Raw genomic sequence first — 227,912 nt, 5'->3', positions numbered from 1 at the left:
AAGGAGTTCTCCGAGATCGCCAAGGCGCTGCCGAAGAATCGCTCCGTGTCGATGCGGGTTCTGCGTCAGGGGCGTGCCAGCTTCATCACGTTCAAACTGGCTGAATGAATCAATAGCGGTTGAGTAAAAAGAAACCGCCTCGAAAGAGGCGGTTTTTTTGTGTCCGGCGTTTTTCCTGGATCAGGCTTATCCCATCATGTCCTTGATCATGCGTTCCTGCTCCATCAGCTCACGCTGACGAGCATCGATACGCGATGACAACGGGAAGTTACTGCCAGCCTTGCGTTTGGCGAAGTCCAGTTGCTGGATGGCCTGGCGATAGTCGCCAACCAGGGCGAAGTACTCGGCGCGAGCTTGATGCAGGCCGATGATATTGCCCGACAGGCCGCGCGTTTCAGCCACTTGATACCAGACGTCCGGATCGTTCGGGCGTGATTTCAACAAGCCTTCCAGGGCTTTTTCCGCATCGGCGGTGCGGTTCTGTTTCAGTAACAGATCGACTCGCACCTGGTTCAACGGGTAGTTGCCCGGATACTGCGTCAGGATGCGGTCGACGCGCGACTGCGCCTCCGCCAGACGATTGTTGGTGATATCCAGATCGACTTGCGCGAGGTTGTAGATAATCTCGTTCGGCGATTTTTCCAGCAGTTGCTTCAGGTTTTCCCGCGCCTCATTCAACTGGCCGCCCTTGATCTGGGCAATCGCCAGGCCGTAACGGGCCACATCGTTTTTCGGGTTTTCATCCAGCTGTGCACGGAAGCGCTTGGCGCCAAGGCCCGGGGTTTCCTCGTAGATCAGTTGCACCCGCGCGCGGATCAGTTGATAGCGCATGCTGTCTTCGATCCCGCCGGGTTTGGCTTGCTCGGCACGGTTGCGGGTGTCGGCGATCCGCGATTCGGTCACCGGGTGAGTCAGCAGGAATTCTGGCGGCTTGGCGTCGTAGCGGTACTGGCGCATCAGGCGTTCGAACATGGTCGGCATGGAGCGCGGGTCATAGCCGGCCTTCTCCAGGTTGAGGATGCCGATGCGGTCGGCTTCCTGTTCGTTCTGGCGTGAGAAGGTTCGTTGCGACTGGATCGCCGCTGCCTGGGTGCCCGCGATGGTCGCGATCCCGGCCTCGCCGCCACCGGCGGCCGCAATGACGATCCCGGCCAGCAGCGCAGCCATCATCGGCACCTGCATCCGCTGCGACGCCTCGACGCCGCGGGCGAAGTGGCGCTGGGACAAGTGAGCCAGTTCGTGAGCCAGTACCGAGGCATATTCACCTTCGGTCTGGGCATTGAGGAACAGGCCGCCGTTGACCCCGACAATCCCGCCCGGTGCCGCGAAGGCGTTGAGCTGCGGGCTGTTGATCAGGATGAATTCCAGGCGTCGGTCGTTGACCTGGCTGGTTTCCACCAGTTTATAGACGCTGGACTCGACGTAGTCCTTGAGCTGTGGATCGTTGAGCTGTGAAACCTGGCTGCGCAGCAGCGCCAACCACGCGCGGCCCAGTTGGTATTCCTGTTGTGGCGAGACGATGGCAGAACTGGCGTCACCGAGTGACGGCAGGTCGTCGGCAAAGCCCGGTGAGGCGAGCAGGCAAGCGAGCGTCAGCAGGGTAGGGCGCAAAAATGTCATGCACAAAGCCTTAGTCGACAAAGACCTTACTGTAGCCGGACACCGGGCTTGCGACCAGATATTCTAGGCAGCCCGACCCTCTGAACCGGAGTAACGCATGACCGACGCTGTAGCCCATGACTGTGAACTGGACGCCAGCGGCCTGAATTGCCCGTTGCCGTTGCTCAAGGCCAAGATGGAACTGAACAAGCTGCCCAGCGGCGCGGTACTCAAGGTGATCGCCACTGATGCCGGCTCGCAACGCGACTTTCGCACCTTTGCCCGGTTGGCCGGTCATACGCTGCTGCGTGAAGAAGACGAGGCGGGCGTTTACCGTTACTGGTTGAAAAAAGCCTGAAACCGACAGCGTAAAAGACCTAAGGATTATTGATGTTCAAAGTGTTACGCGACTGGATTCAGCGCTACTTTTCCGATGAGGAAGCCGTGGTGCTGGCGGTGTTGTTGTTTCTCGCCTTCACCGCCGTGCTTACCCTCGGCGGAATGCTCGCGCCCGTGTTGGCGGGGATGGTGCTGGCGTACCTGATGCAGGGGCTGGTGGTCACCCTTGAGCGCCTGCGCATGCCGGGCGGCGCAGCGGTGGGTCTAGTGTTTGCGCTGTTCATGGGCGTGCTGATGCTGTTCATCGTCGTGGTGTTACCGCTGCTCTGGCATCAATTGATCACGCTGTTCAACGAGCTACCGGGCATGCTCGCCAAGTGGCAATCGCTGCTGTTGCTGCTGCCGGAGCGCTATCCACATCTGGTGTCCGACGAGCAGGTGCTGCAAGCCATCGAAGCAGCGCGCGGCGAGATCGGTAAATTCGGCCAGTGGGCGCTGACGTTCTCGTTGTCGAGCCTGCCGCTGCTGGTAAACATCATGATCTACCTGGTCCTGGTGCCGATCCTGGTGTTCTTCTTCCTCAAGGATCGGGTAATGATCGGCGAGTGGGTGCGCGGCTATTTGCCACGCGAGCGGGCGCTGATCACCCGGGTTGCCGAGGAAATGAACCGGCAGATCGCCAACTACATTCGTGGCAAGGTCATCGAGATCGTGATCTGTGGCGGGGTGACCTACATCGCCTTCGTCGCCCTCGGGCTGAACTACGCGGCGCTGCTGGCGTTGCTGGTGGGCGTGTCGGTGGTGGTGCCGTATGTCGGGGCGGTGGTGGTGACTGTGCCGGTGATGCTGATTGCACTGTTCCAGTGGGGCTGGAGCGATCAATTCATCTATCTGATGGCGGTCTACGGGATCATCCAGACGCTGGACGGCAACGTGCTGGTGCCGTTGCTGTTTTCCGAAGCGGTCAACTTGCACCCGGTGGCGATCATCTGCGCGGTGCTGTTGTTCGGCGGGTTGTGGGGTTTCTGGGGTGTGTTCTTCGCGATTCCGCTGGCGACGCTGTTCAAGGCTGTGCTTGATGCGTGGCCGCGCAAGGAGCCGGTGGTGGCGCCGCTACTCTGAAAGCGATTCGGCGCCCGCAAGGGCGCCGAAAGGATCAGGCCTTGTTCAGCGCCTGAGCAGCAGCCAAAACTGCATCAACGTGGCCTGGCACCTTCACGCCGCGCCATTCCTGGCGCAGTACGCCATTCTTGTCGATCAGGAACGTGCTGCGATCAACGCCCAGGTATTCCTTGCCGTAGAGCTTTTTCAGCTTGATCACGTCGAACAACTGGCAGACGGCTTCGTCCTTGTCGCTGATCAGCTCGAACGGAAACTCCTGCTTGCACTTGAAGTTCTCGTGGGACTTCAGGCTGTCGCGGGAGATGCCGAAGATTTCCGTGTTGGCAGCCTTGAACGCCGCGTACTGATCACGAAAGCCCTGACCTTCGGTGGTGCAGCCCGGCGTGCTGTCCTTCGGGTAGAAGTAGATCACCACTTGCTTGCCTTTGAGGGCCGAAAGGCTGACGGTCTGCCCGCTGGTGGCGGGCGCTTCGAAATCGGCAACCGGTTGATCGATAGCTACGGCCATGAAAGCTTCCTTACATTGGGTTCTGTGGGCGCCACGGTTCGATCAGTGCGTCCAGGTTCATGGCATCGGCGAAATCCAGGAACTGGTCACGCAGCCAACTGATCTGAGTGCCGGCCGGCAGGGTCACGGTGAACGTGGCGTTGAGCATGGTGCCGCCGGTCTGCGGAGCCTGATAGGTATCGCAGGTCAGGTTTTCCAGCTCGACGTTGTGATCCATGAAGAACTGGCACAGCTCGTTGATGATGTCCGGGCGATAGGCCGAGGACACGTAAGCCACGTATGGCAGGGCCTGAGGACGGTTTTCCAGAGCGGCACTGCGCACGACGTTAACGGTGAACGCATGCTTCTTGGCCAGGCCCGGCAGGCTGCCTTCCAGACGCGCCAGGGCGTCCCAGCTGCCGGAGATCTCGAGGATCAGCGCGCTGCACTCGCCGTGACGAGTCAGGCGGGAGGTGACGACCGCGCAGCGGTTTTCATGGCTGGCGCGGCACAGGACGTTGGTCAGCTCCATGGGATTGGCGCCGAGGGCACTGACGACAAGGAATTGTTCGCGAACTGTGGGGGTGGACATGCAGCATTCCTAAAGCGATGAGCGGTCGGTAGGGTGAGGGCGTTGAGTGCCGGGACATACCTGTCCGGAAGGCCCGATTCGTATATCGCTACGGCTCCAATAATAAGGAAGCGTAAGAAGGCGACACTGGAACGGGGCCTGGGAGGCCGAAACGGGGGGCTGGAACCCGGCGTACAAGCTGATCAGTACCGATCAAAGTCTGAAGGGTAGCGAAAAGCGGCGCCAAGGGGAATGGCGGCGCAGTACTTCGCTTGTGCAAGCATCTTGGCGCCAGTACCATTACCGCTCTCTTTTTCCGGCAGGAGCGGTTTCATGATTGCGGGCAGTATGGTGGCACTGGTCACACCCATGGATGCACAAGGGCGTCTTGACTGGGACAGCCTCAGCAAACTCGTGGACTTCCATCTCAAGAACGGCACCCATGCCATTGTCGCGGTCGGTACAACCGGCGAGTCGGCAACCCTTGATGTAGAAGAACACATTGCCGTCATCAAAGCCGTGGTCAAACAGGTGGCTGGTCGCATTCCGGTCATCGCCGGTACCGGCGCCAACTCGACCCGCGAAGCCGTCGAGCTGACCCGCAATGCCAAGGCGGCCGGCGCCGATGCCTGCCTGCTGGTAGTTCCGTACTACAACAAGCCGACCCAGGAAGGCCTGTACCAGCACTTCAAGCACATCGCCGAAGCGGTCGACATTCCGCAGATCCTCTACAACGTTCCCGGCCGCACTTCCTGCGACATGCAGGCCGAGACCGTGATCCGTCTGTCCACCGTGCCGAACATCATCGGTATCAAGGAAGCCACTGGCGACCTGAAGCGTGCCAAGGCAATCCTCGACGGCGTGAGCAAAGACTTCATCGTGCTGTCCGGCGATGATCCGACCGCCGTCGAGCTGATCCTGCTGGGCGGCAAAGGCAACATCTCCGTCACCGCCAACGTCGCCCCGCGCGAAATGGCCGACCTGTGCGAGGCCGCGCTCAAGGGCGACGCCGAGACCGCACGGGCCATCAACGAAAAACTGATGCCGCTGCACAAGGACCTGTTCATCGAAGCCAACCCGATTCCGGTGAAGTGGGCTTTGGTCGAAATGGGCCTGATGTACGAAGGCATCCGCCTGCCGCTGACCTGGCTGAGCGCTCCTTGTCATGAAACGTTGCGCTCGGCCCTGCGCCAGTGCAGCGTCCTGGTTTAATTGAGGAAGTACAACGCATGAAGCGAATGGCCGGACTTTCCGCACTTGCCTTGATTATCTCCAGCACCAGTGGCTGCGGATGGATCTGGGGCCCGGAAGGTTATTTCCGTGACCGTGGTAGCGACTACCTGGAAGCGAAACAGACTGCACCGATGCAATTGCCACCGGATGTCAGCACCTCCAAACGCCTGGATCCGCTGCTGCCGATCCCGCGTAACGTAGCCGACGACACCGCCACCGGCGAATACGTGGTTCCGCGTCCTCAACCGCTGTCGGCGATTGCCGACGCCAGCGATTACTCGCTGCAGAAGAGCGGTGATTCGCGCTGGGTCATGGGCCAGCATCCACCGGCCGAAGTCTGGCCAGTGGCTGTGCAGTTCTTCCAGGACAACGGTTTCCGTCTGGATGAACAGCGTCCGCAAACCGGCGAATTCACCACCACCTGGCAGCATTCCGACGAACTGTCCGCCGCCATGGCCAAGCGCCTGAGCGCCGCCGGCGTCGGTGCCGACAGCGAAACCCGCGTGCGGGTGCGCATCGAGCCGGGCGTGCAGCGCAATACCAGTGAAATCTACGTGGTCAGCGCCGAGCGTCCTGCCGGCAGCACCGCCAATGTCGATTTCACCAACCGTTCGGTCAACACTGGCCTGGACGCTGCGCTGATCGACGACATGCTCGCAAGCATGAGCCGTACCTCCGAGAAGGGCGGTTCGGTGTCGATGCTGGCTTCGCGTGATTTCGATACCCCGAGCCGCGTCAGCCTCAGCGAAGACGGCAGCGGCAACCCGGTATTGAACGTCGGTTCCGATCTGGATCGTGCCTGGTCGAGCGTCGGTCGTGCGTTGGAGCAAGGTCAGTGGCGCGTTGAAGACATCAACCGCAGCCTGGGCCTGTACTACATCAACCTGGCCGAAAAAGCCGAGAAGAAAGACGAGAAGCCTGGTTTCTTCAGCAGCCTGTTCGGCAGTGCGCCGACCAAGGAAGAAGTTGAAGCCCGTGCCGAGCGTTATCAGGTTCGCCTGAGCAAGGTTGGCGACAACGTTCAGGTCACCGTCGAGAAAAACATCAACACCGTTGCCCCGGCCGATGTGGCCCGCAAAGTGTTGAGCGTAATTCAGGACAACCTGGGCTGATCCAATGCGTTTTGCCGTTCTCGGCAGCGGTAGCCAAGGGAACGGCACGCTGATCGCCAGTGCTGATACGTATGTGCTGGTGGATTGTGGTTTTTCCCTGCGGGAAACCGAAAAACGCCTGTTGCGCCTGGGTGTGAACCCGGCGCAACTGAGCGCGATACTCGTGACCCACGAACATGCCGACCACGTGCATGGCGTGGGTTTGCTGTCTCGGCGCTACAATCTACCGGTCTACCTCAGTCGCGGCACACTGCGCGGGATGCGCAAACCGATTGAACCCGCAGGCTTCGTGGCCGGCGGCGAGCAGCTGCAGATCGGTGCTCTGGACATCGGGGTCATTGCCGTGGCCCATGATGCGCAGGAACCGACCCAATATGTGTTCAGCGACGGTGAGCGGCGTTTCGGCCTGCTGACAGACCTGGGTTCATACTGCGAGCGGGTGCTGGACGGTTATCGGGACCTCGATGCGTTGATGATCGAGTCCAATCATTGTCGCGACATGCTGGCCCGTGGTCATTACCCGTACTTTCTCAAGCAGCGGGTGGGCGGCGAGCTGGGACATTTGAACAACCATCAGGCGGCATTCCTGGTGGCCGAGTTGGGCTGGCAAGGCCTGCAACACCTGGTCCTCGCCCATCTGAGCAGCAAGAACAACCTGCCGCAGCTGGCCCGGCAATGTTTTGTCGACACCCTCGGGTGCGACCCGGACTGGCTGCAACTGGCCGATCAAGATTCAGGGCTCGACTGGCGCCACATCGCCTAGCCCATCTACTTAGCAAGCGGAGCCCATCATGGAAAAACGTGAAGAACTCTACCGCGGCAAAGCCAAATCGGTTTACAAGACCGACGACGCTGACCGCTTGATCCTGCTGTTTCGCAACGACACTTCGGCGTTCGACGGCAAGCGCATCGAGCAGCTCGACCGCAAAGGCATGGTGAACAACAAGTTCAACGCCTTCATCATGCAGAAACTCGAAGCGGCCGGCATTCCGACCCAGTTCGACAAACTGCTGGCCGACAACGAAGTTCTGGTGAAGAAGCTGGACATGATCCCGGTCGAGTGCGTCGTGCGTAACTACGCCGCCGGCAGCCTGGTCAAGCGTCTGGGCGTTGAAGAAGGCCTGAAGCTCAACCCTTACACCTTCGAACTGTTCCTGAAGGACGACGCCAAGGGCGACCCGTTCATCAACGAATCCCACGTTGTGGCATTCGGCTGGGGCACCGCCGAGCAACTGGTTCGCATGAAAGAACTGTCGCTCAAGGTCAACGAAGTCCTGAGCAAACTGTTCGACGACGCCGGCCTGCTGCTGGTGGACTTCAAGCTTGAATTCGGCGTGTTCAGCGATGGCTCCATCGTCCTGGGCGACGAGTTCAGCCCGGACGGCTGCCGTCTGTGGGACAAGGACACCAAGAAGAAGATGGACAAGGACCGCTTCCGTCAGGGCCTCGGTGACGTCATCGAAGCCTACGAAGAAGTCGCCAACCGTCTGGGCGTACCGCTTTAATCGACGCAAGCATCTGATAGCACGGAGAAATTTTCGAAAGAGGGTTTGCTTTCGGTAAAAGTGTTGTTATGATGCGCGCCGTTGGAGAGATGCCAGAGTGGCCGAATGGGACGGATTCGAAATCCGTTGTACCTTCACCGGTACCTAGGGTTCGAATCCCTATCTCTCCGCCATACATAGAAAAAGCCCCGTAGATGAAAATCTACGGGGCTTTTTCGTTTCTGATCAGTCCACCCTGCACCAATGTATGGAGCGCAATGCTCCAACGTATCCAGGCCGCTCACATTCCGAATTAACTGACTAAACTTCTGCACTCCAGGTCATGGACCACCGGGTCTCCGGCGGTCAGCCCCTTCAATGCATGAGGTTCGGTCATGGCAAAGGGAAAGAAGAAAGACTCGTCCAAAAATACCCCCGCGGATCGCCCGAAGCTGTCGAGCAAAGACTACCTGGCCGAGCTGCGTCGACTTCACGTTGAACTCGTCAAACTCCAGGAGTGGGTGAGGGCCGAGGGCATCAAGGTTTGTGTGATTTTCGAGGGGCGCGATGGGGCGGGCAAGGGCGGGACGATCAAGGCGCTTACCGATCGGGTCAGCCCACGGGTCTTTCGAGTAGTTGCGTTGCCGGCGCCGAGCGAACGTGAGAAGAGCCAGATGTATCTGCAGCGTTACCTGCCTTATCTGCCGGCGGCCGGTGAGGTGGTGATCTTCGATCGCAGTTGGTACAACCGCGCCGGTGTCGAACGAGTGATGGGGTTCTGCACCGAGAATCAGGTCGAAAAGTTCCTCAAGACGGTGCCCCTGGTGGAGCATGCCATCGTCGATTCCGGGGTGATTCTGCTCAAGTACTGGTTGAACGTCAGCCAGGAAGAACAGACGCGCCGGCTGGAGGAACGTATCAAGGACGGTCGAAAAATCTGGAAACTGTCCCCCATGGATCTCAAGTCGTACAGCCGCTGGTATGACTATTCGCGGGCGCGTGACGACATGATCAAGGCGACCGATACCGAATATGCACCCTGGCTGGTGGCCGACTCGAATGACAAGCGGCGAGCGCGCCTGAACATCATCTCCGATCTCCTCAGCCGCATTCCGTACAAGAATGTTTCGCGCGAGAAGGTTGAGTTACCCAAGCGGCAGAAGCCCGGGGGCTACAAGGAATCGGATTATCCCTTCCGGCACATCCCCGAGAAATTCTGAAGACGGGTGTTCGCGTCAGTCTCGGAAAAGCCCCGCAGATGAAAATCCGCGGGGCTTTTCGTTTCTGCAGGGGTGTCAGTCAGCCCTCAAATCTCCTTGACCGGCGTATCCCCCTGCACACCTTTGATCAGCTCGATCACGTGCAGACAATCCGCCTTGTTCACATACGACTCGCCACTGGCAACCGTCTCATGGTTTCCCGCCCGCAGGCGCCAGCGCCATTGGCCCTTGCCGGTGCTCGGTGTGCCCTTGGATTGCCTGTAAATCTCGAAATACATTCAGTTCGCTCCATGCGATGGGATATTGCGACAACCTGTTTGGCGCATGGTCGCAAGCCTAGCGGAGCCTTGTCATTTGGCTATCGGGGATGTGTTTCCAATCGTTGGCTAATGTTTCTGCGACGCGCGGGGCAGAGCGTCGGGATCGGCCTTCTGATTGGCAAGTACGTCCTTTTTTCACCCTTGCATGACCTTCAGTGGTGCTGCTTAATACGGTGCGGCTCATGGCGTCGAATATCGTTCGGCGACCGACAAACACTATAAGAAAGAGCAGTCCATTGACCCACTCGCATGGAACGCAACACGCGGGGCCGGTGACGTTGTCGCTGGTGGTTCCCGTATTCAATGAAGAGGACAGCCTCGACGGCTTTCTCCTGCGCATTCGTCAGGTGTTCGAGCGTGAGGCGCAGATCAGCCTTGAACTGGTGTTCGTCAACGACGGCAGCACCGACACGACGCTGGAGCGCCTGCTGCGCTGTCAGCAGAGCGATTCGAAGATCCGTATCGTCGATTTGAGCCGCAACTTCGGCAAGGAGGCAGCGCTTTCCGCCGGCTTGCAGATTGCCACGGGGCAGATCGTGGTGCCGATCGATGTCGATCTGCAGGATCCGCCCGAAGTCATTCTGCAAATGATCGAGCGTTGGCGCGAAGGTTACGAAGTGGTACTTGGCCACCGCATCAGCCGCCGTAACGACTCCTGGGCCAAACAGACGTCCGCCAGTTGGTTCTATCGTCTGCACAACAAGATTGCCGAACAGACATTGCCGGAAAACGTCGGCGATTTTCGGCTGATGGATCGTTGCGTGGTCGACGCGCTGCTGACGCTGCCGGAATCGCGGCGCTTCATGAAAGGTCTGTTTGCCTGGGTCGGGTTTCGCACCACTCAGGTCGAATACGAGCGCCCGGAGCGAGCGGCGGGGCACAGCAAGTTCAATGGCTGGCGGCTGTGGAATTTCGCGCTCGAAGGCATCACCAGTTTCAGCACCGAGCCCTTGCGGATCTGGACGTACCTGGGGGCGATGGTGTCCCTGGTGTCGTTTGCCTTCGCCATGTTCATTGTGGTGCGCACACTGATCCATGGTGTCGACATGCCCGGTTATGCCTCGCTGATGGTCGCGGTGACCTTTCTCGGCGGCTTGCAACTGATCGGCATCGGCGTGCTGGGTGAGTACCTGGGCCGCACTTATATCGAAGCGAAGCGCCGGCCGGTTTTCCTGGTGCGCCGCATTTACGAATCCAAGGACTGAAGCATGGATCTCAAGGAAACCGACATCCTCGGCGACAGCATCGGCGAGCATTGGTATTACTGTTCCAAAGCAGCGGCGACCCGTCGGTTGCTGGGGGAAGCACCGATCAAGCGAATTCTCGATGTCGGTGCCGGTTCAGGGTTCTTTTCCCATCATTTATTGACCCACACCGCTGCGCGCGAAGCGTGGTGCGTGGACATCAGTTACCCGGTCGACTCCAGCGCCACCACCGCCGGCAAACCGGTGCATTACCGCCGCTCGATCGATACCGTGGACGCCGATCTGGTGTTGCTGATGGATGTACTGGAGCACGTTGACGACGACCTCGGCCTGCTCAAGTCCTACGTCGACAAAGTGCCGTCCGGCAGTCGGTTCCTGATGACTGTGCCGGCGTTCCAGTTCATGTGGAGCGGGCACGATGATTTCCTCGAACACAAACGTCGCTACACCCTCGGGCAGTTCGAAACCCTGACACAAAACGCCGGATTGACGGTCGAGAAGGGCGCCTATTACTTCGGGGCGGTGTTCCCGATTGCCGTTGCGTCGCGCCTGATACCCGGCGGTTCACGCGGTTCGGCGCCACGTTCGCAGCTGAAAAAACATCACCCGCTGGTCAATTCGCTGCTGAAAACCCTGTGCCGCCTTGAGCTGCCCTTGATGGGCATGAACCGCCTGGCTGGCCTGAGTGTTTTCGTGCTGGCGCGCAAACCGTGATGACGACGCAACGGTCCGAACTGATCCAGCGTGGTTTGCGCTTTGCCGTGACGGGGTTGTTTGTTACGGCCCTGCATGCGCTGGTGGCAGTGTTGTTCATCAACTTCGTGAGCCCTCAACCTCCGCTGGCCAATGGTGTGGCATTTGTCGTGGCGACGGTGGTGTCCTACGTGATCAACACCACCTGGAGTTTTTCAGCCCGATTGCACGGCAGGACCCTGCTGCGCTTCCTGATGGTCTCGGCGGGAGGATTCGTGTTGGCGATGTTCGTGGCCTGGGCTGCCCAGATGGCCGGTCTGCACTATCTGCTGGGAATTGTGGCCGTCTCGTTGACCATTCCGGCATTCACCTTTGTATTGCACAACTTCTGGACGTATCGATGAAGGATTCGGCAAAGCGCCTTGCTATCACTCTGTTGCCGTTGATCATCGGCATTCTGGCCTTTTTCATCGTGGTCGGGCCCCGTGCGCTCAACCCGCAAAACATTGCCTGGTTGGGGCAAGGGGATCCTGCAACGCATTACCTGGGCTGGGTGTTCTTTCGCCAATCGCCCTGGACCTTTCCGCTGGGCTTGAACCCGACTTATGGGCTGGAGTTGGGCAATGGCCTGATCTTCTCCGATTCCAATCCGCTGTTGGCGCTCCTGTTCAAGCCGTTTGCCGCGCTGTTGCCCGAGACCTTCCAGTATTTCGGGCTGTGGTTTCTCGGTTGTTTCATGCTGCAGTCCTGGTTCGCCTGGAAACTGTTGGGGTTGATCACGCCAAACGTGACCTTGCGCGCGTTGGGTGCTGCACTGTTTCTGTTTGCGCCGCCGATGATCATGCGCATTCCGGTGCATCTGTCACTGGCCGGGCATTTCGTGATTCTGGCAGCGCTGTACCTGGCGCTGCGTCCGGGCGATGAGCGCCGACGTCTGGCCTGGGGTGCCTTGCTGGGATGTACCGCGCTGATTCACGCCTATTTGCTGGCGATGGTGGCGCTCATCTGGTTGGCGGATCTCGCTGCCCGGGTCTTCAAAAGCAAACTGACGCTGCGCAACGCGGCGGTCGAGCTGGTTATGCTGTTTGCTCTGGTCAGCTTCTGTTGCTGGCAAGCCGGTTATTTTTCAGTGGGCGGATCGGATACGGCAGCCGCCGGTTTTGGTTTGTACCGTGCCAACCTCCTGACCCTGTTCAATGCCAATGGCTGGTCGTATGTACTGAAAGATCTGCCCAATGGCGTGGGGGATCTGGACGGCTTCAGCTATTTGGGACTGGGGCTTGTGCTGCTGGCCATTTGCGGCCTGACAGGCTGGCTGCAAGGGCAGACCGGACTGGGCCTGCGGTTGCGTCGGTATGGTTTTTTGCTGGTCGCATTGTTCGGGCTGTTGATGTTCTCGGCTTCCAACAACATTGCGCTGGGATCGTTGACTTTTTCCTACCCGCTGCCGGACAAGATCATCGCGATCGCCAATGTTTTTCGGGCGTCAGGTCGGATGTTCTGGCCGGTCTACTATGCGACCGTTCTGCTCATCTTCTTCCTGGTGATTCGAGCCAACAAAGTGCGCACGGCAGGTTGTCTCCTGGCGTTGGCGCTCGTGGTCCAGGTGGCCGACACGCGCAGCGGATGGGCTGTCGGGCGCAAGCAGTTGATGGCAGAGCCAACCGCTCAATGGGCAACGCCTTTTGTTGATCCGTTCTGGCAAAGTGCGGCCGCACACTATCCAAAGGTTCGCTGGATCCTCCCGCAAAACTATTCCCCGGAATGGCTCAATGTCGCCGCTTTTGCGGCTCGTCATGGGTTATCGACGGATGCGATTTACCTCGGGCGAATCAGCAGCGAGCAGTGGCGTCGTGCGGATGAGCGCACCTCCGAGATGTTGAACTCAGGGAAATACGAGGCCGATTCGCTGTACTTGCTCAGTGACCAGGCACTGTTGCGAGCGGTGACGAGCATTGATTCCCGAACCGACCTGCTGACCCGAATCGACGGTTTCACGGTGCTGGCGCCAGGCTGGAAACAGTGTGCCAAGTGCCTGCAAGAGTCTGTTGAAAAGGCACCGCAACAACTGATTCCTGAAATCCCGTCCGGTCAGAAGACGCCGTTCAGCTTCGGTGCTGCCGGCTACGGGTTTCTGGCGCGTGGCTGGTCGGTGCCTGAGCCATGGGGTGTCTGGTCCAGTGGCCCGGACGCCGAACTGGTGTTCCGGATCCCCGAGTCGGCTCGCTCCTTGCGCCTTGAAACCACCGCTTTCCTCACAGCCACCCATGCCCGGCAGGGCGTTGTGGTCAAACTCAATGGCCTCGAGACCTTGAACACCACGCTGGACAAACTGGATGGCAACACGCTCGAACTGACCTTGACCCCGGCGATCCGTCAACGCATCAAGGAAGAGGGGCTGCTGCGGATGCAACTGCAATTTGCCGACGCCATCAGCCCTCAAGAGTTGGGAATGAGCAAGGACCCCCGCAAACTGGCCATGGGATTGAAGACACTGATTGTCAACTGACCCATTCGCGCATAGACGATATCGGCGGGGCTTTCTACACTGCCCGCAATCTGGGGACCGGGGGGCAATGGATGAATCGCAATGAACTTCGCAAGGCCGACATCAACCTGATGGTGGTGTTCGAGACCTTGATGCTCGAACGCAACGTGACCCGGGCCGCCGAGAAGCTGTTCCTCGGCCAGCCGACCATCAGTTCGGCGCTCAATCGCCTGCGCACCATGCTCAACGATCCGCTGTTCATCCGCGTCGGCCACCGCATGGAACCGACGGCCCGCGCCGAAGACATCTATCGCCATCTCAAACCCGCGCTGGACTCGTTGTCGGTGGCGTTGAGCCTGACCCGTGATTTCGATCCCGCCGTCAGTACCATGACCTTTCGCATCGGCCTGTCGGATGATGTCGAATTCGGTCTGCTGCCGCCGCTGTTGCGTGCCTTGCGCCAGGAAGCACCGAACGTGGTGTTCGTGGTGCAGCACGTCGATTACTGGCGGATTCCCGATCTGCTGGCGGCTGGCGATATCACCGTCGGCATCAGTCAGACCCGTGGCCTGCCCGCCAATGCCAAGCGCAAACTGCTGCGGCATATCCAGCCGAGCATCCTGCGCGCCGACAAGTCCGACACGCCGCTGACCCTCGATGAATATTGCGCACGCCCCCATGTGCTGGTTTCCCACACGGCCAATGTCAGTGGCTACGCCGATGAGTGGCTGGCGGATATCGGTCGCACCCGTCAGGTGGTGCTGTCAGTGCCGCAGTACAGTTCCTTGCCGGCGCTGCTGGCCGGCACCGACCTGATCGCCAGCCTGCCGGACTACGCCGCCGAAGCCATGGCTGCCTCGGGCCTGCTGTTCAAGGAACCGTTCCCGTTCAAGACCCCGACCCTCGACCTGTCGATGGTCTGGCTCAGCCATGTCGACAGTGACCCGGCCGAGCGCTGGCTGCGTTCACGGCTGGAGCAATTCATGAGCGAGCGACCGCACGCGCCGTTCTGACTTGCCGACCCGTTGTCCGGCTGCTTTGCTGAGTACACCTGAATTCGGCGGAGCCTCCACCCATGAGCATTTCCCGTGGTTTGCTGCGTGGGCGCGGCAGTCTCGACAGTGGCAAGGTCGGCATGGTCGAGCTGTTTTTCGACCTGGTGTTCGTGTTTGCAGTGACTCAGCTATCCCACACGCTGCTCGCTCACCTGTCGATTGAGGGCGCGGTACACGTGGCGCTGCTGATGGTCGCCGTGTGGTGGGTGTGGATCTTCACGTCCTGGATCACCAACTGGCTCGACCCGGAAAAACTGCCGGTGCGCCTCGGGCTGTTCGGTCTGATGATCGCCGGTTTGCTGCTCTCTTCTTCGATCCCCAAGGCATTCACCGAGCGCGGCCTGATGTTTGCGGCGGCGTTCGTGTTCATGCAGGTCGGGCGCACGCTGTTCGCGATCTGGGCGGTTCGCGGGGAGTCATTGAACATGACCCGCAACTTCCAGCGCATTCTTGCGTGGCTGACGTTGTCCGGTGTGTTCTGGATCGGCGGGGCGTTTGTCGAAGGCGAACAGCGGCTGTTCTGCTGGGCGCTGGCGCTGTTGATCGAACTGATTTCACCGTCGCTATATTTCTGGGTGCCGGGGCTGGGTCGATCGTCTTTGAGCGACTGGAACGTCGAAGGCAATCACATGGCTGAGCGTTGCGCGCTGTTCGTGATCATTGCCCTGGGTGAATCGTTGCTGGTGACTGGCGCGACCTTCGCCGAGCTGACGCCGGGCCGCGATGGACTGCTGGCGTTTCTGGTGGCGGTACTGGGCAGCATCGCCATGTGGTGGGTGTACTTCGACAGCGGTGCGGAGCGCGCGCATCACCGCATTGCCCATTCCGCCGACCCCGGGCGACAGGCGCGAATCGCCTACACCTACCTGCATGTGCTGATCGTCGCCGGGGTCATCGTCAGCGCGGTGGCCGATGAACTGGTGCTGGTTCATCCGGATCATGCCAGCGACGCCGGCATCGTCGTGATCGTTGCCGGGCCGTGGTTGTTCCTGCTCGGCAATGCGCTGTTCAAGTGGGTCATGGCTGACCGACCGTTTCCGCCGTTATCGCATGTGGTCGGGCTGATAGCGCTCACGCTGCTGTTGCCGTTGGCATTGAATCACTGGTTTTCGGCGCTGGCGCTCGGTGCGTTGACCACGGCAGCCGTGGTGCTGGTGGCGATCTGGGAAACCCTGGCGTTGCGTCGGGCGCTACCGGTTCCAGTGTCAGAAAAAGCCGCAGGAGAGTAGGGCGAGGCTGTGTTATATGTACGACCTTTCTGCTGACTGACTGGAGCACCGAAATGCCACACCTGCACCTGGAATACACCGCCAACCTGCCGCAACTGAACGCCGACGTGGCGTTGATCCGGCTCAACAATACCCTGGTGGGTTCCGGTCAGTTCGCGGCGGAGTTCGATATCAAGAGCCGTGCGATCAAGGTTGAAACCTTCAAGGTCGGCACTGCCATGAGCGAGCGGGCCTTTGTGGCGGTGAAGCTGGCGCTGCTCAGCGGTCGTTCCCCGGAGATCAAGAAGCAACTCTCGCAAAACCTGTTGGCGGTGCTGCAGGACCTGTGCGAATGGCCGGCCGGTGTCGAAGTGCAGTTGAGCGTGGAACTGCTCGATATCGACCGCGAGTCCTACAGCAAAGTCGCCATCGGCGTGTAAGACTCAGGCCGCCTCCAGCTCCGCGCAGGTCTTGATGACCTGCTCGCGCAGCCAGAGGTTGGCGCTGTCCTGATCGACGCTGTGGCTCCACTGCATGTCGAGGGTGAACCCCGGCAGGCCGTTCGGCGCCTCGCAGTGATTGAACACCGCGTCGTTGGTCAGCAAACGCTGGATCCGTCGGGGCAGGGTAAGGATGAAATCGGTGCCGGTGATCATCTTCAACGCGGCGCTGTAGCTGTTGGAACGGGCGACGATCTGGCGCTTCTGCGCCTGCCGCGCGAGCCAGCCATCGACCATGTTGGTGGTGGACGTCCAGGGCGTCGGGAACACATGCCGGCGTTCGGTGAAGGCTTGCAGGCTGAGGCGTGGCTCCAGTGGCGTTGCGCGTTTATCGAAGACGCAGACCAGGTCATCTTCCAGCAACATCCGGGATTTAAGATCGGTATGGCTGCGATGGAAGTTGGGGCCGAAACAGACCACCAGGTCGAGGCTGCCATCGCGCAGTTCTTCAGCCGGCACGTCGGTTTCGAACTTGTGCATGTTGACCATCACCGGCAGATCGTCGAAGTCGAAACGCTTCAACAGTCGCGGCAGGATCAGTTGTTCGAAGTATTCCGGTGCGCAGATGTTGAACGTCACCGGTTGCGCCATCGGGTCGAAGGTCGGGGCGCCGGCGTGGCACAGATTGATGCTTTCGAGGATCTTCTGCACATGGCCATACATGCTGCTGGCCTTGTAGGTCGGGCGCATGCCGGTGCGGGTGTTGACGAACAATTCATCTTCGAAACTGGTGCGCAGTTTTTTCAGGCAGTAACTGACGGTGGACTGACTGACAAACAGCGCCTCCGACACATCGGTGACGCTGCTTTGCTCATACACGGCGACAAACACCATGAGATCCTGCATGTCGAGCTTTCTAAGCAAGTTACTGTTCAGCATCCGTTCTGTCTCGCTGTGCTCCTTGCGCTGAATCCGCGCAAACGTGTGCGCATGATCGTAACGGAACGATGGTGCCAGGAGAAAGCCCTGTAGGATTTTTCACGGACAGTTGTGGGACAGAAAGTTTTAGTAATACGACGTGCCGAATCAAACCTGGCAAAGATGGCCAGAAGCCTTTAGCTAGAGGGGTGAGCCCCGTGCACAACGCCCGATCAGCGAAAGTGCCGGGCGTAATGCCGAGGGTCAAAGCGCCACACGATCAATAGCATCACGCCCATCACCGCGGTCAGCGACCACCAGGCCCATTCGAAGCTGCCCAGTCGATCGCGGATCATCCCGGCCAGCAGCGGTGAAAGGCCCGCAATCAGATAGCCGATGCCTTGCACGAAGGCGGTCAGACCGCCGGCTCGCTGTGGATTGTCGAGGTGATCGAGGGAGACAATCAGGCTCATCGGGAACAACCCGCCAATCCCCAGGCCCAGCAGACACGGCCAGAGCAGGCTCAGGTGTTGCGGGCTGAGGATCAAACCGCAGAAACCGCCAATGATCAGCACCAGCAGGGCGGCCAGCACCCGGCGTCGGTCACGGCTGCGGTTGGCGATCGCCGGAACCACCAGACCGGAAATCACCTCCATGGCCGTCAGAAAACCCAACAGCAGACCGGCATTCTGTTCGCTCCAGCCGTTTTCCACGTAGTACGGCGCGAGCCACGCCAATACGCAGGTGTAGGACGCCGTCCCCAGACCGAAGAAGATTGCGAGCAGCCAGGCGCGGGAATGGGTGAAGAAGGTTTCTTTCGTTGCCTTGGTGGCTGTGACAGGCGCTGTGTCGTTGCCTTGCAACAACCAGAACAGCAGCGCGAGCAACGCCAGTACCGCCCAGATCGCCAGACCTGCCCGCCAACTGCCGGTATCGAGCATCACCCGTGGCGCAAGAGAGGCGGCCAGCGCGGCGCCGCCCATGATCGAGGTGACATACAGACCCATGCACAGCGCCACGTTATCGGGAAAACGCGATTTGATCAGGGCCGGCATCAACGCCTGAATCAGCGCGATGCCGATCCCGGCGAGTACGGCGCTGACGATCAGTTGCGCCGCCGAGTCGAGAAACAGCCGCGACAGGGTTGCCAGGCCGATGATCAGCAACGACAGCACCACCGTGCGCCGTTCGCCCAGACGCTGGCTGATGCCGATCCCGAAAAACATCGCCAGCCCCATCGCCATCACCGGCAGCATGGTCAGCAGCGAGGCGAGGCTGAAGCTCAACGGTATGTCGCCGCGAATCGCCGACAGCAAAGGCCCGACGGCGGCCATCGACGGGCGCAGGTTAAGGGCGACCAGGACGATACCGAGCATCAGCCAGACGGCGGGGCGGGCAGTGGCGCGAACGTTTTCCATCTTCAGACCTTTGAATCAGAGGCTGTCGATTAGGCGGGTGTGGTGCGGGGGCGGGCAAATCAGAAAATCCCGAGGGGTATTTAAAAAGTCGATACGCCTTCCGGACCGTCTGCGGGAGCCACCTGCGATTTTTTACTGAATCAGACCTGACGCATTTTCAAGTTTCATGGTTATTTCATGAGCTAACTAATCGTTGGCTTCTTTTTCACAAAATATTGATGGTTTTCTGCGTAGAGTTTTCGTCGCCTTAGTCAATGAAATTTTCACAATTGACGACGGCGCTTCTTTTCAGGAAATCGCCTCTTCATCATGTTCAAGTTAAAAGCCGTGCGCCCGGAATGGGTGACGTTGTTTGCCAGCGCCTTTCTTTTGGCCGGATTCAATTTCGTACTCTGGGAACACCTTTTCGAGATCACCGCTGCCGACGGCAAGGGCATCGCCATGCGCATTGCGTTCGGGGTGATGATCTTCGCGGCGTACAACATCGTGCTGACGTTTCTGAGCTTTCGCCCGGTATTGAAACCGGTGTTGACGGTACTGTTTCTGATCAGTGCCGGCGTGGCTTATTTCATGAGCCAATATGGCGTGATGATAGACGCCGGCATGTTTCGCAACTTCGCTGAAACCAATGCCACGGAAGTTCGCGATCTACTGTCGTTGAAGTTGTTCGCTTATATAGTGTTTCTGGGTGTCTTGCCGTCCTGGTTGTTGTGGAAGTTACCCGTCAACTATCGTCGCTGGCACCGAGAGTTATTAAGCAAAGTTGTGGTGTGTGCAGCATCGGTCGCCGTCATTGGCGGTGTGGCGCTGGCCAACTATCAGGGACTGTCCTCGCTGTTTCGCAACCACCATGAATTGCGCCTGATGCTGGTGCCGAGCAATTACATCGGCGCGTCGGCCGGATATCTGCGTGAACAGGTGGTTTCCGCCCAGCAACCGTTCATCAAGATCGGCGAAGACGCCCAGCGCAACCCGGCGCTGCAAAACCGTCCGCGCAAGTCGCTGACCGTGCTGGTGGTGGGCGAAAGTGCCCGGGCGGAGAACTTCGGCATCCTCGGTTACGGCCGTGACACGACGCCGAAACTGGACAAGGAAGCCGGTTTGATCGCCTTCACCGACGTGCATTCCTGCGGCACTGAAACGGCCGTGTCGGTGCCGTGCATGTTCTCCAACATGGGCCGCAAGGATTACGACGCCAGCAAGGCGAAGAATCAAGAAGGGCTGCTGGACGTGCTCAAGCGCGCCGGCATCGATGTGATCTGGCGCGACAACCAGTCGGGCTGCAAAGGCACCTGCGATCGCGTCACCCTGCAGGACGTGAGCAATCTGAAAGACCCGGCACTGTGCGCCAACAGCGAATGCCGCGACGAAATCCTTCTGCAAGGCCTGCAGAGCTTCATCGATCACCTGGACAAGGACACCGTGCTGGTCCTGCACCAGATGGGCAGCCATGGCCCGGAATACTTCAAGCGTTATCCGAAGGCATACGAACACTTCACCCCGGTGTGTGAAAGCAACGCACTGAACAATTGCAGCCGCGACAGCATCGTCAACGGTTACGACAATACGCTGGTGTACACCGACCATGTGCTGTCGAGCCTGATCGATGTCTTGCGCAGCAATCAGGAAAAAGTCGATACCGCCATGCTGTATCTCTCCGACCACGGCGAGTCGCTGGGCGAGTACAACCTGTTCCTGCACGGCACGCCGTACATGCTGGCGCCGGAACAACAGAAACATGTGGCGATGCTGGCCTGGTTCTCCGACAGCTATCAGAAGTCCTACTCGGTCGACACCCATTGCCTGCAGTTGAGCCGCAACAAGCCATTGAGTCAGGACAACCTGTTCCATTCGATGCTCGGTTTGCTGGAAGTGCAGAGCAAGGTCTATCAGCACGATCTGGACATGTTTGCCGGTTGCCGCGGTGCGGTCATCGACGGGGTTCTGGCCAAGGACTGAGCCTGCGGAATCTTTCTGTAAGACTATTCTTGCTATCCAGCAGGAGATTTCATCAAAGCACTTGCCCTGTGGAGGCGCAGAAAGCGCCGGTGGAGATATATACTGCGCGCCATTCTTGAAGGGAGAGCCGTGTGGCCATCGATATTCACTGGATTCGCGACAACGATAGCCTCGCGCAGTTTTGCGCCGAGTGGCAGCAGCTGCCTTTCGTTGCCCTCGACACCGAATTCATGCGGGTCGACACCTTCTACCCGATTGCCGGCCTGTTGCAGGTCGGCGACGGCAAACGCGCCTATCTGATCGACCCGCTGACCATTGACGCCTGGCAACCGCTGGCGGCGTTGCTGGAAAACCCGGCGGTGCTCAAAGTCCTGCACGCGTGCAGCGAAGACCTCGAAGTCCTGCTGCGCCTGACCGGCAGCCTGCCGGCGCCACTGTTCGACACGCAACTGGCCGCGGCCTACCTGAACCTCGGGTTCTCGATGGGTTACTCGCGTCTGGTGCAGGAAGTGCTCGGCATCGAACTACCGAAAGGCGAAACCCGTTCCGACTGGTTGCAGCGCCCGTTGTCCGACACGCAAATCAGCTATGCCGCTGAAGATGCCGTGCATCTGGCGGAGGTTTTCGTACAACTGCGTCCGAAGCTGTCCGACGATAAATACGCCTGGGTGCTGGAGGATGGCGCCGAACTGGTCGCCAACCTGCGCCGTGAGACCGATCCGTACGAGGTGTATCGCGAGGCGAAGCTGGCGTGGAAACTGTCCCGCGCCCAACTCGCTGTTCTGCGCGAGCTGTGCGCCTGGCGTGAGCGCGAGGCCCGTGCCCGCAATCTGCCGCGCAACCGCATCGTCCGTGAGCATTCGTTGTGGCCACTGGCTCGCACGCAACCGGACAACCTCAGCGCGCTGGGCAAGATCGAAGACATGCACCCGCGTACCGTGCGTCAGGACGGCGAGTTTCTGCTTGATCTGATCAAACGCTCTGGCAGTGTGGGGCCTGATCAGTGGCCGCCGGCCGTGCCGGAGCCGCTGCCGATCGAAGCCGCTGCGCTGATCAAGCAACTGCGGGCCCTGGGCCAGGCCGAGGCCGAGCGCCTGGACATCGCGCCGGAACTGATGCTGCGCAAGAAAACCCTCGAAGCCCTGGTCAAAAGCGGCTTCCCCGAGGGGCCTTACCAATTGCCTGATTCGCTGCGTGGCTGGCGCCGCGAATTGATGGGTCAGAGGCTGCTCGACAGCCTGGCCACCGCCGGAGAACAGCCTTGAAACGTATTTGCTCGATTTACCAAAGTTCGAAACGCAGCGGCATGTACCTTTACGTGCTCAAGAGCGATGCGCTGGAGCGTGTGCCGGAAGCCTTGATGCTGGCGTTCGGCAAGGCGAAGCATTCCTTCGACCTGGTGCTGAGCCCCGAGCGCAAGCTGGCCAGCGAAGACATCGTCGTCGTGCTGGAAAACCTCGACAAGCAGGGTTACCACCTGCAAATGCCGCCGGCCGAGGACGAGTACATCGAACACCTGCCCGAAGAATTGCTGCGACGCAACGACCCGGTCTGACCTGCGAGGCCCTGTCCTGGGCCTCCTGTAATCCCTGGAACTGTTTTTACGGCGACGACCGCCACGAAGTGGGCGGCCGTCTGCACGGTTTGCGAAAGGTTTGAACATGCGCGTTCTGATTGCTGAACACGACCACGCGGTATATGCCCGACTGCTGCGTCAGGCAGCCCCGGATCTTGAAGTGCTGACCAGCGGCGACTCTGCCGAGCTGGCTCGCCAGGCGGTCGATTGCCCGGTGTGGCTGGGTCAGCCGGATCTGTTGGCGACCCTGCTGCGTCAGGGCCACCAGCCACAATGGCTGCAATCGACCTGGGCCGGCATCACGCCGTTGCTGGCCGACGGCCTGCGCCGGGATTACCGCTTGACCCGGGCGGTCGGCATTTTCGGTCAGGTGATGGCCGAGTACGTGCTGACCTACATGCTCGGTCACGAACGCGAAGTGCTGGCCCGGCTGGTCAGCCAGGTCGAGCGCAAGTGGGACAGTCGCACCGGCCAGAGTCTGGTCGGGCGCAAGGTGCTGATCGTCGGCACCGGTGACATCGGTCAGAGCGTGGCGCAGTTTCTGCTGCCGTTCGGCGTCGAGTTGTACGGCATCGCCAGCAGTGCCCGCGAGCAGGCGCCGTTTGTCGAAGTCGGTTCGATGGCGGATCTGCCACGGCTGGTGGGCGAAGTGGATTACGTGGTCAATCTGCTGCCCAACACCGAGCACACCCACGACATCTACGACGCGGCGCTGTTCAAGCAATTCAAGCCGACCGGGTTGTTCATCAACGCCGGGCGCGGTGTGGCCGTCGTCGATGCGGATCTGGTCGAAGCGTTGAAGGAAGGCCACTTGGCCGGCGCGGTGATCGACGTCTGCCGCCAGGAGCCACTGCCACAACGTCATCCGTTCTGGACCGCGTGGGGTCTGCTGTTGACCGGGCACAGCTCGGCACCGACATCGCCGCCGATGATGGTGCAGTTGTTTCTGGATAACTTGCGGGCGTATCAGGCGGGCGAGGCGTTGCGTGGGGAAGTGGATTTCGCACGCGGTTACTGACTACGAAGATCGTTCCCACGCTCTGCGTGGGAACGCAGCCCGTGACGCTCCGCGTCCCTTGAGGCATTCCCACGCAGAGCGTGGGAACGATCAAGCAGTGTGGCTTAGAGGGTGAAATCCCCTTCGGCCGCCAGCTCGCTCAGCGGACGACGCGGGCTCGGTGTTTCCCGCGCTTGCAGGTAATCCGCCAGGGTTGCCTTGTCACCCAGCTTGCCTACCGCAACAGCAGCGTGCAGCGCATACCCTTCCGGAATGTTCAGCTCCTTGCGGGTCAGCTCCTGATCGAAGCCGGCCATGCCGTGGGTGTGCCAGCCGCTCAGGCTCGCTTGCAGCGCCAGGTGGCCCCACGCGGAACCGGTGTCGAAGGTGTGCCACAGCGCCGGTGTTTCTTCGGTCGCGCCCGGTGCGGTGAAGGTGGTTTTCGAAATCACGATCACCAGCGCCGACGCGTGCTGCGCCCAGCTGCGGTTGAATTCGTTGAGCAGACCCAGGTAACGCTCCCAGTTCGGCGTGTCGCGACGGGCGTAGAGAAAACGCCACGGCTGCGAGTTGTACGCCGACGGCGCCCAGCGCGCGGCTTCGAAGAAGCTCAGCAGGGTTTCCTCGGAAATCGCTTCGCCGGTGAAGGCGCGGGGCGACCAGCGATCGGTGAACTGCGGGTGAATGGCGTATTCGGCAACGCGAGGGTTGGCACTCATCGAGAGATTCCTTGCTACGTTTGAGGATAGGTTTGAAGCAAAACCCGGCGGGATCAGTTGGGCTGAACGATGGGGGCTGTATCTGAAGCCGTGCAGTTCACCGGAATGCAACGCGGTCGAGCGTTAATGGCACCCAGGCAGGGCTTCTTGAGACTGGCAAAGCTACTTGGCCGCGCAAAAACTGACAAGCCCCGCACAACCGGCAGTCGCCAGCGCTTGGCCCACGGGGTCTTGGGCACTAGACTGGCGGCCTTTTCACCACCTGATGTAGATGCTTGAGCCATGGCCGCCAAAGTCGAACCGTTCTGGATACGCAAAACCCTCGATCAACTGGATCACGAGGAATGGGAATCGCTGTGCGACGGATGTGGCCTGTGCTGCCTGCAGAAGCTCGAGGATGAAGAAGACAACAGCGTCTACTACACGCGCATCGCCTGCAAACTGCTGGACCTGAAAACCTGCCAGTGCAGCGACTACCCGAACCGCATCAAGTTTGTCCCGGACTGCATCCAGCTCACCCCGGGCCAGGCCGAAGAATTCAAATGGCTGCCGCCGACCTGCGGTTATCGACTGGTCAGCGAAGGCAAGGACCTGCCGTTGTGGCACCACCTGGTCTGCGGTGATCGCGACGCGGTGCATCATGAGCGGATTTCCCAGTCCGGGCGCATGCTCGCCGAGGGCAGCGTGCCGGAAGACGATTGGGAAGATCACCTGATTTTCCGGGCCGGCTAAGTTCTGAGGGGCTAAGTTCTGAGGGCTAAGCCCCGCCGAGGATTCAAGTTTCAACAAGGAGTGTGTATGGCTGTGGGATTGCGCCGGACGCTGATCGTCGGACTGCTGATGCTGAGCGCGCCGGTGTGGGCGGCGAAGAAGGTCGATCTGGATTACCACGTGCGTCTGTTGCCGCAAAGCGATCAGGCGGAAGTGCGTCTGACCCTGGCCAAGGGCGAGGCCGTGCGCAGTCTGGATTTCGACCTCGGCGACGGCAGCCACTACAGCGACTTCAAGGCCGACGGCCAATGGCAATTGACGCCGGGCCAGCAGGCACGCGGCGTGTGGCGCCCGACGGCGGACAAGGCCAGCCTGACCTACCGCGTACGCATCAGCCACGGCCGCAAGAACGGCAGCTTCGACACGCGCATGACCCCGACCTGGGCGTTGATGCGCGGCGATGAACTGGTGCCGCCAGCCAGGCTCGATCAGCAGGACGGCATCGAACTGGTCTCGCGCCTGCAATTCGAACTGCCCGACGGCTGGAAAAGCGTCGAAACCGCCTGGCCGCGTATCGGCAAGAACAAATTCCGCATCGACAATCCCTCACGCCTGTTCGACCGCCCGACAGGCTGGATGCTCGCCGGCCACCTGGGCAGCCGCCGCACGCGGTTGGGGGAAACCGAAGTCACCGTGGCGTCGCCGCAAGGGCAGGGCATGCGCCGGATGGACGTGCTGACATTGCTGACGTTTGTCTGGCCGCAGGTGCAAGCGGTGTTTCCCCGCCATCCGACCAAGTTGCTGATTGTCGGCGCCAACGACCCGATGTGGCGCGGCAGCCTGGCGGCGCGGGAATCGATCTACCTCAACACGCGTTTGCCACTGGTCAGCGAGAGCGGCAGCAGCCCCTTGGTCCGTGAGCTGGCGCAGGTGTTCGGACGGATCAACGACGAGCAGCGCAGTGACTGGATCAAGGAAGGTTTCGCCGAGTATTACGCCGTCGAACTGGTGCGCCGCGCCGGGGGCATGAGCGATGAGCGTTATCAGGCATTGCAGGTAAAACTGGCCAAGGACAGCCAAAAGGTCAGCACACTGCGTGGCGAGCAGATCAGCCCGGCGCAGGTGTCCAAAGCGGTTCTGCTGTTACAGGAACTGGATCGCGAGATCCGTCTGAAGACCCGCAACAAGCGGTCGCTGGACGATGTGCTGCGCGGGGCGATGCATCTGGGGACGGTGGATACCAAGGCGTTTGTACAACTCGCCGAGAGTGTCATCGGCGAGTCGTCCAAGGTGCTTGATACCGGGTTGCTTCAGTAGCGATCAGACCCCGGCTTTGGGCGACTTCACCGAATCATTGCCGGTCACGGTGGCGGTCTTGGTCGCCGCTTCGGCATTGGCTTTGAGCTTGCTCAGCTCTTCACCGGCGCGCTCGATCTTCGTGCGCACGTTGTTCATGTCCTGACGGCTTTTCTCCAGCAGGCTTTTCACCGAACTGTGCCCGGTGATGCCACGGGCCATGGCCACGCCGCCAATCGCCACCTGAATCAGACCGAACAAGCCGCCACGGCGCAGACCCTTGCCGACCATGATCACGCCGCCGGCCAGCGAGCCGATGCGCTCCCAGCCTTCGACGTTCTGCTCGGAGCGGGTCTGGAACGGGGTGGATTCGATACGCTCGACGCGTTTGAGCTCGGTCATGATCTTTCTCCAGGCAATGAGTAATGGATAAACAAGCTGACTGCGTGGGCGGTCAGCTCGTTCCATCGGATGTGCGGCGGTTCAGCGGAATTTCGGCCCGGAACGGGTGTTCAAGCCTTTGGCCATGCGGTCGTAAAGCACGACGTTGACCGTGGCGGCGAGGTTCATGCAACCGGTGGTCGGGATGTACACGACGTCTTCGCACCAGTCGCGGATCTCTTGATCCAGCGAGCCGTCTTCGGGGCCGAAGATGTACAGGGCGCGATCCGGGTGAGTGTATTCCGGCAGCGGGCGGGCGCCGTCGACCAGTTCCACGGCGACAGGTACGCAATTGAGCGGCAGGATCTTTTTCAGGTCGTCGATGCCGATCAGCGGGATGTCGTAGTGCACGCGCTTGGTGTCTGTGACGAAATCGGCGGCGCGCTCATAGCGCTTGCCGGTGTAGAACACGGTCGACACGCCGTAGCAGCCTGCGGCGCGCATCACCGAACCGACGTTTTCCGGTGATTTGGGGTTATACAAACCAATGCAGCTGTACCGTTTGTCTGCCACGAGCGGGGTGCCTTCGGGAAAAAGAGGGCGATTATACGGGGATTGGGGGAGGGGTGTTCAGTTTGAGACAGATCGTTCCCACGTCGAGGCGTCGAACCGTCCGCGTGGGAATGCCTCAATGGACGCTCTGCGTCCGCTTTGGGACGCGGAGCGTCCCGGGCTGCATTCCCACGCAGAGCGTGGGAACGATCATGCCAGGCTCAGTCTTCTTTCTTCATCAACCCGGCCAGCGCCGCAAACGGGTTGTGCGTGGCCTTGGCGATTTTCGGCGTGCTCAGCGAGCCTTCGCCGAAATACTGCTGGTCGGTGTAGCGCGAGTGTTCGTTGTCGTGGCAGTACAGGCACAGCAGTTCCCAGTTGGAACCGTCCTGCGGGTTGTTGTCATGGTTGTGGTCGCGGTGGTGCACGGTCAGCTCGCTCAGGCGCTTGCCGGAAAACTCACGGGCGCAGCGGCCGCACACATGCGGGTACATCTTCAGGGCCTTGTCACGGTAGCCCATTTCCTTGTCGCGCTGGTTGTCGGCGAGGATGCGATCCAGCTTCGAAGTGTTGGTCGGGGTGGACGAACTCATGGGTTCACCTTTGGTAGAAAGACTAATGACGGTTATGACGCAAGTTTAGCTCAGCCCTTGAGCTTCTCGGCAATCCAGATCGTGTGGCGGGTGCCCTTGTTGCCGTGGGCGAAGACCTGCACTTCCTCGGCCTTGAAACCGGCCTTCTTCAATTTGTCGGAAAACTGTCGGTCGGCGCTGGCCGACCACACCGCCAGCACGCCTTTGGGCCGCATCGCCTTGGCGCAAGCGGCCAGGCCTGCGGCGGAATACAGCCAGCTGTTGGCCTTCTGGGTCAGGCCTTCGGGGCCGTTGTCGACGTCGAGCATGATTGCGTCGAAACCGTTCGGCTCGCTTTGCAGCACCTTGGCCACGTCTTCCTGGCGGATCACCGTGCGTGGGTCGAGCAGCGGGCGCCCGGACTTCTCACCCAGCGGGCCGCGGTTCCATTCAACGACACCGGGCACCAGTTCGGCGACCACCACTTCGGCGGTCTTGCCCAGATGTTTGAGCGCTGAGGCGAGGGTAAAGCCCATGCCCAGGCCGCCGATCAGCACGCGCGAGTTCGGTCGGCCGGCAACCTTGCGGCACGGGATCTCGGCCAGCGCGTCTTCGGAACCGTGCATGCGGGTGTTCATCAATTGCCCGCCGTCGCCGCCCTGGATCTTGATGACAAAGTCCTCGCCATACTCGAACAGGCACAGGGCTCCGCCGTTGTCAGGGATCGGCGTGGTGTCGAGCAGAACGAAACGTTTCATGGAAATCTCTAAAGAGGGGAAGGCAAGCAGGCGCGTTGGGAGTAGCCTGAGCGCAGACTTCAGGCCAACGGAGCCCTTGATGAAGCGCACCATTCTAACGGTCATTACCCTGGCCGCGCTCTCGATAACTGCAGTGCAGGCCCAACAGACGATTCCCGTCAGCCCGACGCCGCAACCGGGTTCGCCCGGCACCGCGACGCCAACCCCGTATCCGCAGATCAGCCCGGTACCGATTCCCAAGACCGGTTCCGGCAGTGGCGGGCCTCCGCTGGTGCCGATCGAGATGCCCAGCCCGCCGTCCAAGGATCAGCCGGTGCCGGGTATCGAACCCAACGACGGCAAAGCCAAATCCCCCGGCGGCTAAATCTGCTGTGCCGCCAGTTGGCCGTCGGCCATGCGCAGGCGTTTGGACAGGGAAACGGCGAGGGCGCGGATGATCTTGGCGGCGATTTTCGGTGCGTCGTTGAGCATTTTTTCCAGTGAATCCTTGCCGAGGTTGAGCAACTGACAGTTGCTCGCCGCCACGCAAGTCGCCGAACGGCGTTCGCCGTCGAGCACGGCCATTTCACCGAACGCCCGGCCACTGCGCAGGGTGGCCATGGTCACGACCTGGCCGTCGCTGCCGGTTTTCTGCACGGCCACCTGGCCGGTGTGGATGATGCACATGAAGCTGCCGGCATCGCCTTCGCGAAAGATCGCTTCGCCCTCGGCCACGGTGCTGATGCTGAAGTAGCCCGAAGCGGCGGCGAAATCCGCCAGTTGCAATTGATCGAACAGGCCGCAGTCCATCAGCCAGTCGCGGATTTCGTTGTTCAACAGGGTTGGTTCTGACATGTCGTGCGGTCTTTTTGTTGTGTCGGGTGGCAGGCTCGCCACCGGGGGCCGATCTGCTTATCGGCTCCCGGTGCCCGGAATTAAGACCTGACTGACCGGCGGAGTTCCTCAGGCGATGCCCAGAACCTTGAAAACAAATGCATATTCGAGGGCTACGTCACGTAATCCCTGATAACGACCACTCATGCCGCCGTGGCCGGCGCCCAGTTCGGTCTTGAGCAGCAACGGGTTGTCGTCGGTCTTGGTCGCGCGCAATTTCGCCACCCACTTGGCCGCTTCCCAGTACTGCACGCGGCTGTCGTTGTAGCCGGCGATCACCAGGGTGGCGGGATAAGCCTGCGCAGTGACGTTTTCGTACGGTGCGTAGGCCTTGATCCGCTCGTAGACGTCCGGCTCCTCGGGGTTGCCCCATTCGTCGTATTCGGTGACGGTCAGCGGCAGATCCGGGTCGAGCATGGTGTTGAGCACATCGACGAACGGCACTTCGGCAATCGCCACGCGGAACAGCTCCGGACGCTGATTGAGCACTGCACCGATCAGCAAACCGCCAGCACTGCCGCCGCTGATCGCCAGTTGCGGCGCGGTTGTGATGCCGTTGAGGATCAGGAACTCGGCGCAGGCAATGAAGTCGCTGAAGGTGTTTTGCTTGTGCTCCTGCTTGCCGGCGCGATACCAGGCTTCGCCCAGTTCACCGCCGCCGCGCACGTGGGCGATGGCAAACGCCATGCCGCGATCCAGCAGGCTCAGGCGTGCATGGGAGAACCAAGGGTCGAGGCTCGAACCGTAGGCGCCGTAACCGTACAGGTACAGCGGCACCGGTTTGCCGACCATTTCCCGCTTCATCACCAGGCTGATCGGCACCAGCGTGCCGTCCGGTGCGCTGGCCCACAGGCGTTGGCTGACGTAGGCGTCGGCGTCGAACGGGCCGAGCACCGGGGTTTCCTTGAGCACTTCCTGCGCGCCGGTGGCGAGGATCAATTGCCGAACCTGGGCCGGACGATTCAACGCTTCATAGCGCAGGCGAATGCGGTCGCTTTCAAACTCCAGGCTGTTTTGCACATAGAGGCTGTAGGCCGCATCCGGCAATTGCACGCGATAAGGCGCCAGACCGTGTGGGCGAACTTCGATGATCGGCAAACCGCCTTCGCGCAGGCTCAGGGTCAGAGCTTCGGCGTTGAGGGTCACGCCATCGAGCATCACCGAATCGCTGTGGGGAATCAGGTTCTGCCAGTCTGCTTCGCTCGGCGCGATGCCGGTGTCCGGCGCCTGATACAGGGCGAAGTTGATGCCGTCGCGGTTGGTGCGGATGAACCAGGTCCATTCGCCGTCGAGCTTGCCGTGGTCGACGTCGTATTCGTGATCCTCGACCCGTGGCGCCAGGCAAGTGAAGGGCTGGTGCGGCTGATTGGCGTCCAGCGCCCAGACTTCGCTGGTGGTCTTGCTGCCCAGGGACAGCAGCAATTGCTGTTCGGAGCTGGCGCGGTAGCAATGCAGGAAGAAACGTCCGTCCGGCTCGTGGAACACCTCTTCGGCGGCGGTGCCGTCCAAGCGGTAGCGGAACAGTTTGTGCGGACGATGGGTGTCGTCCAGCTCGCCGAAGAACAACGTCAGGCTGTCGTTGGCCCAGGTCATGCTGCCGTCGCAGTCCTGGAATTCCAGTTCGCTGACACGCTCGCTGGATAATTCCTTCACGAACAGCGTGTAAATCTCGTCGCCCGAGGCATCGACGCTGTAGGCCAGGCGCTGGTGATCCGGGCTGATGCTGAACGCGCCGAGGGAGAAAAAGCCGCCATTGGCCAGGGCGTTCGGGTCGAGCAGCAGTTGTTCGCGGCTTTCGTCGAGGGTCAGGCTGTCGTCGGCCGGACGCGGGCAGCGGTAGTGGCGGGGGTATTCGTCACCCGCCGTGGTGCGGGTGTAATACAGATACGGGCCCCATGGCGACGGCAGGGACAGGTCGGTTTCGAGGATCCGGCCCTTGATCTCTTCAAACAGGGTTTCGCGCAGCTCGGCCTGATCGGCGGTCTGCGCCTGCTGGTAGTCGTTTTCGGCCTTGAGGTAGTCGAGCACCGCATCGGTGTCGCGTTCCTGCAGCCAGGCATACGGGTCGTGACCGGCATCCTGGCGGGCAATCGGGGCGCTGGTGACGTTGGCGGATACGGGCATGGAGGGCTCTCGAACATGACAAATGAGGACCGCACGGACGGCGGGGAAGCCTGATGTGCGAAAAGTCGTTACTATAAGCGCCTCTTTGCCTGCCTTGCCATGGACACCATGACCGAGAACGACTATCTGATCGCCTGGGGCCTCTACGCCTTTGCCGCCGTGGGCTGCCTGTTGGTGTGGATGCGCATGACCCGCTGGATGTGGCGCTGGCTGCGCGAGCCGCTGCGTGTGCTGATGGCGGTGCTGCTGTTCAGCCCGACCATCATCGACCCGGTGAAGGAAAAATTCGCCCCGTCCATCGCCATCACGGCGCTGGATCTGGCGTTCAAGGTGGGCAACAACGCCTTTCGTGCGATTTCCGAATTGCTCATGTACGCCATGATCGCGTTCGGCCTTTACCTGATTTTCGTGCTGATCCGCTTCCCGATCGAGCGCGCTTCGAAGGCTCGCAAGGAACAGGCCGAGGCCGCCCGCGCCGCCGCCCGTGCCGATGACGAGCGCGACGGCGATCAACCGTTCGGCGCCGCCGGCGACGATCGTTATGGCCGTCCACCGTTGCCGAGCAACCCGCAGCGCGGGCGCGTCGAGCCGCGTCTGTAATCACGAGAGCCCGCACATGTGTGAACTATTGGGCATGAGCGCCAACGTGCCGACCGACATCGTGTTCAGCTTCACCGGGCTGATGCAGCGCGGCGGTCGCACCGGCCCGCACCGCGACGGCTGGGGCATCGCGTTCTATGAAGGTCGCGGGTTGCGGCTGTTCCAGGACCCGGCAGCCAGCTGCGAGTCGGAAGTCGCCAATCTGGTGCAGCGTTATCCGATCAAGAGCGAAGTGGTCATTGGTCATATCCGCCAGGCCAACGTCGGCAAGGTCTGCCTGTCCAACACCCACCCGTTCGTCCGCGAACTGTGGGGGCGCAATTGGTGCTTCGCACACAATGGCCAGCTCGCCGATTTCACCCCGATCAAGAGTTTCTACCGCCCGGTCGGCGATACCGACAGCGAAGCGGCGTTCTGCGATTTGCTCAACCGCGTACGTGCAGCGTTTCCGGAACCGGTCGATATAGAAGTGCTGCTGCCGGATCTGGTCGCCGCGTGCGCCGAATACCGCAGCAAAGGCGTGTTCAACTGCCTGCTCAGCGACGGTGACTGGCTGTTCTGCTATTGCTCGACCAAACTTGCGCAGATCACCCGTCGCGCACCGTTCGGCCCGGCGCGGCTGAAGGACGTCGATGTGATTGTCGATTTCCAGGCCGAAACCACGCCCAACGACGTGGTCACGGTGATTGCCACCGAACCCTTGACCGAAAACGAAACCTGGACCCGCTACGAACCGGGCCAATGGAGCCTGTGGCGACGCGGCGAATGCGTCAGCCAGGGCACGACCGAATAAAGGATCTCTCCCCGATGTTGCTCAGTTATCTACGGCTGGTGTTGTTTGCGGCGGGCCTGTTGATCGGTGTCCAGGTGCCGGGATTCATCAACGATTACGCCAAGCGGGTTGAAGCGCATCTGATCGAGGCCCAGACCGGTCTGCGTGGCTTTCAGGGCACTGCCGAGCAGTTTTTCAAAGGTGATATTCAGGCGCTGGTCGCTCATTATCGCGCCAGTGAAGACCCTGTGTTTCGCAGCGATGCCGACAGCCTGAGCACTTTGCTCGCTCGTCAGACCGCACTGGATAAGCAGTTCCAGGCCATGCAGGGCCCGTGGTACATCCGAGTGCTGCAAGTGGCGCTGGCCGCTGATCCGGACATCCGCAAGGAAACCTGGAACGGTTACAGCTATCAGATTCTGCTGACGCCTGAGGCGATGATCTGGGGCATGAGTGGCGCGTTGCTGCTGTCGTTCGGCCTCGAATGCCTGTTCCGTCTGATCGACTGGGTAGTGCTGGGCGGCAAGCGCCTGCGCCAGAGCCGTCCGATCGAAGACCGGGATGTGCGCGGGCTCTAACTGATCAAGGGGCGAGGACGACGTAGTTCTCGCCCATTTTTTGCGCGTACCCCTCCAGCACTTGCTGACACAGCGTCACAATCTCCTCGACCCATTCCACACCGACCCGCCACGACACCACGACCTGCAGGTTCGGCGGACGCTGTTCGATGTCGAGCAGGGTCAGTTCGCCTCGCGCCAGTTCCTCGGCCACCAGCACCGGTGGCAGCGCGCCAATACCGAATCCGTCGCGCAACAGCCGGGTGATCGCCGACACCGAGTTCACACAGTTCAACCGTGGCGCCAGCACGCCCGCAGCCTGCATCAGCGCCAGAATGTCCTGATGCGGCCGGGAGTTTTTCGAGTAGGTGATGATCCGTTCCTGCGCCAGGTCGGCGAGGCTTTGGTAATCGCGGTTGTAGATCGAATTGCTGGCGACAATCCAGCCGATAGGGTGGCTGGCCAGTTCCAGGCTGCGCACGCTTTCATGGCGCACCAGATCGGTTTGCAGGATCAGATCGAGAAAACCTTTTTGCAGCTGATCGCAAAGGTTAAGCGACGTATCCGCCACCAGCTCGATTTCCACCCGTGGGTACAGATCGGTCATCTGCGCCACAAGCGGGCTGAGCCAGGTGTGAATCACCGTGTCCATCACCCCGATCCGCACCCGGCCTACCTTGCTCGATCGGGTTTCGATCGACTGTTTCAGCGCCTGCATCGTGTCGAGCATCTGCTCGGCGTATTCGAGCACTTTCAAGCCTTCGGGCGTCAGGCTGACGCCGCGTGAGTCACGCAGGAACAGCTTCACCCCCAGCTCGCCCTCCAGCACCGCAATCCGGCTGGAGATCGAGGCTTGGGTGGTGAACAGCTTGTCGGCGGTCAGGCGAAAACTCTTCAGCCGGGCGACCCAGACAAAGGTCTCGAGAAACTTCAGGTTCATGGCAACAAATTTTTCTTATGTCTTGGGCGGGTTTTTATTCGTTGGACGCGACCGGGTGACGCACCCAAAAATCGACGCATCCGGCCCCACGATAGGCGTCGTCGGGGCTACGAACAAGACCAATAATAATTGCGGAGATTTGCCATGAGTGCTCCCGACACCCTCCCTTTGTCAAAGGCCACGGCCCGTCCCGGACCGTTCGACTGGTATCGCAACATCAATCAGCAGGAGCGTCGCACCTTCTGGAGTTGCAAGATCGGCTACGGTCTGGACGGCATGGACACCCAGATGCTCAGCTTCGTGGTGCCGACCCTGATTGCGATGTGGGGCATCACCACGGGTCAGGCCGGATTGATTCACACCAGCACCTTGATCGCCTCGGCCATCGGCGGCTGGGTGGCGGGGATTCTCTCCGACCGCATCGGCCGCGTGCGCACCCTGCAACTGACGGTGTTGTGGTTCGCCTTCTTCACCTTCCTCTGCGGCTTCGCCCAGAACTACGAGCAATTGCTGATCGCCCGCACCCTGATGGGTTTCGGTTTCGGCGGCGAATGGACCGCCGGCGCGGTGCTGATCGGTGAAGTGATCCGGGCCAAGGATCGCGGTAAAGCGGTGGGCATGGTGCAATCCGGCTGGGCGTTGGGCTGGGGCCTGACAGCGATTCTGTATGCGCTGCTGTTCTCGGTGCTGCCACCGGAAGATGCGTGGCGCGCACTGTTTATCCTTGGCATCGTGCCGGCGGTGTTCGTGATTTTCGTCCGACGTCTGGTGAAGGACCCGGAGATTTATCGCGAAGCGAAAGCCAAACAAACCCCGGAAAGCTCCTCGAAGTTCTACGAGATCTTCGCCCCCGGCATGCTCTTCACCACGATCCGCGCCTCGTTGCTGACCACCGGAGCCCTCGGCGGTTACTACGCGATCACCTCCTGGCTGCCGACTTTTCTGAAGAACGAACGCGGCTTGAGCGTACTCGGCACCGGCGGTTATCTGGCGATGGTGATCGTCGGTTCCTACGTCGGTTACGTGATCAGCGCTTATTTGACCGACCTGCTGGGGCGCAAGAAGAACTTCATCCTGTTCGCGGTCGGCTCGTTCACCATCGTTCTGCTCTACACCCAATTGCCGGTCAGCAACGGCGTGATGCTGTGGCTGGGCTTCCCGCTGGGCTTCTTTGCCTCGGGGATTTTCAGTGGCATGGGCGCGTTTCTCACCGAGTTGTTTCCGACGCGGATTCGCGGTTCGGGGCAGGGCTTCTGCTACAACATCGGCCGGGCGCTGGCGGCATTGTTCCCGCTGCTGATCGGGCTGCTCAGCCAGAAGGTGCCGCTGAGTGTAGGCATCGGTGCCTTTGCGGCAGTGTCCTACGGCGTGGTGATTCTTGCGGCACTGAGCCTGCCGGAAACCCGTGGCAAGCAACTGGACGCGCAGTAACTGATAACCTGCGACAACGCCCTACGACATAAAAAGACAAAAGCTACAGGAGTGTTCACCGTGAGCCGCCTGCTACTGAACTGTGACATCGGCGAGAGCTTCGGCAACTGGACCATGGGTCTGGACGCGGAGGTCATGCCCTTCATCGATTGCGCCAATATTGCCTGTGGTTTCCACGCCGGCGACCCGAGCATCATGCGCAAGACCGTCAGCCTGGCCCTGAGCCACGGCGTGCAGATCGGCGCGCACCCGGCCTATCAGGATCTGGTGGGTTTCGGCCGACGTTCCATGGCTTACACCGCCCAGGAACTGCAAGACATCCTGCATTACCAGATCGGCGCCCTCGACGGCATTTGCCGTGCCCAAGGTGGAAAAGTCAGTTACGTCAAACCCCACGGCGCGATGTACAACGACATGATGGCCAACCCGGCGCAGTTGCGAGCAGTGATCCAGGCCGTCGCGGCTTACGACCGCAGCTTGCCGCTGATGCTGATGGCCACCCGTGACAACACAGCGGCGCAACAGCTCGGCGACGAATACGGCGTGACTCTGTGGTTCGAGGCCTTCGCCGATCGCGCCTACGACAGTGCCGGCCGACTGGTCTCGCGGCAACTGCCGGGCGCGGTGCATCACGACGCCGAAACCATCATCGGGCAAGCGCTGACCATCGCCCGTGGCGACAACCTCACCGCCAGCGACGGTAGTGCGCTGCACCTGCAAGCCAACACCTTGTGCGTACACGGCGACAACGCCAGTTCAGTGGCGGCCGTGCAACACATTCGTCAGGCCTTGAACGAGCAGAGCGCGCCATGAATCCGCGGGTGGAAGTGGTGGCACTGGATTGCCTGATGCTGCGCCTGTTCGATGAAATCGCCGAAGCCAACATGCCGTGGATGCTCGCCGCCAGCGAGCGGTTGCGCACGGTGTTCGGCGAGCATCTGATCGATCTGGTGCCGTCGTATACCACATTGATGGTGCATTACGATCTGACCGAATTGAATCCGAGTCAGGCCCGGGAGTTGATTGCCGAAGCCTTGATCGACCTGTCGCCGAATGCGCGAACCGGTGGCCAGTGTCATGTTCTGCCGGTGTGGTACGACCTGAGTGTCGGCCCGGAACTGAGCCTGCTGTCGCGGCGCAGCGGATTGTCGGTGGAGGAGGTGATCCGCTGTCACAGCGCTCGGGAATATCAGGTGTTCGCGCTCGGATTTGCGCCGGGATTCGCCTTCATGGGACTGGTGGAAGAAGTCTTGGCGGCCCCGCGTCTGAATACCCCGCGCAAGAAAGTCGCCGCCGGCAGCGTCGGCATCGCCGAACGGCAAACTGCCGCGTATCCGGTGGTGTCTCCCGGTGGCTGGAACCTGATCGGTCGCACGCCGGCAAAACTGTTCGACCGTGAACGCGATGGCTACAGCCTCATGCAGCCCGGCGATACCGTGCGTTTCGAAGCGGTGAGCCACGCCGAGTTCATCCGTCTCGGCGGTGACGACACGCCTCTGGAGGCCCTGGCATGAGCCGACTGACGATTGAAGCAAGCACACCGCTGTGCCTGTTGCAGGACGCCGGGCGCTTTGGCGTGCGCCATCTGGGCGTGACCCAGGGCGGCGCGGCGGACTGGCGTTCGATGGCCTGGGCCAACTGGCTGCTGGGTAATGGCCTGGATTTGCCGGTGATCGAAATCACCCTTGGCGGGTTTACGGTGGTGGCTGAGGAGGACTGTCTGCTGGCGTTGGCTGGTGCCGATCTGGGCGCTCAGATTGACGGTGAAGCGTTGGCGCCGTGGCGCAGTTTCAAATTGCGCAAAGGACAGACGTTGAAGTTCACCCAGCCGCTGCTTGGCGCGCGGGCCTATCTGGCGGCCCCCGGTGGTTTCACTGCACCGAAAGTGTTGGGCAGCAGTGCCACGGTGGTGCGCGAAGAGCTCGGCGGGCTCGATGGTTTTGGCTTGCCGCTGGCCAAGGGTGCTTCGCTGAATTATCAGGGCGAAACCCTGTTGGTGCGTGAGGTTCCGGCACAGCATCGACCGGATCTGCGCCTCGACGCGCCGCTGGATCTGGTGCTCGGCGCGCAAATCGGCCAGTTCGGCGGACAGAGCCTGTTCGATGCATTCAACAGTGCCTGGACGCTGGACAGTCGTGCCGACCGCATGGGTATTCGTCTGTTGGGGACGGCGTTGCAGTATCAGGGTAAACCGATGATTTCCGAGGGCATCCCGCTGGGCGCGGTGCAGGTGCCGCCGGACGGGCAGCCGATCGTGTTGCTCAATGATCGGCAGACCATTGGCGGTTACCCGCGATTGGGAGCGTTGACGCCGTTGGCGCTGGCGCGTCTGGCGCAGTGTCTGCCGGGGGCGAAGGTCAGGTTGCGCCCGGTGGTACAAGAAGTTGCACACCGGGAACATATCGAATATCTACAGCGCTTTACTTGATCGTTCCCACGCTCCGCGTGGGAATGCCGCCCGGGACGCTCCGCGTCCCAGTGACGCAGAGCGTCACTTGATGCATTCCCACGCAGACGGTTCGACGCCTCGACATGGGAGAGATCCGCTTACTTGGACAGAAACCGCATTCCCTCTTCCAGCCCGCGCAACGTCAGCGGATACATCTGATCCTCGATCAAATCCCGCACGATGTTGGTCGACGAGGTGTAGCCCCAGGTGTCCTTCGGATACGGATTGATCCAGATGAGCTTCTTGTACTTCTCCATGAAGCGCTGCATCCACACATAACCCGGCTCTTCGTTCCAGTGCTCGACGCTACCGCCGGCCTGGGTGATTTCATAAGGCGCCATGGCGGCGTCACCGATGAAGATCACTTTGTAGTCAGCACCGTACTTGTGCAGCAGGTCCTGGGTCGAGGTGCGCTCGGAGGTGCGGCGCATGTTGTTCTTCCACACCGATTCATAAATGAAGTTGTGGAAGTAGAAGTACTCCAGGTGCTTGAACTCGGTCTTGCAGGCCGAGAACAGTTCCTCGCAGATCTTCACATGGGCGTCCATCGAGCCGCCGATGTCGAACAGCAGCAACAGCTTCACCGTGTTGCGCCGTTCCGGGCGCATCTGGATGTTCAGCAGGCCGGCGTCCTTGGCGGTGTGGTCGATGGTGCCGTCGATATCCAGCTCTTCCGCCGCGCCCTGGCGAGCGAATTTGCGCAGGCGGCGCAGGGCGACCTTGATGTTGCGGGTGCCCAGTTCCACGGAGTCGTCGAGGTTCTTGTACTCGCGCTGATCCCAGACTTTCACCGCTTTGCCCTGGCGCTTGCCGGCATCGCCGACCCGGATGCCTTCCGGGTTGAAACCGCCGGAACCGAACGGGCTGGTGCCGCCGGTGCCGATCCATTTGTTGCCGCCGGCGTGGCGTTCCTTCTGTTCTTCCAGGCGCTTCTTGAACTCTTCGATCAGCTTGTCCAGGCCGCCGAGGGACTGGATCTGTGCGCGTTCCTCGTCGGTCAGCGAGCGCTCGAACTCCTTGCGCAGCCAGTCTTCGGGAATAAGCGCCTGCAAGTGATCGTCGAGCTTTTCCAGGCCGTTGAAGTAGGCGCCGAACGCACGGTCGAACTTGTCGAAATGCCGTTCGTCCTTCACCAGGATCGCCCGCGACAAGTAGTAAAACTCGTCCATGTCGGCGAACGTCACGCGCTGTTTCAGCGCGTTGATCAGGTCGAGCAGCTCGCGCACCGACACCGGTACCTTGGCGGCACGCATTTCATTGAACAGGTTGAGCAACATGGCGTCAGCCTCTTAGCGGGTGCCGCGACGGCTCATGAACGCCAGGCGCTCAAGCAGTTGCACGTCCTGTTCGTTCTTCACCAGCGCACCGGCCAGCGGCGGGATGGCTTTGGTCGGATCGCGTTCGCGCAGCACGGCTTCGCCGATGTTGTCGGCCATCAGCAATTTCAGCCAGTCCACCAGTTCCGAGGTCGACGGCTTCTTCTTCAGACCCGGCACCTTTCGCACGTCGAAGAACACGTCCAGCGCTTCGCTGACCAGATCCTTCTTGATGTCCGGGTAGTGAACATCGACGATTTTCTGCAGGGTGGTGCGGTCGGGGAACGCGATGTAGTGGAAGAAGCAGCGGCGCAGGAAGGCGTCCGGCAGCTCTTTCTCGTTGTTGGAGGTAATGATGATGATCGGACGCTTCTTGGCCTTGATGGTCTCGTCGATCTCGTAAACGTAGAACTCCATCTTGTCGAGTTCTTGCAACAGATCGTTGGGGAACTCGATGTCGGCCTTGTCGATTTCGTCGATCAGCAGGATGACGCGCTCTTCGGACTCGAACGCCTCCCAGAGCTTGCCTTTCTTCAAGTAGTTGCGCACGTCGTGGACTTTTTCATTGCCCAGTTGCGAGTCGCGCAGACGGCTGACCGCATCGTACTCGTACAGGCCCTGATGGGCCTTGGTGGTGGACTTGATGTGCCAGGTGATCAGCTTGGCGCCGAACGATTCGGCCAGTTGCTCGGCGAGCATGGTCTTGCCGGTGCCCGGTTCGCCCTTGACCAGCAGCGGCCGCTCCAGGGTGATGGCGGCGTTGACCGCCAGCTTCAGGTCATCGGTGGCGACGTAGGCCTGGGTGCCTTCGAACTTCATCTGCTAATCCTCGAACGGTAACGCCGACCTGAACGGGCAGGGCGGGGGCGAAATAATCGGATGCCCGACTATAACGCGCGGCCCGGTCGACTGTGAACGCAGACGGCTTATTCAGTCTCTGAATGGGGCGTCACATGTTGACTCAGTTTCGGCACGAGGCCAGTATTCAGGTATCGCCGATTTGGCGATAGCCTTCGAGCATGTCTACTAAATACCGATTTCGCGAAAAATACCGCATTCAGTTGCGCGAGAAGGATCACCCGCCACCCCATGTTCACCTGACCGGTGGCGGAGTGGATGTGATGCTGAGCCTGGATACCGTCGAGGTCATGATGGGCAAGGCACCGCAGCTGATCGTCAAGGAGGCGTTGGCGTGGGTATCGGCCCATCAGACGCAATTGCTGGAGGACTGGAAACGATGTTACCCATGAAGCGGCCACGGTTGGCGGCTGTGCAGGCACTGGCTGATGCTCGCCTGTCACTGACCTTTATTGACGGCCAGCAACTAACACTCGATTTGAGCCGCGACCTCCAAACCTATCCGGGGCTCGCTCCGTTACTGGATGCTGCTTTGTTTGAAACAGCTGATCTGGGCGATGACGGTTGGAGCGTGGAGTGGCTGGAGCCTGATATCCAGATTGGTGCCGATACCTTGTACCGGGACGCGCTCGCGCAAAATGCGTCGGACGAAAACACACGGATCTTCATGGATTGGCGCGCTCGCACCGGTTTACCGCTGAATGAGGCAGCCGAAGCGTTGGGTGTCAGTGCCCGTAGCATCAGTCGCTACAGTAATGGCCGAGAAGCCGTGCCGCGGTCATTGGCCCTGGCCTGCCTGGGTTGGGATTCGTTGCAGGAGAAACCTGCACTGATCGCGGCAGAGGACACTGGGCGCTACATCGTCAATCGTAAAACTTAGCCCGCATCCGGCTTCGGACGCTCATACCGGGCGTTGAAAGCCTGGATGAATCCATTGCGCAAAATCTGCAAAAACGCTTCGAACGCGCTGATATCTTGCTGATGGACGCTGCCGCTGAGTTCAACTTTGGTCGCGAACTGGTTTTTGGCCTGGTTCTTCAGCACGGTTTCAGTACCACCAACCAGTGCCTCCCAGACTGATCTGAAAATGCTTTTGTTCTTGTTTTCCACGTCCTGCTGCCAGTTGAACACTTCGACATCCCGCAGCAACGGCTTGATGTAGCCCGTCAGCTGGGCTTTTTTGGCTTGGGCCTCGATGACCACGTCGCCGTGGCCGGCGTTGAAGTCGAATTTGCCGTAGGCCGAGGCGAAGTCGTTCATGCGCTTGAGTTCGAGGTCGCGGGCGCGCAGGCGAAATTCGAAATCCTCGAAATTGCTCAGAGGATCGAAGGTGGCGGAGGTTTCCAGTGGCGCCTGGCCCAGCAGCAGGGCCTTGCCTTCGAAGCGCGCATCACGCTTGCCCTTGGTGTCGACGACGTTGGTCAGGTTGTAAATGCTCGCTTCGACGTTCGTAGCGTTCATGTTCACGGGCGGTTTTGAGTTGAAGTTGCGGAAGCTGATGCGGCCATCGTTGATCTGCACTTCGTCGAGGGTGATTGGCAGCAACTTGCCCAGTTGGGCGCGCCAGTCGGTGCCTTTACCGGTCTGGGAGTTCTGTTTGTTGGCGCCGCCATCGACGAAGTTGACCTCGGGTTTGAAGAACTTCACCTGTGCTACTACCGCGTGGTCGTACCACAGCGAATGCCAGCTCACAGACAGGTCGATCAACGGTGCGTTGACGAACGGCACCGGCACCTTGCCGTCGACCTTGACGATCTTCAGTCCGTTGATCTTGTACGCACCGCGCCACAGGGCCAGGTCGACGTCGGTGACCTGACCGCGGTAGTCGCCCATGTTGGCCAGTTTGTCATTCAGATAGTCGCGCACGAGGTAGGGCAGGGCGATGTGCAGGGCAACCAGCAGTACAACGACAGTGGCGAGGATCCACAACGGCCAGCGGTAGCGACGCTTCATGGCGGCAATTCCCGAACGGGTGTACAGCGATTGACTACCGGCGGTTGCAGACGTTCGACCCGACTGGACTGGCAGGAACAACAGGCTTACCTTGGAGAGCTGAATTCAACGCTGCATAAGGACCCAGCCATGAGCCGTATTTTTGCTGACAACGCCCATTCCATCGGCAATACGCCGCTGGTGCAGATCAACCGCATTGCGCCTCGTGGCGTGACCATCCTGGCCAAGATCGAAGGTCGCAACCCGGGCTACTCGGTGAAGTGCCGGATCGGTGCGAGCATGATCTGGGACGCCGAAAGCAGCGGCAAACTCAAGCCGGGCATGACCATCGTCGAGCCGACCTCGGGCAATACCGGCATCGGCCTGGCCTTCGTGGCGGCCGCTCGCGGTTACAAATTGATGCTGACCATGCCGGCTTCGATGAGCATCGAGCGGCGCAAGGTGCTCAAGGCGCTGGGTGCCGAGCTGGTGCTGACCGAGCCTGCCAAAGGCATGAAAGGCGCAATCGAAAAGGCCAACGAGATCGTCGCCAGCGACGGGGGCAAATACTTCATGCCTTCCCAGTTCGACAACCCGGCCAACCCGGCCATCCACGAAAAAACCACCGGTCCGGAAATCTGGAACGACACCGACGGTGCGATCGATGTACTGGTGGCGGGCGTCGGCACTGGCGGAACCATCACCGGTGTGTCGCGGTATATCAAGAATACGGCGGGCAAACCGATTATCTCGGTGGCGGTGGAGCCGGTGTCTTCGCCCGTGATCACCCAGGCGCTGGCCGGCGAAGAGATCAAGCCGAGCCCGCACAAGATTCAGGGCATTGGCGCCGGTTTCGTGCCAAAGAACCTGGATCTGTCGATGGTCGACCGGGTCGAGCGCGTGACTGATGAAGAGTCCAAGGCTATGGCCTTGCGCCTGATGCAGGAGGAAGGGATCTTGTGCGGCATTTCCTGCGGTGCGGCGATGGCCGTTGCAGTGCGCCTGGCGGAAACCCCGGAAATGCAGGGCAAGACCATTGTGGTGGTGCTGCCGGACTCCGGTGAGCGTTATCTGTCGAGCATGCTGTTCAGCGATCTGTTCACCGATCAGGAAAACCAGCAGTAAGCGTCCCGTTGATTCAGGTCAGCCAAGGTTCAGGACCGTTATGTTAATTAATGCTTTGTTGCGCAATTCTTAACACTGAATCTTGGGTCGGGCGGGTTTTTCCCGGAGCCGGTAGTGTTTATCATGGCCGGCCGCCATGTCGGGTAAATGACATTGCGTGGCGTTGTCTTTTTTCAAGGAGTTGTTGATGACCTTTTCGTTAGCCGCCAAGGTGTCGGTGTTGCTGCTGTTTGTGGGCAGCATCCTCTACGTGCATTTGCGCGGCAAGGCGCGTTTGCCGGTGCTGCGTCAGTTCGTCAACCATTCGGCGCTGTTCGCTCCGTACAACGCATTGATGTACCTGTTCTCCGGCGTGCCGTCCAAGCCCTATCTGGATCGCAGCAAGTTTCCGGAACTGGACGTGCTGCGCGACAACTGGGAAACCATCCGCGACGAAGCGATGCACCTGTTCGACGAGGGCTACATTCGCGCCGCCGAGAAGAACAACGACGCCGGTTTCGGCTCGTTCTTCAAGAAGGGCTGGAAGCGTTTCTACCTCAAGTGGTACGACAAACCGCTGCCATCGGCCGAAACCCTGTGCCCGAAAACCGTAGCACTGGTCAGTGCAATCCCCAACGTCAAGGGCGCGATGTTCGCGCTGTTGCCGGGCGGCAGCCATTTGAATCCGCACCGCGATCCGTTCGCCGGTTCCCTGCGCTATCACCTCGGCCTGTCGACGCCGAACTCCGACGATTGCCGGATCTTTGTCGATGGTCAGGTCTACGCCTGGCGCGATGGTGAAGACGTGATGTTCGACGAGACCTACGTGCACTGGGTCAAGAACGAAACCGAAAAGACCCGCGTCATCCTGTTCTGCGACATCGAGCGCCCGCTGAGCAACCGCCTGATGACCCGCATCAACCGCTTCATCAGCGCCTGGCTGGGCCGCGCCACCGCACCGCAGAATCTCGACGACGAACGCGTTGGCGGGATTAACCAGGCTTATGCCTGGACCAAGAACTTCAGCGACCGGTTCAGTGGTGTGGTCAAACAGTGGAAACGCCGCAATCCAAAGGCCTACCGTGTGATGCGGCCGGTGCTGGCGGTGGTGGTGTTGACGTTGCTGGGGTATTGGCTGTTTGGTTGAAGCTGGATGCAGACGTATAAAAACCGCTCCTTGTGAGCGGTTTTTTATTGTCTGCGAGTCAGCGCCGTCCCGCGAGAACGTCGGGCTCGTCTTCGATGCCCGTAGTCAGTAGCTGAAGAAAGCGCTGCTGGTTGGTTGATAGCTCAGAGGAGATAAGCTTTTCATCCGTTTTGATTGATCTTTTCTTAGTGGGGGATTTTTTCACGGATTTGCGCATGAGCCCGCCCTCGTTGATCATTACTTGAACAGTTTTCACGATACTTTACTCTCCACTGCGAGGACAAGGCGGCCTTCCAAATCAAATTTGAAGCCGAGTTTTGTATAAACAGGCATTGCTTCTTGTAGCGGCTCCTGGACTTCAATCCACTGACTGCCGATTATTTGCGCAAACTGATCAATGGCTATCATCGCCAAAACCGCAATACGCTTTTTAAGCGGGTGAAACGCTCCGGGTTGTCCCTCCAATCGCACGATTCGAATTCTCTGACGGCTTTTATTCGGGTTGACGAAACACAGTCCGCACAGCTGTTCTTCAAACCAGATCGCGATATCCAGGGACAAGGGTTCTCGTGACTTCCATGCAGCAATCTCTCGCCAGCAAAAATGTGGATTCTCCCAACACTCAAACGCGCTCAGTGCTATGGCATCAATGGGTTCGAAGCGGATCGTCGAAAAATCTGCTCCTTCTTGAAACCGCATTCTGTGAGTAGCGATACCTGCCCGCTTTCTGGCCTCTGACCGATACAACTGATACCGCAAATACGTCCGTTCTCTTGGCATATGATTTCGAGCATTCCATGTCTCCCCATCAGTGGGTGTAGCCGTTGCTCAACAGCCTATTCAGCTCTCGTCCATCCGTCGCTAGCGGCCCTTTGCCCAAGTCATTGCAATCCATGTCGCAGGCTGGTTATAGTCGGCGCTCGTGAGTCGCACGACTCACGTTCCAACCCTTCAAAAAGATCAGCCCAGATGCCTGCATCCCTCATCAACGCGGTAGTCGATTCAGCGGTCAACGCTGGCGTCGTGCCGTGCGGGAATCAGCAGCCTGTGCAGATCAGCCATTACCCCCCACCTGTCAGTAGCACGCCGGTGTGCGCAGTCGTATCACCGCCGGGCGTTGGTGTTTCGGGCTGATCAGCGTTTTCTGCTGACCCCAGTGCCCGCCTGAAAAAACCTACTGAATTTCAGCTTCGGCTGAGTTGGCTATTTGCCTGACTACAGGTGGTATTCATGTTTGTCCTTTCGAAAAAGTCCGCGCTCGCGGCGGCGTCCACGAGCCTGTTCGTTCTGCTGTGGAGCAGCGGGGCGATCTTCTCCAAGTGGGGGCTGGCCCACGCTTCGCCCTTTGCCTTTCTGCTGATCCGTTTTGTGATTGCCCTGTGCGGGCTGGTGCTGCTGGTGCCGTTGCTCAAGTTGAAGCTGCCCAAGGGCGGCAAGCCGATGCTGTATGCGATGGCCACCGGAGTGGTGTTGTTGGGGGCTTATCAGATCTTCTATCTGCTGGCGCTGGACCTGAAGGTCACCCCCGGCGTGATGGCGACCATCATGGGTGTGCAACCGATTCTCACGGTGGTAATCATGGAGCGCCAGCGCTCGGCGAGCCGGATCTTCGGTCTGGCGCTGGGGCTGGCCGGTCTGATCATGGTGGTTTACCAGGGCATTGGCCTGGCCGGGATGTCACTGGCGGGGATGCTGTTCGGTCTGCTGGCGCTGGCGAGCATGACGTTCGGCTCGATCATGCAGAAACGTATCACCGACAATCCTCTCGGCACGTTGCCGGTGCAGTATCTGGCGGGGCTGTTGCTGTGCGGAATCTTCGTGCCGTTCCAGCCGTTCCATTTCGAGCACAGTGCCGATTTCATCGTGCCGGTGCTTTGGATGGGACTGGTGGTGTCGGTGCTGGCGACCTTGCTGCTGTACCGACTGATCGCCCGGGGCAATCTGGTGAATGTCACCAGTCTGTTCTATCTGGTGCCAGCCGTGACGGCAGTGATGGATTACCTGATCTTCGGCAATCGCCTGGCGGCGTTGAGCGTGCTGGGGATGCTGTTGATCATCGTCGGTCTGGTCTTTGTGTTCCGTAAATCGGCGTAAGAGACGCGCATGAAAAAGGCCCGAGAGGAAACTCCCGGGCCTTCGTGCATCTGCGAATCAGCGAGTCGCGACTTCTATCGGTTTTACTGCCGCCGGCTTCAACACCAGCCACAGCGCAATCGCGATCAACACCCCGCCATACACGTGGGCCATCGACAGTGGCTCATCCAGAAACAACGCGCCCCACAACACGCCGAACGGCGGGATCATGAAGGTCACCGTCATCGATTTCACCGGCCCGATGGAGCTCAGCAGGCGGAAGTAAATGATGTACGCGAACGCGGTGCAGCCCAGACCCAGGCCCAGCAGTGACAGCCAGACATTCCAGCCACCCCAGCTCACCGGCGGCTGGGTGATGACGCTGTAGCCAAACAGTGGCAGCAGGAACAGGGTAGCGCCAAGCATGCTGCCCAACGCCGAAAGACGGCTGTCGAGCCCGCCGGCCTGATCCAGCCAGCGACGGGCGAGGAATCCGGCGAAGCCGTAGCAGGTCGTTGCGAGCAGGCAGGCAACAGCGCCCATCAACAGTGGCAGGTCGAACGCAACGGGGCCTGCACGCGTCAGCACGCCCACGCCGAGCAGGCCAAGGAAAACCCCGGCCAGTTTGGCCACCGTGAGTTTTTCACTGAAGAACAGCCCGCCGATCAACACGCCCATTAGCGGCGTGGTGGCATTGAAAATTGCGGAGTACCCGGCCGGCAGCACCTGGGCGGCGACGGAATACAAGGTGGCCGGAACGCCGGAGTTGATCACACCGAGCATCATCACGGTCTTGAGTTTGCCTTTGAAGTCCCAGCTGATGCGCATCAGGCCGAGGATCACCAGCAAACCGACCGCCGCGATCGATACCCGGAAAAATCCGGTAGGAACGGTGCCGATCGTGGGGGCGATGATGCGCATGAACAGGAAGCTCGCACCCCAGATCGCGGCCAGCGACAACATGCGGAAAATATCGACAGGGCTCACGGGCAACTCCTTCCTTGATGGGGACGAGAGTGTTGCCGAGCGCCCTGACGATGGCAACCGCTAAACGGGCATTTAATTTTCCCGTCAGAGCACGAAGCGCGTCACCAGGCCGTTGAGGTCGACGGCCAGGCGCGACAGTTCCTGACTGGCGGCAGACGTTTGGGTCGCACCGGCGGCGGTCTGGGTCGAGAGGTCGCGGATGGTCACCAGGTTTTCATCGACTTCCCGAGCCACCAGCGCCTGTTGCTCGGCGGCGCTGGCGATCACCAGGTTGCGCTGGTTGATCTGCGAAATCGACGCGGTGATTTTCTCCAGTGCATGTCCGGCACTGTTGGCCCGACGCAAGGTCTGGCTGGCCTGCTCGGCGCTGCTTTGCAACGCGCCGACGGTGGCGCCGGTGCCTTGCTGGATGCTGCTGATCATCAGCTCGATTTCTTCGGTGGAGTTCTGCGTGCGCTGGGCCAGCGAACGGACCTCGTCGGCGACGACTGCAAATCCACGTCCTGCCTCGCCGGCCCGCGCCGCTTCAATGGCGGCGTTGAGTGCCAGCAGGTTGGTCTGCCCGGCGATGCCGCGAATCACTTCCAGCACCTTGCTGATGTCCTGAGCCTGGGTCGCAAGGCCCTCGGCCTGTTCGGAGGCGCCGAGCACCGCGCTGACCAGTTCCTGAATCGAACTGATGGTCTCGCTGACCTGCACGTGCCCGTGCTTGCTGTCCTCGTTCGAGGCTTCGGACGCTTCAGCACTGGACACTGCATTGGCGGCCACTTCATCGACCGCCGTGCTCATCTCGGTAACCGCGGTGGCGGCCTGCTCGATCTGGTCATTCTGCTGTTGCAGTCCGCGGGTGCTTTGTTCCATCACCGAACTCATTTCCTCGGCGGCGGAGGCCAGTTGCTGGGCCGATTCGCTGATACCGCGAATGGTCGAGCGCAGATTGCCCTGCATTTCCGCCAGAGCGGTGAGCAACTGCGCGGCTTCATCCCGACCCTCGCTGTCGATGCGACCGCTGAGGTCTCCCGAGGCAATGCGCCGCGCCACGTTCAACGCCTGATTGATCGGCGCGGTGATGCTGCGGGTCAGCAGCCACGCCAGCAGCAATGTGGCGATCAGGGCGATGATAATGATCGTGGCGACGATCCACAGCGCCTGCTGGTACATCGCCGCAGCAGACCTGGCGGCGGCGTCCGCGCCTTGCTGATTGAGGCTGATCATTTGCTCCAGGGTCTTGTCGAGCACCGTGCCCTGCGGCGCCAGTTCATTGGTCAGGCGCGCGTAGGCCTGATCGTTTTGCCCGGCGTCGATCTGTTTGAAGATCTGGTCGAGGATGCTCAGGTACTTGGCCGTGTCGGCGCCCAGACCTTCCAGCATCGCCCGTTCCTGATCGTTGGCGATCAAGGCTTTATGGTCGTCGAGGCGCTTGAGCAATTCCTGGCGTTGCGCGTTGAGAATGCCTTTGCTTCGTTCGCGAACGGCAGCCTGGGTGCTGGTGATCAGGCGCAGGGATTCGAGACGGATGCTGGCGATGTTTGCAGCCGCATCATGGATGCTTTCGATGCTGGGCATCCACGATTCTTCGATCACCGCCGCGCTCTCGCGCAGGGTTTTCATCTGACCCAGGCCGAACAGGCCAACCACCACCAGCAGGCTGGCCAGAACGGCAAAACTCAAACTGGCGCGCAAACCTATGCGCAGATTCCGGATAGACATCAATGTGCTCCTTGGGCATTGGGGGAGAGGTCGTCCTCGTGGGCCGAGGATCTTGTTGTGAGGCGGGTGATGGCGGGCTGTATATCAAAGTGCCAGTATCTTGGTAAGGGCCGTTTTTGACCGACGCCGCGAGGAATGGACAGGCGTGAACACGTCGTTCAAAGGCGCGGACTAGAGATGTCGTTGATAAATTGGATCCGAAACCCAGAGAAAACGCGGGCTGGCGCCGTGCAGGGGGAAGTGCCGTTCGGGATGTTTACTGACCGAACGGTCGATTCAAAAAACTTTGATAAAAACTGTGTCGTTGTACAACCCGGTCGAGGATTTGGCAGAAATTGCACTTCTCCTGCCCCCGCTTCCGTGGCTAAGCTCAGGCCTTCGAGCGCAGATTCTTCAATTCCCGCAGAGGTCTCATCTATGCCGCAGCAATGGCCAGCCACCGACATCGCCCGCATGATCCTCGATGGCTTTGACGATTACCGCGAGCATTTCCGGCGGATCACCGACGGCGCCCGGGAACGGTTCGAGCAGGCGCGCTGGCAGGAGACGCAAACCGCCTCGGCGGCGCGGATCAACCTCTACGAAGACAAGGTCGGCGAAACCATCGCGCGCCTGCGCGAGTATTTCGAGCCGGACACGCTGATGGAGGTCAGTTGCTGGCCGTTGGTGAAAAGCGCCTACATCAGCATCATCGACCTGCGCTTCGACGATGAGCTCTCCGAGACCTGGTACAACTCGATTTTCTGCGGCCTGTTCAGCCACGACCTGATCAGCGACGGCTGCATGTTCATCCACACCACCCGGCCGAGCCTGCGTCGCGCCCGGGCTGCGCAGACCCGCACCTACAAACCGCAAGGGCAGTTGTCGGGCATGCTCGCGAGCATCTTTGCCGACTACCGTTTCAGCGAGGCGTATGCCGACTTGCCCCGCGACTTGCAGCGTCTGGAAGCGCAACTGCGCGAGAACCTGCCGGACTGGGTGTGCAAGGACCCGGAACTGAGCGTCGAGTTGTTTTCCTCAGTGCTGTACCGCAACAAGGGTGCCTATCTGGTCGGACGCATCTACACCAACGACGATCAGTGGCCGCTGGTGATTCCGCTGCTGCACCGCGAGGGGCGGGGGATTCAGATCGACGCGCTGATCACCGACGAAGCCGATGTGTCGATCATCTTCTCGTTCACCCGTTCGTATTTCATGGTGGATGTACCAGTGCCGGCGGAATTCATCGGCTTCCTCAAACGCATCCTGCCGGGCAAGCACATCGCCGAGCTGTACACCTCGATCGGTTTCTACAAGCACGGCAAGTCGGAGTTTTACCGCGCCCTGATCAATCACCTGGCCAACACCGATGACCAGTTCATCATGGCGCCGGGCGTGCGCGGCATGGTCATGAGCGTGTTCACGTTGCCGGGCTTCAACACCGTATTCAAGATCATCAAGGACCGCTTCTCGCCGTCGAAGAACGTTGACCGTGCCACGGTGATCGAGAAGTACCGACTGGTGAAAAGCGTCGATCGCGTCGGACGCATGGCCGATACCCAGGAGTTCGCCGACTTCCGTTTTCCGCTGAGCAAATTCGATCCGGCCTGCCTTGCGGAATTGCTGGAAGTCGCGCCGTCCACGGTGTCGCTCGAAGGTGAAACCGTGCTGATCCGCCACTGCTGGACCGAACGCCGGATGACCCCGCTGAACCTCTATCTGGACAACGCCAACGAAGCCCAGGTGCGCGAAGCGCTGGAGGATTACGGCCTGGCGATCAAGCAACTGGCGGCGGCCAACATCTTCCCCGGCGACATGCTGCTGAAAAACTTTGGCGTCACCCGCCATGGCCGGGTGGTGTTCTACGACTACGACGAAATCTGCTTCCTCACCGAAGCCAACTTCCGCCACATCCCGGCACCGCGCACGCCGGAGGACGAAATGGCCTCCGAACCGTGGTACTCGATCGGTCCGCTGGACGTGTTCCCCGAAGAGTTTCCGCCGTTCCTGTTTGCCGATGCGGCGCAGCGCAAACTGTTCGATCAGTTGCATGGCGAGTTGTACAACGCTGATTACTGGAAGGGGTTGCAGGAGGCGATCCGGGCCGGAAAGGTTATCGACGTCTTTCCGTATCGGCGCAAGGGGCTGGATAACGAATAAAGCAGGCGCAAGCAGCAAGCTACAAGCGTCAAGTCAAAGGCTGCTTTGAACTTGCGGCTTGTAGCTTGGCGCTTGTAGCTGCTTTTCTGCGACAATCGCGTCCTTGCGCCACTAGACGACCGAATTGCGTACCCGATGACCGACGAATCGCCCTCCATCGACAAACTGCTGAAAAACCTCGATCACGCCATGCTCGCCGACCGCCACCGGCTGCGGCGGCAGTTGCTTGAGCTGCGCAAGAAACCTGACGAGGCCAAACTGGCCCAGTGGGTGGCGCGCATGCAGGCGTCCTGCGATCAGGTGCTGGCGCGCAAGGCCAGCCTGCCGGTGATCCGTTACGACGACAGCCTGCCGATTGCGGCCAAGCGTGACGAAATCAAGAAGGCCCTGGAAAAGCACCAGGTGCTGATCATCGCGGGCGAAACCGGCTCGGGTAAAACCACCCAGTTGCCGAAAATCTGCCTGGAGATCGGTCGCGGCCAGCATGGCCTGATCGGCCACACCCAGCCGCGTCGAATTGCGGCGCGCAGCGTGGCCAGCCGGGTCGCCGAAGAACTCGGTACGCCGCTGGGCGCGCTGGTCGGCTATCAGGTGCGCTTCGAAGACCAGAGCGACTCCAATACGCTGATCAAACTGATGACCGACGGCATCCTGCTGGCGGAAACCCAGAACGACCGCTACCTCGAACGCTACGACACGATCATCGTCGACGAAGCCCACGAACGCAGCCTCAACATCGATTTTCTGCTGGGTTACCTGAAAACCCTGCTGCCGCGTCGTCCGGACCTGAAAGTCATCATCACCTCGGCGACCATCGACCTGGAGCGCTTTTCCAAGCACTTCGACGATGCGCCGATTGTCGAAGTGTCCGGCCGCACCTTCCCGGTGGACACCTGGTATCGCCCGCTGACCCTGGAGCAGGACGAAGAGGGCAACCGCGTCGAGGATGACCTGACCGTGGATCAGGCGATCCTCGCCACCCTCGACGAAATCGCCGCTTACGAGCGCAGCGAACGTCGCAGTCCCGGCGACGTGCTGGTGTTCCTGCCCGGCGAACGCGAGATTCGCGACGCCGCCGATATGCTGCGTAAAGCCCAGCTCAAACACACCGAAATCCTGCCGTTGTACGCGCGCCTGTCGCCGGCCGAACAGCAGCGGATCTTCCAGTCCCACCCGGGCCGTCGCGTGGTGCTGGCGACCAACGTCGCCGAAACCTCGCTGACCGTGCCGGGTATCCGTTACGTGATCGACAGCGGCACCGCGCGCATCAGCCGCTACAGCTACCGTGCCAAGGTGCAGCGGCTGCCGATCGAAGCGATTTCCCAGGCCAGCGCCAACCAGCGTAAAGGTCGTTGCGGCCGGGTAGAGCCGGGCATCTGTGTGCGCTTGTACAGCGAAGAAGATTTCCTCGGTCGACCGGAATTCACCGATCCGGAAATCCTGCGCACCAACCTCGCGGCCGTTATTTTGCAGATGCTGCATCTGCGCCTCGGCGAGATCACGGACTTCCCGTTCATCGAGCCGCCGGACGGCAAGGCGATCAGCGACGGTTTCAACCTGCTGCAAGAGCTGTCTGCAGTGGATCGCAACAGTCAGCTCACGCCACTCGGCCGCCAGTTGGCGCGCCTGCCGGTGGACCCGCGCATGGGCCGCATGCTGCTTGAAGCCGCCAAGCTCGGCAGTCTGCAGGAAGTGCTGATCGTCGCCAGCGCCATGTCGATTCAGGACCCACGCGAGCGTCCGCCGGAGCGTCAGCAAGCGGCCGATCAGGCCCACGCCCAGTGGAAGGACATCGATTCGGACTTCGCCGGGCTGGTCAACCTATGGCGCGGTTTTGAAGAGCAGCGCCAGGCGCTGACCGCCAGCCCGCTGCGCAACTGGTGTCGCAAGAATTTCCTCAACTACCTGCGCTTGCGCGAGTGGCGCGATTCCCATCGCCAGTTGAGCCTGATCTGCCGCGACTTGCAGCTGAGCCTCAATAAAGAGCCGGCGGATTATCCGAAACTGCACAAAGCGGTGCTGGTCGGTCTGCTCAGCCAGATCGGTCAGAAAACCGAAGACGGCGACTATCTTGGCGCCCGTCAGCGGCGGTTCTGGATTCATCCGTCATCGGGCATCGGCAAGAAGCGTCCGCAGTGGGTGATGACCGCCGAACTGGTGGAAACCACCAAGCTCTACGCACGGATGGTGGCCAAGATCGACGCCGACTGGATCGAACCGCTGGCCGGGCACCTGATCAAGAAAAACCACTTCGAACCGCACTGGGAGAAGAAACGCGGCCAAGTCGTCGCGTTTGAGCAGATCACCCTGTTCGGCTTGATCGTGGTCGGCCGTCGACCGGTGCATTACGGCCCGGTGGATCCGGTGGTCTCGCGTGAACTGTTCATCCGCGAAGGCTTGGTGCGTGGCGAGATTCAGTCCCGGGCCAAATGCCTGACGGCCAACAAGCAACTGCTGGAACAACTCGACGAACTGGAAGCCAAGGCTCGCCGCCGGGACATTCTGGCCGACGAGGAAACCCTGTTCGCGTTCTACGATGCGCGACTGCCGGCAGAAATCCACCAGACCGCGACGTTCGACAGCTGGTATCGGGTCAACAGCCAGAAAGATCCGCAACTGTTGATCATGCGCGAGGAAGACGTACTGGCCCGCGAAGCCAGCGAAGTTACCGCTCAGCATTACCCGGACACGCTGCACATCGGCGACCTGGAACTGGCGCTGAGCTACCACTTCGAACCGAATCACCCGCGCGACGGCGTGACCCTGCGCGTACCGGCACCGCTGTTGCCGATGCTGCCGCCGGAGCGCCTGGAATGGCTGGTGCCGGGGCTGATCGAGGCCAAGTGCATTGCGCTGGTGCGTAACCTGCCCAAGGCCTTGCGCAAGAACTTCGTGCCGGTGCCGGACTTCATCAAGGCTGCGCTGCAACGCATGACCTTTGCCGAAGGTTCGTTGCCGCAAGCGCTGGGCCGTGAGCTGCTGCGCATGACCGGTGCGCGGGTCAGCGACGAAGCCTGGGCGGAAGCTGAGCAACAGGTCGAAAGCCATCTGCGGATGAACCTGGAAATCGTCGACGGCCAGGGCAAGTTCCTTGGCGAAGGGCGTGATCTGGCGGAGCTGACGGCACGTTTCGCCGAAGCCAGCCAAGCTGCATTGGCTGTGCCGCAAAGCGCGAAAAGCCAGCAACCGGTGGAAGCCAAGGTCTTCGCAGCGGTGGCGGAAAAGACTCAGCAGAAGATTGCCGGGCTGTCGATGACGGTCTATCCGGCGCTGGTGGAGGAGGGCGGTACGGTCAAGGAAGGGCGCTTCTCGACCCCGGCCGAAGCCGAATTCCAGCATCGCCGCGCCTTGCAGCGACTGTTGATGCAGCAACTGGCCGAATCGGCCAAGTTCCTGCGTGGCAAGTTGCCGGGCCTGACCGAACTGGGCTTGTTGTACCGCGAACTGGGCCGGGTCGATGCGCTGGTGGAAGACATTCTGCTGGCCAGCCTCGACAGCTGCATTCTCGATGGCGAAGACCCGTTGCCCCGCGACGGCGCAGGGCTGGCGGCACTGGCCGAGCGCAAGCGCGGCAGCTGGACCGAGCACGCCGAACGGGTGGCGCGCCTGACCCTGGAAATCCTCAAGCTCTGGCACGGTCTGCAAAAACGCTTCAAGGGCAAGATCGACCTGGCTCAGGCGGTGGCGCTGAACGACATCAAGCTGCAGCTCAGCCATCTGGTGTATCCGGGCTTCGTCCGGGAAACGCCGATGCTGTGGCTCAAGGAGTTGCCGCGTTATCTGAAAGCCGTCGAGCAACGTTTCGAGAAGCTTGGCGCACAGGTGCAGAAGGATCGGGTCTGGAGCGGCGAGCTCGCCGGCCTCTGGACGCAATACCAGACGCGCGCGGCCAAACACGCCCAGGAAGGCAAACGCGATCCGCAGCTTGAGCTGTATCGCTGGTGGCTGGAGGAGTATCGGGTTTCGCTGTTCGCCCAGCAGTTGGGGACGAAAGTGCCGATCTCCGACAAGCGGCTCAACAAACAATGGAGCCAGGTCGAGGCTTGATTCTGAAGTCTCGATTGCTCCCATGCTCTGCGTGGTAGCGCCTTCTCCGGACGCTCTGCGTCCGCTTTTGGGACGCAGAGCGTCCCTGGCTGCATTCCCACGCAGAGCGTGGGAACGATCAGCAAAAGGCGCCAAATGCCAAGGTTTATGGCAAACTTCGCGCCTATAAACGCCGGCCCCGCGGTTTTGAGCCTTGTCAGCCGCGGGCGAGGTCGGAATAAAGCGATGCCAGGTTTTTGCGTCCCCTCTATGGGAATAGACCCTTTGCGTGTTGGCACGTCGGTGCCAGCACTTTCTGCCTGAACAGATTAGAGAAACGACCATGCATAACGTCGTCATCAGCGGCACCGGCCTGTACACCCCGGCCAACAGCATCTCCAACGAAGAGCTGGTGCAGTCTTTCAATACCTACGTCGCGCAGTTCAACGCCGACAACGCTGACGCCATCGCCAGCGGTGAAGTCCAGGCCCTGACCGAATCCAGCGCCGCGTTTATCGAAAAAGCCTCGGGCATCAAGAGCCGCTTTGTCATGGACAAGGACGGCATTCTCGACCCTGCGCGCATGGCGCCACGCCTGCCGGAGCGTTCCAACGACGAATGGTCGGTGCTCTGCCAGATGGCCATCGGCGCTGCCGAACAAGCCTTGCAGCGTGCCGGCAAGACCGCCGCCGACATCGACGGCGTGATCGTCGCCTGCTCCAACCTGCAACGCGCCTACCCGGCCATCGCCATCGAAGTCCAGGAAGCACTGGGCATCCAGGGTTTCGGTTTCGACATGAACGTCGCCTGCTCGTCGGCGACCTTCGGCATCCAGCAAGCCGCCAACACCGTGCAACTGGGCCAGGCCCGGGCGATCCTGATGGTCAACCCGGAAGTCTGCACCGGTCACTTGAACTTCCGCGACCGCGACAGCCACTTCATCTTCGGTGACGCGGCTACTGCGGTGATCATCGAGCGTGCCGATACGGCGACGTCGAAACACCAGTTCGACGTGGTCAGCACCAAACTGCTGACCAAGTTCTCCAACAACATCCGTAACAACTTCGGCTTCCTCAACCGCGCAGCGGAAGAGGGCATTGGCGCCCGCGACAAACTGTTCGTGCAGGAAGGCCGCAAGGTGTTCAAGGATGTCTGCCCGATGGTGGCCGAGCTGATCGGCGAACACCTGGAGGAGAACAAGCTCAACGTCGGTGACGTGAAACGCTTCTGGCTGCACCAGGCCAACTTGAGCATGAACCACCTGATCGTGCGCAAGCTGCTGGGCCGCGAAGCCACCGAAGAAGAAGCGCCGGTGATTCTCGACACCTACGCCAACACCAGCTCCGCCGGTTCCGTGATCGCTTTCCACAAGTATCAGGACGATCTGGCGGCCGGTTCGCTGGCGGTGTTGAGTTCGTTCGGTGCCGGTTACTCGATCGGTAGTGTGATTCTGCGCAAGCGCTGAGATTAAGGTTAATTTCCTCTTAACCGCGTTGATATTTCCTACATCCGAATCGGCTGCAACGCTGTAATTTTCGGAGATGGCGGCAGGACGGTGCGTTGAGCACTCTCCTGCCGTTATCATTTTCGAAGTCAGGACAAGGGGATTGAGGGATGGCAGCTGACGACACCCAATTGCTGGCACGTTTGCTGGCCGGCGAGCAAAAGGCTTTCAAGGAACTGGTCACCACCTACCAGAGCGCCATGCGCGCGGTGGCCTATGCGATTGTCGGTCAGCGTCATGTCGAGGAAGTGGTGCAGGACGCCTGGCTGTCGGTGGTGCGCCATATTGGCAGCTTCGAGGGCCGCTCCAGTCTCAAGACCTGGCTGCTGACCATCACCGCCAACTCGGCCAAGGGCCGTTACAAACAAAACCGTCGCGAAGTGCTGATGGATGATCTGCCGTCGCCCCACGGCACCATCGACGACGACCGTTTTTCTCCCGGCGACGGTCACTGGCTGGTCGCGCCGTTCGCCTGGCATCAGGACACGCCCGAAGCGCTGCTCACCGAGAATGAACTGCGCGAATGCCTGGAACACACGCTGCTGAGCCTGTCGGAGCTGCAAAGCAGTGTGCTGTTGCTGCGCGAGCGCCAGGGCCTGGAGCTGGAAGAGATCTGTAATCTTCTGGAGATCTCGCTCTCCAATGTCCGTGTGCTGCTGCATCGGGCACGTTTGAAGGTCTTTGCGACCGTGGAACATTTTGAGGAGACAGGCGAATGTTGACCTGCAAGGAGCAAGTGGCACGATCCAGCGATTATCTCGATGGCCAGTTGAGCTTTCGCGAAAAGCTGATGGTGCGTCATCACCTGATGTTCTGCCCCAATTGCCGACGATTCATTCGTCAGATGCGTCTGATGCAGGCGACATTGCGGGTGATGCCGGAGAAGCCGGATGAGGGTGTGGAGGCATTGGCCGAACGTCTGGCGGCGCAGCGGCGAAAAGACAGTCCCTGAGGCAAAAAAACAGCCCGGCTTAACAGCGGCGAACGGATGATGGGGATCGCTGCTGCTGCGCCGGGCTGTAGGAGAAAAGCAGCTTCAAGCGACAAGTGAGGCATTCACTCGCGGCTTGAAGCCTGGCATTGCTGTTTTAGAACTTGGCTTCGGCATCCAGTTGCAGGGTGTTGATGTCGGAGTCAGTCTTCTTGAGGCTGGCGTTGGTGTAGTCCGAGTTAGCCATGAAGTACGTGGCGCCCAGGGTGAAGTTCTTGTCCAGCTCGTAGCTCACTTTCAGCTTGCTGCCGCGCGAACCGGTGTAGCCGTTGGCGAAGTCGGAGTCGGTGAAGGCACCCACCACAGCGTTACGCTGTACGTCGCGGTAGTTGTAGTCGATCCCGAAGCCGTAAACCTTGGTCTTGACGCCTGCCAGCCAGCCAGTGTCCTGGTCGTTGCTGGCGTCGTTGTTATTGACGTACTGACCGTAGATCGACAGCGGTACCGGCAGGTTGGCGACGTCCAGCTGACCAAAGCCTTCATACAGTTTGAAGGTTTCGTTCGGGCTGTTGCCATTGACGGCCAGGGCGCATGGCGCGGTAACGGTGCCGGTGGTCGGGCAGGCACTGTCCTTGTCGTTGTCGTAGGAATAGATACTGCCGCCCAGGGTCAGTTTCAGGCTGTCGGTCAGTGCGAAACGACCGCCCAACTGGCCGGCGTACAGGCGCAGGTCGTGCTTGAACTGCACGCCTTCGCCATCGACGTTGTCCTTGAGGGTGTAGTGACCGGCGCTACCGAACAGTTCGGCGCTGCCGTTCAGCGGGTACTTGTAGGTGACGGCCAGGCCTTCCGGGTTGATGTCGCTGTCCCAGATGATGTCGCCCATGCTCACCCAAGGCTGGTTCATTTTACCGGCGATCAGGTGCAGGTTCTTGATGGCGTCAGGGTGGTAGTCGACGTAACCCTGGTCGAGCCAGATCTGCTTCTTGTCGAAGTAGTTGTTCAGGTCCTGGTTGGTGGAGCGTGCGTCGTCGCTGCTGCCGGTGGCGATACGGATACCGGTGTCCACCTGCGGGTTGATTTCGGTGTAGGCACCCAGACGGGCACGAATGCGCTGACGGTCCTGGTCCTTGGCGTTCGGCACGCCATCGTTCTTGACGGTTTCCTGACGGAAACGCACGTCACCCTTGAACTGGGTCTTGGCAGCCCAGGCCAGTTTCTGGTCGAAGGTGCTCAGTTCGTTGGTTTTCTTCGCGGTCGCCGCGATCTGCTCGTTGGTCTCTTGCTGCGCCTGCTGCGCGATTTGCTGGGCCTTCTGATCCTGGGCCAGTTCAGTTTGCAGTTCTACGTACTGCGCCTGGGTAATGGAACCGTTGGCCTTGAGCATTTCGAGCAGTTTGGCGTCGACTGCGGCACTGGCCGGAACACTCATGGCCAGCAACAGGCCACCGCACAGGGCTGCCGCAGTTTTCGTGGAAGCAAGACGCATAGCAATCTCCGAAGATGAGAGGGATGGCTGAACCATCCTGGGCACAACCGACGATTTGAACGTCGGAAAACTGTGGCCGGGTAGAACCCGGCGCTCTAAAAACAGGCGCCAGTATCGCGATGGTTTATGACAGAGCAGTGGCACGGTGATGGCAGGTTGATGACGATACAAAACTTCCGTGAACTATTGATTTAGAGCGCTGTCGCGCAATCGGGCGTGGGCAAGAACACGGCGATCGGCGATACTCGCGAGGCTTTCAGGCCCGGATGTGGAGAGGAAAATGCCGTTGCAGCGCCTGCAAAAACTGTCGGAAATCGAACCGGCGCTCTGGGATGCACTGGTGCCGGACAACCAGCCGTTTCTGCGCCATGCCTTCCTCGGCGCACTGGAAGACAGCGGCAGTGTCGGCCCCCACACGGGCTGGCAGCCGGAGCATTTGCTGCATGTCGAAGACGGGCGTCTGATCGCGGCACTACCCGGTTATCGCAAGTGGCATTCCTACGGTGAATACGTGTTCGATCACGGCTGGGCCGACGCCTGCGCCCGCGCCGGCATTGATTACTACCCCAAGTTTCTGAGCGCCGTGCCCTTCAGCCCGGTCAGTGGTCCACGGTTGCTGGCGGCGAATGTCGAGGACGGATTCGAACTGCTCAAGAGCCTGCCGGGTTACCTGGAGATTGAAGAACTCTCCAGCGCCCACATCAATTTCACTGACCCCTTCACCGACGCTGCCATGGCCGAACAACCGGGCTGGCTGCAACGCATCGGCTGTCAATATCACTGGCAGAATCGCGGCTATCGCGACTTCCAGGACTTTCTCGACGTGCTCAGTTCGCGCAAGCGCAAACAGATGCGCAAGGAGCGCGAGCAAGTGGCGGGGCAGGGTTTCGAGTTCGAATGGCTTGAAGGGCGAGAGCTGGACGAAGCGCAGTGGGATTTTGTTTACGCCTGCTACGCCAACACGTATGCGGTGCGTCGCCAGGCGCCGTATCTGACGCGGGAGTTCTTCAGCCTGCTGGCCGAACGCATGCCGGAATCGATTCGTGTCGTGCTGGCCAAACAGGGCTCAAGGCCGGTGGCGATGGCGTTCAGTCTGGTGGGGGGCGACAGCTTTTACGGTCGTTACTGGGGTTGCCTGGCCGAGTTCGACCGGCTGCATTTTGAAACCTGTTTCTATCAGGGCATGGACTACGCGATTGCCCAGGGTTACCAGCGTTTCGACGCTGGCGCCCAGGGCGAACACAAACTGATTCGCGGTTTTGAACCGGTGATCACCCATTCTTGGCACTACCTGCGCCATCCCGGCCTGAAAGCCGCCGTGAAGGATTTCCTCCAGCAGGAGCGCGCCGGTGTACTGGCTTACGCCGAAGAGGCGAGGAGCGCCTTGCCGTATCGGCAAGCCTGATCCTCGCCGCTGCCCTCAATTGTCTTCCTTGCCCAGCCAGCGATAGACCACGCCGCCGACCACCGCGCCCAGCAGCGGTGCGACCCAGAACATCCACAACTGCGCGATCGCCCAGCCACCGACCATCAGCGCCGGGCCCGTGCTGCGGGCCGGGTTGACCGAGGTGTTGGTCACCGGAATCGAGATCAGGTGGATCAGCGTCAGGCCCAGGCCGATGGCAATCGGTGCCAGTCCTGCCGGCGCGCGCTTGTCGGTGGCGCCGAGGATGATCACCACGAACATGGCGGTCATCACCAGTTCGGTGACGAACCCGGCGGCCATCGAGTATTTGCCTGGCGAGTGCTCGCCATAGCCGTTGGAGGCAAGGCCGGCGGCGATGTCGAAACCCTCCTTGCCGCTGGCGATGTGGTAGAGCAACGCCGCTGCCAGAATCCCGCCGATCACTTGGGCGATGATGTAGGCAGGCAGCTCTTTGGCCGGAAACCGACCGCCGACGACCAGACCGACCGACACGGCCGGGTTGAGGTGACATCCGCTGATGTGGCCGATGGTAAACGCCATGGTCAGCACCGTCAGACCAAACGCCAGGGCGACCCCCAGCACGCCGATTCCCAAGGGTGACGACGCGGCGATCACCGCACTGCCACACCCGCCCAACACCAACCAGAACGTACCCAACAACTCAGTGACTGAACGTTTGAACAGAGACATGAGAGTGTCCTTGATAGACGTGCTATCGAGACTGCATCGAGTTGTGCTTCCTTGCAGAATTACGACAGGTTCATCTCCAGAACCTTCGCTGATTACAGCAGGGATTCAAGGGATTTCCAGCAGGCGATAAAAAACCGCCAGAGCCCGTGGCAGAGGGGCTGTGGCGGTTTTTGTGTTTCGCGCAGGGTCAGTCGATGCCGACAAACCCTCCGGTCTGGTGCGCCCACAACCGCGCATACAACCCGCCATGGGCCAGCAGTTCGGCATGGTTGCCGCTTTCGGCGATCTTGCCGTTCTCCAGCACCACCAGCCGATCCATGCGGGCAATGGTCGAGAGGCGGTGGGCGATGGCAATCACGGTCTTGCCCTGCATCAGGGTTTCCAGGCTTTCCTGGATCGCCGCTTCGACTTCCGAGTCCAGCGCCGATGTCGCTTCGTCCATGATCAGGATCGGCGCGTCCTTGAGCAGCACCCGGGCAATTGCGATCCGCTGGCGCTGGCCGCCGGACAGTTTCACCCCGCGCTCGCCGACATGCGCGTCGAACCCGGTGCGACCTTCGGCATCCGACAGCAGCGGGATGAACTCATCGGCACGGGCCTTGCGCACTGCTTCCCAGAGCTCGGCGTCGGTGGCGTCGGGCTTGCCGTACAGCAAGTTGTCGCGGATCGAGCGGTGCAGCAGCGAGGTGTCCTGGGTGATCATGCCGATCCGCGCACGCAGGCTTTCCTGGCCGACTTCGGCGATGTTCTGGCCGTCGATCAGGATCCGCCCACCCTCGACGTCGTACAGGCGCAGCAGCAGGTTGACCAGGGTCGATTTGCCGGCGCCGGACGGGCCGATCAGACCGATCTTTTCCCCCGGTTTGATCGTCAGGTTGAGGTCGCCGATGATGCCTTTCTTCTTGCCGTAGTGAAAATCCACGTGCTCGAAACGCACTTCGCCACGAGCCACGGCCAGCGGTTTGGCCTGTTCGTGATCGGTGACGCTGACCGGTTGCGAGATGGTCTGCAGACCGTCCTGGACCATGCCGATGTTTTCGAAGATCCCGGTGACCACCCACATGATCCAGCCGGACATGTTGACGATACGGATCACCAGACCGGTCGCCAGGGCGATGGCGCCGACGGTGATCAGCGACTGCGACCACAGCCACAGCGCCAGCGCGGTGGTGCCGACGATCAGCAGGCCGTTCATGGTGGTGATCGCCACGTCCATGCTGGTGACCACGCGCCCGGCCATCTGGGCCTTTTCGGTCTGCTCCTGCATGGCTTCGCGGGCGTAGTGCTGTTCGAAATTGGTGTGGGCGAACAGCTTCAGGGTGGCGATGTTGGTGTAGCCGTCGACGATCCGCCCCATCAGTTTCGAGCGCGCATCGGAGGCCTCGACCGAGCGATCCTTGACCCGTGGCACGAAGTAATAGAGTGCGCCGATGTAAGCGGCGATCCACGTCAGCAGCGGGATCATCAGGCGCCAGTCGGCTTCGGCGAACAACACCAGCGAACTGACCGCGTAGATCAGCACGTGCCACAGCGCATCCACCGCCTGCACGGCGGAGTCGCGCAGCGAGTTGCCGGTCTGCATGATGCGCTGGGCGATGCGCCCGGCGAAGTCGTTCTGGAAGAAGTTCAGACTCTGCTTGAGCACATAGCTGTGGTTCTGCCAGCGAATCATGCTGGTCATGCCCGGGCTCAGCGTCTGGTGCACCAGCAAGTCGTGCAGGCCGAAGAAGATCGGGCGCAGCACCAGTGCAACCACCACCATCCAGGTCAGTTCGAAAGCGTGGTCGTGGAAGAAATTCGGGTTCGGCGTGCCCTGGGCCAGGTCGATGATGCGGCTCAGGTAACTGAACAGCGCCACTTCGATCAGTGCGGCGAACAGGCCGACCACCAGCAGGGCGGCGAAACTTGGCCAGACCTGCTTCAGGTAATAGGTATAGAAGGGCAGAACACGGTTCGGCGGAGCCGCCGTCGGGGCGTCACGGAATATGTCGATCAGTTGTTCGAAACGGCGATAGAGCATCAGATAACCGCCCGGAGTACGGGCTCTCCTTTTATCAGTGTGAGCGGCGCGGTGTTAAACCGCCGCCGCTCGATTCGCCCTGTAAAGCTTAGTCGATGCGCTTGGCCGACTTGATGATCACAGGGTCGACAGGCACGTTTTGCATGCCCTGTTTGGTGGTGGTCTGGGAGTTGACGATGATGTCGACCACGTCCATGCCCTTGACCACTTTGGCGAACACGGCGTAACCGGCGTCGCGGCCCGGATCGAGGAACGCGTTGTCGGCGACGTTGATGAAGAACTGGCTGGTGGCCGAGTTTGGATCGGAAGTACGGGCCATCGACAGGGTGCCGCGAACGTTGTGCAGACCGTTGCTGGCTTCGTTCTTGATCGGTGCCTTGGTGTCTTTTTGTGCCATCTGCTGGGTGAAACCGCCGCCCTGAGCCATGAAGCCCGGGATCACACGGTGGAAAATGGTGTTGGTGTAGAAGCCGCTGTCGACGTACTCAAGGAAGTTCTTGGTACTGATCGGCGCCTTGACCGGATCCAGCTCGATTTCGATGGTGCCGTTGGTGGTCACCAGTTCGACGTGGGGCGCCTTGGCCGGCGTGGCAGCCATCAGGTTGGCGGCGAACAGCACGGTGCCGGCGGCGAGGGCGAGTTTTTTCAGCATGGTTCAGTGATCCTGAGGGTGAATATCGGCTGTGGCGAGAAACTCCAGCAGCGTTTGATTGAAACGTTCGGGTTGATCGAGCGGGGTGGCGTGGCGCGAATCGGCGATCACCACCAGCCGCGCATCGGGCAGCAGTCTGACATAGGTTTCTTTCAGCGAGACGGGGGTGTAGTCCCGGTCGGCGCTGACGACGAGCGTTGGACAGGAGATCCTTGAAAGTCGTTCCTGAACCCCCCAGCCAACAATCGCATCGAAGCTGGCGAGATAAGCACGTTTGTCGTTTTTTGCCCAGCGCTCCGCCATTTTCTGCCGCAAATCTGCCTGCTCCGGTTTGGGGAACAGCTTGGCGCCAAGGGCTTTGCCAATGGTGGCCAGGCTCAGCAGGCGCATCAGGCTCCAGCGCTTGAACCACTGCCAGTAATCGTCGCGACTGCGCACCTTGACCTCGGGCGCGCTGTTGACGATGGTCAGGCTCTTGAGCATCTGTGGCTGATCGACGGCGAACTGGAAGCCGATCATGCCGCCCATGGACAGGCCGGCGTAGTGCACCGGGCCGAGCTTCAGGTGTTCGATCAGGGCGACGATGTCGGCGCTGAAGCCGGCGATGCTGTAGCGTTCGCGGGGCTTGTCGGAGCGGCCGTGGCCGCGCACGTCCGGGACGATCACCCGGTACTGCGCGGCCAGTGCCGGGATCTGCATTTCCCAGTCCAGCGTGCTGGAGCCGAGCCCGTGAACCAGCAGCAACGGATCGCCGTGGCCATATTCCTCGTAGTGCAGGTTGCAACCTTCATGCTCGAAATACGCCATCGGTGAACTCCGTGTCAGGCTTGTTCGGGGGCGGCGAACGGTGCGTCCAGCGGCAAGGTGTCGAAGGTGCGCAGCAGTTCGACGAGAATCTGCGAGGCCGGGCCCAGCGGTTTGTCCTTGTTCGAGTAGAGATAGAAGCTCGGATTGCGGCTGCCGCCCTGATCCAACGGTAGCAGCTTGAGCAGGCCTTCCTTCAATTCACGTTCGATCATGTGCCGTGGCAGCCAGGCAAAGCCCAGGCCGCTGGAAACGAAATTGGCGGCGGTGGCGAGGCTGCCGACGGTCCAGCGTTGTTCGGCACCGAGCCAGCCGACGTCCCGGGGTTGCTGGCGGCCGGAGTCGCGGATCACCACTTGCATCTGGGTTTCCAGATCCTGGAAATTCAGCTCGCGGTTCAGTCGATGCAGCGCGTGTTCGGGATGGGCGACGGCGACGAATTCCACGTCGCTCAACTCCGCGCCGAGGTAACCGGGAATGCTCAGGCCGGTGATGGCCAGATCGGCCACGCCTTCGAGCAGCACTTCCTCGACACCCGACAGCACTTCTTCACGCAGACGCACGCGGCAGCCACGGCTCTGCGGCATGAACGCGGTCAGTGCGCGAACGAGGCGGGCGCTCGGGTAGGCGGCGTCGACCACCAGCCGCACTTCGGCTTCCCAGCCTTGCTCCATGTGATGGGCGAGGTCTTCCAGTTGGCTGGCCTGTTTCACCAGTTGTCGCGAACGCCGCAGCAGTACGCCGCCGGCTTCAGTCAGTACGGCTTTACGGCCGTCGATGCGCAGCAACGGCACACCGAGCTGGTCCTGCATGCGGGCGACGGTGTAGCTCACCGACGATTGCGAACGGTGCAACGCTTCGGCGGCCTGGGCGAATCCGCCGTGGTCGACCACCGCCTGCAACGTTCGCCATTGATCAAGGGTCACGCGGGGCGCTTTCATCAATAGCTCCTCTTGTCCTAAGCTGGCTGTCCCTCATGGAGACTGCCGAATGAAAAAATTCTGTTGTGTGGTGCTGGCGCTGCTGCCACTGACCGCGTTTGCGTATCCGATCGATGTGCAGAAGAATCTCAATGGCCTGAAGATCGACTACGAGTCCTTCGATACCGATAAAGACATCGGCTCCATCCGGGTCGCCAACTACGGCGAGGTCGACGCGGTCTGCAAGGTCGTGTTCAGCAATGGCCCCGAGGCGCCGCGCACCCGCAATATCGAAGTCCCGGCCGGCAAACATACAAACGCCACCGCCAAGTTCTCCCGCGAGATCATCAAGCTGCGCGTCGAACTGAGCTGCAACCCGAAATAACACCCGCCTCTTTGTGGGAGCCCGTGTGCTCCCACAAGGTATGCGTCAGCTTATAAACGAATTTATCGATGCTTTATAGCAGTTATTTGCGCTTTTCCATCGATACGACTCTGTTTAACCTTCACTCCATCGACTTACAACATTCTCGGATGGAGGCTACACACCATGTCCCGCGTTCTGATCATCGAAAGCAGCGCCCGCCAGCAAGACTCGGTATCCCGTCAACTGACCCAGACCTTCATCAGTCAGTGGAAAGCTGCACACCCGGCCGATCAGATCACCGTACGTGACCTCGCCGTGAACCCGGTGCCACACCTGGACATCAACCTGCTGGGCGGCTGGATGAAATCCGCCGAACAGCGCAACGCCAACGAACAATCCTCGCTGGATCGCTCCAACGAACTGACCGATGAATTGCTGGCCGCCGACGTGCTGGTGATGGCCGCGCCGATGTACAACTTCGCGATTCCAAGCACCCTGAAAGCCTGGCTCGACCACGTGCTGCGTGCCGGCGTGACCTTCAAGTACACCGAAACCGGCCCGCAAGGCCTGCTCAGCGGCAAGCGTGCCTACGTGCTGACCGCTCGCGGCGGTATCTACGCCGGCGGCCCGGCGGATCACCAGGAACCGTACCTGCGTCAGGTGATGGGTTTCATCGGCATCCACGACGTGACCTTCATCCATGCCGAAGGCATGAACCTGGGCGGCGACTTCCAGGAGAAGGGCCTCAACCAGGCCAACGCCAAACTGTCCCAGGTCGCTTGATATGTTAATCGCCAGATAATCGCCGATTGTTCTAGTGACCTGGCGCAACCCCTTCAAGGCTCTACGCGCATCGAACCTCCCTTTGCACTTGTTGCTCCTGAGTGCTGTAGCCCGATTGAACGCTTTAGCGAGATCGGGCTTTTTTTTGCCTGCGATTTAGCGATGGCCGGGAAAAACCGCTATCGTCGCCGCCATTCGAAATCGAGGCGACCATGGGCTATCTACTTATTGTCACGCTGATCCAGGCGTTTTCCTTCAGTCTGATCGGCGAATACCTGGCCGGGCATGTCGACAGCTACTTCGCGGTGCTGGTGCGCGTGGTACTGGCCGGGCTGGTGTTCATTCCGCTGACGCGCTGGCGTTCGGTGGAACCGGCGTTCATGCGCGGCATGCTGCTGATCGGCGCGTTGCAGTTCGGCGTGACCTACGTTTGTTTGTACCTGAGCTTCCGGGTACTGACGGTGCCGGAAGTGCTGCTGTTCACCATCCTCACGCCGCTGCACGTGACCCTGATCGAGGACGCACTGAACCGACGCTTCAACCCATGGGCGCTGATCGCGGCGCTGGTGGCCGTGTGCGGTGCGGCCGTGATTCGCTATGACCGGATCAACCCGGACTTCTTCATGGGCTTCCTGCTGCTGCAACTGGCCAACTTCACCTACGCCGCCGGGCAGGTGTTGTACAAACATCTGGTGGCGAAGCATCCGAGTGATCTGCCGCACTACCGGCGCTTCGGTTTCTTCTACCTCGGCGCACTCGCGGTGGCGTTGCCGGCGTTCCTGCTGTTCGGCAAATCAAACTTCCTGCCCGAAGCGCCGCTGCAATGGGGCGTGCTGGTGTTCCTGGGGCTGGTCTCGACTGCTCTCGGCCTGTACTGGTGGAACAAGGGCGCATGCCTCGTCAACGGCGGCACCCTAGCGGTAATGAACAACCTGCACGTGCCGGTGGGGCTGCTGCTGAACCTGTTGATCTGGAATCAGCATGAGGAACTGGGGCGATTGTTCCTCGGTGGCGGCGTGATTCTGGCGGCGGTGTGGATCAGCCGGTTGGGGATTCGCAAGCCGCAGGCCATTGGCTGAATCGCCACTTCACCCATTATTTCCACCGCGATAACTATGTACCGCACCTGACTACCGCTTGATCGACACGCTGTGCCCTACAGACAAGGAGTGACTGTATGGCACAGAACAATTTCAACGATGGAACGTCGGGAAGCGTCGTCATCCGAACCGGGCCACCCGCTTCGGGTGGCGGATCGGGCGGTGGTTTTGGTGGCGGTGGAGGGGTTTCGGGCGGCTTCGGCAAGGTCAGCAAGAGCAAACAAAAGGCTCGGGCGCGGGCCAAGGCGGCGCACCGGCAAAAACAACAGCAAGAGCAAGCCCAAGCGGCGGCTCAGGCACAGGAAGCTGTAAACCAGGCACAGGCCGCCGCCACACAGGCTCAGGAACAGGCCCGCCAACTGGCGCACAGGCAGTTTTTGGCGGGGCTGGTTCAGCGACATGACGCCATCAGAGCCGAGGTCGATCGTCGCTTTGCCGAAAGGGCCGGGCAGTTCGCACCTGCACTGGAGCAGGAAATTCGGGCGGCGAGCACGTTATCCGACCCCAATCACAGCGAGCGCTGGCAGCTCTACCAGATCAGCAAGCAGAAAAGCGAAATCGACGGGCTGATCGCCCGCAAATCCGCAGACCTGAATGCGAACACGGCGGTGGTCTTATCCTTCGATGGCCATGATCCGCTGACGCGCACCTCCCAAGATTATGTGGCACGACTCGGCCAGTTCGGTGAAGCGCACGACGATGGGCATCGGATCTGGGAGAGCGCTTACACCGCCGCCCATGAAGCGCGATTACTTAGCTCGCAGATTCACGCCCTGCGGGAAAAATCCGCAGCAGTGGCCAGGCATCATGCCGAGCAGACCGTGGTCTGGCGTGCCAGGGAAGCGGTCTTGGAGGCTCAGCGCCAATACGCTGCGCAGCGCGAGGCACGGGTTCGATTCAAGCAACAGGCGGATGAAGATGCGCGGGTCAGTCGAACCCGGCAAGCCAATACGCTGACCGTTCCGCTGTCATCGATGACGCACGGCGCGATGGTGTTGACGCGTTCCGGTGCACTCGTTACCCAGCAAGCGGGTTCACTCATCGAGGCAGGTGTACGGCAAGCGGTCAAACACCTTCCCCTCGCCATGCTGGTTCCCCATCCGTCCACGGTATTGATCGCCGGGTTGGTGTATTCGCCAACGCTGGGCGATGGAGAACTGACGCCGGAGCAGCGACGACGATTGTTTCAGTCTGTCGCCGTGCCTGCCCGGGCGCTGGGGCTTTCCGATGAGCAGGCGCTGCGCACGATCGCCGATTCCGGCGGATCTGTGGACATGCCTTATCGGCTCAAGCCTGAGGCCGTAGCGCAAGGCACCGTCGTCATTGCGGTCACCACCGGCAATGAGATCGGCGCCAGTGTCCCGGTCATCAACGCGGTGCCTGATCCGCTGACGGGAAATTACACCGCAGAAGTCCCCGGTTCACCGCCCCGACACTTGCAGTTCACACCCGATGCGAGCATCGCCAAGGATATTCCGAGCCAGGGCCGGATAGCGCTGCTGCCGCCGGTTGTTCAGGACTTGCCGAAGGGCATCGACCTGCGCATTCAGGACTGCATCATCTGCGTGCCGGGTTCGGCGCCGATGTACCTGTCCTTCAACCTGCCGCCGCTGGGCGCGGGCGTCGTCACCGGCAAGGGGCAACCCGCCACGGCTGACTGGTGGAACACCGCCAGCCGCAGCGTCGGTGCAGCCATTCCCAGTCAGATCGGCGACCAGATGCGCGGGCGCGAGATTCAGTCTTTCGGCGCATTTGGCGACGCACTGTGGCGGACATTGGGTGAGCAATCTGCACTCACCAGCCAGTTCGATGAGGTCAACAAAAAACGCGTCGAGCAAGGTTTCGCCCCCTATGCGCCGAAAAGCACCTGGGTGGGTGAACGCCGCGAGTTCGAACTGCGCTTTCAGGACGATGTATCCGTTGGCGCAAATCCGTTCAATCTCGATCGGGTCAGCATCGTCGTGCCGCAAAGTGCCCACGGACGACGTGGCGTTCTTCCTGCCGTCCAGCCTTGGCCGATTCCTCCGGTGGGCATTGGAACTTGGACTCCTCTGGTGCCACCGGGCAGCGAACACCTCGGGCCGACCACCACACCGATTTCCCCCTCGACACCCACGGCTTATCCCGGCAACCCGCTCATCCCGATCCTACCGGCAAACGAGACGTTTCCGGCTGTTGATGAAGGGCAGGCCGGTGCGAGTATTCCGGGGTTCCCGGGGGATATGGAGCTGCCTTCGCCGGATCTGGTGTTTGCCGGGCCGCCAGTTGAGCCGCTGGAGGTGGGGCCCTATAACGAACTCAGTGGGCGAAGCAGGGGGGATGGGTTGGATATTGACCATATTCCTTCGCAGAAGGCGTTGGAGTTGTACCTGCGGAATAATTTTCCCCATATGACTCCGCGTGAGCGTCGAAATTTTCTTCAACGGGCTCCTAGCATTGCCATACCGTTCAATGTGCATAGAAAATTTAGTGAAACCTACGGAGGGCGTAATACATCTTCAAAACAAGGGCAAGATGCGATCGATATAGAGAGTTCAGTCGATCAGAATTTTGATGCGATAAAAACTGGATTGTTGGAAGCAGGGTTTGCTGAGGCGGAAGTTGAAGCTGGACGTAAAAAACTACATGTTCTTCACAAAGAGCAGGGGTGGTATTGATGAATTCTTTGAAGGTTAGTGAGCTTATTGCAGGCGTAGGGCTTCCTTTTGGGGCTCTAGTCACACAGGGATTGCTTGATGAACAACCTCTGGTGGAGCTATATCCGGGGTGTGACTTGCAAGATCTTGAGATTGAAAACGGTGTGGAACTGACATTTCTGGCTGAGTCCAAGAAGCTGGAGAGCGTATTCATCACCTTGGTCAAGACGATGCCTATGACTGTCATGTACGAAGGTGATCTTCCAACGCCTTTTAAGTCGGTTATGACACAAACCTATGTTCATGCAATTTTTGGAGCGGCTATGGAGACCCGGGGGCCAATAAAAATGCCCAAGCCAATGGGGCAAACTGGAGGTTGGGAGTCCTATCTACTCGATCAAAATACCTATCCAGGTAAAAAGGTGGTGTTTCAATATACCGCTGACATGCAAGTCAAAACGTTAGTTTTCACCTTGGTGGAAAAGTAGTAAAGCTAAGTGACTGAATGGTGTTTGCCGGAGAACTATTGTGATTTTTAAAGACAGCCTTGAAGACTACACCGAGGTGGAGTTTTTAGAGTTTCTGCGCGCTCTTTATGAAGAAAGAGATGATATGTCTGCTGACAATTACGACGCCTTCATACTCAAGGGAGTAGAGCACTTCGAGCGGGTGACGCAGCATCCTGATCGCTCGGATGTGATTTTTTACCCGAAAGAGGGGCAGGAGAGTTCGCCTGAAGGTGTTCTGCGTGTCGTGAAAGAGTGGATCGCGCTCAGCGGTAAACGGGGATTTAAGTCGAAATGATTTTTAAAGAGAAGCTTGAGCACTACACCGAAACCGAGTTTTTAGTGTTCCTCCGCGAGTTTTTTGATGACTTGACCCCACTTGAAGGCGACGCTTTGGGTGAGTACACCGATAAGTTACTGGATCATTTCGAGCTGGTAACCGAACACCCCGACCGCTCGGACGTCATCTTCTACCCCAAGGAAGGACGTGAAGACAGCCCCGAAGGCATCCTGAAAGAAGTGAAAGAGTGGCGCGCGCTCAATAACAAACCTGGCTTCAAACCTGAGTAACTATGAAGCAAGTGACCAAGGATGGAGGGCATTCGCTTGAATGCCCTCCGGAGTCATGCGGACAAACAAGGAAGTTAAAAACCATGAAACTCAAATCAACCCTCGGCGATTACACCGAGCCGGAGTTCCAGGCACTGGTCGACCGGATCTGGGCTGTCGATGTACCCAAAGCGGATCACGACCGATTGATCAATCACTTCGACCGGATTTCAGGTCATCCCAAAGGGGCGGATCTGTTGTTCTATCACCCCGAGGATGATCCCAATCCGAACTCCAGTGGCTCGATCGTTTATTACGTCAAAGACTGGCATCGCAAACAGGGCCGCGTTGCGTTCAAGGGACAGGCCGCGTCCCCGGCGGTTGCGCCTGCGCAATGGCCTCCGGCGCCGATGGACTGGGCGCAGATCACCCGACAACGCATTGCCCAGACTCAGGCCGAGGTACAAAAACTCGTCGCCGATCTGGCTGTTTCCGAGCGCGACGCCCAGGCGGCACTCGCGGATCTGCAACTGCGCATCAGCCATCTTCGTCAGCAATTGAGTGCACAAGCGCTCATTGCTCAACGAGAACTGGAAATTCGTGCGCTGGAGGGAAGCGAATTTGATTGCCGCCTTGCCATGCAACGCTTTCGATACTGGCAATTGCACGTGCAACTCAAAAGAGACAACGCGCAGCGCGAGGTCACGTACGCAGGGGCGGAACGAGGGCAGTGGCAAAGCATTGCGCAGCAGATCAGTGCCATTTACGACGGTTATGTCGCGAAGTTGAATCAACTCAATCCGCGTCTCAGGCAACTTCAAACGGAGGCCGAAGCGCTGTTGTCGACGGCACAAACTCAACTTATGGGGCTGCGCGATCAGCAACAGCTCGGGCCCGCGCAGGTCGGGGCTCAGATGTATTCCCCTCTGGCTTTTGCCGATGCGCGTCCGGCCATCATCGTTGAAGGCGCACTGTCGCAAACGTTGGAAAACCATCGCGTCGATCTGCAAAAGGCCATTCGTTCGGCGGTGGCGGAGTTCACCTGGCAGATCACCTCCAGTGCTCCGACGCATCAAGGGCAGTATGCCGCTGTGCTGCAATTCGAGTTTCGCAGTCGCGCCGAGGTGGGCCGGTTTGGGGTTTGCGTTCCGCTGGCGGACCTTCTCCCGATTGAAGGGCCGGATTGGCACTACCTTGCGCAAACGCAGGGTGCGGTCGATGTCCCGTTCAGATTGAGCAGTGGCACCTGTTCCGTACCGCCCGGAACGTTGTCCCAGGGCATCAGGGAAATCGAGACTTTGCACCAGGTGGCCCTTTCACCGGTGAGTACGGGCGACTCGTCATCGGGTGTCAGAGTTCGCCCGGCAGTCTGGATTGAGAGTACGCAAACCTACTTGTTTACGGCTGAAGGCGTTGCGCCGTTGTCTGTCAGTTGGTCTCCTTCGGGCGTAGACGAGAATTCCCCGAAACGGACAACGTTCGCCGATCATCGCCTGGGGTTCCTGCGCTCGGCAGCGGTGCCGTTGCTGGAAACGTTCACCGAACCCTCAACCGTGGTCTTCGATGACTATGTCGTGGTGTTCCCTGCCGATTCGGGCCTGGAGCCTGTGTATGTCATGTTCAGGAATCCACTGGAGTTTGCCCAGGCAGCCGGCACTACCCCGGCGCCAGTTGCCCCACCAGAAACTCGATAAACGCCCGGGTCTTCTGCGGCACCCGCCGCGCTGACGAATACACGGCGTTGATGGTGATCGCCGGCGCCTGCCATTCGCACAGCACCGGCACCAGCCGCCCGGTCGCCAGCGCTTCTTCGACGATGAAATCCGGCAGCAGCGCAATGCCCATGCCGGCCTCGGCCGCTTGCGCCAGCAGGTCGCCGTTGTTGGCGTGCAGCGGCCCGGTGACGTTGACTCGCTGGGTCTCCTTGCCGTTGCACAGTTGCAGGCTGACGCCACTCTGCAGATAGCCGTAGTTCAAGCATTGATGCGAGCGCAGATCCTGCGGGGTCTGCGGCGTGCCCGCGCGTTCGAGGTAAGCAGGGGAGGCGACCATGATCCGCGGCGCTGGCGCCAGTTGCCGGGCGATCATGGTCGAGTCGGGCAGGCTGGCGATGCGGATGGTCACGTCGAACCCGCCGCGTACCGGATCGACCTGCTGGTCGCTGAGCACCAGTTGCAGCTCGATGTTCGGGTGCTGCTCGTGGAACAGCGGAATCAGCTTTCCCAGCCGCCGCAGGCCGAACGACATCGGCGCGTTGACCCGCAACACACCGCGCAATTCGCCAACCCCGTCCCGGGCTCGCTGTTCGGCCTCGTCCAATGCCGCAATCACTTCCCGCGCTGCTTCGAAATACTCCGCACCGGCCTCGGTCAGGTGCAGGCTGCGGGTAGTGCGTTGCAGCAGTTGCACGCCGATGGCTTCTTCGAGCGCCTGAATCTGTTTGCTGACTTTCGACCGGGGCACGTCCATGGCCCGGGCGGCAGCCGCAAAGCCGTTCTCGCCGACCGTTACCACGAAGGCGCGCATGCATTCGATGCGATCCATGATTGTCCCTTATTTAGAATCAATTATTCTCGATTTTAGGGAATTGTCCCTTTATCGGCTAGCCCCTAAAGTGACATCCAAGCCGAGACAACAACGCCGAAGACGGCAAGCCACTCGACTCACCCATTACCCAATCGAAACTCTGAATCGACATCAAAAGGAACGCGCCATGTCTATCCGTGAACTGCTGAACCCAACCAACTCCGCCCTGATCCTGATCGACCACCAGCCGCAAATGGCTTTCGGCGTGCAGTCGATCGACCGTCAGACCTTGAAGAACAACACCGTCGGCCTGGCCAAGGCAGCGAAGATCTTCAACGTGCCGACCATCTACACCTCGGTCGAAACCGAAAGCTTCAGCGGCTACATCTGGCCAGAACTGTTGGCAGTACACCCGGAGCAGAAGCCGATCGAGCGCACCTCGATGAACTCCTGGGAAGACAAGGCGCTGGTTGACGCGGTGAAGGCCACCGGGCGCAAGAAGCTGATCATCGCCGCGCTGTGGACCGAGGTCTGCCTGACCTTCCCGGCACTGGAAGCCCTGGCCGAAGGCTACGAGGTGTACATCGTCACCGACGCTTCCGGCGGCACTACCAAAGAAGCCCACGACATGTCGGTACAGCGAATGATTCAGGCGGGTGCAGTGCCGGTGACCTGGCAGCAAGTGCTGCTCGAGTACCAGCGTGACTGGGCGCACAAAGACACTTATCAGGCGGTGATGGACCTGGTGCTGGAACACAGCGGCGCATACGGCATGGGCGTCGACTACGCCTACACCATGGTGCACAAGGCACCGCAGCGGCAGGCCAAGTAAGTCGGCAGGACAAAAAAAGACGCAACCGGGGTTGCGTCTTTTTTGTTGTCCGCGAGAAAGGTCTACATCCGGTGTTTTTCGGCCTCGGGGATGTGGCTCGCACCAAGAACTGCCGGCAACAACCCGGAACGCAAATCCCCGCCGCTCGGCTGCTGATACAGGCTCAGCCCAAATTCCGGCAGCACCGCCAGCAGGTAATCGAAAATATCCCCCTGGATCCGCTCGTAATCGGCCCACACCGTGGTGGTGGTAAAGCAGTAGATTTCCAGCGGGATGCCCTGGGCCGTGGTCTGCATCTGGCGGACCATGCAGGTCATGTTCGGCTGGATCTCCGGGTGGCTCTTCAGATAGGCCAGTGCGTAAGCGCGGAAGGTGCCGATGTTGGTCATGCGCCGACGGTTGGCCGACATCGCCGCGACGTTGCCCTGCGCTTCGTTCCAGGCCTTGAGCTCGGCTTTCTTGCGGCCCATGTACGCGGTCAGCAGGTGCACCTGGGAGAGTTTTTCTTCTTCATCGTCGCGGATGAAGCGCACACCGCTGGCGTCGATGAACAGACTGCGCTTGATCCGTCGCCCGCCGGACTGCTGCATGCCGCGCCAGTTTCTGAACGACTCGGACATCAGGCGCCAGGTCGGGATCGAGACGATGGTCTTGTCGAAGTTCTGCACCTTGACCGTGTGCAGGGTGATATCGACCACGTCGCCATCGGCGCCGACTTGCGGCATTTCGATCCAGTCGCCGACCCGCAGCATGTCGTTGCTGGTCAGTTGTACGCTGGCGACGAACGACAGCAGGGTGTCCTTGTAGACCAACAGGATCACCGCCGACATCGCACCCAGACCGGACAGCAGCAACAGCGGCGAGCGGTCGATCAGGGTGGCGACGATGATGATCGCGCCGAACACGTACAAGACCATTTTCGCCAATTGCACGTAACCCTTGATCGAGCGGGTGCGGGCGTGTTCGGTGCGGGCGTAGATGTCCAGCAGGGCATTGAGCAGGGCGCTGACCGAAAGCAGCAGGAACAGAATGGTGAACGCCAGCGCGACATTGCCGAGAAACACCATGGCGGTCTTGCTCAGCTCCGGCACCAGGTGCAGGCCGAACTGGATCACCAGCGACGGCGTCATCTGCGCCAGGCGCTGAAACACTTTGTTATGCCGAAAGTCGTTGAGCCAGTGCAGCGCGGGCTGGCGACCGAGCATGCGGCTGGCATGCAGGATCAGGTAACGCGCCACTCGTCCGAGGACCAGCGCGATTACCAGCAGCAGGATCAATGCCAGGCCGGCGTGCAGGAGCGGGTGCTGATCGAGGGCACCCCAGAGGTCTTGGGCGTTGAGCCAGAGCTGTTTGAAATCCATGAGAGAGACGATTCTTCTGTAAGACGCGACGGGCGATTAGAGCATTTAAGACGCTGTGTATTACCGTTGGAGACAAATCGAGCAACAAAAAAGCCACTGATTACGGCTGATTTCACAAAGAAACTCGGCCTGAGCGCTCGAAACCGGTAACCTATGCAGCTGATTTTTTGCATATCTTCGAGGTAGCACCCGTGTTTTCCCAATTCGCCCTGCACGAACGCCTGCTCAAAGCCGTGGCCGAGCTGAAATTTGTCGAGCCAACGCCTGTGCAAGCCGCGGCCATTCCGCTGGCGCTTCAGGGGCGTGACCTGCGGGTGACGGCGCAAACCGGTAGCGGCAAGACCGCCGCTTTTGTCCTGCCGATCCTCAACCGCCTGATCGGCCCGGCCAAGATCCGCGTCAGCATCAAGACCCTGATCCTGCTGCCGACCCGCGAGCTGGCCCAGCAGACCTTGAAGGAAGTCGAGCGCTTTTCGCAGTTCACTTTCATCAAGTCCGGCCTGATCACCGGCGGTGAAGACTTCAAGGTCCAGGCCGCCATGCTGCGCAAGGTGCCGGATATCCTGATCGGCACCCCGGGCCGGATGATCGAGCAACTGAACGCCGGCAACCTCGACCTGAAAGAAGTCGAAGTGCTGGTGCTCGACGAAGCCGACCGCATGCTCGACATGGGTTTCGCCGAAGACGTGCAGCGTCTGGTCGACGAATGCCCGAACCGTCAGCAGACCATGCTGTTCTCCGCCACCACCGGCGGTTCCGGCCTGCGCGAGATGATCGCCAAGGTGCTGAACAACCCTGAGCACTTGCAGCTCAACGCGGTCAGCCAACTGAACTCGACCACCCGTCAGCAGATCATCACCGCCGACCACAACCAGCACAAAGAGCAGATCGTGAACTGGCTGCTGGCCAACGAGACCTACCAGAAGGCCATCGTCTTCACCAACACCCGGGCCATGGCCGACCGCATCTACGGTCGCCTCGTCGCTCAGGAATACAAGGCGTTCGTGCTGCACGGCGAGAAAGACCAGAAGGATCGCAAACTGGCGATCGATCGTCTGAAGCAGGGCGGTGTGAAGATTCTGGTCGCCACCGACGTGGCGGCCCGCGGTCTGGACGTTGATGGTCTGGATCTGGTGATCAACTTCGACATGCCACGCAGCGGCGACGAATACGTGCACCGCATCGGCCGTACCGGCCGTGCCGGCAACGACGGTCTGGCGATCTCGCTGATCTGCCACGGCGACTGGAACCTGATGTCGAGCATCGAGCGTTATCTGAAGCAGAGCTTCGAGCGCCGCACCATCAAGGAAGTCAAAGGCACCTACGGCGGACCGAAAAAGGTCAAGGCCTCGGGCAAGGCCGTCGGCGTGAAGAAGAAAAAGACCGACGCCAAGGGCGACAAGAAGAAAACCGCCGCCAAGACCCCGACCAAGCGCAAGAGCGCTAACCGTCCGAAGCCGGATTCTCTGGTAAGCAGCGACGGCATGGCCCCGCTCAAGCGCCGCAAGCCGGCAGAGCCAGCGGCTGAGTAAGTCGTTTCAGGCAGGTAAAGAAAAACCCGGACAGTGTCCGGGTTTTTTTATCGCCAGCGTTTGTCAGTTGCCCAACAGGCCACTGGTGTCGGCGTCAAAGCGTTGCTTTGTCTGATCCGCCGTCGGTTTGAGCTGCGCGAGCAGGGCTGCCTCGCTGTACAGCCCGGGCAGCGCCAACTCCTTGGGCGTTGGCTCGATCGGGATCAGCACATCTTCACCCGCCGCGTGCAGCCAGATCGCTACAACGTGCAGCGCCGAAACGAACAACACCCGCAGTTCAACGGTTTTGCCCTGCAACTGCGGCGATTGCTCGGCCAGTTTCAGTGCATCGACCGTGGCCGCCGCCAGGTTACCGTGGTTCAACGAGGCGAACTCGACGTGACCACGGACTTCGGCCAATTGCGCATCGGCAATCGACACGCCGTCGGCAAACACCAGGTAATGCCAGTCACCGAGCCGGGCGTCCTTCAGGCCTTTGCCCTGGCTCAGATCCTCCAGGCTCAGCGAATAACCGCGATACGCCTCGCTGAGACTGATTTTCGCCGGCGCCGCACTGGCGAACTGGCGATTGATGCCAAATCCCTGTGTTTGCAGCGCGGCTTGCAACACCGGACGCAAGGTCTGTACGCCGTTGGAAGGCGCCTTTGGATAAGTCAGTTGCATGATGTCGCCCTCCTAGTTTTTCGCCGTGAAGTAAGTGTGAGTCCAGTTGCCGCCACCGTTGTAGGAACCGGGGAACGAGTTCAATGCGCGGGTCGAATAGCCGTAGATCGAATCCGCGACCAGCACGTAGTTGCCGTTGGTGCCGTAGATTGTCAGGAAGTGTGCACCGCCGCCGTACCATGCACAGCGCAGGCCGACAGGCCGGCCCATGTTGATCTGGTTCTGGATGGCCGACATTTGCAGCGAACCCTGATTCATCCCGTTGTAGCTGCGGGTGGTTTGCAGGGCCGAATCCAGATAGCCGTAGACGTTGCACGGCCCCGGCTGGCTGCAGCAGTTGCGGTTCAGTTGGGTGCTGGCAACGCCGCACTGAGTCCAGGACCCGGTGCCGTAGTAGTTGCCGACCGATGCGGAAACCGCGGCCCAGCACCAATTGGTCTGGGTCTGTTGCTGCATTGTGAAGTTGAGACTCGATGCTGCGAGGGCCTTGGCCTGCGGGGCCGCTTCGACCTCGACCAGTTGCGGGTCAAGCAGATGGCCGGTCAGGCACCCGGGCAGGGTGTTGCCGGTGAATTGCGTTGTTTCAGTGGTTAACATTTTTCAATCCTCCATGAATGAAAACAAACGTCCAACGTGTGGATGTTGCGAGCGATCGGCTGTGAATGGGTTGCCATCTCCGATGGCCGGTTCCGATCAGCTCGAGGTAACCCTAGGTCTCAATATGCATTGGTGCAAATATATAAATGCATTAATGCAAATATCCGGACGAAAGGACACCGGCTTTGGCATCGATCCCGAGCGGTAGATCCAAAGCCTGCGGTGTTGAGTGGGCTGTCAGCCTTCGGTTTTCTTCTCGGCCGAATCCAGTTCCTTCAGCCGCTGATCGATCAACTGGCATTTGTCCGGCAGGTCGGCAGATGCCGTGCCCAGGTCCATCTTCTGCAACTCGGCGTTGATTTCCTTGGCCTTGGCCGGGTTTTGCTCGGTGAGCTTGGCGACTTCCCTGGCCAATTGTTCGCGTTTGGCGGTGGCTTCTTCCGGGGTGCAGGCCCAGACGGGCAGGGCGCAGGCGAGCGTGGCAGCGAGGGTGAGTTTGAGCAGGGTTTTCATCGGGGCGGGCCTCAGATCCGGTTAAGGCGGGTTAACCGGTTGAGGGCTGTGGCCAATGAAAAGTTCAGTGTCTTTGCTGGCTCAGTCTCCGTGACAGCAACTGGATTTTTGTTCTCCGTCATACCGATCGTGATGCCGCACCCACTCCATGATCTCGTCCTCATTCCGGCCTTTTGGCGTGAGATCGAGGTAGTTGTAGGCACCGACCAGCATGTCCAGGCCTCGAGCGTAGGTCGAGTAGGTGTGGAAAATCTCGCGGTTGTTGGCGCGATAGAACACGCTCAGCCCCGGCATTTCCTCTTCGCCACTGTCAGTCTTTTCGTAGTTGTATGTAGCCTTTCCGGCTTCGGCATCATCAGCGTGGGCGCAAACGCCAAAGTCGTAGTTGAAATCGGAGCCGTCCGACGACACCCAGTCGAATTTCCAGCCCATCCGCCGCCTGAAGGCCTGGAATTCGGCGAATGGCGCGTGCGACACCGCCACCACGGCAATGTCGTGATGGGTCAGGTGTTGATTGGCGCCGTCGATGTGGTCGCTGAGGAACGAGCAGCCCGGACAGCCTTCATCCCAGCCTTTGGCAAACATGAAGTGATAAACGACGAGTTGGCTGTGTTGGCCGAACAGGTCAGCCAGTTTCAATTCGCCGTTCGGCCCCATGAAGCGGTAATCCTTGTCGACCTTCACCCAGGGCAGGGCGCGACGTTTGGCGCTGAGGCGGTCGCGTTCTTTCGTGAAGGCCTTTTCATCGGCCAGATGCTGCTTGCGGGCGGCGAGCCATTCTTCGCGCGACACCACCGGATGATTCTCAACGTTCATGATGATTTCTCCTGCGGGGGTTGAAACCGTCTGTCTCAGACTAGTCGCTCGCCGCTGTCGGAAATCGACAGACCGCCGGTCGGTCGGGGCGGTAAATGAAGCTGAACGGCTTTTGTCCGCTCGGGTCACAACCTTTGAAGGCGCCATTAATCACGCGCATCGGAGGTTGAATCAGGATGACGACTTATAACTGGGATTTGATTGAACGCCTGCTGCATGAAGTACAGAACGGCGCAGGCCACAGCTTCGCACCGCGCTCTTACGCAGAAGACTATGCGGCGGAAAAAGCGGCGGCGGGCGAGCCGATCGAGAATCTGGATCATCTGAAAACCATCGCCTGTGAATACGAGCAGAAGCTGTTGCTGCGCGGCTTTATCGGGCCCCGTGGCGAACATGAGGGCAGCACCGGCAACAATTTCAGCCTGACCCCGCGCGGATCAAGCCTGTTAAGCCTGATCGACAGCAGCATTCCCGGTAATGATCATCCGCGTCAGGTGCTGGATGAACAGGAGGATGCGCTGGATGAGGCGACGTTTGATCGGGTGGCGTCCAAGGCGCAGATTGCCTGAATCCAGGAAAGCAAAAGACCGCAGCCCTCGGTAGCTCCGCAAATTCTGCGGGAGCTGCCGAGGGCTGCGATCTTGTGGTTTTCTAATTCTGTTTAACGGCCTTCAAACACTTCAGATCATTGAAGTCCTTGCGCACCCCTTCGATTTTCTTCAACAAGCGCTGCCGTTGTTGCGGCGTGCTTTCAGCCATCAGATCGACCGCCAGCGAGCGCGCCTGGGCTTCGGTGTCGGCGTAGGCTTTGCGGTAATCCGCTGTCCATAAACGCTCGCGATAGACCAGAAGCGTCTCGATCCGCTGTGGGAATTCCGGGCTGTTGCGCTGGGAGACGGCTGCACTGAACTGTTGTTGCCAGTGCGCACGGTTGGCGATCCATTGAGTGTTCTGGTCGCCCAATGCTGTCGACCACGCCATCACGCGTTGTTCCTGGGTGGTGCTCAGCGGCCCGAGCCAGTCGTTGAGGCGTTTGTCCATCCGCGCGCCGCGTTCGGCAATCTGCTGGGCCAGTGGTGGCTTCACATATTCCTGCTGACGTTTGCGCAGATCCTTGGCAAACGCGTCATTCATTTCCGCGACCTGTTTGTCATCCAGCCCTTGCAGCAACTCGATCGCCGACGGCGTGATTTCCCGGGCGGTTTCGGCAATCGCCTGCTTGGCCTCCAAGGTGCGGGCCTGGAGCGCGGCGTCGGTGACCTGATTGGTTTCGACCATGGTTTGCAGACGATCGAGCCAATCCAGATACCCCGGCAACTGCGTGCTGCAGTGCCAGCTCAGGTGTTCCTTGAGGCGTTCGTTGAACCAGCCTTTCTGCTCGCCGGTCATGTCCAGGTAGTCGCTGAGCGTCCACGGAATGATCACGTCGAGATTGCGATAGGCGAGGCCCACACGGCTACAAGCGCCGAGGGCAACGGTGAAAACCAATAGGGCGGCGATCTGTTTGAACCAGCGAGACATGGGCGAATCCTTGCGTGAGCCTGGCTTCGAAGTCTGATGCTTATGTGAACGCAGGATGGGCCCGGCAGTTCAGCCAATCAATAGAACGCGCGTTCGGCCTTGAGCGTGACCAGCCCGTCGCACTGGCTGTTGTGCCCGGAATAGGCGGAGCAATCGCTGCCGCTGAGGCTGGAATTGCTGTAGATCAGGTCGAGGTCGACGCCCATCACCGGGCGGGAAAATTTCACCGACCAGTCGGTAAAACTGCTGACATACCCGCCGTCCACCGAGACCGGTGTATTGAGCTGATGGGTGGTGTATTTCATGCTGATCCCGATGCCGAACGGCTGGTTGCCGCGCAGATCGGCAAACAAGGTGTTGTTCTGTTTGTCCGGATCGTTGCTCAGTGCGATGCCGAAACGGCTGCCGAGCAGGGTCAGGCCGCCGAATAATTCCTGGCTGTCGAGGGTGTCGACCTTGGGATAGCTGTAGTGGATCATCCCGACTTCGTAGCCGAGGGTTTGATCGAAGGGTTGTTTAAAGCCGACGTAGGAATCGATCTCCAGATTCTTGCCCGGCGTCAGTCCCATGCTCGGCGCGTACTGGCCGACGTAGAGGCCGCTGTCGTGGCTCAGATCGAGGCCGCCGTGGAACGAACCGGCGGCAGAAGGTTTGACCAGACCCTGAGCCATGCTGCGGCTGGGCGTGGTGCCGAGCTTGAGGTCGAAGTCGCCGAGTTCGCGCTGGAATATCTGCGCGTGCGCCATCGGGCTCGCCAGCAGGCCTGCAAGAAATAAACAGAGGGGTTTGAGCATGCGTCACTCCTTGAACAGCGAGCGCAGTGCGATAAAGACTGCTGAAACGCTTGATCCAGACGCGTGCAAGGATACCGGCGAATGATCGGCATCGAGGGCCGTTCGTCGATTTCTGTTGTTTTGTTGAGTTTGATTGAACGCGAGAGCGGTCTTGCGAGGGTTCCGGTCCAGACGCTTCGAAGCTCAAAGCGCCTTGGGACTGGTGTGTTGCGGGGTGTTACTTCTTGCCCAGGCTGATCTGCTTGGACGGGCCGAACGTCTGGCCGCTGACGCCCTTGGCAATTTGCTGGATTTCGCCGCCGGACTTGAGGAATGCCGCGATCTGATCGTTGATCGATTCGCTGGTTTCAACGGCTGGAGCTGGCTTTGCTTTGCTGGTGGATGCTTTTACACGCATGGCGGCCATTAACCTGTAGAAAAGTAACTCGGCCAGGCATCGTACAGGAATAACTTGACAATTGCTTGGTAAATATCCCCCGGAATAACCCAGCGTGCGGGTGGATTATTCTCGATTAATTATTCGAAATATCCCGCTAACCTGCTGTTTTAAATAACAACATTTATCGGCCATGGTGCCTTTTTCGAGGTGAGGGCGCGCTGCGGAGTCGCCGAGGTGGTCTGACGAGTGGCGCCCGCTCGGCGGCAAACCAAGGAAAATCAAGGCCTCGCGCAAATTTTCAGTCGATGGCAGGCTCTGCCGGCCAACGAACCCGGCAAAACCGGGTAGAATGCCGCCCACGCAATGAGGGTATTGGAAATGGCTTTAGTCGGGCGCTACAACAGTTTGCAAGTGGTTAAACACACTAACTTCGGTTTATATCTGGACGGCGGTGCCGACGGCGAAATTCTTTTGCCCAACCGTTATATCCCTAAAGATATTCCCAGCGAAGATGAAGACTGGCTCAATGTTTTCATTTATCTGGACAGCGATGACAAACTTATTGCCACCACTGAAAAACCAAAAGTTCAGGTCGGTGAATTTGCCAGTTTGAAAGTTGTTGAAGTCAACAGCATCGGTGTGTTCCTCGATTGGGGCCTGCCGAAGGATCTGCTGCTGCCTTACTCCGAAGAAAAACGCCAGATGACCGCCGGCGAGTACTGCGTGGTGCATGTCTACCTCGACAAACACACCCGCCGCATCACCGCCACCGCGCGTCTTGATCGCTACCTCGACAAGACCCCGGCCAACTACAGCGTGGGCCAGGAAGTTGATCTGCTGGTGGCCGAATCCACCGACATGGGTTTCAAGGCGGTCATCAACAACAAGCACTGGGGTTTGATTCACAAGAATGAAATCTTCAAGTTCATGCGTTCCGGCATGCGCGAGAAAGGCTTCATCAAGGAAGTGCGCGCCGATGGCAAGATCAGCCTGAGCCTGCAACCGGTGGGGCAGGAAGCAGCCAGCAGCCTGAATTCGAAGATCCTCGTCAAGTTGCGCGAAAACGATGGCACCCTGGCCGTCAGCGACAAGAGTGATCCGGCGCTGATCAGCAGCCTGTTCGGTGTCAGCAAGGGCAACTTCAAGAAGGCCATCGGTTCGTTGTACAAGGAAGGCAAGATCGTCATTCATGCCGATCGCATTGAACTAACCTGAGCCTGACGTGGCCCATGTTGCATGGGCTCCCTTGAGGTCGGGCAGATGAAAAAAGCGTTGATTGCCTACGTCGCCACGCTGCTGACGTTTCTTCTGCTCGACGGCGTCTGGCTTGGCGTGCTGATGGCGCCGACCTATCGCGAACTGCTCGGTTCGCTGATGCTCGAAAAACCGTTGCTGGTACCAGCAGCGGTTTTTTATTGCCTGTACGTTTTCGGTTGTGTGGCGTTTGTAGCGTTGCCTTCGATGACTTGGCAACGCGCTGCTCGCATGGGTGCGCTGCTCGGGCTGGTCGCTTATGGCACTTATGACCTGACCAACTGGGCGACGTTGCGCGGCTGGTCGGTGCAGGTGACGTTGCTGGATTGGGCATGGGGGACGTTTGCCACGGCGCTGGCCTGTACGGTCGGATTTGTCGTGGCCAGCCGGTTTGGCAGATCAGCCATTCACCGCTGACGTTGCAGGAGCATCAAATGTCTCTTCCAGACGGCTTTTTCTGGCTGACTGGTTAATAATCCACTCATCATTTTTCGCCCCGGACGAAGAGCCGGGGCTTTGTGTTGACCATTGGAAAAACTGCCATGTTGTGTGTGTTCGAGGTGTTGCGGTGAGCGTCAGTCGGCGCAGTGCCGACGGGTTTGCCCTGCAAGTGATGGTCGGCCTGTGCCTGATCTGGGGCGTGCAGCAGGTGATGATCAAGTGGGCGGCGACCGATATCGCGCCGGTGATGCAGGCGGCGGGGCGATCGGGAATTTCCGCGTTGCTGGTAGGACTGCTCATCTGCTGGAAGGGCGGCTGGGATCAGGTCGGAGCTACATGGCGCGGCGGCTTGCTGGCCGGTGCCTTGTTCGGGCTTGAGTTCCTGTTCATCTCCGAAGGCTTGCAGTTGACCACCGCCGCGCACATGTCGGTGTTCCTCTATACCGCGCCGATCTTCACTGCGCTGGGCGTGCATTTTCTGTTGCCCAGCGAGCGTCTGCGGCCGGTGCAATGGCTGGGGATTTTCATGGCGTTCGTCGGGATCGCCGTGGCGTTTGCCGGCGGCGTGTCGTGGGACAACCTCGATCACCGCATGCTGCTGGGCGATGCCCTCGGCGTGCTGGCCGGGGCCAGTTGGGGCGCGACCACCGTGGTGGTGCGTGCCTCGCGCCTGTCGGAAGCGCCGGTGACGCTGACGCTTTTTTACCAGCTGATTGTCGGCTTCGTCGGCCTGCTGTTGATCGCGCTGCTCAGCGGCCAGATCACCCACGTCAGCCTGACCGTCGTGGCGGTGGGCAGCGTGCTGTTCCAGGGGCTGGTGGTGTCGTTCTTCAGTTACCTGACCTGGTTCTGGCTGCTGCGCCGTTATCTGGCGGCCAACCTCGCCGTGTTTTCCTTCATGACGCCGTTGTTCGGCGTCACGTTCGGCGTGGTGTTGCTCGGTGAAAAGCTGAGCATGAACTTCATCATCGGTGCCGTGCTGGTGTTGCTCGGCATCACCTTCGTCAGCGCGGAACAGTGGGTACGTCGGCGTTTGCGCAAAGCGCTCGGCCAGTCGTAAGCGGTTTCCACGCCAGGCCACCGGCAATCAGCAGCCCGCTGCCGGCGATCACCAGCGCCGGTTGCAGGCCGCCGCTGAAGTGGCTGCTGACCGCTGCCAGCAACGGCCCGCTAAGCTGACCGACGGCGAAGCACGCAGTAAGCAGACCGGCGTTGCGCTGGGTGGCGTGGGGCGCCAGTTCCCGGGAGCGTTGCATCACCAGTTGCATGCAGGCCAGGAACGGCGTGCCACACAGGATCACGCCCAAAGCCAGGCCGAGGCCGCTGCCCAACAGGCAGGCAAACACCCCGGCGGCCTGCAGCCACAACGTCGCCATCAGCCAGTGACGGGTGGTTTCCGGATCGTGCCGACGCAAACTCACCAGCAACACACCGATTGCGGCGCCGAGGCCGAAGCACGGCCAGAACAGATCGGCCTGCCATTGCCCGTGAAACTGCGCGTTGGCCATCTGCGACAGAAACGTGGCTGGAATGATGTAGCCCACGCCGTACAAGGCATACACCACCGCCAACCGCGCAATGCCGCGATTCGAAGAACTGGTGGCGGCAGGGGCGACGGTTGCGCCGACGCCCGGTTGCGGCAGGATCCGCACGATCCCCAGCAACATCACCAGCGCCACAGCGGCGTAGATCAGCCACAGGGTCGCGGAAGTCTGCTGCGCCAAATGTGAGAACAGCGCCAGCAACCCCGTCAGAAAAATCCCCAGCCCCGGCCCGGCAAATACCAGCGCTCCCAACCGTGGGCGACCGGCGGCTGCAGCCAGCGGTTGACTCAGCGCAGTAATCATCACCAGCACCCAGGCACTCGCCACACCCGTGCCGAAACGAAGCAGCAAGTGCGACCAGAAACCGTTGGCCCAGAACGACGCCAGCGTCAGCAGCACACACAACCACAAGCCACCGTGCAGGCGTCGTTGCACTTGATCGGGCCGTCGGGAAAACATCGCGTCTATGGCACCGAGCAGATAGCCGAGGTAGTTGGCTGCCGCAATCAGACCGGCGGCGGTCAGGTCGATCTGCCCTTCGCTGATCAGGTGGGGAAGTTGCGGCGTGAGGGCGAAACGCCCGATGCCCATGGCCATCATCAGGGCAATGAAACTGGCGGATAAGCGAATCAGCGGCGACATGGTCTGGATTCCGTTGGAGGTTCAATGACCGTCAGGCTAGGACTGATTGACTTTCTTTAAAATTGAATAATAGTGAGTAACTTGTTCTGTTCGGGAGAAAGGTTGTGGAGTTCAGCCAATTGCGGATCTTCCAGGCCGTGGCGGAGGAGGGCTCGATCACCCGCGCCGCCGAACGCCTGCACCGTGTTCCGTCAAACCTGTCGACCCGGCTCAAACAGCTCGAAGAGCAATTGGGTGTCGAACTGTTCGTCCGCGAGCGTCAGCGTTTGCAGCTGTCGCCTGCGGGAAAAGTCCTGCTGGACTACACCGGCAAACTGTTCGCCCTGCGCGATCAGGCCAGTGCGGCGGTGATGGGCGGGCAACCGGCGGGGGATTTCGTGCTCGGCACCCTGTACAGCACCGCCGCGATTCATTTGCCGGCGTTGCTGGCGCGCTATCACAAGCAGTATCCAGCGGTGAATCTGCAGGTGCAGTCCGGGCCCAGTGGCGAATTGCTTGAAGGCCTGCTCACCGGGCGTCTCGACGCAGCGCTGGTGGATGGCCCGCCGCAGCTGGCCGGGATCGACGGGGTGCCGCTGTGCAATGAACGGCTGGTGCTGATCAGCGAGCCGGATCACCCGCCGGTACGCAGTGCCAAGGATGTCGAGGGGCGGGCGGTGTTCACCTTTCGCCATGGCTGCGCCTACCGTGCGCGGCTGGAGTCGTGGTTCGCGCACTATCACGCGGCGATGGGCCGGGCGATGGAGATCGAGTCCTACCAAGGGATGCTGGCTTGCGTGATTGCCGGCAGCGGCGTGGCGCTGATGTCGGAGTCGATGCTCGCCAGCCTGCCGGGGCGTGAAAGTGTCGCGGTGCACCCGCTGGCCGAGCCGTTTGCCAGTGCGACAACCTGGCTCATGTGGCGCCGGGGCATGGTCGGCGCCAATCTCAATGCGTGGATTGAACAGCAGCAGGCGCTCTATCCCGTGGCTGGCGAAGACACCCGGGAAATCGCTTGAGCGATCGGTCAAGGATTCTGATCAATCTGGTAACAGATCATTGCGGATTTCACCGAGCATTGCGTAGGACTTCGGACTATTATCAGTGCGAAGCGGCCTCAGAATTCCGGACGCTCAGCACCACCCTGAAGGGGGCATGACGATGAAAGAGAAAATTCAAAACTGGCTGCACGATTTGGGTGTTGCCCTCGGCTTGATCGAACCGCCTCTGCAACCGATCCCGATTCGCACTGATGACGAACAGCGTCGGCGTCAGCAGCGTCGGCGCTAATGCCCCGATCTGAATAGAAAAGATTTGAAGATAAGGAGATCGCAGTCTTCGGCAGCGCCTGCATGAAAATGTGCAGGCGCTGCCGAAGACTGCGATCTTTTGCTTTTCAGTGTCGCCCGATCTCGATCAGAAACCGGCTCAAGTCATTCGCGGTTTTCGCGGTCTTGAGCATGTGATCTTCTTCGGCGGTGAATGCCGTCAGTCCGAATTCATCTTCCAGATGGAAGATCAGGTCTTCGATATCCGCCTTCTCCAGACCCAACTCCGCCAGGCTGGTGCGGTCATTGAAGTCGCGGTTTTCCAGCAGACGCTTGATGAACCTGTGCACGGCGGCACGCACGGCAGCTCTTCTCATGGCAGATCTTTTTTGGGTGGGTCTGACTGGAGTACAGCAGGCCTCAGGCGTGCCGGCGCAACCATTCGTCAATCATCGAGCGTAAATGCGTTCCAGAGAAACTGCCGAAATGCCCGCCATGCACCGTGCGGATCGGCAGCGCATGCAAGCGTCGCAAACTGGCGGCGTAATCCTCAAGATTCGAGTGGTAGGCATCTTCAATCAACGGCCCGTCGTAGATGATGTCGCCGCTGAACAGGGTTTCGCTGGCCGCTTCATAGAGGCTGATCCCGCCCGGCGAATGCCCGGGTGTGTGCAGCACCTGCAACGTGCGATTGCCCAGGTCCAGCACATCGCCGTCCTCGACAAACCCGGTGGCCGGCGCCGCCTTGACCCGGTATTCGGCGTAGCACAACGGGCAATCCGGGTGCGCTTCGAACATGTCGTCGCCGACGAAGGCCCGGCTCAAGTCATTCTCGCCATCCGGCGCCGCCAGAATGTCCGCCTCGGCAGGGTGTACCAGCCGTTCGGCAAATTCGTGATGCCCGGCAATGTGGTCGAAGTGGCAATGACTGGCCACCGCCACCAGCGGCCGCTCGGTCAGCCACGGCAGTTGCTCGCGCAGGCTGACCAGTCCGGAACCGCTGTCGAGCAGCAGATCCTTGTCCCGTCCCTGAACATGCCACAGGTTGCAGCGATAGAACGGCCGGATGTACGGCTCGTGAATCAGGCGAATGCCGTCGCTCAGGTGTTGCACTTCGAACCACTGATCCCGTGAAACAATCTTCATAAGCACTTTCCTTCAGACGAAAAAAAACGGGTGTGGCAACCGACGCCACACCCGTCGAAGAAAGCATCAAGTCGTTATGTTTCAGCTTAGATCGCGCTGGCCACCACGTTTGGGCGGCGGGACATCAGGCTGACCACCACGAAGCTCACCAGACCCACAGCCAGGCTGTAGTAGATCGGGGTGTTGGCGTCCAGACCGTCCTTGACCATGAACAGCAGGGCAGTGGCGAAGCCCAGGCCCATGCTGGCGATGGCGCCGGCGGTGGTGGCGCGTTTCCAGAAGATCGCACCGATCAGCGGGATCAGCATGCCGCCCACCAGCAGGTTGTAAGCGAGGGTAAGGGCGCTGATCACGTCGTTGACCACCAATGCGATGCACAGCACCACAACACCGGTCAGCAGAGTGAAGAGGCGGTTGATGCCCAGGCTCGACTGTTTGCCGCCACGCAGCTTCGGCAGCAGGTCTTCGGTCAGGGTGGTGGCGGCGGCGAGCAGGCCGGCGCTGGCGGTGGACATCATCGCGGCCAGGGCAGCGGCGATCACCAGACCACGGATACCGTCCGGCAGCGACAGTTTGACGATGGCGGCGAAGGCGTTGTTGACGTTGTCCAGATTCGGGATCAGCACATGTGCAGCCATGCCGATCAGGGCGCAGGCCAAACCGTAGAGGATGCAGTAGATACCCGCGATGCTACCGGCGTACTGAGCGACTTTGGCAGTCTTGACGGTGAACACCCGTTGCCAGATGTCCTGACCGATCAGGATGCCGAAGAAGTAGATCATGAAGTAGGTGATGATCGTGTCCCAGCCGATGGTGGTGAAGCTGAAGGCGGTGGCCGGCAGTTTCAGCACCAGTTCGTCCCAGCCGCCGACGCGGTACAGGCAGATTGGCAACAGGATGAACATCAGGCCGACGGTCTTGATGATGAACTGGACGATGTCGGTCAGGGTCAGCGACCACATGCCGCCGATGGCCGAATACACTACGACCACGCCACCGCCGAGCAGTACCGAGATCCAGAACGGCAGGCCGAACAGCACTTGCAGCACGGTGCCGATGGCGAGGATCGAGGTCACGCCGATCATCAGCGCGTAGGCCAGCATGATCGCCGCGCTCGCCGAGCGGGCCATCGGGTTGTAGCGTTTTTCCAGCACCTGGGTAACGGTGTAGATCTTCAGTTTCAGTAGCGGCTTGGCCAGGAACAGGTTCAGCGCGACGATGCCGCAACCCAGTGCCGCACACAGCCAGAAACCGGAGATGCCGTGTACGTAGCCCAGGCGGACGGTGCCGACGGTGGACGCGCCACCGAGAACGGTCGCAGCCATGGTGCCCATGTACAGGCTCGGGCCGAGGTTACGCCCGGCAACCAGGAAGTCCTCGTTGGTCTTGGCCTTGCGCATGCCGAAGTAGCCGAGCAAGAGCATGCCGGCGGCGTAGATGAGGACGACGAATAAATCCAAAGCCATGATGGCGTGTCTCCGATTGTCTTTTTTATGGGGTGGAACTCTGTGGGAGAAGGCTGACCCCCACAGGCGATTCGTTTATTCAGGCAGCCTGACGCAGCGCCGCTTCAGCCGGCGCATGCGCGCCTTTGCTCCGGGGATCCTTCGGGCCGTAGACCAGCGCCGGTTCCGGGAACAGGCTCAGCAGCATCAGGTACATCACCGAGGCCAGACCGAGGGTCACCAGCAGGCTGATGTCGATGCCGCCGGCCAGTTCACCCAGCGGGCCGACGAACTGCCCCGGCAGGTTGACGAAGCACAGGCCGACCGCCGCGCTCGGGATCCACGCGCCCAGGCCGCGCCAGTTCCAGCCGTGGCTGAACCAGTAGCGTCCGCCTTGCTCGCCGCGCGTGAACACTTGCAGGTCGTCCGGGCAGTAGAAGCCGCGACGCACCACCAGGCCGATGATCATGATCACCATCCATGGGGTGGTGCAGGTGATGATCAGCACGGCGAAGGTCGACACGCTCTGCACCAGGTTTGCCGCGAAGCGCCCGATGAAGATGAAGGCAATCGACAGCACGCCGATCAACAGCGTTGCCTTGACCCGCGACAGCAGACGCGGGAACACGCTGGACATGTCCAGCCCGGTGCCATACAGCGACGTGGTGCCGGTGGACATGCCGCCGATCACCGCAATCAGGCACACCGGCAGGAAGAACCAGCTCGGCGACACCGCCAGCAGACCGCCGACGTAGTTGTTGGCCGCGATGTAGTCCGGTGCCTGGATCGCCACGATGGTCGCGGTGGTCAGGCCGAACAGGAACGGAATGAACGTGGCGATCTGCGACAGAATCACCGCCGCCATGATCCGCTGACGCGAGGTTTCACGCGGGATATAGCGGGCCCAGTCGCCGAGGAACGCGCCGAAGGAAATCGGGTTGCTCATCGCTACCAGCGCGGCGCCGATGAAGGCTGCCCAGAAGCCCGGCTGGCCGAGGCTGACAGTGCCGGCGTAGTGCGAATCGAAAGGGCCGGCGAAAGCGAAGATGCCCAGCAGGAACAGCAGGCTCGCGCTCCACACCGCGACCTTGTTCACCCACAGCAGGAAGCGGAAGCCGTAGATGCACACGGTCAGCACCAGAATCGCGAACAGACCGTAGGCCAGGCCCAAAGTCAGGTCGGTTTCCGGCAGGCCGATCAGGCGTTTCGCACCACCAATCAACGCATCCCCCGAACTCCACACCGAGAGCGAGAAGAAGGCGATGGCGGTCAACAGCGAGAGGAACGAACCGACGATCCGCCCGTGCACGCCGAAGTGCGCACCGGACGACACAGCATTGTTGGTGCCGTTGAGCGGGCCGAACAGGCCCATCGGTGCGAGGATCAGCGAACCGAGCAGCACGCCCGAGACAATCGCCCAGACGCCCGCCTGAAAGGACAGGCCGAACAACACCGGGAAACTGCCGAGCACGGCGGTGGCAAAGGTATTCGCGCCGCCGAAGATCATGCGGAACAAGTCCACGGGACCGGCGGTGCGTTCGTTGTCCGGGATCTGTTCGACCCCGTGGGTTTCAATCTGCGTAAGGCTTTGGTCTTTGTTGTTGTTATTCATGATCTGCTCCGATCATAAAGGCGCGCTCATCGTGCGTGAGCGTCACCTGTCTTGGCTAAGGGGATGGCAGCCCTTCCGGCATTGCGGACAAATGTTCGTGGCAGGCCAGCCAATGGCCTTGTTGTTCTAGGCTCGACGCTTGTTTCCTGAAAACAATCGTCTCGCGCTCCTGGCTGAAGTGTTGCTCCCCTTGCATGCGCAGCTCGGTGGCCACGTCATGAATGAAAATCGCCACGTCACCCTGCAGGCTGACGAAGGCGTTGCTTGAGGTGCACGAAAGCACCTCGAAGCCATCCTCGGCGCGCCAGTTGTCCCACAACGCCTGATAGGCATCGCGCGACAGCAGGGGCTGTTCGAGGGTGTAGAACACGAAGCTCGCATCGGCGCTGAACGCGCCGAAGTAGGCTTCGCGATCGTTGCGGGCGAAGGCGGACACCAGATCGGCGGCCGCTTTCAGAACCTGATCACGTTCGTTCATGACCCGACCCTCAGCGGTGGACGACGCCCGGCAGTACGCAGAGCATTTCGTACAGCAGGTTGGCGGCCAGCAGCGAGGTGTTGCCGGTGGTGTCATAAGCGGGCGAGACTTCTACCAGATCGCAGCCGATCAGGTCGAGGCCCTGGCAGCCGCGAACGATTTCAATCGCCTGAATGGTCGTCAGACCACCGATTTCCGGGGTGCCGGTGCCAGGCGCCCAGGCCGGGTCGATGCCGTCGATGTCGAAGCTCAGGTACACCGGGCCGCCACCGACTTTCTCGCGCACTTCGGCCATCAGCGGTGCCAGCGACTTGTGCCAGCACTCTTCGGCCTGAACAACGCGAAAGCCCTGATCGCGACTCCAGTTGAAGTCGTCAGCGGTGTAACCCTGCGCACGCAGACCAATCTGCACCACACGGTCGCAGTCCAGAAGGCCTTCTTCGACGGCGCGACGGAAGGTCGTACCGTGGGCGATCTTCTCGCCGAACATGTGATCGTTCACATCAGCGTGAGCGTCGATGTGCACCAGACCGACCTTGCCGTGCTTTTTGTGGATGGCACGCAGGATCGGCAGGGTGATGGTGTGGTCGCCACCCAGGGTCATCGGGATCACGTTGTGCTCGAGGATGTTGTCGTAGGCTTCTTCGATGATGCGTACGGCGTCGAGCAGGTTGAAGGTGTTGATCGCCACGTCACCGATGTCGGCAACCGACAGCGAGTCGAACGGCGCGGCGCCGGTGGCCATGTTGTACGGGCGGATCATCACCGATTCGGTGCGGATGTCGCGAGGCCCGAAGCGGGTGCCGGGGCGCAGCGAAGTACCGATGTCCAGGGGCACGCCAACGAAGGCAGCGTCCAGGCCGGCAGCGGTCGGTACATGGGGGAGTCGGAGCATGGTGGCGATGCCGCCGAAGCGCGGCATTTCGTTGCCGCCCAGTGGTTGGTGAAGAATCTTGTCCACGGGTAGGGCCTCATCGTCTTTGTTTTATTTATGTCGGCGCGCCGCATTCGCAAGGTCACGGGCACCGCTGTGGGGCCGATTCTGCGAAATGTAGTGAGGCGAAAGAATCGCTACGGGCAAATACTTAGTTCAGATTTTTCTAAACTAATGCCAAACTTCCCCCGCGTGCTCGTTCCCACGCTCCGCGTGGGAATGCATCCACGGACGCTCCGCGTCCAGCCGTGATCGCAGGTGACGCAGAGCGTCACGGGCGGCATTCCCACGCAGAGCGTGGGAACGATCCTTGGAGTAGACATGGCCAACGCTTTACCCGACCTGAAACTTTTGCGCATCTTCGTCAGCGTCGTGCGGCATCAGGGGTTTGCCAACGCGCAGCAGGAACTCAACCTGTCGACCTCGGCGATCAGCACCTACATGAGCCAGCTCGAAGCCGCGCTGGGTCTGGTGCTGTGCCATCGAGGGCGCGGCGGTTTCAGCCTGACCAGCAAGGGGGAGCTGTTCCATCAGGAAACCCTGCGCCTGCTCGCCGAACTCGAAGGTTTCGAGCAATACGCCGCGGCGCTCAAGGGCGAATTGCGCGGCACACTAAATCTGGGAGTGATCGACTCGACGGTCAGCGACAAGGCCTTGCCGTTCGCCGAAGCCATCGGCGCCTACAGCCAGGAACACCCGGCAGTGCATCTGCATCTGTCGGTGATGAGCCCCTACGAGCTGCAACTCGGCGTGCAGGACAACCGCCTCGATCTGGCCATCGGTGCGTTCTCCACGCGCATGAGCGGTCTGGTGTACATGCCGCTGTACCGCGAGCAGCACTGGCTGTATTGCAGCAACCGTCACCCGTTGTTCAACGAACGGCGGATTCCCGAGCAGGTCATCACCCAGCAACGCATGGTCGGGCGCGGTTACTGGAGCCAGGCCGAATTGGCGCGCCACGGTTTCAAACACAGCGCCGCCACCGTGGAAAGTATGGAAGCGCAGCTGATTCTGGTGCTGTCCGGCGCCTACATCGGTTACCTGCCAGAGCACTACGCTCAAGCCTGGGCCGATAAGGGCGATCTGAGGGTGCTGCTGCCGGCAACCTTCGGTTATCAGGCGCCGTTTTCCATGATCATGCGCCGTGGCCGCAGCCGCGAGCCGCTGATCCAGACCTTTCGCGATCTGCTCAAAGCGCAGCTCAATCAGGCCTAAGAACATGTCCAGACCCCAATGCCCGCGCTGCCTGCGCCCACAAACCCACTGCCTGTGCCCGTTGATCCCCTGCCTCGACAGCCGCACCCGCGTGTTGCTGTTGCAGCACCCGAGCGAGGTCAATCACGCGCTCAACACTGCACGGCTGGCGGCGCTCGGTTTGAACAATGCCGAACTGATCGTCGGCGAAGTGTTCGAGGATCTGCCTGCGCTGCTGAACCGGCCGGGGTATCGGGCGCGGTTGCTGTTTCCGGCGGACGATGCGCAGCCGATGCAGGCTTACACCGCGTCCGATGAACCGCTGCTGCTGGTGGTGCCGGATGGCACGTGGCGTAAGGCGCGCAAGATGCTGCACCTCAATCCGCTGCTGGCGGCATTGCCACGGGTGACGCTGGCGGAGGGCGGGGTTTCACGGTATCGGTTGCGCAAGGCACCGGGGCCGGGGGCGTTGTCGACTATCGAGGCGATCGTTCAGGCGTTGCAGACGCTGGAAGCGCCGGTCTCTTTCGATCCGTTGCTCAAGCCGTTTGAGGCGCTGATTGAAGGGCAGATTGCGGCGATGGGGGAGGAGACTTTCCAAAAGAATCACGGATACTGATCGTTCCCACGCTCTGCGTGGGAATGCATACAGTGACGCTCTGCGTCACCGTCGCGAAGGGACGCGGAGCGTCCCGGGCGGCATTCCCACGCGGAGCGTGGGAACGATCAGATGAGGCTAGCGTTCGCGCATCGCCTCGGTCCGCGCCTTGAGCACCGGTTTTAGCAGGTAATCCAGCACGCTTTTCTCCCCGGTGATGATGTCCACCGTGGCAACCATCCCCGGAATGATCAGCAACGGTTTTACATCCCCGCCCAAGTGATTTTTGTCGGTGCGCACCTGGATCAGGTAGAAGCTGTTGCCCTTGTCGTCGGTGATGGTGTCGGCACCGATCAGCTCAAGCTTGGCGCTGAGCCCGCCGTAGATCGTGTAGTCGTAGGCGCTGAACTTGACCATGGCTTTCTGGCCCGGATGCAGGAACGCCACGTCCTGCGGACGGACCTTGGCTTCGATCAGCAGGTTGTCTTCCAGCGGCACGATTTCCACCATGTCGCTGCCCGGCTGCACCACGCCGCCGATGGTGTTGACCTTCAATTGCTTGATCACCCCGTGCACCGGCGAGGTCACGGTGGTGCGGCTGACGCGGTCGTCGATGGCGATGCTCGATGCCGTGATTTTCGACAGGTCGGTGCGTTTCTGGTTGAGGTCCTTAGCCGCGTCGGAGCGAAAGGTCTGTTCCGATTCGTCGATCTTGCTCTTGATCTCGTTGATCGCCGATTCGGCACGGGGAATGGCCAGGGTCGTGGCGTTCAACGAGCCACGAATTTCCACTGCGCTACGACGTAGACGGAGGATCTCCACGGGCGACACCGCACCGGTTTTCACCAGCGGTTCCGACATGTTCATTTCCTGTTGCAACAGTGCCAGGCTCGAGCTGTATTGCCCCTGTTTCGAACGAAACTCCGCCAGCTCCTGAGTCTTCTGCCGCAGTTGTTCGCTGAGGGTGCGCTGTTCGCTGGCCAGCCGCCGTTGCCGTTGTTCATACAGCGAGCGCTCGTCTTCGGCGACTTGCGGAGCCTTGGCAATCACCTCGTCCGAGAGCTTGAACGGCCGGCCTTCGGCTTCGGCGGACAAGCGTTCGACCTGCGCGGTCAGGGCATAACGATCCGCCTCGCTTTCACCCTTGTTCGACAGAAACCGCGTGTCATCCAGGCGCAGCAGGGTGTCGCCCTTGTTCACCATTTGTCCTTCACGCACGAAGATCTCGGTGACGATCCCGCCCTCGAGGTTCTGGATCACCTGGACCTTGCTCGACGGAATCGCCTTGCCTTCGCCCATGGTCACTTCTTCGAGCACCGCGAATTTGGCCCAGACCAGCGCGCTGATCAGCAGTGCCGCCGCCAGCCACACGGTGATGCGCGACCAGCGCGGCGAATCCTGCAACGAAGCGCCGGCAGTTTCCGGCATGAATTCGGCTTCGGCGCTTTTGCCGAAACTGTCGAAGTAACCGCGCTGTTTTGACGATGAGGAAGCAGACATGGGCAACTCCTAGACCGCCGCCGAGCCGACCCGGCCCTTGCGCAGTGCATCGATGACCGCTTCTTTCGGACCGTCGGCGACGATCCGGCCGTTGTCCAGCACCAGCAACCGGTCCACCAGGCTCAGCATCGAGGTGCGGTGGGTGACCAGCAGCAAGGTTTTGCCCTGCACCCAGCCGTGAAGCTTCTGGCGCAGGACGTCTTCGCTGCTGTTGTCCATGGCGCTGGTGGGTTCGTCGAGCAGCATGATCGGCGGGTCGAGCAACAGCGCTCGCGCCAGCAGGACTGCCTGGCGTTGACCGCCGGAAAGCAATTGCCCGCGTTCGCCCACCGGCCGGTCGAAGCCTTGCGGGTGCTGGCGGGCAAGTTCGGTGACGCCGGTCAGTTCGGCGACTTCGAGCATCCGCGAATCGCTGACATAACGGGCGCCGAGCGTGAGGTTGTCACGCAGGCTGCCGGCCAGCAGTGGCAGATCATGGGCGACATAACCGATCTGCTGGCGCAGGTCGGCGACATCCAGTTGCCGCAGGTCGAGGCCGTCGAGCAGCAACTGGCCTTCTTCCGGTTCGTAGAAACCCATGACCAGCCGTGCGAGGGTGCTTTTGCCGGAGCCGCTGCGGCCAATGATGCCGATCCGCTCGCCAGGCTTGACGCTGAAACTGATGTTGCTCAGGGCCGGGGCGTTCTGGCCGTTGTAATGGAAGGTCACCGCATTGGCGTCCAGCGCACCCTGCAATTGCGTGCGCTCCAGCGGCCGCTGTTTGCCGTCGCGCTCCTGTGGAAGGGACATCAGTGCATCGGTGCTTTTCATGGTCAGTTGCGCTTGCTGGTAGCGGGTGATCAACCCGGCGATCTGGCCCAGTGGCGCGAGCACGCGGCTGCCGAGCATGTAACTGGCCACCAGCGCACCGACGCTGAGGTTGCCGGCGATGATGCTGTAGACCCCGGCGACGATGGTCGCCATCCCCGAGAATTGCTGGATGAAAAGCGTGCCGTTGGTGGCCAGCGCCGAGAGGTTGCGCGCATGGCTGTCGAGGCGGGTGAGGGCGCCGTGGGTGCTTTCCCATTTGTGCTGGCGCTCGCTTTCGGCGCTGCAAGCCTTGAGGGTTTCCAGGCCTCCGAGGGTTTCGATCAGCAATGCCTGACGCTCGGCGCCGAGGCTCAGGCTTTTCTGCACGGTGTCGCGCAGGCGAACCTGAATGATCATCGCGAACACAATCGTGATCGGAAACGCCAGCAGCGGAATCACCACCAGCCAGCCGCCCAGCAGGCCGATCACCACCAGCATCAGCACCACGAAGGGCAGGTCGATCAGGCTGGTCAGGGTCACCGCGGTGAGAAATTCCCGCAGGCCTTGAAAGTCATGAATGCTCTGGGCGAAACCGCCGATGGTCGCCGGCCGGGCCTTCATCGCCATGCCGGTGATGCGCTCGAACAACGTCGCGGAAAGGATCACGTCGGTCTTCTTCCCGGCGGTGTCCAGCAGGTGCGCGCGCACCACTCGCAGCACCAATTCGAAACCGGTGCCGATCAGCAATCCGATGGCCAGCACCCACAGGGTCGACGTCGCCTGGTTCGGCACCACGCGGTCGTAGGTCTGCATGACGAACAGCGGCACCATCAGGCCCAGCAGGTTGATCAGGAAACTGGCGAGGATCGCGTCGCTGTACAGCCATTTCGACAGCTTCAGGGTGTCGCGAAACCACGCCTGCACCCGGGGCACCAGCGGTGAACGCAGGTCTTCCAGTTCATGCCGTGGCCGGGCGAACAGAGCCTGGCCGGTGTAGTGTTCGGTGAGTTCTTCGCGGCTGACCCACTGTTCGCCGCCATCGGCTTCACTGGGCAGGATCAGGGCCTTGCCGTCATCGGCAAAACGACGTAGCACAGCCGTGCGGCCATTGCCCAACAGCAACAGCACCGGCAGATTGAGCGGGGAGATGTCCTTGAGGTCGCGGCGCAGCAGCCGCGCCTGCAAACCGGCCCGGGCTGCGGCGCGGGGCAGCAGGTCCAGGCTCAGGCGTTGTTTGTCCAGGGGCAGCCCGGCACTCAGGCTGGCGCGACTGACCGTCGCGCCATGGAGTTTGCAGAGGATCAACAGACCGTCGAGTAACGGATCATCGAAGCTCAACCGCGGATCGACCCCGGAAACACCGGGTTCCATGCTGGTCATATTGATCGCTCCCTGGCTACATCATCGGGACTACTTCAGTTCGGGCAAGCGTGCCTCGTTCTTCACTTCGGCAGCGGCAATCGCGTCGGCCGGCAGCACCACCCGTTGCTTGCTCAGCAACTGACCCATGTTCGCCAGCACGCGGTACATCGAAAACTCCTCGGTGTAGCGGATTTCCGTGTAGCGGCGATTGGCGTTGTACAGCTCGTTTTCACTGTCGAGCAGGTCGAGCAGGGTCCGTTGACCGAGGCCGAACTGATCCTGATACGCGGCGCGTACACGCTTGGTGGTTTCGGCGTATTCACGGGCGGTCGGGGTCTGCTTCTTGGCGTTGACCATGGCGTTCCACGCCAAGTGAATGTTCTCGTTGAGCTGGCGCAGGGCGTTGTTGCGGATGTCCATGGCCTGGTTGATCTGGTGCGCATCGGAGGCCAGTCGCGCCTTGTCGCTGCCGCCACGGAACAGGTTGTAGTTCATCACCACGCCGACGCGCCATTCGTTGTCATGGCCTTCGTCGCCCTGCACGTTGTTGTTGGCGCCGACTGCCGCTTCGGCATCGAAGCGCGGGTAGAACGGCGACTTGGCGACTTCGTACTGACTCTCGGCCGATTGCACATCGGCCTGGGCAGATTTCAGATACGGGTTGTTCTCGACCATGCTCTGCTGGGCTTCGGGCAGGCTGGTGGGCAATTCACCACGGGTCGAAGCCGGCGCTTCCAGTTCATCGGGCATGCGCCCGACCACGGCGTAGAAGTTCGATTCGGCATCCGCCAGATCGACCTCGGCGGTGTCGAGGTTGTTCTGCGCCAGCGCCTTACGGGCGACCGACTGATCGGAGTCGGCGGTGCTGCCGATGCCGCGCTGGGTGCGCAGGCCGATCTGGTCATTGACGCGCAAATGCGCCTGCAGGTTGTTCTTGGCCAGGGTCACCAGTTCGCGGCGCTTGAGCACTTCGAGATAGACCTCGATGGTGCGCAGGGCCAGGTCCTGGGCGGTGCCTTGCGCGTAGTACGCGCGCGAATTGGAAACGCCTTTGGTGCGCTCGACCTCGTTGGCGGTGTTGAAACCGTCGAACAGCATCTGCCGCAGACGCAGCTCGGACTGGGTGTAGTTGAGAATTTCGGTGTGGTGGTTACCGAGGGCCCGGGTGTTGGTGTTGTCGCTGTAACCGCGCCCGTAAGCGGCGTTCAGATCCACCGATGGATAGAAGCCGCCCTTGGCGACTTTCACCTGTTCATCGGCCGACAGTTTGGCGTCTACGCGCGAAGCCAGTTCCGGGTGGGTCGCGATGGTGCTTTGTATCGCTTCGGTGAGGTTCATGGCCTGGGCTTGAGAAGTGCAAGCCATGGCCAGCAAAACCGCACTGCAAAGGGGGGTTAGAACGCGCATGGGTGCATCTCCCTGAGTCCTGATGGTGTATTGCTGTCGCCAATTTATTGACGATATTTTTTAGGTTTGGCGTTTCATCGCTGTTACAACAGAGCTAAGAACATCCTGAAGCGTAGCTAAGAAAAAATTTTCATATGGCTTATGCCAAAAAAAACTTATGCGCTTCGCCAAATCCAGCACATTGTTCCTCTCGAAAGCCTTTGTTTTATGTGCTTTAGGGAGTGCAGAAAGGCTTGAGGAAAGTTCCACTCACTTTGCGACATACGGGCGAAGTACTGCTAAAGGGGAGGGACGCGTAGCGGCCAATGAGCGACAGTTTTTTGTCACTCGGGTGATTCACCACCGTTACGTAGCGCTAGTGGGCGTGCTGCATCGATCAGGGATTCCAAGTGCTTGATGGCGCTGGGGTTTCTGAATTTGCATACCCTGCGAAACGAACTGTCGAGGTGCGAGCGTCGCCCCGACAACCCGCTTGAGCCATGGGCTGCTTCGCGAACCAGTGCCGACGGTGGTCGGCAGCGGAGGAAATGCACATGGCAACGCTCATCGGGATCGTCACTAAAGTCATCGGTCAGGTTTTCGCTCAATCGGCTGACGGAAGTCGGCGTGCATTGGTTGAGGGCGATCGACTGTTTGCCGGGGATCAATTGATCACGGGCGCGGAGGGGGCGGTCGCCGTCCATCTGCAAAACGGCCAGGAACTGACCCTGGGCCGGGACAGCAGCCTGACCATGACCGGACAATTGCTGGCCAACCACGCGCCGCATGTGGATGCCCCGGAAGCGCTGACCCCGAGCGATGCTCAACTCACCGATGTCGCACAGATCCAGAAAGCCATCGCCGCCGGTGAAGACCCGACCAAATCTGCTGAAGCCACTGCCGCAGGCCCCGATGCCCCCGGTGACACGAATGGCGGCAAGGGTGGTGGTCACAGTTTCGTATTGCTGACCGAAGTGGCCGGCCGTGTCGATCCGGTCATCGGTTTCCCCACGGCCGGTTTCGGTGGCATTCCCGAGTTTCCGGAAGAGCGCCACAACGCGGTCATCGACAACGGTGACAACACGCCTGCGCCGGTCATCCCGCCACCGGTCAACAACCTGGTCACCCTCACGGGCCTCGACGTACCCGGCGGCGAACTGACGCTCAACGAAGCCAATCTGCCGGATGGCTCCGCCGCCAATCCCGGCGCGCTGACCCAGGCCGGCAGCTTCAGCATCTCGGCGCCCGACGGCCTGACCAGCCTGAGCATCGGCGGCATCAGCGTGATCGTCGGCGGTGTGCCCGTCGGTTTCCCGCAATCGATCACCACGCAACTGGGCAACACCTTGACCATCACCGGTTACAACCCGGCGAACGGCACGGTCAGCTACAGCTACACCCTCAACGGCAACGACGCCCACCCGGCAGGTGACGGCGCCAACAGCCTCAGCGAACATTTCACGGTGATTGCTGGCGATAGCAATGGCGACACCGCCACCGGCTCGCTGGATGTGAACATCACCGACGACGTGCCCAAAGCGGTGGATGACAGCAACGCCAGCACCGCTTCGGAAACCAACCTGAGCCTGACCGGCAGCGTCCTGACCAACGACATCCAGGGCGCCGACCGCATTCCCGTCGGCCCCAACAGTGGCCCGGTGGTTGCCGGTACGTTCACCGGGACTTACGGCACCCTGGTGCTGAACGCAAACGGCACTTACACCTACACGCTCAACACCAGCGATGCGGATTTCAAAGCGTTGCATGGTGGCGGCAATGGCACTGAAACCTTCACCTACACCCTGCGTGATTCCGATGGTGACACCAGCACCGCGAATCTGGTTTTGCAGATTCACAACAACGACGATCCGGTGACCATCAGCGGCCTCGATGTGAACGGTGGTGAACTCACCGTCTTCGAGAAAAACCTCAGCACCGGCAGTGCCCCGGATGCCACCGCGCTGACCCAAAGCGGCACGTTCACCATCACTGCACTGGACGGTGTCACCACGTTGACTGTCGGCGGTATCGCCGTGGTCACTAACGGCGTAGCCGCAGGGTTCCCGCAATCGGTGATCACGCCGCTGGGCAGCACGCTGACCATCACCGGGTTCAACGCAACGACCGGCGTCGTCAGCTACAGCTACACCCTCGACCACAACGATGCCCACCCAACCGCCAACGGCGCCAACACCTTGAGCGAGCAATTCGCCGTCACCGTCGTCGATGACAACGGCACCACCGCCAACGCCAACCTCGACGTCAACATCGTCGACGACCTGCCAAAAGGCGTAAACGACAGCAACGCCGGCACCGCCTCGGAAACCAGCCTGACGCTGACCGGCAGCGTGCTGACCAACGACGTGCAAGGCGCCGACCGTGTACCAACCGGCCCGAATGCCGGGCCGATCACCGCCGGTACGTTCACCGGGACCTACGGCACGCTGGTGCTGAACGCCAACGGCACTTACACCTACACCCTCAACACCAACGATGCGGATTTCAAAGCGCTGCACGGCGGCGGAAACGGGACGGAAACCTTTACCTACACGATCACTGATTCGGACGGCGATACCAGCACTGCGAATCTGGTTTTGCAGATCCACAACAACGACGATCCGGTGACCATCAGTGGCCTGGATGTGAACGGTGGTGAGCTCACCGTCTTCGAGAAAAACCTCAGTACCGGCAGTGCGCCGGATGCTACCGCGCTGACCCAAAGCGGCACGTTCACCATCACTGCTTTGGATGGTGTGACAACGCTGACTGTCGGCGGAATCGCCGTCGTCACCAACGGCGTAGCCGCAGGTTTTCCGCAATCGGTCACCACCCCTTTGGGCAGTACGCTGACCATCACCGGCTTCAACGCGACCACTGGTGTCGTGAGCTACAGCTACACCCTGGATCACAACGATGCTCATCCGACTGCCAGTGGCGCCAACACGCTGAGCGAGCAGTTCGCTGTCACCGTGGTGGACGATAACGGCACCACCGCGAATGCATCGCTGGATGTAAACATCGTCGATGACCTGCCGAAAGGCGTGGATGACAGCAACGCCGGCACCGCCTCGGAAACCAGCCTGACGCTGACCGGCAACGTGCTGACCAACGACGTGCAAGGCGCCGACCGCGTACCGACCGGCCCGAGCACCGGGCCGATCACTGCCGGCACTTTCACCGGGACTTACGGCACCTTGGTGCTCAACGCGAATGGCACTTACACCTACACCCTCAACACCAACGATGCGGACTTCAAAAATCTGCACGGCAATGGCAACGGCACCGAGACCTTCACCTACACCATCACCGATTCCGACGGCGATACCAGCACCGCGAACCTCGTGCTGCAAATCCACAACAACGACGATCCGGTAACCATCAGTGGCCTCGATGTGAACGGTGGTGAACTCACCGTCTTCGAGAAAAACCTCAGCACCGGCAGTGCCCCGGATGCTACCGCGCTGACCCAAAGCGGCACGTTCACCATCACTGCTTTGGATGGTGTGACAACGCTGACCGTGGGCGGCATCGCCGTCGTCACCAACGGTGTGGCCGCAGGCTTCCCGCAATCGGTCACGACTCCGTTGGGCAGCACGCTGACGATTACAGGCTTCAACGCTACGACCGGTGTCGTGAGTTACAGCTACACCCTCGACCACAACGACGCCCACCCAACCGCCAACGGCGCCAACACCCTGAGCGAGCAGTTCGCCGTCACCGTCGTCGATGACAACGGCACTACCGCCAATGCGTCGCTGGACGTGAACATCGTCGACGACCTGCCAAAAGGCGTAAACGACAGCAACGCCGGCACCGCCTCGGAAACCAGCCTGACGCTGACCGGCAACGTCCTGACCAACGACGTGCAAGGCGCCGACCGTGTACCAACCGGCCCGAATGCCGGGCCGATCACCGCCGGTACGTTCACCGGGACCTACGGCACGCTGGTGCTGAACGCCAACGGCACCTACACCTACACCCTCAACACCAACGATGCAGACTTCAAGAATCTGCATGGCGGTGGCAACGGGACTGAAACCTTTACCTACACCATCACCGATTCCGACGGTGACACCAGCACCGCGAATCTGGTTTTGCAGATTCACAACAACGACGATCCGGTGACCATCAGCGGCCTCGATGTGAACGGTGGTGAACTCACCGTCTTCGAGAAAAACCTCAGCACCGGCAGTGCCCCGGATGCCACCGCGCTGACCCAAAGCGGCACGTTCACCATCACTGCACTGGACGGTGTCACCACGTTGACTGTCGGCGGTATCGCCGTGGTCACTAACGGCGTAGCCGCAGGCTTCCCGCAATCGGTGACTACGCCATTGGGAAGCACGCTGACCATCACCGGCTTCAACGCTACGACCGGCGTCGTCAGCTACAGCTACACCCTGGATCACAACGACGCCCACCCAACCGCCAACGGCGCGAATACCCTGAGCGAACAGTTCGCCGTCACCGTCGTCGATGACAACGGCACCACCGCCAACGCCAACCTCGACGTCAACATCGTCGACGACCTGCCAAAAGGCGTAAACGACAGCAACGCCGGCACCGCCTCGGAAACCAGCCTGACGCTGACCGGCAACGTCCTGACCAACGACGTGCAAGGCGCCGACCGTGTACCAACCGGCCCGAATGCCGGGCCGATCACCGCCGGTACGTTCACCGGGACCTACGGCACGCTGGTGCTGAACGCCAACGGCACTTACACCTACACCCTCAACACCAACGATGCGGATTTCAAAGCGCTGCACGGCGGCGGAAACGGGACTGAAACCTTTACCTACACGATCACTGATTCGGACGGCGATACCAGCACTGCGAATCTGGTTTTGCAGATCCACAACAACGACGATCCGGTGACCATCAGTGGCCTGGATGTGAACGGCGGCGAGCTCACTGTCTTCGAGAAAAACCTCAGCAACGGCACTGCGCCGGATGCGACGGCGTTGACTCAGAGCGGCACCTTCACCGTTACCGCGCTCGACGGTCTGCAAACCCTCACTGTCGGCGGCATCGCCGTGGTGACCAATGGTGTAGCCGCAGGCTTCCCGCAATCGGTCGTCACGCCGCTGGGCAGCACGCTGACCGTCACCGGCTACAACCCGGCCACGGGCGTGGTGAGTTACAGCTACACCCTGGTGGATCACGAAACCCACCCGACCGGCAACGGCGCCAACAGCATCACCGAGAACTTCAACGTGGTGGCCACCGATGGCGATGGCAGCACCGCGTCCGGGCAGATCAACGTCAACATCGTCGATGACCTGCCGACCGCGAAGGCCGACACCGGCTCGGTGGTGGAGGGCGGCACCGTCAATATCAGCGTGCTGGGCAACGATGTCACCGGTGCCGATGGCCCGGCGGCGGGCGGTGCGGTGGTGGGCGTGCGGGCCGGCAGCAATACTGCGACCTCGGCCATCGGCGGCCTCAACAGCAACATCAACGGCACCTACGGCTACCTGACCCTGGATGCGGCCGGCAACGCGGTCTATCACAGCAACCCGAACTCGGTGAGCCCAGCGGGCGCCACCGACACCTTCACCTACACCATTCGCGACAGTGACGGTGACGAAAGCACCACCACCATCACCGTCAACGTCGCCGACAGCAAACTCGTGGCCTCGGTCGATCAGGACGTGACTGTCTACGAAAAAGCCCTCGACCTGACCAAGGACGGGCAAGACCTGGCCCCCGGCACGGTCACCGGCAGCGATCCGACCAACACCGGCGAAACCGCCACCGGCACCCTGGTCGGCGCGGTCACCGGCGGCAGCGGCGCGATCACCTACACCCTGGTCGGCAGCGCTACCGGCACCTACGGACAGATCCTGCTCAACCCTGACGGCACGTACACCTACACGCTGACCTCGGCGCCGAAAACCACGCCGAGCGCCAACGACGGGCCGAACACCCTGAGCGAAAGTTTCACTTACAAAGCCACCGATGCGCTGGGCAACAGCACCACCAGCACCATCGTGGTCAACATCGTCGACGACGTGCCCAAAGCGGTGGCGTCGGATCGTTCGGTGGCGGCGGTGGAAATCGACTCCAACATCCTGATCGTGCTCGACATCTCCGGCAGTATGGCCGACGCATCCGGCGTGCCGGGCCTGTCGCGGCTGGACCTGGCCAAGCAGGCGATCAGTGCCTTGCTCGACAAGTACGATGATCTGGGCGATGTGAAAGTGCAGCTCGTTACCTTCAGCAGCAACGCCACCGACCGCACGACGGTATGGGTCGATGTGGCGACGGCCAAGACCCTGCTCGCCGGCCTCAGCGCCGGTGGCGGCACCAACTACGATGCGGCTGTGGCGACCATGCAGACCGCGTTCAACACCGCGGGCAAACTCACCGGGGCGCAGAACGTCGGCTACTTCTTCTCCGACGGCAAACCTACCACCGGCCAGGAAATCGGCACCGCCGACGAGACCGCGCTGAAAAACTTCCTCGATGCCAACAACATCAAGAACTATGCGATCGGCCTGGGCAACGGCGTCAGCAACGCCAACCTCGATCCACTGGCTTACGACGGCATCAGCCACACCAACACCAATGCGGTGGTGGTCACCGACCTCAATCAACTGAACTCGGTGCTGTCCGGCACCGTGGTCGGTGCGCCGGTCACTGGTTCGCTGCTGGGTGACAGTGGTTCGTTCGGCGCCGATGGCGGTTTCATCAAATCCATCGTGGTGGACGGCACCACCTACACCTACGACCCGAAAGCCAACAGCGGCCAGGGTTCGCTGACCGCCAGCGGCGGCACCAACCACGGCACCTTCGACACGGTGAACAACACCCTGAGCATCGCCACCAACAACAGCGGCACCCTGGTGATCAACCTCGACACCGGCGACTACAGCTACACCTCGCAAAAAACCACCACGACGGTGATCACCGAGAACATCGGCTTTACCCTCAGCGACAACGATGGCGACCTCGCCAGCTCGACGCTGACGGTGAAAGTGATCCCCAACTCACCTCCGGTGGCGGTGGACGACCACATCATCACCAACGTGCTGTCGAGCAATGTCGTGGTGCCGGGCGAGTTGCTGCTGGCCAACGACACCGATCCGGACAACGACATACTCAACGCCTCGCCAACCACCTTCAACACCGGTTGGGTCGCCAAGGGGGCGGACTTCACCGGCAGCGGGGCGATCAGCTTCACCGGTACCAGCAACACCGCCGCCAACCAGAATCTGGCTGATGTACGCAACTCCTTTGCGGCCAACACGGCGGCGATGACCGCAGTGCTGGTGGTCAGCGGTTACCTCGGCGCGGTGACCAACGCCAATGCCAACGATGAAGACCTCATCACCGTCAAACTGAAACAAGGCGAGACCCTCAACCTCGACCACAACCTGGCGGCCGGCCACATCACCATGGAGTATTCGGTGAACGGGGGAGCGTTCGTCAGCATCGCCGATGGCGGCACCATCACCGCCAGCGCCGATGGCACGTACCAGATCCACGTGACCAACATCACCAACACCAGCGGCAGCAACACCAATGCTGCGGAAAATTATCAACTGACCATGACGGTCAATTACGCCGGAGCCCACGACGTTACCCCGGATTACCACGGCACCTACACCGCCAACGACAACCACGGCGGCAGCGACACCGCCAATGTGACCATCAGCTATCAGGACGGCCACACCCTCACCGGGACTTCCGGCGATGACGTGCTGGTGGCGGGCAGCGGCGACAACATCCTCAACGGTGGCGACGGCAACGACGTGCTCACCGCAGGCTCCGGCAACAACGAACTGCACGGCGGCGCCGGCAATGACTTGCTCTACAGCGGGCCGGGCAACGACATCCTCGATGGCGGCACCGGTATCGACACGGTCAGCTATGCCCATGCGACGGCCGGGGTTACGGTCAACCTGAGCCTGCTCGGTGCGCAGAACACTGTCGGTGCGGGCATCGACACCATCAGCAACGTCGAAAACCTCGTCGGCTCGAACTTCAACGACACCCTCACCGGCGACAACAATAACAACGTCATCAATGGAGGCCTGGGCAACGACATCCTCAACGGTGGCGGCGGTGACGACCTGCTGATCGGCGGAATGGGCAACAACACCCTGACCGGCGGGCCGGGCGCCGACACCTTCCAGTGGCTCAAGGGCAACAGCGGCCACGACACCGTCACCGACTTCACCCCTGGCACCGACAAGCTGGATCTGTCGCAACTGCTGCAAGGTGAAAACGGCACGGCGGCGTCACTGGATGACTACCTGCACTTCACCGTCACCGGCAGCGGCGCGTCGGTGGTCACCAGCATCGACGTGAGCGCCATGGCCGGCGCCACGCCGAACCAGACCATCGACCTGGCCGGCGTGAACCTCGCCAGCCATTACGGCGTGACACCGGGGGCGGGCGGGTTGATTGCCAGCGGGCACGACACGGCGACGATCATCAACGGCATGTTGAATGATCATTCGTTGAAGGTGGACACCGTGTGAGCTGAACGCTGAAACGAAAAAAACCGCCGCCCCGATCAAACGGGACGGCGGTTTTTTTGCGCGTTGATCGTTCCCACGTCGAGGCGTCGAACCGTCCGCGTGGGAATGCAGCCCGGGACGCTCCGCGTCCCAAAGCGGACGCGGAGCGTCCATTGAGGCATTCCCACGCAGAGCGTGGGAACGATCAGGCGGCGGTCAAGCTGCAGCGGGCGCCTCAGCCTTCATTTCCAGATCATCCAGCACCCGATTCACCGCCAGTTCCGCCAGCATGATCAGCTGCCCGATGCCCAACAGCACATGCCGCTGCGGCGCATCGAGCATCCCGGCGAAATCGCTGGCCATGGTTTTGGCCGAGGTCAGGGTTTCGCAGGCATCGGCCAATAGTTCTTCGCTTGGGATGCCGGGGGCGATGAGGTAGCGGGTGTTGGGTCTGAGCAGCGGCTTTCTGGGGTGGAACGGATTGAGGTAGTGGTCGAGGGCGCGTTCGGCGGCTTCGTGGAATTTTTTGGAGTCGAGGGTTTCGTAGGGGGAAGTCGAATCGACTTCCGGCGGGTTTGGCGTTGGTTTGACCATGGCGAATCTCCGTGATTGGACTGAGCCGCCACGACTCATCGCTAAACAAGTAAAGGTGGCGGCTGTACGCAGGTTAGCGATCCGGGTCACAGAAACCCCGGGTAGACCCGAAGGTCTCCCACGCACAGCCACCATTACGCCAAGTGCAGAAAAGAGTCTGCAATTGAGAGTGGGCATTGTTGCGTCTGTCTGGAGCCGGATCGCTAAACCCGATCGCTGCTTTTCAGCGACCGCCAAACAATAGAACCCGCCCCCAAGGCGCACAAGCCGGCGGATTCTGGCGGATGCGTAGGCAAAGGCGCAAGGTTGCGTGGCTTTGTGGAAATAAGCTTAAACATTCTTCAACAGGGGGCGTCGGCTCTGAAATGACAAAACCCGCCCTCCCGGAGGGAGGGCGGGTTTACTGTTTCCGACATCTAGGCTCGTACCATGCACCAGGATTGCCAAGCCGTTCCAACAGGCCAACAAACGATCGTTCTGCTCGCATGCTGGTAAATCTGCGCGTGGCCTCCGGGACAACCTGAACCCTCGCACATCCAGTACACATACCCGTGCCCAAGTGGCCAGTTGCCGGGTGGGCCATAGACGGTCGTCATTCCCGCCCATGCGGCGTTGATCGGCATGCCGCCCATGGAATTCATCCAGTTCACCGCCCCTGCGTGCGATGTTCCCCCGCTTACTACCAGTCTGAAAATGTTGATCGAATCCACATAGATTGCATGTGTAGTGAATTTATCCTGGACATAAATCCAAGCGGCCCCCCAACTAAGGCCGGTCATCACTCCGTTGGTATCAACGGAGACCACAGCGGGATTGCTCGATCTGAATGTGCGCTGGCCCACGCCGTACTGAGGGCTGAGTTGCTGCCAGTTCCCCGGCCATCTGGCACCCGTTTGCGCCCAGCCGGTACGGCACACGTAGCCGTTCAGAAGTCGGCGCGTTGTATCGATTTGCAGAGGCCGGCGAAGGATAACGCTGCGTGTCGGGGACGAAAGGTTGTTGCCATATTTCGCCCGGGCAACGATCGAGTTGTAGGCGTCATAGTTGCTCACCGTCACTGGAGCACCGGGAGCGTTGCCCGCGCTATCGGTAGTGACGACTTTCTGCACCGCACCGTTGACCAGGATTTCAATTTGCTCATCGACGCTGCCACGACAGTGAATGGTCAGGGTCGTGGATATCGTTTCGGTGTTCTGAGGAACCTCCCCTTGAGGGGCCTGTACTGCTGTGATGAACGGTTGCAGTTCCACCAGCGATTCGACAATCAGTACCAGAACTGGAAATCGCAAAGGCTCTTTCCCGCTTCCCAGTGCCACTGAAAACTTAGCTTTCAATTCGCTACCGTCTTTCAGATCAACAAACCACGGCAGCGAAAGTGCGGTTCTGGAGCCGGACTCCGTTCCCGTTTCCTCTCCTTTCAACGCTTCATAACTGACGGTGCTACCGTTTTTATGAGTGCCTTCAAAGGTGAGAAATCTGGCTTGTCCCGACGCTTGCCCCGGCCAGGCATCGACCTCCAGCACATTGGCCGCTGTCAGCTTTTTCACCTCGATGACACCGGTGACTCCACTGATTCGCGGCGTTGGGAAGCGAGGGTCCTCATGGGAGATCGGCGCGATTTCAAAGTCTGCTCCCGGCGAGGAGGCCAGTTTTTTGTTGTTGCGCCGCAAATTCCAGCGAAGACGAACCGTTGTACCCTGATGGGCGACCAGAAACCGGGTGTCGAGTACCCAGTTGGCGCGGTTGTTCTGGTTCAGAGGCGTCAAAGCGAAAGGCGTGGCGCCGACGGGAGCATTCACATGCACCAGTCTTGCCTGGTCACCCTGGATCTTCGCCGGGAATTCGACACGAATCGTTTGATTTCCGCCCAACGGATCAAACGGTGGGAGGGCGCCCGCCGATTTTGGCGGATCAAGCACGATGGCTTTCTCGTCACCGATCTTCAGCTGCAGTGGCTCGGACACGACCCTGACTTCGTTCGGGTTGATGATCGCGCATTGCACCACCAGCGACGAGCTGGGGTAAGGGCCGACATATTTGGCGGGTACCTTGAAAATGATGGGTAGCGTCGGGTCGCTGACGATCTGCTGAAAAATGACAAGGACCGGTACCCCCGCATCGTCTACGGTTTGCCAGAGCAGTTGGACAGTCGCCCCCGGTTTCAGAGGCCAATAGTCGGCGCACTGTACCGTGACCTCCAGGGTATCCACGGGGACGGTGTCGGTATTTTCCAGTGGCGTGACGGTGGGTTGGCCCAGTTTGAATGCTCCACCGGCAATGGTGGCATCGGCGGGTTTCGATTCCTGGGTCTTGCCGGCTCGGGTCAGCGTATAGGTCGCCCGGCAACTGCCTCTGATGAGGTTTTGCACTCGGAAATTTTCGACATCGACTCTCAGCGAACGAGTGGCGGTCGACACCGGTATCGAGTAGCTATGGCTAACGGGGTCACCGCCTTCGGTGAAGCCTTCAAGTAGAAGCACCACCACATCACCGATCGCGAAAACCCCGGTGATCAATATCGGCATGGGGCCGCCCGCGAGCCAATCGTGGTGCACCACGTTGTCGATATCGGCCAGTTCGAAAATGGGGGCAACCAGCAACACGATGCCGGGCTTGAATACAATCTCCAGTGCATCCGACCAGCCACTGGAGTTCTCAACCACATCGAAGACCTCCCAGCGCACGATTATCAGGTTGGTGGGCTTGAGGGTGGCGAGCATTTCCGGTGTCAATTCGAACACGACATCGCCCAGTGCAGTGACTTCGATTTCCAGCAGCAGCGAGCCGAAAGCAAGCACCACGGTGTCGCCGATTTGCTGATTGAAGTACGCCCGTACCGTCACAAACATCCCGTCATTGATTACGGTCTGATCGATGATCGTTTCCGAGGCGACCGGCAATTTCAGACCCTGATTGAATGGCTTGCCGCCATCCGTGTCAGGCTCGCCCGGGGCTGGGTATTTGTAAAGCAGCGGGGCGTGCGGCGAGTCCTCCGTAGAGTTGTCGCTGATACGGGTAACTTCGACCCAAATATCCTTCGTTTCCGCTTGCAGGGGAGCAAAAATGCTTTCCATGTCAGCGGCCGGGATATAACAGGGGATGTTTTTTGCGTCCCCGTTGATTTCGAAATGTGCTTCGGTAATCGGAAATTTCACCACCGGCTTGTTTTTCGTTGCGAGGTAGACTTTGATCCAGTCGCCGACAGCCATGTACTGATAGGCGAAGATGTAGGTTAGCAAGCCGTTGCGGCCGCTGTGCACCATGTTAATGTTGGCGCCCAGGACGCCATTCGGCAGGTGTTTGTATCCGACCGGATAGGGCGGGTAGACGGCGAGTACACCGACACCAGTGCGGTCAGGTGGAAAAACAACGATTGTATTGGGCGTGGAACCGGACGCTGTAAGTGGACTGTTCATGTACGCGCACCTTCGCAAGGGGTGCCCGAATGTCTGGATGCCGGCACCGTTGACGAAGGATTAGAGTGCTGAAGCGTCTAGCTGCCTACTGTCAGATCTGACAGGGGAACGCGGGTTTTCGACGAGCGGTTGCAGGGCAGGGTGGATCAGGACTTACGCAACGTCTTCTGCCGCAAGATATAAACCGTCACCAACACCGCACTCGTCAACATAAACCCTCGCGCCCACGGTAGCGGCACCAGATAACACGAAAACAGAATGCTCGCCCACATCAGCCCGATCGCGTAGACCTTGCCTTTGAGCGGTATGCCGTTGCCATCGAGGTAGTCGCGGATCCATGGCCCGAGCCGGGGATGCTCGACCAGCCATTGATAGAAACGCGGAGAGCTGCGGGCGAAGCAGGCGGCCGCCAGCAGGAGGAAAGGGGTGGTGGGGAGAACAGGCAGGAAAATCCCGATCACCCCCAATGCCACGCTCAGCCAGCCGATGGCCAGCAGGATGTAGCGCAACATCAGGGGGCGGCTGCCTATGGGGTTGTCCATAGGCCGGATCTTAGTGGTGACGTGGCTTGAGGATCGCCGGTTTTTCGTCGGGTGCCTGGCACAGCAGGTACAGCGCGGTCAGGGCTTCCGGGATCTGGACGATCATGTCGTCCATCAGGTTGGCGTCCTTGGCGATGTCTTCGAACTCAGGCTGTTCGTCGAACAGGCCCGAACCGACCATGATCGGCAGGAGCATTTCGCTGACTTCTTCTTCGGCGGTTTCGAACCAGGCCGCTTCGCGCAGGAACACGCCTTCCATGAAACCGATGCACCAGCCGCGCAGTTCGGAATCGTCCGGCTCGTCACCCAGATCCAGCTCGCACGGCAGCTCGAACTCCTCATCCGACGCCAGTTGGCGGGCGATGTGGGCTTTCAGGCCGATCAGTGTGGCTTCGATCTCTTCACGCTGGGCTTCGCTGCTGTAATGCGGCTCTTCGGCGAACAGGGCGTCGATCCACTCACGATCCGGCACCACGTCGGCGCAGATCGACAGCGCGGTCAGGTAACCGTGAGCGGCCACGTAGTCCAGCGCCTCTTCATGCAGCTCGTCGGCGTCGAGGAAGACTTGCAGGCGGGTTAGTTGCTCGGCGAAGGACATTAAAGGGCTACCTTGGGGGAATAAACAATGCGGGAATTCTAGGCCTTCTTGAGCCCTCAAGCCAGCCGCACGGCAGATTTGCGCCTACAAGCTTCTTATCGGCGGTGCCCTTTGCCGGGGAGGGCTCGGGTATACTGCCGCGCTTTGCGATCCCTGCCGGTGTCGCGGCTGAATCTGTACGGCGTCATGCAATGCGCCCTTACGTTTTGTTTAAAGCAGCCTCGGCTGTCTTGAACCAGCCTGTGCAGGGATGTTTCGGTGGATTTTTGGAGTTTTTATGCTCGAACAGGCTCAACGCGTCCTCAAGGACATCTTCGGCTACGACAGTTTCCGTGGCCGTCAGGGTGCAATCATTGAGCGCGTGGCCAGTGGCGGTGATGCCCTTGTCCTGATGCCGACCGGCGGCGGCAAGTCCCTGTGCTTCCAGGTGCCGGCGCTGCTGCGCGATGGCCTGGCGGTGGTGGTGTCGCCGCTGATCGCGCTGATGGACGATCAGGTTGCCACCCTCGAAGAGCTGGGCGTGGCGGCTGCCGCGTTGAACTCCACGTTGAGCGCCGAGCAGCAGCGCGACCTCGCCAACCGGATCAAGCGCGGCGAAGTGAAAATGCTCTATCTGGCGCCGGAGCGTCTGGTGCAGCCGCGCATGCTGTCGTTCCTGCAAGGCTTGAACATCGCGTTGTTCGCCATCGATGAAGCACACTGCGTATCGCAATGGGGCCACGACTTCCGTCCGGAATACCTGCAACTGGGGCAGTTGGCGGAAATGTTCCCCGACGTGCCGCGCATTGCCCTGACCGCCACCGCCGACAAGCGCACTCGCGAAGAAATCGTCACCCGCCTGCACCTGCAGAATGCCGAACGTTTCCTGTCGAGCTTCGATCGGCCGAACATCTTCTACCGTATCGTGCCCAAGGAGCAGCCGCGCAAGCAGTTGCTGGCGTTCCTTGCCGAGCGCCGCAGCGATGCCGGCATCGTTTACTGCCTGTCGCGCAAGAAGGTGGAGGAGGTGGCCGCGTTTCTCACCGAGCAGGGCTTCCCGGCGCTGCCGTACCACGCCGGCCTGCCCAACGATCTGCGCGCCTACCACCAGAAGCGCTTCCTCAACGAGGAAGGCCTGATCATGGTCGCCACCGTGGCGTTCGGCATGGGTATCGACAAACCCAACGTGCGTTTCGTCGCGCACCTCGACCTGCCGAAATCTCTTGAAGCCTATTACCAGGAAACCGGACGCGGTGGCCGTGACGGCCTGCCGGCGGATGCGTGGATGGCCTACGGTCTGCAAGATGTGGTGATGCTCAAGCAGATGCTGCAGAACTCCGAAGGCGACGAGCGCCACAAGCGTCTGGAGCAGCACAAGCTCGACGCGATGCTCTCGCTCTGTGAAGAAACCCGCTGCCGCCGTCAGGCGCTGCTGGCGTACTTCGACGAAGACATGCCCGAGCCGTGCGGGCACTGCGACAACTGCACCGACGGCGTGCAGACCTGGGACGCCACCGAGCCAGCGCGTCAGGCGCTGTCGGCGATCTATCGCACTGGCCAGCGTTACGGCGTTGGCCATCTGGTGGATGTATTGCTGGGCAAGGACAACGAAAAAGTCCGCAGCTTCGGCCATCAGCACCTGTCGGTGTACGGCGTCGGCAAGGCATTGAGTGAGAGCGAATGGCGTTCGCTGTTCCGCCAATTGGTTGCTCGCGGCCTGGCGGATGTCGATCACGAAGGCTACGGCGGGTTGCGTCTGAGCGACACTTGCCGGCCGCTGCTCAAGGGTGAAGTGAGCCTGGAACTGCGCCGCGACCTCAAGCCGCAAGTCACCGCCAAGAGCGGCAGCAAGAGCCCGGCCAGTCAACTGGTGCGTGGCGAAGAGCGCGAACAGTGGGAAGCGCTGCGTGCCCTGCGCCGCAAACTGGCAGAAGAACACGGCGTGCCGCCGTACGTCATCTTCCCCGATTCGACCCTGCTGGAAATGCTCCGCAGCCAACCGACCTCGCTGGCGGAAATGGCCCAGGTCAGCGGTGTCGGCGCACGCAAGCTGGAGCGCTACGGCGAGGCTTTCCTCGAAGTGCTCGGTGGCGAAGCCGAGACACCAAAAGTGGTGGCCGACGTACGCCACGAACTGATCACCCTGGCCCGTGCCGGCATGACGCCGTTGCAGATTTCCGGTCAGTTGCAGTGCTCGGAAAAGAACGTCTACACCATGCTTGCCGAAGCCATCGGCAAGCAGCAATTGTCGCTGGAACAGGCGCTGGACCTGCCGGAAGACCTGATGGGCGAAGTCCAGGATGCATTTCTCGACGGCGAGGGCGAGTTGCCGTCGGTCGCTGAAGTGGCGGAGCTGTTTGCCGGCCGCGTACCGGAAGGCGTGCTGTATTGCGTAAGGGCTGCGCTGCAATCTGAATTCGAGATGTGAGCCTGGGCTTACACAAACCGTTATACAGATGTAACGATTCAGTACAGGGCGGCTCTTGCCTATAGCCAAATGTCATGCTTAGCTGACTAATAATTAGTTTTTCTCTATTTCTTCAGTCTAACCATGAGTGTTTTATGCCGTTAACCGATCAACACCGCTTTGGCATGCAACTGGCCCAGATGTCCCGTGGCTGGCGTGCCGAACTGGATCGCCGGCTGGCCGGTCTGGGTCTGTCCCAGGCGCGCTGGCTGGTGCTGCTGCATCTGGCGCGTTTCGAGGACGCCCCGACCCAACGGGAGCTGGCGCAAAGCGTTGGCGTCGAAGGGCCGACCCTTGCCCGTCTGCTCGACAGCCTGGAAAGCCAGGGCCTGGTGCAACGCCAGTCCGTGATGGAAGACCGTCGGGCGAAAAAAATCGTGTTGTGCGCCCCGGCCCTGCCGCTGATCGAGCAGATCGAGACTATCGCCACGCAACTGCGTCACGAATTGTTCGAAGGCGTCGACGAGGCGGATTTGAAGGTGTGCATGCGGGTTCACGGGCACATTCTGGCCAACCTGGAAAAGTCTTGAGGCACAACCGCGTGCCGTTTTTTTGAGAGATCGCGCTGGGCAGACTATAAGAACTACTGGGCAATATCGTGTTCGTACCGGATGTGCGAACCCATAGAAGTCGGTTTTGCTTATTTAAGGGATGCTCATGCTCGACAGTCGGCACGTGGTACTGCGTTGCGCCAACTCACTGCTGGTGGCCGGTGTTCTCACCTGGTCCACGGCGTCACTGGCGCTGGGGCTCGGTGACATCACCGTGCACTCGGCCCTCAATCAGCCGCTCAAGGCCGACATCGCGCTGGTGGATGTCGCCGGGCTCAGCGAAAGCGAGCTCTCGGTCCGTCTGGCCACGGCGGACGAATTCGGCCGTGCCGGGGTCGAGCGGGTGTTCTTCCTCAACGACCTCAAGTTCACCCCGATCCTGCGTGGCAATCGCAATATGATCCGGGTGACTTCCAGCAAACCGGTCAGCGAACCTTTTCTGAATTTCCTTGTGCAGCTCAATCAGCCGAACGGCCACCTGCTGCGCGAATACACGGTGCTGATCGATCCGCCGGGTTCGCCGGGCATCGTGCCGGCCACCGACGAGCCTGACGTCCGCGCGCAATCATCGGAGTTTCCAACGCCTGAGGCACCTGCTGCCGGCTCCCAAGGCAAGCCTGCTGCGCCACCCTCCGCGCCAGTGCCGCAAACGGCTGCGACCAACGACGCGCAAGCCGAGCAGTTGGCCGCCAGCGTGCTGCAGAACCAGCAACTGCAGAAAACCATCGATGAGTTGAACGTGAAGCTTCAGGCGCAGGAAATCCAGATCGCCGATGGCAAGAAACAGCTGGGTGATGTGCAGGCCCGTCTGGCGGAAGTGCAACAGGCGCCGCCGGCTCCGGTAGCACCTGTGCAAGCCCCGGCTCCGGTTGCTGCGCCGGTAGAGTCGCAGGAAGACTCCGTCAGTTGGCCGCTGCTTGGCGGTTTGCTGGTGTTGTTGGGCCTGTTGGGGGCGGTGTTGTATGTACGCCGCCGACGCCAGTCTGAAGCGAGTCCTGTCGGGCCTGCGGTGCTGGCACCCCAGCGAAGCGAACCCGCGCTCAATGAACCCGAAGTCGTTCGTCAGAACGTGGTTCAGGAGGCCGTCGAGCACCGTGACGAACAGGCCGCAGGCGATGTACTGGAGGCGGTCGGCATTTATCTGGCGTATGGGCGGCTCGGCGAAGCGCTCGGTCTGCTGCGTGACGCCTTGCAAAAAGAACCGGAGCGCATCGATCTGGGTGTGCAGATGCTCGAAGTGTTGGGGCGCCAGGGTGACATCTCGGCCTATGACGAACAGGAAAGCCACTTGCGCCAGCTCGGTGTCGAGGAACAGCGATTGCTCGATATCCGGGCCCGTTACCCGAAACTGGCCAGGACTGAACCTCCGGCTGCGGCGGCTCCGGTCATTGCCGCACTGCCCGTTGAACAAACCACACCCGCAACGCCGTCGGCCGAGGATGATTTCGAGCTGAATCTGGAGCAACTGTCGATGGATTCCAGCTGGGATCTGGAAGACAGTCGCCCGGCAACGGACATGCCTTCACCAACTCCATCGGCACTTGGCTCCAGCCTGCAAGTGCTGCCGCAGGATTTCGAGCTGCCGCTAACCGCGAACGATGAGGTTGAAACGACTGAACTGGAGTGGATCGCCGAGCCGGATGTGCAGCCAATCGACGATGACTTCCTCAACGAATTTGGCGATCCCGGTCAGTCGTTGAAACTGGAGCCACTGGATCTGCAATTACCGGAACCCGAGCCGGGCCCGACCGAGACGGTCAACGCCGGAAAGCTCGAACAGGCCCAGACCTGCATCGACGACGGCGACCTCGACAGTGCGATCGCCTTGCTCAATGAGCTGCTGAAAGAGGGCGATGAGCCGCTCAGGCAAACCGCGCGAACTCTGTTGGCCGGGATTCGCTGATCCGGGTCAGAAGGTCTGACCCAGATTCAGGTAAACCGCCTGTTCGTTGGCATCGTTCAGGCCATAGCTGAAATTCAGCGGCCCCAGCGGTGTGTCGAAACCGATGAAAACGCTGGCCGCATTGATGTAGCCGCTGTCGAACTCGTTGTCGTTGTTCCAGGCCCGGCCGCGCTCCAGCGAGCCGCCGGCATACAGCGGGAAATCCAGCGGCAGGTAAGCGCGGGGTGTCAGACGGCGGTAATACACCGCCCGCATCAGGCTGACGTTCTGCCCGGAGATGGCATCTTCGCGGAAACCGGACAGTTGTCGGGCGCCGCCCAGCAGGAAGCTTGACGTCACCACATTCGCATCGTCCAGGGTGCGTCCGTAACGACCGCCCAGAATCAGCGTGTTCGGCCCGCTGCTCATGGCCTTGTCCAGTTTGAATTCCCACTGTCGGTAGCGCGTGTCGGAACCCAGGCTCGGTTCGAATTGCATCAGGGTCAGGCTGATGTCCTTGCCGTCGTGGGGGAAGTACACATTGTCCAGTGAGTCGAACGAGTACTTCAGCGCATAGAACCCTTCGTTGAAGTGTTCGCTCGGCAGATTCTGATCGCCGATTCGCACATCCGCTTTGCCCCAGGCCTCGCCGACACCGAAGCGGATTTCGCCGTTGTTGCCGATCTGGCGGCCGACATTGAGGCCGAAGCCGTAGCGCTCGACCCGATATTGGGCGATCGGATCGTTGTCGAGCACAGAGTCGACGTTCTGGGCTTCGAACGCTGCATACGGTGCGACGAAGTAGCGCGAGCCGACGTCCAGCGGCTGATAGAACTCGGTATAGAGTTCCTGCTTGTCGCCGATCTGCGCCCGGGTCAGCCATTCGGCGCCGAGGCGGTTGATGCCGTTCATTCGGTAGCTGGCGCCGAGGTTGAAGGCGCTGTCGCCGCGCATGTCGTCCGACAGGTTCAAGCCGACCCGCAAGTAGTCGGTGCCGCTGCGCTTGCCCCGGGCGCTGATTACCAAGGTGTGTTCCTGGCCCTTGTGCACCACGCGGTATTGCACCTGTTCGAAGTAATCCAGGCCGTACAAGGTGCCCATGTCCGAGTGCAGGCGCCCAAGGTCCAGCGGCTCGCCGATGGGCTGGCGGATGTAGTAACGGATCACGTCGTCGCCGACTTTCGAGTCGTTCTCGACCCTGATCGCGGTGATGATCGGCGTGCGCTGGCCCGGTGCGCGGGCGGCATTGAGCTCGGCGTCCTGAGACACGGCGGGCTTCAATCGGGCGAGGCGGGCGTCGAGGGCCTTGGCGGCGCGGTAACCGGCATCGATCATTTCCTCGGCACGACCGAAATCGGTGGCGCCGAAACTGGCCAGCGGCGGCTGGATCAGGACGTCATTCGGGTGCAGCGCCGCCAATTGTTCTTCGGAGTTGCGCCGGGTCATCAGGGTGATCGACTGGTTCAGTACATCGACCACGGTGGTCAGTTGCTTGCGGTTGCGCAGCGGGGTGCCGATGTCGACCACGATGGCCACGTCGACGCCCATTTCCCGGGCCACATCGAGGGGGATGTTGTCGGTCATGCCGCCGTCCACCAGCAGCCGGCCATCGAGCTCGACCGGGGCGAACACCGCCGGGATCGACATGCTGGCGCGGATCACCTGGGGCAGATGGCCTTTGCGAAACACAACTTTTTCGCCGTTGGCGATGTCGGTGGCCACGGCGCGGAACGGGATCGGCAGCTTGTCGAAATCACGGGTGTCGCTGGTGTGGGCCAGCAGGCTTTCCAGCAGTAACGCCAGGTTCTGTCCCTGAATCACCCCCAGTGGCAGGCCGAGGCTGCCGTCGTCGCGAAAGCTCAGTTTCTGCTTCACCAGAAAATCGCGGTCATCCTGCTTGCGCCGAAACGGTACGTCTTCCCGGGGTGGAGCATCGGACAGGGCCTGCTGCCAGTCGATGCTCAGGGCGAGTTTTTCCAGTTCGTCGATCTTGTAACCCGAGGCGTAGAGGCCACCGACCACTGCGCCCATGCTGGTGCCGGCAATCGCATCAATCTTGATGCCTTGCTCTTCCAGCGCCTTGAGCACGCCGATGTGCGCCAGCCCGCGGGCCGCACCGCCGGACAGCACCAGGCCGACTTTCGGTCGCGGCGCTTCACTGGCATGAACGAACAGAGGAAGGAAACCAAGCAAAAGGCAGATCAGCAGACGACGCATTGTGAGTCTCGGGGCAAGCGTTAAAGCCGGCTATTATAGCGGCGCCCTCTGGCTCAGGAGTTTCAACGATCATGACCGCCACAAAACCGGAAATCGTCATCACTTATTGCACGCAGTGCCAGTGGCTGCTGCGCGCCGCGTGGCTGGCGCAGGAGTTGCTCAGTACTTTTGGCGACGACCTTGGCAAAGTGTCACTGGTGCCGGGCACCGGCGGGATCTTTCACATCAGTTGCAACGATGTGCAGATCTGGGAGCGCAAGGCCGACGGTGGCTTCCCCGAGGCCAAGGTGCTCAAGCAGCGAGTCCGCGACCAGATCGACCCTGACCGCGACCTCGGCCACAACGACCGCACTCAGTGAGATGCAGCCTCGGCCTCCACCGTTTTTTTGCTGGCGCTGCCTGACATCTGGCTCGACACAACGATGGCGACGATGATCAGCGCGCCGCCGAGCAGCATCCGCAGAGTCGGGTTTTCATCGAACAGCAGCCACGCGACGGTAATGCCGTAAACCGGCTCCATGGCGAACACCACCGCCGCAGTTCGCGCCTTGATCACGGCGAGACTGGCGACGAACAGGCTGTGGGCGACGCCGGTACAGAACACACCGAGCAGGGCGATCCACAGCCAGTCGATGGCGCGCACTTCACTCAGTTGCGGCGCCGCCACCGGCAGCAGACACAGCGCTACCACCACGTTCTGACACAGCGCTGCCTGCACTGCCGGGATGCGCCCGGAACTGGCACGGTTGGTCAGCGACAGCAGGGAAAACAGCAGGCCGGAGAGGATCGCCCAAAGCAGGCCGGTAGTGGCGCCGCTGGCCAGGTCGAACGCCGGGGTCACCAGCACCAGACCGACACTGACCAGCGCCACCAGAATGATTTCGTTGGCACGGATGCGTTCGCGGAAGATCAACCCTTCGAGGATGACCGTGAAGGCCGGGAAACTGGCGAAACCCAGAGTGGCCACCGCGACGCCGGCAACCTTCACGGCAATGAAGAAACTCACCCAGTGACCGGCCAACAGCACACCGCTCAGGGCCAGTCTTCGCCAGTCCACGGCTTGCAGTTTTTGCCAGCCGTGCTGGCTGGCGAAACGGGCAAAGAACGCCAGCGCAAGAACGGCAAAGGCGGCCCGTCCAAAGACGATGACCGCCGGCGTTGCGGCGGCGAGTTTGCCGAAGACGCCGGTCAGGCCGAACATCAATGCGCCGATATGCAGGGCGCCGAGGGCAGTACGGGGAGTCATTGCAGTCCTTTTTTCAAACACCATTTCAGGCACACATTGAAGCGTGTAGCGGCTGAAAAGTCTGTCGGCAGACTATCGACTTTTGTCGTCAGCCTCGCGTCGCAATTGTGTAGGAGAGGTACCAAACTCACGCAGGACGGCGGCCGAGAACGCGCTTTGCGATCCATAGCCGACACGGCTGGCCACTTCCCCGATGGGTAGCATGGTTTCCCGCAACAGCGTGACGGCCTTATGCAGCCGTCGACTGCGAATGTAGTCCATGGGTGTCTGCCCGCATTCGGCGACGAACCGCGCATGCAATCTGGCGCTGGATAGCCCGGCGACACGCGCCAGATCCGCGACTTGCAGCGGATAGGCCGCGTACTGCTCGATGTGCGCATCGAGGGCCGCGTAGGGCAGGCGACGGGCGCAGACCTCGGCAGGTTGCGCGTGATTCAGGCTGGCCAGCAACAACACCGCGCCTTGTTGCGCAATCAACGGATCGTCCACCGGACTGTTCGCCAGCCAATTGACCAGTTGGCCCTGGCCGGCATCCAGCGACAGACGCGCGGCGCTGTCCAGCAGGCGGCGGCTGGCCTCGGCGTGATCGCCCAGCGAACGGGTCAGCCATTGCTCGTCGGGCACGTCCAGCACCAGACAGCGGCTGCCCTTGGGGCTGCCGCAGGCGTGATGCGCGCCGGAAGGAATCACCACGAAGCTCTGCTGCAATACCTGGCTGCCATGCCCTTCGACTTCGAAATCCAGCGCGCCGGACAGGCCGAACACCAGTTGCGCGTGGTCGTGACTGTGGACGATCAGGTCGTGGGTGTAATGGCGCAGGGTCAGGATCGGTGGCATGGCGGTCTCCGGGCGAGCTGCCAGTCTACACCGGCGCAGGGGCGACGCGTTTGTCACAAGACTGACGCACGCCTGTCATGGTCGATTAACCGGGCTCGCGCACAGTGGCGAAAACATCGCAGAGGGTTGCCCATGACCAGCGCCGAGCTCGCCAGACCCAGTCGTAAACAAAGGGTTCGCACCTTGTGGATTTCCGACGTGCACCTGGGCACGCGGGATTGCCAGGCCGAGCATCTGTCGCAATTTCTCAAGGGCTATCACGCCGACAAGATCTACCTGGTCGGCGACATCATCGACGGCTGGAAACTGCGCGGCGGCATGTACTGGCCCCAGGCGCACACCAACGTGATCCGCCGCTTGCTGACCATGAGCAAGCGCGGCACCGAGGTGATTTACGTCACTGGCAACCATGACGAATTCCTGCGTCGCTATTCGAAACTGATCCTGGGCAACATCCAGTTGGTCGACGAAGCGGTGCACGTCACGGCCGATGGCCGGCATTTGCTGGTGATCCACGGCGACCAGTTCGACGTGATCACCCGTTATCACCGCTGGCTGGCCTTTCTCGGCGACTCGGCCTACGAATTCACCCTGACCCTCAATCGCTGGCTCAATCACTGGCGGGCGAAATACGGTTACGGCTATTGGTCGCTGTCGGCCTATCTCAAGCACAAGGTGAAGACGGCGGTGAGCTTCATCAGCGACTTCGAAGAAGCCATCGCCCATGAATGCGTGAAGCGTGAGTTGCACGGTGTGGTCTGCGGGCACATTCACCACGCCGAGATCCGCAAGGTCGGCGAGGTGGATTACCTCAATTGCGGTGACTGGGTGGAGTCGTGCACGGCGCTGATCGAACACTGGGACGGCACGATCGAGCTGTATCGCCTGGCCGATGCGCAGGCGCGGGAGGCCGAACTGAAAGCGGCCAAGGTTGCCGAGCTGGCCTGAGTGTCCAGATCAACTCAGGCCGGGGCGTGTTCTTCCATCGCGGCCTTGTAGATCGAGTTCTTCGGCCGGGCGAACAGGCGTTCCATCATCGGTTCGAAGAAGTTCAGCGGCAGCGTGTCGTAGTCCGGGTCGAACGCTGCCGCGTCGTATTTCGCGCAGAACTCCGCGGTCGCCTGATATTGCGGATGACCGCTGAACTGCTCGCGCAGGTGCCGATCCATGCCCAGGTGATGGAAGAAGTAGTAGCCCTGGAAGATCCCGTGCTTTTCCACCATCCACAGATTTTCGGCGCTGACGAACGGCTTGAGAATGGCGGCGGCGATGTCCGGGTGATTGTAGGAGCCAAGGGTGTCGCCGATGTCGTGGAGCAGGGCGCAGACCACGTATTCCTCGTCGCGCCCATCGCGCCAGGCGCGGGTGGCGGTTTGCAGCGAGTGGGTCAGGCGATCCACCGGAAACCCGCCGAAATCACCTTCGAGCAATTTCAGGTGCGCCATGATCCGGCCCGGCAGTTGACGGGCGTAGGCGCTGAAGTCCGCCGCGATGATCGCCCAGTCTTCCTGCGTGCCGTCCTTCATATGGGTGAAACGGGCAGTGGCATTCATCGGCAATCCTCTTGGTCAGGGTTTCTAGAACGCCACGCGGCCCAGAATCATGTCGCGGTACATGACGAAATCCCCCAGCAGGCTGTAGAACGGATGCTGGAATGTTGCCGGCCGGTTCTTCTCGAAAAAGAAATGGCCGACCCAGGCGAAGCTGTAGCCGGCCAGCGGCAGGGCCAGCAACAGTAGCCAGGCGCCCTTGGCGATGGTCATCGCGAGAATGAAGATCACCAGCGTCGTCCCGATGAAATGCAGGCGACGGCAGGTGCTGTTGCTGTGTTCGCTGAGGTAATACGGATAGAACTCGGCGAAGCTGTTGAAAGGCTTGATGGTTTCCACGACCGCGATCTCTGTGGTTATTGTTCTGATTGCAAGTTGTTCGGCGGGTAGCTTATTTGAGTCTAGAGTGATCATTGGCGTCGGCCAGTGACAATCGGCGCCACTTTACTATCCTTGGGAAATCGGCCGTAGTATGCGGCTCACCATGTCATCCAAGAAAAAACGCCATGAGCGAACGAACGACATCTGCAAGCTGGGCGATGGGGATTGTCAAAGCACTGGAAATGGACGGCCTGGATTGCCGGGTTCTGTTCAAACAGCTGGGGCTCGACTACGCGGCGCTGGAGGATCCGGACGCACGCTTCCCGCAGGATTCCATGACCCGACTCTGGCAACGGGCGGTCGAGCTGTCCGGCAATCCCGCCATCGGTCTGAACATGGGCAAAGTAGTGCGACCGGCCTCGTTTCATGTCGCGGGCTACGCGCTGATGTCCAGCAACACACTGGCCGAAGGTTTTCAGCGACTGGTGCGTTATCAGCGGATCATTGCCGAAAGTGCCGACTTGAGTTTTCGTCTGCTCGACGAAGGTTATGCGCTGATTCTGACGGTGCACGGCGATCATCTGCCGCCGACCCGGCAAAGTGCCGAAGCCTCGCTGGCCTGCGCACTGGCGCTGTGCGGCTGGCTGACCGGGCGCACGTTGCACCCACGCAAAGTGCTGGTGCAGGGCGACGAGCCCGATGATCTTCAACCCTACAAACAAGCCTTCCATGCTCCGCTGGTGTTCAACGCGCCGTATGACGCGCTGATCTTCGAACGCGCCGACATGGAGGCGCCGCTGCCCACCGCCAACGAGGCGATGGCGCTGCTGCACGACCGGTTTGCCGGGGAATATCTGGCGCGGTTTTCCGAAAGCCGCGTGACCCACAAAGCGCGCCAGGTGTTGTGCCGTCTGTTGCCTCAGGGCGAGCCCAAGCGCGATACGGTGGCGCAGACCCTTCACTTGTCGCAGCGCACCTTGCAACGGCGGTTGCAGGAGGAGGGCACCAGTTTTCAGCAGTTGCTCGACGACACGCGCCGAGAGCTCGCCGAGCAATACCTGGCGCAGCCGAGCATGACCTTGCTGGAGATCGCCTATCTGCTGGGGTTCGCCGACCCGAGCAATTTCTTCCGTGCCTTCCGCCGCTGGTTCGACACCACGCCCGGCGATTACCGGGCGCGGTTGCTGGAGGCGCCGAACGCGATCAGTGACGCCAGAATGCCGGAATACACAGCACAAACACCGTAATGATCTCCAGTCGGCCGAGCAGCATGCCGAACGACAGAATCCACTTGGCCGCATCCGGCAGGCTGGCGAAGTTGCCGGCCGGGCCGATGGTTTCGCCCAGCCCCGGGCCGACACCGGACACGGTGCTGGCGGCGCCGGTCAACGCGGTCATCCAGTCCACGCCCAGCAGCGACAGCAGCAGGGCGATCACGCAGATGGTAATGGCGAAGAAGAACGAGAACGTCAGGATCGACCGGACGATTTCCTCGTCGAGGCGATGACCATTGTACTTCTGCTTGATCACCGCGCGCGGGTGAATCAGCTGGTTAAGGTTGGCCTTGAGCAGGATGTAGGCGACCTGGAAACGGAAGATCTTGATCCCGCCCGCCGTCGAGCCGGAACAACCGCCGACGAAGCCCAGATAGAAGAACAGCATCAGCGAGAAATTGCCCCACAGGCTGTAGTCGCCCAGCGCAAACCCCGTGGTGGTGACCACTGACGTCACGTTCAGCGCCACATGGCGCAATGCGTCCAGCCAATGCAGGTTGGTGGTCCACCAGTACCAGGTGCCGAGCACCAGCCAGGTCACCAGCAACATGCCGAGCAAACCCTGCACCTGTTGATCCTTGATCAGCGCCCGGCGATTGCCGCGCAGCGTCGCCACGTACAGGGTGAACGGCAGGCTGCCGAGGATCATCACCACCACTGCCACCCAGTGCACCGCCGGTTGCGTCCACTTGGCCAGGGATTGGTCGGAGGTCGAGAAACCGCCAGTGGAGATCGCCGACATCGCGTGGTTGATCGCATCGAACGGGCTCATGCCCGCCCACCAGAACGCCAGGCTGCCGAGAATGGTGATGCCCACGTACGCCGCCACGATCAGCCGCGCCACCATGTGCGAGCGGGGCATGACCTTTTCCGAGCGGTCCGAGGATTCGGTCTGGAACAGGCGCATGCCGCCGATACGCAGCAGCGGCAGAATCGCCACCGCCATGCCGATGAAGCCGATGCCGCCGAGCCAGTGCAGCAGCGAGCGCCACATCAGGATGCCCGGGGACATGGTGTCCAGCCCGCTCAATACGGTCGAGCCGGTGGCCGTGATGCCGGACATGCTTTCGAAGAACGAGTCGGTGTAACTGATGTGCTGGGTCAGCAGAAACGGCAGCGCGGCAAAAATGCACACCACCAGCCAACTGGTGACGGTCAGCAGGTACATGTCGCGGGGACGCAGGTGAATGTGTTCCGGGCGCCCGGGAATCACCAGCGCGAGGCCGGCGAGGAAGGTGATCATGCTCGCCCAGAGGAACGACGGCAGATCGCCGGTGCGGTCGAAAATCACCAGGGTGGCCATGGGCACGACCATGGCGATGGCCAGGGTGATCAGGAAGATGCCGATGATGAAACCAATGATCCGTAAGGTCGGCAACGCCATGAAGTCCGCTCGGGCTGATGTAGGAAGGGCGCCATTCTACCTGCGGGGCAAGGCATGTAAACCGACGCGGCCGGATCACTTGCAGCTAGAATAGCCGGACATTTTTTTCAGGAGGTGGCCGATGCAGGCTCTCGACGCTTTGCTCAACCGTGTTTCCGTTCCACGACTGATCGATCCGGCCCCCACCGCCGAACAGCGCGAAGTGCTGTTTGCCGCCGCGACCCGTGCACCGGATCACGGCCATTTGCAGCCGTATCGCTTCCTGACCGTCGAAGGCGCGGCGCGTGAGCAGATGGGCGAGTTGCTGGCCGAAGCGGCGCAGATGCAGGAAGGCGAAGTCACCGAAGCGATGATCGACAAGGCGCGCAACGGCCCGCTGCGGGCGCCGCTGGTGGTGGTGGTCATCGCCAAGTTGCAGGAACACGTCAAATACCCGAAGGCTGAACAATTGCTGGCGGCGGGCTGTGCGGCGCACGGGATTCTGCTGGCGGCCTACGCGCAGGGGATTGGCGCGGTATGGCGCACCGGTGATCTGGCTTACTCGAAACATGTCGCCAAGGGTTTGGGGCTGACGGATGGCGAGGAGGTGATTGCGTTCCTTTATCTCGGTACGCCGCAGAAAGAACCGCGGGTAGCCGAGAAGGTTGATCTGGCTGAGTTTGTCAGTGCCTGGCCGGGTAAAGCCTGACGCTGCAACTGACATCAGGGCTGGACAACGGCCCCCGGTTCCAGCGGCAACTCAAGACTGGCCACAAATCCGCCCTGCGGGTGATTGGCCAGCACCAGTGTCCCGCCATGTCGCTCGGCCGCTCGCCGGGCGATCGCGAGGCCCAGGCCATGCCCGGCAGCGGTTTGCCCCGGCGCCCGATAAAACGGTTCGCCCAACTGGCTCAAATGCTCGGCCTGCACCCCCGGCCCGTGGTCGCGCACGCTGACCACGATTCGCTCGCCCTGACGTGAAGCCTGCATTTCAATCGACTGCCCCACCGGGTTGAAGCGCTGAGCATTGCGCAGCAGGTTGTCCACGGCGCGCTCGATCATGGTCGGCCACCCCGTCATGTTGAGTTGCGGCTCGGCCTCCAGGCGAACGGTCTGCTCGGGCGAACCGAGTTGTGCGTCCTTTTGCAGAGAGCCCAGCAGGGCATTCAGATCCACGGCTTCGGCGCTGGCGTTGTCGGCGTCGACCCGCGCCAGTACCAGGATTTCACTGATCAACGCTTCCAGCCGATCGCACTCGCGGGTCAGGCGTGGCCAGAGCTTTTCCCGTTCTTCCGGGCTCGCCCGTTCGGCCAATGCCAGCGCGATGCGCAGCCGTGCCAGCGGTGAACGCAACTCGTGGGACACGTCGCGCAGCAACTGGCGCTGACTGCCGATCAGGCTTTGCAGGCGTGCGCCCATGCGGTTGAAATCGTTGGCGAGCACGCCAAACTCATCGCGGCGGTTGGCCAGTTTCGCCAGGCTGTTCTGCTGATAGGTGGTTTGTCCCAGATCGTGCACCGCCCCGCGCAAACGGCTGAGCGGACGGGTGATGGAGAAGGTCACCAGCAGGCTGAACAGGGTCAGCACCACCAGCGCGATTCCCAGCGCACTCAATGGCCAGAGCAGGCTTTCGCGGTGCCAGGCGTCGAGTTCCGGGTGCGGGATGCGGTAGATAAAGAGGTAGGTGTCGCCGCTTTTTTCGCTGGTGAATTCATCGGTCAGACGTCGCCATGGCAGGCGTCGGTCGTCGTTGTTCTGCCGTGCTTCGAAGGCGGCTGCGCGACGGGGGAAGGTGCCGCGCACCACCGGGTCGCCGCTTTCGTTCAGCACTTGCACGTCGATGTGATATTGGCGTTTGCGTTGTTCGAGGATGTCCTGGGCAGCGTCTTCGCCCTGGGCTTCGTAGGTCTGCGTCCAGTCGGCGGCCAGGGTGTTGAGGCCCGGATGGCGGCTGAGGATCCACGCGTCCTGGTTGAGCATGTGCCCCAGCAGAATGGAAAGCCCTGCAACCAGAGCGATGGCCAGCCAGAAGCTTGCGAGAATACGCCAGAACAATGAACGCACGGAAAGTCCTCAAACAAAGAAAACCCAACGGCGGTGAGCCGTTGGGTTGGGGCGTGACGCTAGAGCATTATTGCGCCTTTTGCGGCTGTTGCGCTTTCCAGGCCTTGAATTCAGCCCATTCGGCGCGACGCTCGGCCTGTTTCTTCTGGATCTCGTCGAATTTCTTCTGTTGATCCGGCTTCAGCACGGCGCGGACATCGGATTCGGCTTTCTTGTGGTTGGCCGCCATCTCGTCCTTCATGGCTTTCTGGTCGGCTGGCGAGAGTTTCTCCAGGTATTTCTCGACCGTCTGCTTACGTTCGTGCATCTGCTCGCCCATGATCTTGCGGATCTGCTCGCGCTGTTCGCGGGACAGGTCCAACTGGCTGTACGGGCCTTTGCCGTGCATGCCGTGCATCTGACCGCCGTGGCGCCAGCCACCGTCCGGCCCACCCATCGGGCCACCATCCTGCGGCACGGCCATGGCGACGGTTGGCAGAGCGGCAGCGAACATCAGAGCGATAAGAGTCTTGCGCATGGTGTATCTCCTTGTCTCGTTCCCGGTACGTTCCGGATGAGTCCAGATTACGGAGATCAAGGTCAGCGGCGGTCAGTGCTGGGTAAAGCTTGGGTAAAGACGCTTTGTCATCAAACTGACAAAGCGTCCGGGTGCGGGGATTCAGAGGCTGTAATAGTAGCCGCGGCTGCGCAGGGCGACGATGCGCGGGCGGCCGTCGGCGTGGGGGCCGATCTTCTTGCGCAGGTTGCTGACGTGCATGTCCAGGCTGCGGTCGTACAGGGTCAGCTTGCGGCCGAGGGCGATCTGCGCCAGTTCCTGTTTGTCCAGCGGCTCGCCGGGTTGCTTGAGCAGGGCTTCGAGCAGGCGGCTCTCGGAAACGGTGAGGGTGAATTCCTTCTCGTCGATGCTGACCACGCCACGCACCGGGCTGAAACTCAAATCACCCAACTCAAGTTGGGTCGAGACGGCCGCCGGATGACTGCGGCGCAGCACGGCGCGCAGGCGCGCGGTGAGTTCGCGCGGGTCGCACGGTTTGGCCAGGTAATCGTCGGCGCCCAGCTCCAGGCCGAGGATGCGATCCAGCGGCTCGCCGCGTGCCGAGAGCATCAGCACCGGCAGATCGGGGTGGTCGTTGCGCAGTTGCTTGAGCAGTTCCAGACCGCTGCCATCGGGCAGCATCACGTCCAGCACCACGGCAGCGGGCGCGGTTTCGGCCAGTGCCTTGCGGGCGCTCTGGCCGTCGTGACACGCACGGACCTGAAAGCCTTCCTGGCTCAGCCAACTGCTCAGGAGCTCACACAGCTCCTCGTCATCATCAATCAGTAACAGCTCGCTCATGACTCACTCAATTTAGCCATTGTCGACGTTTTCGACTTGCACCACTGGCAAAGATACCGCAGAGCAGGGCCAATAGCGCTACCCCGGCACCGGTGACGAACCATTGCTGCTGTTCGGTCAGCAGGCGCGGCAGCGGGCTGGCCTGGGCTTCCTTGAGTTGCAGCTTCAGGCGCTGGTTCTCTTGGCGCAACCGGGCAAGCTGGGCGCTTTCACGGGTGTTGTCGGCATCTTGCAGTTGTTTGCTCAGTTCTTCCCGCTGCTGCTCGCTGGCCTTCAGGCGCTGCTGCAACTCGGTGATCTGGCTGCCGGCGCTCAACGAAAGCGGCGTGGAGTTGCCGCTTTCGGTGGTTTCTACACCATGGGCGGGCGCCACGATCGACAACGTGACCAACATCAGACACAACGGACCCTTGCGCATCGCGACTCCTGTTACCAAATGGATATTGGGCAGGTTGTCGGCCGGCAAACGAGAATAATGAGCGATTGAGAACGCGATGAACCGACAAGGTTCATCGCGTGGAGACACGGGCGGGGGAAAGTTACGGCAGAACTTGCTTGAACGGCTTCACGACAACATTGGCGTAGACACCGGCGGCGATGTACGGATCGGCATCGGCCCAGGCTTGCGCAGCGCTCAGGGAGTCGAATTCGGCGACGATCAGGCTGCCGGTGAAACCCGCAGCGCCCGGATCATTGCTGTCGACGGCCGGGTGCGGGCCGGCCAGGACGATGCGGCCTTCGCCCTTGAGCACTTGCAGGCGTTCAAGGTGCGCCGGGCGGGCGGCGAGACGCGCGTCCAGGGAGTTGGCGACGTCGGTGGCAATGATTGCGTAGAGCATGTCAGTCCTCGGTTTTTGGTGTTGTGGTATCGGCGTCGTGCAGGTGCCGCGACATGTAAATGCCTTGGGCGATGATGAACAGCACGGTCATGCCCAGACTGCCGAACACCTTGAAGTCGACCCAATAGCTCTGGAATGTGAAGGCGACGAACAGGTTGGCCGCACCGCAGAACAGGAAAAAGCAGATCCAGGCGATGTTCAGACGGGTCCAGACCACGTCCGGCAAGCTCACCGCGTGGCCCATGATGCGCTTGATCAGCAGACGATCACCGATGAAGTGGCTGCCGATGAAGGCCAGGGCGAACAGCCAGTTGACCACCGGGGCTTTCCATTTCAGGAAGGTTTCGCTGTGGAAGGCCAGGGTCAGGCTGCCGAACACGAGGCAGGCGATCAGGGTCAGCCACTGGCTCTTTTCCAGCTTGCGCTGCTTGATGAAGAGCGCGCCGTAGACCACCAGGGAGCTGATGATCAGCACGGCGGTGGCGCTGTAAATGCCGCCCACCGTCAACTCATGACCGGCGACGTCGACGGTGCGTGGATCGAGTTTGTAGGCGATGAAGAACAGCAGAAGCGGGATGAAATCGATGAATTGTTTCACAGTGAGAGCCAGAAGCTGGATGTGGCGGCATAATAACAAACATATGGGCGCGCGATAGCGCCAGCTGATTTGAGGTTACACATCCCCGTGAATGTTGATTTGCACTGCCACAGCACGGCCTCCGATGGCGCCCTGGCGCCTGCGGCACTGGTTGCGCGTGCGTTCGAGAACGGCGTGCGAGTCCTGGCCCTGACCGATCACGATACCCTCGAAGGCCTTGCCGAAGCGCGCATTGCGGCCACGGAGCTGGGGATGCAACTGGTCAACGGCGTCGAGCTGTCCTGCACCTGGGGCGGCGCGACCATTCATGTGCTGGGTTACGGCTTCGACGTCAACGCCGCGCCGTTGGTCGAGGCGATTGCGAAGCTGCACGATGGCCGCTGGCTACGGTCTGAAGAAATAAGCCGCAAGCTCGCCCTCAAGGGCATGCCGAATGCGCTCGACGGCGCACGGCAGATCCAGCAGGAACTGGGGGACAGCGGCAACGCGCCGGCCCGTCCGCATTTCGCCGACTGGATGGTGCGTGAAGGTTTTGTAAAGGATCGCGCCGAGGCGTTTCGCAAATGGCTCGGCGCCGGCAAGCTGGGGGACGTCAAGCAACACTGGCCGACCCTCGAAGACACCGTCGGCACGCTGCGCGCCGCCGGGGCGTGGGTCAGTCTGGCGCATCCCTGGCACTACGATTTCACGCGCAGCAAGCGCCGAAAGCTGATTGCCGACTATATTCAAGCGGGCGGGCATGCGATCGAAGTGGTCAACGGTCATCAGCCTGCGGAACAGGTGGGCAGCCTTGCAATCCTTGCCCGTGAGTTCGGTCTGCTGGTCAGCGCCGGCAGTGATTTCCATGGCCCTGGTGGCTGGTCCGAGATCGGCCAGTACCGGCCGGTGCCGGAGGACCTTCCACCCCTGTGGTGTCGGTTCAAACATGACACAGTTATTGCCGCCGTCTGAACAGGTAGAGAATGTGAGTCAATTTTTCCAGATCCATCCGGAAAACCCGCAAGCGCGCCTGATCAAACAGGCCGTCGAAATCATCCGCAAAGGCGGGGTGGTGGTCTATCCAACGGACTCTTCCTACGCAATCGGTTGCCAGATCGGCGACAAGAATGGCATCGAGCGCGTTCGACGCCTGCGTCAGCTCGACGAAAAGCACAACTTCGCGCTGATCTGCAGCGACCTGTCGCAACTGGGCAATTACGCCAAGATCGACACCGGCACCTTTCGCATCCTGAAAGCCCATCTGCCGGGACCTTACACCTTCATTCTCAACGCCACCCGCGAAGTGCCACGGCTGTTGCTGCATCCGAAGAAGCGCACCATCGGCTTGCGGGTGCCGAGCCATCCGATCGCCTTGGCGTTGCTCGCCGAACTGGGCGAGCCGCTGATGAGCGTGACCCTGATCATGCCCGGCGATGAAGACCCGCTGAGCGATCCGTACGAAATGCGCCAGTTGCTCGAGCATCAGGTCGACCTGATCATCGACGGCGGTTTCGGCGGCATCAAGGCCTCCACCGTGATCGACCTGACGGGCGACGATCCGGAAGTGGTCCGCGTCGGTTGCGGCGATCCGGCTCCGTTCATGGTCGAGGCCTGAATGTCCGCAGTGGAAACCGTTGATCCCCAGGCCGGTGCCCAGCAGGAACTGCCGTTTGCCATGGTCTATGGCCAGGCCGTCACGGAAATGCCGCTGGACCTGTACATCCCGCCGGACGCCCTGGAAGTCTTCCTCGAAGCCTTCGAAGGCCCGCTTGACCTGCTGCTGTACCTGATCCGCAAGCAGAACATCAACATCCTCGACATCCCGGTGGCGGAAATCACCCGCCAGTACATGGGCTATGTCGAGTTGATGCAGTCGGTGCGCCTGGAGCTGGCCGCCGAGTATCTGGTGATGGCGGCGATGCTGGCCGAGATCAAGTCGCGGATGCTGCTGCCCCGGGCCGAAACCGTCGAAGAGGAAGAGGACGACCCGCGCGCCGAACTGATCCGTCGCCTGCAGGAATACGAACGCTTCAAGGCCGCTGCCGAAGGCATCGACGGTCTGAGTCGGGTCGGTCGCGACGTGATCGTGCCCAAGCTCGACGCCCCGGAAGCCCGGGCGCGCAAGCTGTTGCCGGACGTGGCGCTGGAAGAAATATTGATGTCCATGGCCGAAGTGCTGCGCCGTGGCGACATGTTCGAAAGCCATCAGGTCAGCCGCGAGGCACTGTCCACCCGCGAACGCATGAGCGATGTGCTGGAACGGCTCAAGGGGGCCGGGTTTGTGCCGTTCGTCGAGCTGTTCACCGCCGAGGAAGGCCGGCTCGGTGTGGTGGTGACCTTCATGGCGATCCTTGAACTGGTCAAGGAATCCTTGGTCGAGCTGGTGCAGAATGAGCCGTTCGCCGCGATCCACGTGCGAGCCCGAGCCGAATAACGAGTCCCGATATGAACCTGAGTGAACCCCGCGAGCTGGCGCCCCTGCTTGAAGCCTTTCTGTTGGCCTCGGGAAAGCCGCAAACCCTTGAGCGCCTGTACGAGTTGTTCGAGGAAGGCGAACGGCCGGAGCCGCCGGTCTTCAAGAAAGCCCTGACCCTGCTCGGCAAGTCCTGCGAGGGGCGTGCGTTCGAGCTCGTGGAGGTTGCCTCCGGCTATCGCCTGCAGATTCGCGAGAAGTTCGCGCCATGGGTCGGCCGACTGTGGGAAGAGCGCCCGCAGCGTTATTCCCGAGCGCTGCTGGAAACCATGGCGTTGATTGCCTATCGCCAGCCGATCACCCGGGGCGAGATCGAAGACGTGCGGGGTGTGGCGGTCAACACCAACATCGTCAAGACGCTGATGGAGCGTGAGTGGATCCGCATCGTCGGTTACCGCGACGTGCCGGGCAAACCGGCGATGTTCGCCACCACCAAGCTGTTCCTCGATCACTTCAACCTCAAGAGCCTCGACGAGCTGCCGCCGCTGGCCGAGTTGCGTGAGATCGAGCCGGATCCGGTGCTCGACTTCGACGACGCTCCGGTGCCGCCGGGCTTGCAGGAACTGGCAGATGCCAGCGCCGAGCCGGAAGAGCCGAAGGAGGAAACCAGTTTCCACACGCTGCTGCTGGAACTGGACAGCATGGAGGAGGGGATCAAGACCGACTTCGACGATCTGCTGCGTGATGTTGCGGATGGCGAGCCGATGCCGTCGGGGTTTGAGTCCGATTCGGTCGAAGCGCCGGTCGAGCCCGAAGCAGAGCCGGAGGCCGATTTTGAGCCTGAATCGGAATTTGAGCCTGAGTTTGAGCCCGAGCCCGAGCCCGAGCAGGAAGACGATGTGCTCGGCGTGGCCGAAGCCCGGGAAAAACTGCTGGCCGCCGTCGCCCGCCTCGAACAATCCGCACCAGAACCTGAGGAAGAACTGAGCGAAGAAGAAGCCGAAGCCCGGGCACTGGCCGAGGCCATCGAAGCCGAACGCCGCGAGTTCGAAGATTGAGCATGAACTCAACCAAAGACCCGTGCATCAGCCTCTGCAAGTTCAGCGACGACGTTTGCCTTGGCTGCGGTCGCAGCAAGCGCGAGATCAGGGCCTGGAAGAAACTCGACAAGGACGACAAGCGCACGGTGCTCGCCGAAGCTTCGCTGCGTCTGATCAAGCTCGGTGCCACCGGTCGGCGGAAAAAGAAATAACCTTGCCCTGATCGACTAGTCTCTGATGCGCGCGCGACCACATCCGCGTATGATTCGCGACCCTTCGGCGATCCCTTCGCCCGAAAACCCAGATTTCAACGTTTCAGCGGGCTCAATCCTGAGCCGCTGAACAGATCACACCGGGAGGTGCCCAGATGAGTGACAACCAGAAAGACGACCAGGAAATCGGCCCAGCAGGCGAAAAACTGCAGAAAGTCCTCGCCCGTATCGGCGTCGGCTCGCGCCGTGACGTGGAAGCGTGGATCAGCCAGGGCCGGATCAAGGTCAACGGCAAAGACGCCACCCTCGGCCTGCGCGTCGACATGCACGATGCAATTACCATTGATGGCAAGGTCATCAAGCGTGAAGAGGCTGCCGAGTCGGTCCGCCGCGTGATCATGTACAACAAGCCCGATGGCGAGATCTGCACCCGTGACGACCCGGAAGGCCGTCCGACCGTGTTCGACAAGTTGCCGCGTCCGAAAGAAGGGCGCTGGATCAACATCGGTCGTCTCGACATCAACACCACCGGTCTGCTGATGTTCACCACCGACGGTGAGCTGGCCAACCGCCTGATGCACCCGTCCTACGAGATGGACCGTGAGTACGCGGTGCGTGTACGTGGTGAAGTCGATGACGAGATGATCGAACGTCTGAAGGCCGGCGTTGTGCTGGAAGACGGCCCGGCGCGTTTCACCGACATCAAACAGGCACCGGGTGGCGAGGGCTTCAACCACTGGTATCACTGCGTGGTGATGGAAGGTCGCAACCGTGAAGTGCGTCGCCTGTGGGAATCCCAGGGGCTGGTGGTCAGCCGTCTGAAGCGCGTGCGTTTCGGTCCGGTGTTCCTCAACTCCGACCTGCCGATGGGCCGCTGGCGCGAAATGAGCCAGTACGAAGTCGATATTCTGAGTGCTGAAGTCGGCCTGACCCCGGTGGCCATGCCGCAACTGAACGCCAAGAGCAAAGACAAGCTCGACCGCATGCAGCGCAAGTCGTCGCGCCCGATGGCTCGTACCGAGCGCGTGCGTACCCTGCGTCCGGCGAACGGTGCACCGGCGGCTGCCGGCCCGCGTCAAGTGCGAGAGCCGCAGATCGAAGGCGAGCGTCCAGGTCGCAAGCCTGCAGCACGTGATGGCGAGCGCGCTCCGCGTCCGGCCAATGGCCGTACCGAGCGTGGCGAACGTGGTGCTCCGGCCGGTCGCGGTACGCCGGTGGCGGATCGTCCAGTCGACACCAAGCGCCCGGCCAAGCCTGCGCCGAAGCGTCCAGGCATCAAACTGGCTGACGATGACAAACCGTCGGGCAAGCGTCGTGGCGCCCCGGCCGGTTCCGGCCAGCGTCCGGGTTTCGGTCGCAAGAAGCCTGAATAAGGCAGTTGTAAGCTTCAAGCGGCAAGCTTCAAGCTGAAAACAGAAACGCCAACCTCAGGGTTGGCGTTTTTTTTTGGACTTTTTATTTCTTTTTTTCGGGTGTTTTTTTCTTGTTTTAAAACAAAAAACTTAGGGCCTTTCAAATAGTTAGCCAGCTAACGTCAATTGTCGCACCCGGCTTCGACGGGTCTGGAGTGGAAACTTTACGTTACGCACTGTCAGTGAATATTTACGAAAAAGCCGTCGCAGTCCCGTGAATCGGGTGCCTTTGTCAGGCTGTAAGGAAAATCTGCCGGAGCCAGGCCCGCCGGGCCTTGCGCAGGGCTCTGGCGTGCTTGTTTCAGGCTCGTTTGAGAGGTGAGATGCGCCCCATGCCTGTCGTGCAGGTGCATAACAAGAAGGAGGCGCAATGAACGCCGATATCCATTTTCACTTCTCTACGTGGGACGGATTTTCCATCGTCCACGCCGATGGCCTGCAAAGGCCTGACTCAATTTTTGCAGCCGCCCGGGCCTCTCGGGGCGGACACACGCAATCCCGGCAACCGACACGCTGATCCAGCGGGGTCTGGCAGCAGGGGGTTAGCGGTGTACAATGCGCCGCGTTTTAACTGTGACCCTCTGCGTAATCGCGCATACCTCAAGGCTATCCGTCTTGTTCACTCCGTCGCGTCACGAGCGTGTCGGGTTCGATTTCGTCACAGATAAAAACAAACAGGTGACGCATGACCGTTGTAAAAAAGCTGAATTCCTGGTGCCTGCGCTGGGGTTTGATCAAGGTTGGTTGAAATCGCAACCTTGCAGCAACGTCTACTGAACATCATCAAACCTTGCGTGAGACCTTTTTCATGAGTGGACAAAACTCGCAATCAGGCGAGCTGAAACGCGGCCTGAAAAATCGCCACATTCAACTGATCGCCCTCGGCGGCGCGATCGGTACCGGATTGTTCCTCGGCTCGGCCGGGGTGCTGAAATCCGCCGGCCCGTCGATGATCCTCGGCTATGCCATCTGCGGCTTCATCGCTTTCATGATCATGCGCCAGCTCGGCGAGATGATCGTCGAAGAGCCGGTGGCCGGCTCCTTCAGCCACTTTGCGCACAAGTACTGGGGCGGCTTTGCCGGTTTCCTGTCGGGCTGGAACTGCTGGATCCTGTACATCCTGGTGGGCATGTCGGAGCTGACCGCGGTCGGCAAGTACATTCACTACTGGGCACCGGAGATCCCGAGCTGGGTCACTGCGGCCGCCTTCTTCGTGCTGATCAACGCGATCAACCTGGCCAACGTCAAAGTCTTCGGTGAAGCCGAGTTCTGGTTCGCGATCATCAAGGTCGTGGCAATCGTCGGCATGATTGCCCTGGGCAGCTATCTGCTGGTCAGCGGCCATGGCGGTCCGCAGGCGTCGGTCAGCAACCTGTGGTCCCACGGCGGCTTCTTCCCGAACGGCGTCAGCGGTCTGGTGATGGCCATGGCGATCATCATGTTCTCCTTCGGTGGTCTGGAAATGCTCGGTTTCACCGCAGCCGAAGCCGACAAGCCGAAAACCGTGATCCCGAAAGCGATCAACCAGGTGATCTACCGGATCCTGATTTTCTACATCGGCGCACTGGTGATCCTGCTGTCGCTGACCCCATGGGACAGCCTGCTGGAAACCCTCAACGCGTCGGGCGACTCCTACAGCGGCAGCCCGTTCGTGCAAGTGTTTTCGATGCTCGGCAGCAGCACCGCCGCGCACATCCTCAACTTCGTGGTCCTGACCGCCGCGCTGTCGGTGTACAACAGCGGCACCTACTGCAACAGCCGCATGTTGTTGGGCATGGCTGAGCAGGGCGATGCGCCGAAAGGTCTGGCGAAGATCGACAAGCGCGGCGTGCCGGTGCGTTCGATCCTGGCCTCGGCGGCGGTCACGCTGGTGGCCGTGCTGCTCAACTACCTGATCCCGCAACACGCGCTGGAACTGCTGATGTCGCTGGTGGTTGCAACGCTGGTGATCAACTGGGCGATGATCAGCTTCTCGCACTTCAAGTTCCGCCAGCACATGAACAAGACCAACCAGAAGCCGCTGTTCAAGGCGCTGTGGTACCCGTATGGCAACTACATCTGCCTGGCGTTCGTCGCGTTCATTCTGGGTGTGATGCTGCTGATCCCGGGCATCCAGATCTCGGTGTACGCGATTCCGGTGTGGGTCGTGTTCATGTGGGTCTGCTACGTGATCAAGAACAAGCGTGGTGCGCAGCAGGCACTGTCTGCAGCAAGCGCTTCCAAATAAGCGACGCTGCAGAAACAACAAACCCGGCCAAGTGCCGGGTTTTTTGTGCTTGCAGATTATGGACGCTTCTCCGAGTTGCGAGCCACTCCAGCTGCTATGCGTAGTCAGCGATGGGATACAGCGTGCACAGCGCTTCGGTCTGCAAGCGGAATTGCTCCCTCAGCGCGGGCTCCAGCGTGTAGTCCTGCTCGCCGAGCGGCGTCACATTGTCCAGAATCCGGCACATCAGATCGACAATCTGCCGGCATCCCCGGGCGTCGATGTGGCGTTGCGCGATGGAGCCGGTGCCGATGCGCAGCCCACTGGTCACGAGGGATGATCGGGTTTCGCCGGGGACGCGGTGTTTGTTGACGATGATCCCGCAGTGCTCCAGCGCTGACTCCGCAATGGCGCCGGTGATGCCGCTGCGCAACCGCAGCAGAACCGCGTGGTTCTCACTGCGCCCGCCCACGACCTCGTAGTCATGTGCCTGAAACGCACTGGCGAACTCATCGGCCGTGCTCCGGATCCGCGCCATGTAGGCGTCGAACTCTGCCGACCTTGCATAGCCCAGTGCCGCCGCCTTGGCCGCGATCATGTTGACGGCCGGCGCGCCCTGCATTCCGGGAAACACGGCTTGATCAAGGGCACGACTGAAGGTCGTCCTCAGGCCGGGTACCTTGGTGTTCGCGTCCCGGCCGGAAAGGATCAGGCCGCCGCGGGGGCCCATGAGTTGCTTGTGTGTGCAGGTCGTGGTGACGTGTGCAACGTTGATCGGGCTCGGATGTCGCCCGGTGGCAACCAGTCCGGCGATGTGCGAAATATCAGCGAGCAGGATGGCCCCGGCCTCATCGGCTATCTCGCGGAACCGTTCGAAGTCCACAACCTGTGAATAGGCGGTGGCGCAGCACATGATAATGCGCGGGCGGTGGTCGAGGGCCAGTCGGCGTACGTTGTCGTAATCGATCACGCCTTCGGCGGTCGTGCCGTACTGGATCGCCTTGTAGTGGTCGCCCGAAAACGCGGCGTTGTTGCCATGGGTGAGATGACCTCCGTGTTCGACGGCCATTCCCAGCAGCGTATCCCCCGGCTCAAGCAGGCCGGTGAGCACCTGGTAGTTGGCGTTCGACGCCGAATGTGACTGCACGTTGGCGTACTGGGCGTCGAACAGCTCCCGGGCTCTTCGGATGGCCAGCGACTCGACCCGGGTGACGTTCTCGCACCCGGCGTTATAGCGCCTGCCGGGCATGCCCTCGGCCGTCACGTTGACCAGCGCCGACGCCGATGCCACCAAAGTGCGAGGCTTGACTGCGCAAGAGGAGGAGACCAGCGAGAGAGTCCGGTGTTGACGCGTGACTTCAGCGTCGAGGATCTGTGCGAGTTCGGCGTCTTCCGCCCGAAGATCCGCCAGGCCTCGTCGCAGTAAGTCGGCCTGGTTCGTAAGCTGTTCGGTATTGACTGGCATTGTCTGTATTCCTTCCCTGTTTGTTGCGCGCAACGAACAACCGCGCGCCTTCCCTGGTCTTGCGTGTGCGTACCTGCGTCCATGTTCTGCCAAACGCCATACAGGCCGATCCGTGTTCTGGCGGCGATGCGCGCAAAACTAAAGCCTGTATAAACAGCCGGTTTTCATGACCTCTGCTCGTAACCGTGAGGAGAGTATCGCCGGATGCATCATAGGTTTTTTGCTTGGGAACGCTACAAGATTAATCAGAAAAATGAACATTGTTCAAATAAAATGATTCTTTTTGTCCCCCTGAAGGGTGTAAAACTGCAGCTCGGCAGGCGTGACTTTCCGGGTGTCACGGGTGACGACAAGGAGAACTAACAAGTCAGTACAGATTTTGCTCACCTGGACTATGCGGTGTCGTTTAGTCACTCAAGGAGGGAGGATGCTATGATCGCGCGCGGCTTTGATACGGATGCAACTGTAATGACCCACTTCACTTGAGTGATCCATGAATGAGTGCTCGGGGTGTGATGTCAATTACAGTTATAAATGGATGGTAAGCACTTCATGCACAGAAGAGAAAGATCGGAGAATCTGAAAAACAACATCAAGTACTTGATTAAAAGTCGTGGGGAGACGCAGCTGTCCTTGTGCAACTCCAGTGGCCTGACCCGAACCACCATCTATAATATTCTCGAAGGGAAGGTGGTCAACGTACAGCAGTCCACGGTTCGCAAGATTTCTGATTTTTTTGGCGTTTCTTATGAAGAAATAGAAACGATCGATTTTGAAGAGAAGGAAATAATAGAAAGCAGTATTTCTCCGCAGGGGAATATGAACCCGGCGGCAGTGCCTATCATAAAAGAGAGCCTGGTTATCCAGAGTCTGGATAAAAGGATAGGCGAGTTGGCCACGATTTACCCGTTGACTTATTATTTCGGCACCTCCTTCAACTTGATAGGTGTGCTGCTGGAAAACGAGATCAATGGTTTACATGAGCCAGGCGATCTATTGATCGTGCAGAAAGGTTCGTCGACCGGCGACAGGGAAAAGCTGGTGTATGACAAGATCACAAACAGGCTGCTTATAACCAAAGAGATCAGCGTTGCTATGGATCGCATTTATGTTGTCGGGGATATAATCGAGGAACGATTTAATGGGTTGTAGTGTTGAAATGGAAAACAGCAAGTACAAGCTATTGGGGTTTGAAAATGGAAAAAGCCTGGCCGTCATCATGGTCATTGCGACCGGCAAGATTATTAAAATAAAACTGAGTGAAGTGTTGAATAGTGAGATTATGGACAATCTGAACAAGATAGAAGTCAAAAACCTGTACAAGAAGTTTTATTCCCAGGGAGGGACGCTCACTGCCTATGATCTGAATGATCGTCATGAGAGTTCCTGGATGATTTATATCATTCTGAACCTCATGTTGTTTACGCTGTACATCTTTACCAGTATCGCCGCGACCAAACCGATCTATCTGGAATACTTTGATATTATCGTAACGCCGGGTACCTTTCTTTATCCGTTGACCTTTCTGATCGTCGATCTGTTGAATGAGACGTTCGGTCTCAGACTGGCGCGAAAAGCGATTCTCTTTGCTTTCATCAGCAATGCGGCAATCATCATTTTGCTGGCCATCACGACTCATCTCCCCGGGCTGCCGGGTTGGAAACTCGATGGGCCTTACAATGACGTTATCAGCCAGTTGTCTTCTGTCCTGGTAGCCTCTTCTGTTTCGTTTCTGGTTTCCGAGAACATCAACTCGTATCTGTTGTGCAAAATCAAGGAGCTCACGAACTCCAGATTCCTGTTTTTGCGCGTGTTTTTAAGTACGTTGTTTGCGGTAATCATCGACAGCTTTCTTTTCTGCTTCATCGCATTTTATGGCGCGATGGAAACCAGCGCGATACTGAACATGATCTACGTTCAGATTGCGATAAAGGTTGGCTTCGCTTTCTTTAATGTCTTGCCTGCCTACGGGGCAAGGGCATTGTTCAAGAAATACTTGACGGGCAGTCAGGCGCAGTAATGCAGAGTGGCGCTCACCGGGTAGGTCGTTACCGTCATTCCAGGTGAGCGCTTGTTGCTGTGCAGTTGAATACTCAGTTCAAATTCAGTTTTGCTTTCAGGCTGTGCGCAACCTGATCTTTGTTATTCAGGAACTCATTCAGGCCTTTGGCACGAAGATTACAGGCATCGCAATTGGAGCAGCCGTTACCTTTTATGCCGTTGTAGCAGGTCAGTGTCTGGTCGCGAATAAACTCCAGCCGGTTATGGTAATCAGCCAGCGCCCAGGTTTCCGCTTTGTTCAGCCACATCAGCGGAGTGTCCAGGGTCAATTTATAATCCATACCCAGTTCAAGGGCTTTGTTCAGTGCCTTGACAAAGTCATCTCGGCAATCCGGGTAGCCAGAGAAGTCTGTTTCGCAAACACCGGTAATGACGGTCTTGGCCTGAACCTGGTACGCATATATGGAAGCCAGAGTCAAAAACAGGATGTTCCTGCCGGGCACGAAAGTACTCGGCAGACTTTCTCCTGAACTATTGATGGTCGGGACTGGAATGTTGTCGCGCGTCAGGCTGCTGATGGCCAGTTCATTCAGCAGTGACACATCCATGGTCTTGTGGATTGTCACACCAAGTTCTTTTGCCAGTTGCTGTGCAACTTCAATTTCTGCGCGATGGCGCTGGCCATAGTCAAACGTGATGCAGTGGATTTCATCGTAGTGGGTCAAGGCATGGATCAAGCAGGTTGTTGAATCCTGCCCGCCGCTAAAAACGATAACTGCTTTATTGCTCATGGATATGCTTCCTGCATTGATAGGGTAAGTGCAATGTTTGAACAATAATCGAGGGGTGCATGTCTCGGTTGCTCATTGCCGTGGCGATATTCTACGGAGTACGGCGCTCGTTGGCACTGATTAATGCCCCCATGTTGACGGGGCATTTCTCCCGGACGTTTTCCCGTTTCGCCTGCCCGTTTCGCCTGATAGTCGCCGTGTATAGTGAAAAGGCGCGACACTGAAAGCACACCCAGGGTCAAGCTGACCGTAGCCGCTACAGGTACGGCGAAACAGGCTCTACGATGAGAATGCAATGCTGAAGATTTCCAATAACGTGCATCTGCCGGATGCCGAGATCGAACTGACTGCCATCCGCGCCCAGGGGGCCGGCGGGCAGAACGTCAACAAGGTCTCCAGCGCCGTGCACCTGCGTTTCGATATTCCCGCCTCGTCCTTGCCCGAGTTCTACAAGGAGCGGCTGCTGGCGCTTCGCGACACGCGCATCACCAGCGACGGCGTGCTGATCATCAAGGCTCAGCAATACCGCACGCAGGAACAGAATCGCGCCGATGCACTGGAGCGTCTGACGGAGTTGATCCTCAGCGCCACCAAGATCGAAAAGAAACGCCGTCCAACCAAGCCGACGCTGGGTTCGAAGAAGCGTCGGCTGGAGTCGAAGACCAAGCGCGGCAGCATCAAGGCCGGGCGCGGCAAAGTCGATTTCTAGTCTTCGCGGTACTTCGATGTGTGGCGGTACAGATAGACGCTCAACGCCAGGCCGCTCACCGCAGCGATCGCGGCGAACAGGAAGATCGAGGCAAAACCGAAGCCCGCCGCAATCGCCCCGGCCAGCGGCCCGGTGATCCCCAACGACAAGTCGATGAACAACGAATAGGCGCCAACCGCCGCGCCACGGCTGGAAGCCGGCACCAGGTTCACCGCTTCCACGCCCAGCGCCGGGAACACCAGCGAGAAGCCGAAACCGCTCAATGCCGCACCCGCCAATGCCCAGTGCGCATCCGGCGCCAGCCATAGCAGCAGCAGGCCCAGTGTTTCCACCGAGAGGCAGGCAATCGCCACGCGAAAGCCGCCGAGACGGTTGATCAGGTTGCCGAACAGCAGTCGTGCGCCGATGAAGCTGGCACCGAACAGGCTCAGGCACAGCACCGCGTTATCCCAATGCTGGGTGGCGTAATACAGGGTGATGAAGGTGGCGATGGTGCCGAAGCCGATCGAGCCCAGCGCCAGTCCGCAGCCATGGGGAAAGACGCGACCCAGCACGTGCATGAACGGCAAGCGTTCGCCAGCGACAATCGGCGCGGCGGTTTTCGGCCAAGCCAGCAGCAAGCCCAGCGCTGCAAGCAACAGAATGCTCACGCCCATGCTCCAGAGACCGAAGCGGCTGACCAGCCACACGCCCAGCGGCGCACCGATTGCCAGCGCGCCGTAACTGGCGATGCCGTTCCACGAGATGACTTTGGCGGTGTTGGCCGCGCCGACGCGGCCGATGCCCCAGCCGATCGATCCGGAGCCGACAAGACTTTCTGCGCTGCCGAGCACCAGACGGCCGACGAACAGGCTGATCAGGCTGAGCATCGGCAGGTTGGGTGTCCAGGCCGAAATCAGCATGAACACACCGCTCAAGCCACAACCGGCCAGACCAATCATCACGGCGCGTTTGCTGCCCTTGTTGTCGATGATCTTGCCGGCATACGGGCGGCTGAGCAGGGTGGCGAGGTATTGCACGCTGATCACCAGACCGGCGATGACCGCGCCGAAGCCCAGGTCGCTATGCACGTAGCCGGGCAGCACGGCCAGCGGAATGCCGATATTCAGGTAGCCGATGAAGGTGAACAGGACGATGGAAACGACTTGCAGCGTGACCGCCAGGGGGCGCTGGGGTTCTGGCATAGAGGACGACATGGGTAACGATCCACGGGGAGAGCAGAATAGATAGGCTGCTCATGATACCGGCGTGGACGATGCTGCGGCGGGGAAAAGTAAAACTATTTGGCCGGGGCGACCAGTTGCGTGGTGACCAGTGCGGCGAGGGCGTTTTCTTCGCTGCCGAAACGGGCGAGCAGGGCGGCTTGTTTCTCGGGCGAGAGGCGGCTCCAGATCTCGATCATCTTCTCGGTGGCGCCGATGAGGATTTCAGCCTGTTGTTCGTTGAAGGATTCGTCGGTCATGGCGGGCTCGGCTTCAGGCAGTGTGGAAAGCGCATGTTAGCGCTTTCCACACGGTCTGTACGGCGGGTGTTACTTACTCTTTGCTGTCGGCCGGACGGCTTTCGGCGGCTTCTTTCGGCTCGGGCTGTTGGGCACCGGCTTGTTGCGTGGTCGTCTGCTCAGGTACGTGCAGGCTTGGGAAGGGGAGATTGGGAATCTCGTGCATGGTTGCGCTCCTCGCTAAGTCTGTTGATAGATCTGGTAGATCCGCGCTTTCAGAAAGCCTGCGAAGGATACAGCAGTAAAAATGACAAACAGATTTTTAATTCCGCTTGTTGCGACGGGCGGGATTGTCTAGACAAGTGCGACAGGGTGACGCAGGGCAAATTTGCTTGATCGTTCCCACGTCGAGGCGTCGAACCGTCCGCGTGGGAGTGCCTCAATGGACGCTCCGCGTCCGCTTCGGCAGGGACGCGGAGCGTCCCGGGATGCATTCCCACGCAGAGCGTGGGAACGATCACGGAGGGGGTTATTTGCAGACGCTGGCGATCGCTTCGGCCAGCAGATCCAGACGTGTCGCATCAATCCCGGCGACGTTGGCCCGGCCCGAGCTGACCATGTACACGCTGTGATGCTCACGCAGGTTTTTCACTTGTTCCGGCGACAGGCCGGTGTAGGAAAACATCCCGCGTTGCACGCCAATGTGCGCAAAGCGCTCGCGCAGGCCGTGCGGTTCCAGTGCTTCGACCAAACCGCTGCGCAACTGGGCGATACGCAGACGCATGGCTTCCACTTCGTCGGCCCAGCGGCGTTTCAGCTCCGGGTCGGCGAGGATTGTTGCGACGACGGCCGCGCCGTGATCCGGCGGCGTCGACCACAGGTTGCGGGCGATGTGCGCCAGCTGGCTGCGGATGTCGATGAGCTTGTCAGCGGTTTTCGCGCAGACGATCAGCGCACCGGTACGGTCGCGGTACAGGCCGAAGTTCTTCGAGCAGGAGCTGGTGATCAGCAGCTCAGGCAACTCGGCGGCGAACAGCCGGGTTGACCATGCATCCTGCTCCAGACCGTCGCCAAAGCCCTGGTAGGCGAAGTCGATCAGCGGCAGCAGATTGCGGCTGCGCACCACGTCCAGCACCCGGTGCCAGTCGTCGTGACTCAGATCGAAACCGGTCGGGTTGTGGCAGCACGCGTGCAGCAGCACCACATCACCTTTCGGCACTTCGTTGAGCACGGCGAGCATGGCATCGACGTCGAGGCGGTTGTCGCTGCCGACGTACGGGTAATGGCTGATCTTGACCCCGGCGGCCGCGAAAATCGTTTCGTGGATCGGCCAGGTCGGGTTGCTCAGCCATACGCCTTTGCCCGGCAGGCATTGCGCGATGAAATCCGCTGCCAGACGCAAGGCGCCAGTACCGCCCGGGGTCTGGGTGGCGCCGGCACGCTGCCCGGCGATCAGCGCCGAATCGGCACCAAGCACCAGCTCATTGATCACCTTGCCGAACAGCGGATTGCCGTGGCCACCGATGTAGGTCTTGGTGTCCTGGCTCTCGACCAGACGCGCCTCGGCGATTTTCACCGCTTCGGGAATCGGCGTCAGGCCCTGGGCATCCTTGTAGACGCCCACGCCGAGGTCGAACTTGCGCGGGTTGGAATCCTGCGAGTAGGCCTCCATCAGGCCGAGGATCGGGTCGCCGGGCACCCGGCCGATGGCGTCGAAGTGCATTACTTGCGTCCTTCTGCGGTCTTGGCCACTTCGTCAGTGCGCGCGGCCATGATGAAGTCGTTGCGGTGCAGGCCTTTGATCGAGTGGCTCCACCAGGTCACGGTGACTTTGCCCCACTCGGTCAGCAGACCCGGGTGGTGACCTTCGGCCTCGGAGATCTCGCCGACGGCGTTGGTGAAGGCCAGGGCGTGCTTGAAATTCTTGAACAGGAAGACTTTTTCCAGCTGCATGATGCTGTCACGCACTTCGATGTTCCAGTCAGGGATCTGCTTGATCAGGATCGGCAGTTCTTCATCGCTGACTTGTGGGGCATCGGCACGGCACGCTTCGCAATGGGCTTGGTTCAAAGTGGACATGGTTTGATTCCTGAGATCGGATGTCTTTTTTATAAGAGCTGTTACGGTCGTCAATGTCGTCACGCTAAACCAAAGCCGCGACGACTGACAGACTCACTTGTAAGTAAAAGCCACGGTTCACGCAGCTTTTGGTTTCGGCGGAAATTTCGGTGCGTGCAGACCCAGCTGCATGCCTTGCTTGACCATGCCCATGATGTCTTCGTGGGCGAGGTCGAACAGGCGCTTGAGGTTCGGCAGGACAAAGTACAGCGGTTGCAGGATGTCGATGCGATACGGCGTGCGCATCGCTTCCAGCGGATCGAAGGCCTGATGTTCAGGTTCGTCCGACAGCGAATAAACGGTTTCTTTTGGCGAAGACAGGATGCCGCCGCCATAGATGCGTTTGCCCTGCGGAGTATCGACCAGGCCGAACTCGATGGTCATCCAGTACAGGCGCGCCAGGTAAACGCGCTCTTCCTTGGTCGCTTGCAGGCCGAGCTTGCCGTAGGTGTGGGTGAATTCGGCGAACCACGGGTTGGTCAGCAGCGGGCAGTGACCAAAGATCTCGTGGAAAATGTCCGGTTCTTGCAGGTAGTCCAGTTCTTCACGGGTGCGAATGAACGTGGCCACCGGGAACTGCTTGCTGGCGAGCAATTCGAAAAAGGTCTGGAACGGAATCAGCGCCGGGACGCGGGCGACCTGCCAACCGGTGGTCTCGCCGAGCACCTTGTTGATCTCGCCCAGTTGCGGGATGCGGTCGTGGGGCAGGCCGAGTTTTTCGATACCGTCCAGGTATTCCTGGCACGCCCGACCCTCGATCACTTTCAACTGGCGGGTGATCAGCGTGTTCCACACCGCGTGTTCTTCGGCGGGGTAGTCGATAAAACCTTGCGCATCGGGCTCGCGGGCCACGTATTGCGTCTGCTTCATACTGCTCTCCTGCGAGGGGAATTCGTTCTTGTTATGTCCTGCTATGGACTGAGAAATACCCCAGAGCGTGCCCTGATGCAGCAGGTTGAAGACCTGTCGAGTAGGAAAAGTCTCTTTAAATCGTAAAATTATCGTTACGGTTTGTGCGATAAGTCGTGATTACGGTGATTGGCGGGTTTGAAATGGCCGGTGTCTGTCACATAATCTTGACGACTATCTTGCGGGCGGCAGAGAAAAATCCGCCCCTCTACCTGTTTCGGGCCTTTATATGCGTATCAAAGTCCACTGCCAGAACCGCATCGGCATCCTGCGCGACATCCTCAATCTGCTGGTGGAGTACGGGATCAACGTTGCCCGCGGCGAGGTCGGCGGTGAGCATGGCAATGCGATCTATCTGCATTGCCCGAACCTGATCAATCTGCAGTTCCAGGCGTTGCGGCCCAAATTCGAAGCCATCGCCGGGGTGTTCGGCGTCAAGCGGGTAGGGCTGATGCCCAGCGAGCGCCGGCACATGGAACTGAATGCATTGCTCGGTGCGCTGGAATTTCCGGTGCTGTCGATCGACATGGGCGGCTCGATCGTTGCCGCCAACCGTGCGGCGGCGCAGTTGCTCGGGGTGCGGGTCGACGAAGTGCCGGGGATTCCACTGTCGCGTTACGCCGAGGATTTCGACTTGCCTGAACTGGTGCGCGCCAACAAATCGCGAATCAATGGCATGCGGGTCAAGGTCAAGGGCGACATCTTTCTGGCCGACATCGCCCCGCTGCAATCGGAGCACGACGACAGCGAAGCCATGGCCGGCGCGGTGCTGACGTTGCATCGGGCGGATCGGGTCGGTGAGCGCATCTATAACGTGCGCAAGCAGGAGTTGCGTGGCTTCGACAGCATCTTCCAAAGCTCGAAAGTGATGGCGGCAGTGGTGCGCGAAGCCCGGCGCATGGCGCCACTCGATGCGCCGCTATTGATTGAAGGTGAAACCGGCACCGGCAAGGAGTTGCTGGCACGGGCCTGTCACCTGGCGAGCCCTCGTGGTCAGTCGCCATTGATGGCGCTCAACTGCGCGGGGCTGCCGGAATCGATGGCCGAGACCGAGTTGTTCGGCTACGGGCCCGGTGCCTTTGAGGGTGCACGGGCCGAAGGCAAGCTCGGGCTGCTGGAACTGACGGCGGGCGGCACGTTGTTCCTCGATGGTGTCGGCGAAATGAGCCCGCGCTTACAGGTGAAATTGCTGCGCTTCCTGCAGGACGGTTGCTTCCGTCGTGTGGGCAGTGATGAAGAGGTTTACCTGGATGTGCGCGTGATCTGCGCCACCCAGGTCGACCTGTCCGAGTTGTGCACCCGTGGCGAGTTTCGCCAGGATTTGTACCATCGCTTAAACGTGCTTTCGTTGCACATCCCGCCACTGCGCGAATGCCTCGACGGTTTGACGCCGCTGGTAGAGCACTTCCTTGATCAGGCCAGTCGGCAGATTGGTTGTCCGTTGCCGAAACTGGCGCCGGCGGCGATGGATCGGCTCAGTCATTACCACTGGCCGGGCAACGTGCGACAACTGGAGAACGTGCTGTTCCAGGCGGTTTCGCTGTGTGATGGCGGGACGGTCAAGGCCGAGCATATTCGTCTGCCGGACTATGGTGTGCGTCAGCCGCTTGGCGATTTCTCGCTGGAGGGCGGGCTCGACGAGATTGTCGGGCGCTTCGAGAAAGCGGTGCTTGAGCGACTGTATTCCGAACACCCGAGCAGTCGGCAGCTGGGCAAGCGGCTGGGCGTCTCGCACACCACGATTGCCAACAAGCTGCGTGAATATGAGGTGGGCAAGACCGAGTCTTGATCCCTGCGCGATCACTCCTGCGCAAGGCACGGGGTGATCGCGCCTTACCATTGCCGCCAAGCGGCATGACACCGCCGGTTTTTCGACTTCGATACATTTCCCCAAACCCTGCTGAATCCCTCAAGTCCTTTGTTTATCGGGTCCTCGACCGCCAGAAAAAAGTTGGTCTGCAAATTGCTTGTGGCTCAGCAGTACAGCGGTGGGCGGCAAACGTCCGGCATGCAGAGGAAAGAGTGTGGACAAGTACCTTTATGTGGCAATGACCGGCGCCAGCCAGAACGCACTGGCGCAAAAGGCTCATGCCAACAACCTGGCGAACATCTCCACCAATGGTTTTCAGCGCGACCTGGAGCAGGCGCGTTCGATGCCGGTGTTCGGTGACAGCTTTCCGGCGCGTGCGTTTGCCATGAGCGAACGGCCCGCCACCGACTTCACCGCAGGCTCCCTGGTGGAGACCGGTCGCGACCTCGACGTCGCTGTGACCGGCAACGGTTTCATTGCCGTGCAGAACCCCAACGGCGGCGAAAGCTACGTGCGCACCGGCAGCCTCAATATCGACGCCCTGGGCGTGCTGCGTGCCGGCAACGGCATGCCGGTCATGGGCAACGGCGGGCCGATTGCCGTACCGCCGCAGCAGCAGGTGGAAGTCGGTGAAGACGGCACCATCAGTATTCGTGCGATGGGCGAAGGCCCGCGCGTCATGGCCGAAGTCGACCGGATCAAACTGGTCAATCCGGACATCAAGAACATGAACAAGGGCCTGGACGGTTCGATCTACACCAAGGACGGCCAGCCTGCGCCGGCCGATGCCAACGTCAAACTGGTGTCGGGTTTCCTGGAGTCGAGCAACGTCAATGCCGTGGAAGAAATGACCTCGGTGCTGGCCCTGGCCAAGCAGTTCGAGTTGCACGTCAAGATGATGAACACCGCCAAAGACGACGACCAGGCCATGGCTCGGGTCTTGCAGATCAGCTAATTATCAGAACGTCGCGCCGTAAAACAGGCGCACGAGGAGAATCGAATGCTTCCGGCTCTATGGGTTGCCAAAACCGGTCTGTCCGCCCAGGACACCAACCTGACCACCATTTCCAACAACCTGGCGAACGTGTCGACCACGGGTTTCAAACGTGACCGCGCCGAGTTCCAGGACCTGCTGTACCAGATCAAGCGTCAGCCAGGCGCCCAGTCGACCCAGGACAGCGAACTGCCGTCGGGTCTGCAAGTGGGTACTGGTGTGCGCATCGTCGGCACCCAGAAAAACTTCACCGCCGGTAGCCTGCAAACCACCGAGCAGCCGCTGGACATGGCCCTCGACGGCCGTGGTTTCTTCCAGATCCTGCAACCGGACGGCACCACGTCCTACACTCGTGACGGTACTTTCCACCTCGACTCCAATGGCCAGATCGTCAACGCCAGTGGTTTCGCTCTGGAGCCGGCGATTGTCATCCCGAACAACGCTCAGACCTTCACTGTCGGCCGTGACGGCACCGTGTCGATCACCGTTGCCGGCAACGCCGCTTCGCAAGTGATCGGCAACCTGCAAACCGCCGACTTCATCAACCCGGCCGGTCTGCAAGCCGTGGGCAACAACCTGTTCCTGGAAACCGCCGCTTCCGGCGCGCCGCAAATCGGCACTCCGGGCCTGAACGGTTTCGGCACCACCCTGCAGAACACTCTGGAAACCTCCAACGTCAGCACCGTGGAAGAGATGGTCAACATGATCACCACTCAGCGCGCTTACGAGATGAACTCCAAGGTGATCTCCACCGCCGACCAGATGCTCTCGTTCGTAACGCAGAATCTGTAATCAAGTCTATGAGGCGGCCATGAGGCCGCCTGCAATACCGTGAGGTAAGGGTCATGAAACGCTTCGTATCTGTTCTGGCATTGGGTGGGGTGGTCTCGCTCGCGGGCTGCGTCGCTCCGACGCCCAAGCCCAATGACCCTTACTACGCCCCGGTGTTGCCGCGGACGCCGTTGCCGGCGGCCGCCAACAACGGCTCGATCTATCAGGCCGGTTTCGAACAGAACCTGTACAGCGACCGCAAGGCGTTCCGGGTCGGTGACATCATCACCATCACCCTGAACGAGAAGACTCAGGCCAGCAAGAACGCCAACTCGCAAGTGGCCAAGAACAGCAAGACCGGCATCGGCCTGACTTCGCTGTTCGGCGGCAGCGGCACCACCAACAACCCGTTGGGCGGTAACGATCTGAGCCTGGACGTCGGCTACAGCGGCGACCGCGCGACAAAGGGTGACAGCAAGGCGGCCCAGGGCAACACCCTGACCGGTTCGATCACCGTGACCGTCGCCGACGTGTTGCCCAACGGCATCATCGCTGTGCGTGGCGAGAAGTGGATGACCCTCAACACCGGTGATGAACTGGTGCGGATCGCCGGCCTCGTACGCGCCGATGACATCGCCACCGACAACACCGTGTCGTCGACCCGGGTCGCCGATGCGCGCATCACCTACTCGGGCACCGGTTCGTTCGCCGATGCGAGTCAGCCAGGCTGGTTCGACCGTTTCTTCCTCAGCCCGCTGTTCCCTTTCTAGGTGGCTACGTTGAATTTCAAGAGCCTCATGCTCGCTGCGGCGTTGATGTCCGCAGCCTTTGGTGCCCACGCCGAGCGGCTGAAAGATATCGCCAGCATCTCTGGCGTGCGCTCCAACCAGTTGATCGGCTACGGCCTGGTGGTCGGGCTTAACGGCACCGGCGACCAGACGACGCAAACCCCGTTCACCCTGCAGACCTTCAACAACATGCTCTCGCAGTTCGGCATCAAGGTGCCGCCGGGATCGGGCAACGTGCAGTTGAAAAACGTCGCGGCGGTATCGGTGAGTGCCGATCTGCCGGCGTTCGCCAAACCGGGTCAGCAGGTCGACATCACCGTTTCGTCCATCGGTAACTCCAAGAGCCTGCGCGGCGGCACCCTGTTGCTGACCCCGCTCAAGGGTATCGACGGCAACGTCTACGCCATCGCTCAGGGCAACCTGGTAGTGGGTGGTTTCGATGCCGAAGGTCGTGACGGTTCGAAGATCACCGTCAACGTTCCGTCGGCCGGTCGCATCCCGGGTGGTGCATCGGTCGAGCGTTCGGTGCCGAGCGGTTTCAATCAGGGCAACAGCCTGACGCTGAACCTCAACCGTTCCGACTTCACCACCGCCAAGCGCATCGTCGACAAGATCAACGACATGCTCGGCCCTGGCGTTGCCCAGGCCATCGACGGCGGTTCGATCCGCGTCACTGCGCCGCTCGATCCGAGCCAGCGCGTCGACTATCTGTCGATCCTGGAAAACCTCGAAGTCGACCCGGGTCAGGCCGTGGCGAAAGTCATCATCAACTCGCGTACCGGCACCATCGTCATCGGCCAGAACGTGAAGGTTTCGCCGGCCGCCGTGACCCACGGCAGCCTGACCGTGACCATCACCGAAGACCCGATCGTCAGCCAGCCGGGCCCGTTGTCCAATGGTCAGACGGCCGTGGTGCCGCGTTCGCGCGTGAATGCTCAGCAGGAAGCCAAGCCGATGTTCAAGTTCGGCCCGGGCACCACCCTCGACGAAATCGTGCGTGCGGTGAACCAGGTCGGCGCGGCACCGGGTGACCTGATGGCCATTCTCGAAGCACTGAAGCAGGCCGGCGCGTTGCAAGCCGACCTGATCGTGATCTGAGGACGGCACTCATGGATATGCGCAAAAGCGGTCTGGTCAGCAGCAGCGATTCGGGTTCGTACTCCGACCTCAATCGATTGAACCAGCTCAAGGTCGGCGACAAGAACAGCGACGGGAACATGCGCAAGGTTGCGCAGGAATTCGAATCGCTGTTCCTCGGTGAAATGCTCAAGTCGATGCGTTCGGCCACTGAAGCGCTGGGTCAGGACAACCCGCTCAACACCCCGGCAGCCAAGCAGTATCAGGAAATGTACGACCAGCAACTGGCGGTGTCTCTGTCCCGCGAGGGCGGTGGTATCGGTCTGGCCGACGTGCTGATGAAGCAGATGTCGAAGAACAAACCGATGGCACCGGGCGAGGCCGCCGCCGCGTCGGCTGCCAAGCAGCAGGAAGCTCTGGCCAAGGCCGCTGCGGTGGAAACGCCGATTGCCGCCGGCACCGTGGCTACCAACGGTCCGCTGTCGCGCCTCAATGGCGAGCGTCCGTTGTGGGCTTCGCGTTCGGTGCATGCGCCGAATACCCAGCTGGCCCATCGCAACGACATGGAAATGATCAACCAGCGTCGTCTGGCGCTGCCGCCGAAACTGGCTGATCGCTTGCTCGCCGGTCTGGTGCCTTCGGCCACGCCGACGGCGGCCGCTCAATTGCCGCAGCGTGCCACGACGGCTGCTGCCACCGGTTCCGGCCCGCTGTACAACGGCGACTGGCTGGCCCGCGCCGAGGCGGACAAGGCCTCTGGTGGACAGATGCAGATTTACGGTCGCGCCATGGCGCAGATTCCGCTGGCGCCGGCGAAGAAGGCTTTCAGCAACGCCGACGAATTCGTCAACACCATGCTGCCGATGGCCAAAGAGGCGGCCGCGCGCATCGGTGTCGATCCGCGTTATCTGGTGGCTCAGGCCGCGCTCGAAACCGGCTATGGCAAGTCGGTCATGCGCGCCCAGGACGGCACCAGCAGTCACAACCTGTTCGGCATCAAGGCCAGCAGCAACTGGCAGGGCGATTCGGCCCGGGCGATCACCAGCGAGTTCCGCAACGGGCAGATGGTCAAGGAGACGGCCGAGTTCCGTTCCTATGCCTCGTACAAGGACAGCTTCCACGATCTGGTGACTTTGCTGCAGAGCAATAATCGCTATCAAGATGTGCTGAAGTCGGCCGATAACCCAGAACAGTTTGTACGCGAGTTACAAAAGGCCGGTTACGCGACCGACCCGAACTACGCAAGCAAGATTTCGCAGATTGCCAGGCAGATGACGGTAAATCAGAACTACGCTGCGGCCGGCGTTTCAACAACGCCTTTATAAACACAAGGTAAGGTTTGAATCATGAGTTTGCTCAATATCGGGATGTCGGGGTTGGCCGCGAGTTCGTCCTCTCTGGCTGTGACAGGTAACAACATTGCCAACGTCGACACCGCCGGTTATTCACGCCAGCAAACCGTGCAGGGCACCAAGGCCTCGCAGCAGTTCGGCAACGTCTTCATCGGCACGGGCACGACCCTGGCCGACGTGCGCCGGGTGTACAACTCTTACCTCGAAACACAACTGCACACTGCCACGTCGCTCAACAGCGAAGCGGCCGCGTATGGCGCCCAGGCGACCGCGCTGGACGCCTCGCTGTCCGACACCAACACGGGCCTGACCGGTGTGCTGCAGAAATTCTTCACCTCGATGCAGGGTGTAGCGACCTCGGCGACCGACGACACTTCCCGTCAGTCGGTGCTGACCGGTGCGCAGGCCCTGACCAGCCGCTTCAATGCGCTGGCCAAACAGCTGAACGATCAGAACACCACGATCAACGGCAACCTGTCGGACATGACGGCCCAGGTGAACAAGCTGGCCACCTCGATTGCCAACCTGAACCAGAAGATCGGTGAGGTTTCCACCAGCGGCGGCCAGCCGAACGATCTGCTCGACAGCCGTAACGAAGCCGTGCGCCAGCTCTCCGAGTTGACCGGTGCGCAAGTCGTCGAGCGCGGCAGCAGTTTCGACGTCTACGTCGGCAGCGGTCAGCCACTGGTCATCGGCAACACCACCAACACCCTGAGCACCGTGCCGAGCAAGGACGACCCGTCGCGCATGGGCATCCAGATGGATCGCGGCTCAAGCACCCTCGACATCACCTCGGTGATGAGCGGTGGTGAAATCGGTGGTCTGCTGACCTATCGCAATGAAGTGCTCAACCCTTCGCTCAACGAGCTGGGCCGTGTAGCACTGGTCATTGCTGACCAGATGAATCGCCAGCAAGCCCAGGGCATCGACAAGAACGGTGACTTCGGCGCGGCCATTTTCAACGACATCAACAGTGCCGCACTGATCAGCCAGCGCAGCATTGCCCAGTCGACCAACAGTGCAGGTTCGGGCAACCTGAATGTCACCATCAAGGACACTGGCAAGCTGACCACCAGTGATTACCAGGTGACCTTCACCAGCGCGACCAACTACTCGGTCAAGCGCTCGGACGGTACCGACATGGGTTCGTTCAGCACCACGACCACGCCACCGCCAGTGATCGACGGCTTCACCCTGGCCCTCAATGGCGGTGCGTTGAGCGCCGGCGACACCTTCAAGGTGACCCCGACCCGTAACGCCGGCAGCACCATCCAGACCGTGCTCACCGATCCGAAGAAAATCGCGGCGGCAGCACCGTTGACCGGCGTGGCCAGTGCCAACAACTCCGGCACCTACACACAGCCGACGCTGATCGACACCCTCGACATCACCAACCCGGCCTCTCAGGCCGAGCTGCAGAATGCGCTCAAGTACTCGACGCCGGTCAAACTGGTCATGGGTGCGGTCGCCAGCGGCAGCCAGTCGTACAACATGGTCGATGCCAAGGGCAACACCATCGGTTCCGGCACCATCGTGCCGGGGCAGGCCAACACCCTGAACCTCAAGATCGGCATGGTCGACTCCACCGGTGCTCCGGTAATGGATACCTCGGTCACGCCGAACGTGCAGAAAACCTTCACCGTGCAGACCACCGTGGGCGCGACGCCGAAGCCAGGCGAAACCTTCACGATCAACCTGACCGGCGCGGCCTCTTCGGACAACCGCAACGCGCAGGCGCTGGTTGGCTTGCAGACCAAACAGACTGTAGATACCGGCACGGCGAGCAAGGGCATCAGCCTGACTGACGCCTACAACAAGCTGGTGACCAACGTCGGTACCAAGGCTGCCCAGAGCAAGTCCGACAGCGCCGCGACCACGGTGATTCTGGATCAGGCCCAGGGCGCGCGCGATTCGCTGTCCCAGGTCAACCTGGACGAAGAAACCGGCAACCTGGTCAAGTATCAGCAGTACTACACCGCCTCTTCGCAAATCATCAAGGCTGCGCAGGAAACCTTCGCAACGCTGATCAACAGTCTTTAAGGAGCCGTAATTCATGCGCATTTCCACCGCCCAGTATTACGCGACACAAGCTGCTCAATATCAGCGCAACTACAGCAAGACTGTCGCGACCGCCAACGAGGCGAGCAGCCTGCAGCGCATCAACACCGCTGCCGACGATCCGATCGGCGCCGGGCGTCTGCTCAAGCTGGGTCAGCAGGCCTCGATGCTCGAGCAGTATCAGGGCAACATCGATACCACCAAGAGTGCGCTGACCGTGCAGGAGTCCACGTTGAACTCCATCACCACGGCCTTGCAGCGCGCCAAGGAAATCGGCCTGGCCGCCAACAACGGCATCGCCACTGACACTGACCGCAAGGCCTACGCCGCCGAGTTGGGCCAGATCCAGCAACAAGTGCTGGGCCTGATGAACTCCAAGGACGCCAACGGCAATTACCTGTTTTCCGGTTCCAAGACCGATACCGCGCCGTACTCGCAAAATGCCGATGGCACTTACACCTACAATGGTGACCAGACCCAGATCAACCTGGGCATTGGCGACGGTCTTTCGGTGGCCTCCAATACCACTGGCTGGGATGCGTTTCAGCAGACCATCAACACCAGCCGCACCACGACCAGCATGACCGCGCCAACCCCCGATGATGGCCGCGTGGTGCTGACCAACGGTATCGTTGGCACCGCCGCGACGTACAACGCCAAGTTCGCGGCCGGTCAGCCGTACACCGTGGATTTCATCAGCAGCACTCAGTTGAAAATCACCGATGCCCTGGGCAACGACGTGACGACCGAAGCCAGCCAGAACGGCGCGATCACCAACAGCAACGGCGCCAACCAGACCGTCAGCTTCCGTGGCGTCGATCTGAAGTTGAACATCAACCTCAAGCCTGGCGACACCAACCCGGATGCGGTCATTGCCGGCCACAGCTTTCAGCTGGCGGCCACGCCTGACTCGTTCACCACCTCGCGCAGCGCGGGCAATGCGTCGACGGCGGTCATCACCGGCTCCGGCGTGACCAACCAGGCGGCCTACGACGCGGCATTCCCGTCGGGCGGCGGTGCGATCCTGAAGTTCACCAGCGCCACCAATTTCGACCTGTATGCAGCGCCAGTGACAGCTGACAGCAAGCCAGTGTCGTCGGGCACCATGGTCGGCGCCAACGCCACGGCAGCGGGTGTGACCTTCACGTTCGGCGGTACGCCGGGTGCGGGCGATCAGTTCTCGATCCAGTCCAACAACCACCAGACCCAGAACGTGCTCGACACCCTGGGCCAGATGGTCACGGCGCTGAATGCGCCGATCGACGGGAATCCGGTAGCCAAGCAGAAATTCCAGGGTGCCATGGAGTCGGCGCTGGGCAACATCGACAGCGCGGCCAATCAGATCGGTTCGGCGGTGACTTCGATCGGTGCTCGCGGACAGTCGCTGGATGACCAGAACACCACCAACCAGAGCCTGACTCAGGCGAATACCACCACTCAGGGTTCGATCCGTGATTCGGATCCTGCCGAAGTGATGACCCGCCTGACCTTGCAGCAGACCATGCTGCAGGCCTCGCAACTGGCATTCAGCAAAATCAGCCAGCTGGGTCTGTTCAACAAGATCTGACGGTAGCCGGGCGCGCTGGCGCCCGTTCTGCCCTGTCCCTTCAATAGTCAATGTCTTTAGCGGTTTCAAGGGCTCGCTTTTCTGAGCGGGCTCGCACCGCCTGTGAGCCCGCCGTGAATTCACTTCCTCTCGTCAGCCTGGTCATTCCTGCCTTCAATCCACGTTTCTTCGAACGGGCATTGCTCAGTGCGGTGAGCCAGGGCTATGGCAATCTTGAAGTCATTGTCTGCGACGACAGTCGCGGCAACGAGATTGAAACCACCGTCGCCTCGGTGATCGAGAGTTCCGGCGTGGCCGTGCGCTACGTGCGTAATGCGCGCACGCTCGGGCTGGTCGGCAATCTCCATGCGTGCCTTGAGCAGGCGCAGGGCGAGTTCATCAAGTTTCTGTGTGATGACGACCAATTGTTTGGCACGTGCATCGAGCGCCAGGCACAGGTTCTCATCGATCAGCAGGACGTCAATCTGGTACTCGCTCAGCGTCTGTTCTGGGATGCCGACGACCGCCCGTTGCCTTCACGCCTCGAAAATACCCCGTTGTCGCCGGTGTGCGGACTGTTCAAGGGGGATGACCTGCTGGCGATTTTCGAGAATTTCCCGGTCAACATTCTCGGCGGTTTCAGCAACGCACTGTTTCGCCGGGCCGATGTCCTGGAGCTTCTCCCGGCCCTGACCACTCCCGAAACCTGCTTTGTCGCGACCCTGGATTTTGCGTTGTACGTCTGCCTGTTGCGTCGCGGCAACCTGGTGGTTTCGAACCACGTCCTGAGCGTCGAGCGCCTGTACGCCGAGCGCTTGAGTGGCCAACAGGCAATGCGCGATGCTGCGTACACCGAACGCCAGTGGTTGTCGCAGATGCTCAAGGCGCGCAGTGGCGAATCGGCCCCGGCGCCGGGCTGGGTGCGTTATGTACCGATCACCAAGGCGCAGGAATCGCCGCGGGTCTGGGAAGAGTTACCGCTGAGCCGGACGCTGGGCACCAAACAGACCACCCAGGATTGGCATGTCGGCGTTTCCAGTGTCAGTTTTGCCGAGTTGTATGCGCAGTGGCTGGCATGCCGCAACCTGACCGAAGGCCAGCGCGAACTGCTGCCGGATACGCTCGCGGCATGGCCGCGCGTGCCGAAGATCGTGCCGCTGATCATTGACGAGCAGGGCAGTCGCTCGGCGCTGGATCTCACTCTGCAATCGCTCGATGCACAGGAATACCTGCCCGAGTTGACCCTTGTGTTGTCCGCCTCCTGCACCGAGACGCAGCTCGAAGAGCGCGTCTTGCGCGTGCCGTTGCAGGAGGACTGGCAACAGCAGATCAACGAACTCTTGCCGCAGCTGGAAGGTGCCGACTGGTTCTACCTGCTGCGTGCCGGTGATCGTCTGGTGGTGCCGGCGCTGCTGGTGATGGCCGAGCGCATTGCGCTCTCGCGAACCGTTACCTGCCTTTACAGCGATGAAGGTGGTTTGAGCGAGGGCGAGTCCACCGAGCCGGTGTTCAAGCCGGACTTCAACCTGGACCTGATGCGCAGCTACCCCTACGTGGGCCGGGCCCTGGCGTTCGAGCGCGAACGGTTCCTGGCACTCGGTGGTTTCGATTCCGCGTTTGGCGAGCTGGCGCCCCACGATGTGTTGTGGCGCATGGTCGAGAACGACGGCACGCAGGTCATTGGCCATATCTCCGAAGTGCTGCTGGAGTCGGCATTCGACCTCGCCAAGTGGTTGTCGGAACCGCAAATGGCCGACGGCAATTCGCAGTTGATCTCGGCGCACCTGGACCGCCTGGGCATTGCCCATGAAATCCGCAACGGCGCCTCGGCGCTGCTGAACCGCGTGGATTACCACCATGGCCGGCAACCGCTGGTGTCGATCGTCATTGTCAGCAAGGATCAGACGGCCGCCGTGCAGCGCTGTGTCGAGAGCCTGCTGGAGAAGACCGCCTACGCCGAGTACGAGTTGCTGCTGGTCGACAATGGCAGCCAGAGCGTCGAGGCGCAGACCTGGTTTGACGGCATGGCGCAATTGGGCAGCGAGCGGATTCGTGTCCTCGATTGCCCGCAGCAAGACAACATGGCCGCCGTGCGCAATCTCGCGGTGAGCCAGGCGCGGGGCGAATACGTCTTGCTGCTCAACCCGTACGCCGTGATCACCCATGGCGACTGGCTGGCGGAAATGCTCAATCACGCCCAGCGTCCCGAAGTCGGTGTGGTGGGGGCCAAACTGTTCAACCCGGACGGGCGGGTCTTGCATGCCGGTCTGATCCTCGGCCTGCAAGGGCCGGCCGGCGTACCGTTTTACGGCGAGTCGTTGCAGGCGACGGGTTACATGTACCGGCTATTGGTCGCTCACAACCTGAGCGCCGTCGGCAGTGATTGCCTGATGGTGCGCAAGGCTGTGTTCGATTCGGTCAACGGGCTCGATGAGCAGGCGCTGGCGCAGTCGCTCAACGAAGTGGATCTGTGCCTGCGGGTCGGCCAGGAAGGTTACCTGGTGGTGTGGACGCCTTACGCGCAGCTGGCGTTGGGCGCGCAACCGGCGCAAGCCCCGAAGGAAGGCGAAGAAGCAGCGCTTGGCCAGGAGCAGGAAACTTTCTACAAGCGCTGGCTGCCGGTCGTCGCACGGGATCCGGCCTACAACGCCAACCTGTCGCTGAACGGCCTGGGGGGCTCGAGCTTCAGTCTCGATCCTGGCCTGCGTACCGGCTGGAGTCCGTTTTCGCAGCCGCAATTGCCCAAGATTCTCGCATTGCCGGTCAACGCATCGGCGATCGGTCACTACCGTGTGACTCAGCCCTTGATCGAGCTGGAAGCGGCGGGCAGGGCGCTGGGACGGATTCATTACAACCTGCCGACCATCATCGAAGTCGAGCGTCAGTCCCCTGACGTGATCATTCTGCAGGGGCGCTATGCCGAGGCGCCGATCAACGAAATTCCAAGCCTGCAGAAGTACTCGAGTGCCCGGCGGATCTACGAGCTCGATGACTACGTGATCGACGTTCCCCATCGCAATGCGCACATCCGCAACATGCCGAACAAGGACGAGATGGAAAAACTGGTCCGGCGTGCGATCGGCATGTGTGACCGGGTCGTGGTGTCCACGGCGCCGTTGGGTAACGCACTGTCGAGCATGCACAGTGATATTCGGGTGGTCCCGAACATGCTGGCCAAAAACATGTGGAGCGATCTGCGCAGCCAGCGCCGTACCTCGAAAAAACCTCGGGTCGGCTGGGGCGGTGGCACCAGCCACCACGGTGACCTGGCGGTGATCGCCGATGTGGTGCGCGAGCTGGCCAATGAAGTCGACTGGGTGTTTTTCGGCATGTGCCCGGACGATCTGCGTCCGTACATGCATGAGTTCCACGGCGTGATCGGCCTCGATGTGTACCCGGCAAAACTGGCCAGCCTCAATCTGGATCTGGCGCTGGCACCGCTGGAGTTCCACATCTTCAACGACTGCAAGAGCAACCTGCGTCTGCTGGAGTACGGCGCCTGCGGTTACCCGGTGATCTGCACCGACACCGAGGCCTATCGCGGTTACTTGCCGTGCACACGGATCAAGACCAACACCACGGATGAGTGGCTGCAGGCGATCCGCATGCACCTGGCCGATCCGGACGCCAGCTACCGCATGGGCGACGAGTTGCGCGAGGTCGTGTTGCGTGACTACGTCTTGCGCGGCGACAACCTGCGTTACTGGGAAAACGGCTGGCTGGCGGACTGATCGGTTCGCAACGCTACCCAAAAAAGGCGACTTTTGCAGTCGCCTTTTTTGTGCCTGAAATTCGTATTTGTATCAACTCTGATACTTTTTTTTCCCGACGACTCAAGCCGCCGCAATCCTCTGTCGATACCCCTTGATAGCCGGTCTCGGACGATTGACGCAGAGGGGGCGAGCGGTGCCCGGGATTGCAGGTTTCCAGCCTCAACAACAACGCAAGGAAGAAGCAAATGTCAGTAGTAAATGGAACGAGTGATGTGGATTACCTGATGGGCACCGATGGTAATGACGAACTCTATGGACTGGAGTCGGATGACCAGTTGATCGGCAGTGGCGGATCGGACGTGCTGGATGGGGGCGAGGGGGTTGATACGGCGGACTATCGCGTGCTGTCTTCGGCAGTCAACGTCGAGATCGGCAATGACGCGTGGACTGTCACCGGCGCCGAGGGCAAGCGCGATACCTTGCTCAACGTCGAGAAAGTCATCGGTACATCTTTCAACGACACCTTCACCGGCAACGTTGCCGGTGTGACGCTGGACGGTAGCTGGGGTGACGATGTGTATATCGTCGGCAGCGAAGGCGTGACCATCATCGAAGAAAGCTACGGCGGTTACGACGAGCTGCGCACCAGTCTCAACACCATCAAGATGGACCCCTTCATCGAGAAACTGACCTTCACCGGTACGGGTGATTTCAAGGCCTACGGCAGCGACACCGACAACGAGATCATCGGCGGCGCCGGCAACGACTGGCTGTGGGGCGGCGACGGGGCGGATCACTTCGTGGGTGGCGAAGGTTTCGATACCGTCAGCTACAGCGACAGTCTCGAGGGAGTGAGGGTTTCGGACTGGAACAACTACGACGGGTTGACCATTGCCTACGGAGACACCTTCACCGATATCGAAGCCATTGAAGGCTCGAAGTTCGATGATCTGATCTATCGCTTCGAAGGGTCGATGATCATTGACGGTTCCGATGGCTACGACACGGTGAGCTACCAATGGAACCCGGGGCCGGTCACCATCGAGATCGGCAGTGGTATCAATGCAGTGGGCGACACCTTTCGCAATGTCGAAAAGATCATCGGCACCAACAATGCAGATCAGTTCACCGCCAACATCGGTGGCGTGACCCTGGCCGGTGGCGGTTGGAACGATGTGTACTTCATCAACAGCACCGGTGTGACCATCGAAGAAGTCGAGGGCTTCATGGGCGGCACCGATCAGGTGTACACCACGCTGTCTGTGATGCACCTGGATCCGTTCGTTGAAAACCTGACGTATACCGGGACCGGCGACTTCACCGGCTACGGCAACGACACCTGGAACACGATCGTCGGCGGCAGTGGCAATGACGTGCTGTTCGGCGGTGCCAAAGGTGATTCCTTCGACGGTGGCGACGGTATCGATGTGCTCAGCTACGGCGACAGCACGGTCGCCATGACGCTGAACTGGGCAACCCGGGAGTTTTCGGGGATCGCTGACGGCGATACGTTCCAGAATATCGAGATCATCCGTGGCAGTGACTTCAACGACACCTTTTACGCCAACGGCATGTCCTGGTTTTTCGGCCTGGATGGCGGGCAAGGGCAGGATCTGCTCAGTTTCAAATACGCCTTCATGCCGATGACGATCGACCTGAGCGGTGCCGCTTACAAACCTTTGAATCCGGTCCCTGAATACACCGGGATCGAATTGATCGAGGGCAGTCAGTACTTTGATGACTTCATCGGTTCGGCCGGCAACGAAACGTTCATCGGGGGTGGGGGCGGTGATTCGATCGATGGTCGCGACGGCATCGATAACGTCTGGTACCTCACCAGTGCCTCGGCGGTAGAGATCAATCTGCAGACCGGCATCAACCTGGGTGGCGATGCACAGGGCGATACGCTGACCAATATCGAAGGCGTAATGGGCAGTCATTTCGACGATACCTTGACCGGCAACGAAGCGGACAACTACCTGGAAGGTGGGCGCGGCAGCGATCTGATCAATGGCGGTGACGGCAACGACGTTATCTACGGCGGCCTGGTGTCCGACATCGGACCGTTCAGCCTCGAAGGTGTGGCCGATAATGCGCAGGCCGATCAGTTGTATGGCGGGGCGGGCGACGATGTGATTGTCAGTGCCGAAAACGATCTGGGTACCAATGCATTCGGTGAGGACGGCAATGACACCGTGACGGTGGTCAACGGCAGCGCCATCGGCGGTATCGGCGACGATGTATTGACCGGCAAGGGCAGCGCCTACTCGTTGTTCGGTGGCGAGGGTGACGACCGGTTGATTCTCAATCTGGCCGGCCAGCAGGCTTCCGGTGGTTTCGCCAATGGCGGTGAAGGTGATGATACCTACGTGGTGAACACCTCCGGTCTGGTGGTGATTCAGGACGGCGGCAACAGCCTGAACGACACCCTGATCCTGAACACCATTGCCAATGCCAGCCAGTTGAACGTGACCCGTATCGGCGACGACGCCTATTTGCACAGCGCCAATGATGGCAGTGTCGGTGCGCCGACCGGTGGTGTGAAACTGGCGGGCTGGTATGCGGGCTTCAACAGCATCGAGCACATCCAGACCGCGGACGGCCAGGCCTACAGCCTGCCAACCGCTGCCGACGGGTTTGCCCTGTTCGGTTGATCCGGTCGATTCACTGAAACCGCTCGATGAAAGGGATGAGTCCGGCAACGGACTCATCCCTTTTTCATGCCCGTGTCCCCATCGACGCAGCGTCTGCGGAGCTGGCGCGTTTCCTGCAAGTCCCCCTCAAATCGCCATAAAACGAGCGCTCGCGGTCATTGCACCTGCGCCCGGACCGGCAGAAAGGTTTAGCCAGAAGGCCGCAAAGCTCATAAAGCCGCGCGCAGCCCTGTGACGAACGAGAGGGGAGACCATGAAGGCAGTTATTTTGGCGGGTGGCCTGGGCACTCGCATCAGTGAAGAGTCGCACCTCAAGCCGAAACCGATGATCGAAATCGGCGGCAAGCCAATTCTCTGGCACATCATGAAACAGTATTCCGCACACGGAATTCATGACTTCGTGATTTGCCTTGGCTACAAGGGCTACGCGATCAAAGACTTCTTCGCCAACTACTTCCTGCACACCTCCGACGTGACGTTCGACATGCGTGAAAACCGCATGGACGTTCACCAGAACTACAGCGAGCCGTGGCGCGTGACGCTGATCGACACCGGCGAAGAAACCATGACCGGTGGCCGTCTGCGCCGCGCCGCACGCTATCTGGAAAACGAAAAAGCCTTCTGCTTCACCTATGGCGACGGTGTCTCGGACCTGAACATCAGCTCATTGGTGGATTTCCACCTGACTCACGGCAAGTTGGCGACCGTCACCGCCGTACAGCCGCCGGGACGTTACGGCGCGCTGAACCGTGAAGGCGATCGCGTACTGGGGTTCACTGAAAAACCCCGTGGCGACGGTGGCTGGATCAATGGCGGATTCTTTGTGTTGTCGCCGAAAGTCCTGCCGCTGATCGAAGGCGACGATACGTCGTGGGAGTCCGGTCCGCTGGATGGCCTGGCCGAGCGTGGCGAGCTGATGGCTTATCAGCACGACGGTTTCTGGCAGCCAATGGATACCCTGCGCGACAAGAATCACCTCGAAGCGCTGTGGCAGACCGGGGAGGCCCCATGGAAGCAATGGGACTGAGTCCGGAATTCTGGCGCGGCAAGCGGGTTCTGGTCACCGGTCACACCGGTTTCAAGGGCAGCTGGCTGACCCTGTGGCTGCAAAGCCTCGGCGCGCAAGTCAGCGGTTTTTCCCTCGATCCGTCGACCGAGCCGAGCCTGTTCGAACTGGCGCGCGTGAGTGAAGGCATCAATGATCAGCGCGGCGACCTGCGTGACCTTGGCGCCTTGCTCGAGATCATCGCCGACACCGAGCCTGAGATCGTCCTGCACCTGGCGGCCCAGCCGCTGGTGCGCGAAGGCTATCGCGATCCGCTCGGCACGTATTCCAGCAACGTCATGGGCACCCTGAACCTGCTCGAAGCGATTCGTCAGGTCGGTTGCGTGCGGGCCTGTGTGTTGGTGACCACCGACAAGGTCTACGCCAACAAGGAATGGCTGTGGCCCTACCGCGAGGACGAAGCCCTCGGTGGACACGACCCTTACAGCAGCAGCAAGGCCTGCTGCGAGTTGTTGGCGCAGTCTTATGCCGCGTCGTTCTTCCCGGCCGACAAGTACGCCGAACACGGTCTGGCCCTGGCCACCGCTCGCGCCGGCAACGTCTTGGGCGGCGGCGACTTCGCCCCTGAGCGCCTGATTCCCGACGTATTGAAAGCCTGGTCGGCCGACGAACCGGTGACCCTGCGCTACCCGCAAGCCGTGCGCCCATGGCAACACGCGCTGGAGCCGCTGGCCGGTTACCTGCAACTGGCCGCCGGGCTCTACGAAGAAGGCCCGGAATACGCCGGGGCGTGGAACTTCGGCCCAGGCGAAACGGACATGTGCAGCGTCGGCGAAGTGGTCGAACTGCTCGCCAACCGCTGGCCACAGGCCCGTGGTCTGCGTATCGAACCGAGCGAACTGCACGAGGCTGGCCTGCTGCGCCTGGACAGCAGCCGCGCCCGTCAGGTGCTGGGCTGGCAACCGCGCTGGTCGCTGCAGCAATGCCTGACCCAGACCCTCGACTGGCACCTGGCGTGGCAGAACGGTGACGACATGCGCACCGTCACTCTCGGCCAACTGAACCTGTACCGGGGCGCGCTGTGAGCGAGTTTTCCTTGAAACAGTTGCCGCTGGCCGGGTTGTTCAGCGTCCAGCACAAACGCTTCGCAGATCAGCGCGGGCACTTCGCCCGGCTGTTCTGCGAGGGCAGTCTGAGTGCGTTCGGCACCGAGTTCCACATCCGCCAGATCAACCATTCCTGCACTCGCGAAAAGGGCAGCGTGCGTGGTCTGCATTACCAGAACGCCAATGCGCCGGAAGCCAAGCTGATCACCTGCCTGCGCGGTGAAGTGTGGGACGTGGCGGTGGACCTGCGCCCGGACTCCGAAACCTTCCTGCACTGGCACGCCGAGCACCTGAAGGCCGGCGACGGTCGCAGCCTGTTGATTCCGGCCGGCTTCGCCCATGGTTTCCAGACCCTCACCGAGGATGCTGAGCTGCTTTACCTGCACAGCGCCGATTACGCGCCGGAGCACGAGGCCGGCCTGTCGGTGAACGATCCACGGCTGGCGATTGCCTGGCCGTTGCCTGTCAATAATTTGTCAGCGCGTGATTCCAGCCATCCCGCGCTCGATCAACACTTTGCTGGAGTGCGTCTATGAACTGCCGTGGGTGCGCCGCACCGCTGAGCCTGCCGCTGATCGACCTCGGCACCTCGCCACCGTCCAACGCCTACGTGCATGCCGATCGGCTGGAACAGGCCGAACAATGGGTGCCATTGAAGGTCGCCGTGTGCCAGCAATGCTGGTTGGTCCAGACCGAGGATTACACCAGCGCCGACAGCCTGTTCGATGCCGAGTACGCCTACTTCAGTTCGTTCTCCAGCACCTGGCTGGCCCATGCCGAACGCTATGTGGCCGAGATGGTCGAGCGCTTTGGCCTGACAGCTGACAGCCGCGTGGTGGAAGTCGCTGCCAACGACGGTTACCTGTTGCAGTACGTGGCCGGTCGCGGCATTCAGTGCCTGGGCGTCGAGCCGACCCGCAGCACCGCGCAGGCTGCGCGGGAAAAGGGCCTGGAGATTCGTGAACTGTTCTTCGGTCGCGACACCGCCGCACAGCTGAAAAGCGAAGGCTGGGGCGCCGACCTGATGGCCGCCAACAACGTGCTGGCCCACGTGCCGGACATCAACGACTTCCTTGGTGGATTCGCCGCGCTACTGAAGCCGACCGGCGTTGCCACATTCGAATTCCCGCAACTGCTGACGCTGATGGCCGGTGCGCAGTTCGACACGCTGTACCACGAGCACTATTCCTACCTGTCCCTGACCGCCGTGCAAACGTTGTGCGAGCGCAACGGTCTGGAAGTGTTCGACGTCAGCCCGTTGACCACCCATGGCGGATCGCTGCGGGTGTTCGTGCAGCGCAAGGATGGCGAGCGCCGCGCCGTGCAGCCAGCGGTTCAGCAGCAGTTGCAGGCCGAACTCGATGCCGGCGTGAAAACCGCCGGGTACTACGCGACGCTGGCGCCGGCCGCGGAAAACATCAAGCACCAGTTGCTGCGTTTCCTGTTGCAGGCCAAGGCCGAGGGCAAGCGTGTGGTCGGTTATGGCGCGGCAGCCAAGGGCAACACCTTGCTCAACTATGCCGGCGTGAGAGCGGATCTGCTGGCGTGGGTTGCCGATGCCAACCCGCACAAGCAGGGCAAGTTCCTGCCGGGCAGCCGCATTCCGATCGTGGCACCCGAGCGCATTGCGCAAGAGCGGCCGGATTACATTCTGGTTCTGCCCTGGAACCTGTTGAGCGAAGTGACGCAACAACTGGCCGAAGCCAAAACATGGGGTGCACGCTTTGTCGTCGCCGTTCCGGAGTTGAGCATTCAATGAGCAGAATCCACTACACCAAACCGAGCGTTGGCGAACTCGAAGCGCAATATGCCCTGGATGCCGTGCAGAACGGCTGGGGCGCGCGTTGTTACGAATACCTGACCCGCTTCGAGCACGGCTTCGCCGAGCATCTGGGTGCGACCTATGCAATCGCCACCTCCAGTTGCACCGGGGCCTTGCACATGGGCATGGCGGCACTGGGTGTCGGCGTCGGCGATGAAGTGATCCTGGCCAATACCAACTGGATCGCTTCGGCGGCGCCGATCACCTACCTGGGTGCGACCCCGGTCTTTGTCGATGTGCTGGCCGATAGCTGGTGCTTGGATCCGCAGCAGGTCAGAAACGCGATCAGCCCGCGCACCAAAGCCATTCTGGCGGTTCACCTCTACGGCAATCTTTGCGACATGGATGCCTTGCTGGCCATCGGCAAGGAGTTCGGCATTCCCGTGATCGAGGACGCGGCCGAAGCCATCGGTTCGCAATGGCGTGGCAAGGCAGCGGGTTCGCTCGGTGCCTTCGGTGCCTTTTCGTTTCACGGCACCAAGACCATGACCACTGGCGAAGGCGGCATGTTCGTCACCTCGGACAAGGCCTTGTACGAGCGCGTGCTGACCCTGTCCAACCATGGCCGGGTCGCGGGCAGTACCAAGCAGTTCTGGCCGGAATTCGTCGGCTTCAAATACAAGATGAGCAACCTGCAGGCGGCGGTCGGCTGCGCTCAGGTCGAGCGCATCGAAGAGTTGATCGAGCGCAAGCGGGCGATTTTCGCCAACTATGCGCAGGCGCTTGAAGGTGTGTCGGGCGTTTCGCTCAATCCGGAACCGGTCCATGGGCGCAATGGTTACTGGATGCCGACCGTGGTGTTCGATGCCGACACCGGCATCCATCGCGATCAGTTGATTGCGGCTTTCCAGGCGGCGGATATCGACGCCCGGGTGTTTTTCTGGCCGCTGTCGTCGCTGCCGATGTTCAGCGAATACGTGGTCGACACCCCGCTGGCGTTCGCGTTGCCCGAGCGTGCCTTCAACCTGCCGAGTTATCACGAAATGACTGACGCCGATCAGCAGCGCGTGGTGCAAGTGGTGCTCGACTTGCTGGCCAGCAGGAAAGCACCGTGAAGATGTATCTGCTGGGCGCCGCCAACCCGGAAGCGGTGCGCATGCTGCAGGCCGTCAAGCGCAGCACGCCGAACATCGAGTTTGCGTTTCTCGATAACGATCCGCGCAAGCACGGCACGCTGTTTTATGGCGTGCCGGTGGTCGGCGGTTCGGAGCGGGTGGCCGAGCTCAATGGGCCGGACGTGCGCTTCGTCAATCTGATCACCGGCAGTACCCGTTTACGCTACGAAACCACCTGTCAGTTGGTAGAGGCGGGTGCGCGATTGGGTCAGTTCATCCATCCCGGCATCGACCTGAGCATGATTCGCATGGGGCAGGGCAGTTACCTGCAGGAAGGCGTGTTGATGCAGGCCGAGGTCGAACTCGGCGACAACACCAGCATCAGTGCCGGCAGTGTGGTGGGGCATGAGGGACGGATCGGTCACTCGGTGTTCATGGCGCCCGGCGTCTGTATCGCCGGCTGCGTGGAGATCGGTGACGGCACCTTCATCGGTACCAACGCCACGATCCTGCCGCGCCTGCGCATCGGTCGCTGGGTGACCATCGGCGCGGGTGCCGTGGTGACGAAAGATGTCCCGGATTTTTCGGTCGTGGTGGGCAATCCCGCCAGGATCATCAAGAACAACACGGTGCCTTACCCGGACGCCAAGGTGTTCAAGTAAGCCGTTTCCCGAATTTTTGGAGAGTTGCAATGAATCCACATGAGCAGTTTCGCGAAGAAGTAAAAGCCAACATCGAAGGCCTGCAGGAAGACAAGGCACTGCAAAGCGAGTCCCTGGACTGGGTCGCCACCACTGCCAAACACAAATACACCTACAACTTCAGCTGGATGGGCCGGCCGATCATTCAGTTCCCGCAGGACATGGTCGCCATGCAGGAAATCATCTGGAACCTGCGTCCGGACGTGATCGTTGAAACCGGTATTGCCCACGGCGGTTCGCTGGTGTTCTACGCCTCGATCCTGGAACTGATCGGCCACGGCGAAGTGCTGGGTGTCGACATCGATATCCGCCAGCACAACCGCGAAGCCATCGAGTCGCACCCGATGTTCAAGCGGATCAGCATGATCCAGGGTTCGAGCATCGACACCGCGATTGTCGACCAGGTGCGTGAACGCGTGCAGGGCAAGAAAGTGCTGGTGGTGCTGGACTCCAACCACACCCACGAGCACGTCCTCGAAGAGCTGCGCCTGTACGCACCGATGGTTTCGGTGGGCAGCTACTGCGTGGTCATGGACACCGTGGTCGAAGACATGCCGGAAGACGCGTTCCCGGATCGTCCGTGGGGCAAGGGTGACAACCCGAAAACCGCCGTGTGGGCCTACCTGGAAGAGAACCGTGATTTCGAAATCGATCAGGCCATACACAGCAAGTTGCTGATCACAGTCGCGCCGGATGGTTATCTGCGCCGCGTACGTTAATCGACAAACAACGTAGAGTTTTCGGCGACTCGCCGCTTGTGGGGAATATATGCAAGGCAAGAACAGTTCTGGACACGGTTTGGCACTCAACGAACAGTTGACCGTTGTGCTGATATCTCACGAACGCCCGGCGTTTCTGCGCAGGGCCGTGCGTTTCTACAGCACCCTGCCGTGCAGGATTCTGGTGCTGGACTCGTCCGCCGAGGCATTGCCGGGCGTGGCCGGGCAATTTGCCAACGTGGATTATCAGCATCTGCCGCAGTTCGGCTATTGGGGCATTCGCGCCAAACTGGCCTACGGTATCGAGCAGTTGCAGACCCCTTACATGGTGTTCGCCGCCGACGATGACTTCCTGGTGCACGATGCCTTGCATGAAGCCGTTGCCTTCATGGACGCCAACCCCGATTACAGCATGTGCCACGGCTACAGCATGATGTACCTGGCGCTGGCCAACGGCGTCAGCTACTACCGTCGTGACAAGAAAGTCTGCGAGGACTACTCGGCCGATCTGGCCCAGGATCGCCTGGTGGATTACATGTACCAGTACCTGCCACCGTTCTACGCGGTGCAGCGCTCCGAGATCATGCGCGACTGGTACAAGGCGATGCCTGAAGACACGATCTTCCAGTGGCAGGAAGTCGGTCACACGTACTACATGCTGGCGCGGGGCAAGGCACGGATCCTGCCGATCCCTTACGTTGTGCGTGAGATCAACTACCAGCACTCCGACCACAGCACCGAGATTTTCCACTCGCTGGCGTACACCGACGCCAAGTCCGTCGCCGAGCGCGAGGCCTTTGCCGAGTTTCTGGCCGGCCTGCCGACGCAAGTCCGGCATGACAGCCCGGAACAAGGCAAAGCCTTTGTCCTGAAGAGTTTCGAAGCGCTGGCCGACAGCCTGCGCACCGGTCGCGCACTGACCGCCGAGCTGATTCTGGAGTCGGCGTGGACCAATATCGAGGCCGGCCCGCAGCGCCGTTTCGGCCCGAAACAGTACGTCGAAATGCCGTTCTACAATCAGGCGTTTTTCGATCAACTGACCCACTTCGAGTTTCTGTTGCACGCCATGCCGGCCGGGCGCATTCAGTTGCAAGGGCTGGAGGGCATCTGGGCCCGTCAGGAGAACCTGATGCTGGCCCGCAACAACGACACGCCGGAAAGCGTGGTGGACCGTTTGTGGCAAGCCCACGACAGCAACGTGTTCAACCGCACCGTGATCAAACGTCTGGTGGCGCAGTTGCAATTGCTGGGTGAAGACGAGGACGCCGAAAAACTGCGTGAGTGGAATGCGCGTCTGGAAGCGGCATCGCTGGAAGGCAATCAGGCGACATTCAGCAAAATGCGCACCGGCCGGTTGCTCAAATGGCTCGATGCGCGTCAGCCCGATGACGAACAGGCCGGGGCGATTGCCCGCGATCTGGCAGCCAATGGCGGAGGCCCGCAGTTCGGTATTTTCCTGCTCGATCTGGATAACGACATCGACAAGTTGCAGGTCACCCTGGACAGCTTGCTCGAAGGTCACAGCAAGGCGTTCAAAGTGGTGGTGTTCACCACGGGCGAACCGCCGGCGGCGACCACCGCGCAGAACACCCTGCACTTTGTGCGGGTCTCGTCCGGCAACTTCGTCGACAAGCTGAACCAGAGTGTTCGTCAGTCGCCGTGCGACTGGCTGCTGCTGGCCGAAGCGGGCGACGAGTTCACCGCTGGCGGTCTGCTGCGCGCCGGTCTGGAACTGGCGTCGGCCGAAGGTTGCCGCGCGGTGGCCACCGATGAAATCCAGCGCAACGCCGAAGGCGCCCTGGTGGATGTGTTCCGTCCGGGCTTCAACCTCGACCTGCTGCAAAGCCTGCCGGCGCTGATGGCGCGGCACTGGCTGATCCGTCGCGAGGTGCTGATCGAGGCGGGCGGTTATCAGGCGGACTTCAGCAAGGCGCTGGAATTCGATCTGCTGCTGCGCCTCATCGAACAGGGTGGCCTGGGCGGTCTGGCGCACCTCGACGAGCCGCTGCTGATCACTCGCAGTTCGGTCCTGGAAGAAAACGCCGACGAGCGTCAGGCCCTGCTGCGTCACCTGGGCAATCGTGGCTACAAGGCCAAGATCACCTCGAAGGAGCCTGGCACCTATCAGATCGATTATCGCCATGCCGAACAGCCGCTGGTGTCGATCATCCTGCCGGCCAGCGATGACCTGCCGGCCCTGCAACGCTGCCTGGACGGTGTGCTGCTGAGAACCCGCTACACCCGCTATGAAGTGTTGCTCGCGGCCCGACCGAATCAATCGGCGGCCGTCAACGACTGGCTGGGCACCCTGAACCATGCCAAGGTCCGCGTTCTGCACGCCGATCAGCCGCTTGGCGATGCGGCCCTGTGCAACGCTGCCAGCCAAGAGGCGCAGGGTGAATACCTGGTGCTGATGGCGGCCGACAGTGAGGTGGTCAACCCGAACTGGATCGAGTCGCTGCTCAACCATGCCCAGCGTCCTGAAGTCGGTATCGTCGGGCCGAAACTGGTCGATCGCGACGGGAAAATTTCCCAGGCCGGTCTGATTCTCGGCCAGGAAGGCACCGTTGGTTCGGCCTTCATTGGCGAGAAGCACGACGCCGAAGGTTACATGCACCGTCTGCAGGTTGATCAGAACTACTCGGCCGTATCGGGCGTGTGCCTGATGGTGAACAAAGAGTTGTTCGACGCCCTGGGCGGGCTGGACACCGAAAGCTTCGGCGACGGTTTCAGCGATGTCGACCTGTGCCTCAAGGCCGGTCAGGCCGGTTACCTCACCGTGTGGACGCCGCTGGTCCAGGTGCTTCATGGCGGGCAATTGCCACAAGCGCCACAGGCGCTGGAAGCACTGGCTGAAAAATGGTCCTCCGTCTTCGCTCAGGACCCGGCCGGCAACCCGAACCTGATCCTGAACGGCAAAGACTTTGCTCTGAACGAGCGTGCTGCGGTGAACTGGGCGCAGTGGCTCGGCTGACGCCTTGGGGCACAGGAAACAGGACTCTAGACATGTTCAACGGTAAATCGATTTTCATCTCCGGTGGCACCGGCTCGTTCGGGCGCAAGTTCATTGCGCGCCTGCTCGAGCAATACCAGCCCAAGCGGGTGGTGGTGTTCTCCCGGGATGAACTCAAACAGTACGAGATGCAGCAGACGTTCAACGCGCCGTGCATGCGTTACTTCCTCGGTGACGTGCGCGACGCCGAGCGTCTGCGCCAGGCCATGCGCGGCATCGATTACGTGGTGCACGCCGCGGCGTTGAAACAGGTGCCGGCGGCGGAGTACAACCCGACCGAGTGCATTCGCACCAACGTCAATGGCGCGGAGAACATCATCGCCGCCGCCATCGACAACGGCGTGAAGAAAGTCGTGGCGCTGTCCACCGACAAGGCCGCGAGCCCGATCAACCTGTACGGCGCCACCAAGTTGCTGTCGGACAAATTGTTCGTCGCCGCCAACAACATTGCCGGTGAGCAACAGACGCGTTTTGCCGTGGTTCGCTACGGCAACGTAGCGGGCTCGCGCGGGTCAGTGGTGCCGTTTTTCAGCAAGCTGATTGCCGATGGCGCGACAGAGCTGCCGATCACCGACGAGCGCATGACCCGTTTCTGGATCACCCTCGATCACGGTGTGCAGTTCGTCCTCGACAGCTTTGCGCGGATGCACGGCGGTGAAGTGTTCGTGCCGAAGATCCCGTCGATCCGTGTGGTCGATCTGGCTCGCGGCATGGCCGAGCACCTGCCGCACAAGAACGTCGGCATCCGTCCGGGCGAGAAGCTGCACGAACTGATGGTGCCGCTGGACGATGCGCGGATGACCCTGGAGTTCGCCGATCACTACACCATCCAGCCGTCGATTCGTTTCACCAGCGTCGATGTGGATTTCGCCGAGGACAAACTCGGCGAGCGTGGTGTGCCGGTCGGTGAAGATTTCGAATACCGCTCCGACACCAACCCGCATTTCCTCTCGGTGGGGCAGATCGCCGACCTGCACGCGAAGCTGTCGGTATGATTCCCTACGGTCGGCAAAGCCTCGACCAGACGGACATCGACGCGGTCGTCGAGGTGTTGCAGTCCGACTGGTTGACTCAGGGGCCGACCATCGAGCGCTTCGAACAGGCGATGGCCGAGCGTTGCCAGGCCGATTTCGCGGTCGCGGTGTGCAACGCCACGGCGGCGCTGCACATTGCCTGCCTGGCGGCGGGGCTGGGAGCGGGCGATCGCTTGTGGACCACGCCGAACACCTTTCTCGCGTCGGCCAACTGCGGCCGTTACTGCGGCGCCGACGTTGATTTCGTCGACATCGATCCGCTGACCTGGAACCTCGATGCCGAGGTGCTGGCCAGCAAACTCGACGCCGCCGAGCGCGACGGCAGCTTGCCCAAAGTGCTGGTGGCGGTGGCGTTTTCCGGGCAGAGCTGCGACATGCGGCGAATCGCCGAACTGGCTGAACGCTACAACTTCACCGTGATCGAGGACGCTTCCCATGCGGTCGGTGCGTCCTATGCCGGGCGCCCGGTGGGTTGTGGTGAATTCGCGGCGATGACGGTGTTCAGCTTCCATCCGGTGAAAATCATCACCAGCGGCGAAGGCGGCATGGTGCTGACCAATCGCCCGGAACTGGCCGAGCGTCTGCAACGCCTGCGCAGCCACGGCATGACCCGCGATCCACAGCAGATGACCGAACCCAGTCACGGGCCGTGGTATTACCAACAGATCGAGCTGGGATTCAATTATCGGATCACCGATCTGCAAGCTGCGCTGGGCTTGTCACAGCTGAGCAAGCTGGACGAATTCATCGCCCGTCGTCGGGAACTGGCAGCGCGTTACGAGCGCTTGCTGGCGTATTTGCCGGTCACCGTGCCGAGCATCCAGCCGGACGCCGAATCGGCCTGGCACCTGTACGTGGTGCGCTTGCAGACCGATCGCATCAACCTCAGCCACCGTCAGGTGTTCGAAGGCTTGCGCGCGGCCGGCATCGGCGTGAACCTGCACTACATTCCGGTGCATCTGCAGCCGTACTATCGTGAACTGGGTTTCGCCGAGGGAGACTTTCCCGAGGCCGAGCGTTATTACGCCGAAGCGATCAGCCTGCCGCTGTTTCCGTTGCTGAGCGATCAGCAGCAGGATTACGTGGTCGAGCAATTGCGTCGGTTGACTGAATAAATGCCGCTGCGGCGGTGGATGGAAAACGGCAATGCGTGATCTGAGCGAACAGGAACAATTCTGGCAGGGCGAGTTCGGCAACCAGTACGTCGACCGCAATGTCGGGCAACCGCTGGTGGCGGCCAATCTGGCGTTGTTCGCCAAAGCGCTGACCCGGGCCGGACGGATCGACAGTCTGCTGGAGCTGGGCACCAACGCCGGCAACAACTTGCAGGCGCTGCGTCAGCTGTTGCCGCGCTGTGAGTTGTTCGGCGTCGAGATAAATGCCAGTGCCTGTGCCCAGGCGCGGGCGCTGGACATCGCGAACATCTGGCACGGCTCGCTGTTCGACTTTCCTCGGGAGCGTCGCTACGACCTGACGCTCAGCAAAGGCGTGCTGATTCATCTGGCCCCGGAGCTGTTGCCGACCGCCTATGCGCAGTTGTACGAGCTGAGCCAGCGCTACATCCTGATCGCCGAATACTACAATCCGTCGCCGGTGGAAGTGTCCTATCGCGGCAACAGCGGCAAGCTGTTCAAGCGCGATTTCGCCGGGGAAATGCTCGATCGCTATCCGGATCTGCAACTGCTGGATTACGGCTTCGGTTATCACCGCGATCCACAATTCCCGCTGGACGACGTCACCTGGTTCCTGCTGGAAAAACGCCCTTGAGCAACGTCGCAATCATCCCGGCCCGCGGCGGAAGCAAACGCATTCCGCGCAAGAACCTCAAACCGTTCGACGGTGTGCCGATGATTGCCCGTTCGATTCGCACAGCGCTGGATTCGGGATTGTTCGACCAGGTGGTGGTCAGCACCGATGACGAAGAAATCGCCGAGCTGGCGCAGGCTCATGGTGCGCAAGTACCGTTCTTGCGTCCGGCGGAGCTGGCCGATGACTTCGCCGGCACGGCTGCGGTGATCGTGCATGCCTTGCAGCAACTGCCGCACTTTGACTATGCCTGCTGCGTGTACGCCACGGCGCCGTTGTTGCAGGCGCGGTTCCTGCGCCAGGGGCTTGAGTTACTGGAGCAGCATCCCGACAAGTCCTTTGCTTTTTCGGTCACTGATTTCGGCTTTCCGGTGCAGCGTGCCTTGACCCTCGACGGGCAGGGCGCGCTGACGGCGTTGTACCCCGAGTTTCGCAATACCCGCTCGCAGGATCTGCCGGCCGCCTTTCAGGATGCCGGCCAGTTCTACTGGGGTCGCAGCGAGGCCTGGCTGCGTGGCGAGATTCTGTATTCGCCGGCCAGCCTGCCGGTGATCCTGCCCCGGCATCTGGTGCAGGACATCGACACCGCTGAAGACTGGAAACGCGCTGAATACCTCTACGCCGCACTCAAGGCTGGCGGGGAGCTGCAATGAGAGTACTGATCCGCGCCGATGCTTCGCCGACCATCGGCAGCGGCCATATCGCCCGTTGCCTGACGCTGGCGCGGGTGTTGCGCGCTCAGGGCAGTCATGTCGCGTTTGCCTGTCGTCGCTTGCCGGGCCATCGGCTGGATGCGTTGCAAGGCGAAGGTTTCGAGACGTTCGCCTTGCCGGATCGCTACGCCGACGAAGACCCGGAACAAGCCATCGAATCGATGCTGCCGTGGCAGGCGGATATCGATGCACTGGCGACGCAGCTGGAAGGTCAGGCCGAATTCGACTGGGTCATCGCCGACCACTACGGCCTCGATCATCACTGGCAGACCGCGGCCCGTCGCTTCGCGCCACGGATCGCCGCCGTCGACGATCTGGCGACCCGCCGTTACAGCGTGGACCTGTTGCTCAATCAGAACCTCTCTGGTCTCAGCGAAAACTATCAGCCACTGCTGCCGGCAGGTTGCCGAACGCTGCTTGGTCCGCGCTTTGCCATGTTGCGCGAAGAGTTCAGCGGCCCGGTTATCGAGATCAAACCCGTGGCGCGACGGGTGCTGGTGAACTTCGGCGGCTTCGACGCTGCCCGCCAGACCCATCACGCGATGCTGGCGCTGGCGGACTTTTCCGGGCTTGAAGTGGACTTCGTCGCCGGCGCCGACAACCCGGCATGGGCAGAGATGCAGGCATTGGCCGCAAGCCGACCGAACTGGCGTCTGCACAGTTTCGTCAGCGATTTTCATCGACGCATGACCGAGGCCGACCTGTTCATCGGCGCTGGCGGTGGCACCAGTTGGGAACGCGCGGCCATGGGCCTGCCGACGATCTGCATTGCGGTGTCGAACAACCAGCAGGCCAACGGCGAGGTGATGGCCGCGGCCGGGGCGCATGTGTTCATGGGCGCGCGGGAGCAGGTCAGCGTCGAACAACTGCGTGATGCCGTCGGTTTTGTCGTGGGCAACTTTTATCTGCGCCAGAGCCTGGCCGAGCGTTCGCGGCAACTGGTCGACGGGCGTGGTGCGCTGCGGGTCGCGGCGGCACTGGCCGGCGCGGTGCTCACGTTGCGGGGCGCGACGCTGGACGATGCGCAGGTGTTGTTCGACGGACGTAACGCCGACGCTGTGCAGCGCTGGTCGGTGAAGAGTGGCGCGATCGAGTGGTCGCAGCATCTGAACTGGTTGAGCGCCAGTCTGCGCAATCCTCAACGGCTGTTGTTGATCGCCGAGGCCGATGACGGCCCGGTCGGTGTGTTGCGCTACGATCTGCGCGGCTTTGAAGCCGAGGTTTCGCTGTATTTGCTGGAGGGGCGTTTCGGTCTCGGCTGGGGCAGGGCGCTGCTGACGCGGGGCGAAGCGTTCGTCGCGGCGCAGTGGCCGCAATTGACCGCAATCAGCGCACAGGTGTTGCCGGCCAATCGGGCCTCATTGAATGTATTTCGTGACGCCGGGTTCACCCAAAGTGCCTGCGCGTTCACCAAGGATTTGAAGGAACAGCGTTCATGAACAGTTTCAAGATTGGCGATCGCCTGATCGGTGCCGACGCACCGCCGTTCATCATTGCCGAAATGAGCGGCAACCATAACCAGTCGCTGGACGTCGCCTTGCAGATTGTCGAGGCGGCGGCCAAGGCCGGTGCCCATGCCTTGAAGCTGCAAACCTACACCGCTGAAACCATGACGCTGGATCTGGCGGAAGGCGAATTCTTCATCAGGGATCCGAACAGCCTGTGGGCCGGCACGTCCCTTTACGACCTGTACGAAAAGGCCCACACGCCCTGGGAATGGCACGCGCCGATCTTTGCCCGGGCCAAAGCACTGGGCATGCTGGCGTTTTCGACGCCGTTCGATGACAGCGCCGTGGATTTTCTTGAAAGCCTCGACGTGCCGGCCTACAAGATCGCCAGTTTCGAAAACACGGATCTGCCGCTGATTCGTCGTGTTGCGGCGACTGGCAAGCCGCTGATCATTTCCACCGGCATGGCCAGCATCGCCGAGCTCGACGAAACCGTACGCGCTGCCCGTGAAGCCGGGTGCAAGGATCTGGTGCTGCTCAAGTGCACCAGCACCTACCCGGCGACGCCGCTCAACAGCAATGTGCGCACGATCCCGCATCTGCGTGAGTTGTTCGGTTGTCAGGTGGGGCTGTCCGATCATTCGATGGGCGTTGGTGTGTCGGTGGCTGCTGTGGCGCTTGGTGCGACGGTGGTTGAAAAGCACTTCACCCTCGACCGCGCGGCGGGCGGGGTGGACGCCAGTTTCTCGCTGGAGCCTGCGGAAATGGCCGCTCTGGTGCTGGAAACCGAGCGCGCCTGGCAGGCCATGGGCCAGGTGCATTACGGCGTGACCGAGGCTGAGAAAAAGTCCCTGGTCTACCGTCGGTCGCTGTACGTCACGGCCGACATGGCGGCCGGTGAACCCTTCACGGCGGCCAACGTGCGCGCCATTCGTCCCGGTCTCGGTCTGCCGCCCAAGCACGCCGACGCCGTCCTCGGCCGCCGCGCGCGCGCGCCGATCAAGCGCGGCACGCCGCTGGACTGGTCACTGGTCGAATAACCCGATCTGCACCGATTCGGCAAAATAGCGTGACCTGCGAGTCATAACGCGCATCTTCACTGTATTGTATTGACCGGGGAGATGGCGCCTGGCCCGTTATCGGTTGCAGTGATAGCCCTTTGCGCTCCCCGTGGCTGCCCGTTGTGGCGGCCGTTTTCTGTTTGTCGGCGCCCCTCGAAATCCTTGCGAGCGGTGGTATTGGGCTGTTTATTATTGGGAAGCCGTAATGATTGGCATAAAAAGCATTGCGAGCTACGTTCCTGTAGCCGGCGTGGACAATTACGCACAAGGTGCAAAATTCGAGAAGGATGAAGAATTCATCCTCGGCAAGATCGGTTCGGCCTTCCTCCCACGTAAAGACGCGGAACAGGAAACCTCCGATCTGTGCGTTGAAGCGGCCAATGCGCTGTTTGCCAACAACCCTGAACTGAAACGTGAATCCATCGATGCACTGATCGTCGTCACCCAGAACGGTGACGAAGAAGGCCTGCCGCACACCGCTGCGATCGTCCAGGACAAGCTCGGCCTGCCGACCAACGTCGCAGCGTTCGATATTTCCCTGGGTTGCTCCGGTTATGTCTATGGGATCTACGCGATCAAGGGCTTCATGGAAGCCGCCGGCCTGAAGAACGGTCTGCTGATCACCGCCGACCCGTATTCGAAGATCGTCGACCCGGAAGACCGCAACACCACCATGCTGTTCGGCGATGCCGCTACCGCGACGTGGATGGGCGAAAATCCGGCCTGGGCGCTGGGCAAAGCCAAGTTCGGCACCGACGGTTCCGGTGCGCCGCACCTGAAAGTCACCGATGGCGTGTTCTTCATGAACGGTCGTCAGGTGTTCAACTTTGCGCTGCTGAAAGTCCCGGCGCACTTGCATGAGTTGCTCGACGATTCGGGCCTCAACGCCGATGACATCGATGCTTTCTGCATTCACCAGGGCAGTGCGGCGATTGTCGATGCCGTGGCACGACGCTTCGAAGGCGAGCCGGAGAAGTTCATCAAGGACATGGTCGAGACCGGTAACACCGTGTCGTCCAGCGTTCCGCTGCTGCTGGAAAAACACGTGCTGGATTCCGACTGGCAGCGCATTGCGATCAGTGGTTTCGGCGTCGGTCTGTCGTGGGGTTCGGCGATTATCTATCGTCCTTGAAGCGGCTAAAAACGACGGATACAAAAATAGCGTTCAAGGGTTAACCTTGAACGCTATTTTTTTGCCTGAATGGAGCGTGAGGCACCATGAGCGAATTCTTCCAAGCCAACGCTGAAGTCATCGAGCGACGCTGGCCGGCGCTGTTCGCACGGTTGATGAACGAAGACAGTTCGGCGATCGAAGCCGAGCTGACGCAGGGGCTCGGTTCGACGCTGAGCATCGGCGGGATTCAGCTCACCAGTCGCCATGATCGCCTCCACGAAGCCCGGATCCAGGCCGCCAGCCTGCCGGCGGACAAGCCGCAATTGCACGTCTACGGCACCGGTCTCGGGGATTTGCCAACGGTACTGCTGGAGCGCGCCGGGCTTGAGCGACTGTATGTGCACATTCTCAATGGCGCGCTGTTTGTCCTGGTGTTGCAACTGATCGATCAACGGCAGTGGCTGGAAGACTCGCGGGTAGAGCTTCTGTACGCCGGTGACCTGACGGACATCTGCACTCCGTTTTTTGCCTTGCCGACTGAAATGCTGCTGGCCGATGACTTCAACGCGAAGATTCGTGATCGGCTGGTCAGTGAGGTGCACCTGAGTTTCAACAATCGTGAGTTCGATCCGCATTCGCCCTTCATTCTGCAGCGTCTGCAGGACTGCCTGCCGGTGCTGCTGGCCGACGATGATGTGGCGCAACTGTTCGGTACTTGTGCCGGCCGGGAAATCTACGTGATCGGCACCGGGCCGACGCTTGAGCAGCATTTCGAGCGACTCGCAGCGATCCGCGAGCGCGACGAGCGCCCGCTGTTCATTTGCGTGGATACCGCTTACCGACCGCTGCGCGAGCACGGGATCGTGCCCGACTATGTGGTGAGCATCGATCAGCGCATCAGCTTTCGGCATTTGCCTTTCGAAGAATCCGACGGCATCCCGCTCGTGTATCTGCCCATGAGCGACCCTGAGGTATTGAGGGCCTGGAAGGGCAAGCGCTACGGCGGCTATTCGCTCAGCCCGGTCTATGCGGCGCTGCGAGAGCAATATCCACGGGCGCTGCTGCATGTGGGCGGCAGCGTGATTCATCCGGCGGTGGATCTGGCGGTGAAGATGGGGGCGGCGCGGATCACCCTGTTCGGTGCCGACTTCGCGTTTCCGATGAACAAGACCCACGCCGGCTGGCGTGATGGTGATCTGGGGCCGTCGGTGAACCAGGCACGGCACTGGGTGCGCGACGGCTTCGGCGAGCGCGTCAGTACGCAGCTCAATTTCCGCGGCTATCTGTGTGTGCTGGAGCGTTACATCGCCAGCCAGCCGCACGTGGAGTTCTTCAACAGTAGCCGCGCAGGTGCGTTGATTGCCGGGACGCGCTTCAACCAGGAGTTCGTGCAATGAGTGCGCTGCAAGGCTGTGTCGACGAATGCCGGCGGTGTGCCGGCCTGTTTCGCCTGGGGCGTGATGTCGAAGCGGCGCTGGACATGGTCGATGTATTTGAGGGCGCGCAGCAGTTGCTGGTGTCTGCCTCGCCGGATATCCAGCAGTCGTGGGCGCACCTGCTCACGCAAATGCTCGATTGTCAGGAGCGTCAGGACTGGCTCGGGCTTGCCGACTTCATGGAGTACGAGTTGATCCGGTTGCTGGAAAGTTCTGCGGCGTGAGGAAAGCCGACAGCGCTGGCCCGCAGGTTTGCGCGGCGGACGGTTTTATGGCGTCATTTTTTCGCAGGTAAAGTGCTGCTAAGTCTTTGTTTTCAGGGGGGTGGCAGGGTGATGGCAAAAATTTTCAAAAAAGCCCTCAAGCAACCTGCAAACCCGACGATAACTATTACGAAGGTTCTCTAGGCCATACCCGGCGGTTGCCAGGGCCGGAAGCCGCAGTACCCAACCAACGAGGAATTCGTCATGGCTTTAACAGTAAACACCAACACCACGTCGTTGAACGTTCAGAAGAACCTGAACCGCGCCTCCGACGCTCTGTCGACTTCGATGCAGCGCCTGTCTTCCGGCCTGAAAATCAACAGCGCTAAAGACGACGCTGCTGGCCTGCAAATCGCTACCCGTATGTCCTCGCAGATCCGTGGTAACACTCAGGCGATCCAGAACGCCAACGACGGTATCTCCGTTGCTCAGACCGCTGAAGGCGCTCTGCAAGCTTCGACCGACATCCTGCAGCGTATGCGTGAACTGGCTGTTAAAGCTCGTAACGGTACCAACGGCACTGCTGACCAGACCGCAACCAACGCTGAATTCGCTCAGATGTCTGACGAAATCACCCGTATCTCGGCTGCTACCAACCTGAACGGCAAAAACCTGCTGGACGGTTCGGCTGGTACTGTGACCCTGCAAGTTGGCGCCAACACTGGCTCCGCCAACCACATCGACCTGGTACTGAGCGGCAAGTTCGACGCCGTCAGCCTGTCGGTAGGTAGCGGTACTGTTGTTCTGACCGGTGCTACTTCGGCTGCCGCCGCTTCGAACATCGACAACGCGATCACCGCGATCGACGCTGCAATTGCGAACATCAACGCCACTCGCGCCGCTCTGGGTGCTTCGCAAAACCGTCTGACCAGCACCATCCAGAACTTGCAGAACATCACCGAAAACACCACTGCTGCACAAGGTCGCGTACAAGATACCGACTTCGCAGCAGAGACTGCTAACCTGACCAAGCAGCAAACCCTGCAACAGGCTTCGACCTCTGTTCTGGCTCAAGCCAACCAACTGCCTTCCGCTGTACTGAAGCTGCTTCAGTAATTTCGGAATGAGTTTTGGCGGGGGAGTGCGCTTGTCGTGCTCTCTCGCTTTTTCACGTTAGGAGGTGATGAGCATGGACATGAGCGTAAAGCTTAACGTGACTTATCCGGCTCCCAAGCCAGCCAATACTGTCACTGACAAGCCCGCGGAAGCGAAGCCGCAGGCTGCTGACGCCGTTACTGCCGTGAAAGACAGTCAGGAAACGGATGAAAGCAAATTGAAGCTGGCGGTGCAGGAGATCGAAAAGTTCGTACAGTCGATCAAGCGCAATCTGGAGTTCTCGATTGACGAGCATTCCGGGAAAGTCATCGTCAAGGTGATTGCAAGCGAGACGGGCGAGGTCGTACGACAGATCCCCTCCGCAGAAGCGCTGAAGCTGGCAGACAGCCTCGCCAACGCGAGTCACGTGTTGTTCGACGCCAAAGTCTGATAGCTGGCATGAATAGTGTTTGAAGTTCTTTAGGCGCCGGCAAGGGTCAAAAGACTGGCAACAACCCCAAGGGAGATGCACATGGCAAGTCCAATTTTACCGGGTACGGGCCTGGGCTCCGGCCTGGACATTGGTGCGATCGTTACTGCGCTGGTCAATGCCGACAAGTCGCCGAAGCAGACGCAGATCGATGCCACGACCAAAACCAACACGCTGAAGATCTCCGGTATCGGTACGCTGAAGAGTGCGCTGACGACATTCCAGACGGCGATGGCCAACCTGGGCAGCAAGACCACCCCTGCGTTTTCCGGTTACACCGCTACGTCGGCGACTCCGACTGTTCTGGGCGTGACTTCGGATAACACCGCAGTATCGGGTACATACAGTGTAGTTGTGCAGAAACTGGCCACAGGCTCGAAAGTAGCCAGTGCATCCTTTGCCGGTGGTGCTGCCAGTGCCATTCCGAGTGGTACCCTGAAAATCAGTCAGAATGGCACTGATTACAATGTCGCGATCCCGGCGAACGCGACTTTGCAGAGCACTCGCGATGCAATCAACTCGGCCCAGGCTGTCAATGGTATTTCTGCGAACATCGTGACCGACAGCTCCGGATCTTCGCGTCTGGTGATCAGTTCGAGCAAGACGGGTGCGGGTTCCGATCTGAAAGTCAGCGGTATTGCCGGTCTTGAGATCGATGGTACCCAGCCGATGGGGGCGACCCCGGCACCAGGTGCCTCCGGCTCGGTCAATGGCCTGGCACAGGATGCGCAGCTGACCATCGACGGTCTTCAGGTAAGCAGCAAGAGCAACACGGTCACTGGCGCCATCAGCGGTTTGACGATGAACCTGCTGACTGTTCCTGCTACGGCCGGAACACCGGTTACGGTAACCGTTGATGCCAACACCAAGGGTTTGCAGACGTCCGTTCAGTCTTTCGTCGACGCCTACAACACCCTGAAGAGCACCATCGATACGCTGTCCAAGGCAACGCCGGACGAAAATGGCAAGCTGACCGTTCAGGCGGCGTTCACCGGTGATTCCCTGCCGCGTTCGCTGATTGCCGACATTCGTGCGCAGTTGACTGCTCCGAGCGCCACGGCCGGAACCTCGATGGCCTATCTGTCGCAGATGGGTGTCATGACCGACAAGCTCACCGGTAACCTGACGTTCGATACCGTTGCGTTCAACAAGGTCATGTCCACGCCAGGCATGACCGGCAAGGTCCAGGACATGTTCACCGGCACCAACGACACCAATGGTCTGTTGACGCGCATGAGCAAGGCGGTGGATCCGTATCTCAAGCCATCGGCTGATGGCAAGACCACCACGGGTCTGCTTGATCAGCGCATGACGATCCTGAACAACAACACCAGGAACCTTACCAACCAGCAACTGGCGCTGGACCTTCGGGTCGCCAACCTGACCAAGACGTTGACTGCCAAGTACAACGCCATGGACTTGCTGGTAGGGCAGATGAAGGCCACGGCGAGCAACATTACTTCGTTCTTCAGCTCGCTGAACGCTCAGCAATCTGCGAAGTAACATGCAAGCGCGACAAAAACCCGGCTACGCTTTCGAGCGTGTGCCGGGTTTTTGTCTTATGGTCTAAAGTTTTTCGACTCGCAGGCGATACACTGTTCATACGAGTCATTGTGGCAAATGAGGTAGAACATGAATCCGATGTTAGCCCTTCGGCAATACCAGAAAGTTGGCGCCCACGCTCAGACGTCCGAAGCGAGCCCTCACCGACTGGTGCAAATGCTGATGGAAGGCGGCCTGGACCGCATCGCTCAGGCCAAAGGTGCAATCGAGCGCAAGGATATTCCAGCCAAGTGCACGTCGATCAGCAAGGCGATCGGGATCGTCAGTGGTCTGCGTGAGGGCCTTGATCTGGAAAAGTCCGCGGACACGCTGGCTGATCTGGATGGCCTTTATATCTACATGATGAAACGTCTTGCCGAGGCGAACATCAGCAGCGACCCGCGTATTCTGGACGAGGTCGCCGGCTTGCTGAGCACGGTAAAAGAAGGCTGGGACGCGATCGCTCCTGCGCCCGCTCCTCAGTTCTAAGGAGATCACCATGAGTCTTGTATTGCAGCGAATCGAAGAAACCCGAGAGGCGTTGGTCGGTGCACTGGCCGAGCGCAACTGGGAGGCCATCGGTCAATTGGATCTCGATTGCCGTTCCTGCATGGAAGATGTCCTGAGTGAAGCTTCGCTGGATGAAGTGGCACTGCGTGACAATCTTGAGGAGTTGCTGCATGTCTACAAGCAGCTTCTTGAGGTCGCCATGGGTGAGCGTCAGGCGATAGTCGACGAGATGTCGCAGATCACCCAAGCGCAGAGCGCGGCAAAGGTTTACCATCTGTTTGGTTAATTAACCCTCAGTTAATCCAGACATGTGCGCCATAAATTTGACTGTGCACGGTTTTTTGACTTAACTAGTGGCTGTTTTCAGATTTCAGGCGTCTACAGGCACAAGGTGTCCTGCAAGCGTCTCGCTTGCCCCTCGTTTCGGGCATTGAGTTGACTAGGGAAGTTGCTATTGCATGTGGCGTGAAACCAAAATTCTGCTGATCGATGACGATAGCGTCCGCCGCCGCGACCTGGCGGTGATTTTAAATTTTCTTGGCGAAGAAAATTTACCCTGCGGAAGCCATGACTGGCAGCAGGCAGTCGGCTCTTTGTCGTCTAGTCGTGAGGTCATTTGCGTACTGATCGGGACGGTCAATGCTCCTGGTGCGCTCTTGGGCCTGTTAAAGACACTCTCAACCTGGGATGAGTTCCTTCCGGTTTTGCTGATGGGCGATAATTCTTCGGTGGACTTGCCCGAAGACCAACGCCGCCGGGTACTTTCGACCCTCGAAATGCCGCCGAGCTACAGCAAGCTGCTGGACTCCCTGCACCGCGCCCAGGTCTATCGCGAAATGTACGACCAGGCCCGCGAGCGCGGCCGTCATCGCGAACCCAACCTGTTCCGCAGCCTTGTCGGCACCAGCCGGGCGATCCAGCATGTGCGTCAGATGATGCAGCAGGTGGCCGACACCGACGCCAGCGTGCTGATCCTTGGTGAGTCCGGCACCGGCAAGGAAGTGGTTGCGCGCAACCTGCATTACCATTCCAAGCGTCGTGACGCGCCGTTCGTGCCCGTCAATTGCGGGGCGATCCCGGCAGAGCTGCTGGAAAGCGAGCTGTTCGGCCACGAGAAGGGCGCCTTCACCGGCGCAATCACCAGCCGTGCCGGCCGCTTCGAGCTGGCCAATGGCGGTACGCTGTTCCTTGACGAAATCGGCGACATGCCGCTGCCGATGCAGGTCAAGCTGTTGCGCGTGCTGCAGGAGCGCACCTTCGAGCGCGTGGGCAGCAACAAGACCCAAAGCGTCGACGTGCGCATCATTGCCGCGACCCACAAGAATCTCGAAAGCATGATCGAGATCGGCACCTTCCGCGAAGACCTCTACTATCGCCTGAACGTGTTCCCGATCGAGATGGCGCCGCTGCGTGAGCGCGTCGAAGACATTCCGCTGCTGATGAACGAGCTGATCTCGCGCATGGAGCACGAGAAGCGCGGTTCGATCCGTTTCAACTCCGCCGCCATCATGTCCCTGTGCCGTCACGGCTGGCCGGGCAACGTTCGCGAACTGGCCAACCTGGTGGAACGCATGGCGATCATGCACCCGTACGGGGTGATCGGTGTGGTCGAACTGCCGAAGAAATTCCGCTACGTCGACGACGAAGACGAGCAAATGGTCGACAGCCTGCGCAGCGACCTGGAAGAGCGCGTGGCGATCAACGGCCACACGCCGGACTTCACCGCCAACGCCATGCTGCCGCCGGAAGGTCTGGATCTTAAAGACTACCTCGGTGGTCTGGAGCAGGGGCTGATCCAGCAGGCGCTGGATGATGCCAATGGCATCGTGGCCCGTGCCGCCGAACGTTTGCGCATCCGTCGCACCACGCTGGTGGAGAAGATGCGCAAGTACGGCATGAGCCGGCGTGAAGGTGATGAACAGGCGGATGATTGACGCCTGTTTTTCAACTGCTTCATTTATAAGCAGTTTTTTTTAGGCACGGGTATTGCTACGTCCCTCGCAACGTTCCGTTTAACTGACGGTCAGCCAAGCGAGAGAGCACAATGCCCCAAGCCTCCCAGATGTCTTCTGTTCCCGATTCCTCGGGGCAACTGCCGTCCGTAGAGCAGGCCAGTCGGCAGGGTCTTGAGCAGGCGTTCGCGCTGTTCAACCAGATGTCGAGTCAACTGACCGATTCCTACAGCATGCTTGAAGCGCGGGTCACCGAGCTCAAGGGCGAGTTGGCCGTGGTCAGCGCCCAGCGCATGCAGGAGCTGGCGGAAAAAGAACGTCTGGCCAACCGTCTGCAAAATCTCCTCGATCTGTTGCCCGGTGGCGTCATCGTCATCGACGGTCATGGCATCGTGTGCGAGGCCAATCCGGCCGCCATCGATCTGCTCGGTTTACCGCTCCAGGGCGAGCTGTGGCGCCATGTCATCGCACGCTGCTTCGCGCCCCGTGAAGATGATGGTCATGAAATCTCCCTGAGAAACGGTCGACGCCTGTCGATTGCCACCCGTTCGCTGGACGCCGAGCCGGGGCAGTTGGTGTTGCTCAACGACCTGACTGAAACCCGTCACCTGCAAGATCAACTCGCACGCCACGAGCGGCTGTCGTCGTTGGGGCGCATGGTCGCCTCGCTGGCTCATCAGATTCGCACTCCGCTTTCCGCCGCGCTGCTGTATGCCAGTCATTTGACTGAGCAGGCGCTGCCGGTTGCCACTCAACAACGTTTTGCCGGGCGTCTCAAAGAGCGTCTGCATGAGCTGGAGCACCAGGTTCGCGACATGCTGGTGTTCGCTCGCGGTGAATTGCCGCTGACCGACCGCATCACGCCCAATGCCCTGATGCAGTCGTTGCAGGCCGCGGCGCTGACCCATGTGCAGGATCTGCCAATTCGCTGGCAGTGCGACAGCCATGCGGGCGAGTTGCTGTGCAATCGCGACACGCTGGTCGGCGCAGTCCTCAATCTGATTGAAAACGCGATTCAGGCCAGTGGCGGTGACGTGCGCCTGAAAGTGCATTGCTACACCCGCGACAACACCCTGCGCCTGTGCGTCAGTGACAACGGCGGTGGTATCGAGCCAGCGGTGCTGGCGCGGCTGGGCGAGCCGTTTTTCACCACCAAGGTCACCGGCACCGGCCTGGGCCTGACCGTGGTCAAGGCCGTGGCCCGTGCTCATCAGGGACAATTGCAGCTGCGCTCGCGAGTCGGGCGCGGCACGTGCGCGCAGGTGATCCTGCCGATGTTTTCCGCTGTACAGGGAGCTGAGTGAAGGTCATGGGCATCAAGGTTCTGCTGGTCGAGGATGACCGTTCATTGCGCGAGGCGCTGGCCGATACGTTGCTGCTGGCCGGCCACGATTATCACGCAGTGGGTTCGGCCGAGGAGGCGCTGAAGGCAGTGGAGTGCGAGGCGTTCAGCCTGGTGGTCAGCGACGTCAACATGCCCGGTATGGATGGTCATCAGTTGCTCGGCCTGCTGCGCGCCCGCCAGCCGCAACTGCCGGTGTTGCTGATGACGGCTCACGGTGCCGTCGAGCGCGCGGTCGATGCCATGCGCCAGGGCGCGGCGGATTATCTGGTCAAGCCTTTCGAGCCCAAGGCACTGCTGGATCTGGTCGCGCGCCATGCCTTGGGCAATCTCGGTACAGCCGACGCGGAAGGGCCGATCGCGGTCGAGCCGGCCAGTGCGCAGTTGCTGGATCTGGCAGCGCGGGTGGCGCGCAGTGATTCCACCGTGCTGATTTCCGGCGAGTCCGGCACCGGCAAGGAAGTGCTGGCGCGCTACATTCACCAGCAGTCCCATCGCGCCCGTCAGCCGTTCATTGCAATCAACTGCGCGGCGATCCCGGACAACATGCTCGAAGCAACACTGTTCGGTCACGAGAAGGGTTCGTTCACCGGCGCCATCGCGGCGCAGGCCGGTAAGTTCGAGCAGGCCGACGGCGGCACCATTCTGCTCGATGAAATTTCCGAAATGCCTCTGGGCTTGCAGGCCAAGCTGCTGCGGGTGCTGCAGGAGCGCGAGGTGGAGCGGGTCGGTGCGCGCAAGCCGATCACCCTCGATATCCGGGTGGTCGCGACCACCAACCGTGATCTGGCAGGCGAGGTAGCGGCGGGGCGGTTCCGTGAAGACCTCTTCTATCGTCTGTCGGTTTTTCCGCTGGCCTGGCGTCCGTTGCGTGAGCGGACCGCCGATATCCTGCCGCTGGCCGAGCGTCTTTTGGCCAAACACGTCAATAAAATGAAGCATGCAATGGCGAAGTTCTCGCCCGAGGCGCAGGCGTGCCTGATCGGTTATCCATGGCCGGGCAACGTGCGCGAGCTGGATAACGCGGTCCAGCGGGCGTTGATTCTGCAGCAGGGCGGGTTGATCCAGCCGCAGGATTTCTGTCTCTCCGGGCCTGCGCTGTTCGCCCCGTTGCCGGTGGCGGTACCGACTGCGCCAGTCATTCGTGAAGTCGACATCGAGGCGGATTCGGCCGGCGCGCTGGGCGATGACCTGCGTCGTCGCGAGTTCCAGATGATCATCGACACCCTGCGCACCGAGCGCGGACGACGCAAGGAAGCCGCCGAAAAACTCGGTATCAGCCCGCGTACGTTGCGCTACAAACTGGCGCAAATGCGCGATGCCGGGATGGACGTCGAAGGGTATCTGTTCGCCACCTGACGGGTGGCGCAAACGTTTGAAAACGCATTTCTCGAAGCGGTGCCCGTGAGCTGGCACCGTTGTTGCTAACACCTGAGTACCCGCCGAGTGAGTGTCAAAAAATTGCGGGCCGCCCAAGAGAGTAGACCATGAGCCAAGGTATTGAAATTAATCGGTTGATGACGGACATGAAGGCCATGCAAATGGACGCCATGTCGAAGCCGAAATCGACTGCCGCCGTCCCTGAAGTGGCGGGCAGCAGCTTTTCCGACATGCTCGGTCAGGCCATCAACAAAGTGAACGATACCCAACAGGCTTCGAGCCAATTGGCCAACGCGTTCGAAATCGGCAAGAGCGGCGTCGATTTGACGGACGTGATGATTTCCTCGCAGAAGGCCAGCGTGTCGTTCCAGGCTCTGACCCAGGTGCGCAACAAACTGGTTCAGGCTTATCAAGACATCATGCAGATGCCGGTTTAAGGACGAGATTGAGTCATGGCAGAAGCAGTCGCCGATAACGTTCCGGCCAAGGCCACCCCGATAGACGGCAAACCGCCGCTGTTCGGTCTGTCCTTCCTGGAAAACCTCTCCGAGATGACCATGCTGCGTCAGGTGGGCCTGTTGGTCGGCCTGGCTGCGAGCGTGGCGATTGGCTTTGCCGTGGTGCTGTGGTCGCAGCAACCGGACTACCGGCCTCTGTACGGCAGCCTTGCCGGTATGGACGCCAAGCAGGTCATGGACACTCTGGCCTCCGCCGATATTCCGTACACCGTTGAACCGAATTCCGGCGCCTTGCTGGTCAAGGCCGATGACCTGTCCCGTGCGCGACTGAAGCTCGCGGCCGCTGGTGTCACTCCCAGCGACGGCAATATCGGTTTCGAGATTCTCGACAAGGAACAGGGTCTGGGTACCAGCCAGTTCATGGAAGCGACGCGTTATCGTCGCGGCCTCGAAGGCGAACTGGCCCGCACCATCTCCGCCCTGAACAACGTCAAGGGCGCGCGCGTTCACCTGGCGATCCCGAAAAGTTCGGTGTTCGTGCGTGACGAGCGTAAGCCAAGTGCTTCGGTACTCGTCGAGTTGTACTCCGGTCGTTCGCTGGAGCCGGGTCAGGTGGTTGCCATCATCAATCTGGTGGCCACTTCCGTTCCCGAGCTGAGCAAGTCGCAGATCACCGTCGTCGACCAGAAGGGCAACCTGCTGTCGGATCAGGCGGAAAACTCTGAAATGACCATGGCCGGCAAGCAGTTCGATTACAGCCGTCGCATGGAAAGCATGCTCACCCAGCGTGTGCACAATATTCTGCAACCGGTACTGGGCAACGATCGCTACAAGGCTGAAGTGTCGGCCGACGTCGACTTCAGTGCCGTCGAATCGACCGCCGAGCAGTTCAACCCTGACCAGCCGGCGCTGCGCAGCGAGCAGTCGGTCAACGAACAGCGTACCGCCAGCAATGGCCCGCAAGGCGTTCCGGGTGCCCTGAGCAACCAGCCGCCGTCGCCAGCCTCGGCACCGCAAACCACCGGTGGCGCAGCAGCCCCGGCGAGCATGGTGCAACCGGGCCAGCCACTGGTTGACGCCAACGGTCAGCAGATCATGGACCCGGCCACCGGCCAGCCGATGCTCGCGCCGTACCCGGCAGACAAGCGTCAACAATCCACCAAGAACTTCGAGCTCGACCGTTCCATCAGCCACACCAAACAGCAGCAGGGTCGCCTGAATCGCCTGTCGGTGTCGGTGGTGGTGGACGATCAGGTCAAGATCAACCCGGCCAACGGCGAAACCACTCGTGCGCCGTGGAGCGCCGACGAATTGGCGCGCTTCACTCGCCTGGTGCAGGACGCGGTCGGCTTCGACGCCAGCCGTGGCGACAGCGTCAGCGTGATCAACATGCCGTTCTCCGCCGAGCGCGGCGAAGTGATTGCCGACATTCCGTTCTACTCCCAGCCATGGTTCTGGGACATCGTCAAACAAGTGCTGGGTGTGTTGTTCATCCTGGTGCTGGTGTTCGGCGTGCTGCGTCCGGTGCTCAACAACATCACCGGTGGCGGCAAAGGCAAGGAGCTGGCCGGTCTGGGCGGCGACATGGAGCTCGGTGGCATGGGCGGTCTGGACGGTGAACTGTCCAACGATCGCGTCAGCCTCGGCGGCCCGACCAGCATCCTGCTGCCGAGCCCGAGCGAAGGCTATGACGCTCAGTTGAACGCAATCAAGAGTCTGGTGGCAGAAGACCCGGGTCGTGTGGCCCAGGTCGTGAAAGAGTGGATTAACGCAGATGAGTGATAACCGAGCCGCCGTCGCCAAACTGTCCCGGGTCGATAAAGCCGCGATTCTGCTGCTGTCCCTGGGTTCGACCGATGCTGCGCAAGTGCTGCGCCACATGGGCCCCAAAGAGGTTCAGCGAGTCGGCGTGGCCATGGCCCAGATGGGCAACGTCCACCGTGAGCAGGTCGAGCAGGTCATGAGCGAGTTCGTCGACATCGTCGGCGACCAGACCAGCCTGGGCGTCGGCTCCGACGACTACGTGCGCAAAATGCTCACCCAGGCCCTGGGTGAAGACAAGGCCAACGGCCTGATCGACCGCATTCTGCTGGGCGGCAACACCAGCGGCCTCGACAGCCTTAAATGGATGGAACCGCGCGCCGTAGCCGACGTGATCCGCTACGAACACCCGCAGATCCAGGCAATCGTGGTCGCGTACCTCGATCCGGATCAGGCCGGTGAAGTGCTGGGCAACTTCGACCACAAGGTGCGTCTGGACATCATCCTGCGCGTATCGTCGCTGAACACCGTGCAGCCGGCCGCGCTGAAAGAATTGAACCAGATCCTCGAGAAGCAGTTCTCCGGCAACTCGAATGCCTCGCGCACCACCCTGGGTGGCATCAAGCGTGCGGCGGACATCATGAACTTCCTCGACAGTTCGATCGAAGGCCAGCTCATGGACTCGATCCGCGAAGTCGACGAAGACCTGTCCGGTCAGATCGAAGACCTCATGTTCGTGTTCAACAACCTGGCCGATGTCGACGACCGCGGTATCCAGGCGCTGTTGCGCGAAGTGTCCTCCGATGTGCTGGTGCTGGCCCTCAAGGGTTCGGACGAAGGCGTCAAGGAAAAGATCTTCAAGAACATGTCCAAACGTGCTGCCGAACTGCTGCGCGACGACCTCGAGGCCAAAGGCCCGGTGCGCGTCAGCGACGTGGAAACCGCGCAGAAGGAAATCCTCACCATCGCCCGCCGTATGGCCGAAGCCGGAGAAATCGTGCTCGGTGGCAAGGGCGGCGAGGAAATGATCTAACACCATGGGCAAGAACGACGACGATGTAACGGACCTGATCCGTGCCCGGGACGTCCGCGGTTTCGAAACCTGGGCAATCCCGAGTTTCGATCCGCCGGCACCGGAACCCGAGCCGGAACCGGAGCCCGAACCGCCGGAGATGGAGGAAGTGCCGCTGGACGAAGTCCAGCCACTGACCCTGGAAGAACTCGAAAGCATCCGTCAGGAGGCTTACAACGAGGGCTTCGCCATCGGCGAAAAAGAAGGTTTCCACAGCGCCACCCTCAAGGTGCGCCAGGAAGCCGAAGTGGCCCTGACAGCCAAGATCAATAGCCTTGAGCAGTTGATGGCGAACCTGTTCGAGCCCATCGCCGAACAAGACACCCAGATCGAAAAATCCCTGGTCGACCTCGTGCAGCACATTGCCAGACAGGTGATCCAGCGCGAACTGGCCATCGACTCGACGCAGATCGAACACGTCATGCGCGACGCCCTCAAGCTGTTGCCGCTGGGCGTGGGCAATGTGCGGCTGTACGTCAATCCGCAGGACTTCGAACAGGTCAAAGCCCTGCGCGAGCGTCATGAGGAAACCTGGCGTATCGTCGAGGACGAATCGCTGCTGCCGGGCGGTTGCCGGGTCGAAACCGAACACAGCCGGATCGATGCGAGCATCGAAACCCGCGTCAGCCAGGTCATGGCCAAGCTGTTCGATCAGTTGCACGAACAAGCCCTGCACCCGGCCGCGCCGGACATGAGCCTGGACTTGCCGGAAGCGCCGAAGCCGGCACCCGTCACCGACGAGCCGCTCGCGGACGCCCCCGATGCGCCTTGAACGCACCAGTTTCGCCAAGCGCCTGAGCACCTACGCTGAAGCCGCCGAAATTCCCGGTGCGCCGATTCTCGAAGGGCGCCTGCTGCGCATGGTCGGCCTCACGCTCGAGGCCGAAGGCCTGCGCGCCGCCATGGGCACCCGCTGCATGGTGATCAACGACGACAGCTATCATCCGTCGCAGGTTGAAGCCGAAGTCATGGGTTTCTCTGGCAGCAAAGTTTTCCTGATGCCGGTCGGCAGTGTTGCCGGTATTGCGCCGGGCGCCCGTGTGGTGCCGCTGGCCGATACCGGTCGCTTGCCGATGGGCATGAGCATGCTCGGTCGCGTGCTGGACGGCGCCGGACGTGCGCTGGACGGCAAGGGCGGCATGAAAGCCGAAGACTGGGTGCCGATGGACGGCCCGACCATCAACCCGCTCAACCGTGACCCGATCAGCGAACCGCTGGACGTCGGCATCCGTTGCATCAACGGTTTGTTGACGGTCGGTCGCGGTCAGCGTCTGGGCCTGTTCGCCGGTACCGGTGTCGGTAAATCGGTATTGCTCGGCATGATGACCCGCTTCACCGAGGCTGACATCATCGTCGTCGGCCTGATCGGTGAGCGGGGTCGTGAAGTTAAGGAATTCATCGAGCACATTCTCGGTGAAGAAGGCCTCAAGCGTTCGGTGGTGGTTGCATCCCCAGCGGACGACGCGCCACTGATGCGTCTGCGTGCGGCGATGTACTGCACGCGGATCGCCGAGTATTTCCGCGACAAGGGCAAGAACGTCCTGTTGCTGATGGATTCCCTGACCCGTTTCGCCCAGGCCCAGCGGGAAATCGCCCTGGCCATCGGCGAGCCGCCGGCGACCAAGGGTTACCCGCCTTCAGTGTTCGCCAAACTGCCGAAGCTGGTGGAGCGCGCCGGTAACGCGGAGAAGGGCGGGGGTTCGATCACTGCCTTCTACACCGTATTGTCCGAGGGCGATGACCAGCAGGACCCGATTGCCGACTCGGCGCGAGGCGTGCTCGACGGGCACATCGTGTTGTCCCGGCGTCTGGCCGAAGAAGGTCATTACCCGGCCATCGATATCGAAGCCTCGATCAGCCGGGTGATGCCGGCGGTGGTCTCGCCGGAGCACATGACCCGTGCGCAGTACTTCAAGCAGCTGTGGTCGCGCTATCAACAGAGTCGCGATCTGATCAGCGTCGGTGCCTATGTTGCCGGCGGTGACCGCGAGACGGACCTTGCCATCAATCTGCAGCCGCAACTGGTCAGGTACCTGCGTCAGGGCCTGAACGACAGCATCAGCCTGGGTGAAAGCGAGGCGTACCTCGAAACGATTTTCGCCCCTGCGGCCGGCGGGTAACCGGCCATGGCCCTGAGCCGAGCCGCGCGTCTGGCGCCGGTGGTGGAAATGGCCGAAAAAGCCGAGAAAACCGCCGTGCAACGCCTGGGTTATTTCCAGGGGCAGGTGAAGGTGGCCGAAAGCAAACTCGCCGACCTGCATGCCTTTCGTCTGGATTACTCCGAGCAATGGATCGTGCGCGGCAGCACAGGCGTGTCCGGGCAATGGCTGCTGGGTTTTCAGGGCTTTCTGGCGCAACTTGATACCGCGGTCGATCAACAGCGGCAAAGCCTGCAATGGCACCAGAACAATCTGGACAAGGCCCGCGATGCCTGGCAGCAGGCGTTTGCCCGGGTCGAAGGTTTGCGCAAACTTGTACAACGCTACCGCGATGAAGCCCAGCGCGCCGAAGACAAGCGCGAGCAGAAGCTGCTGGACGAGTTGTCCCAACGCCTGCCGCGCCGAGATGCCTACTGACGGGTTGATCTCTGACAGTATCCGGCGACTTCCTGCCTTGCCCCTTACCCTTGCAAGTGCTAAACCTTGTACAGGTTCGTCAATGACAAGGAAGCCAGTACATGTCAGTCGTTACAGAAGTCTCTCCGGATGGGCAAAAGCTGACGATTTCGATCAAGGGCCGGTTCGATTTCGGACGCCATCAGGAGTTTCGCGAGTCCTACGAGCGACTCAATAAAAAGCCCGACGCCATCGTGGTGGATCTCAAGGATGCCACCTATCTCGACAGTTCGGCTCTGGGAATGCTGCTTCTGCTGCGCGATCACGCGGGTGGTGACGACTCGGACGTACGAGTGATCAACAGCAATTCGGATGTGCGCAAGATCCTCGCCATTTCCAACTTCGACAAACTGTTCGACATCAGTTGACGGCCATGCAGCCGCAAGAACCGCTGACGATCCTGATCGCCGAAGACAGCGCCGCCGACCGGCTGCTGTTGTCGACGATCGTGCGCCGTCAGGGGCATGTCGTGCTGACGGCTACCAATGGGGCGGAAGCGGTCGCGGTGTTTTCTGCTCAGCAGCCGCATCTGGTGCTGATGGATGCCATGATGCCGGTGATGGATGGCTTCGAAGCTGCGCGGCAGATCAAGGTGCTGGCGGGTGAAAACCTGGTGCCGATCATTTTCCTTACCTCGCTGACCGAGAGCGAAGCCCTGGTGCGATGCCTGGAGGCTGGCGGTGACGATTTTCTGGCGAAGCCGTACAACCAGGTGATCCTGTCCGCCAAAATCAAGGCGATGGATCGCTTGCGTCGCCTGCAAGCCACGGTGCTTGAGCAGCGCGACCTGATTGCCCGGCACCACGACTACCTGCTCAACGAGCAGCGGGTCGCCAAGGCCGTATTCGACAAGGTCGCGCATTCCGGTTGCCTGAGTGCGCCGAACATCCGCTATCTGCAATCACCCTACGCACTGTTCAACGGCGATCTGCTGCTGGCGGCCTACACGCCGGCCGGTGACATGCATGTGTTGCTCGGTGATTTCACCGGGCACGGTCTGCCGGCGGCGGTCGGTGCGATGCCCCTGGCGGAAGTGTTCTACGGCATGACGGCCAAGGGCTATGGCCTGGCCGAAACCCTGCGGGAAATGAACGCCAAGCTCAAGCGCATCCTGCCGGTGGACATGTTCTGCTGCGCGACGCTGCTCTGCCTGAGTTTTCAGCGCCGCAGCGTGGAAATCTGGAACGGCGGAATGCCCGACGGTTATCTGCATCGCATCGCCACGGGCGAGCGGGTGCCGCTTGCGGCGCGGCATCTGCCGCTGGGTGTGCTCAGCCCGCAGGCCTTCGACGATCAAACCGAAGTGCTGTCGATGGCCGTGGGTGACCGTGTGTTCCTGTTGTCCGACGGCGTGATCGACACCTGCGATGCCAATGATCAGTTGTTCGGCGTCGAGCGCTTGCAGCGGGTGTTTGCCGACAATCGCCAGCCGGATCGGCTGTTTGCCGAGATCGAGCAGGCGTTGCAGGATTTTCGCGGCGAAGCCCGGGACGATGTGAGCATGGTCGAGGTCAGCCTGCTGGAAATGGCGCAGGTCAATCCGTCGGCACCGGTGTATTCCGACAGCGGTCAGTCGTGCCCGCTGGACTGGTCGGTGAGCTTCGAATTTCGCGGTTCCACCCTGAAACGCTTCAATCCGTTACCCTACCTGCTGCAATTGCTGCTCGAAGTGCATGGCTTGCGCACGCAGAGCGGGGCGTTGTACAGCGTGCTCGCCGAGCTTTACTCCAATGCGCTGGAGCACGGGGTGTTGGGGCTGGACTCCAGTCTCAAACGCGATGCTTCAGGCTTTGCCCGCTATTATGAGCAGCGTAATGCTCGACTGGATGCCTTGCAGGATGGCTATGTACGCGTGCACTTGCAGGTCCGTCCGGAAGGCGAGGGTGGTTGTCTGATCGTGCGGGTGGAAGACAGTGGCAAAGGCTTTGACGTGGCCCGGGTGATGGAGCGGCCACTCGACGGTGTCCGTTTGTCGGGGCGTGGCGTCAGCCTGATCCGGCAACTGAGCAGGAATCCGAGCTGGTCAGACGATGGTCGCAGTGCTCGCGTGGAGTTTTTCTGGGAGGCTCTGGCATAATCCGCGCATTCTTGATCAAGGAGTGAACAAGTGACTGATGCCTGTGTAGATCGCGACGTACTGAGTGCGTTGCAAGAAGTCATGGAGGATGGCTATCCGGAGTTGCTGGATACGTTCCTGGCAGATTCCGAAGCGCGCCTGCGTGAATTGCAAAAAACCGCGGATGCCGACGCCTTGTCGTCGGTGGCTCATAGCTTCAAAGGCAGCAGCAGCAACATGGGGGCGACCCGTCTGGCTGAGCTTTGCCAGGAGCTGGAGCTGCACGCCAGGGACAAGAGCCCGTCCGAAATCATCAAGCTGGTGGCCGACATCCATAACGAGTTTGCGGATGTGCGCCCCGTCTATGAAGCCGAGCGACAGCGCTCTCCCGCCCATTGAGCCTGCCGTCCGGCGTTTTTATTTGGCGCCGGACGAAACTGGCCCGGCACTTGCAGTTATCTCGTTCAACTGTACCTACGATCCCAGTGCAGCGGAGACCGTGCCATGCCTGCTACCCCTAACATTCTTATTCAGACTGCCGCCCAGGCCAAGGCGCAAGCCGCCTCTGCCAAACCGTCAGTGGTGGCCGCAGGCCCCGGGGACAAGGCTTCAAGCTTCGCTCAGGTGTTTGCCGATCAGGGACAGAACAAGCCTTCCGTTGCGACCGATAACTCGGTGAAACCTGCTCGCGACAAGGACACCGGCAGCGTCAGCAAGAAGGACAGCGGCAAGGATCAGTCTGCCGCCCCCGAGCCGGCCGTTGCCGATAGCGGCAATGCCTTGCCCGCCGACAAAACCTCGTCGACCGCAGCGGATGACGCGGTGGCCAGCGACGATACGTCCGATACACCGACCACGCCGGTCGCCGACACCACGCCTGTCGTAGATCCGACGCTGGACCCGGCGCTGATGCAAGTCGCGCAGCCGGTCGTCACGCCGCCGGTCGTGGCGGCGCCAGTCGTCGAAACACCCGTGAAGCCTGAAACCCAGGCGCCAGCGGTGGCTGCATTGCCGGCGGCTGCCACGGCAGCGCCTGCCGTCGACAGTGATTTCGATCCCGAGGCCGATCCGCTCGACTCGATGCCGGCCGTGCGCATGGCGATGGAGCAGAGCGGTCACATTTCCGCGTCCAGCCAGTCGCAGCCCAAGGCGACGCCGGCCCAGGCCCAGGCGGATGGCGAGCTGACCTCGGCTCAGACCTTCGCCGCCGGCATGGCCAGCATGCTGGATGTGCAGGCTGACAAGGACAGCACCAGCCAGGGCGGTGAAAAGGCCTTCAGTGGTCTGATCGACGATGGCCTGAAAGACCTGAAGTCCGCCACCAGCGATACCCGCGTGGATGATTTCGCCAACCGTCTGGCGGCGCTGACTCAGGCGGCCACACCGAAAACCGCCAACGCGGTGCCGGTGAACCAGCCGATCGCCATGCATCAGAGCGGCTGGACCGAAGAAGTGGTCAACCGCGTCATGTACCTGTCGAGCAACAACCTGAAGGCCGCTGATATCCAGTTGCAGCCGGCCGAACTGGGTCGCCTGGACATTCGGGTGAACATGGTGCCGGACCAGCAGACCCAGGTGACCTTCATGAGCGCACACCCGAGTGTTCGCGAAGCGCTCGACGGCCAGATGCATCGCCTGCGTGACATGTTCACGCAGCAAGGCATGGGGCAGGTCGATGTCAACGTTGCCGACCAGAACCGTGGCTGGCAGGGACAAGGCCAGGAGCAGGCGCAACAGGGGCAGCAGGGTGGTCGCACCAGCGCCGCCGGCGGTCGCCTGGACTCCTCGGAAGAAGAGTTGACGCCTGCGGCCGTGGCCGAAGCAGCTGCTCAAACCACCAGCGTGATCGGCAGCAGCGCCGTCGACTACTACGCCTGATTCATCCTCCCCCGAGGGAGCGGCCCTGTCCGCTCCCTCGTCTGTTTTGCCACCGCTCTCCATTGCCCTCCGACACTTCTGGCATAACACTTGCTCTTGCCTTGCCGTGCGACTGTGAAAACCCGATTAGTGACGGATTATTGGCATGGCGAAGAGCGAAGCAGCAGCAGTAAAAGACCCCGCAACCAAAGGCAAACTCAAGATGATCATTGTGATCGTTCTGGGGCTGCTGCTGGCCATCGGCGCGTCTGTGGGGGCGACGTGGTTCTTCATGCACAGCGCCCAGAGCAAACCTGCGGCTGCCGCGGAAACCGCTCCGGTCGGCAAGCAGCCGGCGATTTTCGAGCCGATGGCGCCGGCCTTCGTGGCCAACTACAACCAGAACGGCCGTCAGCGCTACATGCAGGTGAGCATCACCATGCTGGCGCGCAACCAGGCCGATCTTGAAGCGCTCAAAGTGCACATGCCGGTGATCCGCAACAACCTGGTGATGCTCTTCTCCGGTCAGGACTTCGCCACTTTGGCGACGCCGGTCGGTCAAGAGATGTTGCGCCAGAAGGCCACGGCCAGCGTCCAGGAAGTGGCGCAGAAAGAGCTGGGCAAAGTGGTGATCGAACAGTTGCTTTTCACTAATTTCGTACTGCAGTAGGAACACGACATGGCCGTGCAGGATCTGCTGTCCCAGGATGAAATCGACGCGCTGTTGCATGGCGTCGACGATGGTCTGGTACAGACCGATAACGCTGCCGAACCCGGCAGTGTCAAAAGCTACGACCTGACCAGCCAGGATCGCATCGTCCGTGGACGCATGCCGACTCTTGAGATGATCAACGAGCGTTTTGCCCGTTACACCCGCATCAGCATGTTCAACATGCTGCGCCGCTCGGCGGACGTTGCCGTCGGTGGCGTGCAGGTGATGAAGTTCGGCGAATACGTGCACTCGCTGTACGTGCCGACCAGCCTCAACCTGGTCAAGATCAAACCCCTGCGCGGCACCGCGCTGTTCATCCTCGACGCCAAACTGGTGTTCAAGCTGGTGGACAACTTCTTCGGCGGCGACGGCCGTCACGCCAAGATCGAAGGGCGTGAGTTCACCCCGACCGAACTGCGTGTAGTGCGCATGGTGCTGGAACAGGCGTTCGTCGACCTGAAAGAAGCCTGGCAGGCGATCATGGAAGTCAACTTCGAGTACATCAACTCGGAAGTGAACCCGGCCATGGCCAACATCGTCGGCCCGAGCGAAGCGATCGTGGTTTCCACGTTTCACATCGAACTCGACGGCGGTGGCGGCGACCTGCACGTGACCATGCCGTACTCGATGATCGAGCCGGTGCGCGAAATGCTCGACGCCGGTTTCCAGTCGGACCTCGACGACCAGGACGAGCGCTGGGTCAACGCCCTGCGTCAGGACGTATTGGATGTCGACGTACCGATCGGTGCCACCGTGGCTCGCCGCCAGTTGAAACTGCGCGACATCCTGCACATGCAGCCGGGTGACGTGATCCCGGTCGAGATGCCGGAAGACATGATCATGCGCGCCAACGGCGTGCCGGCCTTCAAGGTCAAGATGGGCTCGCACAAAGGCAACCTCGCGTTGCAGGTGATCGAGCCGATCGAGCGCCGCTGAAGCGGCGCAACACCCCTTTCGCATTTAACTGAATTGTTGCCCGCCGAGGACAAATGATGAACGACGATATGAACGCCCAGGACGATCAGGCACTGGCTGACGAGTGGGCTGCCGCCCTGGAAGAAACCGGTGAAGCCGGGCAGGCCGACATCGACGCGCTGCTGGCCGCCGACGCTGGCGTTTCGAGCTCCAACCGTCTGCCGATGGAAGAGTTCGGCAGCGTGCCGAAGAACAACGATCCGGTGACCCTCGACGGTCCGAACCTGGACGTGATCCTCGACATCCCGGTGTCGATCTCGATGGAAGTGGGCAGCACCGACATCAACATCCGCAACCTGCTGCAACTCAACCAGGGTTCGGTGATCGAGCTCGATCGTCTGGCCGGTGAGCCGCTGGACGTGCTGGTCAACGGCACCCTCATCGCTCACGGCGAAGTGGTTGTGGTCAACGAAAAGTTCGGCATCCGCCTGACCGACGTGATCAGCCCAAGCGAACGCATCAAGAAGCTGCGCTGAGTGAAAAAGGTTCTGGGTTCTTTGCTGGCCTCGGCGCTGGCGCTGCCATCGATCGTGATGGCCGCCGAGCCGGTGGCTGCCACCGCTGCGGCGGTGACGCCTGCGGTCAATAGCGGTGTCGCCGGGCAATTGACGCAGCTGGTGTTCGGTCTGCTGCTGGTGCTGGGATTGATCTTCTTCCTCGCCTGGCTGTTGCGCCGGGTGCAGCAGGCCGGCCCGGCGGGCAAGGGCCAGGTGATCGAGCTGATCGGTTCCCGGGCGCTCGGTCCGCGTGACCGACTGATGCTGGTGCAGGTCGGCAAGGAGCAGATCCTGCTGGGTCTCAGCCCCGGCACGATCACCGCGCTGCACGTACTCAAGGAACCGGTGGACGTCCCGGCGACCTCCGAAAAAGCGACTCCGGAATTTGCCCAGCATCTGTTGAAGATCCTCGGCAAGGATCAAAAGGATACGAAGTAATGGGTGCGTTGCGCATCGTCTTGACCCTGGCCTTGATGTTGGCCGCGCCACTGGCGTTCGCCGCCGATCCGTTGTCGATCCCGGCGATCACCCTGGGCACCAACGCCAACGGTGCGCAGGAGTATTCGGTCAGCCTGCAGATCCTGCTGATCATGACGGCGCTGAGCTTCATTCCGGCCGCCGTCATTCTGATGACCAGCTTCACCCGGATCATCATCGTCTTCTCGATCCTGCGTCAGGCCCTCGGTCTGCAGCAGACGCCGTCGAACCAGATCCTCACCGGCATGGCGCTGTTCCTGACCATGTTCATCATGGCGCCGGTGTTCGACCGGGTGAACAACGATGCCCTGCAACCGTATCTGGCGGAGAAACTCACCGCCCAGCAAGCGGTGGAAAAGGCCCAGGTGCCGATCAAGGACTTCATGCTCGCGCAGACGCGCTCCAGCGATCTCGAGCTGTTCATGCGTCTGTCCAAGCGCACCGATATCGCGACGCCGGATCAGGCGCCGCTGACCATTCTGGTGCCGGCCTTCGTCACGTCTGAACTGAAAACCGCGTTCCAGATCGGTTTCATGATCTTCATTCCGTTCCTCATCATCGACCTGGTCGTGGCGAGTGTGCTGATGGCGATGGGTATGATGATGCTCTCGCCGCTGATCATTTCCCTGCCGTTCAAGATCATGCTGTTCGTGCTGGTGGATGGATGGGCGCTGATCATCGGCACCCTGGCCAGCAGTTTCGGAGGTGTATCGCCATGACGCCAGAAGTAGCGGTCGACATTTTTCGCGAAGCCTTGTGGCTGACCACGATGATGGTCGCGATTCTGGTGATCCCGAGTCTGCTGGTAGGCCTGCTGGTGTCGATGTTCCAGGCCGCCACGCAGATCAACGAACAGACCCTGAGCTTTCTGCCGCGTCTGCTGGTGATGCTGGTGACCCTGATTGTCGGCGGTCCGTGGATCATCCAGACCTTCATGGAATACATCATCCAGCTGTACAAAAACATTCCGCTGGTCATCGGCTGAGTCATGCAGTCGCTGCTTCAGTTGACCGACACGCAGATCAGCACCTGGGTGGCGACGTTCATGCTGCCGCTGTTTCGCATCGGCTCGATGCTGATGGTGATGCCGGTGTTCGGCACCACGCTGGTTCCCAAACGTGTCCGTTTGTACCTCGCCCTCGCGATCACCGTGGTGATCGCGCCGAGCCTGCCGCCGATGCCGGCCGTCAGTCCGCTCGATCTCAGTGGCTTGCTGTTGATTGCCGAGCAGATCCTGGTCGGCGCCGTGTTGGGCTTTTCCTTGCAACTGTTTTTCCAGGCCTTCGTGGTCGCGGGGCAGATCGTCGCGATCCAGATGGGCATGGGCTTCGCCTCGATGATCGACCCCACCAACGGCGTGTCGGTGGCGGTGATCGGGCAGTTCTTCACCATGCTGGTGACGCTGCTGTTCCTCGGCATGAACGGTCACCTTGTAGTCTTTGAGGTGCTGACTGAAAGCTTCACCACGCTGCCGGTCGGTGCGGGTCTGATGACCGCGCATTACTGGGAGCTGGCCGGCAAGCTCGGCTGGGTGCTTGGCGCGGCATTGATGCTGGTGCTGCCGGCTGTCACTGCGCTGTTGGTGGTCAACATTGCATTCGGTGTGATGACCCGGGCGGCGCCACAGCTGAACATCTTCTCGATCGGTTTCCCGCTGACCCTCGTGCTCGGCCTGTTCATTGTCTGGGTCGGGCTGGCGGACATTCTCAATCAGTATCAGCCGCTGGCCGTCGAAGCCTTGCAGCTGCTACGCGAACTGGCACAGGCGCGCTGAGTCATGGCAGAGAGCGAGAGCGGTCAGGATAAAACAGAAGACCCCACGGAGAAGCGCAAGAAGGACTCCCGGGAAAAAGGCGAGATTGCGCGCTCCAAGGAGCTCAACACGCTGGCGATCATGCTCGCCGGGTCCGGCGCGTTGCTGGTGTTCGGCGGCATGCTGGCGCAGGACTTGATGGAGCTGATGCGCCTGAACTTCACGCTGTCGCGCGAAGTGATCATGGATCAGAGCTCCATGGGCAAGTTCCTGATGAATTCCGGGGTGATCGCACTGGTGGCGATCCAGCCGATCATGATCACCTTGCTGCTGGCGGCGTTTCTCGGGCCGATCGCCCTCGGCGGCTGGTTGTTTGCTGCGGGCTCCCTGGCGCCCAAGTTCAGTCGGATGAACCCTGGCGCGGGTCTCAAGCGCATGTTCTCCATGAAGTCGGTGATCGAACTGCTCAAGGCGCTGGCCAAGTTCCTGATCATTCTGGCGGTGGCGCTGGTGGTGTTGTCCGGGGATGTCGACGACCTGTTGCGCATTGCCCACGAACCGCTGGACCGGGCGATCATTCACAGTCTGCAACTGGTGGGCTGGAGCACTTTGTGGATGGCGTGCGGTTTGATCATCATCGCGGCCGTCGACGTCCCGGTGCAGCTCTGGGAGAGCATTAAAAAGCTCAAGATGACCAAGCAGGAAGTGCGCGACGAGCACAAGGATCAGGAAGGCCGGCCGGAGGTCAAACAGCGGATTCGTCAGGTCCAGCGCGAGATGTCGCAGCGCCGGATGATGGCGGCGATCCCGGATGCCGACGTGGTCATCACCAACCCGACGCACTACGCCGTGGCCCTCAAATACGACTCGGAGAAGGGCGGGGCGCCGATGCTGCTGGCCAAGGGCAGCGACTTCCTGGCGCTGAAGATCCGCGAAATCGCCGTGGCCAACAACGTCATGCTGCTCGAATCGCCAGGTCTGGCGCGTTCGATCTACTACTCCACGGAACTGGAGGAAGAGATTCCCGGTGGTCTGTACCTGGCGGTCGCCCAGGTCCTGGCCTACGTCTACCAGATCCGCCAGCACCGCGCGGGCAAGGGCAAGTTCCCGGAACCGCTCAAGGACGATCTGCCGATCCCGCCGGATCTGCGGCGCGATTCCTGATAGTGATGAAGCAAAAAAACCGCCCCCGGTTGAACCCGGTGGCGGTTTTTTTATGCCCGATGACCTGTGTTGCTCGCGAAGGTGTCAGCCGCCACGACGCATTTCTCAAGCCTTTACACGGAGCTCTGCGACTGCGGTAGTTCCAGATTATTCAGCACCCGATTCGCTGCCAGTTCCCCGAGCATGATCAGTTGCCCGATGCCCGTCAGCGTCCTGCGCTGCGCGGCGGGCATGAGGTGGGCGAAGTCATTGGCGATGGTTCTGGCGGAAGCGAGGGTTTCGCAGAGCTCGACCAGCAGCTCTTCGTTTTTGAAGTCCGCGGTAACGGCGAACATCCGGCGGGTTCTGCGCGGTGGTGGAGTGGATCCGGGCGGGCAGAGATAGTGATCGAGGGCGCGGTCGGCGGCTTCGTGAAGCTTTCTGGATTCGAGGGATTCGTAGGGCGAGGCGGGGTCGGTTTCGGGCGGATTGGGTGTTGGTTTGATCATGGTGAAGCTCCTGAGTTATGGAGCCACTCTTTCCCTGTCGCTAAACAGGTGAAGGTGGCAGCTGTACGCAGGTTAGCGAACCGGTCTCAGGCACCCCGGTAGACCCGAAGGTCTCCCGCATACAGCCGCCATAACGTAATTGCGGACGAAGAGTCCCACAACGAAGCCATGAACGCTGATGCGCTGAGAAAGTCCGAGTCGCTAAACCCGATCGCTGATTCGTCAGCGACCGACCCACAATAGAACCCGACCTCAAAGCGCACAAGCCGGCGGATTCTGGCGTAGCTGTAGGCAACGGCGCAAGGATTCGTAGCCTGTAAGGCGTGTCTGAAGGTGTCCTTTAAACACCCGAGTTTAAAAGGCGCTTTTTGCTGACTTCTTGCGAAGGCACCATCCCGCCCAGCAGAAAAACCACGCTCAAACCCCTCTGTTTCAATCATCGGCAAAAGTTGGAAGGCTTCTTGCAGTAGCCGCCGTGCGCCCGCTCTGGGCGTCAAAAGTTTGCTTTAAAGGAACGGGGAAAACCGGTGGATCGCTCTCAGTTAATCAACAGTGCTCGCTCGAACATTGCCGATCTCAGTCGGGGCAATCTGGGTGTGCCGCTGTTGCTGCTGGTCATGCTGGCGATGATGATGTTGCCGGTGCCGCCGTTCCTGCTGGACGTGTTCTTCACCTTCAACATTGCCCTGTCGATCGTCGTGCTGCTGGTCTGCGTGTACGCGTTGCGGCCGCTGGATTTTGCGGTGTTCCCGACGATCCTGCTGGTGGCGACGCTGCTGCGGCTGGCGCTGAACGTGGCGTCGACGCGGGTGGTGATGCTCCACGGTCAGGACGGCCACGCCGCTGCCGGTAAGGTGATCCAGGCCTTCGGTGAGGTGGTGATCGGCGGTAACTACGTGGTCGGTATCGTGGTCTTCGCCATTCTGATGATCATCAACTTCGTCGTGGTGACCAAGGGTGCCGGCCGGATCTCCGAGGTGAGCGCGCGCTTCACCCTCGACGCGATGCCCGGCAAACAAATGGCAATCGACGCCGACCTCAACGCCGGTCTGATCGACCAGAACCAGGCCAAGGCCCGTCGTTCTGAAGTTGCCCAAGAGGCTGAGTTCTACGGTTCGATGGACGGTGCCAGCAAGTTCGTCCGTGGTGACGCCATCGCCGGCCTGCTGATTCTGTTTATCAACCTGATCGGTGGCATGGCCGTCGGTATCTTCCAGCACAACATGACCTTCGCCGACGCCGGCAAGGTTTACGCCCTGCTGACCATCGGTGACGGTTTAGTGGCGCAATTGCCATCACTGTTGTTATCTACAGCGGCCGCGATCATGGTGACCCGTGCTTCCGGTTCGGAAGACATGGGCAAGCAGATCAATCGCCAGATGTTCGCCTCGCCGAAAGCGCTGGCGGTGGCGGCCGGTCTGATGGCGGTCATGGGCCTGGTGCCGGGCATGCCGCACTTCTCCTTCCTGAGCATGGCCGCACTGGCTGCCGGCGGCGCGTACCTGTTCTGGAAAAAGCAGAACGTCGCCAAGGTGCAGGCGCTGCAAGAGGTTCAGCGTCAGCAGGAACTGCTGCCGTCGCCGGCCCGCGCCATGGAAACCAAGGAACTGGGCTGGGACGATGTGACGCCAATCGACATGATCGGTCTGGAAGTCGGTTATCGCCTGATTCCGCTGGTGGACCGCAATCAGGGCGGGCAATTGCTGGCGCGGATCAAGGGCGTGCGCAAGAAGCTCTCGCAGGATCTGGGCTTCCTGATGCCGACCGTGCACATCCGCGACAACCTCGACCTGGCGCCGAGCGCCTATCGCCTGACCCTGATGGGGGTGATCCTGGCCGAAGCCGAGATCTACCCGGATCGCGAACTGGCGATCAACCCGGGGCAGGTCTACGGCACGCTCAACGGCATTACCGCCAAAGATCCGGCTTTCGGGCTGGAGGCGGTGTGGATCGAAGTCAGCCAGCGTGCCCAGGCACAATCGCTCGGTTACACCGTGGTGGACGCCAGTACCGTGGTCGCCACGCACTTGAACCAGATTCTGTACAAACACTCCAGTGAGCTGATCGGCCACGAAGAAGTGCAGCAACTCATGCAATTGCTGGCCAAGAGCTCGCCGAAACTGGCGGAAGAGCTGGTGCCGGGCGTGGTCACGTTGTCGCAGCTGCTGAAAGTTTTGCAGGCGCTGCTGGCCGAACACGTGCCGGTGCGCGACATCCGCAGCATTGCCGAAGCCATCGCCAACAATGCCGCCAAGAGTCAAGATACCGCCGCTTTGGTGGCCGCTGTGCGGGTCGGCGTTTCTCGCGCCATCGTCCAAAGCATTGTAGGGACTGAGTCGGAGCTGCCAGTTATCACGCTGGAGCCAAGGTTGGAACAAATATTGCTCAATAGTCTGCAGAAGGCAGGACAAGGCTCGGAAGAGGGCGTTCTGCTGGAGCCAAGCATGGCCGAGAAGCTGCAGCGTTCGCTCATCGAAGCGGCGCAGCGTCAGGAAATGCAAGGTCAGCCGGTGATCCTGTTGGTAGCAGGCCCGGTTCGCGCGATGCTCTCGCGCTTTGGCCGCCTGGCAGTCCCTGGACTGCATGTGCTGGCCTACCAGGAAATTCCGGACAACAAGCAAGTGACCATCGTTGCGACAGTAGGGCCCAACGGCTGAGGTAGTGGTTTATGCAAGTTAAGCGTTTTTTCGCCGCCGATATGCGTCAGGCCATGAAGCTGGTTCGTGATGAGCTGGGCGCTGATGCCGCCATCATTGGCAACCGCCGCATTGCCGGCGGCGTCGAGCTGACGGCGGCGCTGGATTACAAATTGTCGGCGCTGGCGCCACGGGTTCCGAACATGGAACTCGAAGACGAGCTGCGCAAGACCCAGTCGCGCATCGTTACTGCCCAGGCCGAGTTGAGCATGCGTGGTGAGGCCGACGGCAACACCAATCGCCAGTTGTTCTCCGGTCTGCCATTGACCGCCGGCCTGCCGCTGACGGCTGCCGAGCCTCTGACAGAACCGACTTACGCTGCTCCGGCGCGTCCAGCTCCGGCACCTGCGCCAGCTGCCGCTGGTGTCGATCCGCGTGCGCTGGATTCGATGCGTTTCGAACTCAACAGTCTGCGCGAGCTGATGGAAGTGCAGCTCGGCACCCTGGCCTGGAATCAGCTGCAAGGCAGCCGTCCGGCTCAGGCGAACCTTTATCGTCGTCTGCAACGCATCGGCTTGTCCGGCCCGTTGTCGCGCGACCTGCTGGCGCTGACCAGCGATATCGAAGAACCTCGTCAGGCCTGGCGCATGTTGCTGGCGCACCTGGCGCGGATGATCGCCACGCCGGAAGTCGAGCCGCTGGAAGAGGGCGGGATCATTGCCATGGTCGGCCCGGCCGGCATGGGCAAGACCACCACCCTGGCCAAACTGGCCGCCCGTTACGTGCTCAAGTACGGCGCGCAGAACATTGCGCTGGTGAGCATGGACAGCTTCCGCATCGGTGCTCAGGAACAGTTGAAAACCCTGGGCCGGATCCTCAATGTATCGGTGACCCACGTCGATCCGGGCCAGTCCCTGGTGCAGGCGCTGGATCCACTGCTGCGCAAACGCGTGGTGCTGATCGATACCGCCGGCCTGCAGGCCAGCGATCCGGCACTGCGCATGCAGCTGGAAAGTCTGGCCAGTCGTGGCATTCGGTCGAAAAATTATCTGGTACTGGCAACCACCAGCCAGAAACAGGTTCTAACCGCCGCTTATCACAGTTACAAGCGTTGCGGGCTCGCCGGGTGCATCCTGACTAAACTGGATGAGACGGCCAGCCTTGGCGAAGTGCTGAGCCTGGCGATCAGTCATGAACTGCCGGTCGCCTACCTGACCGACGGCCCACGGATTCCGGATGATCTGCATCTGCCGCGCCGTCATCAATTGGTCAGCCGCGCCGTCAGCGTGCAAATGCAGGAAGAACCCAGCGAAGAAGCCATGGCTGACATGTTCGCTGATATCTACCACAGTCCCACCAAGCAGGTTGGCTGAGGTAATGAACAGTTTTTGTACCTACATCGATGGTCTGCCATGCATTGTTCCGGTTGTGAACGCGCAGCCAGTAATGTGGCCTCCGTCTATGCAAGACAAGGTAAAGAAATAACATGGGCAGCATGCATCCCGTACAGGTGATCGCGGTGACCGGCGGCAAAGGTGGCGTCGGCAAGACTAACGTGTCAGTGAACTTGTCCCTGGCGCTGGCAGAGCTTGGCCGTCGGGTCATGCTGCTGGACGCCGACCTGGGTCTGGCGAACGTCGACGTTCTGCTGGGCCTCACGCCCAAACGTACCCTGGCCGATGTGATCGAGGGCCGCTGCGAGCTGCGCGACGTGCTGTTGCAAGGCCCCGGCGGGATCCGCATCGTGCCGGCCGCTTCCGGCACCCAGAGCATGGTTCACCTGAGCCCGGCCCAGCATGCCGGTCTGATTCAGGCGTTCAGCGACATCGGCGACAATCTCGACGTACTGGTGATCGACACCGCTGCGGGTATTGGTGACTCGGTAGTCAGTTTCGTTCGCGCGGCGCAAGAAGTGTTGCTGGTGGTCTGTGACGAGCCGACCTCGATCACCGACGCCTACGCGCTGATCAAACTGCTGAACCGCGATTACGGCATGAACCGCTTCCGCGTCCTGGCCAACATGGCCCAGAGCCCGCAGGAAGGTCGCAATCTGTTCGCCAAGTTGACCAAGGTCACGGATCGCTTCCTCGACGTCGCCCTACAATACGTCGGCGCGGTGCCTTACGACGAAAGCGTGCGCAAGGCGGTGCAGAAGCAGCGTGCGGTCTATGAAGCCTTCCCGCGTTCCAAGTGCGCACTGGCGTTCAAGGCGATCGCACAGAAGGTCGACACCTGGCCGCTGCCCGCCAACCCGCGCGGCCACCTCGAATTTTTCGTCGAGCGCCTCGTGCAGCAAACGGCAGGACCTGTGCTATGACCGCCAGCGGTATGAATTTCTACAAGAAGTCGGCACGTGACGCGCAGTACGAGCTGATCGAGCGTTACGCGCCACTGGTCAAACGCATTGCTTACCACTTGCTGGCGCGATTGCCGGCCAGTGTGCAGGTCGAAGACCTGATCCAGGCCGGGATGATCGGCCTGCTCGAAGTCTCGACCAAATACGACGCCAGCAAAGGCGCCAGTTTCGAAACGTACGCGGGCATCCGGATCCGCGGCGCCATGCTCGATGAAGTACGCAAGGGGGACTGGGCACCGCGCTCGGTTCACCGCAACACCCGTATGGTCAGCGACGCGATTCGCTCGATTGAAGCTAAAACCGGCCGTGACGCTAAAGATCACGAGGTTGCGGCCGAACTCCAATTGAGTCTCGACGATTACTACGGGATTTTGAACGACACCCTGGGCAGCCGACTGTTCAGTTTCGACGACCTGTTGCAGGACGGCGAACACGAAGGGCTGCACGAGGATGGCGCAAGTGCTCATCTTGAGCCGTCGCGCGATCTGGAAGATGAGCGCTTCCAGGCTGCGTTGGCGGACGCGATTGCCAATTTGCCGGAGCGTGAGCGACTGGTGTTGGCGCTGTACTACGACGAAGAGCTGAACCTCAAGGAAATCGGTGAAGTCCTTGGCGTCAGTGAATCGCGGGTCAGCCAGTTACACAGCCAGTGCGCGGCCCGTTTGCGGGGGCGTTTGGGGGAGTGGCGAGCGCGCTGAGGGCAGTGTGGGGACGCTGCGAACGAGGCTGGTGCGGTGGTGAACGGCACCGGTCTTGCTCTGTTGTGCTCCAGACAGTCATCGAGTGCTTTGCCGGATTGATTGAAATGGCGCGTCCAGGTGCTGGGCGCGTTTAAGACTGCTTGGAGGTCGAATTGAACAAAGACATGAAAATCCTCATCGTTGATGACTTCTCAACGATGCGGCGGATCATCAAGAACCTGTTGCGTGATCTCGGGTTCACCAACACCGTTGAAGCCGACGATGGCACCACTGCCATTCCGGTGCTCAACAGCGGCAGCATCGACTTTCTGGTGACCGACTGGAACATGCCTGGCATGACCGGTATCGACCTGCTGCGTCACGTGCGCGCCGATGAAAAACTCAAGCACCTGCCAGTGCTGATGGTGACTGCTGAAGCCAAGCGCGAGCAGATCATCGAAGCGGCCCAGGCCGGCGTTAACGGCTACGTGGTCAAACCTTTCACGGCTCAGGCGCTGAAAGAAAAAATCGAGAAGATTTTCGAACGCATCGGCTGATGACGCGCGGGGGAGCTATGGAGCATAACGAATCTTCACAGGGCGACTTCGAGTCGACTCTGAAAAAACACGCGGTCGAACTGGTCGAAAGCCTTGAAAAGGGCAGGTTCGGCGACGCCGTGCAACTGATCCATGAGCTCAATCAGACCCGTGACCGTGGCCTGTACCAGGAAGTGGGCAAGCTCACACGCGAACTGCACAGTGCAATCGTCAACTTCCAGATCGACCCGCATATGCCGCAGGCCGAGGAAGTGTCGCAGATCACTGATGCGACCGAGCGTCTGGGCTATGTGGTCAAGCTGACCGAAGCCGCGGCCAACCGCACCATGGACCTGGTGGAAAGCGCCACGCCGGTGGTCAATGGCCTGGCTGACGAAGCCCAGGCATTGAGTGCCGACTGGGGACGTTTCATGCGCCGTGAAGTCGGGGCTGAAGAGTTCCGCGAGCTGGCGCGTCGGGTCGACGGTTTTCTGGCACGCAGCAGCGCGGACAACCGCGCGGTGTCGAGCAACCTCAACGACATTCTGCTGGCCCAGGATTACCAGGACCTCACAGGTCAGGTGATCAAGCGCGTGACCCAGTTGGTCACCGAAGTCGAAAGCAATCTGCTCAAACTCGTGCTCATGGCCAGTCAGGTGGACCGCTTCGCGGGCATCGAACATGACCGTGCGGCAATGCTCGCTGAAAAAGATCCACAAAAACATCTCTCGCAGGGTGAAGGTCCGCAGATTCATGCCGATAAACGAGAAGACGTTGTGTCCGGTCAGGACGATGTGGACGATTTGCTATCCAGCCTTGGATTTTGAGTTTTTTTGGGTTTTTAGACCTGTAGGAGCACCCCATTAATGAGCTTCGGCGCCGATGAAGAGATCCTTCAGGATTTCCTGGTTGAGGCCGGCGAGATTCTTGAGCAACTGTCCGAACAACTGGTCGAGCTGGAAAGCCGCCCGGATGACGCAGATCTGCTCAACGCAATTTTTCGCGGTTTCCACACTGTAAAAGGGGGCGCCGGCTTCCTTCAGCTCAATGAGCTGGTGGAGTGCTGTCACATCGCCGAAAACGTGTTCGACATCCTGCGCAAGGGTGAACGTCGCGTAGATGCAGAACTGATGGACGTGGTGCTCGAAGCGCTGGACGCGGTGAACAGCATGTTCAGCGAAGTCCGCGATCGCAGCCCGATCACCGCTGCAACCCCGGAACTGCTGGCCGCCCTGGCGCGCCTGGCCGAACCGCAATCGGCGGATGAAGCCCCGGCTTCGCCTGTTGCCGAGATGATCGAAGAACTGGTCGTCGAAGGCGATTCGGGCGATATCACCGATAACGAATTTGAACAGTTGCTGGACTCGCTGAACGCCGTCAAGGCCGAAGCCGAAGCCCCGGCGGCTGCCGCTGCGCCTGCTTCCACCGAAGCGGCCAGCGATGAAATCACCGACGCCGAATTCGAGTCGCTGCTCGACCAGTTGCACGGCAAGGGCCAGTTCGCGGCCGACGCCGTGGCACCAGCTGCCGCTGCACCTGCTGCTCCGGCAGCGGGCGACAGCTCGGACATCACCGACGACGAATTCGAAGCCTTGCTCGATCAATTGCACGGCAAGGGCAACTTCGCCGTTGATGCGCTGGAATCGGCGATTGCTTCGGTGCCTGCATCTGCTGCTCCGGCAGCGGCGGCGGCCGGTAGCGATCTGATCAGCGATCACGAATTCGAATCGCTGCTCGACGATCTGCATGGCAAAGGCAAGTTCACTGACGTCGCCACCGGTGCCGTCGTGACGGCCGGCAATGCTTCGGCTGTTGCAGCGCCTGCCGCCAAGGCCCCGGCTGCTGCGGCAAAACCTGCTGCAAAAGCGCCTGAGCCTAAAGCGGAACCGGCCAAGCCAGCCGCCGCTGCTGCACCGGCTCCGGCCCGTGCACCGGCGACGCCGCCACCGGAAAAACCGGCGAGCGAAGCCGAGACTACCGTTCGTGTGGACACCGCACGTCTCGACGAAATCATGAACATGGTCGGCGAGCTGGTACTGGTGCGTAACCGTCTGGTGCGCCTGGGCCTGAACAGCGGCGACGAGTCGATGCAGAAGGCCGTGTCGAACCTCGACGTGGTCACCGCCGACTTGCAGACCGCGGTAATGAAGACCCGGATGCAGCCGATCAAGAAAGTCTTCGGCCGCTTCCCGCGTCTGGTTCGCGATCTGGCGCGTCAGCTCAAGAAAGAGATCAACCTGGAACTGGTGGGCGAAGAAACCGACCTCGACAAGAACCTCGTCGAGGCTCTGGCCGACCCGCTGGTCCACTTGGTGCGCAACGCGGTCGACCACGGCATCGAGTCGCCGGAGGAGCGTGAAGCTTCGGGCAAGGCCCGTGGCGGCAAGGTGATCCTGGCGGCCGAGCAGGAAGGCGACCATATCCTGCTGTCGATCTCCGACGACGGCAAAGGCATGGACCCGAACGTCCTGCGTGCCATCGCCGTGAAACGCGGTGTGATGGACAAGGATGCCGCCGATCGCCTGAGCGACACCGAATGCTACAACCTGATTTTCGCCCCGGGTTTCTCGACCAAGACCGAGATCTCCGACGTGTCCGGCCGCGGTGTGGGCATGGACGTGGTGAAGACCAAGATTTCCCAGCTCAACGGTTCGATCAACATCTACTCGACCAAGGGCGCCGGCTCGAAAATCGTCATCAAGGTGCCGCTGACGCTTGCGATCATGCCGACCCTGATGGTGATGCTCGGCAACCAGGCGTTTGCGTTCCCGCTGGTGAACGTCAACGAAATCTTCCACCTCGACCTGTCGACCACCAACGTGGTGGACGGCCAGGAAGTGGTGATCGTGCGGGACAAGGCGCTGCCATTGTTCTACCTCAAGCGCTGGCTGGTCAGCTCCGCCGCTCACGAAGAGCAGCGCGAAGGCCATGTGGTGATCCTTTCGGTGGGCACTCAGCGGATCGGCTTCGTCGTCGATCAACTGGTCGGTCAGGAAGAAGTGGTCATCAAGCCATTGGGCAAAATGCTGCAGGGAACCCCGGGCATGTCCGGCGCCACCATTACCGGTGACGGCCGCATTGCGCTGATTCTCGATGTTCCTAGCATGCTCAAGCGTTACGCCGCACGGCGTATTTGAATCCGGGGCAGCGGGGCGACAACGTCCCGCTGCACCTAATGGAGTGTTTATGGCAGTCAAAGTCCTGGTGGTGGACGATTCGGGTTTTTTCCGCCGCCGCGTCTCGGAAATTCTTTCAGCGGATCCGAGCATCCAGGTTGTCGGTACGGCAACCAACGGTAAAGAGGCGATCGATCAGGCCCTGGCCCTCAAGCCGGACGTGATCACCATGGACTACGAGATGCCGATGATGGATGGCATCACGGCCGTGCGGCATATCATGCAGCGCTGCCCGACCCCGGTGTTGATGTTCTCCTCGCTGACTCATGAAGGCGCCCGGGTGACCCTGGATGCGCTGGATGCCGGCGCGGTGGATTTCCTGCCGAAGAATTTCGAAGACATCTCCCGCAATCCGGAGAAGGTCAAGCAACTGCTGTGCGAGAAGGTTCACAGCATCTCGCGCAGTAACCGTCGTTTCAGTGCCTACAGTGCGCCGGCGCCTGCCGCTGCACCTGCACCTGCGCCGACTCCGGCAGCGGCGCCGTCGAGCTTTGGCAGCCACAGTGCTCCGGCTCGTCCGGCACCCGCGCCTGCACCGGCTCGCGCTCCGGCGGCCAGCACTTCGTCGGCAGCGCCGAAACGCAAAGCCTACAAGCTGGTGGCTATCGGCACGTCGACTGGCGGCCCGGTTGCCCTGCAACGGGTCCTGACCCAGTTGCCGGCCAACTTCCCGGCGCCGATCGTGCTGATCCAGCACATGCCGGCAGCCTTCACCAAGGCGTTCGCCGAGCGTCTGGACAAGCTCTGCCGCATCAGCGTCAAGGAAGCCGAGGATGGCGACATCCTGCGTCCGGGCCTGGCGCTGCTGGCACCCGGTGGCAAGCAGATGATGATCGACGGCCGTGGCGCGGTGAAAATCCTGCCGGGCGACGAGCGTCTGAACTACAAGCCTTGCGTGGACATCACCTTCGGTTCCGCAGCGAAGTCCTACAACGACAAAGTTCTGGCGGTCGTGTTGACCGGCATGGGCGCCGACGGCCGCGAAGGCGCACGCCTGCTCAAGCAGGGTGGCAGCACGGTCTGGGCCCAGGATGAAGCCAGCTGCGTGATCTACGGCATGCCGATGGCCATCGTCAAAGCGGATCTCGCGGATGCGGTGTATGGCCTGGACGATATCGGCAAGCACATCGTCGAGGCGTGTATCTGATGGATGTTCTAAGCCTTATCGGGATCATCATGGCGTTTGTCGCCATCATCGGCGGCAACTACCTTGAAGGCGGCCATCTCGGCGCGCTGGCCAACGGTCCGGCGGCGCTGATCGTGCTGGGCGGCACCATCGGTGCCGCGCTGCTGCAATCTCCGATGAGCGCGTTCAAGCGCGCCATGCAGATCCTCGCCTGGATCTTTTTCCCGCCGCGTGTGGATCTGGCTGGCGGTATCGACCGCGTGGTCAACTGGAGTCTCACCGCACGCAAGGAAGGCCTGCTGGGTCTGGAAGGCGTGGCGGATGCCGAGCCTGATGCCTACTCGCGCAAAGGCCTGCAACTGCTGGTCGACGGCGCCGAGCCGGAAGCGATCCGCAGCATCCTCGAAGTGGATTTCTACACCCAGGAAGCCCGCGACATCGAGGCCGCCAAGGTCTTTGAAAGCATGGGCGGCTACGCGCCGACCATCGGTATCATCGGTGCGGTGATGGGCCTGATCCACGTGATGGGCAACCTGGCCGATCCGACGCAACTGGGCAGCGGCATCGCGGTGGCGTTCGTTGCCACCATCTATGGTGTGGCCAGTGCCAACCTGATCCTGCTGCCGGTGGCAGCCAAATTGAAGTCAATCGCGTTGCGGCAGTCGCGTTATCGCGAAATGTTGTTGGAAGGCATTTTGTCGATCGCCGAAGGTGAAAACCCACGCTCCATCGAGTTGAAGCTTCAGGGCTTCATGGATTAAGGGACTAACCTCATGGCACGTCGTCGCCAACATGAAGAGCATGTAAACCATGAACGCTGGCTGGTTTCCTATGCCGACTTCATCACCTTGCTGTTCGCTTTTTTCGTGGTGATGTACTCCATCTCGTCGATCAACGAAGGCAAGTACAAGGTCATCTCCGAAGCGCTGATCGGGGTCTTCACCGACTCCGACCGCTCGCTCAAGCCGATCCCGATCGGCGACGAGCGACCGAAGACCGTGACCCCGGCCAAGCCGCTGGTCAAGGACGCCGAACAGGTCGATGCCGGTATCGCCGGTGCCAGCGATCCGCTGAAAAGCATCGCCGACGATATCAGCGCGGCGTTCGGCGACCTGATCTCCTCGAACCAGATGACCGTGCGCGGTAACGAGCTGTGGGTCGAGATCGAACTCAACTCCAGCCTGTTGTTCGGCAGCGGTGATGCGATGCCGAGCGACATCGCGTTCAACATCATCGACAAGGTTGCAGCGATCCTCAAACCGTTCGACAACCCGATCCACGTCGAAGGCTTCACCGACGATCAACCGATCCGCACCGCGCAGTACCCGACCAACTGGGAACTGTCCTCGGCGCGTTCGGCGAGCATCGTGCGGATGCTGGCGATGCAGGGCGTCAACCCTGGCCGTCTGGCCTCGGTGGGCTACGGCGAATTCCAGCCAGTGGCCAACAACGCCACGGCCGAAGGCCGGGCGAAAAACCGTCGCGTGGTGCTGGTGGTGTCGCGCAATCTCGATGTTCGTCGCAGCCTCACCGGCACCGGAACCGCCAATGCGCAACCGGATGCCGCATTGAAGCGTGCTGGCACACAAACTGCACCGACCCCGGTCAAGACGCCGGGACGCGAGAGTGCCGTCAATTCTCCGTCGCCCGCATTAATACGCTGAGCCATGTCTCGGCCGAGCATCTCGGCCGGGAGGAACAATCCGAATGAGAGTCTGGGCAGTCGCCAATCAAAAGGGTGGTGTTGGTAAAACCACTTCTTCCATCGCTTTAGCCGGTTTGCTGGCAGAGGCGGGCAAACGCGTGGTCGTGGTCGATCTCGACCCGCACGGCTCGATGACCAGCTATTTCGGTTACGACCCCGACAGCCTGGAACACAGCAACTACGACCTGTTTCTGCACAAGGGCGGCGTGCCGCAAGGCCTGCCGGGCCAGTTGCTGCTGTCGACCAGCGACGAACGCATTTCCCTGCTGCCCTCCAGCACCGCGCTGGCCACCCTCGAGCGCCAGTCGCCGGGGCAGAGTGGCCTGGGCCTGGTGATCGCCAAGAGTCTGGCGCAGCTGTGGCAGGACTTCGATTACGCGATCATCGACAGCCCGCCGTTGCTCGGTGTGTTGATGGTCAACGCCCTGGCCGCGAGCCAGCAACTGGTGATCCCGGTGCAGACCGAACACCTGGCCGTCAAAGGCCTGGAGCGCATGGTCAACACCCTGGCGATGATCAACCGCTCGCGCAAACAGGCGCTGCCGTTCAGCATCGTGCCGACCTTGTTCGACCGCCGCACCCAGGCGTCGATGGGCACCTTGCGCGTGCTGCGCGACAAATTCCCCGAGGAGATCTGGCAGGGTTATATCCCGGTCGATACCCGTCTGCGCGACGCCAGCCGTGCCGGTGTCACGCCTTCGCAATTCGACGGCAAGAGCCGTGGCGTGCTGGCCTACCGCGCGCTGCTCAAGCATCTGCTGGCGCAACAACTCGTTCCGCAGGTGGCCTGAGCATGAATCGGCCGATCAAACTGACTTCGCGTCCGCAACTGGCTTTGCAATCCTATCTGGACAGCTTGCTGGAGGATGTGACGGAAGAGATCCCGCAGGAAATCGAAGCACCGGTCGAGGTGGTTGAAAGCACCGCCGAGCTCGATGAGTTCCAGGCCGCGGTGCTTGAAGAACAGGCTCGCGATGCGCAGAAAGCCGCCAGGCCTGCTGCCCCGGTTGCAGCGCCTGCCACTGTGGCGGCCAAGGCTCCGGCACCGCTGATCAAAGAACCTGAGCCGGTGCGTGTGGTGTCGACCCTCGCGCCGCTGCTGCAGACCCAGCTTCTGCAAGCGCAACCCGAGCCTGTTCCGGTCGAGGTGCCAGCGCCGGTGCCAGTCGCTGCGCCGGTCGAGCAGGTTGTCGAGCAAGCATTGGTTGCGCCGCTGGTGGAAGTGCATCTGCCACCGAGCAATACGCCGCCACCGGTAGAAACCGACGGTCGTCCGGCCTGGGCGTCGGAAGCGTTCGAATGCCTGCTGTTCGATGTGGCCGGGCTGACCTTGGCGGTGCCGCTGGTGTGTCTTGGTTCGATCTATTCGCTGGCCGGCCATGAGCTGACGCCGCTGTTCGGTCAGCCGGAATGGTTCCTCGGCATCCTGCCAAGCCAGGCGGGGAACCTGAAGGTGCTGGACACCGCACGTTGGGTCATGCCGGATCGCTATCGCGATGACTTCCGTCAGGGCCTGCAATACGTGATTTCGGTACAAGGTTACGAGTGGGGGCTGGCGGTGCATCAGGTCAGCCGCTCGTTGCGCCTGGATCCGAATGAAATCAAATGGAGAACTCACCGAGGTCAGCGGCCATGGCTCGCGGGCACGGTGATTGAACACATGTGCGCCTTGCTCGATGTCTCCGCACTGGCCGAGTTGATCGCCAGCGGTGGGGCAAAGCACATGTCCGGCAGTAAGCCGAACCACAGACCGACATAACACTTACATAACGCTTACATAACAGGCATGCACCGGCATTCAATGCCGGCACACGAGACACACACCGCCATTGCGGTATTTCGAGGGGCTAGGGTATGAACGACAAGGCGACGGCGGCAAAGGGTTCCGAAGATCCGATCCTGCAATGGGTAACCTTCAAGCTGGACAATGAAACCTACGGCATCAACGTGATGCGCGTTCAGGAAGTCCTGCGCTACACCGAAATCGCGCCAGTTCCGGGTGCACCGAGCTACGTGCTGGGCATCATCAACCTGCGCGGCAACGTGGTGACCGTGATCGACACCCGTCAGCGCTTCGGCCTGATGAGCGGCGAGATCAGCGACAACACCCGTATCGTCATCATCGAAGCCGACAAGCAGGTTGTGGGCATCATGGTCGACAGCGTCGCTGAAGTGGTTTACCTGCGTCAGTCGGAAATCGAGACCGCACCGAACGTCGGTAACGAAGAGTCGGCCAAGTTCATCCAGGGCGTGTGCAACAAGAACAACGAGTTGCTGATCCTGGTCGAGCTGGACAAGATGATGAGCGAAGAAGAATGGTCGGAACTGGAGAATATCTGATTGATTCTCGAGGTAGCGGTCATTGTCCTGTTCCTGTTCTGGGCAGGCACGCTGGCGATGTTTCTGGCGTACATCAAGTCGCAGCGCGTAATCGCTGCGCAACAGGCCCAGGGCGATGCGCTGCGTGATCAGCGCATCAAGGACCTGGCCAAGCGTGTCGACGATTACCAGAACGGCAACGTGCGCATGGGCGAAGCCCTGCACGAGCTGCGCGCGGTCGTCGGTCCGATTCCGGACAAACTCGCCCAGCTCGAACAGCGCGATCCTTCCAGCCTGTCATTCGCTCAAGCGGCGAAACTGGTGGGGATGGGCGCGAGTGTCGATGAGCTGACGCAGTCCTGCGGGTTGACCCAGGCTGAGGCGGAGTTGATGCGCAAGTTGCACAGAAGCAGCTAAGCGCTTCAAGCGGCAAGCCGGAACGAAAAATCGCAGTCATTGATGACTGCGATTTTTTTTGCCTTCAGTAATCGTCGCCGCGCTCGGTGACGTCCTTCTCGACCATCGGTGCATTCGGGTCTTGTCCCGCCGGGAACTTGCCCTTGAGGTTCCAGGCAAACGCGATGATCTCGGCAATCGTCAGGTACAGCTCCTGCGGAATGCTGTCGCCCAGTTCCATGCGCGCCAGCAACTTCACCAGCTCGGCGTTCTCGTAGATCGGCACTTCATAGTCGCGGGCGATCCGCAGGATTTCTTCGGCCAGTTCTTCGTCGCCCTTGGCGGTGAGGGTCGGGGCGTGGCTGCCGTCGTACTTGAGGGCGATGGCCTGGCGTGGAGCAGTGGAATCGTTCATGCGGTTTCGTCGACCCAGCGGTGTTCGAGACGGGTTTGGTTGCCTTGCGGCGGGGTGCCGAGGTGGCAGTCGAGATCGCCGACGTTGAGACCCGAATCCAGCAGGCGCTGGCGCAGGGCGCTCAGGTTGTTTTCGATCAGGCTTGCCGTGAACGGCCGCTCGGCCCACAGCTGGCTTGAGAGACTGCCACTGATCAGTTGCGCCTGAATCTGCATCGGCCCCAGCGGTTCCATGTCGAACGCCAGATCGACGCGCCACAGCTGCTGTTTGGTTTCGCGCTCGCTGTCTCGGCGGTCATTCTTCTGTTCTTCCTGCGGGGCTTCCTCGCGTTGGAACTTGACCTGCAACGGCACGATGTCCTGCATATTGCGCATCGGGATCTCCAGTTGCCAGGTGCTGAGCAGGCGCCCGTCGTCGGTCACGCCGGTCTGTTCCAGGCTCGACAGCTGATGGCTTTGCAGGCGCGAGACAGCGGCGGCCGCCAGGCGCAGCAGATGTTCCAGATCACCTTCACCTTCCAGGCTTTGCAGCAACCGGTCCGGCAGCGGGAAGCTGCTCGGCAGCGGTTTGGCGCTGACCTGGCCGAGCATGCCGAGGGCATTGCGCACGAAGCTCGGCATCGCCTGGGCCAGGGTGTTGGCGGCGATGATAGCGTTCAGATTGGTATTGCCGGGCAGGCCGGGCGTGAGTTGTGCGATCAGTTTGAGCAGATCGGCTTTCATGTCTGGAGTCAGGGTCGGGTTTTGCCCGGTCAACAGCTTGGCTTCAAGAAACGCGCCGCTGTTGAGCAGTGCCTGGGCCAGGCCTTTCGGCGTGGTCAGTTGCTCGACGTCCGGCAGGTTGGCCAGCAGCCGGTCCACGGCGGCGCGCAGATCACTGGAGGTCTGATCGTCGGCGGGCGGCAGGCTCTGGAGCATTTTCAGCAAACCGTCCAGCGAGCCCTGGCGGCTCTGCTGGCTGACCAGTTGCTGACTGACCGCCAATTGTTCCTGGCGATTGCTCAGCGGCAGGAACTTGAGGGTCTGTGAATCCTGCACCAGCGCCGACAGCAGGGTGCCGATGCGCAACGGCTGCGGGCTGTCGAGGCTCAGGGTGCTGCCGCTCAACACCGTGTTGAGCAGGCTGACCGTCGAACGGAACACTGTCGGCTGCCCCGGCACCTGCGGCAACGCCTGATTCGTCAGCACCTTGCCTTGCAGCAGTGTGCCGACCGGCAATTGCGCGGTGTCGATGCGGGTGAGGGTGGCGACAGCAGTGGCAATAGCCTGTTGCACGGTGACCGCCAGATTGCCCGCCGACGGCTGGGTAACGGCCAGGTTGGTGCCTTGCGGCAGCGGCAGGGGACTGGTCGCCTGCACGGTAGTCTGACGGCCACTGTCGAGGGTGACCTTGAGCAGCACCTGAAAGGCCTGGTCCGCCGGCTTCAGCGACAACACCTCGGCCTTGGCGCTCTGGCCGGCGGCAATCAGCCCGTCCATCGGCGTCAACAGCTTGAGCAGCTCACCTACCTGCGGGCGAGCAGTCGCCGGGGTGGTGGGCGGGAGCGGGAGGATGTTCATTTCGCCTGTCATACGCGGACACAACCTGAGGAAAATGCGCTCGGGAGAGGGGGAGACGCCATGTATAATGCCGCCCGTCTTTCCGTTCGTTCAAAAAACATTGCAATTGTTTGACGCAGCTCTCTGGATTGAGCCGTCATTGCATTTATGCTGCAACTCTTTAACGGCCGCCCCAGAGCCGACTTGAACCGTATAAGGCCCGTGAACCCTTGACCAGTCCTGTCCTGCAAACCGTTGGCCTCGCGTGTGAGCGTGATCTCAGGCTGCTCTTCGAAAATCTCGAATTGAGACTGGCCAGTGGCGATATGGTGCAGATCAGCGGTCCCAACGGCAGCGGCAAGACCAGTCTCTTGCGTTTGCTGTCCGGCCTGATGCAACCGACCGACGGTCAGGTGCTGCTCAACGGCAAACCGCTGAGCGAGCAACGCAGCGAACTGGCGCGCAACCTGCTGTGGATCGGCCATGCCGCCGGCATCAAGGACCTGCTCACCCCGGAAGAAAACCTCGCCTGGCTCTGCGCCCTGCATCAACCCGCCGAACGCGACGCGATCTGGCAGGCACTGGCGGCGGTTGGATTGCGCGGTTTCGAAGATGTTCCCTGTCATAGCCTGTCCGCCGGTCAGCAGCGCCGCGTGGCGTTGGCGCGCCTTTACCTCGACAGCCCGCCGCTGTGGATTCTCGATGAACCGTTCACCGCGCTGGACAAGCAGGGCGTGGCGCAACTCGAAGAACACCTGGCCAATCACTGCGAGCGGGGCGGTCTGGTGGTGTTGACCACCCACCACACGCTGAGCCGGATGCCGGGCGGTTATCGCGACATCGATCTGGGGAATTGGGCGGTATGAGTGTGTTCGGCCTGCTGGTTGCCCGTGAGTCCCGACTGCTGTTCCGCCGCCCGGCGGAGCTGGCCAATCCGCTGATTTTCTTCGCCATCGTCATCGCGTTGTTCCCGCTGGCCGTCGGACCGGAAACTCAAGTATTGCAAAACTTGTCCCCGGGGTTAGTCTGGGTGGCGGCTCTCTTGTCGGTCCTGCTCTCGCTGGACGGGCTTTTCCGCAGTGATTTCGAAGACGGATCCCTTGAACAGTGGGTCCTTTCGCCGCACCCCCTGCCACTTCTGGTATTGGCCAAGGTGCTGGCACACTGGCTTTTTTCCGGGCTGGCACTGGTTTTGCTCTCGCCGTTACTGGCGTTGATGCTCGGGTTGCCGGCTGCGTGTCTGCCGGTATTGCTGCTTTCGTTGTTGCTGGGAACACCAGTGCTGAGCTTGCTCGGCGCGGTGGGCGCGGCGCTGACGGTCGGTCTGAAACGCGGTGGCCTGTTGCTGGCGCTGTTGATTCTGCCGTTGTACATCCCGGTGTTGATCCTCGGCAGTGGCGCCTTGCAGGCGGCACTGCAAGGCATGCCGGCGACGGGTTATCTGTTGTGGCTTGGCAGCCTGACCGCCCTGGCGATAACCCTGACACCCTTTGCAATAGCTGCTGGCCTGAAGATCAGCGTCGGCGAATAATGAGGTCTGGTTAAAATTTAACCAGCAAAGACCCTGAGACTGCTCACACCGATGAGCGGCACCCGTGATGGAAACAGTATGAACTGGACCTGGTTTCACAAGCTCGGCTCGCCCAAGTGGTTCTATGGCATCAGCAGCAGGCTGTTGCCGTGGTTGAGCATTGCCGCGTTGCTGCTGATCACCGTTGGCGTCGTCTGGGGCCTGGCCTTCGCGCCGCCGGACTATCAGCAAGGCAACAGCTTTCGCATCATCTACATCCACGTACCCGCTGCGATGCTCGCTCAGTCGATCTACGTGATGCTGGCGGTGTGCGGTGTGGTCGGGTTGGTGTGGAAGATGAAACTGGCCGACGTCGCCCTGCAATGCGCCGCACCGATCGGCGCGTGGATGACCGCCGTGGCGCTGGTCACCGGGGCGATCTGGGGTAAACCGACCTGGGGTTCGTGGTGGGTCTGGGACGCGCGGCTGACCTCGATGCTGATTCTGCTGTTCCTGTATTTCGGCGTGATCGCC

General features: G+C 60.7%; 219 protein-coding genes and 1 tRNA gene (2 of these 220 cut by a window edge). 147 read left to right on the top strand and 73 right to left on the bottom strand.

The features are described from left to right. Positions 1-108, top strand: the end of a protein-coding gene (locus AC07VV_RS13525; RefSeq protein WP_495036492.1) for a DegQ family serine endoprotease. Its footprint begins 1,341 nt before the window's first position; the window shows 108 of its 1,449 coding nt (coding positions 1,342-1,449); its start codon lies off the left edge, out of view; it ends in the stop codon at positions 106-108. A 78-nt stretch (positions 109-186) separates the two neighbouring features. Here AC07VV_RS13525 and AC07VV_RS13520 read toward each other — a convergent pair whose 3' ends face one another. Next, positions 187-1,620, bottom strand: a complete 1,434-nt coding sequence (locus AC07VV_RS13520; RefSeq protein WP_495036491.1) for a M48 family metalloprotease — start codon at positions 1,618-1,620, stop codon at positions 187-189. Positions 1,621-1,717: 97 nt separating this feature from the next. Between AC07VV_RS13520 and AC07VV_RS13515 the strand changes: the two genes are divergently transcribed. After that, positions 1,718-1,957 carry a sulfurtransferase TusA family protein gene (locus tag AC07VV_RS13515; protein WP_007963279.1) on the top strand — a complete coding sequence of 80 codons (240 nt, stop codon included), beginning with the start codon at positions 1,718-1,720 and terminating at the stop codon, positions 1,955-1,957. Positions 1,958-1,989: 32 nt separating this feature from the next. Further along, entirely contained in the window at positions 1,990-3,060 is a 1,071-nt protein-coding gene (locus AC07VV_RS13510; RefSeq protein WP_096819410.1) for an AI-2E family transporter, read from the top strand. A 34-nt stretch (positions 3,061-3,094) separates the two neighbouring features. Here the strand turns inward: AC07VV_RS13510 and AC07VV_RS13505 are convergent, their stop codons facing one another. Together AC07VV_RS13505 and AC07VV_RS13500 are read right to left on the bottom strand one after the other, a co-directional pair. Next, positions 3,095-3,568 (bottom strand): peroxiredoxin, encoded by a 474-nt coding sequence (locus tag AC07VV_RS13505; RefSeq protein WP_096819409.1) that lies wholly within the window; start codon positions 3,566-3,568, stop codon positions 3,095-3,097. Between the two features lie 10 nt (positions 3,569-3,578). Further along, positions 3,579-4,139 (bottom strand): glycine cleavage system transcriptional repressor, encoded by a 561-nt coding sequence (locus AC07VV_RS13500; RefSeq protein WP_096819408.1) that lies wholly within the window; start codon positions 4,137-4,139, stop codon positions 3,579-3,581. Positions 4,140-4,451: 312 nt separating this feature from the next. Here AC07VV_RS13500 and dapA point away from each other — a divergent pair, with 312 nt between their 5' ends. The 6 genes from dapA to ppk2 all read left to right on the top strand — a co-directional run bounded on the left by dapA (position 4,452) and on the right by ppk2 (position 9,167). Beyond that, on the top strand, positions 4,452-5,330 hold the full coding sequence (dapA, locus tag AC07VV_RS13495; RefSeq protein ID WP_495036490.1) for a 4-hydroxy-tetrahydrodipicolinate synthase: 879 nt from the start codon (positions 4,452-4,454) through the stop codon (positions 5,328-5,330). 17 nt (positions 5,331-5,347) lie between these two features. Continuing rightward, entirely contained in the window at positions 5,348-6,463 is a 1,116-nt protein-coding gene (gene bamC / locus AC07VV_RS13490; protein WP_495036489.1) for an NlpB/DapX family lipoprotein, read from the top strand. A 4-nt stretch (positions 6,464-6,467) separates the two neighbouring features. Next, positions 6,468-7,226 (top strand): MBL fold metallo-hydrolase, encoded by a 759-nt coding sequence (locus AC07VV_RS13485; RefSeq protein WP_096819404.1) that lies wholly within the window; start codon positions 6,468-6,470, stop codon positions 7,224-7,226. A gap of 28 nt (positions 7,227-7,254) precedes the next feature. Beyond that, on the top strand, positions 7,255-7,968 hold the full coding sequence (gene purC, locus AC07VV_RS13480; protein ID WP_077571533.1) for a phosphoribosylaminoimidazolesuccinocarboxamide synthase: 714 nt from the start codon (positions 7,255-7,257) through the stop codon (positions 7,966-7,968). Positions 7,969-8,051: 83 nt separating this feature from the next. Next, a tRNA-Ser gene (locus AC07VV_RS13475) sits at positions 8,052-8,141 on the top strand. Positions 8,142-8,342: 201 nt separating this feature from the next. Further along, positions 8,343-9,167, top strand: coding sequence for a polyphosphate kinase 2 (gene ppk2, locus AC07VV_RS13470; protein WP_495036488.1), 825 nt, complete (start codon positions 8,343-8,345; stop codon positions 9,165-9,167). An 86-nt stretch (positions 9,168-9,253) separates the two neighbouring features. Here ppk2 and AC07VV_RS13465 read toward each other — a convergent pair whose 3' ends face one another. After that, positions 9,254-9,445: a YegP family protein gene (locus AC07VV_RS13465; RefSeq protein ID WP_064383113.1), complete on the bottom strand. Its 192-nt coding sequence runs from the start codon at positions 9,443-9,445 to the stop codon at positions 9,254-9,256. 278 nt (positions 9,446-9,723) lie between these two features. Here AC07VV_RS13465 and AC07VV_RS13460 point away from each other — a divergent pair, with 278 nt between their 5' ends. From AC07VV_RS13460 to AC07VV_RS13430, 7 genes are all read left to right on the top strand, one after another. After that, positions 9,724-10,692 (top strand): glycosyltransferase family 2 protein, encoded by a 969-nt coding sequence (locus AC07VV_RS13460; RefSeq protein WP_192560025.1) that lies wholly within the window; start codon positions 9,724-9,726, stop codon positions 10,690-10,692. A gap of 3 nt (positions 10,693-10,695) precedes the next feature. Further along, positions 10,696-11,406: a class I SAM-dependent methyltransferase gene (locus tag AC07VV_RS13455; RefSeq protein ID WP_495036487.1), complete on the top strand. Its 711-nt coding sequence runs from the start codon at positions 10,696-10,698 to the stop codon at positions 11,404-11,406. Beyond that, complete coding sequence (locus AC07VV_RS13450; RefSeq protein WP_495036486.1) at positions 11,406-11,789, top strand: GtrA family protein; 384 nt, start codon at positions 11,406-11,408, stop codon at positions 11,787-11,789. The genes AC07VV_RS13455 and AC07VV_RS13450 overlap by 1 nt, the downstream gene beginning before the upstream one ends. After that, a complete protein-coding gene (locus AC07VV_RS13445) occupies positions 11,786-13,894 on the top strand; it encodes a DUF6311 domain-containing protein (protein ID WP_495036485.1) in 2,109 nt (702 codons plus the stop codon). The genes AC07VV_RS13450 and AC07VV_RS13445 overlap by 4 nt, the downstream gene beginning before the upstream one ends. A 71-nt stretch (positions 13,895-13,965) precedes the next feature. Further along, positions 13,966-14,886 (top strand): LysR family transcriptional regulator, encoded by a 921-nt coding sequence (locus AC07VV_RS13440; RefSeq protein ID WP_096819394.1) that lies wholly within the window; start codon positions 13,966-13,968, stop codon positions 14,884-14,886. A gap of 62 nt (positions 14,887-14,948) precedes the next feature. Continuing rightward, positions 14,949-16,157, top strand: coding sequence for a low temperature requirement protein A (locus AC07VV_RS13435; RefSeq protein WP_493091652.1), 1,209 nt, complete (start codon positions 14,949-14,951; stop codon positions 16,155-16,157). Between the two features lie 53 nt (positions 16,158-16,210). Then, a complete protein-coding gene (locus AC07VV_RS13430) occupies positions 16,211-16,576 on the top strand; it encodes a 5-carboxymethyl-2-hydroxymuconate Delta-isomerase (RefSeq protein ID WP_495036484.1) in 366 nt (121 codons plus the stop codon). 3 nt (positions 16,577-16,579) lie between these two features. On the opposite strand, the gene AC07VV_RS13425 is transcribed toward AC07VV_RS13430, so the two are convergent. Together AC07VV_RS13425 and AC07VV_RS13420 are read right to left on the bottom strand one after the other, a co-directional pair. Beyond that, entirely contained in the window at positions 16,580-17,515 is a 936-nt protein-coding gene (locus AC07VV_RS13425; protein ID WP_096819391.1) for a LysR family transcriptional regulator, read from the bottom strand. 212 nt (positions 17,516-17,727) lie between these two features. Next, a complete protein-coding gene (locus tag AC07VV_RS13420) occupies positions 17,728-18,912 on the bottom strand; it encodes a cyanate transporter (RefSeq protein WP_495036483.1) in 1,185 nt (394 codons plus the stop codon). A 309-nt stretch (positions 18,913-19,221) separates the two neighbouring features. Between AC07VV_RS13420 and AC07VV_RS13415 the strand changes: the two genes are divergently transcribed. From AC07VV_RS13415 to AC07VV_RS13400, 4 genes are all read left to right on the top strand, one after another. Further along, complete coding sequence (locus tag AC07VV_RS13415) at positions 19,222-20,871, top strand: phosphoethanolamine transferase (protein WP_495036482.1); 1,650 nt, start codon at positions 19,222-19,224, stop codon at positions 20,869-20,871. 131 nt (positions 20,872-21,002) lie between these two features. After that, on the top strand, positions 21,003-22,136 hold the full coding sequence (gene rnd / locus AC07VV_RS13410; RefSeq protein WP_495036481.1) for a ribonuclease D: 1,134 nt from the start codon (positions 21,003-21,005) through the stop codon (positions 22,134-22,136). After that, positions 22,133-22,426, top strand: a complete 294-nt coding sequence (locus tag AC07VV_RS13405) for a YcgL domain-containing protein (RefSeq protein ID WP_194933713.1) — start codon at positions 22,133-22,135, stop codon at positions 22,424-22,426. The genes rnd and AC07VV_RS13405 overlap by 4 nt, the downstream gene beginning before the upstream one ends. 106 nt (positions 22,427-22,532) lie before the next feature. Further along, positions 22,533-23,465, top strand: a complete 933-nt coding sequence (locus AC07VV_RS13400) for a D-2-hydroxyacid dehydrogenase (RefSeq protein ID WP_495036480.1) — start codon at positions 22,533-22,535, stop codon at positions 23,463-23,465. 104 nt (positions 23,466-23,569) lie between these two features. Here AC07VV_RS13400 and AC07VV_RS13395 read toward each other — a convergent pair whose 3' ends face one another. Further along, complete coding sequence (locus AC07VV_RS13395; RefSeq protein WP_085605592.1) at positions 23,570-24,163, bottom strand: nitroreductase family protein; 594 nt, start codon at positions 24,161-24,163, stop codon at positions 23,570-23,572. A 282-nt stretch (positions 24,164-24,445) separates the two neighbouring features. Between AC07VV_RS13395 and AC07VV_RS13390 the strand changes: the two genes are divergently transcribed. Both AC07VV_RS13390 and AC07VV_RS13385 read left to right on the top strand, forming a co-directional pair. After that, on the top strand, positions 24,446-24,895 hold the full coding sequence (locus AC07VV_RS13390; protein ID WP_025110643.1) for a YcgN family cysteine cluster protein: 450 nt from the start codon (positions 24,446-24,448) through the stop codon (positions 24,893-24,895). Positions 24,896-24,961: 66 nt separating this feature from the next. After that, positions 24,962-26,191: a hypothetical protein gene (locus AC07VV_RS13385; protein ID WP_495036479.1), complete on the top strand. Its 1,230-nt coding sequence runs from the start codon at positions 24,962-24,964 to the stop codon at positions 26,189-26,191. 3 nt (positions 26,192-26,194) lie between these two features. On the opposite strand, the gene AC07VV_RS13380 is transcribed toward AC07VV_RS13385, so the two are convergent. The 4 genes from AC07VV_RS13380 to AC07VV_RS13365 all read right to left on the bottom strand — a co-directional run bounded on the left by AC07VV_RS13380 (position 26,195) and on the right by AC07VV_RS13365 (position 28,433). Beyond that, positions 26,195-26,572: a YgaP family membrane protein gene (locus tag AC07VV_RS13380; RefSeq protein ID WP_495036478.1), complete on the bottom strand. Its 378-nt coding sequence runs from the start codon at positions 26,570-26,572 to the stop codon at positions 26,195-26,197. 81 nt (positions 26,573-26,653) lie between these two features. Next, positions 26,654-27,124, bottom strand: coding sequence for an RNA methyltransferase (locus tag AC07VV_RS13375; RefSeq protein WP_007958066.1), 471 nt, complete (start codon positions 27,122-27,124; stop codon positions 26,654-26,656). A gap of 200 nt (positions 27,125-27,324) precedes the next feature. After that, on the bottom strand, positions 27,325-27,696 hold the full coding sequence (locus AC07VV_RS13370; RefSeq protein WP_007944009.1) for a YajD family HNH nuclease: 372 nt from the start codon (positions 27,694-27,696) through the stop codon (positions 27,325-27,327). 50 nt (positions 27,697-27,746) lie between these two features. After that, positions 27,747-28,433 (bottom strand): spermine/spermidine synthase domain-containing protein, encoded by a 687-nt coding sequence (locus AC07VV_RS13365; protein ID WP_493071883.1) that lies wholly within the window; start codon positions 28,431-28,433, stop codon positions 27,747-27,749. 79 nt (positions 28,434-28,512) lie between these two features. On the opposite strand from AC07VV_RS13365, the gene AC07VV_RS13360 reads away from it, so the two are divergent. Further along, positions 28,513-28,797 (top strand): hypothetical protein, encoded by a 285-nt coding sequence (locus tag AC07VV_RS13360; protein WP_495036477.1) that lies wholly within the window; start codon positions 28,513-28,515, stop codon positions 28,795-28,797. On the opposite strand, the gene AC07VV_RS13355 is transcribed toward AC07VV_RS13360, so the two are convergent. Both AC07VV_RS13355 and AC07VV_RS13350 read right to left on the bottom strand, forming a co-directional pair. Then, on the bottom strand, positions 28,794-29,267 hold the full coding sequence (locus AC07VV_RS13355) for a cyclic nucleotide-binding domain-containing protein (RefSeq protein WP_096819382.1): 474 nt from the start codon (positions 29,265-29,267) through the stop codon (positions 28,794-28,796). The two genes, AC07VV_RS13360 and AC07VV_RS13355, sit on opposite strands and share 4 nt — an antisense overlap. A gap of 108 nt (positions 29,268-29,375) precedes the next feature. Further along, positions 29,376-31,430: a S9 family peptidase gene (locus tag AC07VV_RS13350; RefSeq protein WP_495036476.1), complete on the bottom strand. Its 2,055-nt coding sequence runs from the start codon at positions 31,428-31,430 to the stop codon at positions 29,376-29,378. A 99-nt stretch (positions 31,431-31,529) separates the two neighbouring features. Between AC07VV_RS13350 and AC07VV_RS13345 the strand changes: the two genes are divergently transcribed. The 3 genes from AC07VV_RS13345 to AC07VV_RS13335 are packed head-to-tail and all read left to right on the top strand — an operon-like array spanning position 31,530 to position 33,380. After that, positions 31,530-32,030: an MFS transporter gene (locus AC07VV_RS13345; protein ID WP_495036475.1), complete on the top strand. Its 501-nt coding sequence runs from the start codon at positions 31,530-31,532 to the stop codon at positions 32,028-32,030. Positions 32,031-32,046: 16 nt separating this feature from the next. Then, complete coding sequence (locus tag AC07VV_RS13340) at positions 32,047-32,823, top strand: class II glutamine amidotransferase (protein ID WP_003222625.1); 777 nt, start codon at positions 32,047-32,049, stop codon at positions 32,821-32,823. Positions 32,824-32,837: 14 nt separating this feature from the next. Continuing rightward, a complete protein-coding gene (locus tag AC07VV_RS13335) occupies positions 32,838-33,380 on the top strand; it encodes a DUF2937 family protein (RefSeq protein WP_102620227.1) in 543 nt (180 codons plus the stop codon). A 4-nt stretch (positions 33,381-33,384) separates the two neighbouring features. Here AC07VV_RS13335 and AC07VV_RS13330 read toward each other — a convergent pair whose 3' ends face one another. Beyond that, positions 33,385-34,299, bottom strand: coding sequence for a LysR family transcriptional regulator (locus tag AC07VV_RS13330; RefSeq protein WP_495036474.1), 915 nt, complete (start codon positions 34,297-34,299; stop codon positions 33,385-33,387). A gap of 144 nt (positions 34,300-34,443) precedes the next feature. Here AC07VV_RS13330 and AC07VV_RS13325 point away from each other — a divergent pair, with 144 nt between their 5' ends. From AC07VV_RS13325 to AC07VV_RS13310, 4 genes are read left to right on the top strand one after another with little or no spacing between them, the layout of a single operon-like run. Beyond that, positions 34,444-35,730, top strand: a complete 1,287-nt coding sequence (locus tag AC07VV_RS13325; RefSeq protein WP_495036473.1) for an MFS transporter — start codon at positions 34,444-34,446, stop codon at positions 35,728-35,730. 60 nt (positions 35,731-35,790) lie between these two features. Beyond that, positions 35,791-36,543 carry a 5-oxoprolinase subunit PxpA gene (locus tag AC07VV_RS13320; protein WP_495036472.1) on the top strand — a complete coding sequence of 251 codons (753 nt, stop codon included), beginning with the start codon at positions 35,791-35,793 and terminating at the stop codon, positions 36,541-36,543. Further along, positions 36,540-37,244 carry a 5-oxoprolinase subunit PxpB gene (pxpB, locus tag AC07VV_RS13315; protein WP_495036471.1) on the top strand — a complete coding sequence of 235 codons (705 nt, stop codon included), beginning with the start codon at positions 36,540-36,542 and terminating at the stop codon, positions 37,242-37,244. Before AC07VV_RS13320 ends, pxpB begins: the two co-directional genes overlap by 4 nt. After that, positions 37,241-38,158 carry a 5-oxoprolinase subunit C family protein gene (locus AC07VV_RS13310; protein ID WP_495036470.1) on the top strand — a complete coding sequence of 306 codons (918 nt, stop codon included), beginning with the start codon at positions 37,241-37,243 and terminating at the stop codon, positions 38,156-38,158. The genes pxpB and AC07VV_RS13310 overlap by 4 nt, the downstream gene beginning before the upstream one ends. 119 nt (positions 38,159-38,277) lie before the next feature. On the opposite strand, the gene AC07VV_RS13305 is transcribed toward AC07VV_RS13310, so the two are convergent. Both AC07VV_RS13305 and AC07VV_RS13300 read right to left on the bottom strand, forming a co-directional pair. After that, positions 38,278-39,456, bottom strand: coding sequence for a vWA domain-containing protein (locus AC07VV_RS13305; protein ID WP_007956512.1), 1,179 nt, complete (start codon positions 39,454-39,456; stop codon positions 38,278-38,280). A gap of 12 nt (positions 39,457-39,468) precedes the next feature. Next, the gene (locus tag AC07VV_RS13300; protein ID WP_007911294.1) at positions 39,469-40,314 is read right to left on the bottom strand and encodes an AAA family ATPase; all 846 of its coding nucleotides are present in this window, start codon (positions 40,312-40,314) and stop codon (positions 39,469-39,471) included. Positions 40,315-40,514: 200 nt separating this feature from the next. On the opposite strand from AC07VV_RS13300, the gene AC07VV_RS13295 reads away from it, so the two are divergent. Next, complete coding sequence (locus AC07VV_RS13295; RefSeq protein ID WP_495036469.1) at positions 40,515-40,745, top strand: DUF4160 domain-containing protein; 231 nt, start codon at positions 40,515-40,517, stop codon at positions 40,743-40,745. Next, complete coding sequence (locus AC07VV_RS13290) at positions 40,733-41,233, top strand: DUF2442 domain-containing protein (RefSeq protein ID WP_495036468.1); 501 nt, start codon at positions 40,733-40,735, stop codon at positions 41,231-41,233. The genes AC07VV_RS13295 and AC07VV_RS13290 overlap by 13 nt, the downstream gene beginning before the upstream one ends. Here the strand turns inward: AC07VV_RS13290 and AC07VV_RS13285 are convergent. Next, positions 41,230-42,306 carry a DUF748 domain-containing protein gene (locus AC07VV_RS13285; RefSeq protein ID WP_495036467.1) on the bottom strand — a complete coding sequence of 359 codons (1,077 nt, stop codon included), beginning with the start codon at positions 42,304-42,306 and terminating at the stop codon, positions 41,230-41,232. The two genes, AC07VV_RS13290 and AC07VV_RS13285, sit on opposite strands and share 4 nt — an antisense overlap. A 129-nt stretch (positions 42,307-42,435) precedes the next feature. Between AC07VV_RS13285 and cysK the strand changes: the two genes are divergently transcribed. Together cysK and AC07VV_RS13275 are read left to right on the top strand one after the other, a co-directional pair. After that, the gene (gene cysK, locus AC07VV_RS13280; protein ID WP_495036466.1) at positions 42,436-43,410 is read left to right on the top strand and encodes a cysteine synthase A; all 975 of its coding nucleotides are present in this window, start codon (positions 42,436-42,438) and stop codon (positions 43,408-43,410) included. A 187-nt stretch (positions 43,411-43,597) separates the two neighbouring features. Continuing rightward, positions 43,598-44,536: an aspartyl/asparaginyl beta-hydroxylase domain-containing protein gene (locus AC07VV_RS13275; RefSeq protein WP_096819371.1), complete on the top strand. Its 939-nt coding sequence runs from the start codon at positions 43,598-43,600 to the stop codon at positions 44,534-44,536. Positions 44,537-44,594: 58 nt separating this feature from the next. On the opposite strand, the gene AC07VV_RS13270 is transcribed toward AC07VV_RS13275, so the two are convergent. Further along, positions 44,595-44,792, bottom strand: a complete 198-nt coding sequence (locus AC07VV_RS13270) for a hypothetical protein (RefSeq protein WP_495036465.1) — start codon at positions 44,790-44,792, stop codon at positions 44,595-44,597. After that, positions 44,789-45,235, bottom strand: a complete 447-nt coding sequence (locus tag AC07VV_RS13265; RefSeq protein WP_495036464.1) for a hypothetical protein — start codon at positions 45,233-45,235, stop codon at positions 44,789-44,791. Before AC07VV_RS13265 ends, AC07VV_RS13270 begins: the two co-directional genes overlap by 4 nt. A gap of 531 nt (positions 45,236-45,766) precedes the next feature. On the opposite strand from AC07VV_RS13265, the gene AC07VV_RS13260 reads away from it, so the two are divergent. Then, on the top strand, positions 45,767-46,630 hold the full coding sequence (locus tag AC07VV_RS13260; protein ID WP_495036463.1) for a DMT family transporter: 864 nt from the start codon (positions 45,767-45,769) through the stop codon (positions 46,628-46,630). Between the two features lie 57 nt (positions 46,631-46,687). Here the strand turns inward: AC07VV_RS13260 and AC07VV_RS13255 are convergent, their stop codons facing one another. Then, positions 46,688-47,596, bottom strand: coding sequence for a DMT family transporter (locus AC07VV_RS13255; RefSeq protein ID WP_495036462.1), 909 nt, complete (start codon positions 47,594-47,596; stop codon positions 46,688-46,690). An 84-nt stretch (positions 47,597-47,680) separates the two neighbouring features. Further along, entirely contained in the window at positions 47,681-49,306 is a 1,626-nt protein-coding gene (locus AC07VV_RS13250; protein WP_495036461.1) for a methyl-accepting chemotaxis protein, read from the bottom strand. Between the two features lie 417 nt (positions 49,307-49,723). Between AC07VV_RS13250 and aceK the strand changes: the two genes are divergently transcribed. The 5 genes from aceK to AC07VV_RS13225 all read left to right on the top strand — a co-directional run bounded on the left by aceK (position 49,724) and on the right by AC07VV_RS13225 (position 57,927). Next, a complete protein-coding gene (gene aceK / locus AC07VV_RS13245) occupies positions 49,724-51,445 on the top strand; it encodes a bifunctional isocitrate dehydrogenase kinase/phosphatase (protein WP_495036460.1) in 1,722 nt (573 codons plus the stop codon). Between the two features lie 135 nt (positions 51,446-51,580). Then, a complete protein-coding gene (gene hrpA, locus AC07VV_RS13240) occupies positions 51,581-55,492 on the top strand; it encodes an ATP-dependent RNA helicase HrpA (RefSeq protein ID WP_495036459.1) in 3,912 nt (1,303 codons plus the stop codon). Between the two features lie 322 nt (positions 55,493-55,814). Then, positions 55,815-56,936, top strand: a complete 1,122-nt coding sequence (locus tag AC07VV_RS13235) for a beta-ketoacyl-ACP synthase III (RefSeq protein ID WP_495036458.1) — start codon at positions 55,815-55,817, stop codon at positions 56,934-56,936. Positions 56,937-57,085: 149 nt separating this feature from the next. Then, positions 57,086-57,697: an RNA polymerase sigma factor gene (locus AC07VV_RS13230; RefSeq protein WP_408986324.1), complete on the top strand. Its 612-nt coding sequence runs from the start codon at positions 57,086-57,088 to the stop codon at positions 57,695-57,697. Beyond that, complete coding sequence (locus AC07VV_RS13225; RefSeq protein ID WP_495036457.1) at positions 57,691-57,927, top strand: anti-sigma factor family protein; 237 nt, start codon at positions 57,691-57,693, stop codon at positions 57,925-57,927. The genes AC07VV_RS13230 and AC07VV_RS13225 overlap by 7 nt, the downstream gene beginning before the upstream one ends. Positions 57,928-58,063: 136 nt before the next feature. Here AC07VV_RS13225 and AC07VV_RS13220 read toward each other — a convergent pair whose 3' ends face one another. Further along, complete coding sequence (locus AC07VV_RS13220) at positions 58,064-59,395, bottom strand: putative porin (RefSeq protein ID WP_096819360.1); 1,332 nt, start codon at positions 59,393-59,395, stop codon at positions 58,064-58,066. A gap of 280 nt (positions 59,396-59,675) precedes the next feature. Between AC07VV_RS13220 and AC07VV_RS13215 the strand changes: the two genes are divergently transcribed. After that, positions 59,676-60,800 carry a GNAT family N-acetyltransferase gene (locus AC07VV_RS13215; protein WP_495036456.1) on the top strand — a complete coding sequence of 375 codons (1,125 nt, stop codon included), beginning with the start codon at positions 59,676-59,678 and terminating at the stop codon, positions 60,798-60,800. 15 nt (positions 60,801-60,815) lie between these two features. Here the strand turns inward: AC07VV_RS13215 and aqpZ are convergent, their stop codons facing one another. The 5 genes from aqpZ to AC07VV_RS13190 form a co-directional block, all read right to left on the bottom strand. Next, positions 60,816-61,511: an aquaporin Z gene (gene aqpZ, locus AC07VV_RS13210; RefSeq protein WP_495036455.1), complete on the bottom strand. Its 696-nt coding sequence runs from the start codon at positions 61,509-61,511 to the stop codon at positions 60,816-60,818. Positions 61,512-61,698: 187 nt separating this feature from the next. Then, positions 61,699-63,531: an ABC transporter ATP-binding protein gene (locus AC07VV_RS13205; protein WP_495036454.1), complete on the bottom strand. Its 1,833-nt coding sequence runs from the start codon at positions 63,529-63,531 to the stop codon at positions 61,699-61,701. An 88-nt stretch (positions 63,532-63,619) separates the two neighbouring features. Next, positions 63,620-64,183 (bottom strand): peptidylprolyl isomerase, encoded by a 564-nt coding sequence (locus tag AC07VV_RS13200; protein ID WP_495036453.1) that lies wholly within the window; start codon positions 64,181-64,183, stop codon positions 63,620-63,622. A gap of 3 nt (positions 64,184-64,186) precedes the next feature. Continuing rightward, a complete protein-coding gene (locus AC07VV_RS13195) occupies positions 64,187-64,990 on the bottom strand; it encodes an alpha/beta fold hydrolase (RefSeq protein WP_096819355.1) in 804 nt (267 codons plus the stop codon). Positions 64,991-65,004: 14 nt separating this feature from the next. Further along, on the bottom strand, positions 65,005-65,928 hold the full coding sequence (locus tag AC07VV_RS13190; RefSeq protein ID WP_007956543.1) for a PA3225 family LysR-type transcriptional regulator: 924 nt from the start codon (positions 65,926-65,928) through the stop codon (positions 65,005-65,007). A 49-nt stretch (positions 65,929-65,977) separates the two neighbouring features. On the opposite strand from AC07VV_RS13190, the gene AC07VV_RS13185 reads away from it, so the two are divergent. The 8 genes from AC07VV_RS13185 (at position 65,978) to AC07VV_RS13150 (ending at position 73,542) form a co-directional block, all read left to right on the top strand. Beyond that, positions 65,978-66,292, top strand: coding sequence for a 3-phosphoglycerate kinase (locus AC07VV_RS13185; RefSeq protein WP_085710332.1), 315 nt, complete (start codon positions 65,978-65,980; stop codon positions 66,290-66,292). Positions 66,293-66,457: 165 nt separating this feature from the next. Further along, complete coding sequence (locus AC07VV_RS13180; RefSeq protein WP_495036452.1) at positions 66,458-67,057, top strand: FMN-dependent NADH-azoreductase; 600 nt, start codon at positions 66,458-66,460, stop codon at positions 67,055-67,057. Positions 67,058-67,269: 212 nt separating this feature from the next. Further along, a complete protein-coding gene (locus AC07VV_RS13175; RefSeq protein ID WP_495036451.1) occupies positions 67,270-68,136 on the top strand; it encodes a carboxylate/amino acid/amine transporter in 867 nt (288 codons plus the stop codon). A 98-nt stretch (positions 68,137-68,234) separates the two neighbouring features. Then, complete coding sequence (locus AC07VV_RS13170) at positions 68,235-70,814, top strand: pyocin-S2/colicin E7-DNase domain-containing protein (RefSeq protein WP_495036450.1); 2,580 nt, start codon at positions 68,235-68,237, stop codon at positions 70,812-70,814. Beyond that, positions 70,814-71,281 carry a DUF6392 family protein gene (locus tag AC07VV_RS13165; RefSeq protein WP_495036449.1) on the top strand — a complete coding sequence of 156 codons (468 nt, stop codon included), beginning with the start codon at positions 70,814-70,816 and terminating at the stop codon, positions 71,279-71,281. The genes AC07VV_RS13170 and AC07VV_RS13165 overlap by 1 nt, the downstream gene beginning before the upstream one ends. A 40-nt stretch (positions 71,282-71,321) precedes the next feature. Beyond that, positions 71,322-71,597, top strand: a complete 276-nt coding sequence (locus AC07VV_RS13160) for a bacteriocin immunity protein (RefSeq protein ID WP_495036448.1) — start codon at positions 71,322-71,324, stop codon at positions 71,595-71,597. Next, positions 71,594-71,869, top strand: coding sequence for a bacteriocin immunity protein (locus AC07VV_RS13155; protein ID WP_495036447.1), 276 nt, complete (start codon positions 71,594-71,596; stop codon positions 71,867-71,869). Before AC07VV_RS13160 ends, AC07VV_RS13155 begins: the two co-directional genes overlap by 4 nt. A gap of 83 nt (positions 71,870-71,952) precedes the next feature. Next, on the top strand, positions 71,953-73,542 hold the full coding sequence (locus AC07VV_RS13150) for an S-type pyocin domain-containing protein (protein WP_495036446.1): 1,590 nt from the start codon (positions 71,953-71,955) through the stop codon (positions 73,540-73,542). Here the strand turns inward: AC07VV_RS13150 and AC07VV_RS13145 are convergent. After that, positions 73,505-74,392: a LysR family transcriptional regulator gene (locus AC07VV_RS13145; protein ID WP_495036445.1), complete on the bottom strand. Its 888-nt coding sequence runs from the start codon at positions 74,390-74,392 to the stop codon at positions 73,505-73,507. The two genes, AC07VV_RS13150 and AC07VV_RS13145, sit on opposite strands and share 38 nt — an antisense overlap. A gap of 169 nt (positions 74,393-74,561) precedes the next feature. On the opposite strand from AC07VV_RS13145, the gene AC07VV_RS13140 reads away from it, so the two are divergent. Continuing rightward, entirely contained in the window at positions 74,562-75,206 is a 645-nt protein-coding gene (locus AC07VV_RS13140; RefSeq protein ID WP_085648570.1) for a hydrolase, read from the top strand. 62 nt (positions 75,207-75,268) lie between these two features. On the opposite strand, the gene AC07VV_RS13135 is transcribed toward AC07VV_RS13140, so the two are convergent. After that, positions 75,269-76,567, bottom strand: coding sequence for a mechanosensitive ion channel family protein (locus AC07VV_RS13135; RefSeq protein WP_495036444.1), 1,299 nt, complete (start codon positions 76,565-76,567; stop codon positions 75,269-75,271). Positions 76,568-76,758: 191 nt separating this feature from the next. On the opposite strand from AC07VV_RS13135, the gene AC07VV_RS13130 reads away from it, so the two are divergent. Continuing rightward, positions 76,759-78,099 (top strand): DEAD/DEAH box helicase, encoded by a 1,341-nt coding sequence (locus AC07VV_RS13130; protein WP_041070247.1) that lies wholly within the window; start codon positions 76,759-76,761, stop codon positions 78,097-78,099. Positions 78,100-78,162: 63 nt separating this feature from the next. Here the strand turns inward: AC07VV_RS13130 and AC07VV_RS13125 are convergent, their stop codons facing one another. The 4 genes from AC07VV_RS13125 to AC07VV_RS13110 form a co-directional block, all read right to left on the bottom strand. Continuing rightward, entirely contained in the window at positions 78,163-78,762 is a 600-nt protein-coding gene (locus AC07VV_RS13125; protein WP_495036443.1) for a hypothetical protein, read from the bottom strand. 12 nt (positions 78,763-78,774) lie between these two features. After that, positions 78,775-79,359: a C39 family peptidase gene (locus AC07VV_RS13120; RefSeq protein ID WP_495036442.1), complete on the bottom strand. Its 585-nt coding sequence runs from the start codon at positions 79,357-79,359 to the stop codon at positions 78,775-78,777. A gap of 237 nt (positions 79,360-79,596) precedes the next feature. Then, positions 79,597-79,872, bottom strand: a complete 276-nt coding sequence (locus tag AC07VV_RS13115) for a hypothetical protein (protein ID WP_457380425.1) — start codon at positions 79,870-79,872, stop codon at positions 79,597-79,599. Between the two features lie 81 nt (positions 79,873-79,953). Beyond that, positions 79,954-80,688 (bottom strand): DUF899 domain-containing protein, encoded by a 735-nt coding sequence (locus AC07VV_RS13110; protein WP_495036441.1) that lies wholly within the window; start codon positions 80,686-80,688, stop codon positions 79,954-79,956. A gap of 176 nt (positions 80,689-80,864) precedes the next feature. On the opposite strand from AC07VV_RS13110, the gene AC07VV_RS13105 reads away from it, so the two are divergent. After that, positions 80,865-81,257, top strand: a complete 393-nt coding sequence (locus AC07VV_RS13105; RefSeq protein ID WP_495036440.1) for a transcriptional regulator — start codon at positions 80,865-80,867, stop codon at positions 81,255-81,257. 82 nt (positions 81,258-81,339) lie between these two features. Here AC07VV_RS13105 and AC07VV_RS13100 read toward each other — a convergent pair whose 3' ends face one another. From AC07VV_RS13100 to AC07VV_RS13090, 3 genes are all read right to left on the bottom strand, one after another. Then, positions 81,340-82,209 (bottom strand): DUF6279 family lipoprotein, encoded by an 870-nt coding sequence (locus AC07VV_RS13100; RefSeq protein WP_495036439.1) that lies wholly within the window; start codon positions 82,207-82,209, stop codon positions 81,340-81,342. A gap of 77 nt (positions 82,210-82,286) precedes the next feature. Further along, on the bottom strand, positions 82,287-83,003 hold the full coding sequence (locus tag AC07VV_RS13095; protein WP_495036438.1) for a TorF family putative porin: 717 nt from the start codon (positions 83,001-83,003) through the stop codon (positions 82,287-82,289). A 217-nt stretch (positions 83,004-83,220) separates the two neighbouring features. Next, positions 83,221-83,409 carry a PFL_1563 family small protein gene (locus AC07VV_RS13090; protein WP_016985943.1) on the bottom strand — a complete coding sequence of 63 codons (189 nt, stop codon included), beginning with the start codon at positions 83,407-83,409 and terminating at the stop codon, positions 83,221-83,223. A 351-nt stretch (positions 83,410-83,760) separates the two neighbouring features. Between AC07VV_RS13090 and AC07VV_RS13085 the strand changes: the two genes are divergently transcribed. From AC07VV_RS13085 to AC07VV_RS13075, 3 genes are all read left to right on the top strand, one after another. Further along, on the top strand, positions 83,761-84,597 hold the full coding sequence (locus tag AC07VV_RS13085) for a CvfB family protein (protein WP_262158225.1): 837 nt from the start codon (positions 83,761-83,763) through the stop codon (positions 84,595-84,597). Between the two features lie 45 nt (positions 84,598-84,642). Further along, positions 84,643-85,053: a DUF2177 family protein gene (locus AC07VV_RS13080; protein WP_495036437.1), complete on the top strand. Its 411-nt coding sequence runs from the start codon at positions 84,643-84,645 to the stop codon at positions 85,051-85,053. Positions 85,054-85,204: 151 nt separating this feature from the next. Continuing rightward, on the top strand, positions 85,205-86,137 hold the full coding sequence (locus AC07VV_RS13075) for a DMT family transporter (protein ID WP_096819339.1): 933 nt from the start codon (positions 85,205-85,207) through the stop codon (positions 86,135-86,137). Here the strand turns inward: AC07VV_RS13075 and AC07VV_RS13070 are convergent. After that, positions 86,082-87,263 (bottom strand): MFS transporter, encoded by a 1,182-nt coding sequence (locus AC07VV_RS13070; protein ID WP_495036436.1) that lies wholly within the window; start codon positions 87,261-87,263, stop codon positions 86,082-86,084. The two genes, AC07VV_RS13075 and AC07VV_RS13070, sit on opposite strands and share 56 nt — an antisense overlap. A gap of 104 nt (positions 87,264-87,367) precedes the next feature. Between AC07VV_RS13070 and ptrR the strand changes: the two genes are divergently transcribed. Together ptrR and AC07VV_RS13060 are read left to right on the top strand one after the other, a co-directional pair. Then, entirely contained in the window at positions 87,368-88,261 is an 894-nt protein-coding gene (gene ptrR, locus AC07VV_RS13065) for a putrescine utilization regulator PtrR (RefSeq protein ID WP_457380433.1), read from the top strand. 142 nt (positions 88,262-88,403) lie between these two features. Further along, complete coding sequence (locus tag AC07VV_RS13060; RefSeq protein WP_007905120.1) at positions 88,404-88,532, top strand: PA1414 family protein; 129 nt, start codon at positions 88,404-88,406, stop codon at positions 88,530-88,532. A 106-nt stretch (positions 88,533-88,638) separates the two neighbouring features. On the opposite strand, the gene AC07VV_RS13055 is transcribed toward AC07VV_RS13060, so the two are convergent. The 6 genes from AC07VV_RS13055 to speB all read right to left on the bottom strand — a co-directional run bounded on the left by AC07VV_RS13055 (position 88,639) and on the right by speB (position 94,152). Further along, entirely contained in the window at positions 88,639-88,887 is a 249-nt protein-coding gene (locus tag AC07VV_RS13055) for an acyl carrier protein (RefSeq protein ID WP_249484929.1), read from the bottom strand. Between the two features lie 43 nt (positions 88,888-88,930). Then, positions 88,931-89,656, bottom strand: coding sequence for an MBL fold metallo-hydrolase (locus AC07VV_RS13050; RefSeq protein ID WP_495036435.1), 726 nt, complete (start codon positions 89,654-89,656; stop codon positions 88,931-88,933). An 86-nt stretch (positions 89,657-89,742) separates the two neighbouring features. Beyond that, positions 89,743-91,122, bottom strand: coding sequence for a sodium:solute symporter family protein (locus AC07VV_RS13045; RefSeq protein ID WP_495036434.1), 1,380 nt, complete (start codon positions 91,120-91,122; stop codon positions 89,743-89,745). A 79-nt stretch (positions 91,123-91,201) separates the two neighbouring features. After that, entirely contained in the window at positions 91,202-92,713 is a 1,512-nt protein-coding gene (locus tag AC07VV_RS13040) for a purine-cytosine permease family protein (RefSeq protein ID WP_495036433.1), read from the bottom strand. Positions 92,714-92,768: 55 nt separating this feature from the next. Further along, a complete protein-coding gene (locus AC07VV_RS13035; RefSeq protein WP_495036432.1) occupies positions 92,769-93,191 on the bottom strand; it encodes a YybH family protein in 423 nt (140 codons plus the stop codon). A 10-nt stretch (positions 93,192-93,201) separates the two neighbouring features. Next, positions 93,202-94,152 carry an agmatinase gene (gene speB / locus AC07VV_RS13030; protein ID WP_003222717.1) on the bottom strand — a complete coding sequence of 317 codons (951 nt, stop codon included), beginning with the start codon at positions 94,150-94,152 and terminating at the stop codon, positions 93,202-93,204. A 294-nt stretch (positions 94,153-94,446) separates the two neighbouring features. On the opposite strand from speB, the gene AC07VV_RS13025 reads away from it, so the two are divergent. Beyond that, a complete protein-coding gene (locus AC07VV_RS13025; RefSeq protein ID WP_039772530.1) occupies positions 94,447-95,340 on the top strand; it encodes a LysR family transcriptional regulator in 894 nt (297 codons plus the stop codon). 4 nt (positions 95,341-95,344) lie between these two features. After that, the gene (locus AC07VV_RS13020) at positions 95,345-95,938 is read left to right on the top strand and encodes a tRNA-uridine aminocarboxypropyltransferase (RefSeq protein ID WP_495036431.1); all 594 of its coding nucleotides are present in this window, start codon (positions 95,345-95,347) and stop codon (positions 95,936-95,938) included. A gap of 117 nt (positions 95,939-96,055) precedes the next feature. Here the strand turns inward: AC07VV_RS13020 and AC07VV_RS13015 are convergent, their stop codons facing one another. From AC07VV_RS13015 to AC07VV_RS13005, 3 genes are read right to left on the bottom strand one after another with little or no spacing between them, the layout of a single operon-like run. Next, positions 96,056-97,417 carry an HlyD family type I secretion periplasmic adaptor subunit gene (locus AC07VV_RS13015; protein ID WP_096819331.1) on the bottom strand — a complete coding sequence of 454 codons (1,362 nt, stop codon included), beginning with the start codon at positions 97,415-97,417 and terminating at the stop codon, positions 96,056-96,058. Positions 97,418-97,426: 9 nt separating this feature from the next. Then, positions 97,427-99,586 carry a type I secretion system permease/ATPase gene (locus AC07VV_RS13010; RefSeq protein ID WP_495036430.1) on the bottom strand — a complete coding sequence of 720 codons (2,160 nt, stop codon included), beginning with the start codon at positions 99,584-99,586 and terminating at the stop codon, positions 97,427-97,429. A gap of 30 nt (positions 99,587-99,616) precedes the next feature. Continuing rightward, positions 99,617-100,975, bottom strand: coding sequence for a TolC family outer membrane protein (locus AC07VV_RS13005; RefSeq protein ID WP_096819329.1), 1,359 nt, complete (start codon positions 100,973-100,975; stop codon positions 99,617-99,619). A gap of 533 nt (positions 100,976-101,508) precedes the next feature. Between AC07VV_RS13005 and AC07VV_RS13000 the strand changes: the two genes are divergently transcribed. Further along, the gene (locus AC07VV_RS13000; RefSeq protein WP_495036429.1) at positions 101,509-109,440 is read left to right on the top strand and encodes a retention module-containing protein; all 7,932 of its coding nucleotides are present in this window, start codon (positions 101,509-101,511) and stop codon (positions 109,438-109,440) included. Between the two features lie 195 nt (positions 109,441-109,635). Here AC07VV_RS13000 and AC07VV_RS12995 read toward each other — a convergent pair whose 3' ends face one another. From AC07VV_RS12995 to AC07VV_RS12980, 4 genes are all read right to left on the bottom strand, one after another. Continuing rightward, on the bottom strand, positions 109,636-110,013 hold the full coding sequence (locus AC07VV_RS12995; RefSeq protein ID WP_495036428.1) for a DUF6124 family protein: 378 nt from the start codon (positions 110,011-110,013) through the stop codon (positions 109,636-109,638). A gap of 416 nt (positions 110,014-110,429) precedes the next feature. Next, positions 110,430-113,429: a hypothetical protein gene (locus AC07VV_RS12990; RefSeq protein ID WP_495036427.1), complete on the bottom strand. Its 3,000-nt coding sequence runs from the start codon at positions 113,427-113,429 to the stop codon at positions 110,430-110,432. Between the two features lie 146 nt (positions 113,430-113,575). Further along, on the bottom strand, positions 113,576-113,971 hold the full coding sequence (locus AC07VV_RS12985; RefSeq protein ID WP_495036426.1) for a YbaN family protein: 396 nt from the start codon (positions 113,969-113,971) through the stop codon (positions 113,576-113,578). A 10-nt stretch (positions 113,972-113,981) separates the two neighbouring features. Further along, a complete protein-coding gene (locus AC07VV_RS12980) occupies positions 113,982-114,569 on the bottom strand; it encodes a UPF0149 family protein (RefSeq protein WP_085710385.1) in 588 nt (195 codons plus the stop codon). Between the two features lie 277 nt (positions 114,570-114,846). Here AC07VV_RS12980 and recQ point away from each other — a divergent pair, with 277 nt between their 5' ends. The 3 genes from recQ (at position 114,847) to AC07VV_RS12965 (ending at position 119,469) form a co-directional block, all read left to right on the top strand. Next, entirely contained in the window at positions 114,847-116,976 is a 2,130-nt protein-coding gene (gene recQ, locus AC07VV_RS12975) for a DNA helicase RecQ (protein WP_085733806.1), read from the top strand. 134 nt (positions 116,977-117,110) lie between these two features. Continuing rightward, positions 117,111-117,545, top strand: coding sequence for a MarR family transcriptional regulator (locus AC07VV_RS12970; RefSeq protein WP_007962151.1), 435 nt, complete (start codon positions 117,111-117,113; stop codon positions 117,543-117,545). A 127-nt stretch (positions 117,546-117,672) separates the two neighbouring features. Beyond that, positions 117,673-119,469, top strand: a complete 1,797-nt coding sequence (locus tag AC07VV_RS12965; protein WP_495036425.1) for a motility hub landmark protein FimV — start codon at positions 117,673-117,675, stop codon at positions 119,467-119,469. 6 nt (positions 119,470-119,475) lie between these two features. Here AC07VV_RS12965 and AC07VV_RS12960 read toward each other — a convergent pair whose 3' ends face one another. After that, positions 119,476-121,665, bottom strand: coding sequence for a patatin-like phospholipase family protein (locus AC07VV_RS12960; protein WP_102620311.1), 2,190 nt, complete (start codon positions 121,663-121,665; stop codon positions 119,476-119,478). Between the two features lie 71 nt (positions 121,666-121,736). Between AC07VV_RS12960 and AC07VV_RS12955 the strand changes: the two genes are divergently transcribed. Continuing rightward, on the top strand, positions 121,737-122,024 hold the full coding sequence (locus AC07VV_RS12955; protein WP_493158803.1) for an Rdx family protein: 288 nt from the start codon (positions 121,737-121,739) through the stop codon (positions 122,022-122,024). On the opposite strand, the gene AC07VV_RS12950 is transcribed toward AC07VV_RS12955, so the two are convergent. Together AC07VV_RS12950 and AC07VV_RS12945 are read right to left on the bottom strand one after the other, a co-directional pair. Beyond that, a complete protein-coding gene (locus AC07VV_RS12950; RefSeq protein ID WP_096822236.1) occupies positions 122,018-122,911 on the bottom strand; it encodes a DMT family transporter in 894 nt (297 codons plus the stop codon). The two genes, AC07VV_RS12955 and AC07VV_RS12950, sit on opposite strands and share 7 nt — an antisense overlap. A 72-nt stretch (positions 122,912-122,983) precedes the next feature. Then, on the bottom strand, positions 122,984-123,748 hold the full coding sequence (locus AC07VV_RS12945) for a helix-turn-helix transcriptional regulator (RefSeq protein WP_495036424.1): 765 nt from the start codon (positions 123,746-123,748) through the stop codon (positions 122,984-122,986). Between the two features lie 132 nt (positions 123,749-123,880). Here AC07VV_RS12945 and AC07VV_RS12940 point away from each other — a divergent pair, with 132 nt between their 5' ends. Beyond that, positions 123,881-124,696, top strand: coding sequence for a UDP-2,3-diacylglucosamine diphosphatase (locus tag AC07VV_RS12940; protein ID WP_007958385.1), 816 nt, complete (start codon positions 123,881-123,883; stop codon positions 124,694-124,696). Positions 124,697-124,710: 14 nt separating this feature from the next. Here AC07VV_RS12940 and AC07VV_RS12935 read toward each other — a convergent pair whose 3' ends face one another. Further along, positions 124,711-125,301 carry an HD domain-containing protein gene (locus AC07VV_RS12935; RefSeq protein ID WP_495036423.1) on the bottom strand — a complete coding sequence of 197 codons (591 nt, stop codon included), beginning with the start codon at positions 125,299-125,301 and terminating at the stop codon, positions 124,711-124,713. 24 nt (positions 125,302-125,325) lie between these two features. Then, on the bottom strand, positions 125,326-125,637 hold the full coding sequence (locus AC07VV_RS12930; RefSeq protein WP_096822233.1) for an Mpo1-like protein: 312 nt from the start codon (positions 125,635-125,637) through the stop codon (positions 125,326-125,328). Positions 125,638-125,804: 167 nt separating this feature from the next. On the opposite strand from AC07VV_RS12930, the gene AC07VV_RS12925 reads away from it, so the two are divergent. Beyond that, entirely contained in the window at positions 125,805-126,866 is a 1,062-nt protein-coding gene (locus tag AC07VV_RS12925) for an AraC family transcriptional regulator (protein WP_495036422.1), read from the top strand. Here AC07VV_RS12925 and AC07VV_RS12920 read toward each other — a convergent pair. After that, positions 126,823-128,277: a TrkH family potassium uptake protein gene (locus AC07VV_RS12920; RefSeq protein WP_096822231.1), complete on the bottom strand. Its 1,455-nt coding sequence runs from the start codon at positions 128,275-128,277 to the stop codon at positions 126,823-126,825. The two genes, AC07VV_RS12925 and AC07VV_RS12920, sit on opposite strands and share 44 nt — an antisense overlap. A gap of 121 nt (positions 128,278-128,398) precedes the next feature. Here AC07VV_RS12920 and AC07VV_RS12915 point away from each other — a divergent pair, with 121 nt between their 5' ends. Beyond that, entirely contained in the window at positions 128,399-128,965 is a 567-nt protein-coding gene (locus AC07VV_RS12915) for a nitroreductase family protein (protein ID WP_096822230.1), read from the top strand. A 14-nt stretch (positions 128,966-128,979) separates the two neighbouring features. Here the strand turns inward: AC07VV_RS12915 and AC07VV_RS12910 are convergent, their stop codons facing one another. The 6 genes from AC07VV_RS12910 to AC07VV_RS12885 form a co-directional block, all read right to left on the bottom strand. Continuing rightward, positions 128,980-130,320, bottom strand: coding sequence for a sensor histidine kinase (locus AC07VV_RS12910; protein WP_273541063.1), 1,341 nt, complete (start codon positions 130,318-130,320; stop codon positions 128,980-128,982). A 67-nt stretch (positions 130,321-130,387) separates the two neighbouring features. Beyond that, the gene (locus tag AC07VV_RS12905; RefSeq protein ID WP_085733794.1) at positions 130,388-130,837 is read right to left on the bottom strand and encodes a Spy/CpxP family protein refolding chaperone; all 450 of its coding nucleotides are present in this window, start codon (positions 130,835-130,837) and stop codon (positions 130,388-130,390) included. A 141-nt stretch (positions 130,838-130,978) separates the two neighbouring features. Then, on the bottom strand, positions 130,979-131,656 hold the full coding sequence (locus tag AC07VV_RS12900; protein WP_096822228.1) for a response regulator transcription factor: 678 nt from the start codon (positions 131,654-131,656) through the stop codon (positions 130,979-130,981). Between the two features lie 7 nt (positions 131,657-131,663). Continuing rightward, positions 131,664-132,074: an SH3 domain-containing protein gene (locus AC07VV_RS12895; RefSeq protein ID WP_096822227.1), complete on the bottom strand. Its 411-nt coding sequence runs from the start codon at positions 132,072-132,074 to the stop codon at positions 131,664-131,666. Between the two features lie 121 nt (positions 132,075-132,195). Continuing rightward, positions 132,196-132,495, bottom strand: a complete 300-nt coding sequence (locus AC07VV_RS12890) for a YciI family protein (protein WP_096822226.1) — start codon at positions 132,493-132,495, stop codon at positions 132,196-132,198. Position 132,496: 1 nt separating this feature from the next. Further along, complete coding sequence (locus AC07VV_RS12885) at positions 132,497-133,093, bottom strand: septation protein A (protein WP_495036421.1); 597 nt, start codon at positions 133,091-133,093, stop codon at positions 132,497-132,499. Positions 133,094-133,180: 87 nt separating this feature from the next. On the opposite strand from AC07VV_RS12885, the gene AC07VV_RS12880 reads away from it, so the two are divergent. From AC07VV_RS12880 to AC07VV_RS12850, 7 genes are all read left to right on the top strand, one after another. Then, positions 133,181-134,044 carry a PHP domain-containing protein gene (locus AC07VV_RS12880; RefSeq protein ID WP_096822224.1) on the top strand — a complete coding sequence of 288 codons (864 nt, stop codon included), beginning with the start codon at positions 133,181-133,183 and terminating at the stop codon, positions 134,042-134,044. Positions 134,045-134,057: 13 nt separating this feature from the next. Further along, complete coding sequence (locus tag AC07VV_RS12875; protein ID WP_096822250.1) at positions 134,058-134,687, top strand: L-threonylcarbamoyladenylate synthase; 630 nt, start codon at positions 134,058-134,060, stop codon at positions 134,685-134,687. Further along, positions 134,688-135,506 carry a segregation and condensation protein A gene (locus AC07VV_RS12870; protein ID WP_096822223.1) on the top strand — a complete coding sequence of 273 codons (819 nt, stop codon included), beginning with the start codon at positions 134,688-134,690 and terminating at the stop codon, positions 135,504-135,506. It abuts the gene before it with no gap. A gap of 11 nt (positions 135,507-135,517) precedes the next feature. After that, a complete protein-coding gene (gene scpB, locus AC07VV_RS12865) occupies positions 135,518-136,543 on the top strand; it encodes an SMC-Scp complex subunit ScpB (RefSeq protein WP_495036420.1) in 1,026 nt (341 codons plus the stop codon). 2 nt (positions 136,544-136,545) lie between these two features. Continuing rightward, positions 136,546-136,737 carry a DUF1289 domain-containing protein gene (locus AC07VV_RS12860; protein WP_495036419.1) on the top strand — a complete coding sequence of 64 codons (192 nt, stop codon included), beginning with the start codon at positions 136,546-136,548 and terminating at the stop codon, positions 136,735-136,737. A gap of 155 nt (positions 136,738-136,892) precedes the next feature. Beyond that, entirely contained in the window at positions 136,893-138,110 is a 1,218-nt protein-coding gene (gene rluB, locus AC07VV_RS12855) for a 23S rRNA pseudouridine(2605) synthase RluB (protein ID WP_495036418.1), read from the top strand. Between the two features lie 847 nt (positions 138,111-138,957). Continuing rightward, positions 138,958-140,376: an amino acid permease gene (locus AC07VV_RS12850; protein WP_495036417.1), complete on the top strand. Its 1,419-nt coding sequence runs from the start codon at positions 138,958-138,960 to the stop codon at positions 140,374-140,376. 94 nt (positions 140,377-140,470) lie between these two features. Here the strand turns inward: AC07VV_RS12850 and glyA are convergent, their stop codons facing one another. Then, entirely contained in the window at positions 140,471-141,820 is a 1,350-nt protein-coding gene (gene glyA, locus AC07VV_RS12845) for a serine hydroxymethyltransferase (protein WP_495036416.1), read from the bottom strand. Between the two features lie 552 nt (positions 141,821-142,372). On the opposite strand from glyA, the gene AC07VV_RS12840 reads away from it, so the two are divergent. Together AC07VV_RS12840 and AC07VV_RS12835 are read left to right on the top strand one after the other, a co-directional pair. Further along, positions 142,373-142,972: a helix-turn-helix transcriptional regulator gene (locus AC07VV_RS12840; RefSeq protein WP_495036415.1), complete on the top strand. Its 600-nt coding sequence runs from the start codon at positions 142,373-142,375 to the stop codon at positions 142,970-142,972. Then, a complete protein-coding gene (locus AC07VV_RS12835) occupies positions 142,962-143,840 on the top strand; it encodes a queuosine precursor transporter (protein ID WP_085733783.1) in 879 nt (292 codons plus the stop codon). Before AC07VV_RS12840 ends, AC07VV_RS12835 begins: the two co-directional genes overlap by 11 nt. Positions 143,841-143,913: 73 nt before the next feature. On the opposite strand, the gene queC is transcribed toward AC07VV_RS12835, so the two are convergent. After that, positions 143,914-144,612 carry a 7-cyano-7-deazaguanine synthase QueC gene (queC, locus tag AC07VV_RS12830; protein WP_495036414.1) on the bottom strand — a complete coding sequence of 233 codons (699 nt, stop codon included), beginning with the start codon at positions 144,610-144,612 and terminating at the stop codon, positions 143,914-143,916. Between the two features lie 295 nt (positions 144,613-144,907). On the opposite strand from queC, the gene arfB reads away from it, so the two are divergent. Further along, positions 144,908-145,321 carry an alternative ribosome rescue aminoacyl-tRNA hydrolase ArfB gene (gene arfB, locus AC07VV_RS12825; protein ID WP_096822216.1) on the top strand — a complete coding sequence of 138 codons (414 nt, stop codon included), beginning with the start codon at positions 144,908-144,910 and terminating at the stop codon, positions 145,319-145,321. Here the strand turns inward: arfB and AC07VV_RS12820 are convergent. The 6 genes from AC07VV_RS12820 to phhA all read right to left on the bottom strand — a co-directional run bounded on the left by AC07VV_RS12820 (position 145,318) and on the right by phhA (position 149,795). Next, positions 145,318-146,505, bottom strand: coding sequence for an MFS transporter (locus AC07VV_RS12820; protein WP_495036742.1), 1,188 nt, complete (start codon positions 146,503-146,505; stop codon positions 145,318-145,320). The genes arfB and AC07VV_RS12820 overlap by 4 nt on opposite strands. Before the next feature lie 95 nt (positions 146,506-146,600). Continuing rightward, positions 146,601-146,783, bottom strand: coding sequence for a hypothetical protein (locus AC07VV_RS12815; RefSeq protein WP_065260808.1), 183 nt, complete (start codon positions 146,781-146,783; stop codon positions 146,601-146,603). 73 nt (positions 146,784-146,856) lie between these two features. Then, on the bottom strand, positions 146,857-146,988 hold the full coding sequence (locus AC07VV_RS12810) for a hypothetical protein (protein WP_255261961.1): 132 nt from the start codon (positions 146,986-146,988) through the stop codon (positions 146,857-146,859). Between the two features lie 303 nt (positions 146,989-147,291). Next, the gene (locus AC07VV_RS12805) at positions 147,292-148,485 is read right to left on the bottom strand and encodes an amino acid aminotransferase (protein ID WP_495036413.1); all 1,194 of its coding nucleotides are present in this window, start codon (positions 148,483-148,485) and stop codon (positions 147,292-147,294) included. Beyond that, a complete protein-coding gene (locus tag AC07VV_RS12800; protein ID WP_003222798.1) occupies positions 148,485-148,841 on the bottom strand; it encodes a 4a-hydroxytetrahydrobiopterin dehydratase in 357 nt (118 codons plus the stop codon). The genes AC07VV_RS12805 and AC07VV_RS12800 overlap by 1 nt, the downstream gene beginning before the upstream one ends. Positions 148,842-148,958: 117 nt before the next feature. Continuing rightward, a complete protein-coding gene (gene phhA, locus AC07VV_RS12795; RefSeq protein WP_225739972.1) occupies positions 148,959-149,795 on the bottom strand; it encodes a phenylalanine 4-monooxygenase in 837 nt (278 codons plus the stop codon). A gap of 223 nt (positions 149,796-150,018) precedes the next feature. Between phhA and AC07VV_RS12790 the strand changes: the two genes are divergently transcribed. From AC07VV_RS12790 to flhB, 53 genes are all read left to right on the top strand, one after another. Continuing rightward, positions 150,019-151,578 carry a sigma-54-dependent transcriptional regulator gene (locus AC07VV_RS12790; protein ID WP_495036412.1) on the top strand — a complete coding sequence of 520 codons (1,560 nt, stop codon included), beginning with the start codon at positions 150,019-150,021 and terminating at the stop codon, positions 151,576-151,578. Positions 151,579-151,813: 235 nt separating this feature from the next. Next, a complete protein-coding gene (locus tag AC07VV_RS12785) occupies positions 151,814-152,554 on the top strand; it encodes a flagellar basal body rod protein FlgF (RefSeq protein WP_096822211.1) in 741 nt (246 codons plus the stop codon). 45 nt (positions 152,555-152,599) lie between these two features. Beyond that, positions 152,600-153,385, top strand: a complete 786-nt coding sequence (flgG, locus tag AC07VV_RS12780) for a flagellar basal-body rod protein FlgG (RefSeq protein WP_096822210.1) — start codon at positions 152,600-152,602, stop codon at positions 153,383-153,385. Positions 153,386-153,438: 53 nt separating this feature from the next. Further along, complete coding sequence (gene flgH, locus AC07VV_RS12775) at positions 153,439-154,134, top strand: flagellar basal body L-ring protein FlgH (protein ID WP_007965503.1); 696 nt, start codon at positions 153,439-153,441, stop codon at positions 154,132-154,134. A 27-nt stretch (positions 154,135-154,161) separates the two neighbouring features. After that, positions 154,162-155,250, top strand: a complete 1,089-nt coding sequence (locus tag AC07VV_RS12770) for a flagellar basal body P-ring protein FlgI (protein ID WP_080593281.1) — start codon at positions 154,162-154,164, stop codon at positions 155,248-155,250. A gap of 11 nt (positions 155,251-155,261) precedes the next feature. Beyond that, positions 155,262-156,554, top strand: a complete 1,293-nt coding sequence (gene flgJ / locus AC07VV_RS12765; RefSeq protein WP_495036411.1) for a flagellar assembly peptidoglycan hydrolase FlgJ — start codon at positions 155,262-155,264, stop codon at positions 156,552-156,554. Between the two features lie 21 nt (positions 156,555-156,575). Continuing rightward, entirely contained in the window at positions 156,576-158,621 is a 2,046-nt protein-coding gene (gene flgK / locus AC07VV_RS12760; protein ID WP_495036410.1) for a flagellar hook-associated protein FlgK, read from the top strand. 13 nt (positions 158,622-158,634) lie between these two features. Continuing rightward, on the top strand, positions 158,635-160,206 hold the full coding sequence (locus AC07VV_RS12755; RefSeq protein ID WP_495036409.1) for a flagellar hook-associated protein 3: 1,572 nt from the start codon (positions 158,635-158,637) through the stop codon (positions 160,204-160,206). Positions 160,207-160,319: 113 nt separating this feature from the next. Beyond that, entirely contained in the window at positions 160,320-163,916 is a 3,597-nt protein-coding gene (locus AC07VV_RS12750; RefSeq protein ID WP_495036408.1) for a glycosyltransferase, read from the top strand. Between the two features lie 227 nt (positions 163,917-164,143). Next, positions 164,144-166,552, top strand: coding sequence for a calcium-binding protein (locus tag AC07VV_RS12745; RefSeq protein ID WP_495036407.1), 2,409 nt, complete (start codon positions 164,144-164,146; stop codon positions 166,550-166,552). Positions 166,553-166,805: 253 nt separating this feature from the next. Beyond that, the gene (rfbF, locus tag AC07VV_RS12740) at positions 166,806-167,579 is read left to right on the top strand and encodes a glucose-1-phosphate cytidylyltransferase (protein WP_495036406.1); all 774 of its coding nucleotides are present in this window, start codon (positions 166,806-166,808) and stop codon (positions 167,577-167,579) included. Beyond that, complete coding sequence (gene rfbG, locus AC07VV_RS12735) at positions 167,561-168,643, top strand: CDP-glucose 4,6-dehydratase (RefSeq protein WP_495036405.1); 1,083 nt, start codon at positions 167,561-167,563, stop codon at positions 168,641-168,643. The genes rfbF and rfbG overlap by 19 nt, the downstream gene beginning before the upstream one ends. After that, positions 168,640-169,200, top strand: coding sequence for a dTDP-4-dehydrorhamnose 3,5-epimerase family protein (locus AC07VV_RS12730; RefSeq protein ID WP_495036404.1), 561 nt, complete (start codon positions 168,640-168,642; stop codon positions 169,198-169,200). The genes rfbG and AC07VV_RS12730 overlap by 4 nt, the downstream gene beginning before the upstream one ends. Beyond that, positions 169,197-170,423, top strand: a complete 1,227-nt coding sequence (locus AC07VV_RS12725) for a methyltransferase domain-containing protein (RefSeq protein ID WP_495036403.1) — start codon at positions 169,197-169,199, stop codon at positions 170,421-170,423. The genes AC07VV_RS12730 and AC07VV_RS12725 overlap by 4 nt, the downstream gene beginning before the upstream one ends. After that, positions 170,420-171,541 carry a DegT/DnrJ/EryC1/StrS family aminotransferase gene (locus tag AC07VV_RS12720; protein WP_495036402.1) on the top strand — a complete coding sequence of 374 codons (1,122 nt, stop codon included), beginning with the start codon at positions 170,420-170,422 and terminating at the stop codon, positions 171,539-171,541. The genes AC07VV_RS12725 and AC07VV_RS12720 overlap by 4 nt, the downstream gene beginning before the upstream one ends. Next, positions 171,538-172,203 (top strand): acetyltransferase, encoded by a 666-nt coding sequence (locus AC07VV_RS12715; protein ID WP_096822200.1) that lies wholly within the window; start codon positions 171,538-171,540, stop codon positions 172,201-172,203. Before AC07VV_RS12720 ends, AC07VV_RS12715 begins: the two co-directional genes overlap by 4 nt. Before the next feature lie 29 nt (positions 172,204-172,232). After that, positions 172,233-172,961, top strand: coding sequence for a cephalosporin hydroxylase family protein (locus AC07VV_RS12710; protein WP_495036401.1), 729 nt, complete (start codon positions 172,233-172,235; stop codon positions 172,959-172,961). A 49-nt stretch (positions 172,962-173,010) separates the two neighbouring features. Beyond that, positions 173,011-175,935 (top strand): glycosyltransferase family 2 protein, encoded by a 2,925-nt coding sequence (locus tag AC07VV_RS12705; protein WP_495036400.1) that lies wholly within the window; start codon positions 173,011-173,013, stop codon positions 175,933-175,935. Positions 175,936-175,967: 32 nt separating this feature from the next. Then, positions 175,968-176,969, top strand: a complete 1,002-nt coding sequence (gene pseB, locus AC07VV_RS12700) for a UDP-N-acetylglucosamine 4,6-dehydratase (inverting) (RefSeq protein ID WP_096822197.1) — start codon at positions 175,968-175,970, stop codon at positions 176,967-176,969. Beyond that, positions 176,966-178,123: a UDP-4-amino-4,6-dideoxy-N-acetyl-beta-L-altrosamine transaminase gene (pseC, locus tag AC07VV_RS12695; RefSeq protein ID WP_495036399.1), complete on the top strand. Its 1,158-nt coding sequence runs from the start codon at positions 176,966-176,968 to the stop codon at positions 178,121-178,123. Before pseB ends, pseC begins: the two co-directional genes overlap by 4 nt. A gap of 31 nt (positions 178,124-178,154) precedes the next feature. Continuing rightward, complete coding sequence (locus AC07VV_RS12690) at positions 178,155-178,775, top strand: pseudaminic acid biosynthesis-associated methylase (protein WP_495036398.1); 621 nt, start codon at positions 178,155-178,157, stop codon at positions 178,773-178,775. Further along, entirely contained in the window at positions 178,772-179,467 is a 696-nt protein-coding gene (gene pseF, locus AC07VV_RS12685; RefSeq protein WP_495036397.1) for a pseudaminic acid cytidylyltransferase, read from the top strand. The genes AC07VV_RS12690 and pseF overlap by 4 nt, the downstream gene beginning before the upstream one ends. Then, positions 179,464-180,966, top strand: coding sequence for a UDP-2,4-diacetamido-2,4,6-trideoxy-beta-L-altropyranose hydrolase (gene pseG, locus AC07VV_RS12680; RefSeq protein WP_495036396.1), 1,503 nt, complete (start codon positions 179,464-179,466; stop codon positions 180,964-180,966). The genes pseF and pseG overlap by 4 nt, the downstream gene beginning before the upstream one ends. Continuing rightward, positions 180,963-182,015, top strand: coding sequence for a pseudaminic acid synthase (pseI, locus tag AC07VV_RS12675; protein ID WP_495036395.1), 1,053 nt, complete (start codon positions 180,963-180,965; stop codon positions 182,013-182,015). Before pseG ends, pseI begins: the two co-directional genes overlap by 4 nt. A 226-nt stretch (positions 182,016-182,241) precedes the next feature. Further along, complete coding sequence (locus tag AC07VV_RS12670) at positions 182,242-183,168, top strand: ketoacyl-ACP synthase III (RefSeq protein WP_495036394.1); 927 nt, start codon at positions 182,242-182,244, stop codon at positions 183,166-183,168. An 86-nt stretch (positions 183,169-183,254) separates the two neighbouring features. Beyond that, positions 183,255-184,547: a motility associated factor glycosyltransferase family protein gene (locus AC07VV_RS12665; protein WP_495036393.1), complete on the top strand. Its 1,293-nt coding sequence runs from the start codon at positions 183,255-183,257 to the stop codon at positions 184,545-184,547. Next, complete coding sequence (locus AC07VV_RS12660; RefSeq protein ID WP_096822189.1) at positions 184,544-184,810, top strand: hypothetical protein; 267 nt, start codon at positions 184,544-184,546, stop codon at positions 184,808-184,810. Before AC07VV_RS12665 ends, AC07VV_RS12660 begins: the two co-directional genes overlap by 4 nt. A 243-nt stretch (positions 184,811-185,053) precedes the next feature. Beyond that, a complete protein-coding gene (locus tag AC07VV_RS12655; protein ID WP_064594348.1) occupies positions 185,054-185,905 on the top strand; it encodes a flagellin domain-containing protein in 852 nt (283 codons plus the stop codon). Positions 185,906-185,978: 73 nt separating this feature from the next. Further along, positions 185,979-186,335 carry a flagellar protein FlaG gene (locus AC07VV_RS12650; RefSeq protein WP_495036392.1) on the top strand — a complete coding sequence of 119 codons (357 nt, stop codon included), beginning with the start codon at positions 185,979-185,981 and terminating at the stop codon, positions 186,333-186,335. Between the two features lie 81 nt (positions 186,336-186,416). Then, the gene (fliD, locus tag AC07VV_RS12645) at positions 186,417-187,877 is read left to right on the top strand and encodes a flagellar filament capping protein FliD (protein WP_495036391.1); all 1,461 of its coding nucleotides are present in this window, start codon (positions 186,417-186,419) and stop codon (positions 187,875-187,877) included. A 129-nt stretch (positions 187,878-188,006) separates the two neighbouring features. Next, positions 188,007-188,405 carry a flagellar export chaperone FliS gene (fliS, locus tag AC07VV_RS12640; protein WP_102620336.1) on the top strand — a complete coding sequence of 133 codons (399 nt, stop codon included), beginning with the start codon at positions 188,007-188,009 and terminating at the stop codon, positions 188,403-188,405. Positions 188,406-188,415: 10 nt separating this feature from the next. Continuing rightward, positions 188,416-188,712 carry a flagellar protein FliT gene (gene fliT, locus AC07VV_RS12635; protein WP_096822185.1) on the top strand — a complete coding sequence of 99 codons (297 nt, stop codon included), beginning with the start codon at positions 188,416-188,418 and terminating at the stop codon, positions 188,710-188,712. Positions 188,713-188,884: 172 nt separating this feature from the next. Beyond that, positions 188,885-190,360 carry a sigma-54 dependent transcriptional regulator gene (locus AC07VV_RS12630; protein ID WP_003222863.1) on the top strand — a complete coding sequence of 492 codons (1,476 nt, stop codon included), beginning with the start codon at positions 188,885-188,887 and terminating at the stop codon, positions 190,358-190,360. A gap of 128 nt (positions 190,361-190,488) precedes the next feature. Beyond that, positions 190,489-191,682: a sensor histidine kinase gene (locus tag AC07VV_RS12625; protein ID WP_495036741.1), complete on the top strand. Its 1,194-nt coding sequence runs from the start codon at positions 190,489-190,491 to the stop codon at positions 191,680-191,682. 5 nt (positions 191,683-191,687) lie between these two features. Continuing rightward, on the top strand, positions 191,688-193,079 hold the full coding sequence (locus tag AC07VV_RS12620) for a sigma-54-dependent transcriptional regulator (protein WP_495036390.1): 1,392 nt from the start codon (positions 191,688-191,690) through the stop codon (positions 193,077-193,079). 128 nt (positions 193,080-193,207) lie between these two features. Next, positions 193,208-193,537: a flagellar hook-basal body complex protein FliE gene (gene fliE / locus AC07VV_RS12615; RefSeq protein WP_096822182.1), complete on the top strand. Its 330-nt coding sequence runs from the start codon at positions 193,208-193,210 to the stop codon at positions 193,535-193,537. Between the two features lie 15 nt (positions 193,538-193,552). Further along, a complete protein-coding gene (gene fliF, locus AC07VV_RS12610) occupies positions 193,553-195,340 on the top strand; it encodes a flagellar basal-body MS-ring/collar protein FliF (protein WP_495036389.1) in 1,788 nt (595 codons plus the stop codon). Then, entirely contained in the window at positions 195,333-196,352 is a 1,020-nt protein-coding gene (gene fliG / locus AC07VV_RS12605) for a flagellar motor switch protein FliG (protein WP_007958288.1), read from the top strand. The genes fliF and fliG overlap by 8 nt, the downstream gene beginning before the upstream one ends. Positions 196,353-196,356: 4 nt before the next feature. Continuing rightward, positions 196,357-197,163 carry a flagellar assembly protein FliH gene (gene fliH / locus AC07VV_RS12600; RefSeq protein ID WP_495036388.1) on the top strand — a complete coding sequence of 269 codons (807 nt, stop codon included), beginning with the start codon at positions 196,357-196,359 and terminating at the stop codon, positions 197,161-197,163. After that, complete coding sequence (gene fliI / locus AC07VV_RS12595; RefSeq protein WP_096822179.1) at positions 197,153-198,511, top strand: flagellar protein export ATPase FliI; 1,359 nt, start codon at positions 197,153-197,155, stop codon at positions 198,509-198,511. Before fliH ends, fliI begins: the two co-directional genes overlap by 11 nt. A gap of 6 nt (positions 198,512-198,517) precedes the next feature. Further along, a complete protein-coding gene (fliJ, locus tag AC07VV_RS12590; protein ID WP_085733745.1) occupies positions 198,518-198,967 on the top strand; it encodes a flagellar export protein FliJ in 450 nt (149 codons plus the stop codon). Between the two features lie 101 nt (positions 198,968-199,068). Continuing rightward, on the top strand, positions 199,069-199,374 hold the full coding sequence (locus AC07VV_RS12585) for an STAS domain-containing protein (protein WP_096822178.1): 306 nt from the start codon (positions 199,069-199,071) through the stop codon (positions 199,372-199,374). A gap of 5 nt (positions 199,375-199,379) precedes the next feature. Further along, complete coding sequence (locus AC07VV_RS12580) at positions 199,380-201,083, top strand: ATP-binding SpoIIE family protein phosphatase (protein ID WP_096822177.1); 1,704 nt, start codon at positions 199,380-199,382, stop codon at positions 201,081-201,083. Between the two features lie 30 nt (positions 201,084-201,113). After that, complete coding sequence (locus AC07VV_RS12575; RefSeq protein WP_096822176.1) at positions 201,114-201,461, top strand: Hpt domain-containing protein; 348 nt, start codon at positions 201,114-201,116, stop codon at positions 201,459-201,461. Between the two features lie 105 nt (positions 201,462-201,566). After that, a complete protein-coding gene (locus AC07VV_RS12570; RefSeq protein ID WP_495036387.1) occupies positions 201,567-202,940 on the top strand; it encodes a flagellar hook-length control protein FliK in 1,374 nt (457 codons plus the stop codon). A gap of 145 nt (positions 202,941-203,085) precedes the next feature. Next, entirely contained in the window at positions 203,086-203,589 is a 504-nt protein-coding gene (fliL, locus tag AC07VV_RS12565) for a flagellar basal body-associated protein FliL (protein WP_096822174.1), read from the top strand. Positions 203,590-203,598: 9 nt separating this feature from the next. Then, entirely contained in the window at positions 203,599-204,567 is a 969-nt protein-coding gene (gene fliM / locus AC07VV_RS12560) for a flagellar motor switch protein FliM (protein ID WP_003222890.1), read from the top strand. A 56-nt stretch (positions 204,568-204,623) separates the two neighbouring features. Then, on the top strand, positions 204,624-205,082 hold the full coding sequence (gene fliN, locus AC07VV_RS12555; RefSeq protein WP_096822173.1) for a flagellar motor switch protein FliN: 459 nt from the start codon (positions 204,624-204,626) through the stop codon (positions 205,080-205,082). Continuing rightward, the gene (gene fliO, locus AC07VV_RS12550) at positions 205,083-205,541 is read left to right on the top strand and encodes a flagellar biosynthetic protein FliO (protein WP_493072021.1); all 459 of its coding nucleotides are present in this window, start codon (positions 205,083-205,085) and stop codon (positions 205,539-205,541) included. Then, positions 205,541-206,299 carry a flagellar type III secretion system pore protein FliP gene (gene fliP / locus AC07VV_RS12545; protein WP_096822171.1) on the top strand — a complete coding sequence of 253 codons (759 nt, stop codon included), beginning with the start codon at positions 205,541-205,543 and terminating at the stop codon, positions 206,297-206,299. The genes fliO and fliP overlap by 1 nt, the downstream gene beginning before the upstream one ends. Continuing rightward, positions 206,296-206,565 (top strand): flagellar biosynthesis protein FliQ, encoded by a 270-nt coding sequence (fliQ, locus tag AC07VV_RS12540; RefSeq protein ID WP_096822170.1) that lies wholly within the window; start codon positions 206,296-206,298, stop codon positions 206,563-206,565. Before fliP ends, fliQ begins: the two co-directional genes overlap by 4 nt. 3 nt (positions 206,566-206,568) lie before the next feature. Next, entirely contained in the window at positions 206,569-207,354 is a 786-nt protein-coding gene (gene fliR / locus AC07VV_RS12535; RefSeq protein WP_096822169.1) for a flagellar biosynthetic protein FliR, read from the top strand. 3 nt (positions 207,355-207,357) lie between these two features. Then, positions 207,358-208,497 carry a flagellar biosynthesis protein FlhB gene (flhB, locus tag AC07VV_RS12530; protein WP_192560097.1) on the top strand — a complete coding sequence of 380 codons (1,140 nt, stop codon included), beginning with the start codon at positions 207,358-207,360 and terminating at the stop codon, positions 208,495-208,497. A 113-nt stretch (positions 208,498-208,610) separates the two neighbouring features. Here the strand turns inward: flhB and AC07VV_RS12525 are convergent, their stop codons facing one another. Beyond that, on the bottom strand, positions 208,611-208,985 hold the full coding sequence (locus tag AC07VV_RS12525) for a DUF6124 family protein (RefSeq protein ID WP_495036386.1): 375 nt from the start codon (positions 208,983-208,985) through the stop codon (positions 208,611-208,613). 527 nt (positions 208,986-209,512) lie between these two features. On the opposite strand from AC07VV_RS12525, the gene flhA reads away from it, so the two are divergent. The 14 genes from flhA to AC07VV_RS12455 all read left to right on the top strand — a co-directional run bounded on the left by flhA (position 209,513) and on the right by AC07VV_RS12455 (position 223,936). Continuing rightward, a complete protein-coding gene (flhA, locus tag AC07VV_RS12520) occupies positions 209,513-211,642 on the top strand; it encodes a flagellar biosynthesis protein FlhA (protein ID WP_273536702.1) in 2,130 nt (709 codons plus the stop codon). 11 nt (positions 211,643-211,653) lie between these two features. Then, the gene (gene flhF, locus AC07VV_RS12515; protein WP_495036385.1) at positions 211,654-212,994 is read left to right on the top strand and encodes a flagellar biosynthesis GTPase FlhF; all 1,341 of its coding nucleotides are present in this window, start codon (positions 211,654-211,656) and stop codon (positions 212,992-212,994) included. 113 nt (positions 212,995-213,107) lie between these two features. Next, positions 213,108-213,938 (top strand): flagellar synthesis regulator FleN, encoded by an 831-nt coding sequence (gene fleN, locus AC07VV_RS12510; protein WP_003222917.1) that lies wholly within the window; start codon positions 213,108-213,110, stop codon positions 213,936-213,938. Continuing rightward, positions 213,935-214,675, top strand: coding sequence for an RNA polymerase sigma factor FliA (gene fliA / locus AC07VV_RS12505; protein WP_011333070.1), 741 nt, complete (start codon positions 213,935-213,937; stop codon positions 214,673-214,675). The genes fleN and fliA overlap by 4 nt, the downstream gene beginning before the upstream one ends. Positions 214,676-214,842: 167 nt before the next feature. After that, positions 214,843-215,214 (top strand): chemotaxis response regulator CheY, encoded by a 372-nt coding sequence (locus AC07VV_RS12500; protein ID WP_003183998.1) that lies wholly within the window; start codon positions 214,843-214,845, stop codon positions 215,212-215,214. A gap of 17 nt (positions 215,215-215,231) precedes the next feature. Further along, positions 215,232-216,020 (top strand): protein phosphatase CheZ, encoded by a 789-nt coding sequence (locus AC07VV_RS12495; RefSeq protein ID WP_096822164.1) that lies wholly within the window; start codon positions 215,232-215,234, stop codon positions 216,018-216,020. Positions 216,021-216,059: 39 nt separating this feature from the next. Continuing rightward, complete coding sequence (locus AC07VV_RS12490; protein ID WP_495036384.1) at positions 216,060-218,330, top strand: chemotaxis protein CheA; 2,271 nt, start codon at positions 216,060-216,062, stop codon at positions 218,328-218,330. Between the two features lie 49 nt (positions 218,331-218,379). Next, positions 218,380-219,516, top strand: a complete 1,137-nt coding sequence (locus AC07VV_RS12485; protein WP_102620345.1) for a protein-glutamate methylesterase/protein-glutamine glutaminase — start codon at positions 218,380-218,382, stop codon at positions 219,514-219,516. Further along, the gene (locus tag AC07VV_RS12480) at positions 219,516-220,256 is read left to right on the top strand and encodes a flagellar motor protein (protein WP_096822161.1); all 741 of its coding nucleotides are present in this window, start codon (positions 219,516-219,518) and stop codon (positions 220,254-220,256) included. Before AC07VV_RS12485 ends, AC07VV_RS12480 begins: the two co-directional genes overlap by 1 nt. Positions 220,257-220,268: 12 nt before the next feature. Further along, positions 220,269-221,159, top strand: a complete 891-nt coding sequence (gene motD, locus AC07VV_RS12475) for a flagellar motor protein MotD (RefSeq protein ID WP_096822160.1) — start codon at positions 220,269-220,271, stop codon at positions 221,157-221,159. A gap of 43 nt (positions 221,160-221,202) precedes the next feature. Further along, positions 221,203-221,991 (top strand): ParA family protein, encoded by a 789-nt coding sequence (locus AC07VV_RS12470; RefSeq protein ID WP_249484143.1) that lies wholly within the window; start codon positions 221,203-221,205, stop codon positions 221,989-221,991. A 2-nt stretch (positions 221,992-221,993) separates the two neighbouring features. Then, a complete protein-coding gene (locus tag AC07VV_RS12465) occupies positions 221,994-222,959 on the top strand; it encodes a CheW domain-containing protein (RefSeq protein ID WP_495036383.1) in 966 nt (321 codons plus the stop codon). A gap of 95 nt (positions 222,960-223,054) precedes the next feature. Next, entirely contained in the window at positions 223,055-223,540 is a 486-nt protein-coding gene (locus tag AC07VV_RS12460; protein WP_007959223.1) for a chemotaxis protein CheW, read from the top strand. Beyond that, a complete protein-coding gene (locus AC07VV_RS12455; protein ID WP_495036382.1) occupies positions 223,541-223,936 on the top strand; it encodes a DUF2802 domain-containing protein in 396 nt (131 codons plus the stop codon). 64 nt (positions 223,937-224,000) lie between these two features. Here the strand turns inward: AC07VV_RS12455 and AC07VV_RS12450 are convergent, their stop codons facing one another. Next, complete coding sequence (locus AC07VV_RS12450) at positions 224,001-224,330, bottom strand: EscU/YscU/HrcU family type III secretion system export apparatus switch protein (protein WP_096822156.1); 330 nt, start codon at positions 224,328-224,330, stop codon at positions 224,001-224,003. Further along, positions 224,327-225,901 carry a flagellar hook-length control protein FliK gene (fliK, locus tag AC07VV_RS12445; protein ID WP_495036381.1) on the bottom strand — a complete coding sequence of 525 codons (1,575 nt, stop codon included), beginning with the start codon at positions 225,899-225,901 and terminating at the stop codon, positions 224,327-224,329. Before fliK ends, AC07VV_RS12450 begins: the two co-directional genes overlap by 4 nt. A gap of 197 nt (positions 225,902-226,098) precedes the next feature. Here fliK and ccmA point away from each other — a divergent pair, with 197 nt between their 5' ends. From ccmA to AC07VV_RS12430, 3 genes are all read left to right on the top strand, one after another. Further along, positions 226,099-226,734, top strand: coding sequence for a cytochrome c biogenesis heme-transporting ATPase CcmA (gene ccmA / locus AC07VV_RS12440; RefSeq protein ID WP_495036380.1), 636 nt, complete (start codon positions 226,099-226,101; stop codon positions 226,732-226,734). After that, positions 226,731-227,399 carry a heme exporter protein CcmB gene (gene ccmB / locus AC07VV_RS12435; RefSeq protein WP_085710502.1) on the top strand — a complete coding sequence of 223 codons (669 nt, stop codon included), beginning with the start codon at positions 226,731-226,733 and terminating at the stop codon, positions 227,397-227,399. Before ccmA ends, ccmB begins: the two co-directional genes overlap by 4 nt. 78 nt (positions 227,400-227,477) lie before the next feature. Next, a protein-coding gene (locus tag AC07VV_RS12430; protein ID WP_096822152.1) for a heme ABC transporter permease crosses the window boundary here: on the top strand, positions 227,478-227,912 show its 5' portion. It continues 321 nt past the right edge of the window; the window shows 435 of its 756 coding nt (coding positions 1-435); its start codon is at positions 227,478-227,480; its stop codon lies beyond the right edge, outside the window.

It is taken from the genome of Pseudomonas sp. GW821-FHT02C04, assembly GCF_059421845.1.
Note: the sequence above shows the minus strand (reverse complement) of the source record. Positions and strands in the feature narration are given on the sequence as shown.

Coding starts and splice junctions, on each gene's coding strand:
- AC07VV_RS13505 (WP_096819409.1), bottom strand. CDS start 3,568: ATGGCCGTAGCTATCGATCAACCGGTTGCCGATTTCGAAGCGCCCGCC.
- AC07VV_RS12920 (WP_096822231.1), bottom strand. CDS start 128,277: ATGGCGTTGCCGACCTTACGGATCATTGGTTTCATCATCGGCATCTTC.
- AC07VV_RS13140 (WP_085648570.1), top strand. CDS start 74,562: ATGTCTATCCGTGAACTGCTGAACCCAACCAACTCCGCCCTGATCCTG.
- AC07VV_RS13275 (WP_096819371.1), top strand. CDS start 43,598: ATGACCTTTTCGTTAGCCGCCAAGGTGTCGGTGTTGCTGCTGTTTGTG.
- AC07VV_RS12525 (WP_495036386.1), bottom strand. CDS start 208,985: ATGATCAAACCAACACCCAATCCGCCCGAAACCGACCCCGCCTCGCCC.
- purC (WP_077571533.1), top strand. CDS start 7,255: ATGGAAAAACGTGAAGAACTCTACCGCGGCAAAGCCAAATCGGTTTAC.
- AC07VV_RS13035 (WP_495036432.1), bottom strand. CDS start 93,191: ATGAACGAACGTGATCAGGTTCTGAAAGCGGCCGCCGATCTGGTGTCC.
- rfbF (WP_495036406.1), top strand. CDS start 166,806: ATGAAGGCAGTTATTTTGGCGGGTGGCCTGGGCACTCGCATCAGTGAA.
- AC07VV_RS13185 (WP_085710332.1), top strand. CDS start 65,978: ATGAAAAAATTCTGTTGTGTGGTGCTGGCGCTGCTGCCACTGACCGCG.
- AC07VV_RS13085 (WP_262158225.1), top strand. CDS start 83,761: ATGGCTTTAGTCGGGCGCTACAACAGTTTGCAAGTGGTTAAACACACT.
- AC07VV_RS13205 (WP_495036454.1), bottom strand. CDS start 63,531: ATGCTCTATCGCCGTTTCGAACAACTGATCGACATATTCCGTGACGCC.
- AC07VV_RS13360 (WP_495036477.1), top strand. CDS start 28,513: ATGAAGCGCACCATTCTAACGGTCATTACCCTGGCCGCGCTCTCGATA.
- AC07VV_RS13265 (WP_495036464.1), bottom strand. CDS start 45,235: ATGCGGTTTCAAGAAGGAGCAGATTTTTCGACGATCCGCTTCGAACCC.
- AC07VV_RS12800 (WP_003222798.1), bottom strand. CDS start 148,841: ATGTCCACTTTGAACCAAGCCCATTGCGAAGCGTGCCGTGCCGATGCC.
- fliH (WP_495036388.1), top strand. CDS start 196,357: ATGGGCAAGAACGACGACGATGTAACGGACCTGATCCGTGCCCGGGAC.
- AC07VV_RS13250 (WP_495036461.1), bottom strand. CDS start 49,306: ATGTCTATCCGGAATCTGCGCATAGGTTTGCGCGCCAGTTTGAGTTTT.
- AC07VV_RS13415 (WP_495036482.1), top strand. CDS start 19,222: ATGTTCAAGTTAAAAGCCGTGCGCCCGGAATGGGTGACGTTGTTTGCC.
- AC07VV_RS12945 (WP_495036424.1), bottom strand. CDS start 123,748: ATGCCACCGATCCTGACCCTGCGCCATTACACCCACGACCTGATCGTC.
- AC07VV_RS13195 (WP_096819355.1), bottom strand. CDS start 64,990: ATGGCGTATTTCGAGCATGAAGGTTGCAACCTGCACTACGAGGAATAT.
- AC07VV_RS12570 (WP_495036387.1), top strand. CDS start 201,567: ATGCCTGCTACCCCTAACATTCTTATTCAGACTGCCGCCCAGGCCAAG.
- glyA (WP_495036416.1), bottom strand. CDS start 141,820: ATGCCAGTCAATACCGAACAGCTTACGAACCAGGCCGACTTACTGCGA.
- AC07VV_RS13095 (WP_495036438.1), bottom strand. CDS start 83,003: ATGCTCAAACCCCTCTGTTTATTTCTTGCAGGCCTGCTGGCGAGCCCG.
- AC07VV_RS12710 (WP_495036401.1), top strand. CDS start 172,233: ATGAATCCACATGAGCAGTTTCGCGAAGAAGTAAAAGCCAACATCGAA.
- AC07VV_RS12500 (WP_003183998.1), top strand. CDS start 214,843: ATGAAAATCCTCATCGTTGATGACTTCTCAACGATGCGGCGGATCATC.
- AC07VV_RS12820 (WP_495036742.1), bottom strand. CDS start 146,505: ATGCCAGAACCCCAGCGCCCCCTGGCGGTCACGCTGCAAGTCGTTTCC.
- pxpB (WP_495036471.1), top strand. CDS start 36,540: ATGAATCCGCGGGTGGAAGTGGTGGCACTGGATTGCCTGATGCTGCGC.
- AC07VV_RS13170 (WP_495036450.1), top strand. CDS start 68,235: ATGGCACAGAACAATTTCAACGATGGAACGTCGGGAAGCGTCGTCATC.
- AC07VV_RS12985 (WP_495036426.1), bottom strand. CDS start 113,971: ATGGACAACCCCATAGGCAGCCGCCCCCTGATGTTGCGCTACATCCTG.
- arfB (WP_096822216.1), top strand. CDS start 144,908: ATGCTGAAGATTTCCAATAACGTGCATCTGCCGGATGCCGAGATCGAA.
- fliJ (WP_085733745.1), top strand. CDS start 198,518: ATGGCCCTGAGCCGAGCCGCGCGTCTGGCGCCGGTGGTGGAAATGGCC.
- AC07VV_RS13340 (WP_003222625.1), top strand. CDS start 32,047: ATGTGTGAACTATTGGGCATGAGCGCCAACGTGCCGACCGACATCGTG.
- AC07VV_RS13390 (WP_025110643.1), top strand. CDS start 24,446: ATGGCCGCCAAAGTCGAACCGTTCTGGATACGCAAAACCCTCGATCAA.
- AC07VV_RS12490 (WP_495036384.1), top strand. CDS start 216,060: ATGAGCTTCGGCGCCGATGAAGAGATCCTTCAGGATTTCCTGGTTGAG.
- bamC (WP_495036489.1), top strand. CDS start 5,348: ATGAAGCGAATGGCCGGACTTTCCGCACTTGCCTTGATTATCTCCAGC.
- AC07VV_RS12950 (WP_096822236.1), bottom strand. CDS start 122,911: ATGACTCCCCGTACTGCCCTCGGCGCCCTGCATATCGGCGCATTGATG.
- AC07VV_RS12805 (WP_495036413.1), bottom strand. CDS start 148,485: ATGCACTTCGACGCCATCGGCCGGGTGCCCGGCGACCCGATCCTCGGC.
- AC07VV_RS12690 (WP_495036398.1), top strand. CDS start 178,155: ATGCGTGATCTGAGCGAACAGGAACAATTCTGGCAGGGCGAGTTCGGC.
- fliI (WP_096822179.1), top strand. CDS start 197,153: ATGCGCCTTGAACGCACCAGTTTCGCCAAGCGCCTGAGCACCTACGCT.
- AC07VV_RS12625 (WP_495036741.1), top strand. CDS start 190,489: ATGTCTTCTGTTCCCGATTCCTCGGGGCAACTGCCGTCCGTAGAGCAG.
- AC07VV_RS13125 (WP_495036443.1), bottom strand. CDS start 78,762: ATGCAACTGACTTATCCAAAGGCGCCTTCCAACGGCGTACAGACCTTG.
- AC07VV_RS12770 (WP_080593281.1), top strand. CDS start 154,162: ATGCTCGCTGCGGCGTTGATGTCCGCAGCCTTTGGTGCCCACGCCGAG.
- AC07VV_RS13380 (WP_495036478.1), bottom strand. CDS start 26,572: ATGACCGAGCTCAAACGCGTCGAGCGTATCGAATCCACCCCGTTCCAG.
- AC07VV_RS12935 (WP_495036423.1), bottom strand. CDS start 125,301: ATGAATGCCACTGCCCGTTTCACCCATATGAAGGACGGCACGCAGGAA.
- AC07VV_RS12620 (WP_495036390.1), top strand. CDS start 191,688: ATGGGCATCAAGGTTCTGCTGGTCGAGGATGACCGTTCATTGCGCGAG.
- AC07VV_RS12960 (WP_102620311.1), bottom strand. CDS start 121,665: ATGCGTCGTCTGCTGATCTGCCTTTTGCTTGGTTTCCTTCCTCTGTTC.
- fliS (WP_102620336.1), top strand. CDS start 188,007: ATGAATCCGATGTTAGCCCTTCGGCAATACCAGAAAGTTGGCGCCCAC.
- AC07VV_RS13300 (WP_007911294.1), bottom strand. CDS start 40,314: ATGAAGTTCGAAGGCACCCAGGCCTACGTCGCCACCGATGACCTGAAG.
- AC07VV_RS13440 (WP_096819394.1), top strand. CDS start 13,966: ATGAATCGCAATGAACTTCGCAAGGCCGACATCAACCTGATGGTGGTG.
- recQ (WP_085733806.1), top strand. CDS start 114,847: ATGCTCGAACAGGCTCAACGCGTCCTCAAGGACATCTTCGGCTACGAC.
- AC07VV_RS12705 (WP_495036400.1), top strand. CDS start 173,011: ATGCAAGGCAAGAACAGTTCTGGACACGGTTTGGCACTCAACGAACAG.
- dapA (WP_495036490.1), top strand. CDS start 4,452: ATGATTGCGGGCAGTATGGTGGCACTGGTCACACCCATGGATGCACAA.
- AC07VV_RS13100 (WP_495036439.1), bottom strand. CDS start 82,209: ATGTCTCGCTGGTTCAAACAGATCGCCGCCCTATTGGTTTTCACCGTT.
- AC07VV_RS12485 (WP_102620345.1), top strand. CDS start 218,380: ATGGCAGTCAAAGTCCTGGTGGTGGACGATTCGGGTTTTTTCCGCCGC.
- AC07VV_RS13070 (WP_495036436.1), bottom strand. CDS start 87,263: ATGTCGCCGCTGATTCGCTTATCCGCCAGTTTCATTGCCCTGATGATG.
- AC07VV_RS13090 (WP_016985943.1), bottom strand. CDS start 83,409: ATGGCCGCCATGCGTGTAAAAGCATCCACCAGCAAAGCAAAGCCAGCT.
- AC07VV_RS13330 (WP_495036474.1), bottom strand. CDS start 34,299: ATGAACCTGAAGTTTCTCGAGACCTTTGTCTGGGTCGCCCGGCTGAAG.
- fleN (WP_003222917.1), top strand. CDS start 213,108: ATGGGCAGCATGCATCCCGTACAGGTGATCGCGGTGACCGGCGGCAAA.
- motD (WP_096822160.1), top strand. CDS start 220,269: ATGGCACGTCGTCGCCAACATGAAGAGCATGTAAACCATGAACGCTGG.
- flgJ (WP_495036411.1), top strand. CDS start 155,262: ATGGATATGCGCAAAAGCGGTCTGGTCAGCAGCAGCGATTCGGGTTCG.
- AC07VV_RS12860 (WP_495036419.1), top strand. CDS start 136,546: ATGAACTCAACCAAAGACCCGTGCATCAGCCTCTGCAAGTTCAGCGAC.
- AC07VV_RS13285 (WP_495036467.1), bottom strand. CDS start 42,306: ATGAAGCGTCGCTACCGCTGGCCGTTGTGGATCCTCGCCACTGTCGTT.
- fliN (WP_096822173.1), top strand. CDS start 204,624: ATGAACGACGATATGAACGCCCAGGACGATCAGGCACTGGCTGACGAG.
- AC07VV_RS12580 (WP_096822177.1), top strand. CDS start 199,380: ATGCAGCCGCAAGAACCGCTGACGATCCTGATCGCCGAAGACAGCGCC.
- AC07VV_RS12470 (WP_249484143.1), top strand. CDS start 221,203: ATGAGAGTCTGGGCAGTCGCCAATCAAAAGGGTGGTGTTGGTAAAACC.
- AC07VV_RS13310 (WP_495036470.1), top strand. CDS start 37,241: ATGAGCCGACTGACGATTGAAGCAAGCACACCGCTGTGCCTGTTGCAG.
- AC07VV_RS13450 (WP_495036486.1), top strand. CDS start 11,406: ATGACGACGCAACGGTCCGAACTGATCCAGCGTGGTTTGCGCTTTGCC.
- AC07VV_RS13425 (WP_096819391.1), bottom strand. CDS start 17,515: ATGCTGAACAGTAACTTGCTTAGAAAGCTCGACATGCAGGATCTCATG.
- AC07VV_RS13110 (WP_495036441.1), bottom strand. CDS start 80,688: ATGAACGTTGAGAATCATCCGGTGGTGTCGCGCGAAGAATGGCTCGCC.
- AC07VV_RS12990 (WP_495036427.1), bottom strand. CDS start 113,429: ATGAACAGTCCACTTACAGCGTCCGGTTCCACGCCCAATACAATCGTT.
- fliF (WP_495036389.1), top strand. CDS start 193,553: ATGGCAGAAGCAGTCGCCGATAACGTTCCGGCCAAGGCCACCCCGATA.
- AC07VV_RS13200 (WP_495036453.1), bottom strand. CDS start 64,183: ATGCTGAAAAAACTCGCCCTCGCCGCCGGCACCGTGCTGTTCGCCGCC.
- flhF (WP_495036385.1), top strand. CDS start 211,654: ATGCAAGTTAAGCGTTTTTTCGCCGCCGATATGCGTCAGGCCATGAAG.
- AC07VV_RS13235 (WP_495036458.1), top strand. CDS start 55,815: ATGCATAACGTCGTCATCAGCGGCACCGGCCTGTACACCCCGGCCAAC.
- AC07VV_RS12850 (WP_495036417.1), top strand. CDS start 138,958: ATGAGTGGACAAAACTCGCAATCAGGCGAGCTGAAACGCGGCCTGAAA.
- pseI (WP_495036395.1), top strand. CDS start 180,963: ATGAACAGTTTCAAGATTGGCGATCGCCTGATCGGTGCCGACGCACCG.
- AC07VV_RS12450 (WP_096822156.1), bottom strand. CDS start 224,330: ATGAACGATTCCACTGCTCCACGCCAGGCCATCGCCCTCAAGTACGAC.
- AC07VV_RS13500 (WP_096819408.1), bottom strand. CDS start 4,139: ATGTCCACCCCCACAGTTCGCGAACAATTCCTTGTCGTCAGTGCCCTC.
- AC07VV_RS12925 (WP_495036422.1), top strand. CDS start 125,805: ATGAGCGAACGAACGACATCTGCAAGCTGGGCGATGGGGATTGTCAAA.
- fliM (WP_003222890.1), top strand. CDS start 203,599: ATGGCCGTGCAGGATCTGCTGTCCCAGGATGAAATCGACGCGCTGTTG.
- aqpZ (WP_495036455.1), bottom strand. CDS start 61,511: ATGTCTCTGTTCAAACGTTCAGTCACTGAGTTGTTGGGTACGTTCTGG.
- AC07VV_RS12465 (WP_495036383.1), top strand. CDS start 221,994: ATGAATCGGCCGATCAAACTGACTTCGCGTCCGCAACTGGCTTTGCAA.
- fliD (WP_495036391.1), top strand. CDS start 186,417: ATGGCAAGTCCAATTTTACCGGGTACGGGCCTGGGCTCCGGCCTGGAC.
- AC07VV_RS13400 (WP_495036480.1), top strand. CDS start 22,533: ATGCGCGTTCTGATTGCTGAACACGACCACGCGGTATATGCCCGACTG.
- AC07VV_RS13055 (WP_249484929.1), bottom strand. CDS start 88,887: ATGAGAAGAGCTGCCGTGCGTGCCGCCGTGCACAGGTTCATCAAGCGT.
- fliP (WP_096822171.1), top strand. CDS start 205,541: ATGGGTGCGTTGCGCATCGTCTTGACCCTGGCCTTGATGTTGGCCGCG.
- AC07VV_RS12480 (WP_096822161.1), top strand. CDS start 219,516: ATGGATGTTCTAAGCCTTATCGGGATCATCATGGCGTTTGTCGCCATC.
- AC07VV_RS12955 (WP_493158803.1), top strand. CDS start 121,737: ATGACCGCCACAAAACCGGAAATCGTCATCACTTATTGCACGCAGTGC.
- AC07VV_RS13145 (WP_495036445.1), bottom strand. CDS start 74,392: ATGGATCGCATCGAATGCATGCGCGCCTTCGTGGTAACGGTCGGCGAG.
- scpB (WP_495036420.1), top strand. CDS start 135,518: ATGAACCTGAGTGAACCCCGCGAGCTGGCGCCCCTGCTTGAAGCCTTT.
- AC07VV_RS13105 (WP_495036440.1), top strand. CDS start 80,865: ATGACGACTTATAACTGGGATTTGATTGAACGCCTGCTGCATGAAGTA.
- AC07VV_RS13420 (WP_495036483.1), bottom strand. CDS start 18,912: ATGGAAAACGTTCGCGCCACTGCCCGCCCCGCCGTCTGGCTGATGCTC.
- AC07VV_RS12895 (WP_096822227.1), bottom strand. CDS start 132,074: ATGCGCAAGGGTCCGTTGTGTCTGATGTTGGTCACGTTGTCGATCGTG.
- flgH (WP_007965503.1), top strand. CDS start 153,439: ATGAAACGCTTCGTATCTGTTCTGGCATTGGGTGGGGTGGTCTCGCTC.
- AC07VV_RS12840 (WP_495036415.1), top strand. CDS start 142,373: ATGCACAGAAGAGAAAGATCGGAGAATCTGAAAAACAACATCAAGTAC.
- pseC (WP_495036399.1), top strand. CDS start 176,966: ATGATTCCCTACGGTCGGCAAAGCCTCGACCAGACGGACATCGACGCG.
- ppk2 (WP_495036488.1), top strand. CDS start 8,343: ATGGCAAAGGGAAAGAAGAAAGACTCGTCCAAAAATACCCCCGCGGAT.
- AC07VV_RS13515 (WP_007963279.1), top strand. CDS start 1,718: ATGACCGACGCTGTAGCCCATGACTGTGAACTGGACGCCAGCGGCCTG.
- AC07VV_RS13335 (WP_102620227.1), top strand. CDS start 32,838: ATGTTGCTCAGTTATCTACGGCTGGTGTTGTTTGCGGCGGGCCTGTTG.
- AC07VV_RS13305 (WP_007956512.1), bottom strand. CDS start 39,456: ATGTTGCTCAACCTGTTCAATGAAATGCGTGCCGCCAAGGTACCGGTG.
- AC07VV_RS12810 (WP_255261961.1), bottom strand. CDS start 146,988: ATGCACGAGATTCCCAATCTCCCCTTCCCAAGCCTGCACGTACCTGAG.
- AC07VV_RS13510 (WP_096819410.1), top strand. CDS start 1,990: ATGTTCAAAGTGTTACGCGACTGGATTCAGCGCTACTTTTCCGATGAG.
- AC07VV_RS12965 (WP_495036425.1), top strand. CDS start 117,673: ATGCTCGACAGTCGGCACGTGGTACTGCGTTGCGCCAACTCACTGCTG.
- AC07VV_RS12940 (WP_007958385.1), top strand. CDS start 123,881: ATGACCAGCGCCGAGCTCGCCAGACCCAGTCGTAAACAAAGGGTTCGC.
- AC07VV_RS13435 (WP_493091652.1), top strand. CDS start 14,949: ATGAGCATTTCCCGTGGTTTGCTGCGTGGGCGCGGCAGTCTCGACAGT.
- AC07VV_RS13430 (WP_495036484.1), top strand. CDS start 16,211: ATGCCACACCTGCACCTGGAATACACCGCCAACCTGCCGCAACTGAAC.
- AC07VV_RS13155 (WP_495036447.1), top strand. CDS start 71,594: ATGATTTTTAAAGAGAAGCTTGAGCACTACACCGAAACCGAGTTTTTA.
- AC07VV_RS13520 (WP_495036491.1), bottom strand. CDS start 1,620: ATGACATTTTTGCGCCCTACCCTGCTGACGCTCGCTTGCCTGCTCGCC.
- AC07VV_RS13115 (WP_457380425.1), bottom strand. CDS start 79,872: ATGAAAACCCTGCTCAAACTCACCCTCGCTGCCACGCTCGCCTGCGCC.
- aceK (WP_495036460.1), top strand. CDS start 49,724: ATGCCGCAGCAATGGCCAGCCACCGACATCGCCCGCATGATCCTCGAT.
- AC07VV_RS13135 (WP_495036444.1), bottom strand. CDS start 76,567: ATGGATTTCAAACAGCTCTGGCTCAACGCCCAAGACCTCTGGGGTGCC.
- AC07VV_RS13385 (WP_495036479.1), top strand. CDS start 24,962: ATGGCTGTGGGATTGCGCCGGACGCTGATCGTCGGACTGCTGATGCTG.
- AC07VV_RS12870 (WP_096822223.1), top strand. CDS start 134,688: ATGTCCGCAGTGGAAACCGTTGATCCCCAGGCCGGTGCCCAGCAGGAA.
- fliR (WP_096822169.1), top strand. CDS start 206,569: ATGCAGTCGCTGCTTCAGTTGACCGACACGCAGATCAGCACCTGGGTG.
- AC07VV_RS13150 (WP_495036446.1), top strand. CDS start 71,953: ATGAAACTCAAATCAACCCTCGGCGATTACACCGAGCCGGAGTTCCAG.
- fliL (WP_096822174.1), top strand. CDS start 203,086: ATGGCGAAGAGCGAAGCAGCAGCAGTAAAAGACCCCGCAACCAAAGGC.
- AC07VV_RS13000 (WP_495036429.1), top strand. CDS start 101,509: ATGGCAACGCTCATCGGGATCGTCACTAAAGTCATCGGTCAGGTTTTC.
- ccmB (WP_085710502.1), top strand. CDS start 226,731: ATGAGTGTGTTCGGCCTGCTGGTTGCCCGTGAGTCCCGACTGCTGTTC.
- AC07VV_RS13325 (WP_495036473.1), top strand. CDS start 34,444: ATGAGTGCTCCCGACACCCTCCCTTTGTCAAAGGCCACGGCCCGTCCC.
- cysK (WP_495036466.1), top strand. CDS start 42,436: ATGAGCCGTATTTTTGCTGACAACGCCCATTCCATCGGCAATACGCCG.
- AC07VV_RS12460 (WP_007959223.1), top strand. CDS start 223,055: ATGAACGACAAGGCGACGGCGGCAAAGGGTTCCGAAGATCCGATCCTG.
- fliA (WP_011333070.1), top strand. CDS start 213,935: ATGACCGCCAGCGGTATGAATTTCTACAAGAAGTCGGCACGTGACGCG.
- AC07VV_RS12900 (WP_096822228.1), bottom strand. CDS start 131,656: ATGAGCGAGCTGTTACTGATTGATGATGACGAGGAGCTGTGTGAGCTC.
- AC07VV_RS12790 (WP_495036412.1), top strand. CDS start 150,019: ATGCGTATCAAAGTCCACTGCCAGAACCGCATCGGCATCCTGCGCGAC.
- AC07VV_RS12905 (WP_085733794.1), bottom strand. CDS start 130,837: ATGCGCAAGACTCTTATCGCTCTGATGTTCGCTGCCGCTCTGCCAACC.
- fliK (WP_495036381.1), bottom strand. CDS start 225,901: ATGACAGGCGAAATGAACATCCTCCCGCTCCCGCCCACCACCCCGGCG.
- fliT (WP_096822185.1), top strand. CDS start 188,416: ATGAGTCTTGTATTGCAGCGAATCGAAGAAACCCGAGAGGCGTTGGTC.
- AC07VV_RS12755 (WP_495036409.1), top strand. CDS start 158,635: ATGCGCATTTCCACCGCCCAGTATTACGCGACACAAGCTGCTCAATAT.
- pseG (WP_495036396.1), top strand. CDS start 179,464: ATGAGAGTACTGATCCGCGCCGATGCTTCGCCGACCATCGGCAGCGGC.
- AC07VV_RS12650 (WP_495036392.1), top strand. CDS start 185,979: ATGGACATGAGCGTAAAGCTTAACGTGACTTATCCGGCTCCCAAGCCA.
- AC07VV_RS13120 (WP_495036442.1), bottom strand. CDS start 79,359: ATGTTAACCACTGAAACAACGCAATTCACCGGCAACACCCTGCCCGGG.
- fliQ (WP_096822170.1), top strand. CDS start 206,296: ATGACGCCAGAAGTAGCGGTCGACATTTTTCGCGAAGCCTTGTGGCTG.
- AC07VV_RS13365 (WP_493071883.1), bottom strand. CDS start 28,433: ATGAAACGTTTCGTTCTGCTCGACACCACGCCGATCCCTGACAACGGC.
- flhB (WP_192560097.1), top strand. CDS start 207,358: ATGGCAGAGAGCGAGAGCGGTCAGGATAAAACAGAAGACCCCACGGAG.
- AC07VV_RS13180 (WP_495036452.1), top strand. CDS start 66,458: ATGTCCCGCGTTCTGATCATCGAAAGCAGCGCCCGCCAGCAAGACTCG.
- AC07VV_RS13295 (WP_495036469.1), top strand. CDS start 40,515: ATGTCTACTAAATACCGATTTCGCGAAAAATACCGCATTCAGTTGCGC.
- AC07VV_RS12585 (WP_096822178.1), top strand. CDS start 199,069: ATGTCAGTCGTTACAGAAGTCTCTCCGGATGGGCAAAAGCTGACGATT.
- AC07VV_RS13230 (WP_408986324.1), top strand. CDS start 57,086: ATGGCAGCTGACGACACCCAATTGCTGGCACGTTTGCTGGCCGGCGAG.
- flgK (WP_495036410.1), top strand. CDS start 156,576: ATGAGTTTGCTCAATATCGGGATGTCGGGGTTGGCCGCGAGTTCGTCC.
- rluB (WP_495036418.1), top strand. CDS start 136,893: ATGAGTGACAACCAGAAAGACGACCAGGAAATCGGCCCAGCAGGCGAA.
- AC07VV_RS13010 (WP_495036430.1), bottom strand. CDS start 99,586: ATGACCAGCATGGAACCCGGTGTTTCCGGGGTCGATCCGCGGTTGAGC.
- AC07VV_RS13355 (WP_096819382.1), bottom strand. CDS start 29,267: ATGTCAGAACCAACCCTGTTGAACAACGAAATCCGCGACTGGCTGATG.
- AC07VV_RS13165 (WP_495036449.1), top strand. CDS start 70,814: ATGAATTCTTTGAAGGTTAGTGAGCTTATTGCAGGCGTAGGGCTTCCT.
- AC07VV_RS13260 (WP_495036463.1), top strand. CDS start 45,767: ATGTTTGTCCTTTCGAAAAAGTCCGCGCTCGCGGCGGCGTCCACGAGC.
- pseB (WP_096822197.1), top strand. CDS start 175,968: ATGTTCAACGGTAAATCGATTTTCATCTCCGGTGGCACCGGCTCGTTC.
- AC07VV_RS12745 (WP_495036407.1), top strand. CDS start 164,144: ATGTCAGTAGTAAATGGAACGAGTGATGTGGATTACCTGATGGGCACC.
- AC07VV_RS12980 (WP_085710385.1), bottom strand. CDS start 114,569: ATGTCCTTCGCCGAGCAACTAACCCGCCTGCAAGTCTTCCTCGACGCC.
- AC07VV_RS12720 (WP_495036402.1), top strand. CDS start 170,420: ATGAGCAGAATCCACTACACCAAACCGAGCGTTGGCGAACTCGAAGCG.
- fliE (WP_096822182.1), top strand. CDS start 193,208: ATGAGCCAAGGTATTGAAATTAATCGGTTGATGACGGACATGAAGGCC.
- AC07VV_RS12660 (WP_096822189.1), top strand. CDS start 184,544: ATGAGTGCGCTGCAAGGCTGTGTCGACGAATGCCGGCGGTGTGCCGGC.
- AC07VV_RS13220 (WP_096819360.1), bottom strand. CDS start 59,395: ATGCGTCTTGCTTCCACGAAAACTGCGGCAGCCCTGTGCGGTGGCCTG.
- AC07VV_RS13345 (WP_495036475.1), top strand. CDS start 31,530: ATGGACACCATGACCGAGAACGACTATCTGATCGCCTGGGGCCTCTAC.
- hrpA (WP_495036459.1), top strand. CDS start 51,581: ATGACCGACGAATCGCCCTCCATCGACAAACTGCTGAAAAACCTCGAT.
- AC07VV_RS13045 (WP_495036434.1), bottom strand. CDS start 91,122: ATGGCTTTGGATTTATTCGTCGTCCTCATCTACGCCGCCGGCATGCTC.
- AC07VV_RS12630 (WP_003222863.1), top strand. CDS start 188,885: ATGTGGCGTGAAACCAAAATTCTGCTGATCGATGACGATAGCGTCCGC.
- AC07VV_RS13485 (WP_096819404.1), top strand. CDS start 6,468: ATGCGTTTTGCCGTTCTCGGCAGCGGTAGCCAAGGGAACGGCACGCTG.
- AC07VV_RS13225 (WP_495036457.1), top strand. CDS start 57,691: ATGTTGACCTGCAAGGAGCAAGTGGCACGATCCAGCGATTATCTCGAT.
- AC07VV_RS12995 (WP_495036428.1), bottom strand. CDS start 110,013: ATGGTCAAACCAACGCCAAACCCGCCGGAAGTCGATTCGACTTCCCCC.
- AC07VV_RS13050 (WP_495036435.1), bottom strand. CDS start 89,656: ATGAAGATTGTTTCACGGGATCAGTGGTTCGAAGTGCAACACCTGAGC.
- AC07VV_RS12670 (WP_495036394.1), top strand. CDS start 182,242: ATGATTGGCATAAAAAGCATTGCGAGCTACGTTCCTGTAGCCGGCGTG.
- AC07VV_RS12665 (WP_495036393.1), top strand. CDS start 183,255: ATGAGCGAATTCTTCCAAGCCAACGCTGAAGTCATCGAGCGACGCTGG.
- AC07VV_RS12815 (WP_065260808.1), bottom strand. CDS start 146,783: ATGACCGACGAATCCTTCAACGAACAACAGGCTGAAATCCTCATCGGC.
- AC07VV_RS13175 (WP_495036451.1), top strand. CDS start 67,270: ATGGGCTATCTACTTATTGTCACGCTGATCCAGGCGTTTTCCTTCAGT.
- AC07VV_RS13395 (WP_085605592.1), bottom strand. CDS start 24,163: ATGAGTGCCAACCCTCGCGTTGCCGAATACGCCATTCACCCGCAGTTC.
- AC07VV_RS13015 (WP_096819331.1), bottom strand. CDS start 97,417: ATGTCTGCTTCCTCATCGTCAAAACAGCGCGGTTACTTCGACAGTTTC.
- AC07VV_RS12655 (WP_064594348.1), top strand. CDS start 185,054: ATGGCTTTAACAGTAAACACCAACACCACGTCGTTGAACGTTCAGAAG.
- AC07VV_RS13005 (WP_096819329.1), bottom strand. CDS start 100,975: ATGCGCGTTCTAACCCCCCTTTGCAGTGCGGTTTTGCTGGCCATGGCT.
- AC07VV_RS13025 (WP_039772530.1), top strand. CDS start 94,447: ATGGCCAACGCTTTACCCGACCTGAAACTTTTGCGCATCTTCGTCAGC.
- queC (WP_495036414.1), bottom strand. CDS start 144,612: ATGAGCAATAAAGCAGTTATCGTTTTTAGCGGCGGGCAGGATTCAACA.
- AC07VV_RS13040 (WP_495036433.1), bottom strand. CDS start 92,713: ATGAATAACAACAACAAAGACCAAAGCCTTACGCAGATTGAAACCCAC.
- AC07VV_RS12915 (WP_096822230.1), top strand. CDS start 128,399: ATGCAGGCTCTCGACGCTTTGCTCAACCGTGTTTCCGTTCCACGACTG.
- AC07VV_RS13190 (WP_007956543.1), bottom strand. CDS start 65,928: ATGAAAGCGCCCCGCGTGACCCTTGATCAATGGCGAACGTTGCAGGCG.
- AC07VV_RS13290 (WP_495036468.1), top strand. CDS start 40,733: ATGTTACCCATGAAGCGGCCACGGTTGGCGGCTGTGCAGGCACTGGCT.
- AC07VV_RS13060 (WP_007905120.1), top strand. CDS start 88,404: ATGAAAGAGAAAATTCAAAACTGGCTGCACGATTTGGGTGTTGCCCTC.
- AC07VV_RS13020 (WP_495036431.1), top strand. CDS start 95,345: ATGTCCAGACCCCAATGCCCGCGCTGCCTGCGCCCACAAACCCACTGC.
- AC07VV_RS13370 (WP_007944009.1), bottom strand. CDS start 27,696: ATGAGTTCGTCCACCCCGACCAACACTTCGAAGCTGGATCGCATCCTC.
- AC07VV_RS12970 (WP_007962151.1), top strand. CDS start 117,111: ATGCCGTTAACCGATCAACACCGCTTTGGCATGCAACTGGCCCAGATG.
- flgG (WP_096822210.1), top strand. CDS start 152,600: ATGCTTCCGGCTCTATGGGTTGCCAAAACCGGTCTGTCCGCCCAGGAC.
- AC07VV_RS13455 (WP_495036487.1), top strand. CDS start 10,696: ATGGATCTCAAGGAAACCGACATCCTCGGCGACAGCATCGGCGAGCAT.
- AC07VV_RS13350 (WP_495036476.1), bottom strand. CDS start 31,430: ATGCCCGTATCCGCCAACGTCACCAGCGCCCCGATTGCCCGCCAGGAT.
- AC07VV_RS12725 (WP_495036403.1), top strand. CDS start 169,197: ATGAACTGCCGTGGGTGCGCCGCACCGCTGAGCCTGCCGCTGATCGAC.
- AC07VV_RS12495 (WP_096822164.1), top strand. CDS start 215,232: ATGGAGCATAACGAATCTTCACAGGGCGACTTCGAGTCGACTCTGAAA.
- AC07VV_RS13465 (WP_064383113.1), bottom strand. CDS start 9,445: ATGTATTTCGAGATTTACAGGCAATCCAAGGGCACACCGAGCACCGGC.
- AC07VV_RS12890 (WP_096822226.1), bottom strand. CDS start 132,495: ATGCTCTACGCAATCATTGCCACCGACGTCGCCAACTCCCTGGACGCG.
- AC07VV_RS13445 (WP_495036485.1), top strand. CDS start 11,786: ATGAAGGATTCGGCAAAGCGCCTTGCTATCACTCTGTTGCCGTTGATC.
- AC07VV_RS13080 (WP_495036437.1), top strand. CDS start 84,643: ATGAAAAAAGCGTTGATTGCCTACGTCGCCACGCTGCTGACGTTTCTT.
- AC07VV_RS12835 (WP_085733783.1), top strand. CDS start 142,962: ATGGGTTGTAGTGTTGAAATGGAAAACAGCAAGTACAAGCTATTGGGG.
- rfbG (WP_495036405.1), top strand. CDS start 167,561: ATGGAAGCAATGGGACTGAGTCCGGAATTCTGGCGCGGCAAGCGGGTT.
- fliG (WP_007958288.1), top strand. CDS start 195,333: ATGAGTGATAACCGAGCCGCCGTCGCCAAACTGTCCCGGGTCGATAAA.
- AC07VV_RS13215 (WP_495036456.1), top strand. CDS start 59,676: ATGCCGTTGCAGCGCCTGCAAAAACTGTCGGAAATCGAACCGGCGCTC.